General features: G+C 71.7%; 193 protein-coding genes, 4 tRNA genes, 6 pseudogenes and 1 riboswitch (1 of these 204 only partly in view). Of the genes and pseudogenes, 113 read left to right on the forward strand and 90 right to left on the reverse strand.

Annotated features, from left to right (window positions below; translation table 11 throughout):
* The first annotated feature begins 70 nt into the window (after positions 1-70).
* The 4 genes from SMA5143A_RS22615 (at position 71) to SMA5143A_RS22630 (ending at position 3105) form a co-directional block, all read left to right on the forward strand.
* Positions 71-316: a SpdD protein gene (locus tag SMA5143A_RS22615; protein WP_107464697.1), complete on the forward strand. Its 246-nt coding sequence runs from the start codon at positions 71-73 to the stop codon at positions 314-316.
* Between the two features lie 155 nt (positions 317-471).
* Positions 472-1755 (forward strand): replication initiator, encoded by a 1284-nt coding sequence (locus SMA5143A_RS22620; protein WP_107464698.1) that lies wholly within the window; start codon positions 472-474, stop codon positions 1753-1755.
* Positions 1748-1960: a helix-turn-helix domain-containing protein gene (locus SMA5143A_RS22625; protein ID WP_107464699.1), complete on the forward strand. Its 213-nt coding sequence runs from the start codon at positions 1748-1750 to the stop codon at positions 1958-1960. The genes SMA5143A_RS22620 and SMA5143A_RS22625 overlap by 8 nt, the downstream gene beginning before the upstream one ends.
* Positions 1960-3105, forward strand: coding sequence for a tyrosine-type recombinase/integrase (locus SMA5143A_RS22630; RefSeq protein WP_107464700.1), 1146 nt, complete (start codon positions 1960-1962; stop codon positions 3103-3105). The genes SMA5143A_RS22625 and SMA5143A_RS22630 overlap by 1 nt, the downstream gene beginning before the upstream one ends.
* 91 nt (positions 3106-3196) lie before the next feature.
* Here the strand turns inward: SMA5143A_RS22630 and SMA5143A_RS22635 are convergent.
* Positions 3197-3269: transfer RNA gene (locus SMA5143A_RS22635), tRNA-Arg, on the reverse strand.
* A gap of 247 nt (positions 3270-3516) precedes the next feature.
* Between SMA5143A_RS22635 and SMA5143A_RS22640 the strand changes: the two genes are divergently transcribed.
* The 3 genes from SMA5143A_RS22640 to SMA5143A_RS22650 all read left to right on the forward strand — a co-directional run bounded on the left by SMA5143A_RS22640 (position 3517) and on the right by SMA5143A_RS22650 (position 6457).
* Positions 3517-4740, forward strand: coding sequence for an ABC transporter ATP-binding protein (locus tag SMA5143A_RS22640; RefSeq protein WP_107464701.1), 1224 nt, complete (start codon positions 3517-3519; stop codon positions 4738-4740).
* Positions 4741-4871: 131 nt separating this feature from the next.
* The gene (locus SMA5143A_RS22645; protein ID WP_258193691.1) at positions 4872-5606 is read left to right on the forward strand and encodes an ABC transporter permease; all 735 of its coding nucleotides are present in this window, start codon (positions 4872-4874) and stop codon (positions 5604-5606) included.
* A gap of 2 nt (positions 5607-5608) precedes the next feature.
* Positions 5609-6457: an ABC transporter permease gene (locus SMA5143A_RS22650; protein ID WP_181361972.1), complete on the forward strand. Its 849-nt coding sequence runs from the start codon at positions 5609-5611 to the stop codon at positions 6455-6457.
* Positions 6458-6488: 31 nt separating this feature from the next.
* Here the strand turns inward: SMA5143A_RS22650 and SMA5143A_RS22655 are convergent, their stop codons facing one another.
* The 5 genes from SMA5143A_RS22655 to SMA5143A_RS22675 form a co-directional block, all read right to left on the reverse strand.
* Positions 6489-7214 (reverse strand): TetR/AcrR family transcriptional regulator, encoded by a 726-nt coding sequence (locus SMA5143A_RS22655; RefSeq protein ID WP_107464703.1) that lies wholly within the window; start codon positions 7212-7214, stop codon positions 6489-6491.
* Positions 7215-7483: 269 nt separating this feature from the next.
* Positions 7484-7870: a hypothetical protein gene (locus SMA5143A_RS22660; RefSeq protein WP_107464704.1), complete on the reverse strand. Its 387-nt coding sequence runs from the start codon at positions 7868-7870 to the stop codon at positions 7484-7486.
* A gap of 136 nt (positions 7871-8006) precedes the next feature.
* Entirely contained in the window at positions 8007-8612 is a 606-nt protein-coding gene (locus SMA5143A_RS22665) for a LuxR C-terminal-related transcriptional regulator (protein ID WP_258193674.1), read from the reverse strand.
* A 140-nt stretch (positions 8613-8752) separates the two neighbouring features.
* Positions 8753-10501 carry an IclR family transcriptional regulator domain-containing protein gene (locus SMA5143A_RS22670; RefSeq protein ID WP_375136534.1) on the reverse strand — a complete coding sequence of 583 codons (1749 nt, stop codon included), beginning with the start codon at positions 10499-10501 and terminating at the stop codon, positions 8753-8755.
* 467 nt (positions 10502-10968) lie between these two features.
* On the reverse strand, positions 10969-12267 hold the full coding sequence (locus tag SMA5143A_RS22675) for a M6 family metalloprotease domain-containing protein (RefSeq protein ID WP_181361985.1): 1299 nt from the start codon (positions 12265-12267) through the stop codon (positions 10969-10971).
* 436 nt (positions 12268-12703) lie between these two features.
* On the opposite strand from SMA5143A_RS22675, the gene SMA5143A_RS22680 reads away from it, so the two are divergent.
* Together SMA5143A_RS22680 and SMA5143A_RS22685 are read left to right on the forward strand one after the other, a co-directional pair.
* Positions 12704-13345, forward strand: a complete 642-nt coding sequence (locus SMA5143A_RS22680; protein WP_107464706.1) for a TetR/AcrR family transcriptional regulator — start codon at positions 12704-12706, stop codon at positions 13343-13345.
* A 93-nt stretch (positions 13346-13438) separates the two neighbouring features.
* On the forward strand, positions 13439-14977 hold the full coding sequence (locus SMA5143A_RS22685) for an MFS transporter (protein WP_107464900.1): 1539 nt from the start codon (positions 13439-13441) through the stop codon (positions 14975-14977).
* Positions 14978-15225: 248 nt separating this feature from the next.
* On the opposite strand, the gene SMA5143A_RS22690 is transcribed toward SMA5143A_RS22685, so the two are convergent.
* The gene (locus SMA5143A_RS22690) at positions 15226-15732 is read right to left on the reverse strand and encodes a MarR family winged helix-turn-helix transcriptional regulator (protein WP_107464707.1); all 507 of its coding nucleotides are present in this window, start codon (positions 15730-15732) and stop codon (positions 15226-15228) included.
* A gap of 236 nt (positions 15733-15968) precedes the next feature.
* Between SMA5143A_RS22690 and SMA5143A_RS22695 the strand changes: the two genes are divergently transcribed.
* From SMA5143A_RS22695 to SMA5143A_RS22705, 3 genes are all read left to right on the forward strand, one after another.
* Positions 15969-16754 carry a dioxygenase family protein gene (locus SMA5143A_RS22695; protein ID WP_107464708.1) on the forward strand — a complete coding sequence of 262 codons (786 nt, stop codon included), beginning with the start codon at positions 15969-15971 and terminating at the stop codon, positions 16752-16754.
* A gap of 141 nt (positions 16755-16895) precedes the next feature.
* A complete protein-coding gene (locus tag SMA5143A_RS22700; RefSeq protein ID WP_107464709.1) occupies positions 16896-17108 on the forward strand; it encodes a hypothetical protein in 213 nt (70 codons plus the stop codon).
* Positions 17105-18139 carry a wHTH domain-containing protein gene (locus tag SMA5143A_RS22705; protein WP_441349507.1) on the forward strand — a complete coding sequence of 345 codons (1035 nt, stop codon included), beginning with the start codon at positions 17105-17107 and terminating at the stop codon, positions 18137-18139. The genes SMA5143A_RS22700 and SMA5143A_RS22705 overlap by 4 nt, the downstream gene beginning before the upstream one ends.
* An 8-nt stretch (positions 18140-18147) precedes the next feature.
* Here the strand turns inward: SMA5143A_RS22705 and SMA5143A_RS22710 are convergent, their stop codons facing one another.
* Entirely contained in the window at positions 18148-18666 is a 519-nt protein-coding gene (locus SMA5143A_RS22710; RefSeq protein WP_107464711.1) for a GNAT family N-acetyltransferase, read from the reverse strand.
* Between the two features lie 191 nt (positions 18667-18857).
* On the opposite strand from SMA5143A_RS22710, the gene SMA5143A_RS22715 reads away from it, so the two are divergent.
* Positions 18858-19856 (forward strand): sigma-70 family RNA polymerase sigma factor, encoded by a 999-nt coding sequence (locus SMA5143A_RS22715; RefSeq protein WP_107464712.1) that lies wholly within the window; start codon positions 18858-18860, stop codon positions 19854-19856.
* A 671-nt stretch (positions 19857-20527) separates the two neighbouring features.
* On the opposite strand, the gene SMA5143A_RS22720 is transcribed toward SMA5143A_RS22715, so the two are convergent.
* The gene (locus SMA5143A_RS22720; RefSeq protein ID WP_107464901.1) at positions 20528-21523 is read right to left on the reverse strand and encodes a helix-turn-helix transcriptional regulator; all 996 of its coding nucleotides are present in this window, start codon (positions 21521-21523) and stop codon (positions 20528-20530) included.
* 62 nt (positions 21524-21585) lie between these two features.
* Between SMA5143A_RS22720 and SMA5143A_RS22725 the strand changes: the two genes are divergently transcribed.
* The 5 genes and pseudogenes from SMA5143A_RS22725 to SMA5143A_RS22745 all read left to right on the forward strand — a co-directional run bounded on the left by SMA5143A_RS22725 (position 21586) and on the right by SMA5143A_RS22745 (position 28039).
* Positions 21586-23199 (forward strand): MFS transporter, encoded by a 1614-nt coding sequence (locus tag SMA5143A_RS22725; RefSeq protein WP_258193675.1) that lies wholly within the window; start codon positions 21586-21588, stop codon positions 23197-23199.
* 159 nt (positions 23200-23358) lie between these two features.
* Positions 23359-24114: pseudogene (locus SMA5143A_RS22730) on the forward strand (DeoR/GlpR family DNA-binding transcription regulator); the annotation flags it as partial.
* A 143-nt stretch (positions 24115-24257) separates the two neighbouring features.
* The gene (gene pfkB, locus SMA5143A_RS22735; protein WP_107464713.1) at positions 24258-25205 is read left to right on the forward strand and encodes a 1-phosphofructokinase; all 948 of its coding nucleotides are present in this window, start codon (positions 24258-24260) and stop codon (positions 25203-25205) included.
* Positions 25206-25428: 223 nt separating this feature from the next.
* Complete coding sequence (locus SMA5143A_RS22740) at positions 25429-27579, forward strand: PTS fructose transporter subunit IIABC (RefSeq protein ID WP_107464714.1); 2151 nt, start codon at positions 25429-25431, stop codon at positions 27577-27579.
* A gap of 181 nt (positions 27580-27760) precedes the next feature.
* The gene (locus SMA5143A_RS22745; protein ID WP_107464715.1) at positions 27761-28039 is read left to right on the forward strand and encodes a hypothetical protein; all 279 of its coding nucleotides are present in this window, start codon (positions 27761-27763) and stop codon (positions 28037-28039) included.
* 43 nt (positions 28040-28082) lie between these two features.
* Here SMA5143A_RS22745 and SMA5143A_RS22750 read toward each other — a convergent pair whose 3' ends face one another.
* From SMA5143A_RS22750 to SMA5143A_RS22770, 5 genes are all read right to left on the reverse strand, one after another.
* A complete protein-coding gene (locus tag SMA5143A_RS22750) occupies positions 28083-28841 on the reverse strand; it encodes a DUF6227 family protein (protein ID WP_107464716.1) in 759 nt (252 codons plus the stop codon).
* A 169-nt stretch (positions 28842-29010) separates the two neighbouring features.
* Positions 29011-30231: a L,D-transpeptidase gene (locus SMA5143A_RS22755; protein WP_107464902.1), complete on the reverse strand. Its 1221-nt coding sequence runs from the start codon at positions 30229-30231 to the stop codon at positions 29011-29013.
* A 150-nt stretch (positions 30232-30381) separates the two neighbouring features.
* The gene (locus tag SMA5143A_RS22760) at positions 30382-30792 is read right to left on the reverse strand and encodes a hypothetical protein (RefSeq protein WP_107464717.1); all 411 of its coding nucleotides are present in this window, start codon (positions 30790-30792) and stop codon (positions 30382-30384) included.
* Between the two features lie 87 nt (positions 30793-30879).
* Entirely contained in the window at positions 30880-31962 is a 1083-nt protein-coding gene (locus SMA5143A_RS22765; RefSeq protein ID WP_258193676.1) for a P1 family peptidase, read from the reverse strand.
* Positions 31963-32018: 56 nt separating this feature from the next.
* Positions 32019-33302 (reverse strand): low temperature requirement protein A, encoded by a 1284-nt coding sequence (locus tag SMA5143A_RS22770; protein WP_107464718.1) that lies wholly within the window; start codon positions 33300-33302, stop codon positions 32019-32021.
* 268 nt (positions 33303-33570) lie between these two features.
* Here SMA5143A_RS22770 and SMA5143A_RS22775 point away from each other — a divergent pair, with 268 nt between their 5' ends.
* Entirely contained in the window at positions 33571-33753 is a 183-nt protein-coding gene (locus SMA5143A_RS22775; protein WP_107464719.1) for a hypothetical protein, read from the forward strand.
* Positions 33754-33781: 28 nt separating this feature from the next.
* Here the strand turns inward: SMA5143A_RS22775 and mscL are convergent, their stop codons facing one another.
* From mscL to SMA5143A_RS22805, 6 genes are all read right to left on the reverse strand, one after another.
* A complete protein-coding gene (mscL, locus tag SMA5143A_RS22780; protein ID WP_107464904.1) occupies positions 33782-34255 on the reverse strand; it encodes a large conductance mechanosensitive channel protein MscL in 474 nt (157 codons plus the stop codon).
* A gap of 123 nt (positions 34256-34378) precedes the next feature.
* Positions 34379-34963 carry a hypothetical protein gene (locus tag SMA5143A_RS22785; protein WP_375136537.1) on the reverse strand — a complete coding sequence of 195 codons (585 nt, stop codon included), beginning with the start codon at positions 34961-34963 and terminating at the stop codon, positions 34379-34381.
* 592 nt (positions 34964-35555) lie between these two features.
* The gene (locus tag SMA5143A_RS22790; RefSeq protein WP_258193677.1) at positions 35556-36470 is read right to left on the reverse strand and encodes an S-methyl-5'-thioadenosine phosphorylase; all 915 of its coding nucleotides are present in this window, start codon (positions 36468-36470) and stop codon (positions 35556-35558) included.
* An 87-nt stretch (positions 36471-36557) separates the two neighbouring features.
* Positions 36558-36881: an FmdB family zinc ribbon protein gene (locus SMA5143A_RS22795; RefSeq protein WP_107464720.1), complete on the reverse strand. Its 324-nt coding sequence runs from the start codon at positions 36879-36881 to the stop codon at positions 36558-36560.
* Positions 36882-36950: 69 nt separating this feature from the next.
* Positions 36951-38222, reverse strand: coding sequence for an MFS transporter (locus SMA5143A_RS22800; RefSeq protein ID WP_107464721.1), 1272 nt, complete (start codon positions 38220-38222; stop codon positions 36951-36953).
* 308 nt (positions 38223-38530) lie between these two features.
* Positions 38531-40132 (reverse strand): potassium/proton antiporter, encoded by a 1602-nt coding sequence (locus SMA5143A_RS22805; RefSeq protein ID WP_258193678.1) that lies wholly within the window; start codon positions 40130-40132, stop codon positions 38531-38533.
* Between the two features lie 233 nt (positions 40133-40365).
* Here SMA5143A_RS22805 and SMA5143A_RS22810 point away from each other — a divergent pair, with 233 nt between their 5' ends.
* Positions 40366-43215 carry a penicillin acylase family protein gene (locus tag SMA5143A_RS22810; RefSeq protein ID WP_107464722.1) on the forward strand — a complete coding sequence of 950 codons (2850 nt, stop codon included), beginning with the start codon at positions 40366-40368 and terminating at the stop codon, positions 43213-43215.
* A gap of 69 nt (positions 43216-43284) precedes the next feature.
* Here SMA5143A_RS22810 and SMA5143A_RS22815 read toward each other — a convergent pair whose 3' ends face one another.
* The gene (locus tag SMA5143A_RS22815; protein WP_107464723.1) at positions 43285-43893 is read right to left on the reverse strand and encodes a 5-formyltetrahydrofolate cyclo-ligase; all 609 of its coding nucleotides are present in this window, start codon (positions 43891-43893) and stop codon (positions 43285-43287) included.
* Between the two features lie 102 nt (positions 43894-43995).
* On the opposite strand from SMA5143A_RS22815, the gene galU reads away from it, so the two are divergent.
* From galU to SMA5143A_RS22850, 7 genes are all read left to right on the forward strand, one after another.
* The gene (gene galU, locus SMA5143A_RS22820; RefSeq protein ID WP_107464724.1) at positions 43996-44898 is read left to right on the forward strand and encodes a UTP--glucose-1-phosphate uridylyltransferase GalU; all 903 of its coding nucleotides are present in this window, start codon (positions 43996-43998) and stop codon (positions 44896-44898) included.
* A 5-nt stretch (positions 44899-44903) separates the two neighbouring features.
* Complete coding sequence (gene glp, locus SMA5143A_RS22825; RefSeq protein ID WP_107464725.1) at positions 44904-46226, forward strand: molybdotransferase-like divisome protein Glp; 1323 nt, start codon at positions 44904-44906, stop codon at positions 46224-46226.
* A 130-nt stretch (positions 46227-46356) separates the two neighbouring features.
* Positions 46357-46839: a cyclic pyranopterin monophosphate synthase MoaC gene (gene moaC / locus SMA5143A_RS22830; RefSeq protein ID WP_055519988.1), complete on the forward strand. Its 483-nt coding sequence runs from the start codon at positions 46357-46359 to the stop codon at positions 46837-46839.
* Entirely contained in the window at positions 46836-47543 is a 708-nt protein-coding gene (locus tag SMA5143A_RS22835) for a MogA/MoaB family molybdenum cofactor biosynthesis protein (protein ID WP_308812042.1), read from the forward strand. The genes moaC and SMA5143A_RS22835 overlap by 4 nt, the downstream gene beginning before the upstream one ends.
* 20 nt (positions 47544-47563) lie before the next feature.
* Positions 47564-48202: a GNAT family N-acetyltransferase gene (locus SMA5143A_RS22840; protein WP_181361973.1), complete on the forward strand. Its 639-nt coding sequence runs from the start codon at positions 47564-47566 to the stop codon at positions 48200-48202.
* A gap of 222 nt (positions 48203-48424) precedes the next feature.
* Positions 48425-49813 (forward strand): divisome protein SepX/GlpR, encoded by a 1389-nt coding sequence (gene sepX, locus SMA5143A_RS22845; protein ID WP_107464909.1) that lies wholly within the window; start codon positions 48425-48427, stop codon positions 49811-49813.
* 124 nt (positions 49814-49937) lie between these two features.
* Positions 49938-50011, forward strand: a tRNA-Ala gene (locus tag SMA5143A_RS22850).
* Between the two features lie 50 nt (positions 50012-50061).
* Here the strand turns inward: SMA5143A_RS22850 and SMA5143A_RS22855 are convergent.
* Both SMA5143A_RS22855 and SMA5143A_RS22860 read right to left on the reverse strand, forming a co-directional pair.
* On the reverse strand, positions 50062-50454 hold the full coding sequence (locus SMA5143A_RS22855; RefSeq protein WP_181361974.1) for a hypothetical protein: 393 nt from the start codon (positions 50452-50454) through the stop codon (positions 50062-50064).
* Positions 50455-50587: 133 nt separating this feature from the next.
* The gene (locus SMA5143A_RS22860; protein ID WP_107464727.1) at positions 50588-51064 is read right to left on the reverse strand and encodes a GNAT family N-acetyltransferase; all 477 of its coding nucleotides are present in this window, start codon (positions 51062-51064) and stop codon (positions 50588-50590) included.
* Positions 51065-51134: 70 nt separating this feature from the next.
* On the opposite strand from SMA5143A_RS22860, the gene SMA5143A_RS22865 reads away from it, so the two are divergent.
* A complete protein-coding gene (locus SMA5143A_RS22865) occupies positions 51135-51959 on the forward strand; it encodes an exodeoxyribonuclease III (RefSeq protein WP_107464728.1) in 825 nt (274 codons plus the stop codon).
* Between the two features lie 101 nt (positions 51960-52060).
* Here SMA5143A_RS22865 and SMA5143A_RS22870 read toward each other — a convergent pair whose 3' ends face one another.
* The gene (locus tag SMA5143A_RS22870) at positions 52061-52705 is read right to left on the reverse strand and encodes a MerR family transcriptional regulator (RefSeq protein ID WP_107464729.1); all 645 of its coding nucleotides are present in this window, start codon (positions 52703-52705) and stop codon (positions 52061-52063) included.
* A gap of 203 nt (positions 52706-52908) precedes the next feature.
* Here SMA5143A_RS22870 and SMA5143A_RS22875 point away from each other — a divergent pair, with 203 nt between their 5' ends.
* From SMA5143A_RS22875 to SMA5143A_RS22890, 4 genes are all read left to right on the forward strand, one after another.
* Complete coding sequence (locus SMA5143A_RS22875) at positions 52909-54492, forward strand: flavin-containing monooxygenase (protein WP_107464730.1); 1584 nt, start codon at positions 52909-52911, stop codon at positions 54490-54492.
* Positions 54489-55427: an alpha/beta fold hydrolase gene (locus SMA5143A_RS22880; protein WP_107464731.1), complete on the forward strand. Its 939-nt coding sequence runs from the start codon at positions 54489-54491 to the stop codon at positions 55425-55427. The genes SMA5143A_RS22875 and SMA5143A_RS22880 overlap by 4 nt, the downstream gene beginning before the upstream one ends.
* Positions 55424-56329 carry an SDR family oxidoreductase gene (locus tag SMA5143A_RS22885; RefSeq protein WP_107464732.1) on the forward strand — a complete coding sequence of 302 codons (906 nt, stop codon included), beginning with the start codon at positions 55424-55426 and terminating at the stop codon, positions 56327-56329. The genes SMA5143A_RS22880 and SMA5143A_RS22885 overlap by 4 nt, the downstream gene beginning before the upstream one ends.
* An 81-nt stretch (positions 56330-56410) precedes the next feature.
* Positions 56411-56650, forward strand: a complete 240-nt coding sequence (locus tag SMA5143A_RS22890; RefSeq protein WP_107464733.1) for a hypothetical protein — start codon at positions 56411-56413, stop codon at positions 56648-56650.
* A gap of 124 nt (positions 56651-56774) precedes the next feature.
* On the opposite strand, the gene SMA5143A_RS22895 is transcribed toward SMA5143A_RS22890, so the two are convergent.
* A complete protein-coding gene (locus SMA5143A_RS22895) occupies positions 56775-60068 on the reverse strand; it encodes a S41 family peptidase (protein ID WP_107464734.1) in 3294 nt (1097 codons plus the stop codon).
* A 265-nt stretch (positions 60069-60333) separates the two neighbouring features.
* Here SMA5143A_RS22895 and SMA5143A_RS22900 point away from each other — a divergent pair, with 265 nt between their 5' ends.
* The 5 genes from SMA5143A_RS22900 to SMA5143A_RS22920 all read left to right on the forward strand — a co-directional run bounded on the left by SMA5143A_RS22900 (position 60334) and on the right by SMA5143A_RS22920 (position 66142).
* A complete protein-coding gene (locus SMA5143A_RS22900) occupies positions 60334-60933 on the forward strand; it encodes a TetR/AcrR family transcriptional regulator (RefSeq protein ID WP_107464735.1) in 600 nt (199 codons plus the stop codon).
* Between the two features lie 166 nt (positions 60934-61099).
* Positions 61100-63334: an MMPL family transporter gene (locus SMA5143A_RS22905; protein WP_107464736.1), complete on the forward strand. Its 2235-nt coding sequence runs from the start codon at positions 61100-61102 to the stop codon at positions 63332-63334.
* 165 nt (positions 63335-63499) lie between these two features.
* Positions 63500-64582 carry an epoxide hydrolase family protein gene (locus tag SMA5143A_RS22910; RefSeq protein WP_107464737.1) on the forward strand — a complete coding sequence of 361 codons (1083 nt, stop codon included), beginning with the start codon at positions 63500-63502 and terminating at the stop codon, positions 64580-64582.
* Positions 64583-64651: 69 nt separating this feature from the next.
* Complete coding sequence (locus SMA5143A_RS22915) at positions 64652-65161, forward strand: DinB family protein (protein WP_107464738.1); 510 nt, start codon at positions 64652-64654, stop codon at positions 65159-65161.
* Positions 65162-65272: 111 nt separating this feature from the next.
* Entirely contained in the window at positions 65273-66142 is an 870-nt protein-coding gene (locus tag SMA5143A_RS22920) for an intradiol ring-cleavage dioxygenase (protein WP_107464739.1), read from the forward strand.
* Positions 66143-66599: 457 nt separating this feature from the next.
* Here SMA5143A_RS22920 and SMA5143A_RS22925 read toward each other — a convergent pair whose 3' ends face one another.
* Complete coding sequence (locus SMA5143A_RS22925; protein ID WP_258193679.1) at positions 66600-67313, reverse strand: histidine phosphatase family protein; 714 nt, start codon at positions 67311-67313, stop codon at positions 66600-66602.
* A 32-nt stretch (positions 67314-67345) separates the two neighbouring features.
* Positions 67346-67690, reverse strand: coding sequence for an SsgA family sporulation/cell division regulator (locus SMA5143A_RS22930; RefSeq protein WP_055522317.1), 345 nt, complete (start codon positions 67688-67690; stop codon positions 67346-67348).
* 254 nt (positions 67691-67944) lie between these two features.
* Between SMA5143A_RS22930 and SMA5143A_RS22935 the strand changes: the two genes are divergently transcribed.
* The 6 genes from SMA5143A_RS22935 to SMA5143A_RS22960 all read left to right on the forward strand — a co-directional run bounded on the left by SMA5143A_RS22935 (position 67945) and on the right by SMA5143A_RS22960 (position 72922).
* Entirely contained in the window at positions 67945-69009 is a 1065-nt protein-coding gene (locus SMA5143A_RS22935) for an energy-coupling factor ABC transporter permease (protein WP_107464740.1), read from the forward strand.
* A 1-nt stretch (position 69010) separates the two neighbouring features.
* Complete coding sequence (cbiQ, locus tag SMA5143A_RS22940; protein WP_107464741.1) at positions 69011-69772, forward strand: cobalt ECF transporter T component CbiQ; 762 nt, start codon at positions 69011-69013, stop codon at positions 69770-69772.
* Positions 69760-70539: an energy-coupling factor ABC transporter ATP-binding protein gene (locus SMA5143A_RS22945; protein WP_107464742.1), complete on the forward strand. Its 780-nt coding sequence runs from the start codon at positions 69760-69762 to the stop codon at positions 70537-70539. The genes cbiQ and SMA5143A_RS22945 overlap by 13 nt, the downstream gene beginning before the upstream one ends.
* Positions 70540-70553: 14 nt before the next feature.
* Positions 70554-71027, forward strand: coding sequence for a MarR family winged helix-turn-helix transcriptional regulator (locus SMA5143A_RS22950; protein WP_181361975.1), 474 nt, complete (start codon positions 70554-70556; stop codon positions 71025-71027).
* A 112-nt stretch (positions 71028-71139) separates the two neighbouring features.
* Positions 71140-71622: an organic hydroperoxide resistance protein gene (locus tag SMA5143A_RS22955; RefSeq protein ID WP_107464744.1), complete on the forward strand. Its 483-nt coding sequence runs from the start codon at positions 71140-71142 to the stop codon at positions 71620-71622.
* A 130-nt stretch (positions 71623-71752) separates the two neighbouring features.
* Positions 71753-72922 (forward strand): serine hydrolase domain-containing protein, encoded by a 1170-nt coding sequence (locus SMA5143A_RS22960; protein WP_107464745.1) that lies wholly within the window; start codon positions 71753-71755, stop codon positions 72920-72922.
* A 422-nt stretch (positions 72923-73344) separates the two neighbouring features.
* Here SMA5143A_RS22960 and SMA5143A_RS22965 read toward each other — a convergent pair whose 3' ends face one another.
* Positions 73345-73620, reverse strand: a complete 276-nt coding sequence (locus tag SMA5143A_RS22965; protein WP_055521112.1) for a DUF1876 domain-containing protein — start codon at positions 73618-73620, stop codon at positions 73345-73347.
* Between the two features lie 106 nt (positions 73621-73726).
* Entirely contained in the window at positions 73727-74572 is an 846-nt protein-coding gene (locus SMA5143A_RS22970) for a DMT family transporter (RefSeq protein ID WP_107464746.1), read from the reverse strand.
* Between the two features lie 226 nt (positions 74573-74798).
* On the opposite strand from SMA5143A_RS22970, the gene SMA5143A_RS22975 reads away from it, so the two are divergent.
* From SMA5143A_RS22975 to SMA5143A_RS22990, 4 genes are all read left to right on the forward strand, one after another.
* Positions 74799-76007: a hypothetical protein gene (locus tag SMA5143A_RS22975; RefSeq protein WP_258193680.1), complete on the forward strand. Its 1209-nt coding sequence runs from the start codon at positions 74799-74801 to the stop codon at positions 76005-76007.
* Between the two features lie 54 nt (positions 76008-76061).
* On the forward strand, positions 76062-77351 hold the full coding sequence (locus tag SMA5143A_RS22980) for a NucA/NucB deoxyribonuclease domain-containing protein (protein ID WP_107464747.1): 1290 nt from the start codon (positions 76062-76064) through the stop codon (positions 77349-77351).
* An 18-nt stretch (positions 77352-77369) separates the two neighbouring features.
* Positions 77370-77897: a hypothetical protein gene (locus SMA5143A_RS22985; RefSeq protein ID WP_107464748.1), complete on the forward strand. Its 528-nt coding sequence runs from the start codon at positions 77370-77372 to the stop codon at positions 77895-77897.
* 188 nt (positions 77898-78085) lie between these two features.
* Positions 78086-78751, forward strand: a complete 666-nt coding sequence (locus SMA5143A_RS22990; protein WP_107464749.1) for an RBBP9/YdeN family alpha/beta hydrolase — start codon at positions 78086-78088, stop codon at positions 78749-78751.
* 10 nt (positions 78752-78761) lie between these two features.
* Here the strand turns inward: SMA5143A_RS22990 and SMA5143A_RS22995 are convergent, their stop codons facing one another.
* Positions 78762-80498: a penicillin-binding transpeptidase domain-containing protein gene (locus SMA5143A_RS22995; RefSeq protein WP_181361976.1), complete on the reverse strand. Its 1737-nt coding sequence runs from the start codon at positions 80496-80498 to the stop codon at positions 78762-78764.
* Positions 80499-80808: 310 nt separating this feature from the next.
* Positions 80809-82446, reverse strand: coding sequence for a penicillin-binding transpeptidase domain-containing protein (locus SMA5143A_RS23000; protein ID WP_107464750.1), 1638 nt, complete (start codon positions 82444-82446; stop codon positions 80809-80811).
* A 263-nt stretch (positions 82447-82709) separates the two neighbouring features.
* Between SMA5143A_RS23000 and SMA5143A_RS23005 the strand changes: the two genes are divergently transcribed.
* Positions 82710-83120 carry a peptidoglycan-binding domain-containing protein gene (locus tag SMA5143A_RS23005; protein WP_107464751.1) on the forward strand — a complete coding sequence of 137 codons (411 nt, stop codon included), beginning with the start codon at positions 82710-82712 and terminating at the stop codon, positions 83118-83120.
* 122 nt (positions 83121-83242) lie between these two features.
* Here the strand turns inward: SMA5143A_RS23005 and SMA5143A_RS23010 are convergent.
* Positions 83243-84105, reverse strand: a pseudogene (locus SMA5143A_RS23010) (tyrosine-type recombinase/integrase); the annotation flags it as partial.
* A 2-nt stretch (positions 84106-84107) separates the two neighbouring features.
* On the opposite strand from SMA5143A_RS23010, the pseudogene SMA5143A_RS23015 reads away from it, so the two are divergent.
* Positions 84108-84807: pseudogene (locus tag SMA5143A_RS23015) on the forward strand (transposase); the annotation flags it as partial.
* A 9-nt stretch (positions 84808-84816) separates the two neighbouring features.
* On the opposite strand, the gene SMA5143A_RS23020 reads toward SMA5143A_RS23015, so the two are convergent.
* Positions 84817-85613 (reverse strand): IS5 family transposase gene (locus SMA5143A_RS23020; RefSeq protein WP_107464752.1). Its coding sequence is split into 2 segments (ribosomal slippage): positions 84817-85277 and positions 85277-85613, totalling 798 coding nucleotides; the frame shifts between segments, so codons are not numbered across the junction.
* A 12-nt stretch (positions 85614-85625) separates the two neighbouring features.
* A complete protein-coding gene (locus SMA5143A_RS23025; protein WP_258193681.1) occupies positions 85626-86045 on the reverse strand; it encodes a hypothetical protein in 420 nt (139 codons plus the stop codon).
* Positions 86046-86232: 187 nt separating this feature from the next.
* Between SMA5143A_RS23025 and SMA5143A_RS23030 the strand changes: the two genes are divergently transcribed.
* The 3 genes from SMA5143A_RS23030 (at position 86233) to SMA5143A_RS23035 (ending at position 88271) form a co-directional block, all read left to right on the forward strand.
* Complete coding sequence (locus SMA5143A_RS23030) at positions 86233-86511, forward strand: hypothetical protein (protein ID WP_146193930.1); 279 nt, start codon at positions 86233-86235, stop codon at positions 86509-86511.
* A gap of 246 nt (positions 86512-86757) precedes the next feature.
* The gene (locus SMA5143A_RS42620; RefSeq protein WP_146193931.1) at positions 86758-87198 is read left to right on the forward strand and encodes a hypothetical protein; all 441 of its coding nucleotides are present in this window, start codon (positions 86758-86760) and stop codon (positions 87196-87198) included.
* Between the two features lie 647 nt (positions 87199-87845).
* A complete protein-coding gene (locus tag SMA5143A_RS23035) occupies positions 87846-88271 on the forward strand; it encodes a hypothetical protein (protein ID WP_181361977.1) in 426 nt (141 codons plus the stop codon).
* Positions 88272-88594: 323 nt separating this feature from the next.
* On the opposite strand, the gene SMA5143A_RS23040 is transcribed toward SMA5143A_RS23035, so the two are convergent.
* Complete coding sequence (locus SMA5143A_RS23040) at positions 88595-88879, reverse strand: NUDIX domain-containing protein (protein WP_258193682.1); 285 nt, start codon at positions 88877-88879, stop codon at positions 88595-88597.
* 353 nt (positions 88880-89232) lie between these two features.
* Complete coding sequence (locus SMA5143A_RS23045; protein WP_107464755.1) at positions 89233-90972, reverse strand: dolichyl-phosphate-mannose--protein mannosyltransferase; 1740 nt, start codon at positions 90970-90972, stop codon at positions 89233-89235.
* Positions 90973-91071: 99 nt separating this feature from the next.
* Between SMA5143A_RS23045 and rsmI the strand changes: the two genes are divergently transcribed.
* The 11 genes from rsmI (at position 91072) to SMA5143A_RS23100 (ending at position 105839) form a co-directional block, all read left to right on the forward strand.
* Positions 91072-91926, forward strand: a complete 855-nt coding sequence (gene rsmI / locus SMA5143A_RS23050) for a 16S rRNA (cytidine(1402)-2'-O)-methyltransferase (protein WP_107464756.1) — start codon at positions 91072-91074, stop codon at positions 91924-91926.
* A gap of 314 nt (positions 91927-92240) precedes the next feature.
* On the forward strand, positions 92241-92675 hold the full coding sequence (locus SMA5143A_RS23055) for a hypothetical protein (RefSeq protein WP_107464757.1): 435 nt from the start codon (positions 92241-92243) through the stop codon (positions 92673-92675).
* A gap of 88 nt (positions 92676-92763) precedes the next feature.
* A complete protein-coding gene (locus SMA5143A_RS23060) occupies positions 92764-93666 on the forward strand; it encodes a TatD family hydrolase (protein WP_107464758.1) in 903 nt (300 codons plus the stop codon).
* 156 nt (positions 93667-93822) lie between these two features.
* Complete coding sequence (locus tag SMA5143A_RS23065; protein ID WP_107464759.1) at positions 93823-95181, forward strand: resuscitation-promoting factor; 1359 nt, start codon at positions 93823-93825, stop codon at positions 95179-95181.
* Positions 95182-95435: 254 nt separating this feature from the next.
* Positions 95436-96356 (forward strand): 16S rRNA (adenine(1518)-N(6)/adenine(1519)-N(6))-dimethyltransferase RsmA, encoded by a 921-nt coding sequence (gene rsmA / locus SMA5143A_RS23070; RefSeq protein WP_107464914.1) that lies wholly within the window; start codon positions 95436-95438, stop codon positions 96354-96356.
* A complete protein-coding gene (locus tag SMA5143A_RS23075; RefSeq protein WP_107464760.1) occupies positions 96353-97255 on the forward strand; it encodes a 4-(cytidine 5'-diphospho)-2-C-methyl-D-erythritol kinase in 903 nt (300 codons plus the stop codon). Before rsmA ends, SMA5143A_RS23075 begins: the two co-directional genes overlap by 4 nt.
* 98 nt (positions 97256-97353) lie before the next feature.
* The gene (locus SMA5143A_RS23080; protein WP_107464761.1) at positions 97354-98709 is read left to right on the forward strand and encodes an acyltransferase family protein; all 1356 of its coding nucleotides are present in this window, start codon (positions 97354-97356) and stop codon (positions 98707-98709) included.
* A 186-nt stretch (positions 98710-98895) separates the two neighbouring features.
* Positions 98896-100713 carry an ABC-F family ATP-binding cassette domain-containing protein gene (locus tag SMA5143A_RS23085; RefSeq protein ID WP_107464762.1) on the forward strand — a complete coding sequence of 606 codons (1818 nt, stop codon included), beginning with the start codon at positions 98896-98898 and terminating at the stop codon, positions 100711-100713.
* 359 nt (positions 100714-101072) lie between these two features.
* Positions 101073-102827 carry an outer membrane protein assembly factor BamB family protein gene (locus SMA5143A_RS23090; protein ID WP_107464763.1) on the forward strand — a complete coding sequence of 585 codons (1755 nt, stop codon included), beginning with the start codon at positions 101073-101075 and terminating at the stop codon, positions 102825-102827.
* Positions 102828-102905: 78 nt separating this feature from the next.
* Positions 102906-104873 carry an outer membrane protein assembly factor BamB family protein gene (locus SMA5143A_RS23095; RefSeq protein WP_107464764.1) on the forward strand — a complete coding sequence of 656 codons (1968 nt, stop codon included), beginning with the start codon at positions 102906-102908 and terminating at the stop codon, positions 104871-104873.
* Between the two features lie 270 nt (positions 104874-105143).
* Positions 105144-105839 (forward strand): helix-turn-helix transcriptional regulator, encoded by a 696-nt coding sequence (locus SMA5143A_RS23100; RefSeq protein ID WP_107464765.1) that lies wholly within the window; start codon positions 105144-105146, stop codon positions 105837-105839.
* 59 nt (positions 105840-105898) lie between these two features.
* Here SMA5143A_RS23100 and SMA5143A_RS23105 read toward each other — a convergent pair whose 3' ends face one another.
* Entirely contained in the window at positions 105899-107107 is a 1209-nt protein-coding gene (locus SMA5143A_RS23105) for a serine hydrolase domain-containing protein (protein WP_107464766.1), read from the reverse strand.
* A gap of 23 nt (positions 107108-107130) precedes the next feature.
* On the opposite strand from SMA5143A_RS23105, the pseudogene SMA5143A_RS23110 reads away from it, so the two are divergent.
* Positions 107131-107424, forward strand: a pseudogene (locus tag SMA5143A_RS23110) (ATP-binding protein); the annotation flags it as partial.
* 35 nt (positions 107425-107459) lie between these two features.
* Entirely contained in the window at positions 107460-108395 is a 936-nt protein-coding gene (locus SMA5143A_RS23115; RefSeq protein ID WP_107464768.1) for a hypothetical protein, read from the forward strand.
* A 49-nt stretch (positions 108396-108444) separates the two neighbouring features.
* Here the strand turns inward: SMA5143A_RS23115 and SMA5143A_RS23120 are convergent, their stop codons facing one another.
* Both SMA5143A_RS23120 and SMA5143A_RS23125 read right to left on the reverse strand, forming a co-directional pair.
* On the reverse strand, positions 108445-108750 hold the full coding sequence (locus tag SMA5143A_RS23120; RefSeq protein ID WP_107464915.1) for a hypothetical protein: 306 nt from the start codon (positions 108748-108750) through the stop codon (positions 108445-108447).
* A gap of 149 nt (positions 108751-108899) precedes the next feature.
* Positions 108900-109121: pseudogene (locus SMA5143A_RS23125) on the reverse strand (Na+/galactose cotransporter); the annotation flags it as partial.
* A 268-nt stretch (positions 109122-109389) separates the two neighbouring features.
* On the opposite strand from SMA5143A_RS23125, the gene galT reads away from it, so the two are divergent.
* The 3 genes from galT to galK all read left to right on the forward strand — a co-directional run bounded on the left by galT (position 109390) and on the right by galK (position 112848).
* A complete protein-coding gene (gene galT, locus SMA5143A_RS23130) occupies positions 109390-110451 on the forward strand; it encodes a galactose-1-phosphate uridylyltransferase (RefSeq protein WP_107464769.1) in 1062 nt (353 codons plus the stop codon).
* On the forward strand, positions 110448-111410 hold the full coding sequence (gene galE, locus SMA5143A_RS23135) for a UDP-glucose 4-epimerase GalE (RefSeq protein ID WP_107464770.1): 963 nt from the start codon (positions 110448-110450) through the stop codon (positions 111408-111410). The genes galT and galE overlap by 4 nt, the downstream gene beginning before the upstream one ends.
* A 202-nt stretch (positions 111411-111612) precedes the next feature.
* Positions 111613-112848 carry a galactokinase gene (gene galK / locus SMA5143A_RS23140; RefSeq protein ID WP_258193683.1) on the forward strand — a complete coding sequence of 412 codons (1236 nt, stop codon included), beginning with the start codon at positions 111613-111615 and terminating at the stop codon, positions 112846-112848.
* Positions 112849-113453: 605 nt separating this feature from the next.
* Here the strand turns inward: galK and SMA5143A_RS23150 are convergent.
* Positions 113454-113897 (reverse strand): GNAT family N-acetyltransferase, encoded by a 444-nt coding sequence (locus SMA5143A_RS23150; RefSeq protein ID WP_181361978.1) that lies wholly within the window; start codon positions 113895-113897, stop codon positions 113454-113456.
* A gap of 262 nt (positions 113898-114159) precedes the next feature.
* Between SMA5143A_RS23150 and SMA5143A_RS23155 the strand changes: the two genes are divergently transcribed.
* Positions 114160-115014, forward strand: coding sequence for a response regulator transcription factor (locus SMA5143A_RS23155; RefSeq protein WP_107464773.1), 855 nt, complete (start codon positions 114160-114162; stop codon positions 115012-115014).
* Here SMA5143A_RS23155 and tamR read toward each other — a convergent pair.
* Entirely contained in the window at positions 114973-115470 is a 498-nt protein-coding gene (gene tamR, locus SMA5143A_RS23160) for a MarR family transcriptional regulator TamR (protein ID WP_055712124.1), read from the reverse strand. The genes SMA5143A_RS23155 and tamR overlap by 42 nt on opposite strands.
* Before the next feature lie 140 nt (positions 115471-115610).
* Here tamR and SMA5143A_RS23165 point away from each other — a divergent pair, with 140 nt between their 5' ends.
* Positions 115611-116432: a trans-aconitate 2-methyltransferase gene (locus SMA5143A_RS23165; protein ID WP_107464774.1), complete on the forward strand. Its 822-nt coding sequence runs from the start codon at positions 115611-115613 to the stop codon at positions 116430-116432.
* A 74-nt stretch (positions 116433-116506) separates the two neighbouring features.
* Entirely contained in the window at positions 116507-117415 is a 909-nt protein-coding gene (locus SMA5143A_RS23170) for a PaaX family transcriptional regulator (RefSeq protein ID WP_258193684.1), read from the forward strand.
* Between the two features lie 178 nt (positions 117416-117593).
* Here the strand turns inward: SMA5143A_RS23170 and SMA5143A_RS23175 are convergent, their stop codons facing one another.
* On the reverse strand, positions 117594-118271 hold the full coding sequence (locus tag SMA5143A_RS23175; RefSeq protein ID WP_055539988.1) for a TetR/AcrR family transcriptional regulator: 678 nt from the start codon (positions 118269-118271) through the stop codon (positions 117594-117596).
* On the reverse strand, positions 118268-119296 hold the full coding sequence (locus tag SMA5143A_RS23180; protein WP_107464775.1) for an acyl-CoA desaturase: 1029 nt from the start codon (positions 119294-119296) through the stop codon (positions 118268-118270). The genes SMA5143A_RS23175 and SMA5143A_RS23180 overlap by 4 nt, the downstream gene beginning before the upstream one ends.
* 424 nt (positions 119297-119720) lie before the next feature.
* Here SMA5143A_RS23180 and ppc point away from each other — a divergent pair, with 424 nt between their 5' ends.
* Positions 119721-122462, forward strand: a complete 2742-nt coding sequence (ppc, locus tag SMA5143A_RS23185) for a phosphoenolpyruvate carboxylase (RefSeq protein WP_107464776.1) — start codon at positions 119721-119723, stop codon at positions 122460-122462.
* Between the two features lie 119 nt (positions 122463-122581).
* On the opposite strand, the gene SMA5143A_RS23190 is transcribed toward ppc, so the two are convergent.
* From SMA5143A_RS23190 to SMA5143A_RS23220, 7 genes are all read right to left on the reverse strand, one after another.
* Positions 122582-123106 (reverse strand): hypothetical protein, encoded by a 525-nt coding sequence (locus tag SMA5143A_RS23190; protein ID WP_258193685.1) that lies wholly within the window; start codon positions 123104-123106, stop codon positions 122582-122584.
* Between the two features lie 103 nt (positions 123107-123209).
* Positions 123210-123845: an aminoacyl-tRNA hydrolase gene (pth, locus tag SMA5143A_RS23195; protein ID WP_107464778.1), complete on the reverse strand. Its 636-nt coding sequence runs from the start codon at positions 123843-123845 to the stop codon at positions 123210-123212.
* An 88-nt stretch (positions 123846-123933) separates the two neighbouring features.
* Positions 123934-124527 (reverse strand): 50S ribosomal protein L25/general stress protein Ctc, encoded by a 594-nt coding sequence (locus tag SMA5143A_RS23200; RefSeq protein ID WP_107464779.1) that lies wholly within the window; start codon positions 124525-124527, stop codon positions 123934-123936.
* Positions 124528-124742: 215 nt separating this feature from the next.
* Complete coding sequence (locus SMA5143A_RS23205; protein WP_055522386.1) at positions 124743-125717, reverse strand: ribose-phosphate diphosphokinase; 975 nt, start codon at positions 125715-125717, stop codon at positions 124743-124745.
* A 106-nt stretch (positions 125718-125823) separates the two neighbouring features.
* Positions 125824-127272 (reverse strand): bifunctional UDP-N-acetylglucosamine diphosphorylase/glucosamine-1-phosphate N-acetyltransferase GlmU, encoded by a 1449-nt coding sequence (gene glmU / locus SMA5143A_RS23210; protein WP_107464780.1) that lies wholly within the window; start codon positions 127270-127272, stop codon positions 125824-125826.
* Between the two features lie 124 nt (positions 127273-127396).
* Positions 127397-127468, reverse strand: a tRNA-Gln gene (locus SMA5143A_RS23215).
* A 15-nt stretch (positions 127469-127483) separates the two neighbouring features.
* Positions 127484-128341 (reverse strand): hypothetical protein, encoded by an 858-nt coding sequence (locus tag SMA5143A_RS23220; RefSeq protein ID WP_107464781.1) that lies wholly within the window; start codon positions 128339-128341, stop codon positions 127484-127486.
* Between the two features lie 168 nt (positions 128342-128509).
* Between SMA5143A_RS23220 and SMA5143A_RS23225 the strand changes: the two genes are divergently transcribed.
* Positions 128510-129865 (forward strand): sensor histidine kinase, encoded by a 1356-nt coding sequence (locus tag SMA5143A_RS23225; protein ID WP_107464782.1) that lies wholly within the window; start codon positions 128510-128512, stop codon positions 129863-129865.
* Positions 129866-130177: 312 nt separating this feature from the next.
* Here SMA5143A_RS23225 and SMA5143A_RS23230 read toward each other — a convergent pair whose 3' ends face one another.
* Both SMA5143A_RS23230 and SMA5143A_RS23235 read right to left on the reverse strand, forming a co-directional pair.
* Complete coding sequence (locus tag SMA5143A_RS23230) at positions 130178-130672, reverse strand: SUKH-3 domain-containing protein (RefSeq protein WP_055716836.1); 495 nt, start codon at positions 130670-130672, stop codon at positions 130178-130180.
* A gap of 222 nt (positions 130673-130894) precedes the next feature.
* Positions 130895-131404 carry a YwqJ-related putative deaminase gene (locus SMA5143A_RS23235; RefSeq protein WP_107464783.1) on the reverse strand — a complete coding sequence of 170 codons (510 nt, stop codon included), beginning with the start codon at positions 131402-131404 and terminating at the stop codon, positions 130895-130897.
* Positions 131405-131761: 357 nt separating this feature from the next.
* On the opposite strand from SMA5143A_RS23235, the gene SMA5143A_RS23240 reads away from it, so the two are divergent.
* The 3 genes from SMA5143A_RS23240 to SMA5143A_RS23250 all read left to right on the forward strand — a co-directional run bounded on the left by SMA5143A_RS23240 (position 131762) and on the right by SMA5143A_RS23250 (position 136748).
* Entirely contained in the window at positions 131762-132763 is a 1002-nt protein-coding gene (locus tag SMA5143A_RS23240; protein ID WP_107464784.1) for an SMI1/KNR4 family protein, read from the forward strand.
* Positions 132764-132770: 7 nt separating this feature from the next.
* On the forward strand, positions 132771-135653 hold the full coding sequence (locus SMA5143A_RS23245) for an SUKH-4 family immunity protein (RefSeq protein WP_107464785.1): 2883 nt from the start codon (positions 132771-132773) through the stop codon (positions 135651-135653).
* A gap of 213 nt (positions 135654-135866) precedes the next feature.
* Entirely contained in the window at positions 135867-136748 is an 882-nt protein-coding gene (locus tag SMA5143A_RS23250) for a cellulose-binding protein (protein WP_107464786.1), read from the forward strand.
* Positions 136749-137211: 463 nt separating this feature from the next.
* On the opposite strand, the gene SMA5143A_RS23255 is transcribed toward SMA5143A_RS23250, so the two are convergent.
* The 3 genes and pseudogenes from SMA5143A_RS23255 to SMA5143A_RS23265 form a co-directional block, all read right to left on the reverse strand.
* Positions 137212-138801, reverse strand: a complete 1590-nt coding sequence (locus SMA5143A_RS23255; protein WP_181361987.1) for a sodium/solute symporter — start codon at positions 138799-138801, stop codon at positions 137212-137214.
* A gap of 173 nt (positions 138802-138974) precedes the next feature.
* Positions 138975-139499: pseudogene (locus SMA5143A_RS23260) on the reverse strand (DUF485 domain-containing protein); the annotation flags it as partial.
* Between the two features lie 313 nt (positions 139500-139812).
* A complete protein-coding gene (locus tag SMA5143A_RS23265; protein WP_107464788.1) occupies positions 139813-141318 on the reverse strand; it encodes an MFS transporter in 1506 nt (501 codons plus the stop codon).
* Positions 141319-141762: 444 nt separating this feature from the next.
* Here SMA5143A_RS23265 and SMA5143A_RS23270 point away from each other — a divergent pair, with 444 nt between their 5' ends.
* Both SMA5143A_RS23270 and SMA5143A_RS23275 read left to right on the forward strand, forming a co-directional pair.
* Complete coding sequence (locus SMA5143A_RS23270) at positions 141763-142551, forward strand: ABC transporter ATP-binding protein (RefSeq protein ID WP_099963757.1); 789 nt, start codon at positions 141763-141765, stop codon at positions 142549-142551.
* Positions 142548-145166 carry an ABC transporter permease gene (locus SMA5143A_RS23275; RefSeq protein WP_107464789.1) on the forward strand — a complete coding sequence of 873 codons (2619 nt, stop codon included), beginning with the start codon at positions 142548-142550 and terminating at the stop codon, positions 145164-145166. The genes SMA5143A_RS23270 and SMA5143A_RS23275 overlap by 4 nt, the downstream gene beginning before the upstream one ends.
* A gap of 156 nt (positions 145167-145322) precedes the next feature.
* Here SMA5143A_RS23275 and SMA5143A_RS23280 read toward each other — a convergent pair whose 3' ends face one another.
* Both SMA5143A_RS23280 and SMA5143A_RS23285 read right to left on the reverse strand, forming a co-directional pair.
* Positions 145323-145880, reverse strand: a complete 558-nt coding sequence (locus tag SMA5143A_RS23280) for a phospholipase A2 (protein ID WP_107464790.1) — start codon at positions 145878-145880, stop codon at positions 145323-145325.
* Positions 145881-145992: 112 nt separating this feature from the next.
* Positions 145993-146256 carry a hypothetical protein gene (locus SMA5143A_RS23285; RefSeq protein ID WP_107464791.1) on the reverse strand — a complete coding sequence of 88 codons (264 nt, stop codon included), beginning with the start codon at positions 146254-146256 and terminating at the stop codon, positions 145993-145995.
* 332 nt (positions 146257-146588) lie between these two features.
* Between SMA5143A_RS23285 and mfd the strand changes: the two genes are divergently transcribed.
* Positions 146589-150122: a transcription-repair coupling factor gene (gene mfd, locus SMA5143A_RS23290; RefSeq protein ID WP_107464792.1), complete on the forward strand. Its 3534-nt coding sequence runs from the start codon at positions 146589-146591 to the stop codon at positions 150120-150122.
* 175 nt (positions 150123-150297) lie between these two features.
* On the opposite strand, the gene SMA5143A_RS23295 is transcribed toward mfd, so the two are convergent.
* Positions 150298-151008, reverse strand: coding sequence for a TetR/AcrR family transcriptional regulator (locus SMA5143A_RS23295; RefSeq protein WP_107464793.1), 711 nt, complete (start codon positions 151006-151008; stop codon positions 150298-150300).
* Positions 151009-151148: 140 nt separating this feature from the next.
* Between SMA5143A_RS23295 and SMA5143A_RS23300 the strand changes: the two genes are divergently transcribed.
* Together SMA5143A_RS23300 and SMA5143A_RS23305 are read left to right on the forward strand one after the other, a co-directional pair.
* Positions 151149-152054, forward strand: coding sequence for an SCO6745 family protein (locus tag SMA5143A_RS23300; RefSeq protein WP_107464919.1), 906 nt, complete (start codon positions 151149-151151; stop codon positions 152052-152054).
* Between the two features lie 125 nt (positions 152055-152179).
* Positions 152180-152899, forward strand: coding sequence for an HNH endonuclease family protein (locus SMA5143A_RS23305; RefSeq protein ID WP_107464794.1), 720 nt, complete (start codon positions 152180-152182; stop codon positions 152897-152899).
* A 79-nt stretch (positions 152900-152978) separates the two neighbouring features.
* Here the strand turns inward: SMA5143A_RS23305 and SMA5143A_RS23310 are convergent, their stop codons facing one another.
* Positions 152979-153713 (reverse strand): hypothetical protein, encoded by a 735-nt coding sequence (locus SMA5143A_RS23310; RefSeq protein ID WP_107464795.1) that lies wholly within the window; start codon positions 153711-153713, stop codon positions 152979-152981.
* A 144-nt stretch (positions 153714-153857) separates the two neighbouring features.
* A complete protein-coding gene (locus SMA5143A_RS23315; protein WP_107464796.1) occupies positions 153858-154241 on the reverse strand; it encodes a hypothetical protein in 384 nt (127 codons plus the stop codon).
* Positions 154242-154452: 211 nt separating this feature from the next.
* Between SMA5143A_RS23315 and SMA5143A_RS23320 the strand changes: the two genes are divergently transcribed.
* From SMA5143A_RS23320 to SMA5143A_RS23395, 16 genes are all read left to right on the forward strand, one after another.
* Complete coding sequence (locus tag SMA5143A_RS23320; RefSeq protein ID WP_107464797.1) at positions 154453-156480, forward strand: N-6 DNA methylase; 2028 nt, start codon at positions 154453-154455, stop codon at positions 156478-156480.
* Positions 156481-156697: 217 nt separating this feature from the next.
* Positions 156698-157315 carry a hypothetical protein gene (locus tag SMA5143A_RS23325; RefSeq protein WP_107464798.1) on the forward strand — a complete coding sequence of 206 codons (618 nt, stop codon included), beginning with the start codon at positions 156698-156700 and terminating at the stop codon, positions 157313-157315.
* A gap of 38 nt (positions 157316-157353) precedes the next feature.
* Positions 157354-158847, forward strand: coding sequence for a serine/threonine-protein kinase (locus SMA5143A_RS23330; RefSeq protein WP_308812044.1), 1494 nt, complete (start codon positions 157354-157356; stop codon positions 158845-158847).
* A gap of 132 nt (positions 158848-158979) precedes the next feature.
* Complete coding sequence (locus SMA5143A_RS23335) at positions 158980-159846, forward strand: glycoside hydrolase domain-containing protein (RefSeq protein WP_107464800.1); 867 nt, start codon at positions 158980-158982, stop codon at positions 159844-159846.
* A gap of 181 nt (positions 159847-160027) precedes the next feature.
* On the forward strand, positions 160028-160696 hold the full coding sequence (locus SMA5143A_RS23340; protein ID WP_107464801.1) for a SurA N-terminal domain-containing protein: 669 nt from the start codon (positions 160028-160030) through the stop codon (positions 160694-160696).
* 165 nt (positions 160697-160861) lie between these two features.
* Positions 160862-161869: a nucleoside triphosphate pyrophosphohydrolase gene (locus tag SMA5143A_RS23345; RefSeq protein ID WP_107464802.1), complete on the forward strand. Its 1008-nt coding sequence runs from the start codon at positions 160862-160864 to the stop codon at positions 161867-161869.
* A gap of 42 nt (positions 161870-161911) precedes the next feature.
* Entirely contained in the window at positions 161912-164023 is a 2112-nt protein-coding gene (locus tag SMA5143A_RS23350) for a tetratricopeptide repeat protein (protein WP_107464803.1), read from the forward strand.
* Between the two features lie 110 nt (positions 164024-164133).
* Positions 164134-165369, forward strand: coding sequence for a cytochrome P450 family protein (locus SMA5143A_RS23355; protein ID WP_107464920.1), 1236 nt, complete (start codon positions 164134-164136; stop codon positions 165367-165369).
* A 186-nt stretch (positions 165370-165555) separates the two neighbouring features.
* A complete protein-coding gene (locus SMA5143A_RS23360) occupies positions 165556-166590 on the forward strand; it encodes a LysM peptidoglycan-binding domain-containing protein (RefSeq protein ID WP_107464804.1) in 1035 nt (344 codons plus the stop codon).
* Between the two features lie 176 nt (positions 166591-166766).
* Positions 166767-166966: riboswitch (cyclic di-AMP (ydaO/yuaA leader) on the forward strand.
* Between the two features lie 4 nt (positions 166967-166970).
* A complete protein-coding gene (locus tag SMA5143A_RS23365; RefSeq protein WP_107464805.1) occupies positions 166971-167663 on the forward strand; it encodes a LysM peptidoglycan-binding domain-containing protein in 693 nt (230 codons plus the stop codon).
* Positions 167664-168109: 446 nt separating this feature from the next.
* Entirely contained in the window at positions 168110-169390 is a 1281-nt protein-coding gene (gene eno / locus SMA5143A_RS23370) for a phosphopyruvate hydratase (RefSeq protein WP_013003053.1), read from the forward strand.
* A gap of 207 nt (positions 169391-169597) precedes the next feature.
* On the forward strand, positions 169598-170074 hold the full coding sequence (locus tag SMA5143A_RS23375; protein ID WP_055540666.1) for an FtsB family cell division protein: 477 nt from the start codon (positions 169598-169600) through the stop codon (positions 170072-170074).
* 33 nt (positions 170075-170107) lie between these two features.
* The gene (locus SMA5143A_RS23380; RefSeq protein ID WP_107464806.1) at positions 170108-170713 is read left to right on the forward strand and encodes a DUF501 domain-containing protein; all 606 of its coding nucleotides are present in this window, start codon (positions 170108-170110) and stop codon (positions 170711-170713) included.
* Positions 170710-171651, forward strand: coding sequence for a Ppx/GppA phosphatase family protein (locus tag SMA5143A_RS23385; protein WP_107464807.1), 942 nt, complete (start codon positions 170710-170712; stop codon positions 171649-171651). Before SMA5143A_RS23380 ends, SMA5143A_RS23385 begins: the two co-directional genes overlap by 4 nt.
* A gap of 494 nt (positions 171652-172145) precedes the next feature.
* Positions 172146-173531, forward strand: coding sequence for an NAD(P)/FAD-dependent oxidoreductase (locus SMA5143A_RS23390; RefSeq protein WP_099963778.1), 1386 nt, complete (start codon positions 172146-172148; stop codon positions 173529-173531).
* Between the two features lie 369 nt (positions 173532-173900).
* Positions 173901-175205, forward strand: a complete 1305-nt coding sequence (locus SMA5143A_RS23395) for an SAM-dependent methyltransferase (protein ID WP_107464808.1) — start codon at positions 173901-173903, stop codon at positions 175203-175205.
* 67 nt (positions 175206-175272) lie between these two features.
* Here the strand turns inward: SMA5143A_RS23395 and SMA5143A_RS23400 are convergent, their stop codons facing one another.
* Positions 175273-177810: an ABC transporter permease gene (locus SMA5143A_RS23400; protein ID WP_107464809.1), complete on the reverse strand. Its 2538-nt coding sequence runs from the start codon at positions 177808-177810 to the stop codon at positions 175273-175275.
* A gap of 105 nt (positions 177811-177915) precedes the next feature.
* On the reverse strand, positions 177916-178686 hold the full coding sequence (locus SMA5143A_RS23405; protein WP_055521304.1) for an ABC transporter ATP-binding protein: 771 nt from the start codon (positions 178684-178686) through the stop codon (positions 177916-177918).
* Between the two features lie 561 nt (positions 178687-179247).
* Here SMA5143A_RS23405 and SMA5143A_RS23415 point away from each other — a divergent pair.
* Positions 179248-179330: transfer RNA gene (locus tag SMA5143A_RS23415), tRNA-Leu, on the forward strand.
* 161 nt (positions 179331-179491) lie between these two features.
* Here SMA5143A_RS23415 and SMA5143A_RS23420 read toward each other — a convergent pair.
* The 14 genes from SMA5143A_RS23420 to SMA5143A_RS23485 all read right to left on the reverse strand — a co-directional run bounded on the left by SMA5143A_RS23420 (position 179492) and on the right by SMA5143A_RS23485 (position 194024).
* On the reverse strand, positions 179492-180187 hold the full coding sequence (locus SMA5143A_RS23420) for a DsbA family oxidoreductase (RefSeq protein WP_107464811.1): 696 nt from the start codon (positions 180185-180187) through the stop codon (positions 179492-179494).
* A 17-nt stretch (positions 180188-180204) separates the two neighbouring features.
* A complete protein-coding gene (locus SMA5143A_RS23425; protein ID WP_240496865.1) occupies positions 180205-180675 on the reverse strand; it encodes a flavin reductase family protein in 471 nt (156 codons plus the stop codon).
* 130 nt (positions 180676-180805) lie between these two features.
* Complete coding sequence (locus SMA5143A_RS23430; protein WP_107464812.1) at positions 180806-182224, reverse strand: dihydroorotase; 1419 nt, start codon at positions 182222-182224, stop codon at positions 180806-180808.
* Positions 182225-182285: 61 nt separating this feature from the next.
* Positions 182286-183452 (reverse strand): acyl-CoA dehydrogenase family protein, encoded by a 1167-nt coding sequence (locus SMA5143A_RS23435; RefSeq protein WP_107464813.1) that lies wholly within the window; start codon positions 183450-183452, stop codon positions 182286-182288.
* Entirely contained in the window at positions 183431-184480 is a 1050-nt protein-coding gene (locus tag SMA5143A_RS23440) for a PrpF domain-containing protein (RefSeq protein ID WP_107464814.1), read from the reverse strand. The genes SMA5143A_RS23435 and SMA5143A_RS23440 overlap by 22 nt, the downstream gene beginning before the upstream one ends.
* The gene (gene asnB, locus SMA5143A_RS23445) at positions 184477-186291 is read right to left on the reverse strand and encodes an asparagine synthase (glutamine-hydrolyzing) (RefSeq protein ID WP_107464815.1); all 1815 of its coding nucleotides are present in this window, start codon (positions 186289-186291) and stop codon (positions 184477-184479) included. The genes SMA5143A_RS23440 and asnB overlap by 4 nt, the downstream gene beginning before the upstream one ends.
* 9 nt (positions 186292-186300) lie before the next feature.
* Positions 186301-187095, reverse strand: coding sequence for a cupin domain-containing protein (locus SMA5143A_RS23450; protein ID WP_107464816.1), 795 nt, complete (start codon positions 187093-187095; stop codon positions 186301-186303).
* Positions 187031-187978: an EamA family transporter gene (locus tag SMA5143A_RS23455; RefSeq protein ID WP_107464817.1), complete on the reverse strand. Its 948-nt coding sequence runs from the start codon at positions 187976-187978 to the stop codon at positions 187031-187033. Before SMA5143A_RS23455 ends, SMA5143A_RS23450 begins: the two co-directional genes overlap by 65 nt.
* Before the next feature lie 235 nt (positions 187979-188213).
* Positions 188214-188477 carry an acyl carrier protein gene (locus SMA5143A_RS23460; protein ID WP_055521569.1) on the reverse strand — a complete coding sequence of 88 codons (264 nt, stop codon included), beginning with the start codon at positions 188475-188477 and terminating at the stop codon, positions 188214-188216.
* Between the two features lie 76 nt (positions 188478-188553).
* Positions 188554-189816 (reverse strand): ketosynthase chain-length factor, encoded by a 1263-nt coding sequence (locus SMA5143A_RS23465; RefSeq protein ID WP_107464818.1) that lies wholly within the window; start codon positions 189814-189816, stop codon positions 188554-188556.
* Positions 189813-191084, reverse strand: coding sequence for a beta-ketoacyl-[acyl-carrier-protein] synthase family protein (locus SMA5143A_RS23470; protein WP_107464819.1), 1272 nt, complete (start codon positions 191082-191084; stop codon positions 189813-189815). Before SMA5143A_RS23470 ends, SMA5143A_RS23465 begins: the two co-directional genes overlap by 4 nt.
* Positions 191085-191095: 11 nt before the next feature.
* Entirely contained in the window at positions 191096-191884 is a 789-nt protein-coding gene (locus SMA5143A_RS23475) for a thioesterase II family protein (RefSeq protein WP_107464820.1), read from the reverse strand.
* Entirely contained in the window at positions 191881-192870 is a 990-nt protein-coding gene (gene rfbB, locus SMA5143A_RS23480) for a dTDP-glucose 4,6-dehydratase (RefSeq protein ID WP_107464821.1), read from the reverse strand. Before rfbB ends, SMA5143A_RS23475 begins: the two co-directional genes overlap by 4 nt.
* A complete protein-coding gene (locus SMA5143A_RS23485) occupies positions 192867-194024 on the reverse strand; it encodes a DegT/DnrJ/EryC1/StrS family aminotransferase (protein ID WP_107464822.1) in 1158 nt (385 codons plus the stop codon). The genes rfbB and SMA5143A_RS23485 overlap by 4 nt, the downstream gene beginning before the upstream one ends.
* Positions 194025-194209: 185 nt before the next feature.
* On the opposite strand from SMA5143A_RS23485, the gene SMA5143A_RS23490 reads away from it, so the two are divergent.
* The 6 genes from SMA5143A_RS23490 (at position 194210) to SMA5143A_RS23515 (ending at position 200795) form a co-directional block, all read left to right on the forward strand.
* A complete protein-coding gene (locus SMA5143A_RS23490; RefSeq protein ID WP_107464823.1) occupies positions 194210-194995 on the forward strand; it encodes a 3-oxoacyl-ACP reductase in 786 nt (261 codons plus the stop codon).
* Between the two features lie 26 nt (positions 194996-195021).
* Positions 195022-195972 carry an aromatase/cyclase gene (locus tag SMA5143A_RS23495; RefSeq protein ID WP_107464824.1) on the forward strand — a complete coding sequence of 317 codons (951 nt, stop codon included), beginning with the start codon at positions 195022-195024 and terminating at the stop codon, positions 195970-195972.
* Positions 195969-196829 carry an oxidoreductase gene (locus tag SMA5143A_RS23500; RefSeq protein WP_107464825.1) on the forward strand — a complete coding sequence of 287 codons (861 nt, stop codon included), beginning with the start codon at positions 195969-195971 and terminating at the stop codon, positions 196827-196829. Before SMA5143A_RS23495 ends, SMA5143A_RS23500 begins: the two co-directional genes overlap by 4 nt.
* Before the next feature lie 368 nt (positions 196830-197197).
* The gene (locus tag SMA5143A_RS23505; protein WP_146193933.1) at positions 197198-197839 is read left to right on the forward strand and encodes a hypothetical protein; all 642 of its coding nucleotides are present in this window, start codon (positions 197198-197200) and stop codon (positions 197837-197839) included.
* A complete protein-coding gene (locus tag SMA5143A_RS23510; protein ID WP_107464827.1) occupies positions 197833-199272 on the forward strand; it encodes a multicopper oxidase family protein in 1440 nt (479 codons plus the stop codon). Before SMA5143A_RS23505 ends, SMA5143A_RS23510 begins: the two co-directional genes overlap by 7 nt.
* Positions 199273-199340: 68 nt before the next feature.
* Positions 199341-200795 carry an MDR family MFS transporter gene (locus SMA5143A_RS23515; protein ID WP_107464828.1) on the forward strand — a complete coding sequence of 485 codons (1455 nt, stop codon included), beginning with the start codon at positions 199341-199343 and terminating at the stop codon, positions 200793-200795.
* Positions 200796-200919: 124 nt separating this feature from the next.
* Here SMA5143A_RS23515 and rfbA read toward each other — a convergent pair whose 3' ends face one another.
* The 5 genes from rfbA to SMA5143A_RS23540 form a co-directional block, all read right to left on the reverse strand.
* A complete protein-coding gene (gene rfbA, locus SMA5143A_RS23520; protein WP_107464829.1) occupies positions 200920-201873 on the reverse strand; it encodes a glucose-1-phosphate thymidylyltransferase RfbA in 954 nt (317 codons plus the stop codon).
* Between the two features lie 177 nt (positions 201874-202050).
* Complete coding sequence (locus SMA5143A_RS23525) at positions 202051-202968, reverse strand: NADP-dependent oxidoreductase (protein ID WP_205632263.1); 918 nt, start codon at positions 202966-202968, stop codon at positions 202051-202053.
* Complete coding sequence (locus SMA5143A_RS23530; protein WP_107464830.1) at positions 202965-203966, reverse strand: aromatase/cyclase; 1002 nt, start codon at positions 203964-203966, stop codon at positions 202965-202967. Before SMA5143A_RS23530 ends, SMA5143A_RS23525 begins: the two co-directional genes overlap by 4 nt.
* A 26-nt stretch (positions 203967-203992) precedes the next feature.
* On the reverse strand, positions 203993-205048 hold the full coding sequence (locus tag SMA5143A_RS23535; protein ID WP_181361979.1) for a hypothetical protein: 1056 nt from the start codon (positions 205046-205048) through the stop codon (positions 203993-203995).
* Positions 205049-205160: 112 nt separating this feature from the next.
* Positions 205161-206318 carry a nucleotide disphospho-sugar-binding domain-containing protein gene (locus tag SMA5143A_RS23540; RefSeq protein ID WP_107464832.1) on the reverse strand — a complete coding sequence of 386 codons (1158 nt, stop codon included), beginning with the start codon at positions 206316-206318 and terminating at the stop codon, positions 205161-205163.
* 142 nt (positions 206319-206460) lie between these two features.
* On the opposite strand from SMA5143A_RS23540, the gene SMA5143A_RS23545 reads away from it, so the two are divergent.
* The 8 genes from SMA5143A_RS23545 to rfbH all read left to right on the forward strand — a co-directional run bounded on the left by SMA5143A_RS23545 (position 206461) and on the right by rfbH (position 215285).
* Positions 206461-207018 (forward strand): nuclear transport factor 2 family protein, encoded by a 558-nt coding sequence (locus tag SMA5143A_RS23545; RefSeq protein ID WP_181361980.1) that lies wholly within the window; start codon positions 206461-206463, stop codon positions 207016-207018.
* A 591-nt stretch (positions 207019-207609) separates the two neighbouring features.
* The gene (locus SMA5143A_RS23550; RefSeq protein ID WP_107464833.1) at positions 207610-208731 is read left to right on the forward strand and encodes an acyl-CoA dehydrogenase family protein; all 1122 of its coding nucleotides are present in this window, start codon (positions 207610-207612) and stop codon (positions 208729-208731) included.
* Between the two features lie 60 nt (positions 208732-208791).
* Positions 208792-209256 (forward strand): nuclear transport factor 2 family protein, encoded by a 465-nt coding sequence (locus SMA5143A_RS23555; RefSeq protein WP_107464834.1) that lies wholly within the window; start codon positions 208792-208794, stop codon positions 209254-209256.
* A gap of 10 nt (positions 209257-209266) precedes the next feature.
* Positions 209267-210334 carry an LLM class flavin-dependent oxidoreductase gene (locus tag SMA5143A_RS23560; RefSeq protein WP_107464835.1) on the forward strand — a complete coding sequence of 356 codons (1068 nt, stop codon included), beginning with the start codon at positions 209267-209269 and terminating at the stop codon, positions 210332-210334.
* Between the two features lie 37 nt (positions 210335-210371).
* Entirely contained in the window at positions 210372-211322 is a 951-nt protein-coding gene (locus tag SMA5143A_RS23565; RefSeq protein ID WP_107464836.1) for a 3-hydroxyacyl-CoA dehydrogenase NAD-binding domain-containing protein, read from the forward strand.
* Positions 211323-211501: 179 nt separating this feature from the next.
* The gene (locus SMA5143A_RS23570; RefSeq protein WP_258193686.1) at positions 211502-212848 is read left to right on the forward strand and encodes an NDP-hexose 2,3-dehydratase family protein; all 1347 of its coding nucleotides are present in this window, start codon (positions 211502-211504) and stop codon (positions 212846-212848) included.
* Positions 212845-213927, forward strand: a complete 1083-nt coding sequence (locus SMA5143A_RS23575) for a Gfo/Idh/MocA family protein (protein WP_107464838.1) — start codon at positions 212845-212847, stop codon at positions 213925-213927. Before SMA5143A_RS23570 ends, SMA5143A_RS23575 begins: the two co-directional genes overlap by 4 nt.
* Entirely contained in the window at positions 213924-215285 is a 1362-nt protein-coding gene (gene rfbH / locus SMA5143A_RS23580) for a lipopolysaccharide biosynthesis protein RfbH (protein WP_107464839.1), read from the forward strand. Before SMA5143A_RS23575 ends, rfbH begins: the two co-directional genes overlap by 4 nt.
* Positions 215286-215355: 70 nt before the next feature.
* Here rfbH and SMA5143A_RS23585 read toward each other — a convergent pair whose 3' ends face one another.
* The 7 genes from SMA5143A_RS23585 to SMA5143A_RS23615 form a co-directional block, all read right to left on the reverse strand.
* Positions 215356-216195 carry an AfsR/SARP family transcriptional regulator gene (locus SMA5143A_RS23585; RefSeq protein ID WP_258193687.1) on the reverse strand — a complete coding sequence of 280 codons (840 nt, stop codon included), beginning with the start codon at positions 216193-216195 and terminating at the stop codon, positions 215356-215358.
* A 160-nt stretch (positions 216196-216355) separates the two neighbouring features.
* Entirely contained in the window at positions 216356-216622 is a 267-nt protein-coding gene (locus SMA5143A_RS23590; RefSeq protein ID WP_107464840.1) for an acyl-CoA carboxylase epsilon subunit, read from the reverse strand.
* The gene (locus tag SMA5143A_RS23595; protein ID WP_107464841.1) at positions 216619-218211 is read right to left on the reverse strand and encodes an acyl-CoA carboxylase subunit beta; all 1593 of its coding nucleotides are present in this window, start codon (positions 218209-218211) and stop codon (positions 216619-216621) included. Before SMA5143A_RS23595 ends, SMA5143A_RS23590 begins: the two co-directional genes overlap by 4 nt.
* A 19-nt stretch (positions 218212-218230) precedes the next feature.
* The gene (locus SMA5143A_RS23600) at positions 218231-219148 is read right to left on the reverse strand and encodes an MBL fold metallo-hydrolase (protein WP_308812043.1); all 918 of its coding nucleotides are present in this window, start codon (positions 219146-219148) and stop codon (positions 218231-218233) included.
* Positions 219145-220041, reverse strand: coding sequence for a 4'-phosphopantetheinyl transferase family protein (locus SMA5143A_RS23605; RefSeq protein ID WP_146193934.1), 897 nt, complete (start codon positions 220039-220041; stop codon positions 219145-219147). The genes SMA5143A_RS23600 and SMA5143A_RS23605 overlap by 4 nt, the downstream gene beginning before the upstream one ends.
* A 2-nt stretch (positions 220042-220043) precedes the next feature.
* Positions 220044-221810, reverse strand: a complete 1767-nt coding sequence (locus SMA5143A_RS23610; RefSeq protein ID WP_146193935.1) for an acyl-CoA dehydrogenase — start codon at positions 221808-221810, stop codon at positions 220044-220046.
* Positions 221811-222336: 526 nt separating this feature from the next.
* Entirely contained in the window at positions 222337-223578 is a 1242-nt protein-coding gene (locus SMA5143A_RS23615) for an IS701 family transposase (protein WP_107464844.1), read from the reverse strand.
* A gap of 462 nt (positions 223579-224040) precedes the next feature.
* On the opposite strand from SMA5143A_RS23615, the gene SMA5143A_RS23620 reads away from it, so the two are divergent.
* Positions 224041-227055: an AfsR/SARP family transcriptional regulator gene (locus tag SMA5143A_RS23620; protein ID WP_258193688.1), complete on the forward strand. Its 3015-nt coding sequence runs from the start codon at positions 224041-224043 to the stop codon at positions 227053-227055.
* 136 nt (positions 227056-227191) lie between these two features.
* On the opposite strand, the gene SMA5143A_RS23625 is transcribed toward SMA5143A_RS23620, so the two are convergent.
* Together SMA5143A_RS23625 and SMA5143A_RS23630 are read right to left on the reverse strand one after the other, a co-directional pair.
* Positions 227192-227440: a hypothetical protein gene (locus SMA5143A_RS23625; protein WP_055717617.1), complete on the reverse strand. Its 249-nt coding sequence runs from the start codon at positions 227438-227440 to the stop codon at positions 227192-227194.
* 194 nt (positions 227441-227634) lie between these two features.
* Positions 227635-228246 carry the 3' portion of a phosphoribosylglycinamide synthetase gene (locus SMA5143A_RS23630; RefSeq protein WP_107464846.1) on the reverse strand. Its footprint extends 507 nt past the window's final position, so 612 of the gene's 1119 nt are visible here — the last part of the coding sequence; its start codon lies off the right edge, out of view; its stop codon occupies positions 227635-227637.

Below are 228246 nucleotides of genomic sequence, written 5' to 3' on the forward strand. Positions count from 1 at the left end.
GGTACGCGCTCCGGCGTGGACGTCATAAACGGCTCACATGCCTAGACGAGTAGGTGAGGAGAGTCTGACCGTGTTCCTTCCCAAGTACCCCGACAGCCCCACCCCGCCGCCCGCACATACCCACACCCCGGCCGATCCGGCGCCCGTACGGCGCTCGCTCCCGGCGGTCTCGATCAGTCCTGGGGTCGTGGCGGCCGTGGTCGTCGGCGGTGTCGTCCTCACCGCGCTCCTGGCCGCCGTCGCCGTCTCGGCCGTCTCCGTCGCCATCGCGGCCGTGGTTTTGCGCTCCCTGATCCGCGAGCAGAACCGGCGCTGAACGCGCACGGCACCCGGGGCGGCGCACACGACCAAGCATCCGCCGCCCCGGGGCCATCACTCCTGACCGAGCCAGTCAGAAGGAGAACCGCCATCTTCACCCGCACCACACCGCCCCCGCTCCCGGAACTCGCGAAGCTCGCGGAGCACGGCACCCTGCCCGGTATCCTCCGCCAGCTCTCCGGACTCGGCGGCTGCACCCACCCGATCCGCCTCGACGGCCACCGCACCGAGCACGGCGTCGACACCACGACCGGCGAGATCGACCGCGTCCTCCAGCACCTCGACTCCACCGACCTCCCGGCCGGCCAACTCCTCGTCCGCTGCAACAACCGCCGCACCACCCGGTGCGCGGCCTGCTCCGAGGTCTACCGCCGCGACACCTTCCACCTGATCACCTCCGGCCTGCGCGGCGGCAAGGGCACCCCCGAACACGTCGCCACCCACCCCCGCGTCTTTGCCACCTTCACCGCCCCGAGCTTCGGCCCGGTCCACAACCGCCCCTCCAGCGGGCGCCCCTGCCGTTGCGGCACCCGACACGACCAGGACGACGCCGAACTCGGCACCCCGCTCGACCCGGACACCTACGACTACGAAGCTGCCGTCCTGTGGAACGCCCACGCCGGTCCGCTCTGGCGACGCTTCTCCACCTACCTGCGCCGAGAGGTCGCCAAGCGTGCGGGACTGTCACAACGCCGCTTCCGCGAACACGCCCGCGTCTCCTTCGCCAAGGTCGCCGAGTACCAAAAGCGCGGCGCCGTCCACTTCCACGCCGTGATCCGCATCGACGGCCCCACCGGCGGCGACACCCCACCCCCGGCCTGGGCCACCGCCGAACTCCTCACGGACGCCATCGCGACAGCGGCCGCCAAGGTGCGCGTGGACGGCCCGGCCATCGACGGCCGCACCCACACCTTCACCTTCGGCCGCCAACTCGACGTCCGCACCATCCGATCCGCCGACTTCAACGACGGCCACGAGCTGACCGAACGCGCGGTCGCCTCGTACATCGCCAAGTACGCCACCAAGGGCGCCGAGACTGCCACGGGAGCCCTCGACCGGCCGCTCAAGTTCGCGGCCGAACTCGCTCAGCTCGACATCAGCGACCACGCCCGCCGCCTCATCCGAACCGCCTGGACCCTCGGCGGCCGCAAGGACCTCGAACACCTCCGCCTCCGCGCCTGGGCCCACATGCTCGGCTTCCGCGGCCACTTCTCCACCAAATCCCGCCGCTACTCCACCACCCTCGGCGCCCTCCGCGACGCCCGCGCCGAATGGCGCCGAGCACAAGCCGCGACAGCCAACGGACCGGCTACAGATACGACATACGTCCTCGCCCACTGGGTTTTTGCAGGAACCGGGCTCTCCGACACCGAAGCCTGGCTCGCCGAATCCCTCACGCCCGCCCCCGGATCAGAAGGAGAACCCACCCGTGGCTGACCGCTACCTCACCGTGGCGCAGGTGGCCGAACTCCTCGGTACGACGGAACGCTTTCCGCGCCGACTGATCGCCGAGCGACGCATTGCGTTCGTCAAGGTCGGCCGACACGTCCGCATCCCGGAGAGCGCGGTGAATGCCTTCATCGACGCCAACACTGTGCAGCCGATCGGCCACCGGCGCGGTTCCCTTCGGAGGGTCGCCTGATGGCCAACAAGAAGGGGAGGCGTAGAAGCTTCGGGTCGGTCCGGCAGCTTCCGTCCGGTCGGTGGCAGGTCCGCTACCGCGACCCGGAGACGGGCCAGTTGCGTCCGGCCGAGAAGACCTACCCGACCAAGACCGATGCTCAAGCCGCTCTCACGCACATCGAGTCTGACATCACGCGTGAACAGTGGTCGGACCCGGACGCCGGGGCGGTGAACTTCGAGGAGTACGCAACCGCGTGGCTGCGGGACCGGAAGCTCGCCGACCGCACCCGAGAGCGGAACGAGTCGGTGGTGCGGCTGCACATTCTGCCCACCTTCGGGGCCGGATCGCTGGCCGACGTGACGACGACTCGGGTGCGCAGCTGGCGCGGCAGGCTCCTCGCGGCCGGCATCGGTGAGCCGACGGTCGTCAAGGCGTACCAACTGCTGCGGGCCCTGATGAACACGGCCGTGGACGACGAGCTGATCCGGCGCAACCCGTGCCGCGTCAAGGGGGCGGATCGCTACGACGTGCCTGAGCGGCCGATCCTCACGGTGCCCGAGGTCTTCGCCGTCGCTGACTCCATCGCGCCGCGCTACCGGCTGCTCGTGCTCTTGGCGGCCTTCACCACGCTGCGCTTCGGGGAACTGGCGGCCCTACGGCGTCGTGACATCGACCTGGAGGGGCTGACCGTCACGGTCCGCCGGGCTCAGGCTGAATTGCAGAGCGGTCGCCTGTTCGACAAGGCACCGAAGTCTGCGGCCGGGGTGCGTACCGTCTCCTTCCCGGCCGAACTGTTCGACGAGGTCACGCGCCACCTGGAGCAGTTCGCTGCTCCGGGCCGTGAGGGGCACGTCTTCGTTGGGCCGCTGGGTGGGCAACTGCGACGGAGCAACTTCCGCGATGACTGGGTCAAGGCCAGGAAGGCAGCGGGTGTCACCTCTGAACTGCACTTCCACGATCTTCGGCACACGGGCAACACGCTGGCCTCGACGGCCGGGGCCAGCACCCGTGAGCTGATGACTCGCATGGGCCACAGCAGCTCGCGCGCCGCGCTGATCTACCAGCACATGACCAGCGACCGTGACCGGGCCATCGCTGATCGGCTCGGAGCCATGATCCGCGAGGGCGGGGGAGAGACCCCCCGGCTGGGGGATGTGGACTGAAAGTGGACTAACTGGCACGCGTGTGGCACGGCCTCGAACACGACGAAGGGCCAGCCTGGGAGGGAACCCTCCTGAGCTGGCCCTTTTGCTGTGCCCCCGGCAGGATTCGAACCTGCGACACCCGCTTTAGGAGAGCGGTGCTCTATCCCCTGAGCTACGAAGGCGGGGTGGCGTGGTGTGGTGCTTCGCCGCCGTCAGTGTAGCGGGTGGTGGTGGGGCGGTCGGATCTGTTTGGGGTTGGTAATTCGGTTCTCCCTGTCGGGGGGAGGGGCCTAGCATCGGCGCCGTTGTGTCGGACGGTGTTCGGGATTTCGGACGGAGTCTCGGGCGGGCGTTCGGATGGTTGACAGGAGCGTGGTTCTGTCGTGCGGGCGCCGCCCGTGCGGCAGGGCGCCGAGCAGAACGGATGTGATGCCATTGAACGCGGTGATCGAGGCGCGCGGGTTGTCCAAGGTGTTTCATACGACCGTGCGCCGGCCAGGGCTCGGCGGGGCGCTCCGGTCGCTCGTCAGCCCGGAGCGCGTGGCCAAGGTCGCGGTGCGGGACGTCGACTTCTCTGTGGGGAAAGGGGAGTTGCTCGCACTCCTCGGGCCCAACGGTGCCGGCAAGTCCACCACGATCAAGATGCTCACCGGCATCCTCACCCCCACCTCCGGCGAGGCTCTCGTCGCCGGCGTCGTGCCGCACCGGGACCGGGAGCGCAACGCCCACAACATCGGCGCCGTCTTCGGGCAGCGGACCCAACTGTGGTGGGACCTGCCCGCCCGGGAGTCGTTCGCGATCCTCCGCGACATCTACGGTGTCCCCGAGGACCGGTACCGGGAGCGCATCGACGAGTTCGACGGGCTGCTCGAACTCTCCGAGTTCTGGGACACCCGCGTCCGGCATCTGTCCCTCGGGCAGCGCGTCCGGTGCGATCTCGCCGCCTCTCTGCTGCACGACCCTCCCGTGGTCTTCCTCGACGAGCCCACCATCGGCATGGACGTGGTCGTCAAGGAGCAGGTCCGGCGGTTCCTTCGGCACCAGGTCGAGCAGCGGGAGCGGACCGTCCTGCTCACCACGCACGACATGACCGAGGTCGCCCGGCTCGCCGAGCGGGTCGTCCTCATCAACCACGGCCGCATCGTCCTCGACGGGCCGCTCCAGGAGATCCGGCGTCGCTTCGGCGGCACCTGGCAGATTCGCGCGACCCTCGCCGACCCCGCCGACGTCCAGGAGATCGAGCGCCAGGAGCAGTTCGCCGGCGGCGACGGTCCAGATGGTGGCGACGGTCCAGATGGCGGTGACGGTCCCGACGGTCCCCATGGCGGTCAGCGCGACCTCTCCTCCCTGCCCGGCTTCGCCGGCATCGGCGTCCTGCGCCGCGAAGGGCCCCGCGTCGTGTTCGGACCCGTCGGGGACGGCGCCCCCTCCGTGCACGAGGCCCTGAAGGTCGTCATCGGGCGCTTCCAGGTCACCGACCTCGCCCTGGAGGAGAACGACCTCGAGGACGTCATGCGCTCCGCCTATCTGAGTGACGTGCCGGGGCAGGGCCACCTGGAGTCCGAGGACCCGTCCCCCTCGTCGCCCTCGCCCCCCTCGTCCCCCTCGTCTTCCTCCTCCGCCGCCGTTACCTCCGCCTCCCAGGGCGGCTGACCATGGCGTCCTCGACCCCCACCCCCACCCCCACGGACACCACCCCCACCCCCACCCCCACCCCCACCCTCTCCCGCCTCCGGCGCATCGCCTCCATCACGCCCCGCGGTGAGTTCCTCGCCCCACCCCGAATGACCGCCACCGCCGTACGGCTGTTCGTGCAGGTGTGTCTGGTCGTCTATCTCTGGCGGGGCCTGTACGCGAACACCTCGTCCAGCGCCGGGCTCGACGAGACCCAGGCCGTCGGCTACGCCGTACTCGCCGTGCTGGCGGGCCGGATCCGCGGGCTGGACCGGCGTGCCGGGCGCGACACCGTCATCCAGCATCTGCACTTCGGCACGATCGTCTACTGGTACCTGCGGCCCATGCGGCCCCAGCGCTACTACGCGCTCCGCGCCCTCGGCGACCAGGTGTACGGCTTCGGCTGGGTGCTCGGCGGTTACGTGCTCTGCCTCGCCGCCGGGGTCGTCGCCCCGCCCGACTCCGTCGAGGTGGCCGCGGTCTTCGTCGTGAGCATGCTGCTCGGCCAACTCGTCCTGTACTACGTGATGATGCTCGTCGACCTGCTGTGCTTCTGGACGCTGCGCAACGAGTCGGCCCTCCTCATCCTCGTCTTCGCCCAGAACCTGCTGTCCGGCGTGTACGCGCCGCTCTGGTACTTCCCGGACTGGTTCATCACCCTCAGCGCGTTCCTGCCGTTCCAGGCGACCCTCGGCGTGCCGCTCTCCATCTACGTCGGCCGTATCGGGGTCGGTGACGCGTTCGGGCAGATGGCGATCCAAGGGGTGTGGATCGTGCTGCTCGCCCTGCTCACCCGCCGGCTGTGGGACCTGGCCGGCCGCCGTGTCGTGGCCCAGGGAGGATGACCATGACCACACCGTCCACCAGCGGGAGCCCCACCGCGTCCGTGCGTGGGGTCCGTGCCGCCCGCGTCGTCTGGCGGATCACCAAGCTCAACTTCAAGGCGCGGCTGGAGTACCGGGGCGAGTTCCTGATGGGGGTCGCCATCGGGGCGATCTGGCAGGTCTCGATCATCGTCTTCGCCTCGGTGCTGCTCACCCGGTTCCCCGGGCTCGGCGGCTGGTCCAGCTCCGACGTCCTGCTGATCGCGAGCATGCGGATGCTCGCGCACGGGCTGTACGTGCTGTTCCTCGGCCGGATCCAGTACATGAACGTCCTCGTCCAGGAGGGGATCGTCGACCCCTGCCTGATCCGGCCCATGCCGGTGTACCGGCAGGTCCAGCTCGCCTTCTTCCCCGTCAACGCCATCGGTGACCTGGTCGTCGCGGTCGGGCTGTTCGCCGCCGCGCTCCAGCGGAGCTCGCTGGACTGGACGGCGGGGCGGATCGCGTACGTCGTGGCCGGGGTTCTCGGCGGGATGCTCGTCGAGGCCGCGCTGTTCACGGCGCTGGCCGCGGCCGCGTTCCACTTCCCGGCCACCTCGTACTGGGCCCAGTGGCTGGAGGAGCTGATGGGCACCTTCGGCAGCTATCCGCTGAGCATCCTGCCGAAGGTCGCCTCCGCCGCGTTCACCTTCGTCGTGCCGCTCGCCTTCATCGCCTACTTCCCGGCCGGGGTACTGACCGGCCACGGCGGTGACCTGGGCGTACCGCGGGCGCTCGCGGTGGCCGCGCCGTTCGTCGGCCTTGTCGCCTTCGTCCTGTCCCGGCTGCTGTGGAACTGGAGCCTCAGCCGCTACACGGGCGTCAACGGGTAGGACGACGTTCGCCGGAGGGCGGGCGGCGCGGCTACGGCAACCGCGTCGCCAGCCCGTCCAGTACGCGCTCCAACCCGTACTGGAACCCCTCCTCCCGCGCGGTCCGCGGGTCCGCGCCGCGTTGTTCGGCGTAGCCCTCCCGCAGCAGCGGATAGTCCTGGGCGGCCTCCTCGGCGGCCGGCCACAGGCGCTCGACCAGCGTCTGCTCGTCCTGGCCGCTGCGGGCGAGGACGGTGAGCCAGGCGGCCTCGCTCGTGGCCATGCCGGTGACGTACGCGACGAGGGTGCCGAGGGCACGGTCCGCCTCGTCGGCCGGGAAACCGGCGGTGGTCAGCAGTTTCAGCATGGCCTCGGACACGCGCATCCAGTTGGGGCCGAGGTACGACATGCCCATCTCGCCGAGCACGGAGGCGAGCCAGGGGTGGCGCAGGATCGTCGCGCGCAGGCTGTGGGCGCACCGGGCCGTGTCCGCGCGCCAGGTGGCGGGGTCGGGGGAGGCGGTGACCTCGATCTCGCCGTAGACCTCGTCGACGGCCAGCTCGATCAGCTCGTCCTTGTTGGCCACGTGACGGTAGAGCGAGGTGGCGCCCGCGCCCAGCCGACCGCCGAGCTTGCGCATGCTGAGGGCGTCGATGCCCTCCTCGTCGAGCAGTCGCAGCGCCTCGGACACGATGTGCTCCCTGCTCAGCGCGGGCTGCTCCCGGCCGGTCCGGGGGCGGGTCCACACCGACTGGAAGCCCTGCTGCTCGGCTGGCATCGCCGGTTCCTCTCGTGTCGACGGCTGGTGGCGGCCACCGTAGCGCACGGCATTCGCAGGGTGCGTACAGGCGAGGAGCCGGGCGCACGGTGTTCGCACACCGCTCAGCCGTTCGCCACGGCGGGACCTCTGGTGGATCCTCGACTCGTAGCAGCACAACCGTCGGCAGCGGATGACAGCCGGCGGCCGCGGCCGAAACCGGCGGCAGCAGCCCGGGCCATGACTTCTCGTGGCCCGGGCTTCGCCGTGCCGGGGACCGGGCGGCGCGCCTAGTACGGCGGTGCCAGGTCGATGTTGTCGAGCGTCGTCGACGTGCCCGCCGGACGCTTCAGCGTGAACGTGTCCTTGTAGGTGGCTCCCTCTTCGCAGGTCACAGTGGCCTTCGCCTTCTGGCCCTTCGTGGGGACCTTCTTGAGGGCGATCGTGTACTCGCCGTTGTCCTCCACGTCCGGGCTCTTGTCGGTGCGGCTCTCCTGGACGGTCTTGATGGTCACCTTCACGGCGGAGGTGCCGTCCGGGCAGTCGTCCACGGAGCCCTTGACCGTGACCTTGGGGCTCTTCGGGTCCGCTCCCGCCTGAGTCGCCGTCGCCAGCGAGGCCGCGGCGGTCAGCGGGAGGACCGCCGCGACGGCGAGAACCGCGATGCGATTGCGCATGACTTCTCCTCAGCAGGTCGGCTGTCCCCCGCACCCAACATCCGACGTCGCCGCGACGCGATCAAGAGGGACGGTTACCCACCGGGGCCGGGGTAGGGCTACCCACGGCACCCACGCCCACGGCCCGCGGCGGGGGCTACGCGCGGTCGGTGAAGCCGTGTTCGATCGCGAGCCGGGTGAGGTCGAACCGGCGCCGGGTTCCCGTCTTCTCGCCGATCCGGTCCAGATGCGAATGGACCGTGTGCTTGCTGATACGCAGTCGGCAGGCGATCTCGTCGTCCGTGGCGCCGTGCGCGAGGAGGCCGAGGATCTCCTGCTCCCGGTCGGTGAGGCGCGGGGTCTCCTTCAGCAGATGGCTGGCCGGCGCCGAGACGTAGCAGCGTCCGGCCGCGACGACCCGGAGTGCGGTGAGCAGCTCGTCCCCCTCGGCCTGCCGGCTCACATAGCCCCCGGCGCCGGCCTTGATCACCCGGACCGCGTCGGTCTGCGCGGAGGACGACACGACCACGACGGCGTGCCCGCGCTCACGCAGTTCCGCCACCGCCGAGGCCAGCCGCCGCCCCGGCTGCTGGAAGTCGACCAGCACCACGTCCGCGTCGCGCAGGCCGTCGTCGGCGTCGTGGACCGACTCCACGGCCGCGATCAGACGGAGATCGGGAGCGCCCTCGATCAACTGCGAGACACCGTGCCGGAAGACGGGGCAGTCCCCGATGACCGCGACCCCCATGGCTCCGGTGCTCATAGGGCACTCACCGGCGGCCGTGACCGCTCATGGGACGACTCCGATCTCGACGCGGTACCCCGGGCCTCCAGTCTCGACGCCCCGGAGCCCCGCGGCCCGCCCGGCTCACCCATCCGGGGAAGGGTGGCAGGGCAGCCGTTTCAGACGCCGGCCACTCGGCGGAACATGCCTGCCACCCGTAGCTCGCTCTCGATCCGGTGCACCGTCGCGCGCAGTTCCGGCAGGATCTCCGCCACACACTGCTCCACCGACCGTCGGCTGCTGTGCATCGCGACGTTGACGGCGGCCGTGACGCGGCCGTCGCGGTCGTGGACGGGGACGGCGATGGAGCGGAGGCCCTCCTCCAGTTCGCCGTCGACGAGGGCGTAGCCGTCGGCGCGGACGCGTTCGAGGACGGTGAGGAGTTCCCGGGGGTCCGTGACGGAACGCGGGGTCAGCGGGACGAGGCGTTCGGGGAGGGAGACCTCCGGGAGGTGCCCGGCGAGCATCACGCGGCCCAGGGACGTGGCGTACGCGGGGAACCGGGTGCCGAGGGTGATGTTGACGCTCATGATCCGGCTGGTGGCGACCCGCGCCGTGTACTGCACCTCGTCGCCGCCCGCGGTGAGGATCGCGAGGGACGCCGATTCGTGCACCCTCGCGGAGAGTTCCGCCAGGTGCGGGGCGGCGATCCGGGGAAGCGGCAGCATCGACAGGGGCGGGAAGCCGAGGCCCAGGACGCGCGGGGTCAGGCGGAAGAAACGGTCGGACGACTCGACGTACCCGAGGTGTTCGAGCGTGATCAGGGCCCGGCGGGCGGTCGCGCGGGCGAGGCCGGTGGCCCGGGCGACGTCGGTGAGGGTGAGGTCGGCGCGCCCCTCGCCGAACGAGGTGACGACCGTCAGACCACGCGCCAGCGACTCGACGAACTCCCGGCCCAGTTCCTGCTTGGACGCGCCCGTCCAGGCGGCGAGACCGAGACCGGACGAGGCGGGGGTGGGGGACGGCGGGGACGGGGGCGGGGAGCCGGCGTCCGGGGAGGCGGGCTCGCGCGGGGCGCCTGCCAGCTCCTCCTCCATGCGCGCCACGGTCGCCCGCAGCCGCGGCAGCAGCGTCGAGCGCAGGGAGTCGGTGGTGTGCCGGCTGGTGTGGCTGACGACGCTGGCCACGCACGCGACGCGGCCGGTACGGGGGTCCCGTACGGGTACGGACACCGCGACCAGCCCCGGCTCGATCAACTGGTCGTCCAGCGCCCACCCCTGAGCCGCCGCCGACTCCGTACGTTCCTCGAAGTCGTCGTACGCGCCCTCGCGCGGTGGTACGGCCGGGAAGCCGCGGCCCTCGGGGTCGGCCTCGCGGCGGGCGCGCCAGCGGGCCCAGTCCGCGGGCCCCCACGCGGTGGCGAACAGGGGGCCGGGGGCGGTGCGTTCGGCGGGGAGGAGGTCGCCGATGCGGAAGCTGAGGGACATCGCGCGGCGGCGGGTCGCCTGGTGGATGAAACGGACGCCGTCCCGGTCGGCGACCGCGAGCGACACGGACTCGTCCAGCTCGTCGGCGAGGGCGTCCGCGTGGGCGTCGAGGAGGCGGGGGAGGCGGATCGAGGCGAGGTAGGCGTTGCCCAGTTCCATCAGCCGGGGGGCGAGGACCGCGTCGCGGCCGTCCAGGCGTACGTAGCCCATCCGGGCCAGGGTCGCGGTGATGCGGTCGACCGTGGAGCGGGCGAGGCCGGTCGCCTTCTCCAGGGCGCTGAGACTCAATACGCCGTCCGCCTCGGTGAGCCGTCGCAGCACGCTGATGCCCCGCATGAGGGGGGCGACGGCCTCGGGGGGCGCGGGGGGTGTGGGGCCGACTCCGTCTCGGGTGACGGGGCCGTGGCCGGGGTCGGCATCACTCGGGACGTTCGGGCGCATGAGGTCACGGTAATGCGGGGCGGCTGCGCGGCTCGGCAGGGTGCCGGCCGCCGAGGGCCGGGCGCCTGTCGGCTCGGGGGTGCGACCATGGGTGGGGGTGGGGCGCCTGTCAGCTCGGGGGTGCGCGTGGTCGGGCGTCTGCGGGAGCGCTGTGGCCGTTCGCGCAGTTCCCCGCGCCCCTGAAAGCCAGGGCTACGCCCCGGCTTTCCCCGCCCGTGGACCGCCCGTGGACCGCCCGGACTGTCGGACCCGCGCGGCAACCCGTTGTCGGCCGGCCCGTAGGGGCGGTCGTTCAGGGGCGCGGGGAACTGCGCGATCAGCCCCCACCGGCCCGCACCTGCTCACTCACCCGAGACACCCCGCGCGAACGGCCCCCACCGGCCCGCACCTGCTCACTCACCCGAGACACACACCCCCGCACCCCACACGCCCCACCCACCCGCACCCGTGCGCTCCCCCCACCCCCCTCACCGCCGGCTCACCACCACCCGGTGGTTCCCCGTCGCGTCCGTTCCCGTCACCGTGATCGTCACGCCCGCTCTCGTGTCCCTGAACGTCTCACCCGGCACCAGCGGCGCGTCCGAGAGTTCCGCGTGGACGTTGGGGCTGCGGGTGCACCCCCCGCTGTCGCGGCGGGCGTCGTGGACCCTGATGGGGCCGTTGCCGGTGTCGATGTCCGCGTCGACCCGGTAGACGAGGACACCGGGGCGGCAGACGGCGACATCGTTGCCCGCCTGGGTCCGCAGTTCGACGGCGTACGCCGTGCGGGCCGTCAACGGCACCACCACCAGCTTCGGCCCGCCCGCCTTCGCGAGCGGCGTGAGCGTGTACTCCGCCGCCCCCGGCGCGGACACGCAGCCGACCTGCGTCGCGTCGAGCCAGCCGAGCTTCCACTTGTGCCAGCCCAGCATGTCGTTGTCGACGCCCCAGTCCTCGCTCATGATGTCCCAGTGCCCGACCGCGCCCCCGCCCTCGTGGGTGTAGAGGTCGGGCAGGCCGAAGACGTGCCCGTTCTCGTGGGGCAGCACGCGGTAGCCGGTCTCGTGGTACGTGCCGGAGCCGTCGTCCTGGCGGCTGTACACGAACGACGCGTTGGCGACGGGGGTGCCGTCCGCGACCGGCGCCTCCCTGTTCCCGGCGAACGTCACGGACAGGACCGTGTCGAGGGCGGAGGGCCCCGCGTTCGGGGTGACGAGGACGTTGACCAGGTCGTACTTGCGGAAGTCGACGACGGGGTCGGCGACCCGCACCATGTCCTGGACCAGCCGCCGGTAGCCGGGCTCGAAGGGGACGCCGCGTTCTATCCCGTACGAGCGGAACGTCTCCGGCATCCGCAGCCACTCGGTGACCGGGGTCTCGGGCCGGTAGTCGATCCGGCCGTAGCTGCTCGTCCGGAACCACTTCTGGGTCTGCGGGGCGAACTCGGCGAAGCGGTCCATCGCGCTGCCCTCGCCGGGCGCGTCGGAGAAGTCGATCATCAGGTTGAGGGCGCGGACCGTGCCGGTGGAGCGGGAGTATCCGGGCGGGGTGGGGATGCCCTCGGACATCTGGACGCCGAGCCGGCCGCGGATCATGCAGGAGTCGAGCCCGGAGCCGGGGGCCACGGCGACCGCGCCCGCGGCCGTGCTCGTCTCCTTCGCCACGAGGTGCCCGGTGCCGGCGGAGGTGCTGACCGCGAGGGTGAGGGCGGTGACGGAGGCGATCGCGACGGACCGGCGGGGGCGTATGCCGACCCCCGCGGACCGGCGGGGGCGTATGCCCCCCATGCCGCCCATCCCGCCCATGCCGCTCGTCGCATGGGTGCCGTCCGTGCGGCGTGCCCGCCACGCGCGCCGGGGCCGCGGCCGGCCGAACGACGTCGGCCGGCGCTCGGGTATCCCGCTTCGGCGGAACGGCTGCTGCATGCACGCGCCCTTCGCTCCACGGCAGCCGCCCGGGCCGCGGCCGCACCCTTTCGCTCACCCTGTGGCGAGGGCGGCGGGGGCGCGCGCTGGATGGGCCGAACGAGGGGTTCCGGCCCGCAGGGGAGTGACCTGGGTCACTGACCCGCATGAAAACTCCAGGTGTGACCCAGGTCACGGGAAAACTCTTCGGCGATGGGAAATAACCGGGGACCGTCTCCCCGTTTAGCCATGTGTCCGAGCGAAACGGGGAAACGCTCCCCGGATCCCGCTCCCACTCTCGATCGTCAGGAGGTACGCCGTGCAGACCGCCACCCCCGTGCGCAAGGTGTCCCGTCCCCGGGCGGACGCCCTGCGCAACCGGGAGCGGATCGTCACCGCCGCCCGGGAGATGTTCGTCGAGTTCGGCCCCGACGTGCCGCTCGACGAGATCGCGCGCCGGGCCGGTGTCGGCAACGCCACGGTGTACCGCAACTTCCCGGACCGCGACGCACTGGTCCGCGAGGTCGTGTGCTCGGTCATGGACCGTACGGCGCTGGCGGCGGAGGTCGCGCTCGAGGAGACCGGTGACGCGTTCGAGGCGCTGTCCCGCTTCGTGCACGCCGCCGCCGACGAGCGGATCAGCGCCCTCTGCCCGATGGTCCAGGACGCCTTCGACAAGAACCACCCCGACCTGGAGGCGGCGCGCGAACGGCTGGAGGAGCAGACGGCCGCCATCATGGAGCGGGCCCAGCGGGCCGGACAGCTCCGTGACGACGTCAGCGTCGGTGACCTGATGCTCGCCGTCAGCCAGCTCAGCCGCCCCCCGGCCGGCACCCAGTGCGTGGGTGTCGACCGTTTCGTCCACCGTCATCTACAGCTGTTGCTCGACGGTCTGCGGGCCCCGGCCCGCTCCGAACTGCCCGGCACCTCCGTCACGATGGAGGACCTCCGCCGAGCCTGACCTGATCCGACTTCTCCCTTTATCGGCGCCTTGTCGCGCTCCGACGCTTTCACCTGACTTTTTCCGTCACGAAGTCCCGAAGTGGGTACCGCCATGTCTGCAACAGCTCGGAATGTCCCCGAAACGGTGGACGATTCGCACTCCAACCGCTGGAAAGCGCTCGTGTTCATCGCGCTCGCCCAGCTGATGGTCGTCCTCGACGCGACCATCGTGAACATCGCCCTGCCGTCCGCCCAGCAGGACCTCGGGATATCCGACGGCAACCGCCAGTGGGTCATCACGGCCTACGCCCTGGCCTTCGGCGGTCTGCTTCTCTTCGGTGGTCGTATCTCCGACCTGTGGGGGCGCAAGCGCACCTTCGTCACCGGTCTGATCGGCTTCGCCGGCGCCTCCGCGCTGGGCGGCGCGGCCACCGGTGAGGCCATGATGCTGGGCGCCCGAGCCCTTCAGGGTGCCTTCGGCGCGCTGCTCGCGCCGGCCGCGCTCTCCCTGCTCGCCGTGATGTTCACGGACGCCAAGGAGCGTGCCAAGGCGTTCGGCATCTACGGTGCGATCGCCGGTGGCGGTGGCGCCGTGGGTCTGATCCTCGGCGGCTTCCTCACCGAGTACCTGGACTGGCGCTGGACGTTCTTCGTCAACATCCCGTTCGCGGTGATCGCCGCGGCCGGCGCGTACTTCGTCATCCGTGAGCCGGAGGGCGGCCGCAACCGTTCGCCGCTGGACATCCCCGGTGTGGTCCTGTCCACCCTCGGTCTGGTCTCGCTGGTCTACGGCTTCACGCGCGCCGAGTCCGACGGCTGGGGCGACTCCATGACGATCGGCCTCTTCATCGCCTCCGCGGTGCTCCTCGCCGCGTTCGTCCTGGTCGAGTCCAAGGTCAAGGCCCCGCTGCTGCCGCTGCGCGTGGTCCTGGAGCGCAACCGCGGCGGTGTCTACCTCTCCCTCGGCCTCGCGATCATCGCGATGTTCGGCCTGTTCCTCTTCCTGACCTACTACCTCCAGATCGTGAAGGGGTACTCCCCGGTCAAGACCGGCTTCGCCTTCCTGCCCATGATCACGGGCATGATCGTCGGCTCCACGCAGATCGGCACCCGCCTCATGACCCGGGTCGCGCCGCGTCTGCTGATGGCGCCGGGCTTCCTGCTCGCGGGTCTCGGCATGCTGCTGCTGACCCGGATGGAGATCGACTCCTCGTACGCGGCCCTGCTCCTGCCGGCCCAGCTGCTGCTCGGCCTCGGTATGGGTACGGCGTTCATGCCGGCGATGTCCCTCGCGACCCACGGTGTCGAACCGCGTGACGCGGGTGTCGCCTCCGCGATGGTCAACACCTCCCAGCAGGTCGGCGGCGCCATCGGTACGGCCCTGCTGAACACGATCGCCGCGTCCGCGACCACGTCGTACGTCAAGGACCACATCGCCTCGGCGACCTCCCGCCCCCAGCAGCAGCTCGTCCAGCTCCAGGGCATGGTCAACGGCTACACCAACGCCATCTGGTTCGCCGTCGGCATCCTGGTCCTGTCGGCCGCCATCGCCTTCACCTTCGTCACCACCGGCAAGCCGGACATGACGGCCACCGCCGGTACGAGCGAGGACGCGGCGGACGAGGTCAAGGTCCCGGTGATCGCCCACTGACGACAGGACGGGCCCCATGGTCGGGGCCCACCTGAAGGGCGTGGGGACCCACGCGGCCGGCCGATTACGGCTCACGGCAGCGGAGGGTCCCCGAGCTCTGAGGTCTCCGGGCCCGGCGTCCCACTCCCCGTGGGCCGGGCCCGGCATTCACATGGGTCGGGCCACTGTCGCCCCACTCCCCGTGGGTCGGGCCCCGGCACCCCACTCCCCGTGGGTCCCGGCGCCCCACCCCCGACGCGGCGGAGCGGCTAACGCAGCCACGGCAGGTCCGCCCCCGCCTCCTTCGGCTGAAGCCCCTCGGCGACGATCCCCATGATCTCGCCGAGGGCTTTCTGCTGTTCCGGCGACAACCGGTCGAACAGCGCCTGCCGCACCGCGGCCACATGTCCCGGCGCGCTCTTCTCCAGGACCTCGAACCCGCCGTCCGTGAGCACGGCGAACTGTCCCCGCTTGTCCGACGGACAGTCCTCGCGCCGCACCCACCCGTTCTTCTCCAGGCGGGCGATGGCGTGCGAGAGGCGCGAGCGGGTGATCTTCGTGTGCATCGCCAGCTCGGTCATCCGCAGCCGCCGCTGCGGCTCGCCGGACAGCACCACGAGCAGGTGGTAATAGAGGTGCGGCATACCCGCGTCCCGCTGCAACTGGCGATCGAGATGGTCGTCGAGCAGGGTCGTGCCATGGACGTAGGCGAGCCAGGTGCGCTGTTCCTCTTCGGTGAGCCAGCGGGGTTCTTCGGCGGCGGACGGTGTCTTCATACCTCCACTCTACGAGCACCCTTCTTGAATTTTGAACAATAGAGATGTAAGGTGAAACTAGAAATATTGAGACTTCAACTACTGGGGAGTTGGGGGAGGTCTCAAGCAACCGATGAGCCTGAAGCGACCCGCTGCGGCCCGCTTGAGGACGACGTGCTCCGGGAGCCCGGGAGCCGTACGTGCCGAGGCGTGTCCCCGCCCACTCGCGAGTCGCGTGTGCAGAGGGAGTCACCCCTATGTCCGCCGCCACCGCCGAACGCATGCCGACCCTCTATCTGAGCCACGGCGCGCCCCCGCTCGCCGACGACCCGATCTGGCCCGGGGAACTGGCCGCCTGGGCGAAGACGCTGGCCCGCCCCAAGGCGATCCTCATGGTCTCCGCCCACTGGGAGGAGGCCCCGCTCGCCCTCGGCGCGGTCGAGACCGTCCCGCTGGTCTACGACTTCTGGGGCTTCCCCGAGCACTACTACGCCGTCCGGTACCCGGCGCCGGGCGCCCCCGAGCTGGCCGCGTCCGTGCGCAAGCTGCTCCAGGCCCCCGGCACGCCGGTCCAGGACATCCCGGACCGGGGTCTCGACCACGGGGCGTACGTCCCGCTCGTCGAGATGTTCCCGGAGGCCGACATCCCGGTCCTGCAGATCTCCATGCCGACCCTGGACCCGGTGAAGCTGATGGACGTCGGCCGCAAGCTCGCCCCCCTTCGCGACGAGGGCGTCCTGATCGTCGGCTCCGGCTTCTTCACCCACAACCTCGCCGCGCTCCGCCAGGGCGGCATCCCGGCCTGGTCCACGGAGTTCGACGACTGGGGCAACCGGGCCCTGGAGTCCCGCGACTGGGACTCCCTCCTCGACTTCCTCCACAAGTCACCGGCGGGCCGGCTCGCCCACCCCCGCACCGAGCACTTCGCGCCGCTGTTCGTGACCATGGGCGCGGCCGAGGCCGCCGGTGAACTGGACGCCCAGAGGTCGGTGATCGACGGCTTCTGGATGGGCCTGGCGAAGCGGTCGGTCCAGTTCGGCTGAGGAGCCCGGCGACAGGAAGGGGCGCGGGCGACACGTGAGGGGCTGTCCTGCGAAGAGCTTCCCAGCGACGTGCCCCCGCGACGTGCCCCCGCGACGGGCTTTCCCCTCAGCCCAGGGCGAGTTGCTCCTACGCTGGACGGCGTGACGGATCCGGGCGGCGCGAACAACAGCATCAACGACACCACGGTCCACGGCACGGCGTTCCAGGCGCGTGACGTGGACCAGGTGGTGATCAACCACTATGCGACGCCCGCGCCCGACTCGACGGACGGCCCGACCGACTCGCAGCTGCCCGGCTGTGCGCGGAGGACGCGCCCGACGCCGACTTCCGCCCCGCCGAGATCCTGCTCCTGACCCTCGCCCCGTACCTGTCGCAGACCCTGTGGGCGCGCACGGCGGCCGACCGGGTCGGTGTCGACCCCACGGACCTCCGTCTGACGGGGGCGGAGGGAGACCGCGGCGACTTCGAGAGGTTCTTCGACCGCGGGCACGAACGCCTCGTCCGCCGGGCCCGGTTGGAACTGCCCGAGCGGCGGGGCGCCGAGTCGGACATCGGGTGGTGGCTGTTCCACCAGTGGGTGGACCACGGGCTGCGCGGCACTCAGGACCACTGGACGGCGTACACGGACCTGACCGCCCGGCTCCCCCTGGGCGGCACCGCGCTGGGCGCGCTGTTCCACCGGCGCCGCACCGGCCAACTGCTGTACGGGCTACGGCTGTCGCTGGGGGAGATGTGCCGCCAGGAACGCCTGGAACGGTTGGAGACCCTCGCGTCCGTCACCGGCGGCGTCGGCGGTATCGGGGGCATGGGCATGGGGGTGCCGCAGCAGGTCAGGGTGAGACGTCTCGCCGCCCTCCTGGCCGTCGCCCGCGCCCGTGCCCTGGACATCCCCGCGCTCCTCCAGGCCGCCGACTGCCACCACGAGGCGGTGGTCGAGGCCCTGCGACGCCACGTCGGCCAGGCGGATGCTGCCACCAACGACAGCGACGTTCCCCTACCCCTCCTCCTGGGCGCCGCGTACGAACTGCGGAGACCCGTCCCCGAAATCGGCGCCCGTCTGGAGTCGTACGGGTTGCGGGTGCCGTACCTCCCCACGAACCACGCGTCCGATCGGGTGGGCCTCTGGACCGACATCATGTTGCTCAGCAAAGATCTGAGCGGTCCCGACTTCCACTTCCGGGCAAGTCCCCTCCGGTGGCTGACGCTCGGGCACTCGCTCCGCATCGACCACCTCTGCGCCGCCTCAACCAAGCTCGGCATCCCCCTCGCCGAGGTCGCCGTCCGCCTCCGCGGCCTCGGCGTCGACGTGCCCGACGTGGCCGACACCATCCGCGCCGCCATGGCCCGGCTGCCGCGCCGCTCGCGGGAACAGAACCCGGACTGAGGGAATCCCTAGAGGTCCTTCTCGTACCAGGCCACGTCCCAGTAGCGGCCGAATTTCCGCCCGACCTCCCGATACGTCCCCACGTGGCGGAAGCCGAAGCGTTCGTGGAGGCGGGTGGAGGGCTCGTTCGGCTGGGCGATGCCGGCGTAGGCGCGGTGGACGTCCTCGGTTGCGAGCGCCTCGAACAGTGCCTTGTACAGCAGCGTGCCGACGCCCCGGCCGCCCGCGTCGGGGGCGAGGTACACGGAGACCTCCACGGACGTGTCGTACGCCGCCTTCGCACGGAACGCGCTGCTCGTGGCGTACCCGAGGATTCGCTGTGAATCCTCCGTGGTGGCAACTATCAGGCGATGCCGACCGTCTACAAGGTGGGAGAGCAGCCACGGACGGCGCTCCTCCGGAGTGAAGACGGCGGTGTCGAATGTGATGGGCGTCTCACGGACGTAGTGGTTGTAGAGGTCGGTGAGGGTGGCGAGGTCGGCCTCGACTCCTGGTCTGACCTGCACCTCTGCGGACCCCGTGGACATCACGCCACCTCCTGTGGCCGCACAGGGTACTGCAAGATCAGAAAAATAGTGGGCCTGCTTGGGAATTCTGTCCTGATTCCAGTCGTTGTTTCCTTCGGAAGCCGGGCACTCGGGAGAGTGTCCGAGCGGCCTTGTCAAGACACGTAGGACCAGACACGACCCTGCCAGCCCACCATCGCAAGGGAGCACGCATGGCAACCCGTGCCGTCGCCGCTCGTCGTTCGTCCGCCTCCGGCGGGAGCGACGCGGCAAGCAGCGTTCGCGCCTCTGGCGGCGAGATCGCCGACCGCGACCTGGTCGGCATGTACCTCGACGAGATCGCGCGTACACCGCTTCTCGACGCCGCCAAGGAAGTCGAGCTGTCCCAGATCATCGAGGCGGGTGTGTTCGCACAGCAGATCCTCGACGGCGAGGAGGAGGCGAGGGCGGACGCGACCCGTGAGGAGTTGGAGGCCCTCGTCGCCGACAGCGACCGGGCCAAGGACATCTTCATACGGTCGAACCTCCGCCTCGTCGTGGCCGTCGCCCGGCGGTATCCGCGCAGCGGTCTGCCCCTGCTCGACCTCATCCAGGAGGGCAACGCGGGCCTGGTCCGCGCGGTCGAGAAGTTCGACTACCGCAAGGGCTTCAAGTTCTCGACGTACGCCACCTGGTGGATCCGTCAGGCGATCACCCGGTCCATAGCGGACCAGTCGCGCACCATCCGGCTGCCCGTCCACCTGGTCGAGGAGCTGGGCCGGATCCGACGGGTGCAGCGCGAGTTCAACCGGGAGCACGGCCGCGAGCCCGAGCCCCAGGAGATCGCCGCCGAGTTGGGCTCCACCCCGGAGCGCGTCAGCGACGTCCTCGACTGGGCCCGCGACCCGGTCTCGCTGAACATGTCGGTGGACGACGAGGGCGAGACCCAGTTCGGTGACCTGCTGGAGGACACCTCCGCCGTCTCGCCCGAGCAGTCCGTGCTGACCCTGCTGCGCAGCGAGGAGCTCGACAGCCTCATCGGGCGACTCGACCAGCGCACGGCCTCCATCATCAAGATGCGGTACGGCATCGAGGACGGCCGCGAGCGCACGCTCACCGAGGTCGGCAAGGAACACGGGCTCACCCGTGAGCGGATCCGCCAGATCGAGAAGCACGCGCTGCTCGAACTGAAGAAGCTCGCCCGCGACACGGGCTTCGACGCGGCGGCCTGACCCGCTTCGGCCGGGCTACGACGCGGCGGCCCCACCCCTCGCGGCCGCCGCGCCCCGCCCGTCCTGCCGCCCGCTGCCGGGACAGGCTCCGTGGGCGGACGGTCCCGCGCCGTTCCGGCCGGCCCGCCGCCGTGGCCCGCGGGCCACGCGCGCCCCGCGTTCCCTGGTTCGACGGCCCGGTGCCCGTCCGGGCCGGCGACAGCCGGTTCGACCGTCCGGTCTCCGTCCGGCCCGTCGCGCGGACCGTGCCCCGGCATACGGTCGTACGTCGGCCGTCGGCCACACGTTGGCCGTAGTCCATCGCTTCAACCCCCCGATCCCGGGGCACAAGACTTGCGGGCCCACGACTCCACCGGGCCCGGAGCCGAACGGCCCGGGACCCGGAGAAAGACGTTCCGGGGGAGCCGGGGGCACCGCACCGAAGCCAGTGCCGCCGTCCGTACGCCGCCGACCGACCGTCGTCCTGCCCGTGCACCGAGCCAGCCCCAGCCCCACACGACCCACCCGGGCGAAGTCGCCTCACCCTCGAGGCCGCTTCCCCACCGAAGCCAACTGAAGCCGAGTCCCGACGCTCTCCCCCCAGTGCCGGGACTCCTCAGAGCCGGGCTTCGGCGCCTCCCCCCCCGGCGCCGGAGCCCGGCTCCTTTTACGCCGCCCTCGGCCCTCAGCCCTCAGCCCTCGGCCCTCGGCCCTCGGCCCTCGGTGCCGCCCGCAGCCCGGGTCAGCCGTGCGCCCAACTCCCTCACCTGCTGGATCAGTTCCGGCGGCTCGTGCACCGTGAACTCCCAGCCCAGCACGGCGAGCCGTACCGCGAACCACTCCACCGCGTCGCCGGTCGACCCCCGCACGCGGCACCTGTGCTCGCCGACGGGTTCGGGAGTGCCGACCCAGGCCGGCAGCCGGGCCGCGACGACCTCCCGGGGCGCGGCGAACGTGACCTCGAACGTGTACGTCTCCTGCCGACGCTGCATCGACTGCTTCAGATACTCCGCCGCGCTCCCCGTCGGCAGTTCACGCGGCGCGAACCGGGCGCCGGTCGCGAAGGGTTCCTGGACGCGGTCGACGCGGAAGGTGCGCCAGTCGGCGCGCTCGAGGTCGTAGGCCACCAGGTACCAGCGGCGTCCGGTCGACACCAGCCGGTACGGCTCGCAGTGGCGCCGCGAGTCCACGCCGTCGCCGGCCCGGTAGGCGAAGCGGAGCCGTTCGTTTCCCGCCACCGCCGACGCGATCACCGTCAGCGTCTCGGGCGTCACGGTCGCGCCGTCGCCGCTGGTCAGCGGGGTGGTGGCGGCCTGGAGCGTGGACACCCGATGCCGCAGCCGCGAGGGCAGCACCTGCTCCAGCTTGGCCAGCGCCCGTACGGAGGCCTCGTCCACGCCCTCCACGGCGTGCCCGGCACCGGCCCGCAACCCCACCGCGATCGCCACGGCCTCCTCGTCGTCCAGCACCAGCGGCGGCATGGCCTTCCCGGCCACCAGCCGGTAACCGCCGTCCGCCCCCATGCTCGCCTGCACCGGATAGCCCAGCTCCCGCAACCGGTCGACGTCCCGGCGTACCGTCCGCCGCGACACTCCCAGCCGGTCGGCCAGCTCACCGCCGGGCCACTCGCGGGGCGTCTGGAGCAAGGAGAGGAGCTGAAGGAGTCGCGCCGGGGTGTCCGTAGTCATGAGTTCGAGGATGCCGCAGAAGTAGGACATGATCTGACCTACTGGGGTTCTACCTTCGTTCCATGACCTCAACCACGAACGCCCTGAAGGGGCGCGACACCCGTACGGCGCCCGGCGCCTCTCCCGACGGCGGCGCCGACCGCAGGCGGTGGATCGCCCTCGCCATCGTCATGACCGCCGCCTTCATGGACCTCGTGGACGTCACGATCGTCAACATCGCGATTCCCTCCATCCAGCGAGGCGAGGCCGCCACGGTCAGCCAGATCCAGTGGATCACCGCCGGCTACGCCCTCGCCTTCGCCGCCGGACTCGTGACCGGCGGCCGGCTCGGCGACATCCACGGCCGTCGGCGGATCTTCCTCCTGGGCATCGGCGGCTTCACCGTCGCCTCCGCGCTGTGCGGTCTCGCCGCGAATCCGGAGATGCTGGTCGCCGCACGGATCGCGCAGGGCGCGACGGCCGCGCTGATGGTGCCGCAGGTGCTGTCGATCGTCCACGCCACCTTCCCCGCGCACGAACGCGGCAAGGTGTTCGGGCTGTTCGGCGCGATCGTCGGCCTCGGCGCCGTCTCCGGCCCGCTGCTCGGCGCCCTGCTCATCGAGTGGAACCCGCTCGGTCTCGAATGGCGGGCGATCTTCCTGATCAACCTCCCGGTCGGCATCGCCGGCCTCGTCCTGGGCCGCCGCTTCATCACCGAGTCCAAGGCCCCGCACGCCCTCAAGCTGGACCTCGTCGGCGTCGCCCTCGTCACCGGCGGCCTGCTGATGCTTCTCTACCCGCTCACTCGCGGCCACGAGCTGGACTGGCCGCTGTGGGGACACGCCCTGATGGCGGGCTCGCTGGTCGTGTTCGCGGCGCTGGTGGCGTACGAGCGGCACAAGACCGCGCGCGACGGCTCCCCGCTGATCGAACTGTCGCTGTTCAAGGTGAAGAGTTTCGCGGCCGGCATCGCCGTGCAGACGGTGTTCGGTGTCGCCCTCGGTGTGTTCTTCCTCGTCTGGACCCTGTACCTCCAGACCGGCCTCGGCTGGAGCGTCCTGAAGGCCGGCCTGACCGGCGTGCCGTTCTCCGTGTCCGTCTCGATCGCGGCCGGGATGTCGGTCCAGAAGCTCGTCCCGCGCTTCGGCCGCAAGGTCCTCCAGGCGGGCGCGCTGCTGATGGCGGTCGGTGTGCTGCTCTACCTGGGGGAGTCCGAGCGGTACGGCCTCGCCATCACCCCCTGGCAGATGGCGCTCCCGCTGATCGTGATGGGCGCGGGCATGGGACTCATCGTCGCCCCGCTGACCGACGCGATCCTCTCCGGGGTGCCGCGTGAGCACGCCGGTTCCGCGTCCGGCCTGATCAGCACGGTGCAGCAGATGGGCAACGCGCTCGGACTCGGCCTGGTGGCCGTGGTCTTCTTCGGCGCCATGGACGAGCCTCTCGTCCCCGCCGAGATCGGCCCCGCCTTCGTCGACGCCTTCGAACACGCCCTCGGCTGGGTCGCCGCGGTGCTCTTCACGATCTTCCTGCTGATGTTCGCCCTCCCGCGACACCCCGTGACGGCCGAGCACGACGCCCACGAGGACGAGGGTGCGGCCGAGGTCGCGGTCGATGTCGAGGTCGAGGTCGAGGGCGCGGTGATCGACGGGAACGGGACGGGAGACGCGGAGCGCGAGCCGCAGTTGGCCCGCTGACCGACGACGGCCGACACGGAGACCGGCCCGGCACCCGAGGGTGCCGGGCCGGTCTCCGTGTGTGCCCGAGTCATGCCCGAACCTGTTTACTTTCTGGAAATCCAGGCGTAGCCTCCGAGCGAAACCACAGAATCGGGCATCAGTCGGAGGCGAACGGACATGTACGCACCGGAGCGGCAGCAGGAGATCCTCCGGCTCGCCCGTGACGGCGGCCGGGTGGACGTGGTGTCGCTGGCGGAGGAGTTCCAGGTCACGGCCGAGACCATCCGGCGTGACCTGAAGGCCCTGGACCGCGCCGGCCTCGTCCAGCGGGTCCACGGCGGCGCCATCCCCGCGGGCCGCCTGGACTTCGAGCCCGACCTCGCCGAACGCGAGAGCACGGCCGCCGACGAGAAGGACCGCATCGCGCAGGCCGCCCTCGCCGAACTGCCGATCGACGGCACCGTCGTCCTCGACGCCGGTACGACCGTCGCCCGCCTCGCGGCGGCCATCCCGCTGGAGGCCACGCTCACCGCGGTCACGCACAGCCTGCCCATCGCGGCCCGCCTCGCCGATCACCCGGGCATCCAGCTCCACCTGGTCGGCGGTCGCGTCCGCCACCGCACCCGCGCCGCGGTGGACGCGTGGGCGCTCCGCGCCTACGGCGAGATCCGCGCCGACGTGCTCTTCGTGGCGGCCAACGGTTTCTCCCCGGCTCGCGGTCTGACCACCCCCGACCTCGCCGAGGCCGCGGTGAAGCGGGCCGCGATGGCCGCCGCCCGCCGGGTGGTGCTGCTCGCCGACTCCTCCAAGTGCGGCCAGGAGCACTTCGCCCGCTTCGGCGCCCTGAGCGACGTCGACCTGCTGATCACCGACAGCGGCCTGAGCCCCGAGGACGCCCTCGCCATCGAACGCGACGGCACCGAAGTACTACGGGTCCCGGGCACGGGCGGGGGCACGGGCGCCCTCTCGGGCAACGCCACGAACAGGACCGCGGGCAGCGCCACGACCGACGTCGCGGGCAAGGTGGCCGTCAACGGCTCCGTCGAGGGCCGCGCCGCCGGCCGGAAGGCCCGCGCATGATCCTCACCGTCACCCCCAACCCGTCCCTCGACCGCACCTACGAGGTCCCCTCCCTCGACCGCGGCGAGGTCATCCGGGCCACCGGCGAACGCATGGACCCGGGCGGCAAGGGCGTCAACGTCTCCCGCGCGGTCGCCGCCGCCGGACAGCGCACCGTGGCCGTCCTGCCGCTGGGCGGCGCGCCCGGCGCGCTCGTCGCGGATCTGCTCGACGCGCAGGGCATCGAGGTCGCACGGGTCGCCGTGGCCGGGGCGACCCGCTCCAACATCGCCCTCGCCGAGGCGGACGGCGTCCTCACGAAGATCAACGCGCCGGGCCCCGAACTCTCCGCCGCCGAGCGGGAACTCCTCCTGGAGACCGTCCGCACCCAGTCCGTCCACGCCTCCTGGATCGCCTGCTGCGGCAGCCTCCCGCGCGGCCTCGCCCCCTCCTGGTACGCCGAACTCGTCGCCCGCGCGCACGCCGCGGGCGCCCGGATCGCCCTGGACACCTCAGGCCCGGCCCTGCTGGCCGCCCTCCGCGAACGCCCCGACGTGGTCAAGCCCAACGCCGAGGAACTCGCCGAAGCCGTGGGCCGCCCTCTCGCTACCGTCGGCGACGCCGTCAAGGCCGCGGAGGAACTGCGGGAGATGGGCGCGGGCGCGGTCCTGGCCAGCCTCGGCGCCGACGGACAGGTCCTCGTGAACGCCTCCGGCACCTGGTTCGGCAGCGCCCGCGTCGACGCCGTCCGCAGCAACGTCGGCGCCGGCGACTCCTCCCTCGCCGGCTTCCTCATCGCCGGCGGCCACGGCCCCGACGCCCTCGCCTCCGCCGTCGCCCACGGCGCCGCCGCCGTCCAACTCCCCGGCAGCGTCATGCCCACCCCCTCCGACCTCGACCCGTCCGCGGTGACGGTGACGACGGAGGTACCGGTGGACCGCGTCCTGAAGGAGCCGGTGGCATGAGCGAGCGAACGCGAACGAACCTTCGTTCCGTATTACTCCGGCTCCGCCCGGGAAGGCGTAGTCTCCCCGGCCTCCCCGGCCGCGTCGGTCCTGTCGGCGTCATCGGCCTCGTCGGCCCCGGCCGGTCCTTCCTCTCGACCCCCTTGGCCGGCGCCCCCCACACTTCCGTCCCCACCCCCGCCCACCTCACCCCCCGGGCGATACGCGTGCGAAGGAGCCCGCGATGAGCGAGATGATCACCGCGGATCTGGTCGACCTCGACCTGTCCGCCGAGACGAAGGAAGCGGCGGCGCGTGCCCTCGCCGAGCGCATGGTGACGAAGGGCCGGGTCACCGACCTGGACGGCTTCCTCGCCGACGTGGCCGCCCGCGAGGCTCAGATGCCGACCGGTCTCGACGGCGGTATCGGCATCCCTCACTGCCGTAGTGAGCATGTCACCGAGCCGACCCTGGCCTTCGGGCGGAGCGCCGCCGGTATCGACTTCGGTGCCGTCGACGGCCCCGCCGACCTGATCTTCCTGATCGCCGCCCCGGCGGGCGCGGACGACGCCCACCTCACGATCCTCTCCTCGCTCGCCCGTCAGCTGATGAACACCGAGTTCACCGACGCCCTCCGCGCGGTGGACGACGCGGCCCGCGCCGCCGCCCTCATCCGGGGCGACGCGACGGCCGAGAACACCGAAGACTCCGCGGCGGCGTCGGGCGGAACGGCCTCCCCCGACGCCGCCGCGGGCAGCACGCCCCCGAAGGAGCCCGCGGCCGCGACGGCCGCGACGGCCGCGACGGCCGCAGCGGCTCCTGCGGCCTCGCCCGCGGCCTCGCCCGAGGCCGCACCCGCGACGTCGCAGGCGGGTGCGGCGGACGAGCCCGCCCCCGCCGGCCGCCCCTTCCGGATCGTCGCCGTCACCTCCTGCCCCACCGGCATCGCGCACACCTACATGGCCGCCGAGTCGCTGGAGAACGCGGGCCGGGACACCGACGGCGTCGAGATCGTCGTCGAGACGCAGGGTTCGGCCGGTTTCAGCCGGCTCGACCCGGCGGTCATCGCCGCCGCCGACGGCGTGATCTTCGCCCATGACGTCCCCGTACGGGAGAAGGACCGGTTCGCCGGGAAGCCCACCGTGGACACCGGTGTGAAGGCCGCCATCAACCGCCCCGCCGAACTGATCGCCGAGGTCCGCGGCAAGGCCGAACGCGGCGAGATCACGGCCGCCGCCCGCCCGGGCACCCCCGTGGAGCGCGCGGGCCAGCCCGGCGAGGGTTACGGCACGAAGCTGCGCAAGTGGCTGATGACGGGCGTGAGCTACATGGTCCCGTTCGTCGCGGCGGGCGGTCTGCTGATCGCTCTCGGCTTCGCGATCGGCGGCTACCAGGTCAACGAGGCGAAGTCGGTCACCGAGCACTTCGACTGGGGGCAGATCGACAGCTGGGGCGCGCTGCTGTTCCAGATCGGCGCCGCCGCCTTCGGCTTCCTCGTCCCGGTCCTCGCCGGTTACATCGCCTACGGCATGGCCGACCGGCCCGGTCTCGTGCCCGGTTTCGTCGGCGGTGCGATCTCCGTGACGATCGGCGCGGGCTTCCTCGGCGGTCTCGTCGCCGGTCTGATCGCCGGTGGTGTGGTCCTCGCGATCCAGCGGATCGAGATCCCGCCGGTGCTGCGCGGCATCATGCCGGTGGTGGTGATCCCGCTGGTGTCGACGGCGGTGGTCGGGTTCCTGATGTTCGTGGTGATCGGCAAGCCGATCTCCGAGGCGCAGAAGGGTCTGACCGACTGGCTGAACGGCCTCTCCGGCACCAACGCCATCCTCCTCGGCGTCCTGCTCGGCCTGATGATGTGCTTCGACCTCGGCGGCCCGGTCAACAAGGTGGCCTACGCCTTCGCCACCGCCGGTATCGCCGTCCAGGACCCCAGCGACTCCGCGATGAAGATCATGGCCGCGGTCATGGCCGCCGGTATGGTCCCGCCGCTGGGCATGGCCCTGGCCACCACGATCCGCAAGAAGCTGTTCACCTCGGCCGAGCGCGAGAACGGCAAGGCGGCCTGGGTGCTGGGCGCCTCGTTCATCTCCGAGGGCGCCATCCCGTTCGCGGCGGCCGACCCGCTGCGCGTCATCCCGGCCTCCATGGCGGGCGGCGCGGTCACCGGCGCGCTGACCATGGCCTTCGGCTCGACGCTGCGCGCCCCGCACGGCGGTGTCTGGGTCACCTTCCTGATCGGCAACCCGTTCCTGTACCTGCTGGCCATCGCGGTCGGCACGGCGGTCACGGCCGGGCTGGTCATCGTCCTGAAGGGCATGCGCAAGACCCAGCCGGGCACGGCCGCCGAGGCCGCTCCCGCCACCGGGACGCAGACGAAGGAGCCGGTCGCGGCCTGAGCCCCGCGACCGCCCACCGGCCGCAGCCCTCCCTCGTGGGGGTTGCGGCCGGCCGCGTTTCACAGTGAGCCCCATGCGCCCCTTTGGGCGCCTTTACGACCCCTGTGAGTCGTACGCCGTACCTGCGAGATACGTCACCATCCGGGCTCAAAGTCCCGTCCGGTGGTGTCTACTGGAGGGCATGCCTGAGCACGTGTCGATCCTCCAGTTGGTGGGCGTGGCCACCCTCGCCGTCGCGGCGGTCATCTGGGTCGCCGTGCTGGTCCGCGTTCTGCGCCGGGACGGCGAGGCGCATCGCGCCCGCTTCATGGATGTGGCCCGGCGCCGTGGGGGGCGCCTTCGCGGCCTGCCCCACCAGCGCCGCAAGGGCCCGCACGTCGAGCATGTGGAACTGACCCCGGCCGAGCAGGACGCCTTCGCTTTCCTGGCCCGTCAGTTCACCGATGACCGTCTGGCCTGAGCGGCCGGCCCCGGGCCCTCACGGCCCGGTCCGCCCTCGAGCCCTACCCGAGTAACCCCGCCCGGCGCTCCATCGCGTCACGGGCCGCGTCCTCCGTCGAGTAGACCTCGCACATATGGCGCCCGTCCGGTGTGGCCGTGTGCTCCACCTCCCACAGGGAGATCTCCTGCCCGTCCGTGAGCAGGAACGCGTGCTCGTAGAGCGAGAAGCTCAAGCCGGGCCGACTGCCCCGGCGGGACCGGCTCGGGCGGCCGAACGCCTGGGTGATCTCATGCGCGAACGCGGTCCGCAGCAGCAGCGTGGCGATCTCGTCACCGGGAGGGTCCGGATTCTCCGCGCGCCGCAGCAACCGCCGGGCATGATCCGCGGAGTCGTCCGGCGTGTACGCGTGGCGCGGCTCGGGGAACGCCGCCAGCTCCACCATCGCGGGCAGTTCGAAATCCGGCGCGTCCGGAGGCAGCGGCAGCCGCGCGGTGGCGGCCCGCAACTCCTCGTCGTCGGTGTAGACCTCGTGCTGGGTCTCACTGCCGGGGACCGTGTTGTGCACCAGCTCCCACAGGGTGACCGCGGAGCCGTCGGCGAGCAGCCACGTGTGCCGGTACGTCGCCCGGTGCAGGCCCGAGCTGTAGTGCGCGGAGTGCAGCGAGCTGTCATGGGCGAGGGCGCAGTCGAGCTGCCGTATGGTCTCGTCGGGCAGCTCGAAGGAGTTCAGGGCGCGACCGAGGAGCCGCGCGAGGTGCTCCTCCGGAGACTCGGGCGACTCGGCTGGTTCGTACGCTGCCGTCTCGTACGGAACGCTCAAGGTTTCTCCCGGCGTTGCTGCATGTCACCTTGTGGGTGCATACCGTAGCCCCTCGGTCGGACATCATGTCCGGGAACCGAGAAAACGTACGTCCGTGAAACGGCCGGGCCGCGCGGTTCGTTCCCGCGCGGCCCGGCGAACTCTCTGACGGGTCCTCAGAATTCCGAGGTCAGACGACGCTTCCGGCCTTCCAGGCGCTCCAGGACATGTTCCAGCCGTTGAGGCCGTTGTCCGGCGCGACCGTGTCGTCGGGGGAGTTCTTGACGATCACCACGTCACCGGTGAGCGAGTTGTCGAAGAACCACTTGGCGATCGTGTCGCCGTTCGCGCCCCGGACGTCCGCCAGGCCGACGCAGCCGTGGCTGGTGCCCTGCCGGCCGAAGGGCGGGTTGCCCCGGTTGTACCAGTAGTTGCCGTGGAGGAAGGTGCCCGACGCGGTCAGACGCATCGCGTGCGGCACGTCCGGGATGTCGTACTCGCCGGCGAAGCCGACCGTCGAGCCGTCCATCCGCTTCTCCTTGAACTTCTCCGAGATCACCATCTGCCCGTTGTACGTCGGGTTGTCGGCGCTGCCGGCCGAGATCGGCACCGTCTTGATCGTCTTGCCGTCCCGGACGACCTTCATCGTCTGGGTGCTGACATCGACGGTGGAGACCTGCGACCGCCCGACGGTGAAGGTCACCGTCTTGTCCTGCACCCCGTACAGCCCGTTCGCACCCTCGACCCCGTCCAGGTCGATCTTCATCGTGACCTTGGAACCGGCCTTCCAGTACTCCTCGGGCCGGAAGTCGAGCCGCTGCGCCCCGAACCAGTGTCCGACGACCTCCTGCCCGCTGCTCGACGTCACCTTGATGTGCGACTGCACGGCCTTCTTGTCCGTGATCGCCTTGTCGAACGTGAACGACACCGGCATGCCGACACCGACCGTGGTGCCGTTGTCCGGGGTGTACGTGCCTATGAAGCTGTTGGCGGTGGAGACCGTCGTGAAGCGGGAGTCGGCGGACGACGTCTTGCCCGCCGCGTTCTTCGCCGTCGCGGAGATCTGGTACTTCGTCCCCCGCTCCAGCTGCCCCTTCGGCTGCCAGGAGCGTCCGTCCGCCGCGATCTCGCCCGGAACCTCGGTGCCGGCCTCCGTCGCGGTCATCTTCACCTCGGTCAGCTTGCCGCCGCTGACCTTCACACCGGTCGAGTTGATCGACGCGCCCGTCGAACCGTCCTTCGCCGAGATCGTGATCCGCGCCGCCGAGTCCTTGACCGACGCCTTGTTGTCCCCCCCGCCCTGGTTGTCGGCCTGGGCGTCCCCGCCACAGCCGGTCAGGGTCAGCGCGCCGGCCACCAGCACGGCACAGGCCCCCATCACACGCCGCACAGCAATCTTCGGCCTCGTCACGATCTGCTCCACCTTCTACGCGTCCACGTGATCTACGTCATCCGCTCCAGTACGAGGAGAAAGAGCGACCGGCGGCCGACAGGGTTCCCCACTTCCGTCCCACACGCCATCACGTGACAGAACCGGGACAATCGCCTCCCGCGCGAACCTCTACGCCCCCCTCAACACCCTGTCCCGGTACGCCTGCCACGCATCGAACGACGACCGCCCCGACTCGTCGGTGAGAAAGCCCCCCGACCCGGTCTCGACGGCCCTCGCCCCCAAGGCGTCCGTCACCGCGAGCGCCGCGCGCACCGCCCCCTCCCCACCGCCGTGGAAGATCAGGCCGACGCCGGTGACCCGGGTGTCATCGGCTTCGGTGGTCGTGGTGGAGAGCGAGAACCCCGGCCCCTCGTACTCCCCCCACCCGTCCTCCCCGAACGTGATCCCGGGCAACACCCCGGCCAGGGCGGCCCGTACCTCCCGCCCCGTGCCGATGACCGGCGGCTCCCAGTCGGCCTCGATGTCGGCCGGTGACTCGGCCTCGGGCGGGAACCGGTAGACGTAGACATCCCAACTCATGACCGCAACCTAGCCCCGCCCACCGACACTCCGGCCGACAGCCCTCCGTGACCCCGTGCGGCTCACGCCCAGCTCGGGGGTGCCCCCCTACGACTCCTCGCTCCCGTACAACTCCCCGTACGACGGCCACGTCCCGCCCGGTCCGTCCACGGGCTCGGCCGCCCGCACCGCCCGGACGATCGCCCGCGTCACCAAGTCGGCGCTCGCCGAAAGGAGTTCGTTCAGGGCGAGTGGACCGGAGTCCGGGGCGAGCGGGCGGGCGCCGGTGGCCAGGGTGAACACCGTGTCGCCGTCGTTCAGCAGATGCACGGGCCGCACGGCGCGGGCGATACCGTCGTGGGCCGTGCCGGCGAGCTTCTGGGCCTGGGCGCGGGTCAGTTCGGCGTCGGTCGCGACGACCGCCAACGTCGTGTTCAGCGGAGGAGGCGGACTCTTCGCGGCGGCCTCGGCGATCCTGCGGCGCGCCACCTCGTGCACCTCGGCCGCCGGATACTCCGCTCGCCCCTGGAACAACTCCCCGTACAGCACCCCCGTCTCCGGATCCATCACCGACCCGGCGGCGTTCGCCACCACCAGCGCGGCCACCGTGATCCCCGAGCCGAGCACCGTGCTCGCGGTGCCGACACCGCCCTTCAGCAGCCCGACCGTCGCCCCCGTCCCGGCGCCCACGCACCCCTCCGCCACCGGGGCACCGAACCCGCTCGCCGCCGCCGCCTCCACCGCGGCCCGGCCGGTCGCCGCGTCCGGTCTGGCCCGGAAGTCGCCGCCCCGGCCCAGATCGAAGACACAGGCCGCCGGCACCACCGGCACGACATGCGCCGGATCGGAGCCGACCCGTACCCCGCGCCGCCGCTCCTCCAGCCAGGCCATCACACCCGACGCCGAGTCCAGGCCGTACGCGCTGCCGCCGGTCAGCACCACCGCCTCGACCCTCTGCACCAGGTTCCGCGGGTCGAGCGCGTCCGTCTCCTTGGTGCCGGGCCCGCCACCGCGCACATCCACGGCCGCCACCGCGCCGCCCTCCGGCGCGAGCACCACGGTCGTACCGGTCAACCAGCCGCCGCCGGCCCGCGTGGCGTGCCCGACCCTCAGCCCGAGCACGTCGGTCAGGGCGTCCACAGGTTCGGGGCGGTCGGAGGGCATGGGGGTGCCGGAGGTCTCGGGTGTCATCTGCGTCCTTGTCTGCGACCGGGGCGTGCGTGTGTCGGAGCGTGCCTGTGGCTCCCTCAACCTTGCCCTGACGCGGCTGTTCCGGCCCCCTCCGCACTGGCCGTACGTGCCGTCAGCACCACGCCGATCGCCACCGTCCCCGCCGCCACGACGCCCGCCGCCAGGACCGCCCAGTGACCCAGGAACGTGCACAGCACCACCGCCAGCGCGGCCAGCGGCAACACCGCCTGCTGCGCCGTGCCCACCTTGTAGTGACGGGCGTGCAGCGCCCACACCGACAGCAGGTAGAGCGCCGTCGGCAGTGTCACCGCGGCGGACGCGGCCAGCGTCGAGATGTGCGCCTTGTGCACCGCCTCCTCCACCGCGACCTCCAGCCCGGCGCCGATCGCGGCCGCCGAGGCGAAGATCAGGTAGTGACCGTAACCCCACAGGAAGCTCTCCCTGTTGGAGCGCAGATGCCCGTGGATCGGCACCGTGAAGTAGATCCACCACGCGGAGAACACGATCAACAGTCCGCCCAGCGCGATCGGCAGCAACTCGCCCAGCGCGTCGTTCTCGTCCGCGGCCGACTTCACGGCGACCGTGGCCGCCAGGATCGTCTCGCCGAGCACGATGATGGTGAACAGGCCGTACCGCTCGGCGATGTGATGCGGATGCCAGGACGTGGAGAAGTCCTTCTCCGCGTACACAGGGACGCACAGCTCCAGGATCGCCATCCCCAGGAACAGCCACGGTCTGGCCGGCTCGGGCAGGATCAGCAGGCCCAGCCACCCGGCCTGGCACAGCGCCACACCGGCCGCGTACCGCAACGCCATGACACGCTCGGTGCCCTCCGCCGACCGGGCCACCCGCAGCCACTGCGCGGTCATCGCCAGCCGCATGATCGCGTAACCGAGCCAGACCAGCAGGAAGTCGTGGTCCTCGAAGGCCCGGGCGACCCCCGCGGCGAGCACCAGCACACCGAATATCTGGACGAGGGTGACGACCCGGTAGAGCACGTCGTCGTTGTCGTACGCCGAGGCGAACCAGGTGAAGTTCATCCAGGCCCACCAGATCGCGAAGAAGACCATCGCGTAGTTGAGGATGCCCTCGGCCGCGTGGGCCTCGGCGACGGCGTGCACCAACTGGACGCCCGCCTGGGCGACGGCGACGACGAAGCACAGGTCGAAGAACAGTTCGAGGGGCGACGCGACCCGGTGTGTCTCCCCACGCCCGCGGGCGACCAGCCGACGCACCGGAGGCCGGCCGACACCAGGCGGAGGGGCGGAAGCCGTGGCCGGGTGGGAGCCCGGGTCGGGGTCCCGCGCCGGGGGCGTCGAGGGCGTGGAACTGGACGTCATGGCGCCAAGCACACCAGAAAACCCGGGGGAATTCTCGCTCAGGTGTTCATGAGTGCGCGTACGGGCCGGGGGAGTACACGGAGGGGTCCGGCGACCGACTCGGGTGGGGGACGGAGCTGCCCGGCGACCGGCTCGGGTGGGGGATGGAGCTACCCGACGACCGGTTCGGGTGGGGGATGGGAGCATCCGGTGACCGGCTCGGCCCGCGGCTGGGGGTGGCCGGTGGCTGGGCTGCGGGCGTTCGCGCGGGGGACCGTACCCTGGAGGCATGAGTAGCGCTCCCGCCCCCGAGCCGCGTGACCCCAAGGCCGCGCTGGTTTTCGACGACCCGCTCAGCCGGCCCTCGTCCGACGACACGGACCACGGCTGGGGCGAGCGGCCCGGCGAGGGCGGCGACAGCGCGGCCGACCTCAAGCGCTTCCTCGACGAGAAGCCGCCCCACCACCTCTGACCTCGCCGGGCATACGCCGGGCGGGCGTCTACTCGCGGTCGTGGCCCGAGCCACGCTGCGCCACCAGGGCGTCGCGGATCTCCTTCAGCACCTCCAGCTCCGTCACCTCGATGACCTCGTGGGTGCCCTCCTTCGCCTTCCGGCGGGCCTCCTGGCGGGCCAGGTACTTGGCCATGGGCAGGACCATCAGGAAGTAGACGACGGCCGCGGTGATGACGAACGTCAGCGTGGCGCCGAGAACCGAACCCCAGGCGATCTGGATGCCCGTCACCGTGCCGTCCTTGGCGACCGCGCAGGGGGCCTCCAGACAACTGGTGTAGTTGTCGAGGTTCTTGGTGCCGAAGGCCCCCACCAGGGGGTTGATGATGCCCTTCACCACGGAGTTGACGATGTTCGTGAAGGCCGCGCCGATGACCACGGCGACGGCCAGGTCGACGACGTTCCCCCGCATCAGGAAGGCCTTGAAGCCCTCCCAGACACTCGGATCCTTCTTCTCGCTCACCACGAGCCCCCTTTGCGCTGGTTGTGGAACAAACGACTCCGCAACCTACGTCAAGGCCCGCTCCGACTGTCCCATGGGGTCCCACCAACGAGGGACTTGACCGGTGGCCGGGGGCCGGGCGCCTCACCACAGCGTCACCGCCAGGCGGGAGGTCGCGCCCGCGCCGGCCAGGCGCGCCGCCGTGGAGCGGGGCACCGACAGGACGACCAGGGCGCCGCTCTCCGTGGCGCTCGCCGCCGGCACCTTTGTGACGCGGGCGCCCCGCGCGACCACCCGCGCGTCACCGCCCGTGGCGGACTGCTCCGCCGCGATCACGTCGACGCGGTCGCCGGGGCGCAGCAGCCGTACCGTCGCGCCGTCGGCGATGCGTACCGGTGCCGTGACCGTGCCGGTGGTGGCCCGGTGCTCGGGGACGGGGTCGGCCACGGGGTGCCCCCTGACCCGTTCCCCCTGCACTTCCCCTTCTCCGGGGCCCGCCCCCGTCGCCAGCAGCGCGGCGGCGGTCACCGCCAGACCGGCCGCCATGGCCCGCCTCCGGCAGCGGGCGAGGCGCCGCAACCGCTGTGCGCCGCCCCGGACCCGCACCGGCGGGAAGTGCGGGACCTCGCAGGTGGGAGGCGCGTCGGCACCGGGCGGCCCGGCGGCCCAGGAGGGCAGACGGGCGGACACGGAGCCGGATGCGCACGAGGGCGGGATCGCCGACGGCAAGGAGACCGACGGGGCCGAGGAGGCCGAGAGGGACGAGGGGCCTGAGGTGGACGTGTGCGTGAGCCCGGGCCTGCCCGAGGCCGAGGCCGTCGGCGTGGACGAGAGAGCGGACGAGAGCGCGGACGAGAGCGTGGACGAGAGCATGGACGAGGGACGGGACATGAGGTCACCACCTGCTGCGTGAGATCGGCTTGCGGTCCCACGATGAGGCTTCGCGGCGGAGCCCGCTGGGCCCTGTGGATCGTCCACCGACTGTGGAAAACCCCGCCACCCGAACGAGGCGTTCCGGCGGGCCGTCCCCCCCCAGCTCCCGGCCGGTCGCCCCGCCGCCGGAACAACCGGTCCGGCGCCGCAGTCACCACCGTCGCGCCCAGTCCCACCCGACCTTCCCGGCCTCCGTCTTCCGGGCCCTCAACCCACCCCCGTCACCTCCGCCTTCCCAGCCCCCGCCCCACCGGCCCTCATCCCTTCCAGCCGCCAGGCCCGCCAACCAGGCCGACCAGGCAGACCCGCCAACCAGGCCGACCAGGCAGACCCCCCACCCCCGCCGACCAGGCAGAGCCGCCACCCCGGCCGACCCGGCCACACCCCGTCACGGCAGCTCGAACCCCGGGTCCATTCCCCCCAGTGCCTTCGTGCACAGGCAGTCGCGACTGGCGGTCGGCTGTAGTGCGGTGATCGTGTCGAAGAGGACGCCGCGGAGGCGGTCGATGTTGGCGGCGAAGACCTCGAGGACCTCCTCGTGGGAGACACCCTCGCCGGTCTCGGCGCCCGCGTCGAGGTCGGTGACGAGGGTGAGGGACGTGTAGCAGAGCTCCAGCTCACGGGCGAGGATCGCCTCGGGGTGGCCGGTCATGCCGACGACGGACCAGCCCTGCGCCTGGTGCCAGAGGGACTCGGCGCGGGTGGAGAAGCGGGGGCCCTCCACGACGACGAGGGTGCCGCCGTCCACCGGTTCCCAGTCCCGGCCGCGGGCCGCTTCCAGGGCTGCCTTGCGGCCGGCGGGGCAGTACGGGTCGGCGAGCGAGACGTGGACGACGTTGGGGATCGTGCCGTCGGGCCGGGGCAGACCGTCGAAGTACGTCTGCTCCCGGGACTTCGTGCGGTCCACCAGCTGGTCCGGCACCAGGAGCGTGCCGGGGCCGTACTCGGGGCGCAGCCCGCCGACCGCGCACGGGCCGAGCACCTGGCGCGCCCCGACGGACCGCAGCGCCCACAGGTTGGCGCGGTAGTTGATGCGGTGCGGCGGCAGATGGTGGCCGCGGCCGTGGCGCGGGAGGAAGGCGACCCGGCGGCCGGCGATCTCGCCGAGGAACAGTGAGTCGCTCGGCGGCCCGTACGGGGTGTCCACCTGTATCTCGGTCACGTCGTCGAGGAAGGAGTAGAACCCCGAACCTCCGATGACACCGATCTCCGCCCGGTCGGCCGCCGACGATTCGGTCGACGTGGCCGCCGACGCTCCGGTCGACGTGGCCACCGCGTTGCCCAGCTGCTCCGTGTTCGCCATGCCCGCACCCTAACCGGGCGCGGGGACGCCGAAGACCCTGCCGTCGGCGAACGACGGCAGGGCCCGGAAGGAAGCGCCGCGCGCGTACTAAGCGGCGGAGGTGCTGCTGGAGCTGCTGCTGGTCGAGGACGAGCCCGAGGACGACTTCGCGTCCGAGGACGACGTCGAGGACGCGGCCTTCGAGTCCGAGGAGGACGACGACTTCGACGACGCCGGGCTGCTGCTCGACGACGAGCCGCGGCTGTCGTTGCGGTAGAAGCCGGAGCCCTTGAAGACGATGCCGACCGCGGAGAACACCTTCTTGAGGCGGCCGTTGCAGCTGGGGCACTCGGTCAGGGCGTCGTCGGTGAACTTCTGCACCGCTTCGAGGCCCTCACCGCATTCGGTGCACTGGTACTGGTACGTCGGCACTGGTCTTCCTCCTGGCACTCTCACTCGATGAGTGCTAACGACGATCCATAGTGACCTATTCCAAGGCCATCAGTCCACTGTCACCGGCACTCGGTGACCGACGACACGCGCGACGGTACGGCTCCGGGGCCGTGCCACCAGGCGTGAGCGCAGCGCCAGCAGGGTCACCAGCGCCAGTGCCGTACCGGCCATCGGCACCAGGAACCCGGCGCCGCCCCACAGCCGGTCCTCCAGCTGTCCGGCGGCCGTGACGGCGGCCGCCTGGCCGAGCGCGACCGCGCCGGTCAGCCAGGTGAACGCCTCCGTACGGGCACCCGCCGGGACGAGGCTCTCGACCAGGGTGTAGCCGGTGATCAGCGCGGGCGCGATGCACATGCCGACCAGGAGCCCCAGGGCGGCGAGCACGGCCACGGAGTCGGCGGTCCACAGGGCGGAGGCCATGAGCGCGAGGGCCGTGTACCCGGCGATCAGGCGCCGTCGCGGAGTCGTCCTCCAGGCGATCGCGCCGCAGACGATGCCGGAGAGCATGTTGCCGGCGGCGAACACGCCGTACAGGACGCCGTTCATGCCCGGCTCGCCGATCGACTCGCTGAAGGCGGCGAGCGAGACCTGCATGCCGCCGAAGACGGAACCGATGCCCAGGAAGGCGACGATCAGGACGCGCACACCCGGGACCGACAGCGCGGAGACGTGCTCCACGCGCGCGTGGGAGGCGGGTACGACCGTGGGCTGCGTGCCCCGCTGCGCGGCGAACAGCAGTCCGCCGACCAGCGTGAGCGCGGCCTCGGTGAGCAGCCCCGCGGCCGGGTGCACGGCCGTGCAGAGCGCGGTCGCCAGCAGCGGGCCGAGTACGAAGGTCAGCTCGTCCGTGACGGACTCGAAGGCCGCCGCGGTCGACATCAGGGGCGAGCCCTTGAGCTTGACGCCCCAGCGGGCCCGCACCATGGGCCCGACCTGAGGCACCGAGGCACCGGTCGGCACGGCGGCGGCGAACAGCGCCCACAGGGGGGCGTGGGCGAGTGCCAGCGCCGTCAGGGAGAGGGCTGCCACCCCATGGACGAGGACGCCCGGGAGCAGGACGGCGCGCTGCCCGTAGCGGTCGGCGAGACGGCCGCTGTACGGGGCGAACAGCGCCATGGAGACTCCGGTGACGGCGGCGACGGCGCCCGCCGCCCCGTACGAGCCGGTGGTGTGCTGCACCAGCAGCACGAGGGAGAGCGTCAGCATCGCGAACGGCTGGCGTGCCGCGAAGCCGGGGAGGAGGAACGTCCACGCGCCGCGGGTGCGCAGCAGCTGCCCGTATCCCGGGCGGGACGCCTTCGAGGTGACCGTGGATGCCACGGCCCGTGCCTTTCCGCCGCCTGGTAGCGCGGTCCCCAGGTCGCGGGGCCGGGCGCCGAGAGCTGTCCTCTTGCGCCACTGCGGTAGATGCCGACGCCCACGGAAGGGGGCGATCCGGCCGCCATACGGTCGCGCCAGCTCTGCGTCAGACAGAGTTGGTCCGATCAAGTGCGCCTTCATCGTACAGGGGGAACGGGCAGTTCACCTGTGAAAATGCGCACTTCCGGCGGCCGGGCCTCCGAATCCGGATGGTGTGAACGGTTGGAAATCTGTCCTTAACGGCCCGCCGCCGCCCCGCCGCCGCCCGCTCAGCGGCCGGATCCGCCGTTGCCGTTCCCCGTGCCCAGCCATCCGGCGAGCTTGCCGCCCTGGCCGACGGCCCGCAGGCGCCGCTCCGCCCTGTCGCGGACGGGGTCGGTGGCGACGACGAGGAGCTCGTCCCCGCGGCGCAGCACGGTGGTCGGCAGGGGCACGAAGGACGTGCCGTCGCGGACGACGAGGGTGACGGCCGAGCCCGCGGGCAGCCGCAGCTCGTTCACCTCGACGCCGTGCATGCGGGACCCCTCCGGGATCGCCACCGACAGCAGGTGTCCGCGCAGCCGCTCCAGGGGCGCCGATTCGATGCCGAGGTCGGCGGCCTCGTCGCCGCTGCCGCCCAGTCGCAGCTTGCGGGCCAGCCAGGGCAGGGTCGGCCCCTGGACCAGGGTGTAGACCACGACCAGCACGAAGACGATGTTGAAGATCCGGCGGCTGCCCTCGACGCCGCTCACCATGGGGATGGTCGCCAGGATGATGGGCACCGCGCCGCGCAGGCCGGCCCACGACAGCAGGGCCTGCTCGCGCCACGGGATCCGGAACGGCAGCAGGCCCACGACGACGCTCAGCGGTCGCGCCACCATGGTGAGCACCAGGCCGATGACGAGCGCGGGCCAGATGTCGTCGCCCATCTCGTGCGGGGTGACGAGCAGACCGAGCAGGACGAACATGCCGATCTGGGCGATCCAGCCGACGCCCTCGGCGAAGCCGCGGGTGGCGGGCCAGTGCGGCAGCTTGGCGTTGCCGAGCACCATGGAGGCCAGGTAGACGGCGAGGAAGCCGCTGCCGTGGGCGAGCGCGCCGGCCGCGTACGCGGCGACGGCGATGGCCATGACGGCGATCGGGTAGAGACCGGAGGCGGGCAGGGCCACATGCCTGAGGCCCCACGAGCCCAGCCAGCCCACCGCGAGGCCGATGGCGGCGCCGATCGCCAGTTCGAGGGCTATCTCGCCGATCAGGACGTACCAGTGCTCGACCGGTCCGGCCGTGGAGAGCGCGGCGACGAGGATGACCACCGGGGCGTCGTTGAAGCCGGACTCGGCCTCCAGGGTGCCCGTCACGCGCGCGGGGAGGGGGATCTTGCGCAGCACGGAGAACACGGCGGCGGCGTCCGTGGAGGACACCACCGCGCCGATGATGAGCGCCTGCCGCCACTCCAGTCCGATCAGGTAGTGCGCCCCCGCGGCCGTCACCCCGACGCTCACCGCGACCCCGACCAGCGCCAGTGAGCTGGCGGCCGGCAGGGCCGGCTTGATCTCCTTCCACTTCGTGCCGAGGCCGCCCTCCGCCAGGATGACGACGAGGGCCGCGTAGCCGATGACCTGGGTCAGTTCGGCGTTGTCGAAGTGGATGTCCCCGATGCCGTCCTGGCCCATGGCGATGCCGATGCCGAGGTAGACGAGCAGGCTGGGGAGCCCGCTGCGCGACGAGATCCGGACCGCGGCCACCGCGACCAGGAGGACGAGCGAGCAGACGAGCAGGAGCTGGTTGAGGTCATGGACAGTCAGAGGGTCGTACCTTTCTCGCCGAACCGCACGTGGTTCCAGGTGGTGGGCTGCCGAGCACCTGAAGCGGGCACGTGCGCGTGAGGGCATACGAAGCCGATCACGGGAACCGTGCTGTGGGGGTTACTTCAGTGCAAGTACTTCGTTACCTTACCTAACTCTTGACGATTTCTTGACGCTTGCGGGTGCATGATCGAACGTCCGTCTGTGCCAGTTCCCGACTCCGCGTCAAGTCGTGTCGGGCCCTGCGCCTATGGTTGCTCCAGCGTTCAGTACAAAGCACAGCCCGACCTGCCGCTCGTGTTAGGACAGCAAGGACAGCGATGCCCCCCAACACCACCGCCTCCTCCGGCAAGCAGTCCGGCAAGTCCGGCAGGAAAAAGGGGCGCAAAGTACGCCTTCTCCTGATCGTCCTGGTTCTGGCCCTCATCGGCGGCGTCGGCTTCGGGGCGTTCTGGTCCATCAGCACGGTCCGCGCCTCGTTCCCGCAGACCAAGGGCTCCATAACCCTGGAGGGCCTGTCCGGCCCGGTCGACGTCAAGCGCGACGGCTACGGGATCCCGCAGGTCTACGCCTCCTCCGACGAGGACCTGTTCATGGCGCAGGGCTACGTCCAGGCGCAGGACAGGTTCTACGAGATGGACGTGCGCCGCCACATGACGGCCGGCCGCCTCTCGGAGATGTTCGGCGAGGGCCAGGTCGACAACGACGAGTTCCTGCGCACCCTCGGCTGGCACCGCGTCGCCGAGGAGGAGTACAAGTCCACGATCTCGGCCGAGACGAAGAAGTACCTCGACGCGTACGCCAAGGGGGTCAACGCCTACCTCGCCGGCAAGGACGGCGAGGAGATCTCCCTGGAGTACGCGGCCCTCGGCTTCGCCAACGACTACAAGCCCGAGGAGTGGACCCCGATCGACTCCCTGGCCTGGCTGAAGGCCATGGCCTGGGACCTGCGCGGCAACATGCAGGACGAGATCGACCGGGCCCTGATGACCAGCCGCCTCGGCCCCAAGCAGATCGCCGACCTGTACCCGCAGTACCCGTACGACCGCAACAAGGCGATCGTCCAGGAGGGCACGTACGACGAGCTCACCAAGACCTGGACCGACGGCTCGGGCACCTCGCAGAACGCCGGCGGCGCCGCGCAGGGCACGGGCGGCACGGGCACCGGCACGGGCGGCACGGGCACGAACACCGGCGGCACGGGCACGGGCGGCACTGGGACCGGGACGGGCACCGGGACCGGCGCGGGCACCGCGGGTGCCTCCTCCGGCTCCTCGGCCGTCCAGACCCAGCTGACGGGCCTCTACGACGTCCTGGAGGACCTGCCCGAGGCCGTCGGCGTGAACGGCAACGGCATCGGCTCCAACTCCTGGGTCGTCGCCGGCAGCCACACCATCACCGGCAAGCCCCTGCTCGCCAACGACCCGCACCTGTCGGCCTCGCTGCCCTCCGTCTGGTACCAGATGGGCCTGCACTGCAAGTCGGTCTCGCAGAAGTGCCAGTACGACGTCGCCGGCTACACCTTCGCCGGGATGCCCGGAGTGGTCATCGGCCACAACCGGGACGTCTCCTGGGGCATGACCAACTCCGGCGTCGACGTCACCGACCTGTACCTGGAGAAGCTCACCGGCGACGGCTACCAGTACGGCAGCAAGGTGCTGCCGTTCGAGTCCCGCGAGGAGACCATCCAGGTCGCCGGCGGCTCCGACAAGAAGATCGTCGTCCGCACCACCAACAACGGGCCCCTGCTGTCCGACCGCAGCAACGAACTCGTCCAGGTCGGCAGGAAGGCCACCGTCGACCGGGACGCCCCCGACCGCGGCGACGGCTACGGCATCGCCCTGCGCTGGACCGCGCTGGAGCCCGGCACCACCATGGACGCCGTCTTCGCGATGAACAAGGCCGCCGACTGGAACGGCTTCCGCAAGGCCGCCGCCCTGTTCGACGTGCCCTCGCAGAACCTGATCTACGCCGACACCAAGGGCCACATCGGCTACCAGCTGCCCGGCAAGATCCCCACCCGCGGCAAGGGCGACGGCTCGATCCCCGCACCGGGCTGGGACACCAGGTACCGCTGGAACGGCTACATCGACCAGGACGAACTGCCCTACGAGTACGACCCGGACCGCGGCTACATCGTCACCGCCAACCAGGCCGTCGTCGACGAGAAGTACCCCTACACCCTCACCACCGACTGGGGCTACGGCACGCGCGCGCAGCGCCTCACCAGCCTGATCGAGTCGAAGATCAAGGGCGGCGGGAAGATCTCCACCGAGGACATGCGCCAGATGCAGATGGACAACAGCAGCGAGATCGCCAAGCTGCTGGTTCCGCTGCTGCTGAAGATCGACGTCAAGGACAAGCACATCCGGGAGGCGCAGAAGCTCCTGGAGGGCTGGGACTACACCCAGGACGCCGACTCGGCCGCCGCCGCGTACTTCAACTCGGTCTGGCGCAACATCCTCAAGCTCGCCTTCGGCAACAAGCTGCCCAAGGAGCTGCGGGTCAAGGGCCAGTGCCTGTCGGTCGAGCCGGTCGACAGCACCGGTCCCGCCGACGAGGACCGCCGGGTGCGCGAGTGCGGCAGGCGCGACGCCGACCAGGCGCAGCCGGACGGCGGCGACCGCTGGTTCGAGGTGGTCCGCCGGATCATCGACGACCAGGACAACGCCTGGTGGTCCACGCCGAAGCTGCGCAACCAGAAGGCCGCCGACACCCGCGACGAGCTGTTCGCCCGGGCCATGCGCGACGCCCGCTGGGAGCTGACCGCCAAGCTCGGCAAGGACATCGACACCTGGAGCTGGGGCCGGCTGCACCGCCTGTTCCTGAAGAACCAGACGCTCGGCACCGAGGGCCCCGGCTTCGTGAAGTACCTGCTCAACCGCGGCCCCTGGAAGCTCGGCGGCGGCGAGGCCACGGTCAACGCCACCGGCTGGAACGCGGCAGGCGGCTACGAGGTCGTGTGGGTGCCGTCGATGCGGATGATCGTGAACCTCGGGGACCTCGACAAGTCCAAGTGGATCAACCTCACCGGCGCGTCGGGCCACGCGTACAACGCGCACTACACGGACCAGACCGGCAAGTGGGTCAAGGGCGAGCTGCTCACGTGGTCCTTCTCGAACAAGGCGGTCCAGGACAGCACGAGCGACACGCTGCTGCTCAAGCCGTGACCGGCTGACCGAGCGGAAGACCAGGAAGCGGCCCCCACGCGTGCGTGGGGGCCGCTTCCTCGTGTCCGGTCACCGGAAGCGGCGCACCCCCGAAGGGGTCACCGCCGCGTGCACCGGGCGGTCGTGCGGTTCCTCCGGGACCCGGTCCACGACCTCCGTGTCGTAGAGCAGCACCACCAGCGCCGGGTCGGCTCCCGCGCGCTCCAGGCGGGCGAGGACACGGTCGTACGAGCCGCCGCCCCTGCCCAGCCGCAGCCCGCGCGTGTCCACGGCGAGCCCGGGCAGGAGGACGACATCGGCGGCGATCACCGCGTCGGGGCCGAGGTGCTCACCGGTGGGCTCCAGGAGGGCCATCCGGCCGCCGCCGTGCCGCACGCGCGCGAGGGAGGCCTCTCCCTCGTACACACCCCAGTCGAGGTCGTTGTCCGGCAGGAGGGCCGGCAGCAGGACGCGCACCCCGCGCGCGCGGAGCGCGTCGAGGAGCGCGAGGGTGCCCGGTTCCTGCCCCACCGAGACATACGCCGCGACCGTGCGCGCGTGCGCCAGTTCGGGCAGATCGAGGGCCCGGCCGGCCAGGGCGCCCGCCGTTTTCCTCACGTCATCGTCCGTCAACCCGTTCCTCACCGCGAGGAACTCTTTGCGCAACGTTCGCTTGGGAGGCTCCGCTTCGCGACCCATCTGACTCACAGGTTGCTCCAGTACCCTTCTAATCTGCTCATATGAGAGCGAATTAACCGGAGCCACAGAATCTTCCTAAAGGCACCGGATATGGTTGCGGACATGACTGAGGCGAACCCCAGGATCAGTAAGGCTGTCATTCCCGCCGCGGGTCTCGGTACTCGCTTTCTCCCGGCCACCAAAGCCACTCCCAAGGAGATGCTGCCGGTCGTGGACAAGCCCGCGATCCAGTACGTGGTCGAGGAGGCCGCGGCGGCAGGGCTCGACGACCTCCTGATGATCACCGGACGCAACAAGCGTCCCCTAGAGGACCACTTCGACCGCAACCACGAGCTCGAGTCGGCCCTGGAGAAGAAGGGCGACGGCAGCAAGCTCGCCAAGGTCCAGGAGTCCAGCGACCTCGCGACCATCCACTACGTCCGCCAGGGCGACCCCAAGGGCCTCGGTCACGCCGTCCTGTGCGCCGCCCCCCACGTGGGCAACGAGCCCTTCGCGGTCCTCCTCGGCGACGACCTGATCGACCCCCGCGACCCGCTCCTCCAGCGCATGGTCGAGATCCAGGAACAGCACGGCGGCAGCGTCATCGCGCTCATGGAGGTCGCCCCCGAGCAGATCCACCTCTACGGATGCGCCGCCGTCGAGAGCACCGAGCACGGCGACGTCGTCAAGGTGACGGGCCTGGTCGAGAAGCCCGACCCGGCCGACGCCCCGTCCAACTACGCGATCATCGGACGCTATGTCCTCGCCCCGCAGATCTTCGACGTCCTGCGCAAGACGGAGCCGGGCCGCGGCGGCGAGATCCAGCTCACCGACGCCCTCCAGCAGCTCGCCGCGGACGAGAAGGTCGGCGGCCCCGTGCACGGCGTGGTCTTCAAGGGCCGCCGCTATGACACCGGGGACCGTGGCGACTATCTGCGTGCCATTGTCAGGCTCGCGTGCGAACGTGAAGACCTGGGCCCGGACTTCCGGACCTGGCTCCGCAGTTTCGTAGCCGAGGAGATGTAGCCACTTTGAGCAGCGCCGCGACCCGCGCCACCGACCGGGACCACCTGTGGTCGGTGACCGAGCACCTGGAGGACGTCCTCGCCACCGTCCGCCCCCTGGAACCCATCGAGCTGCAGCTCCTCGACGCCCAGGGCTGCGTCCTGGTCGAGGACGTCACGGTGCCGGTGTCGCTGCCGCCGTTCGACAACAGCTCCATGGACGGGTACGCGGTGCGGGTCGCGGACGTCGCGGGCGCGAGCGAGGAGTTCCCGGCCGTGCTCACGGTCGTCGGGGACGTGGCGGCGGGCGCGGCCGAGCAGCCCCACGTGGGACCCGGCGAGGCCGCCCGCATCATGACCGGCGCCCCCCTGCCGCCCGGCGCAGAGACCGTCGTCCCCGTGGAGTGGACCGACGGCGGCCTCGGCGAGGGCCCCGTCTCCGGGATGCGGGCCCGCAGCGCGAGCCCCGACGACGCCACCGGCCAGGTCGCCGTGCACCGCGGCGCCGAGGCACGCGCGCACGTACGCGCGAAGGGCAGCGACGTGAAGGCCGGGGAGCGCGCCCTCGCCGCGGGCACCGTCCTCGGCCCGCCGCAGCTCGGGCTGCTCGCCGCCATCGGCCGGGCCTCGGTACGCGTACGCCCGCGCCCGCGCGTGGTGGTGCTCTCCACCGGCAGCGAACTGATCCCGCCGGGCGAGCAGTTGGGCACCGGCCAGATCTACGACTCCAACAGCTTCGCCCTCACCGCCGCCGCCCGCGACGCCGGCGCCATCGCCTACCGCGTGGGCGCCGTCGCCGACGACGCCGAGACCCTCCGCTCCACCATCGACGACCAACTCGTCCGCGCCGACCTCGTGGTCACCACCGGCGGCGTCAGCGTCGGGGCGTACGACGTCGTCAAGGAAGCCCTGGAGTCCGTCGCCGACGAGGACGAGGAGGGCGCCGGCATCGAGTTCCGCAAGCTCGCCATGCAGCCCGGCAAGCCCCAGGGCTTCGGCACCATCGGCCCCGACCACATCCCGCTGCTCGCCCTTCCGGGCAACCCGGTGTCGTCGTACGTCTCCTTCGAACTGTTCGTCCGGCCCGCCATCCGCACCCTGATGGGCCTGGAGGACGTCCACCGTCCGACGACCACGGCGACCCTCCGGGCACCCAAGGCGCTGACCTCGCCCGCCGGGCGCCGCCAGTTCCTGCGCGGGACCTACGCCGACGGACAGGTCACGCCCGTCGGGGGCGCCGGATCGCACCTGGTCGCGGCCCTGGCGCAGGCCGACGCGCTGATCGTGGTCCCCGAGGACACCGAGTCGGTCGAACCGGGCACGGAGGTCGAGGTCGTCCTGCTGGGCTGAGGCCCCGCGGAGGCGATCCGCGGCCGCAGCGGTCCTGCTCGGCCGAACCGCCGAGGGTGGCGTACCGTGTCGCGCACAACAGGACGCGCGCCGCACCGCGACGGGCCCCGACCGGGAGCGCCACACCACCATGAGTACGCCGCAGGACCGACTGACCCACATCGACGAGGCGGGCGCCGCGCGCATGGTCGACGTCTCAGGGAAGGACGTGACCGCGCGTACCGCCCGCGCCAGCGGCCGGGTCCTGGTCTCCCCGCAGGTGGTCGAACTGCTGCGCGGCGAGGGCGTCCCCAAGGGCGACGCCCTCGCCACCGCGCGCATCGCCGGGATCATGGGCGCCAAGCGCACCCCCGATCTCATCCCGCTCTGCCATCCGCTGTCGGTGTCGGGCGTCAAGCTCGATCTGTCCGTCGCGGACGACGCCGTCGAGATCCTGGCCACCGTCAAGACCACGGACCGCACCGGCGTCGAGATGGAGGCCCTCACCGCCGTCTCCGTCGCCGCGCTCACCGTGATCGACATGGTCAAGGCCGTCGACAAGGCCGCGGTCATCACGGACGTGCGCGTCGAGGAGAAGACGGGCGGCAAGTCGGGCGACTGGAGCCGGTCATGAGCGACACCCCGCACCCGGCGCCGGACCCCGCCCCCCACGGGTCGGCCGCGCACGATCAGGCCCGGGGCGCCGCACACCCGTCGGCACCGGACGCCCCACCCTCCTCCGCCGAGGGCGCCGGCACCGCGTACCGCGCGCTCGTCGTGACCGCCTCCAACCGGGCCTCCGCCGGGGTCTACGAGGACAAGGGCGGGCCGCTGATCGCCGAGGGGCTGGCGCGGTTCGGGTTCGCCGTGGAGGGACCGCAGGTGGTGCCCGACGGCGACCCCGTGGAGGCGGCGCTGCGCGCGGGCGTGGACGCCGGGTACGACGTGATCGTGACGACCGGTGGTACGGGCGTCTCGCCCACCGACCGCACCCCCGAGGCGACCCGCGCGGTCCTCGACCACGAGGTGCCCGGCATTCCCGAGGCGATCCGGGCGTACGGCCGGGACAAGGTGCCCACGGCGGCACTCTCCCGGGGCCTCGCCGGAGTCGCCGGCCGCACCCTGATCGTCAACCTGCCGGGCTCCACCGGCGGCGTACGGGACGGTCTGGCCGTCCTGGAACCGCTGCTGACCCACGCCGTCGACCAGATCCGCGGTGGGGACCACCCGAGGCCGGCCGAAGGCGGGGGCGCCCCCGCCTCCCCCGTCTCCCCCGCGGCCTCCCTCGCCGCCGAGGACCACGAGCGATCCTCCGGACCCCATGGGGGTGCGAGCTGAACAGCCCATCCTGGCCCGTAGTGCTGGTGGACGGCGATGTGGTCCTCCGGCCCATAAGGATGCGCGACCAGCGGGCCTGGCGCGAGGTCAACCGGCGCAACCGGGACTGGCTGCGCCCCTGGGAGGCGACCATCCCGCCGCCCACACCGAGCGGGCCCATCGCGCACCGGCCGACGTACCGTCAGATGGTCCGCCATCTGCGGGCGGAGGCGAACGCGGGCCGGATGCTGCCGTTCGTCATCGAGTACCAGGGGCGGCTCGTCGGGCAGTTGACGGTCGCGGGGATCACCTGGGGCTCGATGTGCTCCGGGCACGTCGGCTACTGGATCGACGAGTCGGTGGCCGGGCGCGGGGTCATGCCGACGTCGGTGGCGCTCGTCGTCGACCACTGCTTCAGAACCGTCGGACTGCACCGCATCGAGGTCTGCATTCGCCCCGAGAACCGGCCGAGCCGACGGGTCGTGGAGAAACTCGGATTCCGAGACGAAGGTCTTCGTCCACGATATCTTCACATCGATGGTGCCTGGCGTGATCATCTGGTCTTCGCCCTCACCGCGGAAGAGGTCCCCGAGGGGCTGCTCAGCCGTTGGCAGCGCGAACGGGCACGGCACGGGCGCAACGCCGGATCCGACGCGGGCAAGCCGGGACCGACTCAATAAATGAAATGCACGTTCGAATAAAGCTGATCGACCTGCGATCGGGTTGAACGAGTCGAAGCGTTCTCGGTGCGTACTCGATTCGCTCTCGATGCGTGAAATTGCCGCTCTCGGTGGCCAGCTGATCGGATCGATCACAAAAAAAGCTCGAAATATCAGCCAGATCGTGCGACACACCGGCCCAATTGGCAGATGGCCCCACGCAAACCCCTCTACGGTGTGAGCGTGAGCAGCAGCGGCCTCATCTACGCAGTCATCGTCGGGGCCTGGGCCGCCTACTTGGTGCCGATGTGGCTCCGTAGGCAGGACGAGCTGAACGAAGCCCGTCCGACGGAACGCTTCAGCACCGCCATCCGGCTGCTTTCCGGACGGGCGGGCATGGAGCGCCGATACGCCAAGGACCTGCGGGCGCGCTCCACCGACGAGGGGGAGCCCGACGCCGATCCGGACGCCGTCACCGACTCGGTGGACGTCCGGGCCTTCGCCATGCCCCCGCACCGGGCGCACACGAAGGCCCAACTCCCCGTGGAGCGGGGTGAGTCACCGCAGCACCCGAAGCAGGCGCAGCAGCAGCCCGGGAAACCGGCGCCGCAGGGCAAGGCCGGCCCGCAGGGCAAGCCGATGCCCCAGCAGGCCGGCGGCAAGCCGATGGCCGCGCCTGCCTCGGCCGGGGCGCAGGGCGGAGCCGGGATGCAGGGCGGGGCTGGGATGCAGGGCGCCGGCCGCGCGAAGTCCGCGGCAGCCGCCTCGCCCTCTTCGTCACCCTCTTCCTCTTCCTCTCCCTCCTCGCCGTCGGGCAAGAGGAAGGCGGCCGCGCGCAAGGCGGCCTCCGCGGAGGCACTGGCACGGGCCCGGCGCACGAAGGTGCTCGCGCGCCGACGGCGTACGACCGTGATGCTCTTCCTCGCCTTCACACTCGGCGCGGTGGTCGCCGCGGTCGGCGGACTCGCCTTCCTGTGGGCGCCCGCCGTCCCCGCAGTGCTGCTGAGCGGGTACATCGCGCATCTGCGCCGCCAGGAGCGCAAGCGGTTCGCGTACGTCATGGACCGCAGGCGGGCCGAGGTGGCGGCGCAGCAACTGCGGGAGCGACAGCCCAGGCGGCGGCCGGTGACCGAAGCGGTGGACGCCGACGAGCCGGAGGACGGGCCAGAGAACGAGGAGACCAGGCCCGACCTGAACGCCCTCGCGGCCGACCGCCGGGCCCTCGTCGAGCAGACCGACCACGCCGAGTGGATCGACCAGCAGCGCGAGCGCCAGCGCAAGCCCGGCCAGGGCGAGAGCTGGGACCCCGTCCCCGTCCCGCTCCCCACCTACGTCACTGCGCCGGTCGCCCCCCGGGCCACCTCCGGGGTCGATCTCGGCGCACCGGACGCGTGGAGCTCCGCGCGCTCCAGCGCGGCCGACCCGCACGCCGGAGCGCGGGAGGCGGAGTCGGAGTCCTCCGCCGAGGAGGACCCTGCCGGTGCCGAGCCGTCCGAGGCCGCGGACACCCCCGGCGGCGGCCGCTCCGACGCCCGCCGCGCCGCGTCCGCGCGCCGCTCCCGCGAGCGGGGCCGCACACCGCTCTTCGACCAGTACGAGGACGGCGACCGCCCCCGGGCGGCCAACGAGTGACTCCCGGCCCCCTGGTCCGCGCGCTCCCTGACCAGCCACGAGCCGGTCGGAAGCGGATCGGCGGCCCACCCGGAACGGATTTCCAAGCAGCCGGATGGGGATGCTAGAGTTTCACTCGTTGCAAGGGCCTGTGGCGCAGTCCGGTAGCGCACCTCGTTCGCATCGAGGGGGCCAGGGGTTCAAATCCCCTCAGGTCCACGCAGCTCAGAGCCCCCAGTGGTATCACCACTGGGGGCTCTGACGTGTTGTCAGGCGGTAGTCGTGGGAGCGGCGGACGTCGGGGCGGTGATCGTGTCGAAGTAGGGCCAGCCGTCCAGTTCGATCGTGTGGGCGGACGGGGAGCGGTCCAGGGCGGGGGACGCGGCGTCCAGGAGGCGGCGGACCGTGGCGGGTTCATAGAGGTTGAGCCAGGTGTGGTCCGGGAGGCGGACCAGGTCGCCGGCCGCGAAGTAGCAGCTGGAGACGACCCGGTTCTCGGCCGGCGCGAAGACCAGGACCAGACGGCGGCGCCCGGGACCCTCCGGGTAGAGCGTGAGCTTCAGCCGGCAGTGGCCGTAGGCGCGGTGGGAGCGTTGGCGGACCGTCCACAGCCAGGTGGTGTCACCCACGACCATGCGGCGCAGGCGGCGGTTGTCTTTCACGGGGCTCACGGTAGGGGGCGGAGGCGACGGCGGCACGGGGATTTTCACGCCGCCGGGCTGACCTGCCCCGACTGACCCCCGCTGCCCCGCTGCCTGACCCCCGCTGCCTGGCTGCCTCGCTGGTCGCGTCCGGTCAGAGCGGCTTCGCGAAGCAGAGGCTCAGTTCGTGGAAGCGGTAGTAGCCGAACTTGGCGCAGGGCTCGTAGCCGCTGGAGGCGTAGAGGGCGACGGCCTCGGGCTGCTTCGTGCCCGTTTCGAGGACCATGCGCGTACGGCCGGCCGCGCGGGCGTCGGTCTCCAGCCGGGTCAGGATGCGGCGGGCCAGGCCCAGGCCGCGGGCGGCCGGGGTGACATACATGCGCTTGATCTCCGCGTCCCCGTCCAGGTAGCCCTCGTCGCTCGCGTCCTGAGAGCGCCAGCCGCCCGTCGCGACCGGTCTGTCCTGGCCGTCGTAGGCGATCAGATACAGCCCGACCGGTGGCATGAAGTGCGCGGGGTCGACATGGGTGGCGTCCCCGCCGTCGCCGTAGCGGACGGCGTACTCGGCCTGGACCTCGTCGTTCAGCTTGACGGCGTCGGGGTGGTCGAAGCGTACGGGGCGGATAATCATGTCGTGGATCGTACAACTATGCATGGTCGGGGAACGGTGAGCGGGCTCGTCGGAATCTGGACACAGTCCAATGTACGGGTATCGTGCAGCGGTGCTCACTGTGACCTCTGTGAATGTGAACGGGCTTCGGGCCGCCGCGAAGAAGGGCTTCGTGGAGTGGCTCGGCGAGACCTCCGCGGACGTGCTGTGCCTCCAGGAGGTGCGGGCCGAGCCCGGGCAGCTGCCCGAGACGGTGCGGGAGCCCGACGGGTGGTACGTCGTGCACGCGCCGGCCGCCGCCAAGGGGCGCGCGGGGGTGTCGCTGTACACCCGGCGTGAACCCGACCGGGTGCGGGTGGGGTTCGGGTCGGCCGAGTTCGACGGCACCGGACGCTATGTCGAGGCCGACCTGCCCGGCGTCACCGTGGCCAGCCTCTATCTGCCCTCCGGTGAGGTCGGGACCGAACGGCAGGACGAGAAGGTGCGGTTCATGGGGGAGTTCCTCCCCTATCTGAAGGAGCTGCGCGAGCGGGCCGCCGCCGACGGGCGTGAGGTCGTCGTGTGCGGCGACTGGAACATCGCCCACCGGGAGGCCGACCTCAAGAACTGGCGCGGCAACGTCAAGAACTCCGGGTTCCTCCCGGAGGAGCGCGCCTGGCTCAGCCGCGTCTTCGACGAGACCGACGGCGGCTACGTGGACGTCGTGCGCGCCCTGCACCCCGACGTCGAGGGACCGTACACCTGGTGGTCGTATCGGGGGAGGGCTTTCGACAACGACAGCGGATGGCGCATTGACTACCACGCGGCCACCGCCCGGCTCGCAGGCAAGGCGGTCAAGGGGCTCGTGGAGCGGGCCGCCACGCACGCGGAGCGCTGGTCGGACCATGCCCCGGTGACCGTCGTCTACGACCTCTGACCGGCCTGGGAGGGCTTGACCGTCGGCTCCGGCCGCACTCGCTCCGGATCGCGGCCCACTCCGGCCGCACTCGCTCCGGGCCGCCGCGTGGTCGGCCCCGGCTACGGCTGCTCGTCCTCACGGCCGGCCTGGCGCAGGCGGCGGTCCAAAGCCATCGACAGTTCTGCCTCCGCCACGCTCTTCGCCAGGGGGCGGAGGCGTTCGAGGTCCTCGGGGGTGTGGTCGGGGTGGTTGAGGATGAGGTCGGTGAAGAGGGTGGCCAGGGCCTCGGCGTGGGTGCGGACCTGGCGGCCGGTGGCGAGGACGTCGGCCAGGGGGATGCCCTCGCGGACCAGGGCTGCGGAGACGTCGAGGAGGCGGCGGCTGAGGTGGACGATCTCGCCGCCGTCGGTGGCGAGGTAGCCGAGGTCGAGGGCGGCGGAGAGGTTCTCGGGGGTCGCCTGGTCGCCGAAGTGGTCGGCGAGGGCCTCGGGGGTGAGGCGGACCGGGGTCTCCTCGGTGGGCGCGCCGAGGCCCAGCAGTTCGCCCACGTCGCGGCCCTGGTCGAAGGCCTCGGCGAGTTCCGCGATGCCGTTCAGGGTGTGGCCGCGCTCCAGCAGGGCCGAGATCGTGCGCAGCCGGGCCAGGTGCGTGTCGTCGTACCAGGCGATGCGGCCCTCGCGGCGGGGCGGCGGGATCAGTCTGCGTTCCCGGTAGAAGCGCAGGGTGCGTACGGTGATGCCGGCCTTCCTGGCCAGCTCCTCCATGCGGTACTCGCGTCGCTCGCCGTCTGCTGCCACGTGGGCAGCCTATGTTGTACCGGCGGTAACTCGGCAGCGCCCGACCCCTACCCATCGGTACGGTCCTGCCCTACTCTCGCCATTGCGCCAGCGATTACTGGCGTGGACGTGGGGTGCGGACGCAGGGTGCGGACGCGGTGTGCGCACGCGATGAGGCGTGGAGGTACCGGATGGCCGAGCAGGGGCAGGGGCAGGGGCAGACGGACGGGGGCGGGTCCTCGTACCCGCACGTCCGGGTGGCGGTGATCGGGGCCGGGTTCGGCGGGCTGGGCGCCGCCGTACGCCTGCGGCGGGAAGGGATCACCGACTTCGTCGTGCTGGAGCGGGGCGGCTCGGTCGGCGGCACCTGGCGGGACAACGACTACCCGGGGTGCGCCTGCGACGTGCCGTCGCACCTGTACTCGTTCTCCTTCGCGCCCAACCCGGACTGGCCGCGCACCTTCTCCGGGCAGCAGCACATCCGGGCCTATCTGGAGCATGTCGCCGATGTCTTCCGGTTGCGGCCGCACATCCGGCTGCACTGCGAGGTCAAGCGGATGAGCTGGGACGGTGAGGGGCTGCGCTGGGAGATCGAGACCAGTGGCGGGCGGTTCTCCGCGGATGTCGTGGTCTCCGCCACCGGGCCGCTCTCCGACCCCAAGGTCCCTGAGGTGCCCGGCATCGACTCGTTTCCCGGCGAGGTGTTCCACTCCGCGCGCTGGAACCATGACTACGACCTCGGCGGCAAGCGGGTCGCGATGGTCGGCACGGGTGCCTCGGCGATCCAGATCGTGCCCGCGATCCAGCCCGAGGTCGGCCGGCTGACCCTGTTCCAGCGGACGCCGCCGTGGGTGCTGCCCCGCGTCGACCGTGACATCAGCCGGGCCGAGCGGTGGCTGCACCGGCAGCTGCCCTTCACCACGCAGGCCCGGCGCGGGCTGCTGTGGGGCATCCGGGAGCTCCAGGTGCAGGCCTTCACCAAGCGGCCCGAACAGCTGGGCCTGGTGGAGCGGATGGCCCGGCGGAACATGGCGCGGGCGATCAAGGACCCCGCCCTGCGTGCCCGGCTCACGCCCGACTACCGCATCGGCTGCAAGCGGATCCTGCTGTCGAACACCTACTATCCGGCGCTCACCCGGCCGAACGTCGACGTGGTCGCCTCCGGGCTCGCCCGTGTCGAGGGCTCCACGCTCGTCGCCGCCGACGGGACCACCGCCGAGGCCGACGCGATCGTCTTCGGCACCGGGTTCCACGTCACCGACATGCCCATCGCCGACCGGGTCGTGGGCGCCGAGGGCCGGACCCTCGCCGAGTCCTGGGCCGACGGCGGGATGCGGGCGCTGCGCGGGGCGTCGGCCGCCGGGTTCCCGAACTGGATGACGATCATCGGGCCCAACACGGGCCTCGGGAACTCCAGCATGATCCTGATGATCGAGTCCCAGCTGAACTACATGGCGGACTTCCTGCGGCAGTTGGACGTGCTCGGCGGCCGGGTCGCCCTGGACGCCCGGGCCGACGCCGTGGACGCCTGGAACCGGCGCGTCCAGAAGCGTATGGAACGGACCGTCTGGAACACCGGCGGCTGCACCAGCTGGTACCTCGACGCGCACGGCCGCAACACCACCATCTGGCCCGGCACGACCACCGAGTTCCGGGGCGCCACCCGGCGGGTGGATCTCGCCGAGTACGAGGTGCTGCGGGTGCCGCCGCCCGGTGCGGGCACGACCCGGGGGACGACCGCGACCGAGGCGACGAAGGTGGAGGCCGGAGCGTGACCCGACTGACCCATGTGAAGCACGGGCCCTACGCCCCGCCCGTCGCCGTACGGGAGTTGACGGCCGTGTCCGCCGACGGCGCGCGGCTGCACGTGGAGACCCACGGGCCGGACGACGCGCCCGCGGTGGTGCTCGTGCACGGCTGGACCTGCTCGACCGCGTTCTGGGCGGCGCAGATCCGGGACCTCGCCGTCGACCACCGGGTGATCGCCTACGACCAGCGCGGTCACGGCCGCAGCCCCGCGTCCGCCCTGTGCAGCACGGACGCCCTCGCGGACGATCTGGAGGCGGTGCTCGCGGCGACGCTCGCGCCCGGTGAGAAGGCCGTGCTCGTCGGGCACTCGATGGGCGGGATGACGCTGATGGCGGCCGCGGCACGGGCCGGTGTGCGGGAGCACGCGGCGGCGGTGCTGCTGTGCAGCACCGGCAGTTCGAAGCTGGTGTCCGAGGCGCTCGTCGTGCCCGGCCGCCCCGGACGGACGCGCACCTGGCTCACCGCCAAGGTCCTCGGGTCGCGGGCGCCGCTCGGGCCGGTCACACCGGTCGCCCGGCGGATCCTGAAGTACGCCACCATGGGCCCCGGTTCGTCGCCGGCGATGGTCGAGGCGTGCGCGCGGATCGTGCACGCGTGCCCGGCACGGGTGCGGCACGCCTGGTCGCGGGTCCTCGACACGCTCGACCTCGACCACGGGGTACGGGCGTTGACGGTGCCGGCCGCCGTCCTCGTGGGCACGGCGGACCGGATGACCCCGCCGGTGCACGCGCGGACGCTGGCCGCCGCGCTGCCGGACTGCGTGGGGGTGACCGAGCTGACCGGTGTCGGGCACATGTCGCCGGTGGAGGCACCGGAGGCGGTCACCGCCCGGATACGCGCCCTGGTGACGGCGTACGGACCACGGACCGAGCGGGACGAGTTGGAGGAGGCGGGCGCATGAGCAGGGGCGGCAGCAGGGGGAACGTCCTGGAGGGGCGGGTCGCGGTGGTCACCGGGGCCGCGCGGGGCGTGGGGGAACTCCTCGCCCGCAAGCTCTCGGTGCGCGGGGCGAAGGTCGCGCTCGTCGGGCTGGAGCCGGACGAGCTGAAGGCGGTCGGTGAACGCCTCTACGGCGAGAGCGAGTTCTGGCACGCCGATGTCACCGACCACGAGGCGATGGCGCGGGTCGCCGCCGAGGTGAAGGAGCGCTTCGGCCGGGTGGACATCGTCGTCGCCAACGCGGGCGTCGCCAACGGCGGTCCCTTCGTCGACTCCGACCCGGACGCCTGGCGGCGGGTCATCGAGGTCAACCTCGTCGGATCGGCCGTGACCGGGCGGGTGTTCCTGCCCGCGCTCGTGGAGAGCCGGGGGTATCTGTTGCAGATCGCCTCCCTCGCCGCGATCACCCCGGCGCCGATGATGACGGCGTACTGCGCGTCCAAGGCGGGCGTCGAGGCGTACGCGCACAGTCTGCGGGCCGAGGTCGGGCACAAGGGCGTCGGCGTCGGGGTCGCGTATCTGTCGTGGACCGACACGGACATGGTCCGCGGGGCCGATCAGGAGCACGCCATGCGGGAGTTGCGGGAGCGGCTGCCGTGGCCGGCCGGCAAGACGTATCCGCTGGGCCCGGCCGTGGACCGGATCGTGGCCGGGATCGAACGGCGGTCCGGGCATGTCTACGGGCAGTGGTGGCTGCGGGGCATGCAGGGCGTCCGGGGGTATCTGCCGGGCCTCATCGGGGCTTTCGGGCCGCGTGAGGTGCGGCGGTTCGAGGGGCGGCTGCGGGGCGTGCCGACCGGGCTCGTGGGGGCGGGCGGTGCCGCCGACGAACGGGAGCGCCGGGTGATCGGTGACCGTGAGTGAGTGATCGAAATGCGTTGAATGTCGGCCCGTGTTTGTCTGGTCGAGGCCCGATCCCCTCACCCACATTGGGAGTGAAACCACATGGGCATGAAGGACCAGTTCCAGGAGAAGACCGAGCAGCTCAAGCACCAGGCGCGGCAGAAGGCCGGGCGGCCTCCGCAGGAGTCGGAGCGGATGTCCCCCGAGGAGCGTGCGCGTCAGGAGCGTGAGCGGGCTCAGCAGCAGCCTGGGCAGCGCGGCCGGCAGCCGCAGGGCGAGCGCGAGCGCGGCCGCGACCTGCGTGACGCCGAGGACCGGTTCCAGCAGGACTACGACATCTGAGTCGAGCGTCCGCTGAGATCCCGGGCGGGGCGCCCTCTTCACCGAGGGCGCCCCGTTCTCGTGTCGGCCGCCCGTCCCCGGCGGCAGCTTCTGAGCCGCTGCGCCTCGGTGGCAGCGGAGCTTCTCAGCCGCCTTTCCTGGGCGGCAGTTTCGGGCGGGACCTGTCCGGCACGTTGGCGTAGTCCGGGGGGTTCGCGGCGGGGTGGGTCTTGAGCAGGTCCAGGGCGAGGGTGACCGCGGCGTCGAGCTGGGAGTTGCGGCCCTCCGCCCAGTCGAGCGGGGTGCGCTCGACCTCGACGTCGGGCAGGACGCCCCGGTTCTCGATGGACCAGCCGTACGCGTCGAACCAGGCGGCGTTCATGGGGACCGTGATGACGGTGCCGTCGCCGAGCTGGTGGCGGCCGGTCATGCCGACGACGCCGCCCCAGGTGCGCAGGCCCACCACCGGGCCGAGTCCGAGGAGCTTGAAGGCCGCCGTGATCATGTCGCCGTCGGACGAGGTCGCCTCGTCGGCCAGCGCCACCACCGGCCCGCGCGGCGCGTTGGAGGTGTACGACACCGGCTGAGCGCCCCGGGTGAGGTCCCAGCCGAGGATCCTGCGGGTGAGCTTCTCCACCACCAGTTCGCTGATGTGGCCGCCCGCGTTGCCGCGCACGTCCACGATCAGGGCCGGACGGGAGACCTCCATGCGCAGGTCGCGGTTGAACTGGGCCCAGCCGGAGCCGCCCATGTCGGGGATGTGGAGGTAGCCGCAGTGTCCGCCGCTGAGTTCGTGGACGACCGTGCGGCGTTTGGCGACCCAGTCCTGGTAGCGCAGGGGGCGCTCGTCGAGGAGGGGGACCACGGCCACCCGGCGCGCCCGGCCCTGGCCCTCCGCCGGGGTGAACGTCAGCTCCACCGTCGTACCGCCCGCGCCCGCCAGCAGGGGGTACGGGCCCGTGGTCGGGTCGACCGGGCGGCCGTCGACATGGGTCAGGACGGCGCCCTCGCGGATGCCCGTACCGGCGAGCGGGGAGCGGGCCTTGGAGTCCGAGGAGTCGCCGGGCAGGACCCGGCGGACCTGCCAGCCGTCGTCCCGGCGCACGAAGTTGGCGCCGAGGAGTCCCTGGCGGCGCTGGTAGTGGGGCGGGCCCTCGTTGCGGCGGGCGGCGGACACATAGGCGTGGGAGGTGCCCAGTTCGCCGAGGACCTCGCGCAGGAGGTCGGCGAACTCGTCCGGGGAGGCGACCCGTTCGACGAGGGGCCGGTACTGGTCGAGGACCCCGTCCCAGTCGATGCCGCTCATGCCCGGGTCCCAGAAGTGGGCGCGGATCAGCCGGCCCGCCTCGGCGTAGGACTGGCGCCACTCGGCGGCCGGGTCGACCTCGTGCATGATGCGCCGCAGGTCGATCCAGACGGTGCTGTCGCTGTCGCCGGACTCGGTGGAGGGCACGGCCCTCAGGTCGCCCTCGTCGACGACCACGAGACGGGTGCCGTCGCCGCTGATCGCGAACCAGTCGAGGTGGGAGACGAGTTCGGACTTCTTCGCCTTGCTGATGTTGAAGTACTCCAGGGTCGGGCGCCCGGTCATGTCGTCGGGGTTGGCGAAGGTCTCACCGAGGGCGCCGGAGATCGGCCAGCGCAGCCAGACCAGACCGCCGCCGTTCACCGGGCACAGCGCCGAGTACTTGGAGGCGGTGACGGGGAAGGGCGTGACCCGGTTCTCCAGGCCCTCGACCTCCACGGTGACCGTGCCGGCGGCGTCCTCGTCCTCGTCGGGGTCCATGCCCCCGGCGACCGGGCGGCCGTCGGGGTTGAGGGCGAACGGGGAGGGCGTGGCGGAGGAGAGCGGGACCAGATAGGGGCGGCAGCCGAGGGGGAAGGACAGGTCGCCGGTGTGGACGTCGTAGACCGGGTCGAAGCCGCGCCAGGACAGGAAGGCCAGATAGCGGCCGTCGCCGGTGAACACCGGGTTCTCGTCCTCGAAGCGGCCGCCCGTGACGTCGACGATCAGCCGGTCCTTCAGACGGGCCATCTTGATCTGGCGCAGGCTGCGGCCGATGCCCGGATGGGACCAGGCCAGCCAGCTGCCGTCGGGTGAGAACGCGAGGTCGCGGACGGGCCCGTTGATCGAGGTGATGATCTCGGTGACCTCGCCGTTGGACTCCTCCGTGGCGTCGAGCAGCAGCAGCCGGCCGTCGTGCGCGGCGAGGGCGAGGCGCTCGCCCGCCGGGTCCGCGACCATCTCCAGGACCCGGCCCACCGCGCCGGACGCGAGACGGCGGGGCTCGCGTTCGCCGGTGGCCCGGGGGAGGTAGGCGATCTCGATCGCGTCCTCCCCGTCGGCGTCCGTCACATACGCGACCTGGCCGCCGGAGCCGAGCATCTCGGGCAGCCGGACGCGGACACCGGGGGTGTCGGTGATGGTCCGGGCGGGCCCGTCGCGGTGGGTCAGCCAGTACAGGCTGCCGCGGACGACGACGGCACTGGCCCTGCCCGTCTCGTCGACGGACAGGCCGTCGACGTGCTGCGCGGCCGGCACCTGGTACGGCCGCCGCCCGGTGAGAGATCCGCCGAGACGGATGTCGAGCCTGCGGGGTGCCGCGTCGGGGGCGAGGTCGTCGACGATCCACAGGTCGCCCGCGCACTGGTACACCACCCGGCTGCCGTCGCTCGCCGCGTGCCGGGCGTAGAAGGCGTCGTGGTCGGTGTGGCGGCGCAGGTCGGAGCCGTCGTACGCGCAGGAGTAGAGGTTGCCGACGCCCTCGTGGTCGGAGAGGAACGCGATGCGGCCGCCGACGAACATGGGGGAGTGCAGATGCCCGTCGAGGTCGGGCAGCAGCCGCTCGCCGTGCAGCCAGAGTCGGCCCGTGGCGCCGCCGCGGTAGCGCTTCCACGAGGCCGGTTCGTGCGGGGGCGTGCCGGTGAGCAGCAGCGTGCGGCGCTCACCGTCGATCTCGGCGACCTGGAGGGCGGAGACGGGCCCCCAGGGCAGTTTGCGGCCGGGGTCGCCGTCGGGCCGGACCTTGTACGCCCAGGTGTAGTAGGAGAAGGGCTCGCCGTGCGAGGCGACGGCCAGGATGTCGGAGCGGCCCTCGTCGTCGGCGTCCGGCGGCGTCCAGCCGCAGACCTCGGTGTCGGGGCTGCCCCAATGGGTGAGGCGGCGCGCGGGCCCGCCGCCGTCCACCGGCGCCAGATGGATCTCCGGGACGATGCTGCGCCAGCTCGTGTACGCGATGTGGCGGCCGTCGGGCGAGAAGCGCGGGGTGGCGGCCTTCGTACGGTCGACGGTGAGGCGCCAGGCGCGGTCGGAGCCGTCGAGCGGGGCCAGCCACAGATCGTCCTCGGCGACGAAGCAGACGCGGTCGCCGCCGATATGGGGAAAGCGCAGGTAGCCGGGGGTGCCCCGGCCGCTTCCGGTCTCGTATGAGTCGCTCACCTCCCCATGCTTCGCCGGGTCGGGGGGCGCGGCAACTCGTGCGCGGGGCGGTTGGGGGGAGGAGCCGCGGGGCACGTGACCCGGGCTCGTGACCCAAGCTGGTGACCCAGGACACGAACGAAACCGTTTCGTTTCTTTAAGGCTCGGGGTATCGTCTTAAGCGTACGAAACCGTTTCGTTCGAGAGTGGGTCGACCGGCCTGTGCCCCGGCACGCGGCCGGTAGCCTTGTCGTCTCGAACGTCCAGTGGGAGTGGGGAGAGTGGGATGACTGAGACCGCGACGGCGCGCCGCAGTCGACTCACGCCCGAGCGCGAGGCCGAGCTGTACGCGGCCGTGCTCGACCTGCTCCGGGAGGTCGGCTACGACGCCCTCACCATGGACGCCGTGGCCGCCCGCACCAGGTCCAGCAAGGCCACCCTCTACCGCCAGTGGGGCGGCAAGGCCGAGCTGGTCGCGAAGGCGATCGGCAAGGAGAAGTCGATGGGCGCCCGCGCCGTCGACACCGGTTCCCTCCGCGGCGACCTGCACGCCCTGGCGCGGCGCGAGGACGACTGCGTCATGGAGCAGAACTCCGCGCTCATGCGGGGCCTGGCCATGGCGGTGCACACGAACCCCGAACTGCTGGTGGCCTTCCGGGAGTTCCTCATCGAACCGCAGGTCGCCGAGTTCCAGCGGCTGCTGGAACGCGCGGTCGAACGCGGTGAGGTCCGGCCGGACAACCCGGCGCTCGACTTCGTGATGCACATGATGCTCGGTGCCTTCGTGACCCGGACGCTGCTCGAAGAGCTGCCTCCGACGCAGGCCTTCCTCGTTTCGTACATCGACGCCGTGGTCCTCCCCGCCCTCGGTGTACCGACCGACTGACGCACCCCGAGCCATCGCCGCGTGACACGCGGCTGAGCCCCACCTGACGCCACCGCTCACGTCGTCGGGCCGATCGACCCTGTTCGCGTACTCCCCGGTACGGCAGCACACGGGCCGATCACCCCTGCCCTCCTGCACGTCCACGACCTGAACGGGAGTACCGCCCGTGGCCACATTCCTCTACGAACTGGGCCGACTCGCCTTCCGGCGACGACACTTCGTCGCCCTGATCTGGGTCGCGCTGCTGACCCTCGCGGGCGTCGGCGCCGCCTCCGCGCCCACCGCGGGCTCGTCCTCCTTCTCCGTCCCCGGCACCGAGGCACAGAAGGCCTTCGACCTGCTGGACCAGCGCTTCCCCGGCATGAACGCCGACGGCGCCACCGCACGCGTCGTCTTCAAGGCGCCCGCCGGCGAGAAGATGGCCGACGCCGCGAACAAGGCGGCCGTCGAGCGGACCGTCAGGGAACTGGACACCGGCTCCGAGGTCACCTCCGTCACCGACCCGTTCAAGAGCGGGTCGGTCTCGAAGGACGGCACGATCGCCTACGCCCAGGTGCGGTACGAGGTCTCCGGCATGGAGCTGGAGGACGCCTCCAAGGACGCCCTGGAGGACGCCGCCGAGGGTGCCCGGGACAGCGGGCTGACCGTGGAGATCGGCGGCGATGCCCTCCAGGCCGCGCCGCACACCGGGACCACGGAGATCATCGGCATCGCGGTCGCCGCCGTCGTCCTCGTCATCACCTTCGGCTCGCTGGTCTCGGCGGGGCTGCCGCTGTTGACCGCCCTCGTCGGCGTGGGCATCGGCGTCGCCTCGATCACCGCGCTGGCGAGCGCCCTCGACCTCGGCACCACCACCTCGACGCTCGCGATGATGATCGGCCTGGCGGTCGGCATCGACTACGCCCTCTTCATCGTCTCCCGCTACCGCGCGGAACTCGCCGAGGGCCGCGACCGCGAGGAGGCCGCGGGCCGGGCCACCGGCACGGCCGGCTCCGCCGTGGTCTTCGCCGGACTGACGGTCGTCATCGCCCTCGTCGGCCTCGCGGTCGTCAACATCCCGATGCTCACCAAGATGGGTGTCGCGGCGGCGGGCACGGTCGCCGTCGCGGTCCTCATCGCCCTCACCATGGTCCCGGCGCTCCTCGGCTACGCGGGCGCCAAGGTCCGCCCGACGGGGCACAAGGCCCGCTGGATGGGCGGCGGTCGTGCCGCGGGGAAGGCCGGGGGCACCGAGGGTGCGGAGAAGCCCAACATGGGGACGCGGTGGGCCCGTTTCGTGGTCCACAGGCCGGTGATGGTGCTGCTCGTGGCGGTGATCGGCCTCGGCGCCGCCGCGATCCCGGCGAGCTCCCTCGAACTCGGCCTGCCCGACGACGGCTCCCAGCCGACGTCCACCACCCAGCGCCGCGCCTACGACCTCCTCTCCGAGGGCTTCGGCCCCGGTTCCAACGGCCCGCTGATGGTCGTGGTCGACGCGAAGTCCGCCGACGACCCGAAGGCCGCCGTCAAGCAGGTGTCCGACGAGGTCAAGGACATGAAGGGCGTCGTCACGGTCACCCCGGCGACGTACAACAAGGCCGGTGACACCGCGATGATCACCGTGGTCACCGACTCCAAGCCGTCGTCCGTGGCGACCGAGGACGTGGTCCACGAGATCCGCGGCGCCGGGCCGGCGATCAAGGCCGACTCCGACGCGAACGTCCTGGTCACCGGCGCGACGGCGATGAACATCGACGTCTCCCAGAAGCTCGACGACGCGCTCGTGCCGTATCTGGTCCTGGTGGTCGGCCTCGCCTTCCTGCTGCTGATCGTGGTCTTCCGCTCGGTCCTCGTCCCACTGAAGGCGGCCCTCGGCTTCCTGCTCAGCGTGATGGCGGCGCTCGGCGCGGTGGTCGCGGTCTTCCAGTGGGGCTGGCTGGCGGACGTGGTGGGCGTCGAGGAGACCGGCCCGGTCATGTCGATGATGCCGATCTTCATGGTGGGCGTCGTCTTCGGTCTCGCCATGGACTACGAGGTCTTCCTGGTGACGCGGATGCGTGAGGCGTACGTCCACGGCGAGCGCCCCGGACAGGCCGTGGTCACCGGCTTCCGGCACGGGGCGCGGGTGGTGACGGCCGCGGCGGTCATCATGATGGCGGTCTTCGCGGGCTTCATCGGCTCCAGTGAGTCGATGGTCAAGATGATCGGCTTCGGCCTCGCCGTCGCGGTCCTCTTCGACGCCTTCGTGGTCCGGATGGCCATCGTCCCGGCCGTCCTCGCCCTGCTCGGCGACAAGGCCTGGTGGCTGCCGAGGTGGCTGGACCGGGCGCTGCCCGACGTCGACGTCGAGGGCGAGGGCCTGCGCACGCACGGCGACGCCGCCGAGGGCACGGAGCGCGACGAGGAACTCGTGCGCGCCTGACGCGCCGGCCTCCCCGTAGAACCGGCCGGTGAGGGCCCACAGGGGCGGGGACCCTCACCGGCCGCACGCACCAGGCGGGCGCGCCGGTGCGATAGAGGACAGGATCTGGCCTATATGGCTCCTAGCCTGGTCGTACCAGCCCACGCCGAGGCAACCGGAGCGATCATGGACACGCAGGTCCGTCCCTTCCGTATCGACATCCCGCAGGCCGAACTGGACGACCTGAAGGACCGGTTGGCGCGCACGCGCTGGCCGCGACAGCTGCCGGGCGAGGGGGCCGACCGGGGAGTCCCCGTGGCGGAGGTCAGGGAACTGGCCGAGTACTGGCGCACGGCGTACGACTGGCGGACCCATGAACGCCGGCTCAACGCGTTCCCCCAGTACCTCACCGAGATCGACGGCCTCGACGTCCACTTCCTGCACGTCCGCTCGCCCCGGCCGGACGCCGTGCCGCTGCTGCTCTCCCACGGCTGGCCCAACTCGGTCGTCGAGTTCACGCGCCTGATCGGCCCGCTCACCGAGCGAGGGTTCCATGTCGTCGCCCCCTCCGTCCCCGGGTTCGCCTTCTCCGAGGGGCCGCGCGAGACCGGCTTCGGCGTCGACCGGGTGGCCCGCATGTGGGCCGAGCTGATGAGCCGTCTCGGCTACGACCGCTACGGCACCCAGGGCGGCGACCTCGGCGCGTACCTGGCGCCCGCGGTGGCCCGCGTGGCCCCCGCGCACGTCATCGGCGTCCACATCAACGGCGGGTTCGGCTTCCCGACCGAGAAGGACCTGCCCGAACTGACCCCGGACGAGCGGGCGTTGTACGACATGGTCCAGCAGTGGTCGCAGGGCGGCGTCGACCACCACACCCTGCTCCGCCACACCCCGCAGACCTTCGCGTACGGCTGGCACGACTCCCCGGTCGCCCAGCTCTCGTGGATGATGCAGAAGTTCCGGGACTTCGGCGTCCAGGGCATGGACCGCGACCTGTTCCTCACCAACGTCACGCTCTACTGGCTGACCGGGACGTCCGGCACGTCGTCCTGGTTCATGTACGAGCGGGACGAGTTCACCTGGCCGGAGGGCCAACGGCAGGTGCCGACCGGTGTGTACTGCGGGCCGCCCGCCGTCCGCCGCCTCGCCGAGCGCGACAACCGGATCGTGCACTGGCCCGAGTCCAACCCGGGCCACCACTTCGTGGGGATGGACGAACCGGAGGCCCTGGCCGCCGACATCCGCGCCTTCTTCGACAAGATGCTCTGAACACACCCGACGCCGGACGGGCACGGCTGCGGACCGCTTTGGGGAACCCGAGAACGAGGAGGACGGCCGATGGCCGAGGACAAGCGGGTGGGGCCGCCCCACTTCGGATCCGAGCGGGAGACGCTGAGGGCCTTCCTCGACTACCACCGCGCGACCCTCGCCATGAAGTGCGAGGGCCTCACCGACGCGGAGCTGCGGCAGCGGTCGATGCCGCCGTCCACGCTGTCGCTGCTCGCGCTGGTCCGCCACCTGGCCGAGGTGGAACGGGCCTGGTTCCGCCGGGTGTTCGAGGACAACGACGCGCCCATGGTCTGGTCGGACGAGATCGACTTCCAGGCCGCGTACGACGACAGCGCCTCGACACGGGCGGAGGCGTTCGCCGCGTGGGAGGCCGAGGTCGAGCACTCCCGCCGTATCGAGCTCGCGGCTCCCTCCCTCGACCTGACCGGCCGCCAGCCGCGCTGGGACGAGGAGGTCTCCCTGCGGATGGTCATGGTCCACGTCCTGCTGGAGTACGGCCGCCACAACGGCCACGCGGACCTCCTGCGGGAGGGGGTGGACGGGGCGGTCGGGGCGTGACGGTCCCACCTAGGGGCGCCGCCGAGCAAGGAACTTGAACTTTCCACAGGTTGGGCTCGTAGCATCGCGCGTGGCATGACGGACGGAACAGAGAGCGCGCAGGCCCCCACCATGAGCGACACACCGCACAGCCACAGCCGCGGGCACGGTCACGGGCATGACCATGATGACGAGTTCGACCGAGGGCTCTCCTACGACCTGCCGGTGCTGGCGCGGCGGCGCATGATCCGGCTGCTGGCAGGGGCCAGCATGGTGCCGCTGGTGGCGGCCTGTTCCTCGGACGGGTCGGGCGGGACGTCGTCGGCGTCCTCGTCGTCGCCCTCCGGCTCGTCCGCGTCGTCCGCCGGCGCCGACTGCGAGACCATCCCGTCGGAGACGGCCGGCCCGTACCCCGGGGACGGCTCCAACGGGCCCGACGTCCTCAGGGAGAGCGGTGTCGTCCGCCGGGACATCACCAGGAGCATCGGCTCGGCGAACGGCGTCGCCGAGGGCGTACCGCTGACGGTGACCCTCACCGTCGTCGCCACGGACTCCGGGTGCGGGACGCCGAAGAAGGGCGCGGCCGTCTACCTCTGGCACTGCGACCGGGAGGGCCGCTACTCCCTCTACTCCGACGGCGTCACCGACGAGAACTACCTGCGCGGCGTGCAGGAGACCGACGCCAAGGGCCAGGTCACCTTCACATCGGTCTTCCCGGGCTGCTACACCGGCCGCTGGCCGCACATCCACTTCGAGGTGTACGACAGCCTCGACGACGCCACCGCCGCGCAGGACAGCGTGGTCACGTCGCAGCTCGCGTTCCCCAAGGACGTCTGCGACACCGTCTACGCGACGGACGGCTACAGCCGGAGCGTCACCCACCTCGGCGAGCTCTCCCTGGAGACCGACGGCATCTTCAGCGACGGCTACGAGCGGCAGCTGGCCACCATGAAGGGCAGCGTGGAGAAGGGGTACACGGCGGCCCTCACGGTTCCTGTGTAGCCGGGGCAGCGGGTGTGGCCCGTGTGGGGCGGGAGGTCCGTCCGGTCCGTCGGTCAGCGGCCGCGTCCGGGCGGCGGCCGCGGTCGGGTTGCTCCCGGCCCCGGCCCCTCCCGTGGTTCCCGGCGCCGGTCCCGCGCCCTGTCGGGCGGGCGGCGGTGTCGCCTGAGGTGTGGGGTTCGCCCGCAGGGCCCGGCGGTGGGTCTCCTCGGCGCCGCGGACCTCCGGGGACAGGGCGGAGCGGCGGGACAGTTCGCCGAGCAGACGGTCGGTGGCGTGCTCGTGGCGCGCGGCGGTCGCCGGGTTGGTGTCGCCCCGGGAGACGGCGGTGTGCCGTTCGGCCAGGGTGTGGGCGAGGAGGTCGACGACCTCGTTCCGCCGTGCCGGCGTCGAGGTCCAGGCCGTGGTCGGCGCCGTACGGGCGGTCGTCGTCGGAGACGTGGGCCGAGGGGGTGCTGGTTCAGGCGAGGTGCGTGGTGTCGCCCCACCGCACCGGACGCAGACGCCCGCCCGTGCCGGTCCATGACGAGACCGAGGCGTTGGGGACCGGCGGCAGGGTGTCGGGGGAGGGCGCGCCCAGGCCGGCCAGGACGAAGCGGAGGCTGACGACGATCGCGTCGTGTGCCACCAGCAGCACCCGCCGTCCGGGCGCGGCCCGGTCCAGTTCCGTCACGAAGTCCCGTACGCGCAGCGCGACATCGGCCATCGCCTCGCCGCCCGGCGGCCGGTACGCCCACTCGCCGAGCAGGGCCCGCCGTGCGGCCTCCTCGGGGGCGCGGGCCCGTAGCGCGCCCGGTGGGTGCAGTTCGAAGACGCCCATCTCCCGGTCCCTGAGCCGCTCGTCGACGAGCGGCTCAAGCGGTGTCACCCGGGGGTGCGCGGCCATGACCTGCCAGGTCTCCCGGGCCCGGGTGTAGGGCGAACAGACCACGAGGTCCGGCCCCGTCCCCTCGTCCAGCCCGGCGAGCCAGTCGCCCAGCGACCCGGCCTGTTCACGTCCCAGCGGAGACAGGGGGACGTCCGTGTCCCGTCCGGGGACCGGCAGTTCCGTGGAGCCGGTGCGCTCGGCCTCGGCGAAGGCGACGTTCGCGGTGCTCTGCCCGTGCCGTACCGCCCACAGCCCGCGGAGTGAACTGGGCGCCGTGATCCCGCCGTTGTGCATCTCATCGGCCATCCGGTCATTGTGCTCGACCGGGGCACCCTTGCTCAGTGCGCGACCGGCGTGGCCGTGTACGTGCGGCGGAGGAAGCGGATCAGGGCCTTCGTGTCGAACTGCATCACCGCGACCCCGTGGGCGGAGTGGAACTCCATGACGGCCTGGACCCGGCCGCAGGGCCAGATGCTGACGGGGCCGGCGGTCGCGGGGGTGCGCAGACCGCGTTCGAGGAGGTCACGGGGGAAGGTCCACTCGTGGGGGCCGGGCAGCCCCACGTGGACGGCGGTGGGGCCGCCGTCGGGGTCGTAGCGGAGGATCACGGGGACCGTATCCCGGTCCTCGGGGGAGTCCGTGACGACATGAGCCCGTGCGTACTGCTCGACGGTGACAGACATCGGGCGGCTCCTCACGCTGAGTGACCCAAGCAGAAGCTGTTGATCCGCTCTCCGTGCCTCTCCAATGTCGCACATTTTTCGCCATCCGCCCGAGGAGGGAGGTATCGGGCCGGGGCGGGGGTGGCGATCTGTTCGCTATTCGAAGTGAAGGCGCTCTTGCAAGACCCTCGCAATAAGGCCCTATCATCGTAAGGTTCCAGCCACGCGCAGCCGGATGCGATCGCCACCGGGCGATCCGGAGAGCGAGTCCTCGCATGCATGTCCCCGACGGATTCATCAACGCCCCCGTCTCGGCGGTCGCCGGTGTCGTCGCCGCAGGTGCCGTCGCCGTCAGCCTGCGCGGCGCGCGCAGGGAGCTGGACGAGCGGACGGCGCCGCTCGCCGGACTGGTCGCCGCGTTCATCTTCGCCGTGCAGATGCTGAACTTCCCGGTCGCGGCCGGCACCAGCGGACATCTGCTGGGAGGCGCGCTCGCCGCGATACTCGTGGGCCCCTACACCGGGGTGCTGTGCGTGTCCGTGGTGCTCCTCATGCAGGGCATCCTCTTCGCCGACGGCGGCCTGACCGCGCTCGGCGTGAACATCACCATCATGGCCGTCGTCACCACCGTCGTGGCGTACGCCGTCTTCCGCGGGCTGGTCAAGGTCCTGCCGAGGAAGCGCCGCTCCGTGACCGTCTCCGCCTTCGTCGCCGCGCTCCTGTCGGTGTCGGCCGCGGCCGCCGCGTTCACCCTCGTCTACGCGATCGGCGGCACGACGGACGTGCCGCTCGGCTCCGTCCTGACGGCCATGGTCGGCGTGCACACCCTCATCGGCATCGGCGAGGCCGCGATCACCGCCGCCACGGTCGGCGCCGTCATCGCCGTACGCCCCGACCTGGTGCACGGCGCCCGTGGGCTGACCGCGCCGCTGAAGCTCCGGGTGAACGGCGAGCTCGTCGACGCCCCCGCCGCCGGTCCCGCGCCCGTGCCGGTGGCCGCCCGGTCGCCCCGCAGGCTCATCCTCGCCGGGCTCGGCACCTCCCTCCTCCTCGCCGGTGTCGTCAGCTTCTACGCCTCCGCGAACCCGGACGGGCTGGAGAAGGTCGCCGCCGACAAGGGCATCGACGCCAAGGTCGAGGACCACGCCGCCGCCGACTCCCCGCTCGCCGACTACGGCGTCCAGGGCCTCACCGACGCCCGGCTCTCCGGCGGTCTCGCCGGTGTGATCGGCGTCGGCGTCACCGTCGTCGCGGGCACCGGGATCTTCTGGGCCGTGCGCAGGCGCCGGACCGGCGAGGCCGAGGCGACCTCCCCGTCCTCCGTGCCCGAGAGCGTCTGACATGGGCGCCGGCCACGCCCACAAGCTCTACCGGCACGCGCACTCGCCGGTGCACGCCCTGCCGCCGCACACCAAACTCGCGGCCGTCCTCGCCTTCGTGGTCGTCGTCGTGTCGACCCCGCGCGAGGCGATGTGGGCGTTCGCGCTGTACGCCGTGCTCCTCGCCACGGTCGCGGGCGTCGCCCGGGTGCCCGCCGGGTTCCTGCTGCGGCGGCTGCTGATCGAGGTGCCGTTCGTCGCCTTCGCCCTGCTCATGCCGTTCGTGGCGCAGGGCGAACGGGTCGAGGTGCTCGGCCTGTCGCTGAGCGTCGGCGGACTGTGGGGCGCCTGGAACGTCCTCGCCAAGGGCACCCTCGGTGTCGCCGCGTCCGTCCTCCTCGCCGCCACCACCGAGCTGCGCGAACTCCTCCTCGGACTGCAACGCCTCAAGCTGCCGCCGCTGCTCGTCCAGATCGCGACCTTCATGATCCGCTACGGCGACGTCATCACCGACGAGATGCGCCGGATGCGGATCGCCCGCGAGTCACGAGGCTTCGAGGCGAGCGGCGTCCGCCACTGGGGCGTCCTCGCCAAGTCCGCCGGGGCGCTGTTCATCCGCTCCTACGAACGCGGGGAACGCGTCCACCTCGCCATGATCAGCCGGGGCTACGCCGGCACCATGCCCGTCATCGACGAGGTGACCGCCTCGCGGGCACAGTGGTCGTACGCCTTCGCCCTCCCGTTCGCCGCGCTCGTCGTCTGTCTGCTGGGATGGACCCTGTGACCGTGTCCAAGGAACCCGCACCCCCGTCCCTCGAAGTCGCCGGGCTCGCCTTCGCCTACCCCGACGGCCACCAGGCCCTCTTCGGCGTCGACTTCACCATCGGCCGGGGCGAACGGGTCGCTCTGCTCGGGCCGAACGGCGCCGGAAAGACCACCCTCGTCCTGCACCTCAACGGCATCCTCACCGGGGGCGCCGGCGCGGTCGCCGTCGCCGGACTGCCCGTCGGCAAGCAGCACATGGCGGAGATCCGGCGGAAGGTCGGCATCGTCTTCCAGGACCCCGACGACCAGCTGTTCATGCCGACCGTGCGGGAGGACGTCGCGTTCGGCCCGGCCGCCGCGGGGATGAAGGGCCCCGAACTGGAGGCCCGCGTCGACCGCGCGCTGGCCCGGGTGGGCATGGCCGAGTTCAAGGACCGGCCCCCGCACCACCTCTCCTTCGGCCAGCGCCGCCGGGTCGCCGTCGCCACCGTGCTCGCCATGGAGCCGGAGATCCTCGTCCTCGACGAGCCGTCGTCCAACCTCGACCCCGCCTCGCGCCGCGAACTCGCCGACATCCTGCGCTCCTTGGACGTCACCGTCCTGATGGTCACCCACGACCTGCCGTACGCCCTGGAGCTGTGTCCGCGTTCGCTGGTGCTCAGCGAGGGCGTCATCGCGGCCGACGGACCCACCGGTGAACTCCTCGCGGACGACGACCTGATGCGGGCCCACCGCCTGGAGTTGCCGTTCGGCTTCGACCCGAGGTCGGTCGCCGCGGGGAGCTGAGGACAATGGGGCGCGTGACGAATCAAGAGGACGCCGCGTGGCCCCGGTCGCTGCTCCTCGACGAGCAGCTGTGCTTCGCGCTGTACGCGGCCCAGCGCGCGGTCACGGCCGCGTACCGCCCGCTGCTCGACGAACTCGGCCTCACCTACCCGCAGTACCTGGTCATGCTCTGTCTGTGGGAGCGGCGTGAGACCACGGTCAAGGAGCTGGCCGGCGCCCTGCGCCTGGACTACGGCACGGTCTCACCGCTGCTGAAGCGGCTGGAGGCGGCGGGTCTGCTGAGCCGGCGACGCTCCGCCCGCGACGAGCGCTCGGTCCACATCACGCTCACCGGGCGCGGCGAACAGCTCCGCGACCGGGCGGAGGCCGTCCCCGAGACGCTGGCCGCCGCCACGGGCCTGCGGGGCGGTGACGTGGCCCGCCTGCGGGAGGAACTCTGGGAGCTGACGGCACGGGCGGAGAGGTCGACGCGGACGACGGCCACCTGAGGACAACCCGTTGTTACCGCCGGTTACTACCCCCTGGTAACCGCTCTCACCTACCAGCCGGTACCTTGTGCACGATGTACTTGTGCGCGCTTTTCCTGGGGGAGGCTCATTCATGACCGACGGCGCCGCTGTCGAGACCCGCTCCGACACTCCTGCTCAGGACCGTCCGGACACCCGTCCGGCGAAGATCATGTATGTGGCCGAGGCCACCGCGCACGGCGGCCGGGACGGCTACATCACCAGCCAGGACGGCCATATCGACCTGAGGGTCGCCATGCCCCCCGCGCTGGGCGGCGACGGCAACGGCACCAACCCCGAGCAGCTGTTCGCAGCCGGCTACAGCTCCTGCTTCCACAACGCGCTGGTCCTCGTCGGCCGCCGCGAGGGCTACGACCTCACCGGCTCCACGGTCGCCGCGAAGGTGGGCATCGGCCCCAACACGCAGCGCGGCTACGGCCTCGCCGTCGCCCTCAGCGTCTCCCTGCCCGTCCTCGACCAGGACATCGCGGCCAAGCTCGTGGACGCGGCCCACCAGGTCTGCCCCTACTCCAACGCCACCCGCGGCAACATCGACGTGACGATCGTGCTGGGCTGAGGCCCCAGGAGGCCCGGGCGACGTCACACACGGTGCCCACGGGCCCCGGCCGGAGGAATCACCGGCCGTGCGTGTACGTTGCACCCGTCGTCGTGGCGAGTGGGGCGAGTGAACGGAACGGAGCGCCGGCGTGGATGTGAACGGCACGGTCGCCGAGGGCTTCGAGCCGGTGCGGGAGGCGTTCCTCCGCAACTTCGAGGCGTTCGGGGAGAAGGGCGCGGCGGTCGTCGTGCACCAGCACGGCCGCAAGGTGGTCGACCTGTGGGCCGGCACCCGCGACGTGGACGGTGACGAACCCTGGCAGCACGGCACCGCCCAGATCATGCGCTCGGCCACGAAGGGCGTCGCCGCCGCCGCGCTGCTGATGCTGGCCGAGCGCCGCGAGCTGGACCTGGACGCCCCGGTGGGCCGCTACTGGCCCGAGTTCAAGGCGCACGGCAAGGACGGCGTCCTCGTACGGCACGTCCTCAACCACCGGGCGGGCCTGCCCGTCCTCGACCGTCCCCTCATCCCCGCCGAGGCGCTGGACCCCCGCCGCGGCCCCGAGGCCGTCGCCGCGCAGGCCCCCGCCTGGGAGCCCGGCACCGCCCACGGCTACCACCCGCTGACGTACGGCTGGCTCCTCGACGAGCTGGTCCGGCGCGTGACGGGCCGGGGCGCCGGTGAGTGGATCGCGTCGGAGATCGCGGCGCCCCTCGGCCTCGACCTCTGGCTCGGTCTGCCCGACCCGGTGGCGGCCGAGGGCCGGGTGGGCCGTGCCGGGCGGCTGCCGTCGGCACCCGAACCCAGCGGGGGACTGCGCGTCCGCGCGAAGCGGTCCGTCACCGCCGCCTACGACGACCCCGACTCCCTCACCCGACGCGCCTTCGCCGCGATCACCCCGTTCCCCGACCAGAACGACCCCGCGTACCGCGCGACGGCGCTGCCCGCCACCAACGGCATCGCCACGGCGGACGCCCTCGCCCGCTTCTACGCCGCGCTGATCGGCGAGGTCGACGGCGTACGGCTGCTCGCCCCGGCCACGATGGAGGCGGCCCGCGCGGAGGAGTCGGCCGGCCCCGACCGCACCCTCGTCATCAACACCCGCTTCGGCCTCGGCTACATGCTGCACGGCACCGCGTCGCCGCTCCTCGGCCCCGGCTCCTTCGGCCACCCCGGCCGAGGCGGCCCCCTCGGCTTCGCCGACCCGGACACGGCCACGGCCTTCGCCTACATCACCAACGGCTACCGCAAAACAGTCACAGCGGACCCGAGGGCCCAGTCCTTGCTGAAGGCACTGAGGTCCGCACTGTCGCGATAGGGCGCGCGAAGCCGTGGCCAGGGGCGCGGGGCGGTGACATACGCGGCTCCGCCGCGTGGGCGCGAGAAACCACGACGGACCCGGCGGCCGCCGACGGGCCGGCACCCCCGACCCACAAGGCGCCCCGGCCAAACCCAGCGGAGCGAAGGGGCAGCCGCCCGGACACCGAAGACGCCCCAGAACTCCCCCGCAGAATGCCCTGGCGCGCTCCGGTGAACCGGACGGCCGCCCTCCGTGAGCGGCGATCCCAGCATGCGCGACATCTCCCGCGCTGTCGTTCGCACCCAGTCCACAGTCGCTTGGCACCCCGTCCACGGCCGGACCGCGCGGCGGCGCCGTCGACACGGTGAACGGCCGCCCATGGCCGCCCGCGGTCGCGCGGGGCCGTGGGCGGCCGCCCGGTCACCAGGACGTGTCGCAGCTCAGAGGGCTATCGGGTGGGACGTCCTGCCCGACGCCTCGTCTATCTCGTCGTGCGCCTTGGTGAGCAGTTTCATGGCCAGCTCGTTGAGGGCCCGCGCGCCCGCTATCTCCTCGCCGACCCGTGGCTGATTGGAGTCGGTGTGGTGGCGGCTCGCGTACCCGTTGGCCCGGACCTCCTTGCCGTCGGGCAGCCGTACGAGCGCCGCCGCCCGCGTCTTCTGCTCGTCCTCCTGGAACTCCAGCTCGATGTGCCATCCCACAGCGGTGTGCATCATGACGATCACCTCCGGAAACCCGCTCTTTCCAGAGTGCTCCTCCGGGCCCGCCGACGCACGGCCTGGCCTCGGCGCGGCCCGCGGCCCCCGCCCGCCCGTCAGGCCCCTACCCGGCCCGCAGCATCAACCCGATGCCGACCACCAGCAACCCGGCCGCCACGAGGCGCGGAGCACCGAACCGCTCCTTGAAGAACACCGCGCCGATCGCCGCCCCCACGATGATCGACGACTCCCGCAGCGCCGCGATCGGCGCCAGCTCGGCCTTCGTCTGGGCCCACAGGACCAGGCCGTACGCCACCACGGACAGCGCGGCGCCGAGCAGGCCGACGGCGGCGACCGGGCGCAGCAGCGCCACCGTCTCGCCGCGCCAGCGGTACACCGCGTACGCGGGGACGGCCAGGCCCTCCAGCGCCATCAGCCAGGCGATGTAGCCCATGGGGGACCCGGCGGCGCGTACGCCGAGGCCGTCGACGACCGTGTACGCCGCGATCGCCAGGCCCGTGGCGAGCGCCGCGCCGATCGCGGCCCAGTGCGGCCGGGCCCCGCGCAGGCCCCACAGGGCGACCCCGGTCAGTCCGGCGCAGCTCAGCAGGATGCCGGCCGCGGCCCAGCCATCCGGCACCTCGTGGGCGAAGACGGCGGCGAGAACGGTGACGACGAGGGGCGCGGAGCCGCGGGCGATGGGGTACGCCTGGCCGAAGTCGCCCAGCCGGAAGGACGTCATCAACAGCACGTAGTAGAAGAGGTGGATGACGGTCGAGGCGATGAGGTAGGGCCAGGCGGCGGGCTCGGGCAGGGGCACGAACGGTACGGCGGCGAAGCCGATGAGTGCGCCGCCGCCGGATATGAGGGTGAAACCGACGAGCTTGTCCGTGATGTTGTGGGCTATCGCGTTCCAACTGGCATGGGTGACCGCGGCGAGCAGCACCGCCGCGGTGACCAGCGGCGTCATGGGGTCCCGTTCTGTGAGTCGGTGGGCATGGCCGGCAGGCTAGCGCGACGCGGGTTCGGGCTGGGAGCGGGGAAGACCGAGCTTCCGCCGGCCATCAGCAAATACCGGCACGCCCGGCATACCGCCGGCGAAGCGCGTGGACTGATCACGTGGAGCGACTCAGTCAACTTGCCCTATAAGCATTGGTGTTGAGGGCGGCACGAATATAAGTTCTTCCTGACCATTCTTGATCGGCTTCACGTTCTGGGCGATGACGTGCAGCGAGCCGGGTGAGCCGATGATCGGTGGCTTCGCCACTTGGCGCAACGTACCGATCGTCTTCGATCAGGTCGACACCGCTTCGGCGACCGTACAGGCGGCCAACTACCTGCGTGTCAGCCCGAACACGTCGAGCAGTCCGCTGGCTCCCAACATCGAGATCGGCCTGTACGCGGAGAAGACGGGGAAGACCACCCACACCTACGGGCCACGCTGGTCGGAGCTGACCACCAGTGGCGGTCGCATGACGGCCATCAAGGCCGGGGTCAATCCGACCAAGCCGGACAAGCGCAATCACACCTATATGACCGCCCGTCAGGACTCCGGCAACCAGTGGGACGTGCTCTACGACTTCAACAAGGTCGGTTCCACCACCAAACAGCTCAAGGTTGTCGGCGGGAGCACCAACCGCATCGACGTCGGCCTTGAGGTGACGGGGCCGAAATACGTCAACGTCCCCTCGATCGCGAACCGCATGCAGTTCATGACGGGGAACAAAGTGTGGGAGCAGGTGGTGACAGGCAATGTGGCCAAGTCCGTGACGCTCCCCGCGTGCGGTACGAGCCACAAGCCGCCGAACTGCTTCACCACCAAGCTGACGGACAGCAGCAAGTTCGTCCAATGGACCGCGAGCAAGCCACGGCGGCAGGCCGCCGCAGTGGCCTCACCAGCCGCCGCACCCGCTGCCTCGACTCATGGCCCGGGCGTCGGCGTGCTCGGCCTGCCCGCCACGTTCAACGGCGTGGACCAGCAGGCTCTGCAAACCTGCCTGGAGAACGACCCCGACACCTGTTTGGCGACTGTGCCCGGCTTGTCGGATTGCGTGGTCACGGTACGGGTCTGCAACGCCGCCGCTCTCCCGTCGGGTGAGCCATCCGGCGACGCCGAAACAGGTGCTGACGTGTCGGCCGCCGACATACGGGCGCGAGCCGCAGCCTCCTTCGACGTCCCCAGCGACGCCCTCGCCGTCGAGCCACCCGCCTCGTCCGCTGCGCTGAGGGCTGGCCCGAACGCAGCCGACGGCAGCGTCGAAGGCACCTGGACGGTGTCCTCCGTCGGCTCCACCTCCGGCCTGGAGCACACCGACCGCCGCTTCGACGGGTTCACCGCCCTCTACTCCGCACACACCGGCGCACTGCTGGAGGCGTGCTGGGGCGACCTCTGCGATGCCTCCTGATCAGCGCATGCCGCAGATGCCCCGCCCTTCCTCACGCCAAGAAGGAGTCCAGCAGTGAACATAGGCACCGCACTCGTGCGTCTCGCCCGCTCCACCGCCACCGCGGCGGCGTTGACACTACTCACCGCGGCCACCACAACCGCCACTCACGCTGACCCGGCCACTGACGATCCGGCTCCCGAGAGCACCGTGTTCGTCGACGCCGCCTCGCTTCCCTCCGATGAGCTGCGCAGCTTCGACCAGCTGATTCCGTATGCCACATACGCGCGATCCCACGGACCGAAGTCAGCATCGTCGCGGACGGCCGCCGACCGGGCGCCCGGTGACGAACGGGACCTGCGCCTGGAGTGCGCCGAGCAGGCAGCCAAAGCCAAGACTGCCACCGGCTGGATCAAGTCCCGCTTCGAAAGCTGTCAGAAGCGCCCCTTCGACCTCGTCCTGCGTGATGTCAGGGGTACGACCACACTCGGCCGCCTCCAGTTCGACCAGTGGGTCCTCGGCTTCGCCTACGACGGCAGCCGGCGAGTCGACTACGTAGCCAGCATCGAGAACATATGGGTCAATCCCATACCCACCGAAGATGCCAAGAAGTGGAGGCTCGGCCAGCATTTCCGCCACAGCATCAACGCATCCAACAGCGATGCGGACCCCAAGGTGACCGCGCCGCAGACCGAGGCTCGCGACGAATTGCTCGGCGGGTGGGACAGCCAGCCCCAGTGGACCCTCACCTACACATCCCCGGACAAGGGCGCCTTGTTCAAGGACGGCAACCAGCAACGCGTCTCTTCGACCGTCGCGATGGACCTGAGCGCCAGCTCCCCCAACGCCGCCCCCTACACCGACGGTGGCGGCGTCTACAACTCGAGCATCCGCTACGACTATGCCGGCCCTGTCGCGGGCAAGCACAAAGGCACCGTCTTCACCGAAGCCCGTGTGGAACTCGTGATGAGCCAGAAGGACCCGGCAGTCAACGAAAGCGCCCTGCACATCTACGACGCTCTGAACCGCCCCGAGCGCACCTTCCCCTCCTGGGTCGGCAAGAGCGTCCCAGGAGTGAAGGAACCCCTGCACCGGTTGGTCGACAAGGAGAAGCAAAAGAAGAACCGCAAGCGCTCGATCGCGGAATGCGGGAAGGTATGGGGCGACTATTCGGGAACCGACCTTCAGTGTGACGAGTACCCCTTCGCTTCCACGAAGGAAGGTTCCACCAAGGGTGACAACCGGTTCTCCGTCCGGCTGATCGACGGCGACGACAATGAGACGGGAGGCCGCAAGCTGGACGAGATGTACACCCTCAACCGGATCCTCGACGGCGACGCCTTCTACATGAAGATCACCAACTAGAAGAAGGGCAGCGGCAGTATGGCGCTCCTGGTCGAATACAGCTGCAAGGCCACACCGGCCCGCCGCGTCGTTGAGGTCTACGACGCCGACGCTTACCTCAGCGACGACGGCGCCATGGCCGCTGCCCGCAGGCAGGTGGTGGCCGGCAATGGCTACCACCTGTACATCCGCAGTCTGCAACCCGATATCGACGTCGAGGTCGCCATCCGCGTCTGGGACACCCCGCCGGGCCCGCCTGCCGATGCGGAAGGCCATGTCCCTGTGAGTATCGAGTCCGAAACCGGCGTCCTCGTCGTCAACCAACTCGAGTACGGCCCGGCAGGAGAAATGACTCTGCCCCGCCCCGGCGTCTACGAAGGCCAGGCCTGGTGGAGCGGACGCCAGGCGACCGCTGACTACTACGAGGAAAGCCTCGACCACCCTACGGACGACACCTTCGAAGACCACCTTGCCCAGGCCTGGAACAACTGCCCCGTCACCGAACGCTACGTCCTTGACCTCGCCTACAGCCGCGAACCCGAAGTCGTCGATGACGACGAGCTTTGAGCTCACTACGGTTTGCCCCGCGATGGTGTTGGAGGCAACCCCGTCCGGAGCGTACGTGTGAGCACGGAAGGAACGCGCTCCAGTTCCTCGAGCTCCAGAAGGACCGCCACCTAACCGCACCCCGAAATCCGGTCCGGACACAGAGACGGCACTGGACCGGAGTGATCGGGTTCCCTGACGATCGGGGTATGACAGAGACTCCGCCGACATCGACCCACGCCTCCCGCGCCTTCCTCGTGCTGCACGGCTGGCAGAACCACCGCCCGGTCGGGCACTGGCAGTACTGGCTGGCCGACCGGCTCGCCGACCTGGGGCACGAGGTGGTGTACCCGCAACTGCCGGAGGCGGACGATCCGGATCTGGAGCGGTGGCTGGCGGAGCTGGACGCGCTGCTGGGGGAGTTGGCGGGCAGACGGGTCACCGTGGTGTGCCACAGCCTCGCCTGTCTGCTGTGGCTGCACGCCGTGGCCCGCGACGACGTCCTGTCCGGGCCGGTCGAGCGGGTCCTCCTCGTCGCGCCGCCGTCCGCGGAGGTCGCCCTGGAGAACCCGGAGATCGCCGAGTTCGCCCCGCCGCCGCTGACGCCGGAGCGGGTCGCTGCGGCCGCCGCGACCACCCGGGTCGTCGGCACCGACAACGACCCGTACTGCCCGCAGGGTGCGGCCGCCGCGTACGCCGCACCCCTGGGCCTGCCCGCCGACGTACTGCCGGGCGAGGCCCACCTCAACCCCGACTCGGGCTACGGGCCCTGGCCGTCGATGCTCGACTGGTGCCTCGCTGCCTCCTCCGACGGGTACGAGGAGATGGCGGTCCAGGACCGTTCCGCGCAACGGGCGGACGCGTCCGGGACCTGAACCGCCGCGCTCAGCGGCTGCCCGCCTTGAGGAGCGCCGCCACGATCGGGCCCGCGGACTCGCTGCCGTGGCCGCCCTCCTGGACGACACCGGCGGAGGCCAGGTCGCCCTTCCACGCGGTGAACCAGCCGTTGGGCTCCTTCTGGCCGTCGACCTCCGCCGAGCCGGTCTTCGCGCCGAAGTCGGGGCCGAGGCCCGCCATCGCCTCGGCCGCCGTACCCGCCGCGGCGGTGTACTGGAGGAGTTCGCGCAGCTGGGAGCGGACGCTCTCCGACATGGGCCGGGACGCCGTCGCGAGGGTGCGGCCGTCGACGGACGGGGCGACCAGGTAGGGCTGCTTGAAGACGCCCGTCTTGGCCGTCGACACCACGGACGCCATGTTCAGCGGGTTCATCCGCACCCCGCCCTGCCCGATGAGGGAGGCGGCCATCGGCGCGGCGCTCTGCACCGGCACCGCGCCGTCGAAGGTCGGCACACCGATCGCCCAGTTGTTCATGCCGAGGCCGAAGACCTGCTGGGCCTCCAGGGTCAGCGAGTTGTCGTCGAGCTTCTTCGCCTGCGAGATGAAAGCGGTGTTGCAGGAGCGGGCGAAGCTCGCCTTGAACGTCCCGCCGTTGATCTTGAACTTGTCGTCGTTCTGGAACTTCCAGCCGCCGTACGACGAGTACTTCGGGCACGGGTGGACCTTGTTCGCCGAGGCCAGGCCCTTGTCGATGAGGAGCGCGGACGACACGATCTTCATGGTGGAGCCGGGGGCGAGGGAGCCCTGGAAGGCCACGTTGAAGCCGTGGCCCGAGTTGGCGACGGCCAGGATTTCGCCGGTCGACGGGCGCATCACGACCACCGACGCCCGCTTCCTGGTGTTCACCTGCTGCTCGGCGGCGGCCTGGAGGGACGGGCTGAGGGTCGTCCTCACCTCGCCGGGCGTGCCCTCGCTCAGCTCCAGCAGCGTCTTGTCGGCGTTCTTCTTCTTGCCCTTCTCGGCCTTCGCGCGCACCACCCGCAGTTCGACGCCCGCCTTGCCGCCGGCCTTCTTGCCGAACTTCTCCCGCAGCCCGTCCAGGACCGTGCCCAGCGACGGGTACTTCTTCGCCGTCAGCTCGCCGCCGTCCCGGTCCAGGGCCTTCACCGGGGGCGTCCCTGCCTCACCGGTGACCAGCCGGTCGCCCTCGCCGAGGTCCGGGTGGACGACGGACGGCCGCCAGTCGACGACCGGTTCACCGTCCTTCTCGGCCCGTACGACGGTCAGGGACGACGTGTACGACAGCGGCTTGTCCGTGCCCTTGTAGGACACCGTGCCCTTCACCGAGAAGGCGACGTCGTCGCCCGCGCGCTTGCCGCGGGTGAGGGTGACGTCCTTGACGTGGGCGTCCTGGGCGAAGCCGGTCAGCGCGGTGCGCGCCGCCGCGACATCGTCCGTGGCGGCGGCGGCCTTGGTGACGGAGCCCTTCTGCCAGGCGGTGAGGAAGGCGGTCGTGGCGGTGCGGACCTCGGCGGCGGACAGGGGGCCGGTCTTCACGGGCTTGGCGTCGCCGGCGGACGAGCGGTCCTCGGCGAACGCGCCGCCGCCGAACAAGGAGTACACGGCGAAGGCGCCGCCGCCGAGCGCGACGACCGCCGCGCCGGCCAGGACGGCGGGCCGCCGTGACCTCGCCGGTGACTTCGCCGGGTCCGACGCCGTGTGCGTCGAGTCCGGCCGTGCCGGCTTTGCCGACTTCCGATCGTCGACACGCCTTCTCTTACCCACGCTCCCGACCTTCCGCTGCGGTTGCCTCTCGTTGCGCACAACGAGGACCCCCACCCTAGAGCTTCGGGGGCGGGCGCCTCATAGCTCGGGGGTGCGTGTGGTCCTGGCGGGTGCGGGTGGGTGGGGGTTTCTCGCGCAGTTCCCCGCGCCCCTGAAAAGCGACCGGGGCTGCGCCCCGTGCTTTTCAGCTGAAGGGTGGGCCGCAGGCCCGACCCTTCAGGGGCGCGGGGAACTGCGCGAACGGCCCCCACGCACCCGCGCCCCGCGACGAGACCGCACCTCCCACGGCGCATCCCGGACCGCCGCTCCGTCAGCCGCCGGCCCGCAGCACATCCACCACGATCGGGCCCGCCGCCTCCCCGCCGCGGCCCCCCGCCTCCGCCATCGCCGCCGCGGCGACACCGTCGCGGAAGCCGGTGAACCAACTGTCCGCCACGTCCTGCCCGTCGACCTCCGCGGAGCCGGTCTTCGCGCCGATGTCGCCGGTCAGGCCGGACATGACACGGGTGGCAGTGCCCTGCGGCGATGTCGCGGTGAGCTTCATCATCTGCTTGAGCTGCGCGGCGGTCGCGGGGGCCAGGCCCCGTGCCGTGGCCAGTTCACGGTCGTCCAGGTCGGGCGACACCAGGTACGGCTGGCGGAACGTGCCGGTGATCGCGGTGGCCGTCACCGACGCCATGTTCAGCGGGTTCATCGTGACCTGGCCCTGCCCGATCGCGTTGGCCGCGCGGTCCGGCCCCACGGACTCCGGCACCGTGCCGTCCGTGGAGGTGATGCCCGTCTTCCAGTTGTCGTTGCCGAGGCCGAACCGCTCCCGCGCCTCCTTCGTCAGCGAGGCGTCGTTCATCGGGCCCTCGTCGATCAGCTTGATGAACGCCGTGTTGCAGGACCGCATGAACGCCTTGGCGAGCGTCGCGCCGGACGACTCGTCGGCCTTCATCCCCGGCAGGTTCTTGAAGGTCTGGCTCTGCCAGGTCGCGGTGTCGGGGCAGGGCGCGGGGCCGTTCATCGTGGCGACGCCGTTGTCGACGAGCGTGGCGGCGGTGAGGATCTTCATGGTGGAGCCGGGCGGTACCTCCCCCTCGAACGCCGCGTTGAAGGCGTCGTCGCGGTGGTTGGCGACGGCCAGCACCTCACCGGTGCCGGTCTTGACGGCGACCACGGACGACTCGGCGTACTTCTCGACGGCCTTCTCGGCGGCGGCCTGCACCTTCGCGCTGATCGTCGTCCGCAACTCGCCCGCCCTGCCCTTGGCTAGGGTCAGCAGGGGGGTGTCGGCGGCGTTGGTGGCGGTGTGCCGGATCGCCAGCTCGATCCCGGGGGTGCCGCCCGCCTTGTCGCCGTAGCGTTCGCGCAGGGTGTCCAGGATCGGCCCGAGGGAGGGGTACTTCTCCTTCGTCAGGACGGCGCCGTCACGGTCCGTGGCCTTGATGGGCGGCGCCTCGGCCTCCCCGGTGTACAGCTCGTCGCCCTTCTTGAGGTCCGGGTGCACGACGGACGGCGCCCAGTCGACCAGGGCCCGCCCGGTGGTCTCGCCCCGCACCACGGTCAGCCGGCTCCTGTACGCGAGCTTCTCGGTCTTCCCCTTGTAGGACACCGTCGCCCGGACGGAGAACGGCACGGTCCGGCCGCCCGCCCCGGTCGGCTCGCCCGGCGTGATCCGCACGTCGCCGATCCGCGCGGCACCGGTGTACTCCCCGAGCAACCTCCCCGCGCCCACCGCGTCGTTGGTGTACGACGACGCCGTCTTCGCGTCGCCCTTCTCCCAGGCGGCGAAGAACTTCTCCGTGGTCTCCGCGACCTCGTCGGAACCCGGCGGCCCCGTCCGTCTCTCCGTGCCCGTCCCGCCGTTCAGCGAGTCGAAGAAGTGGTACGTCCCGTAGCCGGCGCCCCCCACCATCACCACGAGCACTCCGCCGACTATGGCGACCTTGGCCCCCTTGCGCATGACCTCTCCCCGTTCGTTCCCCGTGAGCGGTCCCGGTATCTGACCAGGACCGCTTTGAACATGTTCAGAAATCGCGTGCCGCGCCTCACTGTAAGCGTGCCGGGTGACGCATGGGACGGGTGTTCCCCGAATCGTTAGCCCCGGACGACTTTCCACATACGCGAACGCCGATCGCGGTGCGGACCGGGGCCGCGTCGCCGGGATGCGACTCATGGGGCTGAAGTGCACGGTGGTACTGGGGGTGTCACTTGGAGGCGAGAGACATGCGTCGTTCGACCACTTGCGTGACCCTGGCCGCCTCGCTGGTCCTTGCGGGAGGCGCGGCCGTGGCGGTACCCCAGAGCCCTGACTCCCCGACGCGCACGACGGCGGCGCGCGCGGCGGCGCCCGAGAGGCCCGTCACGCACGGGGCCCAGGACGTCTGCAACTACACCATCCAGCGACCGACCCTGAGGGTCGGCTCGGTGGGCAACGCCGTCCGGCAGGCCCAGTGCTACCTGAACAATTCCATGACGGGCCGCAAGCTGGTCGAGGACGGGAACTTCGGATCCGTCACCAACGCGGCGACGCGGCGGTTCCAGCAGTGCGCCGGCATCACCGTGGACGGCACCATCGGCGCCCAGACCTGGTCGTTCCTGGTCTTCTGGGCCAACTCCTGGCGCAACGTGTGCTGATCGGCACACGCCGAACCGCCGTGTGCCGGGCGTCGCGCCCCTACCGGCCCTAGACCCAGGTGTCCAGCCACATCCGCGACCGCCAGCCGTCGATCGGGATGGGCTGGCCGGTGTACAGGGGCCAGCCCGTCGACCGCCTTCCGGGTGCGGCCCTCGCTGCTCGGCATGAGGTGCGTATAGGTGCGGAGCGTGAACCCCGGATCGCTGTGACCGAGGTACTGACTCAGGGCCCGGATGTTCTCGCCCGCGTCCAGCAGTACGGACGCGTAGAAGTGCCTGAGCGCGTGCATGCCATCCTCGGGGGCCGACGCGTACGGTTCGCCGCGCTCAGGCTTCGGGATGACTCCTGCGCTTGCTAGGGCGGGCTTCCAATAGCGAGCATTGAAGTGGCTCACGCGGACGTGATTGCCTTCGAACCCACTGAACAGAAGCCGTTTCGTCACGAGCGGGCCGTCTGGCGTACGCCAGGGAAGTGTCACGTCGACCGGGGCGAACTCCTTGGAGTGGTCCCGCAGAGCGGTGGCCACGGCCTTCGGGAGGGGTACGTCACGAACCTTGCCGCCTTTCGGCAGGGCGAAGACGTACTTCCCGCGAATGCGCTTGAGCTGGTGGCTGACGGTCAACCAGCCTCCCTCGTAGTTGAGTTCGTCAACCGACAGGCCGAAGATCTCGCCCTGTCGCAGACCGCATCCAGCTCCGGGGTCGACGGTGGCCCGGAAACGCAGCGGGAGGGCAAGCCCGTACACGGAAGACGCGCGCGGACGTCCACGGGACCACACGGGGCTTGCCAGGCTTCGGGAGCTGCACCGTGCGGGCCCGACAGGGATTCTTGCTGAGCAGCCCATCGTCGACCGCCGCACTGAGCGCAGCTGAGACGGTGCACGATGATGCGGCGGTGCGACTCGGCCGGCACGGTGTCTTCAAGCGCCGCAATCCAGGCCCGGATGTGTTCAGGCTTGAACGAGCCGAGTGGGCGCCTCCCGATGCCGAGCCTTCGACTACGCCGACCACAAAGGCGCGCTCACCCTGCTCACCCGCCACCAGACCCCGGCAGCCATACGCCGCCACGGCCAAGCCCGCCTCACCGCCTGGCTCAAGGGACGAAAAGTCCGCAACCCCGACGCGGTCGCCGCCACAGCCCTGCAGGCCGCCGGAACTCAGCACGCCACACTGCCGGGCCAAGAGGTCGCCGCAGGCATCGTCGCGGACATCGCCACGCAGATCCTCGCCCTGGACGACCGGCTCAAGCACGTCGACGAGCAGATCCGGCGAACGTTCCGCACCCATCCCCAGGCCCACATCATCGAGTCCCTGCCGGGCATGGGCCCCATCCTGGGAGCTGAGTTCATCGTCACCGCCGGTGACCTGGGCGCCTACGCCGACGCAGGCCACCTCGCCTCCGCCGCCGGCCTCGTGCCCGTTCCCCGCGACTCCGGACGCCGCACCGGCAACCTCCACCGACCCAAGCGCTACAGCCGACGCCTCCGCCGCGTCTTCTACCTGTCCGCCCAGACCAGCATCATCCGCGAAGGCCCCAACCGCGACTACTACCTGAAGAAGCGGAGCGAGCGCTGCAAACACATCCAGGCCGTCATCGCCCTCGCCCGCCGACGGGTCGGTCCTATGGGCCCTCCTGCGCGACGGCAGGCCTTTCACCTTCCATCCACCCATCGCCCAAGCCGCTTAAGACGTCATCTCATTTGGCGAGCCTGCGGTAGCAGATGAGGGTGCAGGCGATGCTGGTGAAGGCGAGGAAGTGGTCGGCTTTGCGTTCGTAGCGACGGTGGAGGCGGCGGCAGCCGGCGAGCCAAGCCATGGTGCGTTCGATGGTCCAGCGGTGGCGGCCCAGTCGCTGTGAGAGCTCGATCCCTTTGCGGGCGATGCGGTGGGTGATGCCGCGTCCGCGTAACCATCGCCGCAGGTGGGGGTAGTCATAGCCCTTGTCCGCGTGGAGCTTGTCCGGCTTGCGGCGTCTGCGTCCGCGGCAGGAGCGGATCGGCGGTATGCCCTTGACCAAGGGGATTAAGGCTTGGCTGTCGTGCAGGTTCGCGCCCGAGATTCCGACGGATATGGGCAGACCGGTCCGCTCGGTGACCAGATGGATCTTCGAGCCGTACTTGCCCCGGTCCACAGGATTCGGACCTGTCAGTTCCCCCTTTTCAAGGCCCGCATGTTCACCGAGTCGATCGCGCAGCGGGTCCAGTCCAGCTCTCCGCGAGCGCCGAGCACCAGGCGGTGGAGCTTGGCCCACACCCGGGCCTTCGACCACTCGCTGAACCGCCGATGAGCCGTCGCCCCTGACAGCCCGAAAGATGCTGTCGGCAGTTGCTGCCACGTGCAGCCCGACGTGGCCACGAACACGATCGCCGCCAGCACCTCCCGGTCGCCATGACGACGCCGACCACCGCCCTGAGGCCGCGACGGCGCCTCCGGCACCACCCGCTGGGACAGCTCCCACAGCTCATCCGGCACCAGCCGCTCAACAATCCCCATGACCTGTCCCGCCTACGACTCGCTCGAGCAGATGGCCTCAATCCAGGTCGCCTGGAGGTCACGGCAGACAAGGGTGAGGGTGCCGTACCAACATGCGATTTCGTGGCTGCAGCCGTCCCTGTGCGGCAGGATCTCGTCGAGCATCACAGCCCCGAGGTCCGCTCCCCGGTCCTCGTCGGCGGGATCGATGACGATGCCGGACACCCCCGCGTAGCGGATCAGCAGGTCCTGGTCGTGCTTCCAGCAGTTGTGCTGGAACTCGACCTCCATCTCCTCACCGCCGGCACCCCGGACGGCCCGAAGCGTCAGATCCTTCACACATCGCCTGCTGCGGAAGTCGTAGTGGTCCGCGTCCGTGGCGAAAGCCCGGGCGCCTGACGGCAGGTCACAGGAGATCGAGGGCAGGTGGCTCAGGTAGCGAGTCGGGTCCAAGACCCCTGACAGGTCGCCGACCTGCGCATCGAGATTGATGTACTTAATCTACCTTCGCCCCCGCTCATGACTTCCCACTGGCCGTCGAATCGTCGCACAGACTCACCAAATGAGATGACGTCTAAACGGGCCAGCGCACCCCGCCAACCTGGCTATAGCCTGCGACCACATCAGAAAGGCGGGTCCCGTGGGCTTCGACGCAGAACGATCAGCGCGCATCGCCGCCATGCAGGAAGCCGCCCGGCCCGTCTGGGAGACCACCGGCGACTCGGACGCACTCCAGCAGTTCCTCAAGGACAACGAGTGCCATGGAGTGGAAGCCGTGGCCGTGACCATGGGCCTGCTGAACTGCGATCTTGCCGAAGCTCAACAAGCCTTCCTCAACGCCCCATGCCGCGACGCCGAACGCCGCTTCCACAACCACGCCATGGACCTACTTGAAGAGGCCGCCGACACCGACGCCTGACAACACCCCCGGCCCGGCAGAGACCCTTGACTCGGTCATTGAGACTCCACCGACCTCACGATGTGATCGGCCGGCCTACGTAGATGTGACCACTTCGTGTCTCAGGGCCACCATGCGAATGACCCCTTTCTTCTCATTCCTGCCCTCTGCGGGTGACTTCAGTTAATGACGCGGGTAGCACGGGATGTGGAGCTCTCAAGAGTCCGCTCCAGAACAGCGTTTGGCCGGAGTATGCAGGGAGGCCCTGTGTCAGCTAGCCACGAGAAATCTACGCTTGAAACCATCTTGCCTGGAGTGTGGGACCGGGAAGTAATCGACGGGCCGGAGCGGGAACTACAGCTGCTCTATTTCACTGCGGATGGCAACTGGAAACAGCAAAAGCAGGTGTCGGGTGCTGCAGGTAATTTTTTTGGGCAGCTCTTCGGGACCGAGAGGACCGGAAAATGGTTATTGCGCGGCACTGACAGTGATCCAGTTTTGCACATGAGGCTGCACGACTGGGATCTTGGTGTCGCCGGGCAGGTGTTTCTCCCGCTCAAGAAGACATGGGAGGCGCTGGAAAGGATCGACCCCATCCCATTTCATCGTTACGAACTAGTCGAAATCACCGACAAGAATCACCTCGTGATGAAAGGGATCAACAGCATCCTTGATGGAGTCGAGAGATGGACTCGACGAATTACCTAGTGTCGACTTACCTGCTTTACACGCTGCGGCGCGGTGTCGGGCCGGTCACGTGTGACACATCGTGTGCCGACATCCGAACAATGACATCAGCGGTTGCAGATGCCAGCACTCTGGCGCTACCCAAGCCGCCCGACACAACTGGGCTGTGTTGAGCCGTGCGGCATTCAGATGCGACAAGGTCGGTCGACAGGGGTGTCGTCGTCGGATTCGACTGCGCGGCAGGACAGAGAAACAGCATGGCTGAGGCCTAGGAGTGCAGCGAGGCATGCGCGCGCCTGGTCAGGCGGCGCACCCACCGTCGTGGCTGACCGTCGTTGGCCGAGGTCCAGGCGGCCCGCATCGAAGGTGGCAGCCGTCGGACGGGTGTCTGCGGTGATCAGCTCTGGGCCGTCTCTAAGCCGTGCGAGGGCGCCCGAGGCCGACCAACGGCGACCGAGAGTGACAGACGACCCGCAGCGTGCAGCACCGAGAGCCCAGGTCAGGGCGCCCGGACCAAACGCGTTTCCGCCCAGGGGTGGCCGTACGGAAAGATGGGGTGTTTCTCGCCGTGACCGGGAGCTGCGGTGACTAGCCCATAGAGCGATTGTGGGCACTGCGCCGGCACTGTACGTTCCCGCTCACGGATCTATATAGCTCAGGGGGCGGGGATGCCTGGATACGGCCGCGGGGACAGTGAATGGGAAGAGCTAGTACATGCCGGTCGTGGCTTTCTCGTCGAGCGAGCGAAGCTGGGCAGGCTCACCTCGTACACGGAGCTCAACGTGACTCTGGCCAGGCGAACCGGCTGCCGTCCCTTCGACTTCGAGCGTGCCGACGAACGGGCCGCGATGGGGCATCTGCTCGGACTGATCGTGGAACGAGACCAGGAGATGACCCCCTCAGACCCGCCTGTCATGCTCTCGGCCCTGGTGAACTACCTGGGAGCCAACGACGCTGGCTCTGGCTTCTATCAGTTGGCCAAGGAGCTTCAGCTTCTGCCCATGAGCGCGTCGGCCGATGAGAAATTCGGCTTCTGGGTCAAGCAAGTGAAACAGCTCTACGAACGCCATGGAGCTGGTCCAGCGGGGGCCTGAAATCAAGCACCTCGAGTGTCTAACTGCGTGACAACGCCGACAGACAGCGGCGGACAATCGGGCACACCTGCGGACCATCGCAGCATGTGAGAGGCACACAGCCCCATGGTCAGGCGTTCGCCCAAGTTGCTTTGGGACGAGGCAGTCATCACCCAAGGTTTGACCATCGTGCCGCCCCTCAAGCACCCCATGTCTCGGCGTGCTCCCGTAGGTAGTCGGCGAGTTCGGGCGGATGGAGTTCAAGCGCTCTCATGGCTGGCCCGTCCAACGCGACGCGCACCGGCGAGAAGTCGCCTACGTCGGGATCATCAAGCTCAGGGCCGCTACGGCGGTTGAGATCCATGTCCACCACGGCAGCGCGAAAGAAGTGCTGCACGACGGTGACCTTCCGGCTCAGTCAAGGTCAGAAATTCGCTTGCCGGGCCGATCGTGGCACCGATCTCTTCCCTCACCTCACGGCGCAAGGCTGCTTCGAAGTCGGCATCCTCAGCTTCGACGCCCCCACCGACAGTCGTGTAGTAGGAGGTGTGACCCGGCCATCCTCGGCGCGGGAACACCAGCTGACCACCATCGAGCAGAACCGCCCGGATGTTGTGACGGACCTTCATACGCCCGACGGTAGTGCGCCCACCCCGGCGAGGAGGCCCGAACCGCGCAGACGAGGAACGGGCATGCCCAGCGCACCACTGACGCACCAGAACGAGGGGGGGAACAGCGGGGAATCACGAGGAAGGCTGCTGAGCCCGGCAGGGCCGCGCACTCACCGTTCACCCAGGTCAGCGCCCAAGCCGCACCCAAACGCCCGCAGCTTCCCAAGCTGAGGGCTCAGGCACCGTCTGCCGGGCTGCATGCGCCGGGCCGTCTTCGGGCCGTCCGAGGGTGGCCAACGACGACCGCTAACGACCAACAACGACCACGAGGGCGCGGCAGGCTGCCGCGCCCTCGTGGCATTTCTGCCCAGCTAAACCCAGGTGTCCAGCCACATCCGCGACCGCCAGCCGTCGATCGGGATGGGCTGGCCGGTGTACAGGGGCCAGAAGTAGATGAAGTTCCAGGTGATGAGGAGGACGAGGACGCCCGCCGCCGCGGCGCCGGCCACGCGTCGGCGTTCGGTGGCCGCCGCGGGGCCGAGGACGGCGCCGACGAGCATCGCCACGGCCAGGCACAGGAAGGGCAGGAAGACGACGGCGTAGAAGTAGAAGATCGTCCGTTCCTGGTACAGGAACCACGGGAGGTACCCGGCGGCGATCCCGCAGGCGATGGCGCCGGCGCGCCAGTCGCGGCGGAACAGCCAGCGCCACAGGACGTAGAGGGTCGCGAAGGCGGCGGCCCACCACAGCAGCGGGGTGCCGAGGGCGAGGACCTCGCGGGCGCACTTCTCGACGGTGCCGGTCGGGCAGCCGTCCGTGCCGGGCGGCGGCGACTCGTAGAAGTACGAGACGGGCCGGCCGGCGATGATCCAGCTCCACGGGTTCGACTGGTACGTGTGCGGCGACGACAGGCCCACATGGAACTCGTAGACCGCGTGCTCGTAGTGCCACAGGCTGCGCAGCCAGTCCGGCAGCCAGGCGAACCAGCCGCCCTTGCCCTCGGTCGCCGCCCAGTTGCGGTAGTAGCCGCCGGTGCCGTCGTCCGGGGAGACGATCCAGCCGGTCCACGAGACCAGATAGGTGACGATCACCACCGGGACCGTCGACAGGAACGCCCAGCCCAGGTCGCGCTGGAGCGTCGCGATCAGCGGCTGACGGGCACCGGCGACCTTGCGCGCCGAGTGGTCCCACAGCACCGTCATGATCCCGAAGAACACCAGGAAGTACAGGGCGTTCCACTTGGTGCCGAAGGCCAGACCGAGGCAGAGCCCCGCCAGCAGCCGGTACGGGCGCAGGCCCAGCCGGGTCGTCTCCGCGACGAGCGGGTGGGGCCGCACGACCCCGTCGCCGTCCCGTGGCAGCGCCGCCGCCAGCCGTGCGCGTGCCTTGTCCCGGTCGATGACCAGACAGCCGAAGGCCGCCAGCACGAAGAACATCAGCACCTGGTCCAGCAGCGCCGTGCGGCTCATCACGAAGTGCAGTCCGTCCACCGCCATCAGCCCGCCCGCCAGGCAGCCCAGGAACGTCGAGCGGAAGATGCGGCGGCCGATCCGGCACAGCATCAGCACCGACAGCGTGCCGAGCACCGCCGTCATGAAGCGCCAGCCGAACGGGTTGAACCCGAACATCAGCTCGCCCAGCCCGATGACGTACTTGCCGACGGGCGGGTGCACCACATACGCCGGATCCGTGGGGATCGGCACGTTCCCGTTGTTTTGGAGGATCAGCTCATTCGCGTTCTTGGCCCAGTTGACCTCGTATCCGCGGTGGACGATCGCCCACGCGTCCTTGGCGTAGTACGTCTCGTCGAATATCACCGCCTTGGGGCTGCCCAGGTGCCAGAACCGCAGCAACCCCGCGACCAGCGTCACCAGCAGCGGACCGCCCCACGCCGACCAGCGCACCAGGCGCTCGGCGAGACCCTCGCCCACCCCGACCGAGGCCCAGAAACGCGGGCCGGGCCGGGTGTACGGGGGCACGAGCCGGGTGCTCACGTCGCTTCTGCGCGGCGCCGAGTAGCCGAAACGGCGCAGCCGCTGCTGCCACGACGGCCGCTGGTCTTCGGTGGCCTGGTCCTGCCGGGTGTCCGTGGAGGACGCGGTACTGGTCACCGCGCCATCGTAGGGAACACCGCTGCGGGAGTCCCGTGCGTCGGGGATGTGGCCCCGTCGCCTCCCGCGCTTCGCCCGCCCGCCCGAGCGGCTGGGAGGATGAGGGGTGTGACAGGAATCCTTGTGTTGGCAGGTACTCCCATCGGCGACATCGCGGACGCCCCGCCCCGGCTGGCCGAGGAGCTGAGCGGTGCCGACGTGATCGCCGCCGAGGACACCCGGCGGCTGCGCCGGCTCACCCAGGCGCTGGGTGTGCAGCCGGGCGGCCGGATCGTGTCGTACTTCGAGGGCAACGAGGCGGCGCGCACCCCGGAGCTGGTCGAGGCGCTGGCCGGGGGCGCGCGGGTGCTGCTCGTCACGGACGCGGGGATGCCGTCGGTCTCCGACCCCGGGTACCGGCTGGTCGCGGCGGCCGTCGAGAAGGACATCCGGGTCACCGCCGTCCCCGGCCCCTCCGCGGTGCTCACCGCGCTGGCTCTGTCCGGTCTGCCCGTCGACCGCTTCTGCTTCGAGGGCTTCCTGCCGCGCAAGGCGGGCGAGCGGCTCGGCCGGCTCCGCGAGGTCGCCGACGAGCGCCGCACCCTCGTCTACTTCGAGGCCCCCCACCGCCTCGACGCGACGCTCACCGCGATGGCCGAGGTCTTCGGCACGGGGCGCCGCGCCGCGGTCTGCCGTGAGCTGACCAAGACGTACGAGGAGATCAAGCGGGGCCCCCTCGGCGAGCTGGCCGCCTGGGCGGCGGAGGGGGTGCGCGGCGAGATCACGGTCGTGGTCGAGGGCGCGCCGGAGAAGGGGCCGGAGGAACTGGACGCGGCCGAGCTGGTCCGGAGGGTGCGGGTGCGCGAGGAGGCGGGGGAACGGCGCAAGGAGGCGATCGCCGCGGTGGCGGTGGAGGCGGGGGTGCCGAAGCGGGAGGTGTTCGACGCGGTCGTTGCGGCGAAGCGGGTGCCGTAGCGGTTGGCCGCCGTAGGGGTGCGGGTTCGTTGCCGGGTGCGGGTGGGTGGGGGCCGTTCGCGCAGTTCCCCGCGCCCCTGAAGGGTTGGGCCTGCGGCCCGCCCCTCATCAACCCGGCCGTACTCCGAGGGACCGCTCCCATGCCCCGGTAAAGCCACGCAAAGCGCAGGTCTCGGACGGAGGGGCTTCCCACAAGGGGAGGCCAAATCGGCTTCAACAGACGGCAGGTCGGGTGCATTCGGCCCCGCTCCGGGCGTCCACTGGTCGTGAGGGCATACAAGGTCCTCACGGTCCAGCGGACAAAAGGAGCTGGCATGACCGAGATCGCAGAGCGGGCCGTACTACGGAGCACCGCCACCGCTGTCGTTCACGAGTCGTATTCGTTCGCCTGCATGCGCTGCGGGCACGGCTGGGAGCAGTCGTACGAGATAGAGCACCACAACGACGCCCAGGGGCACGACTTCGTGATGTACGTGGCCGACGGTCATGTCGTGCCGTCGCCGCTGTCGCGGCCCACCTGCCAGAACTGCGACGGTCATGTCGTACGGATCATGCGCGCCGGCCAGGTCTCCTCGGTGCGGGACGCCGAGCGGCGCCGGACCGTCCCGAAGCCCCGCCCGGTCGCGACCCCGTCCGACGAGGCGGAGGCCGAGCGGACCGAGGCCCCGTCGGATGAGACGCCGGCCGCCGAGCACCACCACTGGCACCTCTCCGACCTCCTGCACCCCTTCCACCGCAAGGCGAGCTGACCCCCGGCGAGCCTGCGCAAGGCGAGCCGTCCTCCCCCCGGCGAGCCTTGAGGACATGCCCCGATCCTGCGATTCGTAGGATCGGGGCATGCCTTCGAACGACTCCGGCACCTCCTCCGCCAAGCAGGACAAGAACGCCGCGCCCCCGCTGCCCGCACCCCTGCGGGTGCCCGTCGCGGACTCGCACACCCATTTGGACATGCAGTCCGGCACCGTCGAGGAGGGCCTCGCGAAGGCCGCCTCCGTGGGGGTGACGACGGTCGTGCAGGTCGGCTGCGACCTCAAGGGGTCCCGGTGGGCCGCCGAGACGGCCGCCCGGTACGACGCCGTCCACGCCACCGTCGCCCTCCACCCCAACGAGGCGCCGCGCATCGTGCACGGCGACCCCGACGGCTGGTCCCGGCAGGGGGCACGCGCCGCCGGCGGTGACACCGCCCTCGACGAGGCGCTCGCCGAGATCGACCGGCTGGCCGCGCTGCCGCAGGTCAAGGGCGTCGGCGAGACGGGGCTCGACTACTTCCGCACCGGCCCGGAGGGCAAGGCGGCCCAGGAGCGGTCGTTCCGCGCGCACATCGAGATCGCCAAGCGGCACGGCAAGGCCCTGGTCATCCACGACCGCGACGCCCACGAGGACGTGCTGCGCGTCCTGAAGGAGGAGGGCGCGCCCGAGCGCACCGTCTTCCACTGCTACTCCGGCGACGCCGCCATGGCCGCGATCTGCGCGGAGCACGGCTACTTCATGTCCTTCGCCGGGAACATGACCTTCAAGAACGCGCAGCCGCTGCGCGACGCCCTCGCCGTCGCCCCCCTCGAACTCGTCCTCGTGGAGACCGACGCGCCGTTCCTGACGCCCGCGCCGTACCGCGGACGGCCCAACGCGCCGTATCTCGTTCCGATCACGGTCCGGGCGATGGCCGCGGTGCGCGGCATCGACGAGGACGCCCTGGCGACGGCGATCGCGGCGAACACGGCGAGGGCGTTCGATTACTGACGGATCACGCCCCGTCAGCCGTCCGGGGGACGCGAAAAGATGATGAGCGCCCCCGTGTCGCGACACTGTGTGACCGCGTTGCTTGGGAGGGTGACCGCGGTCCGCTAGGTTCACGTCGCCCGACCCGGACCCGGATCGCCTCTGGAGCGTGTCGTCGTGAGCAACGTGAAGTCCTCACCGCTGTCGCCGTACGAGACCTACGACACCCACCGGACGTACGACACCCCCGAGCCGCCGCGCCCGCACCCGCATGACGCCGAGACCCTGCCGTACGGCGCCGGGACCTTGCGGTACGGCGCCCACAGGGACACCTACCGCCCCGCCTACGAGGCCGGAGCGGACGCCGAGGCGGGCGGCCCGGCGGGGTCCGACGGCCGTGGCGGCTCCCGGCGGGCGGTGCGGCGCAGACGGGCCGCCGCCCGGCCGGGTGCGCTGCGGCGGCTGGTGCCGCAGGCCCTGGTGGTGGCGTTCCTCGCCGGCGGGACCTCCGCGTTCGTGGCGAAGGACAAGGCGATCGAGCTGACCGTCGACGGCAAGCCGCGCACCCTGCACACGTTCGCCGACGACGTCGCCGAACTCCTCGCCGACGAGGGCGTCGCCTTCGGCAGGCACGACGTCGTCGCCCCAGCCCCCGGCACCGCCCTCACCAGCGGCGACGAGGTCGCCGTGCACTACGGGCGGCCCGTCCGCCTCACTCTCGACGGCCACCGGCGCGAGGTGTGGACGACCGCCCGCACGGTCGACGGGGCGCTCCAGCAGCTCGGGGTGCGCGCGGAGGGCGCGTACGTCTCCACCTCGCGCTCCCAGCGGATCGGGCGCGCGGGCCTGGAGCTGGACGTCCGCACCGAGCGGACCGTCACCGTCATGGCGGACGGGCGGACGCGGACGATCCGCACCAACGCGGCGACGGTCGGGGAGGCCGTGGCGGAGGCCGGCGTCACCCTGCGCGGACAGGACACCACCTCCGTCCCGCCGACGGGCTTCCCCCGCGACGGGCAGACGGTGACCGTGCTGCGGGTGACCGGCTCGACGGAGGTGCGGGAGGAGCCGATCCCGTTCCGGGTGCGCCGCACGGAGGACCCCTCGCTCTTCCGGGGCACCGAGGTCGTCGAGCGGGCCGGCAGGCCGGGGACCCGGCGGGTCACGTACGGGCTCCGCACGGTCAACGGGGTCGCCCAGCGGCCCCGGCTGATGCGGACCGAGGTGGTGCGGGAGCCGCAGGACCGGCTCGTGAAGGTGGGGACGAAGCGGCTGCCGACGTCCGTGGCCGGGGCGGACGGGCTGAACTGGGCGGCGCTCGCGGCCTGCGAGTCGGGAGGCCGGCCGAACGCGGTGGACCCGTCCGGCACGTACGGGGGGCTCTACCAGTTCGACACGCGCACCTGGCAGAGCCTCGGGGGCCAGGGCCGCCCCCAGGACGCGTCGGCGGCGGAACAGACGATGCGGGCGAAAAGGCTGTACGCGCAGCGGGGGGCGAGCCCGTGGCCCCATTGCGGGGCGCGGCTTCGGGGATGAGCGGGGCGGGCGCCTAGTGGCTCGGGCGTGCGGGTTCGTCGGCGGGTGCGGGTGGTTCGTGGTTTCTCGCGCAGTTCCCCGCGCCCCTGAAGGGAACGGGCCTGCGGCCCGCCCTTCACGAAAAGCACGGGGCGCAGCCCCGGTCGCTTTTCACGGGCGCGGGGAACTGCGCGAACAACCCCCACCCACCCGCACCCGCCGACGAACCCGCACCCCCGAGCTATCAGGCGCCCGCCCCCCGTACCCTGGTGCTCGTGAGCAGCCCCACCCCCGACGCCCTCCTGGGCCCCGCCGACGTCCGCGAACTCGCGGCAGCGCTCGGTGTGCGGCCCACCAAGCAGCGCGGCCAGAACTTCGTGATCGACGCGAACACGGTGCGCCGGATCGTGCGCACCGCGGACGTCCGCCCGGACGATGTCGTCGTGGAGGTGGGACCGGGCCTCGGCTCCCTGACGCTCGCGCTGCTGGAGGTCGCCGACCGGGTGACCGCCGTCGAGATCGACGACGTCCTCGCCGCCGCGCTCCCCGCGACGATCGCCGCCCGGATGCCGGCCCGCGCCGACCGTTTCGCCCTCGTGCACTCGGACGCGATGCACGTCGCCGAGCTGCCCGGCCCGGCGCCCACCGCTCTCGTCGCGAACCTCCCGTACAACGTCGCGGTCCCCGTGCTGCTGCACATGCTGGACGTGTTCCCGACGATCGAGCGCACCCTGGTGATGGTGCAGGCGGAGGTCGCCGACCGGCTCGCCGCCGGGCCCGGCTCGAAGGTGTACGGCGTCCCCTCGGTGAAGGCGAACTGGTACGCGGAGGTCAAGCGGGCCGGCGCGATCGGCCGGAACGTCTTCTGGCCGGCGCCGAACGTCGACAGTGGCCTCGTGTCGCTCGTCCGCCGCACCGAACCGATCAAGACGACCGCGACGAAGGCCGAGGTCTTCGCCGTCGTCGACGCGGCGTTCGCCCAGCGGCGCAAGACGCTGCGCGCCGCCCTCGCCGGATGGGCGGGCTCCGCGGCCGCAGCCGAGGCCGCGCTCGTCGCCGCCGGTGTCTCCCCGCAGGCCCGCGGAGAGGCCCTGACCGTCGAGGAGTTCGCCGCTATCGCCGAGAACCGCGCCGACCCCGACGCCGTCGACACCGCCCAGCACGCCCAGCGCACCGAGGAGTCCCGCCCGTCGTGAGCGTCACCGTCCGCGTGCCCGCCAAGGTCAACGTCCAGCTCGCGGTCGGCGGCGCCCGCCCCGACGGGTTCCACGACCTGGCCAACGTCTTCCTCGCCGTCGGGCTGTACGACGAGGTCACCGCCACCCCCGCCGACGAACTGACCGTCACCTGCGAGGGACCCGGCGCCGACCAGGTCCCGCTGGACCGCACCAACCTCGCCGCACGGGCCGCGCTCGCCCTCGCCGCCCGCCACGGGATCGACCCGGCCGTGCGGCTGCACATCGCCAAGGACATCCCCGTCGCGGGCGGCATGGCCGGCGGCAGCGCGGACGCCGCGGGCGCGCTCGTCGCGTGCGACGCGCTGTGGGGGACCGGCGCCTCCCGCGCCGAACTCCTCGACATCTGCGCCGAGTTGGGCAGCGACGTGCCGTTCAGCCTGGTGGGCGGGGCGGCGCTCGGCACCGGGCGCGGCGAGCGGCTGAGGCCGCTGGAGGTGGGCGGCGGCTTCCACTGGGTCTTCGCGGTCGCGGACGGCGGGCTCTCCACCCCGGCCGTGTACCGGGAGTTCGACCGCCTCCACGAGAACGACGAGGTGCCCGAGCCCGTTGCCTCCCAGGTACTGCTCGACGCGCTCGCCAAGGGCGACGTCGACGCCCTCGCGGCGTTCCTGCCCGGGGCCAACGACCTCCAGCCCGCCGCCCTCTCCCTGTTCCCGAAGCTGGCCGACACCCTCGCCGCGGGCCGGGCCGCCGGGGCGCTCGCCGCGCTCGTCTCCGGCTCCGGGCCGACCACGGCCTTCCTCGCCCGCGACGCCGCCTCGGCGCACACCGTCGCCGAGGGGCTCCGCGCCGCCGGTGCGTGCGAGGCGGCCCGGGTGGCCGCCTCCCCGGCGCCAGGCGCGACGATCCTCCCGTAGCGTGCGGGCTCCCACGGGGGCCCAACCGCACATACTCAGAACCGACTTGAGTACCTGAGCGCTGCCCGCCGCCCGGGGGGCCGCGCGACCGTACTCCCATGACTGCCAGCGTCAGCGCGAGCGCACTCGCCGCCGCCACCCCCTCCAGCCGTGACCGGTACGTCGATCTGCTGCGGGTCGCCTCGCTCGGCACGGTCGTCCTCGGCCACTGGCTGATGGCGGCCGTGACGACGGGCGGCGACGGCCGCGTGGAAGTGGGCAACCTCCTCGCCGTCGAGCCGCGGCTGCAGATCCTCACCTGGGCGTTGCAGATCATGCCGGTCTTCTTCTTCGTCGGCGGCTTCTCCCACGCCCTCTCCTACCGTTCCCTGCGCCGCCAGGACCCGGCAGCCGCCTCCGTCTACCCGGCCTTCCTCCGCGCCCGCCTCCAGCGGTTGCTGCGGCCCACCATGGTGTTCATCGGGGTGTGGGGCGCCGCCGCCGTCCTCCTGCACCTCGGCGGACAGGGCGGCGGGCTGCTCGACGTGGCGCTGCGACTGGTGGCGCAGCCGCTGTGGTTCATCGGGATCTACCTGGCGATGGTGGCGTTCACCCCGCCGCTGCTGAGGCTGCACGAAAGGTACGGCTGGGGCGCGGTCGGCGGGCTGGTCGCGGCGGCCGCCGCCGTGGACGTACTGCGCTTCGCGCTCGGTGTGCCGTACGTCGAGTTCCTGAACTTCGCCTTCGTCTGGCTCGCGATCCACCAGCTCGGGTTCCTGCGCGCCGACGGCATGCTGACGCGGCCGTACCTGCTCGCCGGGGCGGGCCTCGCGGGGGCCGCGCTGCTGGTGGCGTACGGGCCGTATCCGCTGTCGATGGTCGGGATGCCCGGCGAGAAGGTGTCGAACATGGCGCCGCCGACCTTCGCGCTGCTGTGCCACGGGGTGTGGCTGGTCGGCGCGGTGGAATGGGTGCGGGGGCCGGTCACGCGGTGGTTGGAGAGGCCGAAGGTGTGGCGGGCGGTCGTGGCGGCCAACGGCATCTCGATGACGGCGTTCCTGTGGCACCTGACCGCGATGCTCGGCGTGTACGGGGTGCTGCTCGCCCTCGACACGTCTCTGCCGGCCCCGGCGACCGGTGCCTGGTGGGCCCAGCTGCCCCTGCGGCTCGCCGCGGCGGCCGTCCTGACGGCCGTGCTCGTGGCCGCGTTCCGGGGCTTCGAACGGCCCGCGGCCCGCGGCGGGCAGGATCGCCCCGCCGGGCCGGCGACGCGTGCCGGGTACGCGGGGATCGCCGCGGCTCTCGGCGTGGCCCTCTGCCTGTTCGGCGTCCTCGGGCTGTCGATGGTCGGCTTCGGCGGACTCTTCGAGGGGCGGACGGCCCTGCTGATCGCCGTCCAGGTGACGGCCCCGGTGGCGGTGGGGATGACCCTCGCGGGGTGGCTCCTGGTGGAGCGGGTGGGCCGGGGTGCCTAGTAGCTCGGGGGTGCGTGTGGTTGTGGCGGGTGCGGGTTCGTTGTGGGTTCTCGCGCGACCAGCCCCCACTCACCCGCATCCGCCGACCTCACCCGTCCCCCGGCAGGGGCCGGGCGAGCGTCCCGTCACGGCCGGCGCGGCCGCCGACTACCCTGGAGGGTCGATCGTCCCCGTGGCAGGAGAGTAATGGCCGTCAACCTGGTCAATGTCGAGAACGTCAGCAAGGTGTACGGCACCCGCGCCCTGCTCGACGGGGTCTCGCTCGGCGTCTCCGAAGGGGACCGGATCGGAGTCGTGGGACGGAACGGGGACGGCAAGACCACCCTCATCCGGATGCTCGCCAAGCTGGAGGAGGCCGACACCGGGCGGATCACCCACTCCGGCGGCCTCCACCTCGGCGTGCTCACCCAGCACGACTCCCTCGACCCGACCGCCACCGTCCGGCACGAGGTCATCCGGGACATGGCGGACCACGAGTGGGCGGGCAACGCCAAGATCAGGGACGTCCTCACCGGGCTGTTCGGCGGCCTCGACCTGCCCGGCTTCCCGCAGGGCCTCGACACCGTCATCGGCCCGCTCTCCGGCGGCGAGCGGCGCCGTATCGCGCTCGCCAAGCTGCTCATCGAGGAGCAGGACCTGATCGTCCTGGACGAGCCGACGAACCACCTGGACGTCGAGGGCATCTCCTGGCTCGCGGGCCACCTGCGGGAGCGGCGCTCCGCGCTGGTCTGCGTCACCCACGACCGCTGGTTCCTCGACCAGGTGTGCACCCGCATGTGGGACGTGCAGAAGGGCTCGGTCTACGAGTACGAGGGCGGCTACTCCGACTACGTCTTCGCGCGGGCCGAGCGGGAGCGGATCGCCGCGACCGAGGAGGTCAAGCGGCAGAACCTCGTCCGCAAGGAGCTGGCCTGGCTGCGGCGCGGCGCCCCCGCCCGTACGTCGAAGCCCCGCTTCCGCGTCGAGGCGGCCAACGAGCTGATCGCGGACGTACCGCCGCCGCGTGACACCAGCGAGCTGATGAAGTTCGCGTCGACCCGGCTGGGCAAGACCGTCTTCGACCTGGAGAACGTCACGGTGCAGGCCGGGCCGAAGGTGCTGCTGAAGCATCTGACCTGGCAGCTCGGCCCCGGCGACCGTATCGGCCTCGTCGGCGTCAACGGCGCCGGCAAGACCTCCCTGCTGCGGGCCATGGCGGACGCCGCCCGCAGCGAGGGCGAGAAGCAGCCGGTCGCCGGACGCGTCGTCACCGGCAAGACCGTCAAGCTCGCCTACCTCTCCCAGGAGGTCGCCGAGCTCGACCCCGAGTGGCGGGTGCTCCAGGCCGTGCAGCAGGTCCGCGACCGTGTCGACCTCGGCAAGGGACGCGAGATGACGGCGGGGCAGCTCTGCGAGACCTTCGGGTTCAACAAGGAGAAGCAGTGGACGCCGGTCGGCGACCTCAGCGGCGGTGAGCGGCGGCGGCTCCAGCTGCTGCGGCTGCTGATGGACGAGCCGAACGTCCTGTTCCTCGACGAGCCCACCAACGACCTCGACATCGAGACCCTCACCCAGCTGGAGGACCTCCTCGACGGCTGGCCCGGCTCGATGATCGTCATTTCCCACGACCGGTTCTTCATCGAGCGGACGACGGACCGGGTGTTCGCTCTGCTGGGTGACGGCGCGCTGCGGATGCTGCCGCGTGGCATCGACGAGTACCTGGAGCGGCGCCACGCCATGGAGGAGGCCGCGGCGGCGGCCTCGCCGGTCGCCGCCAAGGCCACCGCCTCGGCCTCCGAGAAGACCGTGTCCGCGGCGGACGCGCGCGCCGCGAAGAAGGAACTCCAGAAGATCGAAAGGCAGTTGGACAAGCTCTCCCAGCGGGAGACGAAGCTGCACGCGCAGATCGCCGACAACGCCACGGACTTCGCGAAGGTGGCCGAACTCGACGCGGAACTGCGGGCGTTGGCGGGGGAGAAGGACGAGCTGGAGATGCGGTGGCTTGAACTCGCGGAGGACGCGTAGCGGTTGTCGATGCGGGCCCTCGCCGTGGGGGCCGCTGTGCGACGCCGGGTGCCGGTCGTGGGCGGCTGATCGCGCAGTTCCCCGCGCCCCTTCAAGGCGCTGTCGGCGCCCGGTGTTCTCCCGTCCTCCGGGTGCCTCTGAAGCCTTGCGGGACAAGGGGCGTGCGTCCCGTGAAGGGGGCGTGAAGGAGCGTAACGGAGGCATTACGGGGCGGTTCTTCCTTGGGAACAGGGGAGCGACCGGCCCCGTGCCTGGTCGTGTCGCAGTGATAGAAAGAGTCGACCGACAACAGTCTGGGAAGCGACACCACGCGTGACGACGGGTGGCTCGAAAGCAGCGAAACAGGGGGAATCGCGCTGATGACTCAGCCACCCGACCAGCCGTCTCTGGGCGGCTTCGGAGCTCCGCAGAACCCCGGACCGCAGCAGCCCTACGGCTATCCGCAGACGCCTCCGCCGCAGGGCCCGCCCGCGCCGACTCCCGGCTACGGCTACCCGCAGCAACCGCCCGCGCAGTCGGGTCCGTACACCCAGCAGCCCGGCCCGTACGCGCAGCAGCCGGGGCCCTACACCCCGCCGCCGCAGCCCGGTTACGGCTATCCGCAGGGGCAGTTCCCGGGCGGGCCCACCCCGCCGTCGGGCGGCGGCTCCAAGAACCCGTTCAAGGGCAAGCCGGCCCTGGCTGTCGGCGCGGCGGTGGCCGCGCTCCTCGTGATCGGCGGCACTGTGTTCGCGGTGACGAGCCTCGGTGACGACGGCGGCAAGAAGGAGCCGGTCGCCAAGGAGAGCGCGAGCAAGGGCACCGACGACCCCAAGGCGTCCTCCTCCCCGTCCGCGCCCGTCAACCCGGGCGACGGCAGCGGGGGCGGCGGCGAGGACCTCGACATCTCCGACCTCAACGAGGCCCGCAAGGCCGGCGAGGCGAAGGTGCTCTGGTACAAGAGCGCGCCCGACGCGCCCGGTTCGGGTGCGGACGCCCCCGGCCTGTGGGTCACCGACAAGGTCGCCGTGAAGGCCGCGTACAAGCAGCTGTTCGCGTTCGACGTCGAGAGCGGCGACCCCGCCTGGGACCCCATCGAGTTCAAGGGCAAGATCTGCACGGTCACCCCGCAGCCGACCGCCGACGGCCACATCGTGGTCGCCTCCAAGCGCGGCAGCAGCAACGACTCCGAGTGCGACCAGCTCCAGCAGATCGACCTGAACACCGGGAAGACGGGCTGGACCGCCGAGCTGGAGAAGGGCGCCCTGTTCGACAGCAACATCAGCGTCGGCCTGTCCGTCATCGGTGACACGCTCATGGTGGGCCGCTCGCAGTCCGGCACCGCGTACGACGTCGACACCGGCAAGAAGCTCTGGGACAAGAAGGAGTACGGCCAGTCCTGCTACCCGGGCGGGTTCGCGGGCGGAGCGCGGCTGGTCGCCGTCTCCTCCTGCGCGGTCGGCTCCGAGGACAAGGCACACGACGAGGTCCAGGAACTCGACCCGAAGACCGGCAAGGCCAAGTGGACGCGGAAGATCCCCAAGGGCTGGCGGGTCGACCACGTGTACTCGCTGAACCCGCTCGTCCTCTACCTCACCAACGAGGAAGAGAAGAAGTGGAACATCTCCGCCTTCGAGGCCGACGGTTCCACCCGCTCGCAGCTCGACATCAAGGGCTCCATCAAGCCCGACTGCGACACCGGGATCATCTCCCGCAACCTCCAGGGCTGCTCCGGTATCGCCGCCGACGCCGACACGCTCTACCTGCCGACCGAGGCGAAGGACGACGCGAACGAGATCGTCGCGGTCAACCTGTCCACCGGCAAGGAGAAGTGGCGGGTCACGTCCCCGGCCGACGCGGCCATGTCGGCCGTGCGGATCGAGAACTCCAAGCTGATCGCGTACGTCAAGCCGACGCACGAGGGCGACGGCGGCCAGATCGTGTCGTTCCCCACGACGGGCTCCAGGCCCAAGGTGACGAAGCTCCTGCAGATGCCGGGCAGTGCCGCGAAGATCGAGAGCTCCTTCTACGCGAAGGCCATCGCCTACGTGGACGGGCGCTTCTACATCTCCACCACCCGGCTGCTGGGCGTGGGCGAGTCGAAGGAGAAGTTGATGATGGCCTACGGCAACTGAGCCGGGGACCGGTGTCCCGGTCGACCCTCCCCTCGTCCCTCACCCGCCTTCCACCATCCGCCCCGAGGAATTCACGTCATGACGCAGCCGCCGCCCCCGCCGAACCAGCCGCCGGGCCCGCCCCCGAACCAGCCGCCGCAGCCCCCGGCCCAGCCCCCGCAGGACACCCCGCCGCAGGGCGGCTTCGGCGCGCCGACACCCCCGCCGGCCGGTGGTTTCGGCGCCCCGACGCCCCCGCCGCAGGGCCCGCCGCCCGCGCAGGGCGCCGGCTACGGATACCCCCAGCAGACCCCGCCCGCGGGCCCGCCGCAGACGCCCCCGCCCGCGCAGGGCCCGGGCTACGGCTACCCGCAGACGCCCCCGCCGCAGCCCGGCTACGGCTACCCGGGCCAGCCCGGTCAGCCGGGACAGCCGGGCCCGTACGGTCAGCCGCAGCCCGGCCCGTACGGTCAGCAGCCCTACGGCCAGCCCGGTCAGCAGCCCTATGGCCAGCCCGGTCAGCCGTACGGCTACCAGCAGCCGACCATGGCGATGCAGCCGCACGCCCCCGGCGGCAAGAAGAAGGTCAACTCCACGGCGATCATCATCACCGCGGCGGTCGCGGCCATCGCCCTCATCGTCGGCGGCGGCGTCTTCTACGCCACCTCCAAGGGCGGCGACGACGACAAGAAGAACACCGCCAGCTCCGAGGGGACGACCGGCGGCAAGGACGACCCGAAGGGCACCGACGGCGGCACCTCGTCGTCCGGCGGCTCGTCGTCCGGCGGTGTGGAGATCCCGGCCGAGGCACAGGAGAAGGCGCCCTCCAACTCCAGCGCCAAGGTCCTCTTCCAGGTGCCGGCGCACGAGATCAAGGACAAGGGCCAGATCGACAGCGTCAAGGGATCCTGGCTCACCGACAAGACGTACGCCAAGGCCGGCCTGAACAAGATCGTCGGCTATGAGCCGGACAGCGGCAAGGCCAAGTGGACGCTGGACCTGCCGGGCCAGACCTGCGCGAGCTCCCGTGAGATCACCACGGAGGGGATCTCCGTGGTGATCACCGAGGAGGCCAAGCGCAGCAAGGCGGACGAGCGTCCGGCGTGCACCCAGGTCATCGCGTTCAACGTCGACACCGGCAAGGAGATCTGGACGAAGACCGCCGACGTCAGCGGCAGCAAGGTGCCGTTCGGCGAGGTCACCATCTCCGGTACGACGGTCGCCGCGGCCGGCGGCTACTCCGGTGGCGCGGCCTTCGACGTCAACTCCGGCAAGGTGCTGTGGTCGCCGAAGGCCGGCGAGTGCACGGACGAGGGCTACGCGGGCGGCGCCCAGCTGGTCGCGGTCCGCAAGTGCGGCGACTACGGCGAGGAGACCTTCGAAATCCAGCTGCTCGACCCGAAGTCGGGCAGCGTCAAGTGGACGTACAAGGTGCCCTCGGGCATCGACCGCGCCAAGATCATCTCCACCAAGCCGGTGGTGTTCGGCGTGGTGACCGGCAGCGACGTGCCGCTGACCGGCACCAGCGACATCTTCTCGCTGGACGACAAGGGCAAGCTGCGCGCCAAGATCTCCGTCCCGGACAAGAAGTACAACTACGACTGCCCGGTCCGCGGCGTCTGGTCCTGCAAGGGCATCTACGTCGGCAATGACAAGGTGTACATGCCGACCGAGAACCACGACGGCACCGGCTCCTACAGCCGGACCAACGAGATCGTCTCCTTCTCGCTGGCCACGGGGAAGTCCACGAGCGACCGGGTGGACGCGGGTGACGACTACGAGCTGTTCCCGATCCGCATGGACGGCCCGAACATCATCGCCTTCAAGGACGGCCCGTACGACAAGGGCGCCCAGGTCGTCTCCATCGACGGCAAGACGCTGAAGCAGACCACCCTCATCGAGACCCCGTCGTCCGAGTCGGTCCTCCGTGCGATCAGCGCGATGGTGCCGACGCTGAGCGAGATGCTCTACACCGACGGACGGTTCTTCATCGGCAAGGACCTGGTCAGCAAGCCCTACGACAAGGACGAAAAGGAGTACACGGCGCTCGGCTTCGGGGCGAAGTAACCCCACGCGCCCCCTGGGTCCCGCGCGACGGCCCCGCCCCTGGTCAGGGGCGGGGCCGTGCACGTATCCCCCATCACTCCCGAATGGGAGGGATGTCGGTAATCCGGGGCACTTCTCTCGGGTAGGGGGAGCGCAACGTCGAACAAGCGTGTAGCTTCCGGGGGCATGAGAGCGGGGGAGCAGACGGCGGAGTCGGGGGGCTTCTGTCCGTGAGGCCCGGTGGGCGGCCATAGTTGGCAACCATTGGGGGACTGGGGGGTGGCTGGCTCGATGGGAGTGCGGCTCATGGTGGTCGACGACCACCGACTGCTCGCCGAGGCGCTGGCCTCGGCGTTGAAGCTGCGGGGGCACCGGGTGCTCGCCGCGGCGGCACCCGCCGCGGGCGCGGCGGAACTGGTGATCACACGGGCACCCGAGGTGTGCCTGCTCGGCACGGCGACACCCGCCGAGCCGGGGATCTTCGACCCGGTGGTCAGGATCAAGCGGGAACGACCGCAGGTGGCGGTACTGGTGCTCGGCCCGGTGCCCAACCCGCGCGGCATAGCCGCCGCGTTCGCCGCGGGCGCGTCCGGCTACGTACGGCACGACGAACGCATAGAGGGCGTGGAGCGGGCCATCATGAAGGCCCGCGCGGGAGAGGCGGCGGTGGCACCGCAACTGCTCCAGAGCGCGTTCAGCGAACTGCTGAACCCGGCGGCCCAGCCGGACGACGAGGGCCAGCGCCTGCTCCGGATGCTGACCCCGCGCGAGGTGGAGGTCCTGGTCCGCGTCGCGGAGGGCGAGGACACGAGGCTGATCGCGGCAGGCATGGGCATCGCCCCGTCGACGGCCCGCACCCACGTCCAACGGGTCCTGATGAAACTGGGCGTGGGTTCACGACTGGAGGCAGCGGCCCTGGCGGCCCGAACGGGGTTGCTGGACCGGGCGGGGCCGGTGGCGCAGGGGGTGGCGGGGGTGGAGGAGTAGGCAGCCGGCCGGCGGGTCCGTCCGACAGGAGGATGCCGGGCCGACGGCTACGGCTACGGCTACGTACGATCCCTGTGGCCCTCGCCCTCCTGCCGCTGCGGCTGGACGCAGACCGCGTGGTCCACCAGATCGGTGATGGCGTGGATCTGCCGGGTGGCGGTCGTCTCGTCGGCGGGTCGGCTGTGCACGGCGACGGTGATGGATACCCGGCCGTCGGCGGTGGTCGCGGGCCATGCCAGATAGCCGAAGCCGCTCCCGCTGTGCCCCCAGTAGCCGCCGCCGCAGGTCAGCGGCGTCCAGGCCAGCCCCAGCCCGTACCGGGAGCCCGGTACCTCGCCGGGGGTGTCGGGCACGGCGACCGAGCGCCGCATCTCGGCGAGCTGGGCGGGGGTGAGGAGCCGGCCGCCGAGGAGCGCCGAGAAGAAGCGGTTGGTGTCGGCGGCCGTACTGATGAGCGACCCGTCGGCGTCCCCGTCGAAGGGGAGGTAGGCGAGGCTGGTGTCGGTGAGGGAACCGGGGCTTGCGCCTGATGCCGACCCGCCCCCCGTTTCCGCCGCCTCGAACTGCTGGTAGTTCCGCGCGTGGGGCCGGGGCAGCCGGGGGTCGTCGCCCGGCGCGTACGTCCGGGTGAGCCGCAGCGGACGCAGGATCCGCTCCTCGACCTCCTTGTCCCAGCTCCGGCCGGTGACCGCCTCGATCACCATCCCGGCGAGGATGTAGTTGGTGTTGGAGTACTCCCAACGGGTGCCCGGCGCGAAGACGGGCGGATGCGTCATGGCGAAGGCGACGCGCTGCCGGGAGCTGTGCGTGGTGGAGCGGTGCTTGAGGTATCCGGCGGCGCTCATGTCCGGGAGGACGTCCGCGATGTAGTCCGGCAGTCCGCTGGTGTGCTGGAGCAGCTGGCGGACGGTGACGCGCCGCCCGTCGTTGCCGTTGCCGCGCACGAGGCCCGGAAGCCACCGGTCCACGGAGTCCTCCAGGGACAGCCGCCCCTCCCCGACGAGCTGGAGGACGACTGTCGCGACGTACGTCTTGGTGGTGCTGCCGATCCGGATGTACTCGGAGGGCGGTACGGGAGCCGAGGTCGTGAGCTCCCCCACGCCACTCCGGGCGGTCCGTGCGCCACGGGGCGAGTCCACCCGGACGGACACCCCGGTGACACCACTGTCGCGTACGGCGTCGGCGTCACGCTGCAAGGGGTCGCGCGCGGCGCCGGCGTGGGCGGGGGAGAGGGTGCCGAGAAGGGCGAGGACGAGGAGGCCGGTCACGGCGGCGCCGGCGCGCCGGGTACACCGCCGAACTCCTCGCCACCGAGCTGATCGCCAACGCCGTGCTGCACACCAAGGGCCCCGCGGCCCTGCGCGTGCGCTGGACGGGCGGCGCGCTGTGGATCGGCGCGTGGGACGCGGATCCGGAGCCCCCCGGCCCGCCCGGCAGCCCCGGAGGGCCGCACGCCGAGGCCGGCCGGGGCCTCGCCCTCGTGCGCGCCCGCGCGAACACCTGGGGCTGGCAACCGTCGTCCCGGTTCGGGCAGTCGGGCAAATACGTGTGGTGCGAACTGCCCTGTGACCTGGCTGCCGCGTGACTCGTTGATCATCCGAACGAAAGGAGGGAGAGCCGATGGTCAGCTCGTCGCACGAGGCGTTGCACCGGATCTTCCAGAAGGACCCCGGGTTACTCACCCGCACCCTGCAAACCGTGCTGCACGTGCCCTTCCCCGAGCCTCGCGAGTTCGCCGCCATGAACGTCGACCTCACGGAGATCGAGCCGGTCGAGCGGCGCGTCGACACGCTGCTGAGGGCGGAGACCGACGAGGGGACGTATCTCCTGGTCGTCGAGTCGCAGGGCAAGAAGGACGAGGACAAGAGGCGCAGTTGGCCGTACTACCTCAGCTACCTGTACGCAAAGTACCGGTGCGACCCGGTACTCATCGTGATCACGCAGAGCGCCGCGACGGCCCGCTGGGCGGGAGAGCCCATCCATCTGGGCGTGCGCGGCTGCCCCTCGCTGACGGTGCGACCCCTGGTGCTGGGCCCGGACAACGTACCGGTTATCGCAGACGCGTGGACGGCCAAGCAGGACCCGGCTCTCGCGGCGCTCTCGGCGATGACACATGGCAGGGGCGTCCAGGCTGCCGCCATACTGGAATCCCTGGTGGCCGGCCTGAAGAGCCTTGACGCGGACAGCGCCGCGGTCTTCGTGCAGTTCGTCGACTCATGCCTGGTGGATCCCCAGGCGCTCAAGCTGTGGAGGGACTTGATGACGCAGATGCAGTACTTCTGGCGACACCCGCTGGCTGAGCAGACGCGGGAGGAAGGCCGGGAGGAAGGCCGGGAGGAAGGCCGGGAGGAAGGCCGGATGGAGGCCCGCGCCGAGATGGTCCTCCAGATCCTCGAGTGGCGGGGCATCCCGGTACCGGACACGGTCCGCGAGCGGGTCAACTCCTGCACGGACCGGACGCAGCTCACGAACTGGGGGGAGCGAGCCCTCCATGTGGCCGAGGCGGAGGACCTGTTCCGTGCCAGCGGCCCGGCGTCCGGCGAATTCCGCGTCTGAGAGCACTAGGTCCCGGAGCCGCATGTGCTCCCGCCCGGTCACTCGGCGGTCACCCGAGGGCATCCCCCGGCGGCAGCGCTTCGCCCTCCTCCGCCGACCGAATCGGCCGCAGCCACAGCCACGTCAGGAAGAACACCCCCAGCGCGAGCATGCCGAGGACCGTCCACAGGTTGATGTTGACGCCCTCCGCCTTGTCGATCTCGGCGTCGGACGCGGTGAAGTCCGCGAGGGTGACGATGACGCCGTAGACCACGAAGAAGCCGCCGATGATGCGGCGGATGTCGAAGAGGCGGATGTCGAAGAGTCGGGCCGCGGTGGCGGACCTGCCCTCCAGTTCGGTGACCTCGCGCCGCACGTCGTGCTCGGAGTACCCGGAGCGGACGGCGTGATCGGGGTGTTTCCGCCCGCGGTGCCCGCGGTGCCCGCCGTGCTCGGCGTCCTCGTGGCGCCCGGAGTGCTCAGGAGGCCCGGGGAAGCCGGACACCGGTGTCGGTCCTCCGGTCGTCAGAACGAGCACGGGATGTAGCAGGCGGCGGCCAGCACGACCACGCCCCAGCCGAGCAGCGCCGGCCGACGGTACCACGCGTCGCCACCCTCCGCGGGCGGCTCCTCCATACCGGGCGAGCGCGTGCCGTACACCAGCCCCTGGAGCTCCTCCTCCGGCTTCGGCGCGGTGAAGAGGGACACCGCGACCATCACCACCGCGCCCGCCACGAACCCAGCGAGCAGCCCCAGCCCGGCGGCGGGATACCGCATGCGCGGCTCACTTCGGTCGGCGACGACGGATGGGTGACGGCAGCGGGGCAGGGGGGACACGGAGGCGGGTGACACCAGTGGCGCCACCGGTTGGTGTTCTGGTGATCTTTGTTTAATTGTGATGGTGACGAGCCTGGGGACTTGTGCTTTGATGTGTTCGGTTCTGTTTGGTGAGCTCGATGTCGTGATGGCTTGATCGCTTGATCGCTCGATTGCGGGTACGGATGGGGAGTCCGGCGTGAAGAAGACCTCGACCCGGCTGGCCGACGGTCGTGAGCTGATCTACTACGACCTGCGCGACGACACCGTGCGCGACGCGGTGGACAAGCGACCCCTGGAGCGCACCGTCACCACTTCGGAGGTGCGCAGGGACCCGCTGCTCGGCGACTCCGTCGCGATCGCCTCGCACCGGCAGGGCCGCACCTACCACCCGCCGGCCGACGAATGCCCCCTGTGCCCCTCCCAGGGCGACCGGCTCAGCGAGATCCCCGACTCCTCGTACGACGTCGTCGTGTTCGAGAACCGCTTCCCGTCACTGGCCGGCGACTCCGGCCGCTGCGAGGTCGTCTGCTTCACCTCGGACCACAACGCGGCCTTCGCCGACCTCACCGAGGAGCAGGCCCGCCTCGTCCTGGACGCCTGGACCGACCGCACCGCGGAGCTGTCGCATCTCCCCTCCGTCGAACAGGTCTTCTGCTTCGAGAACCGGGGCGCGGAGATCGGCGTGACCCTCGGCCACCCCCACGGGCAGATCTACGCCTACCCCTTCACCACCCCCCGCACCGCCCTGATGCTGCGCTCACTCGCCGCCCACAAGGACGCCACCGGCGGGGAGAACCTCTTCGACGCCGTACTGGAGAGCGAACTCGCCGGCGACCGGATCGTCCTGGAGACCGAGCACTGGGTGGCGTTCGTGCCGTACGCGGCGCACTGGCCGTACGAGATCCACCTCTACCCCCGCCGCCGTGTGCCGGACCTTCTGGCGCTCGACGAGGACGCGCGTGCAGAGTTTTCCCAGGTTTATCTGGAACTCTTGAGGCGCTTCGACCGGATCTTCGGCGAAGGTGAACCGCCCACGCCGTACATCGCCGCCTGGCACCAGGCACCGTTCGGCGCGCTGGAGGAGTTCGAGGGCGTCAACCGCGACGACTTCGCGCTCCACCTCGAGCTTTTCACCATCCGCCGCACCTCCGGCAAGCTGAAATTCCTCGCGGGTTCCGAATCCGGCATGAACGTGTTCATCAACGACGTGCCGCCGGAGCGCGCGGCCGAGCGACTGCGAGAGGTAGCGAGTTCATGAGCGGCAAGTACCTGGTCACGGGCGGCGCGGGTTACGTCGGCAGCGTGGTCGCCCAGCATCTGCTGGAGGCGGGCCACGAGGTCGTCGTCCTCGACAACCTGTCCACGGGCTTTCGCGAGGGCGTACCGGCGGGCGCGTCCTTCGTCGAGGGCGACATCCGGGACGCCGCGAAGTGGCTGGACGCGTCCTTCGACGCGGTCCTCCACTTCGCCGCGTTCTCCCAGGTCGGCGAGTCCGCCGTGAAGCCCGAGAAGTACTGGGACAACAACGTCGGCGGCACCATGGCGCTGCTCGGCGCGATGCGCGAGGCGGGCGTGCGCAAGCTTGTCTTCTCGTCGACGGCCGCCACGTACGGCGAGCCCGAGACCACCCCGATCGTGGAGTCCGCGCCGACCCGCCCGACCAGCCCCTACGGCGCCTCCAAGCTCGCCGTCGACCACATGATCACCGGCGAGGCGGCCGCCCACGGCCTGGGCGCGGTGTCCCTGCGCTACTTCAACGTGGCCGGCGCCTACGGCTCCTGCGGCGAGCGCCACGACCCCGAGTCCCACCTGATCCCGCTGGTCCTCCAGGTCGCGCAGGGCCGCCGCGAGGCGATCTCCGTCTTCGGCGACGACTACCCGACGCCCGACGGCACCTGCGTCCGCGACTACATCCATGTCGCGGACCTCGCCGAGGCGCATCTGTTGGCGCTGGACGCCGCGGTGGCCGGCGAGCACCTCATCTGCAACCTGGGCAACGGCAACGGCTTCTCCGTCCGCGAGGTCATCGAGACGGTCCGCAAGGTCACCGGTCACCCCATCCCCGAGGTCGTCGCCCCCCGCCGCGCCGGCGACCCGGCGATCCTGGTCGCCTCCGCGGCCACGGCCCGCGACCGCCTCGGCTGGAACCCGTCCCGGGCGGACCTCGCGGGGATCGTGGCGGACGCGTGGGAGTTCGCGCGGCGACAGGCCGGATGAGGCCTGCCCTCGGCCGTGCACCGGTGAGGGTGTCGACCGGTGAGTGCGCCGGCCGGGGTGGGTGTGGGCCGGTGAGTGTGCCGGCCGGGGTGGGTGTGGGCCGGGGTGCCGGTCGGTAGGTTCGGCCGGTGTCGCGGTCGGTAGGTTCGGTCGGATCGTTCGGATCGTCGGCCGGTGGGCAAGGAAAGGTCAGGGTCAGGGCATGAGCGAGGCCGTAGAGGGCGAGGCCGTGGAGGTCGGAGCCGTGGACGCCGGGTCCGTCGAGTCCGGGGCCGTCGAGTCCGGGGCCGAGGTCGCTGTCGCCGAGCGGTTCGAGGAGCTGTACGGGACGGCGCCGGAGGGGGTGTGGGCGGCTCCGGGCCGGGTCAACCTGATCGGCGAGCACACCGACTACAACGACGGCTTCGTCATGCCCTTCGCCCTCCCGCACACCACCGTCGCCGCGGTCTCCCGCCGCACGGACGGCGTCCTGCGCCTGCACTCCTCCGACGTGGACGGCGGTGTGGTCGAGCTGACGCTGGACGGGCTGGCCCCCGAGTCGGACCGCGACTGGACGGCGTACCCGGCGGGCGTCGTCTGGGCTCTGCGCGAGGCCGGCCACGCGGTGACCGGCGCGGACGTGCACCTGACGTCGACGGTCCCGACCGGCGCCGGCCTCTCCTCGTCGGCCGCGCTGGAGGTCGTGGTGGCCCTGGCCCTCAACGACCTCTTCGACCTCGGCCTGAAGGGCTGGCAGCTGGCCCGCCTCTGCCAGCGCGCGGAGAACGTCTACGTGGGCGCGCCCACCGGCATCATGGACCAGACGGCGTCGGCGTGCTGCGAGCAGGGCCACGCCCTGTTCCTCGACACCCGTGACCTCTCCCAGAAGCAGATCCCCTTCGACCTGGCGGCCCAGGGCATGCAGCTGCTGGTCGTCGACACCCAGGTCAAGCACTCCCACAGCGAGGGCGAGTACGGCAAGCGCCGCGCGGGCTGCGAGAAGGGCGCGGCCCTGCTGGGCGTGGACGCCCTGCGGGACGTGGCGTACGACGACCTCGACGCGGCGCTGGAGCGCCTCGGCGACGAGGAGGAGGTGCGCCGCCTGGTCCGCCACATCGTGACGGAGAACCACCGGGTCGAGCAGGTGGTCGCCCTGCTGGAGGCGGGCGGGACACGGGCGATCGGCCCCGTCCTGATCGAGGGCCACGCGTCACTGCGCGACGACTTCCGCATCTCGTGCCCCGAGCTGGACCTGGTCGTCGACACGGCGATCGCGTCGGGCGCGCTGGGCGCGAGGATGACGGGCGGCGGCTTCGGCGGCTCGGCGATCGTCCTGGTCGAGTCGGCGGACGCGGACACGGTCACGAAGGCGATCCAGGAGGCGTTCGCCGCGGCGGACTTCACGGCACCGAGGGTGTTCGTCGCGGTGCCGTCGGCGGGGGCACGGCGGGTGTCCTGACCCAGACCCCCCTGGGCGACCTCTGTGGGCCGCGCCCAGCCGACGACGTACCGCTTCACGTACACCGTCGGAGGGGCGCGGCCCAAGCATGAGGTTCCCGCACGCATGAGGTTCCCGCACGCATGAGGTTCCCGCACGCATGCGCTTCCCGCGCATATACCGAGGGAGTCGTGCCCTGCGCACCCGAGGGGGTCCGAGCCGCGCTGCTCGGTCTCAGAAGAGCAGTGGGAGGTCACCCGGGTGGGGGATCCGCCGCGGCTTGCGATCTTGGGGGAGTACAAGCGGGGCCCGGACAGGACTGTCTCCCGCCACTGGACGATCGAACGCGGGGACAGTGGCCGTCTCGAAGCGACGGAGGCCTTCCGCTTCGACGGGGCAGAGCTGCGGGACCCTCTGCGCGACGCCGTCCTCGAGTCAGGATGGGCCTGGCGCGGGGTGATATTCGGGAGGTTGTGACCAGTGAGGGCAGAGTCTGCCGGGGCATGGGCTTGTGGTCGCTGTATGACTGAGTGCGCGATCAGCGCAGCGACCATGGACGTGTGACGGCGCTGCTCGTCTCGCCCCAAGTGACAGCGGATCTCCCTGCGGCAGCCGGCACTCCTGCCTCACCCCAACCGCTTGGTCAACGTGTACTCCGTAACCCCCGGCGGATAGTCCGGGATCACGCACACCACCTCGTAGCCCAGCTTCTGGTAGAAGGCGGGGGCCTGGAAGTCCCAGGTTTCCAGGCGGGAGGCCCGGCAGCCGCGGTCGGTGTGGGCCGTGCGTTCGGCCTCCCTCAGGAGGTGGGAACCCAGGCCCGAGCCTCGGGTGTTCTCGTCGACCCACAGGTACGTGACGTGCAGCCAGGTCGCCCAGGTGTGGCCCACCAGGCCGCCCCTGAGGGTGCCCGCGGCGTCGAGGGCCCAGATGTGCAGGGGCGTCTCCCGTTCGTCGGGGGTGCCGCGCAGCTCGCGCAGGACCGGTGAGGCCGCCGTGTTGGTGGCCCGCAGCCGGGAACGCAGCAATTGGGCTCGTTCTCTGTCGACTTCTGTCTCGATCCGAAACATGCGGCACACCATAAACGCGTTGGCCAACCAGTTCTGCAAATTACCTTCCGCTCCTGCCCCCCGGCCTTACCCTGATGAACAGCGCCGGTGGGGGCCGGTGCTGATCAGGGGGCGAGACAAGTCGGGTACGACGCCCGGAGTGGGGGTAGCGGTTCAGCACGGCGGCGGCCGTGCGGCTGCGGCGCCCCGTCCCAGGTGTAAACCGGGGAACATGCCGGGCGCCGTACCCGCGCCGGTCGTCCCCCGACCAGTGGGGGTTTCAGTGGTTCGCATCCGAGTCCTGGTCGTCGACGACCACCGCATCTTCGCCGAGTCGCTCGCCGCGGCCCTCGCCGCCGAGCCCGACGTCGACGTGTCCGCGGCCGGCAGTGGCCCGGCCGCGCTGCGCTGCCTGGATCGCGCGGCGGCGGAAGGGCGCAAGTTCGACGTGCTGCTCGTCGACGCCGATCTGGGCGGGCACGGTCAGTCGCCCGCCCTGCGCTCCGGCCACCTCCCCGGAGGGGCCGCGTACGCCTCCGGGGTGCCGACGGGGGCCGGGCGCGGGCCCGTCGCCGCCGTCTCCGGGCCGGTGCCCGTGCAGGACACCGGCGAGGACGGCCTCGTCGACGGCATATCCCTCGTCGCCGGTGTGCGGACGGGGCAGCCGACCGTACGGACCGTCGTGCTCGCCGAGAAGGACGACCCGCGTCGGGCGGCGCTCGCCCTCCAGGCGGGGGCCTCCGGGTGGGTCGCCAAGGACTGCTCGCTCTCCCGGCTGCTCACCGTCATCCGCGGAGTGCTGCGCGACGAGACGCATCTGCCGCCCGCCCTTCTCACCGGCGTGCTCCGCGAACTGACCGCCGCCCGCAAGCACCGCACGGAGAGTGAGCGGCTCGTCGAGTCCCTCACGCCGCGTGAGCGGGAAGTGCTTCGGTGCATGGTGGCGGGCCTGGGGCGCAAAGCCGTCGCCGAGCGCCTGTTCCTGTCGCCCCACACCGTCCGCACCCATATGCAGAACGTCCTCGGCAAGCTGGGCGTCCACAGCACCCTCGCCGCCGTCGCGCTCGCCCGCCGGGCCGGCGTCGGGCCCGTCGACCTAGCCGGGGATGTTGTCGAACGGGGCGGTCAACTGGCGTAGCAGCCCGGCCAGTTCACCTCGCTGGGCCCGTGACAGCTCGGCCAGGATCGCTCGTTCCTGGTCGAGGAGTCCGGCGAGCGCCTGGTCCGCCCGGTCCCGGCCCTCGTCCGTCAGTCGCACGAGCACGCCCCTACGGTCACTGGGGTCCGGCAACCGCTCTACCAGCCCCTTCTTCGCGAGGCGGTCGATGCGGTTCGTCATCGTGCCGGAGGTCACGAGCGTCTGCGTCAGGAGTTGGCCGGGGGAGAGCTGATACGGCGTACCCGCGCGCCGCAGCGCCGTCAGGACATCGAACTCCCACGGCTCCAACTGGTGCTCGGCGAACGCCAGCCTGCGCGCACGGTCCAGATGCCGGGCCAGTCTGCTCACCCGGCTGAGTACTTCAAGCGGCTCCACGTCGAGGTCGGGGCGCTCCCGGCGCCACGCTGCGACCAGCCGATCGACCTCGTCCTCCATGGCGATCAGTGTAGTGGTTGTGTCGATGTGAAGTCTCTTGGCATCAAGAGGGTTGTCATCAAGTTTCTTGACGTCGAGATACCTTCCGTACGAGAGTTGGAGTGTCCGGCCTTGAGGACCTACGAGGAGGTAGCCCGACCATGCCCCCCACCGCCCCCACCTGGGACCCCCAGCAGTACCTGCGCCACGCCGGCCACCGTGCCCGCGCCTTCGTCGACCTGCTCGCCCATGTGCCCGAGCCGCCCGGCGGCGACCGGCCCCGCATCGCCGACCTCGGCTGCGGCCCCGGCAACGTCACGCGGCTGCTCGCCGACCGCTGGCCCGGCGCCCGCATCACCGGGTACGACAACTCGCCCGAGATGCTCGACAAGGCACACGTCGACCACGAGGGGCCCACGTCCGGCGGCGGCCGCGTCGACTTCGCCGCCGCCGACCTCCGTACCTGGGCGCCCGCGGAGCCGTACGACCTGATCGCCAGCAACGCGACCTTCCAGTGGGTGCCCGGCCATCTCGACCGCTTCCCGGTCTGGGTGGACGCCCTCGTGCCGGGTGGCACCTTCGCCTTCCAGGTGCCCGGCAACTTCGACTCGCCCAGCCACCGCCTCATGCGGGAACTCGCCCGGTCCGAGCGGTGGCGGGACCGGCTCGGCGACACCCTCCGCCACGACGACGCCGTCCACACGCCCGCCGCGTACCTGGCCGCGCTCGCCGACCTCGGCTGCGAGGTCGACGCCTGGGAGACGACGTACGTCCACCTCCTCCAGGGTGAGGACGCCGTGCTCGACTGGGTCACCGGGACGGGACTGCGGCCGATCCTCACGGAACTCGGCGACGACGCCGGCCCCTTCGTCGCCGAGTACCGCACCGCGCTCCGCGAGGCCTACCCGGCCACCCCTCACGGCACGGCCTTCCCCTTCCGCCGCATCTTCGTCGTCGCCCGGAAGCCGGGGGGTGAGGGGTAGCGCAGGGCCCGCCCCGCACCGGCAGGGCCTGCCCCCACCCCGGCTCCGCCCCGGTCCTCCGTACCCTTACCGCTGTGGAGGACGAGATCCTGGACGCCGATGTCGCCGATGTCGTAGACCTCGCCGACGTGCCGCAGCCGCGGCCGCAGTCGCTCGTGCTGGCCTTCTTCGGCAACCACGTGCTCGACCGCGACGAGGGCGACCTCGGGGTGTACTCGGGGAGCATCATCGACGTCCTCGGACGCGTCGGCACCGGCGAGCAGGCGGTCCGGTCGACGCTGACGCGGATGGTGAACCGGGGACTGCTGCTCCGGCAGCGCGAAGGGCGGAAGATGTTCTTCGGCCTCACCCCGCACGCGAACGCCATCCTGCGCGACGGGGGACAGCGCATCTGGCGCGACGGCGCCGTCAACGAGGACTGGGACGGCACCTGGACCCTCCTCGGCTTCTCCCTCCCCGAGTCCTGGCAACGGCAACGCCACGATCTGCGCTCCCGGCTCACCTGGTCCGGGTTCGGGGCGCTCTACAGCGGTCTGTGGATCGCGCCGGGGCGCGTCGACGTACGGGGGATCGTGTCGGAGCTGGGGCTCGACGCCCATGTGAAGGTGTTCCACGCCCGCGCCGACGACTTCACCGACATCGGGCTGATGATCCGCGAGAGCTGGGACCTGGAGGCCCTCGCCGCGCGGTACGTCGCGTTCGACAGGCGCTGGACCAGCGCGGACCTGGCCGCCGCCGACCCCGTCGCCGCGCGGCTGCGGCTGGTCGCCGAGTGGCTGCGGATCATCCGGACCGACCCCCGGCTGCCCGTCCGGCACCTTCCGGAGGCGTGGCCCGCGCGGCAGGCCCAGGAGACGTTCCGGCGTATCGCGGAACAGACGGAGGGGCCTGCCGGGCGGATGGCGGGAGAGGTGTTGGAGACGACTCCGCTGCGCTCGGCCTCAACGGCGCAGCTGCGCTCGGCCTCGACGGAAACGCCGTAGCCCGTCCGCGGACCGGCCGGCACGAGCCGCTGCCGTCGCCCAAGGGGGTGGCGTGTGCGGTCTCTCGCGGGTGCGGGTTCGTCGTGGTTTGTCGCGCAGTTCCCCGCGCCCCTGGGGACGGCGGTGTTCCCGTGGCTCTGAGGGAACCGCAGCTGTCCGCGCCCCTCGGGGCCCAGCCTCAGCTCTTTCGGTGGCCGATCAGGCGGGGCTTCTGTTCCAGGCCGTCCAGGCCGTGCCACGACAGGTTGACCAGGTGTGCGGCCACCTCCGCCTTTTTCGGGCGGCGGACGTCCAGCCACCACTGGCCGGTCAGGGCGACCATGCCGACCAGGGCCTGGGCGTACAGCGGGGCGAGTTTGGGGTCGAAGCCACGGCTCTTGAACTCGCGGCCCAGGATGTCCTCCACCTGGGTGGCGATGTCGGAGATCAGCGAGGCGAAGGAGCCCGTCGACTGGGGGATCGGGGAGTCGCGGACCAGGATGCGGAAACCGTCCGTGTACTCCTCGATGTAGTCCAGGAGCGCGAAGGCCGCCTGCTCCAGCAGCTCACGAGGATGGCCGGCGGTGAGGGAGCTGGTGACCATGTCCAGCAGGCGCCGCATCTCCCGGTCCACCACCACCGCGTACAGGCCCTCCTTGCCGCCGAAGTGCTCGTACACCACCGGCTTGGAGACCCCCGCCTTCGCGGCGATCTCCTCCACCGACGTGCCCTCGAAGCCCTTCGCGGCGAAGAGGGTGCGGCCGATCTCCAGCAGTTGCTGACGGCGTTCGGCGCCCGTCATCCGGGTGCGGCGAGCACGCCGCGGCTTCTCATTGCTCGGGGTGCTGCTGGAGTCGGTCGCCACGGCGTCAATCATGCCGCCTCGGCGGGCGCCTTCCGGTGCTCGGAGCCGTCCTCACCCGTGATACGCCTGGAATCGATACGCGAGCGTGACGGCCAGCGCACGTCGTAGGCCCACCCCAGCTGTTCGAACCACCGGATCAGGCGGGCGGAGGAGTCCAGCTGGCCCCGTTCGACGCCGTGGCGGGCCGAGGTCGGGTCGGCGTGGTGCAGGTTGTGCCAGGACTCGCCGCAGGACAGGACCGCCAGCCACCACACGTTGCCCGAGCGGTCACGGGACTTGAAGGGGCGCTTGCCGACCGCGTGGCAGATCGAGTTGATCGACCACGTCACATGGTGCAGCAGCGCCACCCGGACGAGGGAGCCCCAGAAGAACCCCGTGAACGCGCCCCACCAGGACATCGTCACGAGGCCCCCGATCAGCGCGGGCAGCGCGAGGGAGATCATCGTCCACAGGATGAACTGGCGCGAGATCGTCCGCAGCGTCCGGTCCTTGATCAGGTCCGGGGCGTACTTGTCCTGCGGGGTCTGCTCCTCGTCGAACATCCAGCCGATGTGGGCCCACCACAGGCCCTTCATCAGCGCCGGAACCGTCTCCCCGTAGCGCCACGGCGAGTGGGGGTCGCCCTCGGCGTCGGAGAACTTGTGATGCTTGCGGTGGTCGGCCACCCAGCGCACCAGCGGGCCCTCCACGGCCATCGACCCGGCGATCGCCAGCGCGATCTTCAGCGGGCGTTTGGCCTTGAACGAACCGTGCGTGAAGTGCCGGTGGAAGCCGATCGTGATCCCGTGGCAGCCCAGGTAGTAGAAGAACACCAGCAGAGCGAGGTCCAGCCAGCTCACCCCCCAGCCCCAGGCCAGTGGCACCGCCGCGAGCACCGCCAGGAACGGCACGGTGATGAAGAGGAGCAGCGTGATCTGTTCGATCGACCGCTTCTGCTCGCCGCCCAGCGTCGCCGAGACGGCGGGGGAGCCGGGCGCGGAACCCGGGGAGTCGTTCGCCTCCGGGGCGTCTTCGATCACATCGGAACTCGTGGTCATGGGTCCCCTAGGGGGTCGAGGGTGGAGAGAGGGGGGAGTGCCTGTCGAAACAGGCTGCGCGGGCCGCCTTACGGCATTCCCTACGGTTCCGTAACCTACGGCATCGTAAGTATGTCAGCGCGTCGCCCGGCGGCAAGAGCCCATCCGCCTCGCGTCCCGGCATCCAGGGGACATCTACCGCCACCGCGCCCAAAACGGGGGCTTCCGACGGCCCGCATCTGGCACTCAGTGCCGTCAATCGGACACCTGGCGGCCTGCGCGTGACACCGGCCACCTATCCTGGTGTCGGTCGGACAGCGCGGTCCGCTCTGATTCCTGCCCGGAAGCCAAGCCCACCAAGCGGCGCCTGCACCTCCTCGAGTCGCTGGGCCGGCCGTCCGGGTTCCCTCCCAGACGAGCTTCAACACTGCAAGGAGCCGCACCTGTGAGCAGTGCCGACGACCACGGCCAGACGGTCACGACGACCAGCGCCGAGCTGCGCGCCGACATCCGGCGCCTGGGCGATCTGCTCGGCGAAGCCCTCGTACGCCAAGAGGGCCCCGAACTCCTGGAGCTGGTCGAGCGCGTCCGCCGCCTGACCCGCGAAGACGGCGAAGCCGCCGCCGAACTGCTGCGCGGCACGGAACTGGAGACCGCCGCCAAGCTCGTACGGGCGTTCTCCACCTACTTCCACCTGGCCAACGTCACCGAACAGGTCCACCGCGGCCGCGAACTCAGGGCACGCCGTGCCGCCGAGGGCGGCCTCCTCGCCCGGACGGCCGACCGCCTCAAGGACGCCGACCCCGACCACCTGCGCGAAACGGTCCGGAACCTCAACGTCCGCCCCGTCTTCACCGCACACCCCACCGAAGCCGCACGCCGGTCGGTACTCAACAAGCTCCGGCGCATCGCCGCGCTCCTGGAGACCCCGGTCATCGAATCCGACCGCCGCCGCTACGACACCCGACTGGCCGAGAACATCGATCTCGTCTGGCAGACCGACGAGCTGCGCGTCGTCCGACCCGAACCGGCCGACGAGGCCCGCAACGCCATCTACTACCTCGACGAGCTGCACGCGAACGCCGTCGGCGACGTCCTGGAGGACCTCACCGCGGAACTGGAACGCGTCGGCGTCCAGCTCCCCGACCACACCCGCCCCCTCACCTTCGGCACCTGGATCGGCGGCGACCGCGACGGCAACCCCAACGTCACCCCCCAGGTGACCTGGGACGTCCTCATCCTCCAGCACGAACACGGCATCAACGACGCCCTCGAACTCATCGACGAGCTGCGCGGCTTCCTCTCCAACTCCATCCGCTACACCGGCGCCACCGAGGAACTGCTCTCCTCCCTCCAGGCCGACCTCGAAGCCCTCCCCGAGATCAGCCCCCGCTACAAGCGCCTCAACGCGGAGGAGCCCTACCGGCTCAAGGCCACCTGCATCCGGCAGAAGCTGGAGAACACCAAGCAGCGCCTCGCCAAGGGCATCCCGCACGAGCCCGGCCGCGACTACCTGGGCACCGGCGAGCTCCTCAAGGACCTCACCCTCATCCAGACCTCGCTGCGCGAGCACCGCGGCGGCCTCTTCGCCGACGGCCGCATGAACCGCACCATCCGCACCCTCGCCGCGTTCGGCCTCCAGCTCGCCACCATGGACGTCCGCGAACACGCCGACGCCCACCACCACGCCCTCGGCCAGCTCTTCGACCGCCTCGGCGAGGAGTCCTGGCGCTACGAGGACATGCCCCGCGAGTACCGGCACAAGCTCCTCGCCAAGGAGCTCCGCTCCCGCCGCCCCCTCGCCCCCACCCCGGCGCCCCTCGACGCCGACGGCGCCAAGACCCTCGGCGTGTTCGAGACCGTCAAGAAGGCCCTGGAGGTCTTCGGCCCCGAGGTCATCGAGTCGTACATCATCTCCATGTGCCAGGGCGCCGACGACGTCTTCGCCGCCACCGTCCTCGCCCGCGAGGCCGGCCTCCTCGACCTCCACGCCGGCTGGGCGAAGATCGGCATCGTCCCCCTCCTGGAGACCACCGACGAGCTCAAGGCCGCCGACACCATCCTCGAGGACATGCTCGCCGACCCCTCCTACCGGCGGCTCGTCGCCCTGCGCGGCGACGTCCAGGAGGTCATGCTCGGCTACTCCGACTCCTCCAAGTTCGGCGGCATCACCACCAGCCAGTGGGAGATCCACCGCGCGCAGCGCCGCCTGCGCGACGTAGCCCACCGCTACGGCGTCCGCCTGCGCCTCTTCCACGGCCGCGGCGGCACCGTCGGCCGCGGCGGCGGCCCCTCCCACGACGCGATCCTCGCCCAGCCCTGGGGCACCCTCGAAGGCGAGATCAAGGTCACCGAACAGGGCGAGGTCATCTCCGACAAGTACCTCGTGCCGTCCCTGGCCCGGGAGAACCTGGAACTCACGGTCGCCGCGACCCTCCAGGCCTCCGCACTGCACACCGCACCCCGCCAGTCCGTCGAGGCCCTCGCCCGCTGGGACGCCGCCATGGACGTCGTCTCCGACGCCGCCCACGCCGCCTACCGCGCCCTCGTCGAGGACCCGGACCTGCCGACGTACTTCCTCGCGTCGACGCCGGTGGACCAGCTCGCCGACCTGCACCTGGGCTCCCGGCCCTCCCGCCGCCCCGGCTCCGGCGTCTCCCTCGACGGCCTGCGCGCCATTCCCTGGGTGTTCGGCTGGACCCAGTCACGGCAGATCGTCCCCGGCTGGTTCGGCGTCGGCTCCGGCCTCAAGGCGCTGCGCGAAGCCGGCCTCGACACCGTGCTGGACGAGATGCACGAGCAGTGGCACTTCTTCCGCAACTTCCTCTCCAACGTCGAGATGACGCTGGCCAAGACCGACCTGCGGATCGCCCAGCACTACGTCGACACGCTCGTCCCCGACGAGCTCAAGCACGTCTTCGACACCATCAGGGCCGAACACGAGCTCACCGTCCGCGAGGTCCTGCGCGTCACCGGGGAGGACCAGCTGCTCGACGCCAACCCCGTCCTCCAGCAGACCTTCTCCATCCGCGACGCCTACCTCGACCCCATCTCGTACCTCCAGGTCGCGCTGCTGAAGCGTCAGCGGGACGCGGCCGCCGCCGGCGAGACCCCCGACCCGCTCCTCGCCCGAGCCCTCCTCCTCACCGTCAACGGCGTGGCGGCGGGCCTGCGCAACACCGGCTGACCCGGACACGGAAGAACGGTGCCCCCGTGGTCCTACGACCACGGGGGCACCGTTGTGTGTGCTCAGGGTTGTGTTCGGTCAGGGGGACGGCCTCAGCGCGCGCTCCCGGGCGGACGGCCTCACAGGGCCACCCACGCCGCCGTGATCAGTGCGAGCCCCGCACCGCCCAGTACCCACGCCGAGCGACGCATCCGCAGCCCGCCCGCCACGACCACCGAGGACAGCAGCAGCGCGCCACCCAGCGGCACCCACGCGTGCAGCAGGCCCGCCGGGCCCGTCCGCACCACATCACTGCTGCCCGGCTTCACGACGACCGAGTACGTCTCCCCCGTCCTCACCGCCACCGAGTGCTCGATGCTCACCCGCTGCCGCGCCGTCGACCCCGCCGACACCGGCTCGTACGGCCCCCAGCAGATCGTCCCCTCACACCGGGACACCGTCATCGTCCCCTGCTCGCGCCCCTTGCTCAGCATCACGTGCTGGGCGCAGCCCCAGGAACCCCACACCCCGGCGACGAGGATCACCAACGCGACGACACCCATCGCCGCGAGCCGCCCATAGCGCAACGCGCTCGACGTACCACCCTTGCGCGGCAGCGCTCGGGCGCGCCGCGAACGGGAAGCGGAGGCATGGCTGGCGGGCATGGCCGGGATCATTGGCCATGGCACCGCGGTCGGTCAACTCCCGCAGGCCAACCGGGACAAGGAGGCAATCATGACTTGTCCTGATCCCTCCCGAGATGACCCCTCAGGAGTTGTACGTCCCCTGTGCCCGCTCCAGCCCCTCGATCACCAGACACTCCACCGCGTCCGCCGCCCGGTCCACGAAGTAGTCCAACTCCTTGCGCTCCGCCGACGCGAAGTCCTTCAGCACGAAGTCCGCGACCGGCATCCGACCCGGCGGCCGACCGATCCCGAACCGCGCCCGGTGGTAGTCCGACCCCATCGCCTTCGTCATCGACTTCAGCCCGTTGTGACCGTTGTCACCACCGCCCAGCTTCAGCCGCAGCGTCCCGTAGTCGATGTCCAGCTCGTCATGGACGGCCACGATGTTGCCCACCGGCACCTTGTAGAAGTCCCGCAGCGCGTTCACCGGACCACCGGACAGATTCATGAACGACATCGGCTTCACCAGGATCACCCGCCGGCTCTCCCCCAGTGCCTTAAGGGCCTGGGAGGTACCCCCATGCCCCGGCGGCCCGATCCGCCCCTCCACGACCTGCGCCTGCGCCTTCCCGGCCCGCTTGAACCTCCCCCCGATCCGCTCGGCCAGCAGATCCACCACCATGAAACCGACATTGTGCCGATTCATGGCGTACTCGGGCCCGGGATTCCCCAACCCGGCGATCAACCAGGGGGCAGCGGGATCGGTCGTCACGTCCATGTCTCCATTCCTACGCGAACCAGCCGCCGCTCCCGCAAGGGAGACGGCGGCTGGATCAAGACTCGCTGTACCGCTGTCGCAGTACGGCTCAGGCCTCGGCGACCTCTTCGCCCTCGGCGCCCTCCTCCGAGGGCTCCTCCGCCTGCGCGGCCAGAACCTGGAGGACCACCGCGTCCTCCTCGACCGCCAGGGAGACACCCTTCGGCAGCGCGATGTCCTTCGCCAGGACGGACGCACCCGCCTCAAGACCCTCGACCGAGACGCTGACCGACTCGGGGATGTGCGTGGCCTCGGCCTCGACCGGCAGCGCGTTCAGAACGTGCTCCAGCAGGTTGCCACCCGCCGCCAGCTCACCCTCGGTGTGCACGGGGATCTCGACGTTGACCTTCTCGCCCTTCTTCACGAGCAGCAGGTCGACGTGCTCCAGGAAACCCTTGATCGGGTCACGCTGCACGGACTTCGGGATCGCCAGCTCGGAGGTCTTGCCGTCGATGTCCAGCGAGATCAGGACGTTCGGCGTACGCAGCGCCAGCAGCAGGTCGTGGCCCGGCAGCGTCAGGTGCAGCGGGTCGGAACCGTGACCGTACAGAACACCGGGAACCTTGGAGTCACGACGGATACGACGGGCGGCACCCTTGCCGAACTCGGTACGCGTCGACGCGGTGAGCTTCACCTCGGACATGATCACTCCTCGTAGAGATAGCAACGGACGTGGTCACCCGGCCACGAACGGCCTGCTACGAAGAGCGCGTCGATAACGGACCGCCGAACCCGCGCACAGAACGCGGACGGCCTCCCTCGCCGAGCAACTTCAGCAGTCTACTCGGCAAGGGAGGCCGCACCCAAAACGATCTCTACACGACCGCTCGGCGATCCCTACCGCTCGTCGAACAGGCCCTACTGCTCGTCGAACAGGCTCGTCACCGAACCGTCCTCGAACACCTCACGCACCGCGTTCGCGATCGTCGGCGCGATCGACAGCACCGTGATCTTGTCCAGCTCCAGCTCGCTCGGCGTCGGCAGCGAGTTGGTGAACACGAACTCACTGACCTTCGAGTTCTTCAACCGATCGGCGGCCGGACCCGACAGCACACCGTGCGTCGCCGTCACGATGACGTCCTCCGCGCCGTGCGCGAACAACGCGTCCGCCGCGGCGCAGATCGTGCCACCCGTGTCGATCATGTCGTCCACGAGGACACAGATACGGCCCTTGACCTCACCCACGACCTCATGGACCGTGACCTGGTTCGCCACGTCCTTGTCACGCCGCTTGTGCACGATCGCCAGCGGCGCGCCCAGCCGGTCGCACCAACGGTCCGCCACCCGCACACGACCCGCGTCCGGGGACACCACCGTCAGCTTGCTCCGGTCCACCTTCGCGCCCACGTAGTCCGCCAGCAGCGGCAGCGCGAACAGGTGGTCCACCGGACCGTCGAAGAAGCCCTGGATCTGGTCCGTGTGCAGATCGACCGCCAGGATCCGGTCCGCGCCCGCCGTCTTCATCAGGTCCGCGATCAGACGCGCCGAGATCGGTTCACGACCACGGTGCTTCTTGTCCTGCCGCGCGTAACCGTAGAACGGCACGATCACCGTGATGGAGCGGGCCGACGCGCGCTTCAGGGCGTCGATCATGATCAACTGCTCCATGATCCACTTATTGATCGGAGCCGTGTGGCTCTGGATCAGAAAGCAGTCCGCACCACGCGCCGACTCCTGGTACCGCACATAGATCTCGCCATTGGCGAAGTCGAAGGCCTTCGTCGGGACGACCCCGACACCCAACTGCTGGGCGACCTCCTCGGCAAGCTCGGGGTGGGCGCGGCCGGAGAAGAACATCATCTTCTTCTCGCCGGTCGTCTTGATCCCGGTCACAGCACTGTCTCCTCAGAGGTGTCACAGCTGGGCATGGATGACCGCTCAGCTGGGGTGCGGGTGTGCACTTATCACGGTACGCCGTCCCCGACGCACCCGTTTCCGGTCAGCTTTCGCTTTCCGCCTCCCGAGCAGCCGCCTCGGCCGCCTTCGCCGACGGACTCCCCGGACGCTTACGAGCCACCCAACCCTCGATATTCCGCTGCTGGCCACGGGCCACGGCCAGCGAACCGGGCGGCACATCCTTCGTGATCACGGACCCGGCGGCGGTGTACGCACCGTCCCCGATCGTGACGGGAGCCACAAACATGTTGTCCGAACCCGTCTTGCAGTGCGAGCCGACGGTCGTGTGATGCTTCTGCTCACCGTCGTAGTTCACAAAGACACTAGCCGCACCGATGTTCGAGTACTCGCCGATCGTCGCGTCGCCCACGTACGACAGATGCGGAACCTTCGTCCCCTCACCGATCGACGCGTTCTTCGTCTCGACGTACGTGCCGATCTTCGCCTTCAGACCCAGCCGCGTCCCCGGACGCAGATACGCGAACGGCCCCACCGTCGCCTGCGGACCCACCTCCACGCCGTCCGCCACCGTGTTGTCCACCCGCGCGCCGGCCCCGACCACCGTGTCCTTGAGCCGCGCGTTCGGGCCGACCTCCGCACCCTCACCGAGATGTGTGGCACCGAGCAGCTGCGTACCGGGGTGCACCAGCGCGTCCTGCTCGAACGTCACCGTCACGTCGACCCACGTGGACGCCGGATCCACCACCGTGACACCCGCGAGCATCGCCTCGGTCAGCAACCGGTCGTTGAGGATCCGGCGCGCCTCGGCGAGCTGCACACGGTTGTTGATCCCGGCGATCTCCCGGTGGTCCACCGCGACCGAGGCGCCCACCCGGTGCCCGGCCTCCCGCAGGATCCCCAGCACGTCCGTCAGGTACTCCTCGCCCTGACTGTTGTCCGTCCGCACCTTCCCCAGCGCGTCCGCGAGCAGCTGGCCGTCGAACGCGAACACACCCGAGTTGATCTCCCGGATCGCCCGCTGCGACTCCGTCGCGTCCTTGTGCTCCACGATCGCCGTCACGGCACCCGAGGCGCCGTCCCGCACGATGCGGCCGTAGCCGGTGGCGTCCGGGACCTCTGCCGTCAGCACGGTGACGGCGTTGCCGTCGGCCGCGTGGGTCTCGGCGAGGCGGCGGAGCGTCGCGCCGGTCAGCAGCGGGGTGTCGCCGCAGACGACCACGACTGTCCCATCGACGCCACCGCCGAGCTCCTCGAGGCCCATCCGTACGGCGTGCCCCGTGCCGTTCTGCTCCGCCTGGACCGCGGTGCGTACGCCCGGGTCGACCTCGGTCAGATGCGCGGCGACCTTCTCGCGGGCGTGACCCACGACGACGACCAGGTTCTCCGGGTCCAACTCGCGCGCGGCGGCGAGGACGTGGCCGACCAGGGAGCGGCCACAGATGCTGTGCAGAACCTTGGGTGTGGCCGACTTCATACGGGTGCCCTCACCCGCTGCGAGGACGACGACGGCTGCCGGGCGGGTTGCGCTCACGGGGATGCCCTTCGGCTGTGGATGAGTGGGGTGTGGACATCCGCAGGATACCGGGGGGCAGTGTGGGGGAAATGGGAGCGGGCCCTGACCCGTCTGTCTGAGGTCAGGACCCGAAGTCGCGCAGCTCCGCCGGCTGGATTCGAACCAGCACTGCAAGGCTTCAAAGGCCTGCGGGCTACCGTTACCCCACGGCGGATCACTGCGTAAGACCTTACCGGAGACGTGTTGGCGCCATGGCCACCATTCCCTTCCACCAGCCCTCGATGCGGCGGTACAGGTCAGCCCCCTGAGCGACGCGGATCACCAGGCAACCCCGGTAGTCCTCGCCGACGTTCTTCCGGACCGTCTTCGGGTTGTGCTTCTTGATCGTCGTCCTCTGGAAGGTGGAGACGTCGACCCCGACCCGATCGGCCCAGAACTGCTCCGCGGCCTCCACGTCCGCCGTCATGTGGATCATGACCCGGTAGCGCAGGCGCTCGCGTTCGATGCCCAGCAGGTCCAGCCAGGCCAGGTAGATGCGGATCACCCCCGGGTCGCTGTTGACGAACAGGACGTTCTCTCGGCGGTCGTACGGCTTGTCCTTGGAACCCTCGGCCCAGTAGAGAGCGACTCCAGCGATGAACAGATCCCGGTCCGTCATCATGCCCATCTCTCGGGCCGCTGCTTCCTTGGTTCGCCGACGCTCCTTGTCCCGCAGAGCCAGCTCGTGCTCCCAGCGCTTGCGGGCCGCCAGCTTCGCTTGTTCTCTCGGGTCGCGTCGCTCCGGCTTCGGCAGGTCCCGTACCCACAGGGAAATCGAGCTCTTTGAGCAGCCCAGCTCCATCTGGATCTGGTCGTACGTCCAGCCCTGGCTGCGGAGCTCCCTGGCCCTGGCGCGGAGGTCGTCCTGGCGTGGGCGCCTGGTCCATTCGGGAGGGGGCTCGCCCTCCAGGAGGCGGTTGAGGAGGTCGTTGTTGTCGACGTGGATGCGGTCGCGGATCTGCCGACGACTGAGGCCCTCCCGGCGGAGGGCGATCGCCTGCTCTCGCAGGGTCTCGAAGTCGGCGTACTTGCCATGGGGATGTGCCATGGACAAACCGTCCGGGCGGAATGGGTGGTTCCGGGGTCGAACGGTGTGCGATTCAGCAGTTCGAGGGATACCGGATGGTTTCGCTTCTGTTCGATTGGGCGGTGTGGTGTAGGCCAGTACGAGAAACTCGCCGGAAAAGCGGGGGCGCTCGAACGTAGGCTTGGGGGTATGACCGCGACGGGGGAAGACCGCACCGGGGCCAGGATGGAGGGCCGCCCGGTCGGCCCGTGGTGGTGGGAACGGTGGCGGGGGGCCGTGCTCGACGGCGTGCTGGCGTTCGTGTCGGCCGTCGAGTGTTCGATCGAGGGCGTGGAGTTCGCCCGCGACGCCGGGCTGCCCGCGTCCGTGGGGGTCGTGTTCGGGGCGCTCGCCGGTTCCGTGCTGCTGGTGCGGCGGATGTGGCCCGTCGCCGTGGTGCTGGTGTTCATCGCTGTCGCGCCGGCTCAGATGGGGTATCTGATGGGGCTCGTCGGCCTCTACACCCTGGCCGCGTCCGAGGCGCCGAGACGGATCATCGGGGCGCTGTCCGGGATGGCGTTCACCGGGGTGTTCATCGTGTGGTTCGTGCAGGCCACGCAGATCACCCGGGGTGAGGACGGCGGGGTGAGCGGGGACGCCGTGGTCGGCGGCGACGAGTGGTTCGCGCTGTTCCTGGCGCTGACGGTGGCGATCGGCCTGACCGCGCCGCCCGTGCTGCTGGGGCTGTACGTGGGGGCCCGGCGGCGGTTGATGGAGAGCCTGCGGGAGCGGGCCGACTCGCTGGAGCGGGAGCTTCAGCTGCTCGCGGAGCGCGCGGAGGAGCGGGCGGAGTGGGCCCGGGGCGAGGAGCGGACGCGGATCGCGCGGGAGATGCACGACGTGGTCGCGCACCGGGTGTCGTTGATGGTGGTGCACGCGGCGGCGTTGCAGGCGGTGGCGCGCAAGGACCCCGAGAAGGCCGTGAAGAACGCGGCGCTGGTGGGGGACATGGGGCGGCAGGCGTTGACCGAGCTGCGGGAGATGCTCGGGGTGCTGCGGTCGGGGGAGGGGTTCTCGACGGTGCGGTCCGCCGAGCCGGCGTCGGTGCCGTTGGCGGCGGTGGGGGTGGCCGCGGCGGCCGCCGCCTCGCGGGCGGAGGACGAGGTGGGGGAGGGGCCGTGTCTCGCGGAGCTGGAGGTGCTGGTGGGGCAGTCGGCGGCCGCGGGGATGGTCGTGGAGCTGTCGGTGGAGGGTGAGGTGCGGGTGTATGCGGCCGACGTGGAGCAGACGGCGTACCGGGTGGTGCAGGAGGCGTTGACCAACGTCCACAAGCATGCGGCGGGGGCGAAGACGCACGTGCGGCTCGCGCACCGTTCGGCGGAGATCGCGATGCAGGTGGAGAACGGGCCGCCGCCGGAGCCGGGGGCGGCAGGGGCCGCGCGGCTGCCCAGCGGCGGGAACGGGCTGCTCGGGATGAAGGAGCGGGTGGCCGAGCTGGGGGGCGTGTTCGTGTCGGGGCCGACCGACGCGGGGGGTTTCCGGGTGTCGGCGGTCATCCCGGCGTAGCGCTCCGCGTAGCACTCCGTGTGGGGCGGGGGCGTGGCGCAGGGGGCCTGTGTCGCCCCGGCGGCACGACGGCTGGGCTGCCCGCGGCTCGCCGCGTGAGGACGGCAACTGCTACGGGTACGGGCGCGCGTGTGCTTGCGGGTACGGCTGCTCGTGTCCACGGCTATGGCTGAGCGAGCTTTCGGCTGCAGAATCTGCGCCTGCCTACGGCTGCGTCTGCGGCTAGGTCCTCGCGTGCCTACGGGTACGGCTGCGCGTGGCCGGTTGCGGTGCGCAGGTACGCCTGCGCATGGCCGGTGTGCGCGCGGGCGCTCAGCCGGCTGTCAGGCGGGTCGGGGCCGTGCCTGTGAGGAGGGTGGTGAGGGCCGCGTCGATGTGGGGGCCCAGGTACCAGTCGCCGGTGTGGTCGAGCGCGTAGGCGCGGCCGTCGGTGTCGATGGCGAGCAGCGCGCGGGTGGCGGTCTCGTGGCCGAGGGGGCAGACCTCGGTGTCGAGGGCGCGGCCGAGGTCGCCGAGGGTGCGGGCCATGTGGAGGCCGTGCAGGGGGTCGAGGTGGAGGTCGACGGGGGCGAGTTGGCGGCCGGGGCCCTGTGAGGTGAGGCGGAGGCCGCCGAACTCGGCCCAGGCCTCGACCGCGGCCGGGAAGACCGCGTGACGGTGTCCCGCGGGCGAGGTGTGCTCGCGCAGGGTGTCGGCCCAGAACTCGGCCTGCTTTATGTCCCAGCGTCCGGGCTGCCAGCCGGCGGCGCGCAGGGCGGCGTCGACGGGTACGGAGAAGCGCGTGGTGGAGGTGCGGTCGGTGTGCATCTGCCCTTTGTTCGTCGGGGGGTTCGTCGGCGGCTCGGCTGGGGGTAGGTGCGGGGTGTCGAGGGTCTCCAGGTGTCCGGGGTGAGTGAGGCGTGTGTGTGCTCGCGTAGCAGGTGACGTGTCGGGCGGGGCGGTGGTTCCGGGGGGTTCCGGTGAGTCCGTCCGGCTCGGCCGGTTTTCCACCTGGGCCTCCCCTCAGTACTCCCGGCGCGGGGCTCCCGTTCAGTTGCCCTCGGTCGGGTCGACGACGCGGACGCCGAAGTGGGCGCTGAGGGCGGTGCAGGAGCGGCAGGGGGTGGCGAAGCCGCCGTGGAGGGGGTCGCCGTCCTCGCGGATGTGGCGGGTGGTGAGTTTGGCCTGCTTGAGGACCTTGCGGGCCTCGCCGTTGGTCATGGGTCTGCGGGCGGCGCGCTTGCTGCGGGCCGCGTCGGCGGTGGTGATGAGCCGGGAGATGAGGATGGCCTCGGCACAGCGGCCGGTGAAGCGGTCGCGTTGCGCGGTGGCGAGGGAGTCGAGGAACTCCTGGACGAGGGGGTGCAGGGGCGGGGCGTGGTCGCCGCGCGCCGCGGTGCCGGTGAGGGTCTCGCCGCGTACGGAGAGGGCGGCGGCGACGGTGGGCAGGATGCCGTCGCGGCGGTGGAGGAGGGTGGGGGTGTGCGGTGGTTCGGTGGCGCTCCAGCCGATGCGCGGATCACCCGAGGGTCCTGCCTGCGTCGTGCTCATGATCGTCATCCCCTCCTGTCGCATCCCCCGTCAGCGGACACAGAGTGCCAAACGGCGTGGCCGGTGTGGAAGCTGGGGCGGTGCGACACGCCCGGGCTTCGGCACACGGTGAGGGTGGTGTGACGGCTGGTCACGGTAGCGGAGGGCCGGTGACCGGGATCGCCGTACCGCATAGGCTGTCGACAACCGCGATCCGTGCGGGTCCCGCGTTCGAGTGCGGGTCCGGGGCGGGTCGGGGAGTGTGAAGGGGCCTTCGACGGGCCTTTTTCACTGCCAGTGGTCAGTCCGTACAGACGCCATGACCAGTCAGCCAGCACAGTCAGCCAGTACCAGAACAGGTCGAGAACGCCGCAGGGGGCTACCGCCATGACGACAGGTCGGCTCGGGCAGCAAGCCGCGCCGCCGAACGCGGCCTACGCCGGGCAGGTCGTGCAGTTTCCGGACCCGGTCCGGGCCGCGCGTCATCCGAGGGGTGTCCGTGTGGACGCGCACGGCTATCCGGATTTCTCGCCCTACGCGCGTGCCGCGGCGGAGATCGCCGATCCCCCGGAGGGATTCGGGGTGGACGAGCTGCGGTTGACGGACTACGTGTCCGCGAACGCCGCGCTGGCGGCGTCGGGGCACACGTTGTGGGACACGATTCCGCCGGTGGCGACGCCGCACGGCTGGACGTGGCACCACGTGGTGGGCAGTCGGCGGCTGGAGTTGGTGCCGGTCGAGGTGAAGGCGCTGCTGCGGCACCACGGGGGTATCGCGACGGCGCGGGTCGACCAGGGCAAGCGGGGCACGCGGCCGTTGCAGGAGACGCGGCCGGCGCACTTCGGGTTGCCGAAGTCGTCGGCGGTGGCGGTGACGGAGGCGCAGGTGCAGGGGGTCGAGGAGGACCTCGGGTACCGGTTGCCGGGCGCGTACCGGTCGTTCCTGAAGGCGGCGGGCGGTTGCGCTCCCGTGGGGGCGGCGCTGGACGCGGAGTTGGGGCTGCTGGTGGACCAGCCGTTCTTCACGGTGCGGGACGAGGCGGCGATCAACGACCTGGTGTACGTCAACAAGTGTCTGCGGGACCATCTGACCAAGGACTACCTGGCGGTGGCGTTCGCGCAGGGCGGGCTGGTCGCGGTGAAGGTGAAGGGCGACCGGATCGGGTCGGTGTGGTTCTGCGCGTACGACGACGCCCGTGACGTGGATCCGTCGTTGCCGCCGGCCGAGCGGGTGGAGCGGCTGCTGCTCCCCGCCGGTGAGGACTTCGACGTGTTCCTGTCCCGGTTGGCGGGCAATCCGCCGGAGTTGGAGACGGTGGCGAATCTGATGGTGGACGGTGGGTTCGCCCGTGCCGTGCCGGTGGCCGCCACGTCGTCGGTGGGGGAGTGAGTTCTCGATGGTGACGTTCGCTCAGGCGCAGGAGCGCGCCGAGGAGTGGATCAACGGTGATCTGCCCGCGTACCAGCACCGTGAGGTGCGGGTGCGGGAGTTCGACCTGGGGTTCGTGGTGTGGGCGGAGGACCGGGCCGACGGTCCGCGGTCCGACGGCGGTGCGCAGCGGCTGGTGATCGCCCGGGACAGCGGGGAGGCCACGTTGTGGCCGTCGCTGCCGGTGGGCGAGGTGATCCGCCGTTACGAGGAGGAGTACGGCCGGACGGAGGCGCCGCCCGCCGAGGCGCCGGCTCCTCCGGCGCGGGTGGATCTGAACCAGACGTCGTTCCTGCTGACTCCGCCGGAGTGGTTGCAGGACGCGGCGGACCGGATGGGCATCCCGGATCGCCGTTCGGGCGCCGGTGCCGGTTCGGCTGCCGGAGCCGGTGCCGGTGCCGGTGCCGGTAATGGTGGGTCGGACGGTGCAGGGTCGCGTCCGGCGGGCTCCGTGGCCGGTGGTGGGATGCCGGAGACATTGGCCGGGCCGTCGGGTCCGCCCTCCCCGCCCTCCCCGGCTTCCGTCGGCGGGGCGCCGGTGCCGGCGGACGCCACGCCGTGGCCGGCGGCCGCGTCGGCGGGGGACGAGGTGCGGGACGCGGTGCCGCTGCCGAGGGACGCCGAGCCGCATGACGCGGTGCCGGGTGTGCCGGACGGGGCGACGCCGTGGGCCGGTACGGACACCAACGCCGAGATCGAGGACGACCGTTCGGTGCCGCTGCCGGACACGGTGTTCGCGCCGCAGCTGACCGAGGTGAGCGACGAGGAGGACGCCCCGCCGCCCAGTGCCCTGCCCGAGGCCAAGACCGCGCTGATCACCGGGGGCAGCCAGCTCCCGCGCACGGCCGTGGCTCCCGTCCTCGACGCGTCGGGGCAGCCGCAGTCGCAGCCGCCGACCGGTCCGGCGACTCCGCCGCCGGGTATGCCGTCGTACGGGTACCCGCAGGGCGGCCCGCAGGGTCCGGGGACCCCGCCGCCCGGCGCTCCGTCGTACGGGTACCCGCAGGGCGGTCCGCAGGGGCCCGGTACGCCGCCGCCGGGGCGTCCGCTGCCGCCGCACGCCGGGGACATCGCTGACGCGGCGACGAGCAAGGCCGCGCCGCCTCCGCGCAGGGGCGGCCGGAGCGGTGGGCCGGGTACGCCGCCGCCCCCGCCGGGAGTGCCGGGTGCGCCGGGTGCCCGTCCGGGCGCGACGCCCCCGCCGTCAGCCGGTGCGTATGTGCCGACGCAGATGGTCTCCGCCCTCGGTCCGGACGGGCCCGAGGGCGCGCCTGGCGCTCAGGGCCAGCCGGGCGCGCCCGGTGCCCCTGGTGCCCCCGGTGCTCCTGGGGTGCCGAATCCGCCGGGGGGTACGCCTGCCGGTGGGGTGCATCATGCGGCGACGATGTTGGCCGGGCCCGCCGTGGGTGGTCCGGGGGCTCCGCAGCCGCCCGGCGCTCCGGGGCAGCCGGGTGCGCCTGGTGCGCCTGGTGCTCCTGGGGTGCCGAATCCGCCGGGGGGTACGCCTGCCGGTGGGGTGCATCATGCGGCGACGATGTTGGCCGGGCCCGCCGTGGGTGGTCCGGGGGCTCCGCAGCCGCCCGGCGCTCCCGGCGCTCCCGGTGCTCCGGGGCAGCCCGGTACCCCGCCCGGTGGCCCCGCTCCGGTGCATCACGCCGAGACGATGCTGGCCGGGCCCGCGGTGGGCGGCCCCGGCGCGCCCGGCATGCCGCAGCCGCCCGGCCCGCCCGGTATGCCGCCGGGCCCGCAGGGCATGCCCGGACAGCCGGGTCACCCGGGGCACCCCGGGCACCCTGGTCATCCCGGGCAGCCGGGGCATCCCGGGCAGCCGATGGGCGGTCCGCCGGCGTACGGGTATCCGCAGCAGCCGACGGGGCAGCCGACCGTGGGTCCCGGCTACCAGGCCGTCCTGCGGTACCGCGCGCCCGACGGCTCCGAGCAGCAGGTGATCCGGCGTTCCGCGCCCGGCACCCCGCACCCGGAGTGGCAGATCTTCCATGAGCTGCGCGGGCTGAACATTCCGCCGGAGGCGGTGCTGGAGCTGCACACGGAGCTGGAGTCGTGCGAGCTGCCGGGCGCCTACTGCGCGCGGATGATCCGTGAGCAGTGGCCGAACGCGCGCATCACGTCCATCGCCCCGTACGGCAAGGACCACGCGAGCCGGCAGCAGGGCATGGCGCAGCTGCTGGCGCACCAGGGCGAGTTGCACCAGGTCGCGGACGGTCCGGCCCGACTCGCGCCGGTGCGGGCGCCGTTGCCGCCGGTGCAGCCGGCGCCGCCGATCCCGCCGGAGGCGATCGGGCAGGAGCTGGCGGCGGCGTTCGGGCCGGGGGTGTTCCGGTTCGACCAGCAGGCGGTGTCGCGGCAGGGTGTGCCGCCGATCGTGGCGCACACGCTGGTGGTGGCCGGGCTGCCGGTGGACATGGGCCCGTTCTTCTGGGCGCAGGCCCAGCCGGGCCGTCCGGTGCCGACGCTGGCGGAGCTGGCGCAGGAGCGGGGTGTGCAGCCGGCGGCGGACGCGGGCTCGTACCTGGTGATGGGCAGCGACTTCGGCAAGGCGCTGTGTGTGCAGTACGGCACGGCGAACATCGTGGCGGTGCCGGTGGAGGCGGGGCCGGGCGGTGCGCCCGTGCCGCCGCAGTTCGTGAACACCGGGCTGCCGGAGTTCGCGCGCTGTCTGGCGCTGCTGGGCCGGATGTGGCGGCTGCGGTTCGGGCTGAACCAGGAGCAGGCGGGCCGCTGGACCGTCGACTTCCAGGCGCAGTTGGCCGCCCTGGACCCGGCGGCGCTCGGCTCGCCGGAGAGCTGGTGGTCGGTGCTGCTGGAGCAGATGTGGGACGGCCTGCTGTGAGCCGCGGCCGCTGACGGCGGCGGCGTGAGCATGAGGGGCCGGGCCCGGTCGTACGACCGGGCCCGGCCCCTCCGCGTTGTCCGCCGTGTCGCGTGACGCGCTTCCGCCGCCCGGCCCTTCGCCCGGAGTGTCGTGTTGTGAACACTTCTGTCGGATCCATCAAGATATGCGCCACATCGGCATTCCGTGTGCGTCCGGCGAGAGGTTTCCAGCATGAGCAGCGCACCGACGGCGCCCCACGGGTGCGACTTCGAGTTCGACGTCGTACGGCGTGGCTACCGCCCCGACCAGGTCGACGCGTGCGCGGCGGCCCTCTCGCGGGACCGTGACGCGGCGTGGGAGCGGGCGGCCCGGCTGACCGTGCTCGCCAAGGAGATGGGCGCGGAGCTGGCCCGGCTCCGGGAGACCGTCGCCGGGCTGCCCCAGCAGACGTACGAGGCGCTCGGCGGGCGGGCGCGGCAGTTGTTCGACCTCTGCGTCGAGGAGGCGGCGGCGCTGCGGGAGGGCGGCCGTGCCGATGCCCGGCGGTTCGTCGAGGAGGCCGAGGCGGCCGCCCGGCGGCTGCGGGAGGAGTCGCGGGCGTACGCCGATCAGCTGCGCGGAGAGGCGGACGAGCGGGCCCGGCAGCGGGTGCTCTCGGCGCGGGCGCAGGCCGACGATCTGCGGATCGCCGCGCGGCTGTCGGTGAAGGAGGGGCGGACCGAGGCGCTGGCCGCGCTGCGGGAGGTGCGGGAGCGCACCGAGGGGATGCTCACGGAGATCGACAAGGAGTTCGCCGAGCGGGTGGCCGACATCGAGAAGGCGGTCGCCGAGCGGGAGGCCGTGTTCGAGGCGCGCCACGTGGAGCGGGTCGCCCGTGCGGAGGCCGCGGTCGTCGAGGCGGAGCGGGCTCTCGCCGAGGCGGAGCGGTACGCGGCGCAGCAGCAGACGGAGGCGGAGACCCGTGCCGCCGAGGTGATCGCGGAGGCACGGGTCCGGGAGGAGCGCGTCGCGCGGGACACCGAGCGGATCCTGCGCGAGCACGCCGAGCGCGGAGAGGGCCTGAAGGTGCAGATGGACTACGTCCGCGACAGCCTGTCGGCGCTCACGGACTGAGGGTTGGGGACTGAGGGCCGGGGCGGGGCCGGGGGCCGAGTCCGGCCGGGGGCCGAGTCCGGTTTGGGGCTGATCCCGGCCGGGGACTGAGGTCTGGCCCCGGCGGCCGCAGGCCGATCCGTGTCAGGTGCTGGTCCCCGGCCCGGGGTGCTCTCGGTTCAGGTGCTGCTCCCCGGCCGCGGGGCGATCCCCCGTCTCGGGGGCTGATCTCGGTCAGGGGCCGGTCCCGATCCCGGTTCTGGGTCTGGTCTCCGGCCGGGGGAGTTCCGGTTCTGGGTTTGGTCTCCGGCCGAGGGAGTTCCGGTTCAGGGTCTGGTCTCCGGCCGGGGGAACCCCGGTTCAGGTGCTGGTCCCCGGCCGGGGGAACCCCGGTTCAGGTGCTGGACCCCGGGCGGAGGGCGATCCCCGTCGCGCGCTGACCCCGGCCAGGGGCCCGGTCCCCGTCCGGGGGCCTTCGGCGGTCTCAGCTTTCCGTGCCTCTCCTCACCGCTCCCGCGAGGATCCAGCCCTCCACCGCCTCGTACCGCCTGCGCTGTTCCTCCGCCCTGCCGCGGCCGGACCACACCGTGCCCAGCCAGCCGCACGCGAAGCCCAGCGGGATGGAGACCAGGCCCGTCGTGGTGAACGGGAACCAGTTGAAGTCGGCGCGCGGGAACGCGGCGAACGGGGAACCGGACACGAGGTTGGTGCCGGTCATCAGGACCAGGACGGCGAGCGTTCCGCCGATGAGCGTGCACATCAGGCCCGTACGGGTGTACCGGCGCCAGAAGAGGCCGTAGACCAGGGCGGGGGCGATCGCCGAGGCGCCCAGGCAGAACGAGAGCGTGACCAGCGGCTGCAGGCTGCGGTTCTGGACCAGCGTGGCGAGGACGATCGCGGTGACACCGACCGCACCCGCGGAGAGCCGGGCGATGGTCATCTCACGGCGGGGAGTGAGGGGTGCGGAGGCGACGGCCGCGAAGACGTCGTGGGCCAGGGAGTTGGCGCAGGCGAGGATCATGCCGGCCACCGAGGCGAGCAGCGTCAGGAAGACCGCCGTGGCGACCGTGGTGAACAGCAGCGTCTCCGCCGTGGACACCTCCGTGCCGAACGCCGCCATCGAACCCAGCAGATAGGCCGTGTTGCCCTGGGCGTCGGCCGCCGCGATGACCTCGCGGCCGATCAGGGCCGTCGCGCCGAAGCCGACCACCGAGATGATCAGCACGAACAGGGCGACCGACGGCACCGCCCATGACAGCGAGCGGCGGACCTGACGGGCGCTGCGCGCGGTGTACATGCGCATGGTGACGTGGGGCAGGCAGGCGCCGCCGAGGACGACGGTCAACTGGGCGCTGATCATGTCGAGTTCCGGGTACGGGCCGCCCGAGAACTGGAGTCCGGAGTGGAGGTAGCCGGTGCCGACACCGCTCTTCGCCGCCGCGGCGCCCAGCAGCAGGCCGGGGTCCCAGTCGAACCTGTTCAGGATCAGTACGGCGATGACCCCGCCGGAGCCGAGCAGCATCACGATCTTGATGATCTGGATGAGCGCGGTGCCCTTCATCCCGCCGATCGCCGCGTAGCCGATCATCAGCGCGCCGACGATCACCACGACACCGGTCTTCAGGCTGTCGTTGGAGAAGCCGAGGATGAACGCCAGCAGGTCACCCGTGCCGGCCAGCTGCACCAGCATCATCGGCATCAGCGCCGCGATCGTCACGACGCACGCCGTGATGCGCACGATCCGGCCGGGCATCCGCCGGGCCAGCGCGTCGCCCATCGTGAACCGGCCCGCGTTGCGCAGGGGTTCGGCCAGCAGGAACATCAGCAGCATCAGGGACAGGGCCGTGCTGAGGGCGAGGACGACACCGTCGTAGCCGAAGAGGGCGATCACCCCGCCGGTGCCGAGGACCGTGGCCGCGGAGATGTAGTCGCCGGCGATCGCCAGGCCGTTGCGCATGGGGGAGAGCGAGCTGTAGCCGGTGTAGAACTCGTCGAGGTCGTCCCGGTCCGGGCCCGTCATCACGCACAGCAGCAGCGTGACCGTCGCGACCGCGGTGAACCCCACCAGCGACATGGCCTGTGCCGACCCGCTGAACTGGGTGAGGACACCGGCGGCGGTGGGGAGGGCGGCGGGGGCGGTGGTGAGGGAGGCGGCGGTGGTGATCATCGGGTGGGCCCCCACGAGGAGTTCTGGTCGGTGCCCCGTCGGGGGGTGCGGTCGGTGCTGCGGCGGGTGCGGTCCGCCTCGCGTTTGGCGTCCCGGCGCGCGTCGGCCTCCGCGAGTCGGCGTATCCGGTCCGCGAGCGGGTCCACGCGGCGGCGCGCGGTGCGTTCGTACAGCCAGATCGCCAGGCAGGTCACCGGCACCTGGAGCAGCCCGAGCAGCAGCCCCGTCGACAGCCCGCCGGTGACCGTGCCCGTCATGAACGACGGGGCGAACGCCGAGAGCAGCAGGAACAGCAGGAAGTAGCCCAGCGCGGTCAGCGTCGCCACCCGCCGCTGCCAGCGGTAGGCGCTGCGCAACAGACGCAGGTCGCTGTGGTGGTGCAGCAGGGGGTCGTCGGGCTCGTCGGGGAGCGGCGGCGCGACGGACGACTCGAACGCGGACGGGACTTGCGTCGCGTACGTGGGTGAGGACTGCGGCGCGTACCGGGGTGAGGACGGTGATCCGTACGCGGGGGAGGGCTGCCGCGCGGGTGCGGGCGGGTGTGCGGGCGGGTGCGGTGGGCGGTAGGGGGGTCGGTGCGGGGGTGACGAGAACGGGTCGGTCATCCCTTGTCTCCTTGCGTGGCTCTGGTCCGGTGCCTGCGGACCGCAGGGAGCGGGGGGCGGGCGTGAACGCTACCCGTGGGTTCGGTACCGCGCGAGGGTTTCGGCAAACTGAGCGGTCGGTATGCGCTTTCTTCTTGGAACCCGCGCTGACCTGGGGTGTTACCCGGATTAACTCAGGTTTTTTTGGGAGCGCTCCGCCGCGAGTCGCCCCGAGCCCTCCGCGAGCCGCTCCGTCAGCCCGTGAGCCCGTGAGCCCGTGAGCCCGTGAGCCCGTCAGTCCGTGAGCCCGTCAGTCCGTCGGTCCGTCAGCCCGTCAGTCCGTCAGTCCGTCCTTCAGGACCGGGAACCTGCGCGGCGCCACCACCAGCAGCACCAGCAGCGCGACCGTCGCCGCGCACGCCGCGCCCAGGTACACCGCGTGGACGGCCTCCGCGACCGCGCGGCGGACCGGCTCCGCCGTCGTGCCCGCGTCCAGGCCGTGGGTGACCGCGTCCAGGTCGCCCGCGCCGCCCAGACGGGAGGCCAGCACGCCGTTCGCGACCGCGCCGAAGGCCGCCGCGCCCAGGGTCTGGCCCGTCTGGCGGCAGAAGAGGATCGACGCCGTCGCCGTGCCCCGCTCCTCCCAGCCCACCGTCGACTGGACGCCCACGATCAGCGGGAGCTGGAACAGACCCAGCGCGGCGCCCAGCAGCAGCATCAGCAGGGTCGGCTGCCAGGCCTCGCCCGGGTACGGGAGGAACGGGAACGCGAACAGCAGCAGCGCCGCCGCCGTGATGCCCAGGATCGCGGTGTCCCGGAAGCCGATCCGGCGGTAGACGTGCTGGCTCAGGGCCGCCGACACCGGCCAGCTCAGCGTCCAGATGGAGACGACGAAGCCGGCGGCCACCGGGGCCAGGCCCAGGACCGACTGGGCGTAGGTCGCCAGGAACACCGTCGGCGCGACCATCAGCAGGCCCAGCGCGGCCAGCGCCAGGTTCACGGCCGCGATCGTGCGGCGGCGCCACACCCAGCCGGGGATGATCGGTTCCGCGGCGCGGCGTTCGATGAGGACCAGCACCACGACGAGGGCGACCCCCGTGCCCAGCAGGGTCAGGGAGGGCCAGGACAGCCAGGCCCAGGCCACTCCGCCCTGCACCAGCGCCGTCAGCAGGGCGCCCCCGCAGGCGAAGATCGTCAGGGCGCCTGCCCAGTCGACCCGGGGCCGAGCGGTCCGTTCCCGGACCGGCTCGTGCAGATGCCGGACCAGCAGCCACAGGGCCGCCGCGCCGAGCGGGAGGTTGATCAGGAAGATCCAGCGCCAGTCCGCGTAGGCGGCGAGGACCCCGCCCACCCCGGGGCCGGCCACCGCGGACACCGCCCACACCGTGGACAGCTTGGACTGGATCTTGGGGCGCTCCTCCAGGGGGTAGAGGTCGGCCGCCAGCGTCTGCACCGTGCCCTGTAGCGCACCGCCGCCCAGGCCCTGGACGACCCGGAAGGCGATCAGCGCGCCCATGTTCCAGGCCAGCGCGCACAGCAGCGAGCCCAGCAGGAACAGGGCGGCGCCCGCGATCAGCACCGGCTTGCGGCCGAAGGTGTCGGAGAGCTTGCCGTAGACGGGGAGGGTGACGGTGACGGCGAGGAGATAGCCCGAGAACAGCCAGGAGAAGACGGAGAAGCCGCCGAGGTCGGCGACGATCTGCGGGACGGCGGTCGAGACGATCGTGGAGTCCAGCGCGGCCAGGCCCATGGCCAGCATGAGCGCGGCGGTGACCGCACCCCGTCTGCCGGATCCGGTGTGCTGTGCCGCGTCGCGCAGCGCGGGTCGTGTCTCGCCCACCGGGTTCCTTCCCCCTGCATCTATCTGCCGGGGACCACCATGCCACTTGTCCCTCACGTCACGGCAGGGTGCAGCCTGAGTGCGCCGGAAGGTGGAGCCGAACCCTGAGACCGGCTCCACCCCTCGGTGGAGGTCCCTTAGGGGTATCTCCGTACTACGGCCAGGGGCGGGGTCGTACCGCCGGAGGAAGAGACGGGACGGTGCCCGTCCTTAACCTGGCTTTACGCCGCTGGGGGGCGGTGCACCGGGGCCCACGGGGGTGGGGGCCGGACCCACGGGGGGGTGGGGACCGGACCCACGGGGGTGGGGTTTTCCCCAGCAGAAGACTGCGCCGAGCACCAGCGCGCGGGACCCCCCTGGGCCACCAGACTCAAGGCACCACCGAGCGACAGCACCACCGACCGAGCAACAGCACCAGCTGCTGACCGACTTAGGAGACATACCGTGACATCGGCTGTGACCATCACCAGGCATGGGGGCACTGGAGGGCGTACGGCCGTTGCCGCGCGGGCGCGGCAGGTCGTGAAGGCGTACGGGTCCGGCGAGACCCGTGTCGTCGCCCTCGACCATGTGGACGTGGACATCGCGCGGGGTCAGTTCACCGCGATCATGGGGCCCTCGGGGTCCGGCAAGTCCACGCTCATGCACTGCCTCGCCGGACTCGACACCGTGACGAGCGGTCAGATCCACCTCGACGAGACCGAGATCACCGGCCTGAAGGACAAGAAGCTCACGCAGTTGCGCCGGGACCGGATCGGGTTCATCTTCCAGGCGTTCAACCTGCTGCCCACGCTGAACGCGATCGAGAACATCACGCTCCCCATGGACATCGCCGGGCGCAAGCCCGACAAGGAGTGGCTCGGCCGGGTCGTGGAGACCGTCGGGCTCGCCCAGCGGCTGAAGCACCGGCCGACGCAGCTCTCCGGCGGTCAGCAGCAGCGCGTGGCCGTGGCCCGGGCCCTGGCCGCGCGCCCCGAGATCATCTTCGGGGACGAGCCGACCGGCAACCTCGACTCGCGGGCCGGCGCCGAGGTGCTGGGCTTCCTGCGGCGCTCCGTCGACGAACTGGGCCAGACCATCGTGATGGTCACCCACGACCCGGTGGCCGCCTCCTACGCCGACCGTGTGCTGTACCTGGCGGACGGGCGCATCGTCGACGAGATGTACCAGCCGACGGCCGACCAGGTCCTGGACCGCATGAAGGACTTCGACGCCCGGGGGCGCACGTCATGAGCGTGATGAGGACATCGATGCGCAACTTCTTCGCGCACAAGGGACGGATGGCGCTGTCGGCCATCGCGGTCATGCTGTCGGTGGCGTTCGTGACGGGCACCCTCGTCTTCACCGACACCATGGGCACCACCTTCGACAAGCTCTTCGCGGCCACCTCCTCCGACGTCACGGTCTCGGTGGCCGGCGGCGAGCCCGACGAGGTGTCCCGGACCGGCCGCCCCGACTCCCTGCCCGCCTCGCTGGTCAAGGAGGTGGCCGCGGTCGAGGGCGCCAAGTCGGCCGAGGGCGCCGTCTCCTCGATGGACGTGACGGTCGTCGACCGCGACAACAAGAACATGGGGTCCTCCACCGGCGCCCCCACCATCGCGGGCAACTGGACGAAGAACGACCTGCGTTCCATGGAGATCACCTCCGGGCACGCCCCGCGCGGCCCGACCCAGGTGATGGTCGACGCCGACACCGCCGACAAGCACGGCCTGGAGCTCGGTGACGAGCTGCGCACCATCACCGTCAGCGGCGACCTCACCGCCCGGATCGTCGGCATCGCCTCGTTCAAGGTGACCAACCCCGGTGCCGCCGTCGTCTTCTTCGACACCGCCACCGCCCAGCGCGGACTCCTCGGCGCCACCGGCCGGTTCACCCAGGTCAACGTCACCGCCGAGGCGGGCGTCAGCGACACCCGGCTGAAGCGGAACGTCAGCTCGGCCCTGGCGACGCTCGAGGCAGAGACCGAGCAGGGCGCGAAGGGCGCCCAGGAGACGGCGTACAAGGTCCGTACGCAGCAGGAGACCGCGGACGCCAACCGCAGCGACGTCGACGAGTTCATGAACGTCATCAAGTACGGGATGCTCGGCTTCGCCGGGATCGCGTTCCTCGTCGGGGTCTTCCTGATCATCAACACGTTCTCGATGCTGGTCGCCCAGCGCACCCGCGAGATCGGTCTGATGCGGGCCGTCGGCTCCTCCCGCGGCCAGGTCAACCGGTCGGTGCTCGTCGAGGCGACGCTGCTCGGCGTCCTCGGCTCGCTGATCGGTGTCGGCGCGGGCGTCGGCCTCGCGGTCGGACTGATGAAGCTCATGTCGGCCGTCGGCATGGAACTGTCCACCCGTGACCTGACGGTGAACTGGACCACCCCCGCCATCGGCATGCTGCTGGGCATCGTGGTCACCGTCCTCGCGTCCTATCTGCCCGCCCGCCGCGCGGGCAAGGTCTCCCCGATGGCCGCGCTGCGCGACGCCGGCACCCCGGCGGACGGCAAGGCCGGACTCGTACGGGGCCTGGTCGGTCTGGTGCTCACCGGCGCCGGTGCCTTCGCGCTCTACCTGGCGGCCACCGCCGACCAGGCGAAGCAGGGCTCGCTGATCCTCGGCGTGGGCATCGTCCTCAGCCTCATCGGCTTCGTCGTGATCGGCCCGCTCCTCGCGGGCGGTGTCGTGCGGGTGCTCAGCGCCGTGCTGCTGCGGGCCTTCGGCCCCGTCGGCCGGATGGCCGAGCGCAACGCGCTGCGCAACCCCCGCCGCACCGGCGCCACCGGCGCCGCCCTCATGATCGGGCTGGCCCTGGTCGCCTGCCTCTCCGTGGTCGGCTCCTCCATGGTGACCTCCGCGACCGCCGAGCTGGACAAGTCGGTCGGCGCCGACTTCATCATCACCGCGGGCAACGGCGGCAAGCCCCTCAACCCCGCCATCGTCAAGGCGGTCGAAGGGGTCGAGGGCCTCGGCCACGTCACCCGGATGAAGGAGACACCCGCCAAGGTGACCGCGCCCGACGGCACCTCCGAGTCGGGTCAGCTGCTCGCCGCCGAGGCCACCTACGCCGACGATCTGCGCCGCGAGACCGTCTCCGGTGACCTCGCGGCCGCGTACGGCGCCGACGCGATGTCCGTCGGCTCCGAGTTCGCCGAGAAGGCGGGCGTGAAGGTCGGCGACACCCTCACCGTGGCCTTCGAGGGGGGTCGCACCGCGAAGCTGCGGCTCGCGGCCATCACCTCCGACGACACGGGCCTCGACCAGGGCGCGATGTACACCAACCTCACGACCGTCGAGCGCTATGTGCCGGCCGAGCGGGTGCCGCTGGACACGGCCCTGCTGGCCAAGGCGGACGAGGGCAGCAAGGACCAGGCGTACGCCGCGCTGAAGACGGCCGTCGCCAAGGACCCCACGGTCAAGGTCATGGACCAGACCGACTACAAGCAGGCCCTTCAGGACCAGGTCGGTCAGCTGCTCAACATGGTGTACGGCCTGTTGGCCCTGGCGATCGTCGTCGCGATCCTCGGTGTCGTGAACACCCTCGCCCTGTCGGTGGTCGAACGCACCAGGGAGATCGGCCTCATGCGGGCCATCGGCCTCTCCCGCCGCCAGCTGCGCCGCATGATCCGCCTGGAGTCCGTGGTGATCGCCCTGTTCGGCGCGCTGCTGGGCCTGGGCCTGGGGATGGGCTGGGGCGCGACCGCCCAGCGGCTCCTCGCCCTGGAGGGCCTGGAGGTCCTGGACATCCCGTGGCCGACCATCATCGGAGTCTTCATCGGCTCGGCGTTCGTGGGCCTGTTCGCCGCCCTCGTCCCGGCGTTCAGGGCGGGACGGATGAACGTCCTCAACGCTATCGCGACGGACTGATGCCGGCGGGGAAGGGGCGGGGGACGGGCTAGGCGGACCGGCCCCTCGGACCGGTACGGGGGTCCCGCCCGAGGGGCTGTGAGGCCACGGGGACGGCGGGGCGTGGGGAATGATCCCCACGCCCCGCCGTTTTCGTGATGCCCGGTCCTGCGGCCGTCAGCCGGCGGCGCGGACGGCCTGGTAGTACTTCTTCGCCGTCTTCAGGCACGCCGCCTTGGCCTTCTTGCGTACGGGCGGGGTCAGCGGGTCGGCCCAGAACCTCTGTCCGCAGACCCGGTTCATGTCGCCCAGCATTGCCTGGTCGATCCGGAGTTTGTGGGACCGCTTGAATGTGGCCTTGCCCGCGATCGTCTTGTAGTTGCGGTATCCGAAGTCGTGCCGGTAGCAGGCGAACGAGAAGTCGTATCCGCCCCAGATCTTGTCCGGTGACGAATTGCAGTAGTTGGTGCTCCAGTTGAACTTGTACTTCGTGATCGCCGGCTTGTGCTGCCGGTACTGCCCGAGCGCCGTGAACCAGTTGGTCTGGGAGCCGGACGAGTTCCCCGTCAGGGTGCCCAGTTTCGAGAGCTTCTGCGCCTTGGTGACCCCGGCGACCGCCTGAGTGGACGCCCCGCCGTCCGCCGTGGCGGGACCGGCGAGGGCGGGTGCGGCGCCGGTCAGCAGAAGAACTGCCGAAAGAGTGGCGCCGGGAATTACTCTTCGTAACGTGGTCATGGTTTTCCCCGTTTCTGGTCGACTGCTGCTCGGAAAGCGATCGTCACGGTGCCATGCCCACGGAGGGGTGCCAATTGTCCCTTGGTGCAGTGCGGAGGGCAGAGGCAGGCGATCAGACGCGGCGCAGCAGGACGTATCCCTGGACGAGGCCGTCGAGTTCGTAGTGGTCACGGGGACGCAGCTGACGGGCGTACCGGGGAACGTCCTTGATCCACCGCGAGGAGTTGTAGAAGACGATGTAGTCCGCGGCGAGGCCCCAGCGCCAGCGCCGCCGAGGCCACCCCGGCGGGCAGATGGAACGCGTACGGGCGCAGCCACCGCCGGGGGCTGCGGCGCGCGGCGGAACTGCGCGAACGACCGCGAGGCGGTGAGCCAAGAGCCGACCGAGGCGCCCTGAGGGGTGCGGGGAACTGCGCGAGTGACCACGACGGTCCGCAGCCGAGCGAGCACCACAGGCCCCCTGCTTCCTCGGCGGGGTCCGGGGGCGGCCCCCGCGGGGCCGAAGGGACCGAGCCCCTGGGGACGGGACGGCTGAGGGCGGCGAAGGCGAGCCCCCCGACAAGGCCCCACGGTTGTCCACAGGCTCCGCACCACCCCCACCACCCGTCGTACCCTGGACACCCCCGGCCCCTCCCCTGAGGTCGGGCGCTCGTGTTGCCCCCGCTGTACCCCAGCCGCAGCCTGACCCCCGGACGGGAAACGCCCTTCATGAGCCTCCACGGTCTGCTCGACGCCGTAGTCAAGGACGCGCCCCTCGCGGAAGCGATCAGGGCCGCGGCCGACGGCCACCGCACCCACGTCGACCTGGTCGGCCCCCCGGCGGCCCGCCCCTTCGCCGTCGCGGCCCTCGCGAGGGACGCCGGCCGCCCCGTACTCGCCGTGACGGCGACCGGCCGCGAGGCCGAGGACCTCGCGGCCGCCCTGCGCTCGCTGCTCCCCCCGGAGGGCGTCGTCGAGTACCCGGCCTGGGAGACCCTGCCCCACGAGCGCCTCAGCCCCCGCAGCGACACCGTCGGCCGTCGCCTCGCCGTCCTGCGCCGGCTGACCCATCCGCGCCCCGACGACCCGGAGACCGGCCCGGTCCAGGTCGTCGTCGCCCCCGTGCGTTCCGTCCTCCAGCCCCAGGTCAAGGGCCTCGGCGACCTGGAGCCCGTCTCCCTGCGCAGCGGCGAGAGCGCCGACCTGAACCGCACGGTCGAGGCGCTCGCGGCCGCCGCGTACTCCCGCGTGGAGCTGGTCGAGAAGCGCGGCGAGTTCGCCGTGCGCGGCGGCATCCTCGATGTCTTCCCGCCGACCGAGGAGCACCCCCTCCGGGTGGAGTTCTGGGGCGACGACATCGAGGAGATCCGGTACTTCAAGGTCGCCGACCAGCGCTCCCTGGAAGTCGCCGAGCACGGACTGTGGGCCCCGCCCTGCCGTGAACTCCTCCTCACGGACGACGTGCGGGGGCGCGCCCAAGCCCTCGCCGAACGCCATCCCGAGCTCGGTGAACTCCTCGGCAAGATCGCCGAGGGAATCGCCGTCGAAGGCATGGAGTCCCTCGCCCCGGTCCTCGTCGACGACATGGAGCTGCTGATCGACGTCCTCCCGAAGGGCGCGATGGCGGTCGTCTGCGACCCGGAGCGCGTGCGCACGCGCGCCGCGGACCTGGTGGCCACCTCGCAGGAGTTCCTCCAGGCGTCGTGGGCGGCCACGGCCGGCGGCGGTGAGGCCCCGATCGACGTCGGCGCGGCCTCCCTGTGGTCCATCGCGGACGTCCGAGACCGTGCCCGTGAGCTGGACATGATGTGGTGGTCGGTGTCGCCGTTCGCCGCCGACGAGGAGCTGGACTCCGACACCCTCAAGCTCGGCATGCAGGCACCCGAGACCTACCGCGGCGACACCGCCAAGGCCCTCGCCGACACCAAGGGCTGGCTCGCCGACGGCTGGCGCACGGTCTTCGTGACCGAGGGCCACGGCCCCGCCTCCCGCACCGTCGAGGTCCTCGGCGGCGAGGGCATCGCCGCCCGTCTGGAGGCCGACCTCGGGAAGATCGCCCCGTCGGTGGTGCACGTGGCGTGCGGCTCGATCGACTACGGCTTCATCGCCCCGTCCCTGAAGCTCGCCGTCCTCACCGAGACCGACCTGTCCGGGCAGAAGGCGGCCGGCAAGGACGGCGCCCGCATGCCGGCCCGCCGCCGCAAGACCATCGACCCGCTCACCCTCGAATCGGGCGACTACATCGTCCACGAGCAGCACGGCGTCGGCCGCTACATCGAGATGGTCCAGCGGACCGTGCAGGGCGCGACCCGCGAGTACCTGGTCGTCGAGTACGCCCCCGCGAAGCGCGGCCAGCCCGGCGACCGCCTCTACATCCCCACCGACCAGCTGGAACAGATCACCAAGTACGTCGGCGGTGAGGCACCCACGCTGCACCGTCTGGGCGGCGCCGACTGGACGAAGACCAAGGCGCGCGCGAAGAAGGCGGTCAAGGAGATCGCCGCCGACCTGATCAAGCTGTACAGCGCCCGCATGGCCGCCCCCGGCCATTCCTTCGGCGCGGACACCCCCTGGCAGCGGGAGCTGGAGGACGCCTTCCCGTACGCGGAGACGCCCGACCAGCTGACCACGATCGCCGAGGTCAAGGAGGACATGGAGAAGACGGTCCCGATGGACCGCCTGATCTGCGGCGACGTGGGCTACGGCAAGACGGAGATCGCGGTCCGCGCCGCGTTCAAGGCGGTCCAGGACGGCAAGCAGGTGGCGGTGCTCGTCCCCACGACGCTCCTGGTGCAGCAGCACTTCGGCACGTTCAGCGAGCGGTACTCGCAGTTCCCGGTCAGCGTCCGGGCCCTGTCCCGCTTCCAGACGGACACCGAGGCCAAGGCCACCCTGGAGGGCCTGCGCGAGGGCTCGGTCGACATCGTCATCGGCACCCACCGCCTGTTCTCCTCGGAGACCAAGTTCAAGGACCTCGGCCTCGTCATCGTCGACGAGGAGCAGCGCTTCGGCGTCGAGCACAAGGAGCAGCTGAAGAAGCTCCGCGCCAACGTCGACGTCCTCACGATGTCCGCGACGCCGATCCCGCGAACCCTGGAGATGGCGGTCACCGGCATCCGGGAGATGTCGACGATCACCACGCCCCCGGAGGAACGCCACCCGGTCCTGACCTTCGTCGGCCCGTACGAGGAGAAGCAGATCGGCGCGGCCATCCGCCGTGAACTCCTGCGTGAGGGCCAGGTCTTCTACATCCACAACCGGGTCGAGTCGATCGACCGCGCTGCCGCCCGGCTGCGCGACATCGTCCCCGAGGCGCGCATCGCGACCGCCCACGGCCAGATGTCGGAACAGGCCCTGGAACAGGTGGTCGTCGACTTCTGGGAGAAGAAGTTCGACGTGCTCGTCTCCACGACGATCGTGGAGTCCGGCATCGACATCTCCAACGCGAACACCCTGATCGTGGAGCGCGGCGACACCTTCGGCCTGTCCCAGCTCCACCAGCTGCGCGGCCGCGTCGGCCGAGGTCGTGAGCGGGGCTACGCGTACTTCCTCTACCCGCCGGAGAAGCCGCTGACGGAGACGGCACACGAGCGCCTCGCCACGATCGCCCAGCACACCGAGATGGGCGCGGGCATGTACGTGGCGATGAAGGACCTGGAGATCCGCGGCGCGGGCAACCTCCTCGGCGGCGAGCAGTCCGGCCACATCGCGGGCGTCGGCTTCGACCTGTACGTCCGCATGGTCGGCGAGGCGGTCGCGGACTACCGGCGTCAGCTGGAGACCGGGGAGATCGAGGAGGAGCCGCCGCTCGAGGTCAAGATCGAGCTGCCGGTCGACGCGCACGTGCCGCACGACTACGCGCCCGGCGAGCGGCTCCGCCTCCAGGCGTACCGGGCGATCGCCTCCGTCAACACCGAGGCGGACATCGCCGCGGTGCGCGAGGAACTCGTCGACCGCTACGGCAAGCTGCCCGAGCCGGTGGAGAACCTGCTGCTGGTGGCCGGGCTGCGGATGCTCGCGCGGGCCTGCGGCGTCGGCGAGATCGTGCTCCAGGGCAACAACATCCGCTTCGCGCCGGTGGAGTTGCGGGAGTCGCAGGAGCTGCGCCTGAAGCGGCTCTACCCCGGCACGGTGATCAAGCCGGCCGTCCACCAGGTGCTGGTCCCCCGCCCGAAGACGGCGAAGGTCGGCGGCAAGCCGCTGCTCGGGCGGGAGTTGCTGGGGTGGACGGGGGAGTTCCTGGCCTCGATTCTGGGGTCGTAAGTTCTCGGTGTCGGTGTCGGTGTCGGTGTCGGTGTCGGTGTCGGTGTCGGTGTCGGTGTCGGTGTCGGTGTCGGTGTCGGTGTCGTGGTGTGGGGCGGGCGGGGTGCGCCGGGGGCCGGCGCCGCGTTCCGCCCCGCTGTTCCCCGCTGTCTCTGTCTCTCGATGACGGTGGTGGTCACCGTCCTGTGGACGGGAACAGCAGCTCCGTCGCCGTGCGGAAGACGTCCTCCGGGTCCCGGTCGCCGACCACCGCGTCGAGGTTGTGGCTGAGGAGCAGCGTCGCGAAGCCGTGGGAGAGGGACCAGGCGGCGATGCCGGCCAGCCGGGGGTCCGCACCGCCGAACGCGGGGCGGGCGGTGCTGACCGCGACGCGCAGCCGCTCGCTCGACAGGGCGCGGGCGGTGGTCAGTTCGAGGTCGTCCTCGCGGAGCAGCTCCGGGCGGAACATCACCTGGAAATGAGCCGGGTGCTCACGGGCGAAGCGGACGTAGCGGACGCCCGCGTCCCGCAGGTCGTCGGCCCCGGTGAGCGTGGTGGCCAGGAGCGCGTGGCCCTCCGCCGCGATCGCCGTGAGCAGCCCCGTGCGGTCCTTGAAGTGGTGCGCCGGCGCCGCGTGCGAGACGCCCGCGCGGCGGGCCAGGTCCCGCAGGCTGAGCGCGGAGGGCCCGTCGGCGGCGATGACGTCGAGCGCGGCGCGGAGGATCGCGCGTCGTAGATCGCCGTGGTGGTAGGGGCGGTCGGGACGGCCCGGACTGTCAGGACGGCCTGGACCGTCAGGACGGCCTGGACCGTCAGGACGGCCTGGACCGTCAGGACCGCCCGGACTGTCAGGACGGTCGGGCTTGTCGAGTCGGTCGGCGCCGTTCGGGGAGCTGCTACGGGGCATGGGGCCAGCGTAGCCCAATCTTGTCGTTGACAAGTTCGCGGCCGGTCGGGCAATCTTGTCAGTGACAAGTTCCGGCTCGGTCGTCGTGGCCGGGGGAGCGGCGAGGGGGATGTGCCATGTCCGAGAACGTCAGCGTCAGCATGAGCGGTGTGGGTGCGGAAGTGGGCCGGGGTGAGGGCGACGGCGTCGCGCCGGGCGAGGTCCGCCGGATGTGGCACCTGCTGGAGCCGCTGCATGCCGTCTTCTACTACGCGCCGGAGGTCTTCGAGGAGGCCGCCGCGCTGGGATATGACGTGACGGAGCGCTGGCCGAGCTACTTCGCCTACCGGGCGGCCCCGTTGGGCGCGGCCGGGAGCGAGCGGGTGGCCTCCGCCTTCTACAGCTTCAGCCCGCGCATGGTCGCCGAACACATCGAGCCGGCCTGGCGGACCGCGAGCCCGGAGGCCGTGCTCGCGGCCCGGGACCGGGCGGTCGACCGGTTGTACCGCGGGTTGTTCGGGGAGCGCGCGCACAGTCCCGAACTCGCGGAGGCCGCCGCTCTGGCCCGCCGTGCCGCCGAGTCCGTGAGCACCGCGGGCCGCCCGCTGGCCGCCGCCAACGCCGAACTGCCCTGGCCCGAGCCCGCGCACCTCCAGCTCTGGCGGGCGGCGACGATCCTGCGCGAACACCGAGGGGACGGTCACCTGGCGGCCTTGCTGATCGCGGACCTCGACCCCACCGAATCCCTCGTCTCCTTCGCGGCGATAGGCGCGGCATCGGTGGCACGCTTCGAGAGCCGAGGCTGGACCCCGGCCGATTGGTCGGCCGCCCGCGACCGCCTGGCCGCACGCGGACTGGTCGACGCCGACGGTACGGCGACGGAAGCCGGCCGGAGCCTGCGCCGGGAGGTGGAGCGGCACACCGACCGACTGGCCGCCGAGCCCTGGCGGTTCCTCGGCCCGGCGGACACTGCCCGACTCGCCGACCTGCTGGGCGAATTCTGGGTCACCGCGATCGGCTCGGGTCTGCTGCCGTCGGAGACGACGCTGGGCATAGGCAAGGTGTGAGCCCGGAGCCGGCGCCTGCCGATCCGCCCCTTACCCCCAGGGACTACGGTGTCGGCCGGAGTGGGCAGGGAACACAGGCAGGGCAATCGAACCGAAGCAACCAGCAAGGCAGTGAGGAGGGTCGCGTGGTGCGTCAGAGGGGTGGGGTGGCCGTCGCCGCCCTGGTACTGGTCGCCGCCGTCAGCGGCTGTGAACCGGGCACGAAGGGTTCCGCGGGGCCGGCGGACAACCCGGGCGGGGGAGGCCCCGCCCTGGCCGCGGCGGAGTCCCTGACCGTCAAGGGCCGTGCGCCGAAGACCGGTTACGACCGGGAGGAGTTCGGCAGCCCCTGGGCCGACACCGACTCCAATGACTGCGACACCCGGGACGACATACTCCAACGCGACCTGGAGGACGTGAAGTTCCGGGACGGGGACTGCCGGGTGGCCTCCGGTGTGCTCGACCCGGACCCGTACACCGGCGAGGACGTGTCGTTCGTACGGGGCCGCAGCCAGATCGACATAGACCACATCGTGGCCCTGTCCGACGCCTGGCAGAAGGGCGCCCAGAAGTGGGACGACAGCAAGCGCATAGCCCTGGCCAACGACCCGCTCAACCTCCTCGCGGTCGACGCCGGCACCAACCGGGGCAAGGGCGACGGCGACGCGGCCACCTGGCTCCCGCCCAACAAGGCCTACCGGTGCACATACGTGGCGGCCCAGGTCGCCGTGAAGAAGAAGTACGAGCTGTGGGTCACCTCGGCCGAACAGTCCGCGATGAAGCGGGTGCTGAGCGACTGCCCCGACCAGAAGCTCCCCAGCGGCGGCAACCCGACCAAGGCCCCGGCCCGCTTCCACGCGGACTGAGGCCCTGAGGGATCGCTCGACCGTGCGCCCCGCGGGGCTCGTGCGGGTCGTGCCCGATGCGAGCCCCGCGGGCGTCAGGTCAGCTCAAGTCCTTGTCCAGGTCGATGACCTTGCCCTTGGGGGCGTCGGCCGGGACCGGCTTGTCGTAGTCGGTGAAGCTCATGTCGCCCGGCTCCTTGGCGGACTTGCTCACGACCCGCAGGAGGTAGGGCTTGCCCTTGGTGGCGACGGACAGGGTGTACCGGTCCTTGCCGTCCTTCTCGTGGAGGAGGATCGCGGGGGTGCCGTCGACCGTGGTGGTCTTGCCGCGCTCGGCGTCGGAGTTGGTGTCCTCGAAGTCGGCGAGCACGGTGTCCAGGTCGCAGAAGCTGGCCATCTCCTTGGAGTCCTCGGTGGTCGCGGACGTCTTGGTCCACTTGCCGGCCAGCATGTCCACGATCATGTCGGTCTCCTCCTTGGAGGAACCGCCGCCCTGGGCACGCAGGAACGCCTCGTCGTACTTCATGTAGATCGTGTCGCCGGTCTTGATCAGGTCGGCCTTGCCGTCCTTCATGCCGATCGTGCCGGCGCAGTCGCCCTTCTTGTTGAGGGCCATGTCGAGGTTGATCGTGCCGCCGGCGCTGTCGTCCTGGATCTCGCCCTTCATCCGGAGCGAGTCGGCGTCGGAGGTGGCCTTCACGGCCTTGTCGGCGATCTCGCCGCCGCTCAGACCGGAGAACGGCTCGTTCGACTTGTCCTCGCCGGGCAGACAGCCGGTGAGCGAGAAGGTGGCCGCGGCGGCGATGCAGAGAGCGGCGAGAGCGGTGCGACGCATGGGAAATCCCCCTGGGTTGTGATGAGTGAGCGGTGCCGCCGCCGCACGCGGGCACGGGTGTGCGTACGGCGGCGGACGTGAGCGGGTGAGCGGTGATCTCGGATCGGCGGGTGGTGACACCCGCCCGATGGGCGGAGGTGTCTGTCAGTAGGCGCGGGTGGCGAGTTGCTCGCCCGCCGAGTCGTAAACCGTGACGTGACCCCGCTCGTCGTGCTTCCAGTCGGCGAAGGCGGCGGCGATCAGCCGGGCGGGGCGGGTACCGCCGCCCGGTGGGCCGCCGGTGAGGTCCGTGAGGACATCGGCTGAGTCGGTTCCGCCCGCCGGTGGCGCGGGTCTGTGCACGTCGGTGACATGCGAGACGGCGACTCTCTCGGCGGAGGTGCCGTGAGTGTTCACAAATCGCTTGAAGCGGTCGGCGGAGCCGGTGCCGTAGGAGGCGCCGTCACCGCTCCCGGCGTTCGCCGAGACCACCCCGATAACGAGGAGCCCGACCGCCGCATGCAGTGTGAGCTGCGCCTTCATACCCATGGTCGTGCCTCCTCTCCTGGTGGATGACCGCACGACGAGGTGTGACCACCCGAGGCGGGCGGCTCGTCGTTCGATGGGTTAATCACAGCAGAGCTTGTGAACCGAGTCAACACGGTTCACGATAACGAGTGCGTACACGGCGTGAAGCGGTAGATCTTGCGTGCGTCGGTATGCTCAACGCCACACACCAGGTACGAGGGGAGCCGGGCGCGTGCAGGACAACGGGACAGAGGTCACCGCCGCGGAGATCGCGCGGCTCGCCGGCGTCGGCCGCGCCGCCGTCAGCAACTGGCGCCGCCGCCACGCCGACTTCCCCAGGCCGGTCGGCGGTACGGAGACCAGCCCGTCCTTCGCGCTGACCGACGTCGAGGAGTGGCTGCGCAAGCAGGGCAAGCTCGCCGAGGTCCCGCTCAAGGAGCGGGTCTGGCAGCAGGTCACCGGCCACCCGGACGGCCCCGTCGCCGCCCTGGTGCACGCCGGCTGCGCCCTGCTGTACCTCCACGACCGGCCCCTGGCCTGGCTGGAGTCGAGCGCCACGGACGACGACGAACAGTTGGCCGACGGTCTGGCCGACCAGCTCGCACGGCTTCTCGGCCCGCGTTTCGGTCCGGACGGCGAGCCCGCCGTGCACGCACCCACGGCCGCCGAGCTGCGGCCCTCCGTTCCGCTGCTGCGGGGCGCCACCGAACTCGCGGCGGACCTGGGCGCACGGCAGACCTTCGAGTTCCTGCTGGCCCGCCATCTCGACGCCAACCCCCGCCAGTACACGCTCACTCCGGGCGGGCTGGCCGAGCTGATGGCCGAACTCGCCGGGCCCGCCCGCACCGTGTTCGACCCTGCCTGCGGCACCGGCGCACTCCTGCGCGCCGTCGCCCCCCGCCCCGGCCAGGAGCTCCACGGCCAGGACAGCGCCCCGGAACTGGCCGCCCTCACCGCGCTACGCCTCGCCCTGCGTACCAAGAGCGCCATCCGCACCGCCGCCGGGGACAGCCTCCGCGCGGACGCCCACCCACACCTCAGGGCCGAGGCGGTGCTCTGCCACCCGCCGTTCAACGAGCGCAACTGGGGCCACGACGAACTCGCCTACGACCCGCGCTGGGAGTACGGCTTCCCGGCCCGCACCGAATCCGAACTCGCCTGGGTGCAGCACGCGCTGGCCCGGCTGGAGGACGGCGGCACTGCCGTCCTGCTGATGCCGCCGGCCGTCGCGAGCCGCCGCTCCGGGCGCCGTATCCGCGCCGACCTGCTGCGCCGGGGCGCCCTGCGCGCCGTGATCGCCCTGCCCGTCGGCGCGGCACCCCCGTACAACATCCCACTGCACCTGTGGGTGCTGCGTCGGCCGGGCAGGACGCCGGCGCCGCCGGAGCTGCTGCTCGTGGACACCGGGCGGCTCGGCGCCGAGGGGCGGGGAGGCGTCGACTGGGCGGCGGTGACAGCCGCCGTGCAGGAGGCGTGGAAGCCGTTCGACCGCACCGGCGAGGCCGTGGCACGCCCTGGGCTGAGCCGTTCGATGCCGGTCATCGAACTGCTCGACGACGACGTGGACCTGGCCCCCGCCCGGCATCTGCCACCACCGGCCGCGGGCGGCGGAGCCGCGGAACTCGGCACCGTACGCGAACGCCTCGGCGAGACCCTGCGGCTGACCGCCGATCTCACGCCCCCGCTCGCCGACGAGACGCAGCCCCCGCGCTGGCCGCTCACCACCGTGGGGGAACTCGCGCGCGGTGGGGCCCTGTTGCTGCGCACCGGCGGGAACGGCCCCCACGCGCGGGTGCTCACCGACCATGACGTCCTCGCGGGCACGGCACCGTCGGGGACCCTCACCGAGACCGGGGAGGAGCCGGTGCTGGTGGAGCGCGGCGACATCGTCGTCCCCGTCCTCGGCGGCGGCGGGATCGCCCGCGTCGTCGACGAGGACACCGCCGGAGCCGCCCTCGGCCGCAACCTCACGCTCCTGCGCCCCGACCCGGCGGCGCTCGACGCGTGGTTCGTCGCCGGTTTCCTGCGCGGCACCGCCAACAGCCGCCAGGCCAGCAGTTACGCCTCCACCGCCAGCCGCCTCGACGTACGCCGCCTCCAACTGCCCCGGCTGCCCCTGGAGCAGCAGCGCCGCTACGGCGAGCGGTTCCGGGCCCTCGCCGCCTTCGAGGACGCGCTCCGCGAGGCGGGCCGCCTGGGCACCCGGCTCGTGCGCGGTATGTACGACGGACTGACGGACGGAACGGTCTCCCCGGACTGAAAACGACGAACTGCCCTTACGATCAGGTGGGTCCGCCGAACGAGCGTGTGGATCCGCCGGGACGAACGACACGGTTCCACCGGACGGAACCACTCCGCACCGGGCGGCGTGACCAGGACTGCAACGGTTGTCCACAACCCTGGACCGCCCGTCGTGGTCGACCTATACGCTCGGAACGACATCGCGGTCCACTTCCACCAGGCCTTCAGGAGCAGCCATGCACGGCCACGGCTACGCGCCGCAACAGCCCCCCGGCCCCTCGCAGGGGGCGCCGGTCACGCTGCGTGTGATCTTCGTGGTGGTCACCGTCATGAGCTGCGGCCTCCTCGGCTGGGCCAGCCTGTTGCGACTGGCCTCCGTCACCCGCAAACCGCGCGACTGGTTCCTGTTCGCCCTGGCGGTCGTGCACATCGTCGCGACGCTCTACATCATCGGCACCGACCCGGGCGAGGACGAGTTCACCACCTGGCGCGGCGACGTCGGCATGTCGATGCTGTTCGGCGGACTCGTGGCCACCGTCGCGTACTACCTGTACGCGGACATACGCCACTTCAGCCCGCCCCGCCCGGCCCCGCCCTCGGCGTACGCCCAGACCACGGTCTACTCCCAGCAGACGGGTTACAGCTACCCGCCGGTGCAGGTCCCGCAGCCGCAGCCCTACACCCCGGCCCCGCAGCCGCCCGTCCAGTCGCAGTCGACGCCGATCCCGGGTCCCCCCGTCCAGCCGGGGCCCGCGCCGGATCCGCAGCGACCCGGCCCGGCCCGCATCGACCAGGTGCGCGCCGAACTCGACGAGCTCAGTGACTATCTCCGCAGAAACGAAGGAGACCGGTGACCCAGGGGACCGGACGCCTGATCACCGGCCGCTACGAACTGTCCACCCTCATCGGGCAGGGCGGCATGGGCCAGGTGTGGACGGCGTACGACCAGCGCCTCGACCGGCGGGTGGCGGTCAAGCTGCTGCGCCCGGACAAGGTCGCCGGCCAGGAGGCCGACGAGCTGCGCCGCCGCTTCGTGCGCGAGTGCCGGGTCACGGCCCAGGTCGACCACCCCGGCCTGGTCACCGTGCACGACGCGGGCAGCGAGGGCGAGGAGCTGTTCCTCGTCATGCAGTACGTCGACGGGGCGGACCTCTCCGACCACCTCGCCGAGCACGACCCCTACCCGTGGCAGTGGACGGTCGCGGTCGCCGCCCAGCTGTGCGCGGTACTGTCCGCCGTGCACGCGGTGCCGATCATCCACCGCGACCTCAAGCCGCGGAACGTGATGGTCAAGCAGGACGGCACGGTCACCGTCCTCGACCTCGGTGTCGCCTCCGTGATGGACACCGACACCACCCGTCTCACCCACACCGGCTCGCCCATCGGCAGCCCCGCCTACATGGCCCCCGAGCAGGCCATGGGCGGCGCGGTCGGCCCGTACACCGACCTGTACGCCCTCGGTGTGCTGATGCACGAACTGCTCAGCGGGAACGTGCCGTTCACGGGCTCCACGGCCCTCGGCGTCCTCCACCGCCATCTGTACGAGCCGCCCGTCCCCGTCCGCCGTATCCGCCCCGAGGTCCCCGAGGCGCTGGAGACGCTGGTGCTGCGGCTGCTCTCCAAGGACCCGCAGCACCGCACGTCCTCCGCACAGGAGACCTACGAGCAGCTCCTGCCGCTGCTCCCGGCGCGCGGCATGCCCACGGGCTCGCCGCTCGACCCCACCCGCCCCTTCCTGCGCCCGCACGCCCCCTGGCCGGACCGTGCCCGGATCCCCGCGCCGCAGCCCTCCGCCGCCCCGGCGGAGGCCCCTTCCGTCGACAAGCCCGATGTCGCGGGCGCCGTCGACGAGGTCAAGCGGCTGCTCGGCGAGGGCCGCATCACCCAGGCCGTCGACATCCTCGGCGCGATCCTGCCGGCCGCCGCCGCCCAGCACGGCGAGCACTCACCTGTCGTGCGCACCCTGCGCAAGCAGTACGCGGCCACGCTCATGGACGACGGGCAGTACCGCCGCGCGCTGCCCGAGCTGCGCCGCCTCGCCGACGAGCGCGCCGCCGAGGCGGGCCAGGCCGACCCGCAGTCCCTGCGTTTCCGCTACGACTCCGCCCAGTGCCTCGAACAGCTCGGCGAACCCGCGGCGGCCCTCTCCGAGTACCGCTCGCTGCTGCCGTACTTCGAGAACCAGTACGTGGGCGGCGACCCCGAGCTGGCCCTCGACGTCCGCCGCCGCATAGGCCACCTGCTCCTCGCCCTCGGCGACCGGGGCGCCGCCCACGAGACCCTGGGCCGCCTCCTGCTGGACGTGGAGCGGCTGCGGGGCCCCGGCCATCCGCTGGCGGGGGAGGTCCGGCGGACCTTGCAGTGGCTGGGGCAGGTGCGCGGCTGACACCCACGGCGGGCATATGTTTTGCGCCGCCTTGGCCGAAGTTTGCCGCATCGCAGAGACGGTGTTTCCCGAACGCGGAGCCGACACCGCTTAGCTGTGCACACACACATCGATCAAGGGGTGGGGCCAACCATGTCCGACGGGACGACCAGCCGCAGACGGTCCGGGAAGCCGAGCCACCGGCAGTCCCACAAGCGCCGATACGTCGCCTGGACCGCGGCCGGGGCCGCCGTGCTCGTCGGGGCAGGCGTCGCCGCGCAGAACTCCCTCGCCACGACCACCGCCTGGCCGTCCGCGAAGGTCTACACCGGCCGCGCCTTCGACACCTGCACGGCACCGTCCCTGTCCGCGATGAAGGCATGGAACACCGGCTTCTACGGCGCGGCGGCCGTCTACATCGGCGGCAAGAACCGCGGCTGCGCCCAGCCCAACCTCACCGCGTCCTGGGTGAAGTCGGTCAACACCCTCGGCTGGAAGCTCGTCCCGCTCTACGTGGGCGCCCAGCCGCCCTGCCAGAGCGGCTCCAGCCCCGAGGTGATCACCGCGTCGACCGCCGCCTCCCAGGGCGCCGCCGACGGAGCCGACGCCGTCGCCAAGGCCGCCGCCCTCGGCATGAAGCCCGGCAGTGCCCTCTACCTCGACATGGAGGCGTACGACATCACGAACACGGCGTGCAACGACGCCGTCCTCACCTATGTCCGGGCCTGGCACAAGGCGCTCGGCGCCAAGCAGTACCGCTCCGGCTTCTACGGCTTCAGCAGCTCCAGCGCCAAGGCGGTCGCCACGGCCTCCGACCGCACGAACCTGCCGGGCAACCTCTGGTACGCCAAGTGGGACAAGGTCAACACGACGACCAGCGACTGGCCGTACGCCTCGACGCTGTACACCGGGCACCACCGGGCGCATCAGTACATGGTCAACAGCAAGGAGAGCCGCGGAGGCTACTCGATCACCGTCGACCGCGACGCGTGGGACGCGCCGGTGGCGATCGTCGGATAACCGGACGGTGAGACGGTCTGCGGCGCGGGGCGCGGGCCGGCGGGGGCGGCCTCGCGGTGCGGCGGTGCCGGAAGTCGGTGTGAATCGTTGGTCGAATGGCTGGCCGAGAGCAGGGCCACTGCCTACCATCGATCACCGCAAGACCTTGTGCACCGCCGCACAATCTCCTCGGGAGGCCAACTTGCACCGCCGTCGTCGCACCGCGCTCGTCCTCTCCGCCGCGATCGCCGCCGCGGCTCCCCTGCTGACCGCCTGCGGGAGCGACGCGCATCCCGGCGCCGCGGCCGTCGTGGGCAGCGAGCGGATCACGGTCGCGCAACTGGAGAACCGGGTGAACGACGTGCGCACCGCCCAGCGCGCCGCCAGCGGGGACGACGCCCAGTACCAGCGCCTCGTCGCCCAGACCGGCACCCTCACCCGCAACACGCTGAACGGCATGGTCCTGGAGAAGGTGCTCGACCGGGCGCTGGAAGACGCCGGCGTGACCGCCACCCGCAAGGAGGTCCAGAAGTACCGTTCCGACCTGGAGCACGAGGCGGGCGGCTCCGAGGCGCTGGAGGCGGCCTGGCTCCAGCAGTACAACGTCGCTCCCGAGCACCTGGAGGAGAGCCTCCGCAGCGACGTCGAGGTCCAGAAGCTCGCCACCGCGCTCGGCGCCGACATGAACAGCCCCGAGGGCGGCACCGTCTTCTGGAAGGCCATGGCCGACGCGTCCGGGAAACTCGGCGTCGACCTCAACCCGCGCTACGGCTCCTGGGGCGTCTCCCAGGACGGCCGCCTCGGCCTGGCCGACAGCAAGACACCCTGGGTCCGCGAGGTCACGAAGGCCACCCAGCAACAGCCGACCTGACCCACCCGACAAGGGGCCACCGGCCGTCGGCGCACCGCGGCCCGCCGCCCCACCGCGATACGCCGCCCCACCGCGATACGCCGTCCCCGGCCGCCGCCGCGCCCGACGCCCCCCTGCCTGTGGATAACTTCGGGGGGCGTCGGTGGCGTGGGTTACGTTCGTGGGGTGAACGCACACCGTCCCGACGACGACGCCCCCGACACCGCGGCCCCCGCCCCCGGCCCCGGCAGGGTCGTCCTGCTCACCACCAGCCACCGTGTCGCACCCGGTCTGCTCTCCTGGCCCGCCTGGCAGGCCCTGCGCGACGCCGACCGCGTCCTGTGCGCGGACGAGGCCCACCCGCAGCTGCCCTATCTGCGGGAGGCCGGCATCACGGTCGAGCAGGCCGCCCCGACCGCCGAGGACCTGGTCGACGCGTGCGCCGGCGACCGCACCGTGGTCGTCGTGGCGACCGCCGAGGGCGAACCCCGCCTCACCGACGGCCTGGCCCGCCTCGCCGGCTCCGGCCGCCTGCGCATGCCGTCACTGGAGCTCCTACCCGCCTCCTACGACCTCCCCGGCGCCCGCCTCCTCGACCTGATCCAGGTCATGGACCGCATCCGCGAGGAATGCCCCTGGTCCTCCCGCCAGACCCACAAGGGCCTCGCCAAGTACGGCATCGAGGAGGCCTACGAACTGGTGGAGGCGATCGAGGAGGGCGACCGGGACGAACTCCGCGAGGAACTGGGCGACGTCCTCCTCCAGGTCGTCTTCCACTCCCGGATCGCCGAGGAGGACCCCGAGGCGCCGTTCTCCATCGACGACGTCGCCGCCACCATCGTCACCAAGCTCATCCACCGCCACCCCCATGTCTTCGGCGACGCGACCGCCACCACCCCCGAGGAGGTCAAGGAGCACTGGCTGCGCACCAAGGCCGTCGAGAAGAGGCGCGAGTCGGTGACCGACGGCATACCCCTCGGCCAGCCCGGCCTGGCGCTCGCCTCGAAGCTCGCGTCCCGCGTCCGTACGGCCGGTTTGGACGTCCCGCTCCCCGCGGGCGACGGCATCGGATACGACCTGCTGGCGATGGCCGTGCGGGCCGAGGCCGAGGGCGTCGACCCGGAGGCGGCGCTCCGGGCGGCCGCCCGCTCGTATCGTGACGCCGTGCGGGCGGCCGAAGGGCTGAACGCTTAGTACCGTTGTCCTCACGGGTGGTCGCGACGTGTGGGGGCTTGAGTGGGTCGGGAGTCGGACGACGAGACCGGGGGCAAACGGTCGGTGGAGGCCGGCGGCAGCAGGTCCATCGCCGCCGGGGGCAACATCGGGAACGCCTTCACCGGCAACGTCAGCAACGGGATCTTCATCCAGGCCGGCCGCATCGGCCACCTCTCGCCCGGGCCCTCGGCCGGCGAACGCCCCGCCGGCACCCCCGAGGACCGCGCCACCGGCGTCGAGCACGACCGCCACGGCAGCGTGCTCGACCCGGCCGCGTGGCAGCCGGCCGGCGAGGTGGAGCCGCTGGAGTTCGGTGTGGGCCCGACCCGGCGCATACCGGGGCAGCCCGAGGTGCCGCCGTACGTGCCGCGCGACTGCGACGAGGCCCTGCGCGCCGAACTCGCGCACAGCGGACTGGTGCTGGTCCTCGGCGAACGGTACGTGGGCAAGTCGTACACGGCGTGGCACGGGGTGCGGTCGCTGGAGGGGTACCGGCTGTACATCCCGGACCCGGAGGAGGACCTGCGGAAGGTGCTCGCCGCGCTGAAGGGCGAGCCCGGCAAGTACGTCATCTGGCTGGACGAGTTGACCGACCACCTCGGCGAGGACGGGCTGGACCGGAGGCTGTTGGGGCGGCTCGCCGGCCTCGGCGTGGTCCTGCTCGGCACCATGCGCTCCGAGGAGTACTACCAGCGCCGGACGATGAGCGACCGCGTCGGCCTCGCCCTCGCCAAGGCCCGCGCGGTCGAGGTGCCGCAGGAGTGGAGCGAGGCCGAGCTGGACCGCCTCAAGGATGTCGACGACCCACGCGCGTACCCGGCGTACATGTGGAGCGGCAAGGAGGGCGCCGCGTCGTACTTCGCGATCGGCCACATGATGTACGACGAGTGGCGGCGGCCGGGCACGAGGCTGGAGCATCCGCGCGGACAGCTCCTGGTCCGGGCCGCCGTCGACCTGGCGCGGTGCGGAGTGAGGGGCGCCGTACCGACGGAGCTGCTCAGACAGGTGCAGGAGCAGTACGGCACGGAGGAACGCGAGTCGTTCGAGGACGCCCTCACCTGGGCCACCAGCCGCAAGTTCGGGGTCTCGGGCCTGCTCGTGGCCGGTGAGGAGCACCGCACCTGGCGGGCGTACGGGGCGCTCGTCGCGGAGGCGGAGGCCCTGCGCGCGGAGGACCTGCGCGCGGAGGACCTGGAACCGGTGCCGGACGGGGTGTGGTGGCTGCTGCTGGACGCGGCGGAGGGGGGTGCGCGGATCGACCGCGAGGCCGTGCTGGACGCGGCTCGCGCGGCGCTGCGCCCGCGGATCGAGGCGGGCGAACCGGACCTGATGGTCGCCCTCGCCGAACGTGTGGGCGGGGACGAACGCGCGGACCTGATCCGCCGGGCCGCGGAGGCAGGGCACCGCGAGGCGGCCGAGGAGTGGGCGGCGCATCTGGTGGACGCCGGGGACGAGGCGGCCGCGATCCGGTACCTGGAGATCGCCGCGCAGGCCGGAAGCGTCGAGGCGGCGCGGGAGGCGGGACGGTTGCACCGCGAGCGTGCCGAGCTGTGGCTGCGCACGGCCGCCGAGGCGGGGGACGGGGCGGCGGCGCACGAGCTGGGCGATCTGCTGCTGGGCTCCGGACAGGTTGAGTTGCGCTGGTTCGTCAAGGCGGTCCGGGCGGGTCACGAAGAGGCGGCCACAAGCCTGGGCCGGGCCCTGTACTACCGCAGGAGCAAGGACGCGGAGACCTGGCTCCGTCGTGGTGCCGCACTCGGCGACGCCCACGCCGTGCACGCGCTCGCCGCGTACCTGCACAGCGTCGGCGGCCACGACGAGGAGGTGGAGCGGCTGTTCCGCGAGGTCAAGGAAGCGGGCCACCCGGCCGGGGCCCGTCATCTCGGATCCTTCCTCCACAACACGGGCAACGGCTCCTCCGACGAGGGGCGGGACCTGCTCCAGCAGGACGCCGCACACGGCAGCGGCGACGCCGCCTACTGGCTGTCGCGGTACCTCCGCGAGCGCGGGGACACCGAAGAGGCCGACCAGTGGCTCCACAAGGCCGCCGACACGGACCACTACTACGCCATGCGCGACCTGGGCCTGCTGCCCGTACCCCCCGGCGACCAGCCCGATACCGTCGACGAGTGACCAACCAGCCCGGCCCGCCCCACTCCCAGCCCCAGCCGCAGCCGCACTCCCGGCCGCAGCCGGCCCCCGACCAGGCCGCCCCCGCCCCGGCCCCTGCCCCGGCCCCCGCCCTGTTCACCTGGGAGTTCGCCACCGACCCCTATCCCGCCTACGCCTGGCTCCGTGAGCACGCTCCCGTGCACCGTACGAAGCTGCCCAGCGGTGTGGAGGCCTGGCTGGTCACCCGGTACGCCGACGCCAAGCAGGCACTCGCCGACCAGCGTCTGTCCAAGAACCCGGCGCACCACGACGAGCCCGCGCACGCCAAGGGCAAGACCGGTATCCCCGGTGAGCGCAAGGCCGAGTTGATGACGCATCTGCTGAACATCGACCCGCCGGACCACACCCGGCTGCGCCGCCTCGTCTCCAAGGCATTCACGCCGCGCCGGGTCGCCGAGTTCGCCCCCAGGGTCCAGGAGCTGACGGACGACCTCATCGACCGGTTCGCGGAGAAGGGCGAGGCCGACCTCATCCACGAGTTCGCCTTCCCGCTGCCCATCTACGCGATCTGCGACCTGCTCGGCGTCCCCCGCGAGGACCAGGACGACTTCCGGGACTGGGCGGGCATGATGATCCGGCACGGCGGCGGGCCGCGCGGCGGGGTCGCGCGGTCGGTGAAGAAGATGCGCGGCTATCTCGCGGACCTCATCCACCGCAAGCGCGAGGCGCTGCCCGCCGAACCCGGCCCCGGCGAGGACCTCATCTCCGGCCTCATCCGCGCCTCGGACCACGGTGAGCACCTCACCGAGAACGAGGCCGCCGCCATGGCCTTCATCCTTCTGTTCGCCGGTTTCGAGACCACCGTCAACCTCATCGGCAACGGCACCTACGCCCTCCTCACCCACCCCGAGCAGCGCTCCCGCCTCCAGACCTCCCTCGCCGCGGGTGAGACCGCCCTGCTGGAGACCGGCGTCGAGGAACTCCTCCGCTACGACGGCCCCGTGGAGCTGGCCACCTGGCGGTTCGCCACACAGCCGCTCACCGTCGGCGGGCAGGACATCGCCCCCGGCGACCCGGTGCTGGTCGTCCTCGCGGCGGCCGACCGCGACCCGGCCCGCTTCGCCGACCCCGACACCCTCGACCTGTCCCGCCGCGACAACCAACACCTCGGCTACGGCCACGGCATCCACTACTGCCTGGGCGCGCCCCTCGCCCGCCTGGAGGGGCAGACCGCGCTGGCGACGCTCCTCACCCGGCTCCCCGACCTGCGGCTCGCCGCCGACCCGGCCGACCTGCGCTGGCGCGGCGGACTCATCATGCGCGGACTGCGCACCCTTCCCGTCGAGTTCACACCGCGTCAGGGCTGATGAACGGCCCGTACCCCTATCAGGAACAGTGACCGAAGGTGACACACCCTCAAGTTCGTGATCTTCACGTGATCTCCGCTGCATTAACTTGTGACAACTGATCGTCTATGGATACGTTCACACGTCAGTGCGAAGGGTCGTCACATCCCCCGCACAGATCTCTGCTGTCGTGTGAAAGGCAACCGCATGCTCTCCGGGAACGGTCGTCACCGTCGCCCCCGTCAGGCTCCGGCACTCCTCGTCGCGGCCGGAGTGACCGGCTCCGCCATCGCCATCCCGCTCCTCGGCGCCACGGGCGCCAGTGCGGCCAGCGGAACCACCTGGGACCAGGTGGCGGAGTGCGAGAGCGGCGGCTCCTGGAGCGCGGCCACCGGGAACGGGCGCTACGGCGGCCTCCAGATCTCCCAGGCCGACTGGGAGAACCACGGCGGTCTCGACTACGCGACCAGCCCCGACCGGGCCAGTCGTTCGCAGCAAATCGCGGTCGCCGAGAGAATCCTCGACGACCAGGGTGTGGGCGCCTGGTCGACCTGCGGACTCCTCCACAACCTCGACGGCGACTCCGCCTCGGCCGACGTGGACACCGGGGTGGCGGGAGATTCATTCAGTTCGGGTGATTCATCCGATTCATCCAGTTTGTCCGGCAACTCCACCAAGTCCGGCGACTCATCTGATTCTGCCGCATCATCGGATTCGTCCGGTTCGTCGGATTCATCCTCCCGTGCCTCCGAGGGCTCCACCAAGACCGACGCGGGTGCGGGTGACTCCTCCGAGTCCTCCCGGTCCTCGGACTCCGACCGCGTCGGCGGCTCGCGGGACTCCGGCAGCTCGGCCGAGGCCGACGCCGAGAGCGGCGACTCGGACAACTCCACGCCGGGCGACACCCCTTCCACCATTGACGATGCCGGCACCGGCAGCGGTCGCCACCGCGGCGCCAGCGCCGAGGAGGGCGTCCACACCGACGTGGCCGACTCCCGCGACGACGCCTCCACCGGCCGTCATGCCTCCCGCGGCGGCGACGCGTCCCGCGAGGTCGTCGACGGCTCGTACACCGTCCGCCCCGGGGACAATCTGACGGCCATCGCCGACTCCCTTGAGCTGAGCGGCGGGTGGCGGGGGCTGTACGCCGAGAACGAGGGCACGGTCGGAACCGACCCGGATCTCATCCTTCCCGGTCAGACCCTGGAAGTCGGTGCCGAAACGGGCGAAAAGCAGCGCTAGTTCGGGTCACGGTTCGCCCCTTAATGCCCGTTTTGATCTCGGTGGGAGATGAATCACAGACCCCCTGATCGTCTTTGAAATTCGGCGAATCACGTGTTTACGGTCGTGACCGCTCGCCACAGCGGGCCCTTGCGGTCGTCACGCCGAATCCTGCCGACGGCCGCTCGGAACAGTCGTCGCGTCAAGCGCCGTAGGCAGGAGCGGGGGACCCAAGGTTTGCGCCGGGTCCGGCGGTTGAGGCCCTTCGGGGTCACACCGCCGGGACCGGCTCGGGGTGAAGCCGCATCACGTGAGCCGGAAGGCGAGCGGGTGCGGCCGGGCAACTCAACCGGCCCGAACCCGACAGCTCACCTCGTAGGCGTCGGTGAGGGGATCACTCCATGCTGTTTTCCAGCAAGGGCAAGCACCGCCGTCCGTCCAAGGCCGCCCGCGCCATCGCCGTCGCCGGTGTCACCGGCGCCGCCGCGATGGCCGCCCCGCTCATCGCGGCCGGCAGCGCCTCCGCCGCCACCGCGTCCGAGTGGGACGCCGTCGCCCAGTGCGAGTCCGGCGGCGACTGGTCCATCAACACCGGCAACGGCTACTACGGCGGTCTGCAGTTCTCGGCCTCCACCTGGGCCGGTTACGGCGGCACGCAGTACGCCTCCACCGCCGACCAGGCCAGCAAGGCCCAGCAGATCGCCGTCGCCGAGAAGGTCCTCGCGAGCCAGGGCAAGGGTGCCTGGCCGGTCTGCGGCAAGGGCCTGTCCGGCGCCTCGTACGACGGTGCCGCCGCCTCCTCCGGCAACTCCGGCTCGAACTCCTCCTCTTCCTCGTCCTCTTCCTCCTCGCAGCAGGGCACGCAGGAGACCCGCGCCTCGCGGTCCTCCGAGCGCGCCACCGTCGAGACCCCGACCGGCAAGAAGGTCAAGAAGGGCGACGGCGAGTACAAGGTCGTCAGCGGTGACACCCTCAGCAGCATCGCCGCGAAGAAGAACGTCAAGGGTGGCTGGGAGAAGCTCTTCGAGCTGAACAAGGACATCATCGACGACGCCGACTTCATCTACCCCGGCCAGCAGCTCCACCTGAGCTGACGGCCGGTTCCGGACGGTCGCCGCGGCCGGGCCCTCGGGTCCGCCGCGGCCGGACCGGGACCGCGGGTTCGGCCGGGCCGAAAAAAGGCCGCTCCCCGGCTGAACCCGGGTCCGCCCACAGCCGTGTCCTCCTGAGTGAAGACCTCGTGAGGGCCGTCCCCCGTCCCCACGGGCTCCCCGCCCCGGTGCGCATTCCCCCGTACGCACCGGGGCGGGGTTTTTCTGTGTCCGGGGCGGCCGGGCTCCCCCTTCTGTTCACTTTCCCGCCCACCCCTCTGTTCACTTTCCCGCCCACCCCCCTTTGTTCCGGGTGGGAACAATGGGTACGGTCTGTCTGTCCACGGGACGGTCGGTCGGCTGCCGACGGCCCGGGGGCGGTTAGGCTCTAGTCGCAAGGCCCAAGCGGCCCCGCACAACCAGCGTCACATCCCATGAAGGAGATGCTCGTGCCGTCCATCGACGTCGTCGTAGCCCGGGAAATCCTCGACTCGCGAGGCAACCCCACCGTCGAGGTCGAGGTCGGCCTCGACGACGGCAGCACGGGTCGTGCCGCCGTTCCGTCCGGCGCCTCCACCGGTGCCTTCGAAGCCATCGAGCTGCGGGACGGCGACCCCAATCGCTACCTCGGCAAGGGTGTCGAGAAGGCCGTCCTCGCCGTGATCGAGCAGATCGGCCCGGAGCTCGTCGGCTACGACGCCACCGAGCAGCGCCTGATCGACCAGGCCATGTTCGACCTGGACGCCACCGACAACAAGGGTTCCCTCGGCGCCAACGCCATCCTCGGCGTCTCCCTCGCCGTCGCCCACGCCGCCTCCGAGGCCAGCGACCTCCCGCTCTTCCGCTACCTGGGCGGCCCGAACGCGCACCTGCTGCCCGTTCCGATGATGAACATCCTGAACGGCGGCTCGCACGCCGACTCCAACGTGGACATCCAGGAGTTCATGATCGCCCCCATCGGCGCGGAGTCGTTCTCCGAGGCCCTGCGCTGGGGCGCCGAGGTCTACCACACCCTCAAGAAGGTGCTGAAGACCAAGGGCCTGTCCACCGGCCTCGGCGACGAGGGCGGCTTCGCCCCGAACCTGGAGTCCAACCGCGCCGCCCTCGACCTCATCCTCGAGGCCATCAAGGAGGCCGGCTACACCCCCGGCGAGCAGATCGCCCTCGCGCTGGACGTCGCCGCCTCCGAGTTCTACAAGGACGGCGTCTACACCTTCGAGGGCAAGGAGCGCTCCGCCGCCGAGATGACGGAGTACTACGCCGACCTCGTCGCGTCGTACCCGCTCGTCTCCATCGAGGACCCGCTGTTCGAGGACGACTGGGCCGGCTGGAACACCATCACCGAGAAGCTGGGCGACAAGGTCCAGATCGTCGGCGACGACCTCTTCGTCACCAACCCCGAGCGCCTCGCCCGCGGTATCGAGGAGGGCTCGGCCAACGCCCTGCTCGTCAAGGTCAACCAGATCGGCTCGCTGACCGAGACCCTGGACGCCGTCGAGATGGCCCAGCGCAACGGCTTCAAGTGCATGATGTCCCACCGCTCCGGCGAGACCGAGGACGTCACCATCGCCGACCTCGCCGTCGCCGTGAACTGCGGCCAGATCAAGACCGGCGCCCCGGCCCGCTCGGACCGCGTCGCCAAGTACAACCAGCTGCTGCGCATCGAGGAGATCCTCGACGACGCCGCGGTGTACGCCGGCCGCAGCGCCTTCCCGCGCTTCAAGGGCTGACCTGCCTTCCCGGCGTCCGCTCTGCGGACCACGGGCACAGCAAGGGCTGACCTGCCTTCCCGGCGTCCGCTCTGCGGACCACGGGCACAGCAAGGGCTGACCCCGTAGGGCGGCAGTAGGAAGCGTCGCACGTACGTCCCCGTACCCGGTCCCGTACCGTGTGCGGGGACGTACGCACGTAGGGCCCGTAGGAAGGGGAAGTGGGACATGCCCGTGAAGGACCGGGACCGTTTCTCCACCGCGACCCGGCTGAAGCTGCTCGGCGAGCAGACGGCCGCCCGGGTCTACCGCTCCCAGACCCGGCGCCAGGCCCGCCGCTCCCGGCTCACCGGCCGGGCCGCGCTGCTCGCCCTCGTCCTCTGCTCGATGATCGTGGCCCTCGCCTATCCCATAAGGCAGTACGTCTCCCAGCGTGCCGAGATCGCCGACATGCGGCGCCAGCGCCAGGAGGCGCGCGAGCGCGTCGAGGAGCTGCGCGACCTCAAGGCGCGCTGGCAGGACGACGCGTACGCCGAGCAGCGCATCCGGGAGCGGCTGCACTACGTCATGCCGGGCGAGACCGGCTACACCATGATCGACCCGGACGCGGCGAAGCAGTCCCGCACGACGCAGGGGGCGGCCCACCTCCCCTGGTACACCAACGTCTGGGACGGGGTCGACAAGGCCGACGCCGCCGCCCAGTAACCGACCAGAGCTCCAGAGGACTTACGTACAGGTATGGACACGCCCCCGCCCTCCACCCCGCGCACCGAGCCCACCGACGCGGACGTCGAGGCCTTCCAGCAGCAGCTCGGACGCCCGCCGCGCGGACTGCGCGCGATCGCGCACCGCTGCCCGTGCGGGCAGCCGGACGTCGTCGAGACGGCGCCGCGCCTGCCGGACGGGACGCCGTTCCCGACGACGTACTACCTGACGTGTCCGCGGGCCGCCTCCGCGATCGGCACGCTGGAGGCGAACGGCGTGATGAAGGAGATGACGGAGCGGCTGGCGACGGACTCCGAACTCGCCGCCGCCTACCGGGCCGCCCACGAGGACTACATCGCCCGCCGGGACGAGATCGAGGTCCTGGAGGGCTTCCCGAGCGCGGGTGGCATGCCGGACCGGGTGAAGTGCCTGCACGTCCTCGTGGCGCACTCGCTGGCCGCCGGCCCCGGGGTGAACCCGCTGGGCGACGAGGCGATCGCGATGCTGCCGGAGTGGTGGGCGAAGGGACCGTGCGTGGTTCCCGCGGGGCCGCCGGCAGGTGAGGGCTGGGATGTGGACGCGAGCGAGTCCGGCTACTTCGCGTCCAAGCCCGTCGACCCGGAGGAGGACGCCCAGTGACCCGTGTCGCCGCCATCGACTGCGGTACCAACTCCATCCGGCTGCTCGTCGCGGACGCCGACCCCGCCTCGGGTGAACTTGTCGATCTGGAGCGCCGGATGACGATCGTCCGGCTCGGCCAGGGCGTCGACCGCACGGGCCGGCTGGCGCCCGAGGCGCTGCAAAGGACGTTCGCCGCGTGCCGGGAGTACGCGGCGGTCATCAAGGAACTGGGCGCCGAGCGGCTGCGGTTCGTCGCGACGTCCGCCTCGCGGGACGCGGAGAACAGGGACGAGTTCGTCCGGGGCGTCATGGACATCCTCGGGGTCGAGCCCGAGGTGATCTCCGGTGACCAGGAGGCCGAGTTCTCCTTCACCGGCGCCACCAAGGAGCTGCTGGGCCGGGACGATCTGGTCAAGCCGTTCCTGGTGGTGGACATCGGCGGCGGCTCCACGGAGTTCGTCGTCGGCGACGACCACGTGCGCGCCGCGCGCTCCGTGGACATCGGCTGCGTGCGGATGACGGAGCGCCACCTCGTCCGGGACGGCGCCGTCGTCGATCCCCCCGGCCCCGAGGAGATCGCGGCCGTCCGCGCCGACATCGAGGCCGCCCTGGACCTCGCGGAGCGGACCGTGCCGCTGCGCGAGGCGCACACCCTCGTGGGGCTCGCCGGCTCGGTCACGACGCTGTCCGCGATCGCCCAGGACCTCCCCGCGTACGACTCGACGGCCATCCACCACTCCCGGGTCCCCTACGAGCGCGTCCGGGACATCACCGAGGGGCTGCTGCGCTCCACGCACGCCGAGCGGGCCGCGATCCCGTCGATGCACCCCGGCCGGGTGGACGTGATCGCTGCCGGCGCGCTCGTCCTGCTCGCCATCATGGAGCGGATCGGGGCCGCGGAGGTCGTGGTGAGCGAGCACGACATCCTCGACGGAATCGCCTGGTCCGTCGCGTAGCGCAGCGCCGGAAAACGAGTGCCCTCCCGGCGGGGTCGGGGCGCTTGTGAGGACCTGTTTACTACTCGCCGGTAGTCTCGGTTGAGCTGTTCGGATAACGTATGAGCGCCTCCGAGGGGTGCTCGGGCACCCCTCGTTGACGCACCGCCGGGAAACTTCGTGAAGTTCTTCACAAGAGAATCGGCCCTGTTGGGCGACCTTTTGAGGCTGTGCAGAGCCTTCGGGGGCTCCAAGGGGTCCAGAGGGTGCCTCCGAACGGCCTCCGGGGGGTACTCGTCCGAGTGAAAACCGGGGCCCGATCGGAGTGTCGGCGAGGGGTCCGCGGAGCCGGAAGGGCAGTTCACGCGGCATTGACAACGGTCGGCCGTACGGTGGGGTTCCCCTGGCGGACGACAACCTGGAAGACGAGGGCCGCGCAGTGTAGCAGAGGGCCTGGGGAAGCTTGTGAAGGGGCGCACGAGCACCCCCCGGATGGCGGGTACATACTCGATGGCATGAGCACCACGGAGCGTCCCAGGATCCTCGTAGTAGGCGGTGGGTACGTAGGCCTGTACGCAGCTCGGCGCATCCTCAAGAAGATGCGCTACGGAGAGGCGACCGTCACGGTCGTCGACCCCCGGTCGTACATGACCTACCAGCCCTTCCTCCCCGAAGCCGCCGCCGGCAGCATCTCCCCGCGGCATGTCGTCGTCCCGCTGCGACGCGTGCTGCCCAAGGCGGAGGTCCTCACCGGTCGGGTCACCACCATCGACCAGGACCGCAAGGTCGCCACCGTCGCGCCGCTGGTCGGCGAGGCGTACGAGCTGCCCTTCGACTACCTGGTGATCGCGCTCGGCGCCGTCTCCCGCACCTTCCCGATCCCCGGCCTCGCCGAGCAGGGCATCGGCATGAAGGGCATCGAGGAGGCCATCGGTCTGCGCAACCACGTGCTGGAGCAGCTCGACAAGGCCGACTCCACGACCGACGAGGACGTCCGCCGCAAGGCGCTGACCTTCGTCTTCGTGGGCGGTGGCTTCGCCGGCGCGGAGACCATCGGCGAGGTCGAGGACATGGCCCGCGACGCCGCGAAGTACTACAAGAGCGTGTCCCGCGAGGACATGCGGTTCGTGCTCGTCGACGCCGCCGACAAGATCCTCCCCGAGGTCGGCCCGAAGCTCGGCACGTACGGCAAGGAGCACCTGGAGGGCCGTGGGGTCGAGGTCTACCTCAACACCTCCATGGAGTCCTGCGTCGACGGCCACGTCGTGCTGAAGAACGGCCTGGAGGTCGACTCCAACACGATCGTCTGGACCGCCGGCGTCAAGCCGAACCCGGTCCTCTCCCGCTACGGTCTGCCGCTCGGCCCCCGCGGCCACGTGGACACCGCCCCGACCCTCCAGGTCCAGGGCACGGACTACATCTGGGCCGCCGGCGACAACGCGCAGGTCCCGGACGTCGCCGCCCGCAAGGCCGGCGTCGAGAACGCCTGGTGCCCGCCGAACGCGCAGCACGCGCTGCGTCAGGCGAAGGTCCTCGGCGACAACGTGGTCTCCGGTATGCGGGGCTTCCCGCAGAAGGAGTACGCGCACTCCAACAAGGGCGCGGTGGCGGGTCTCGGCCTGCACAAGGGCGTCGCGATGATCGTCATGGGCAAGATGAAGATCAAGCTCAAGGGTCGTCTCGCCTGGTACATGCACCGTGGCTACCACGGGCTGGCCATGCCGACGTGGAACCGCAAGATCCGGGTCTTCGCGGACTGGACGCTCGCGATGTTCCTCAAGCGTGAGGTGGTCTCGCTGGGCGCCATCGAGACCCCGCGTGAGGAGTTCTACGAGGCGGCCAAGCCGGCGCCCGTCGCTGCCGCTCCGGCTAAGACCGAGGAGAAGGCCAAGGCCTCCTGACCTCTGTCGGTCACCTCTTTGCTCGACCCGAAGGACCTTCCGCCATCCGTGGTGCGGGGGGTCCTTCGGCGTTTCCGGGGGCGCCCAATAGCTCGGGGGCGCGCTGTCGGTTCGGCGGGTGCGGGTGCGTTGTGGTTTCTCGCGCAGTTCCCCGCGCCCCTGAAAAGCGTCCGGGGCTGCGCCCCGTGCTTTTCAGGATGACGGGGTGGGCCACAGGCCCAACCCTTCAGGGGCGCGGGGAACTGCGCGAACAACCCCCACTCACCCGCGGGCGAACAACACACCCCCTGACGGGACTACGGCGGAGCCCCGACCGTGTTTACCGTGGCGTTGGACATTCCGGGATCTGTTGTCACGGAGGTGTGCGCCATGCAGGACGCCGCGTCGCGGCTGAAGACCCTGCTCGAGCAGGTGATCGGGACCCCGCTCCCGGTCCGGCTTCGGGCGTGGGACGGTTCGGAGGCCGGCCCCCCTCAGGCCCCCGCGCTGGTGGTACGGAACCGCAGGGCCCTGCGCCGGCTGCTGTGGAAGCCGGGAGAGCTGGGCCTCGCCCGCGCCTGGGTCGCCGGTGACCTGGGCGTCGAGGGGGACCTGTACGCCGTACTGGACCTGATGGCCGGGCATGTGTGGGAGCGGGACGACGACTCCCGGAGCCTCGCCGACGCCCTGCGGGACCCGGAGGCCCGCGCGGCCGTCCGGGGGCTGCTGAAGCTGGCCGGCCCCGCCGTGCTGGTGCCGCCCGAGCCACCCCGCGAGGAGGTGCGCAGATCCCGTCATCTGCACACCAGACGCACCGACAAACGGGCCGTCAGCCACCACTACGACGTCGGCAACGACTTCTACGAGATCGTCCTCGGCCCGTCCATGGTGTACTCCTGCGCCTTCTGGGAGACCGACGACGGCACCACCACCCTCGAAACCGCCCAGCGCGACAAGCTCGACCTCATCTGCCGCAAGCTCGCCCTCGCACCGGGGCAGCGCCTCCTCGACGTCGGCTGCGGCTGGGGCTCCATGGCCGTGCACGCCGCCCGCGAGTACGGCGTGCGCGTCGTCGGCGTCACCCTCTCCCAGGAACAGGCCGCGTACGCCCGCAAACGCGTCGCTGACGAGGGGCTGACCGACCGGATCGAGATCCGCGTCCAGGACTACCGGGACGTCACCGACGGGCCCTACGACGCCATCTCCTCCATCGGTATGGCCGAACACGTCGGCGCCGCCACGTACCTGGAGTACGCCGAGAACCTGTACGCCCTCCTCCGGCCCGGCGGACGGCTCCTCAACCACCAGATCTCACGACGGCCGCAGTCCGACGAGAGCGCGTACTCCATCGACGGGTTCATCGACGCGTACGTCTTCCCCGACGGTGAACTCGCCCCCATCGGCACCACCGTGACCCAGCTCGAACGCGCCGGGTTCGAGGTCCGCGACGTGGAGTCCCTGCGCGAGCACTACAACCTCACGCTGCGCGCCTGGGTCGCGAACCTCGAAGCCCAGTGGTCCCGGGCCGTCGCCCTCGCCGGACCCGGCCGGGCCCGCGTGTGGCGCCTGTACATGGCCGCCTGCGCCGTGGGCTTCGAACGCAACCGCCTCGGCGTCAACCAGGTGCTCGCCGTGCGGACGCCGGAAGGGGGTGCCTCGGGGCTGCCGCTCAGGACCCGCACCTGGGGCGGCTGACCGCCCGTACGCCCGCGGGGCCCGTTCCGGGAAGGAACGGGCCCCGCGGTCTGCCGTGGCGGCGCCGCTACTCCGCCTTGATCGCGGCCAGCATGTTCAGCTTCGCCGCGCGCCGAGCCGGCCACATCGCGGCCAGGACGCCCACCGTGCCGGCCAGCAGCAGGAAGACACCCATCCGGGCCCAGGGCAGGACCAGTTCGTACGTCGGCATCCGGGAGGCGACCAGTTCACCGGCCGCCCAGCCGAAGAAGACACCGAGACCGATGCCGAGGACACCGCCGAACAGGGAGATGACCAGGGACTCCAGACGGACCATCCGCTTGATGTTGCGGCGGTCGAGGCCGATCGCGCGGAGCATGCCGATCTCCTGGGACCGCTCGAAGACGGACATGGCCAGCGTGTTGATGACACCGAGGACCGCGACGATCACCGCCATGGCCAGCAGGCCGTACAGCAGGTTCAGCATCAGCGTGAACATCTGGGCGATGTCGGCGGAGAGGTCGTCGCCGTCCTGGATCTTGATCGCCGGGTTGTCGCCGAGGGTCTTCGCCAGCCGGTCCTTGGCGGCGTCCGAGGCACCGGACGCCGTCTTCACCATGACCATCATGTCGGCCGGGCGGGTGTCGGCGGGCAGCCGCCGCTCCAGTGTCCTGTTGTCCAGGAGGATGCCCCGGATCAGTTCGTTGGCCTCGTAGACCCCGGCCACGGTCAGCTTCTGCCGCTCGCCGCCCTCGAAGCCGGCGGTGAACGACGTCCCGGCCTTCCAGCCGTTCCGCCGCGCTGTCTCCGTGTCCACCACGACCTCGGAGCCGCCGACCCGGAACGCCCCGCTGTCGACGGCGAACTTCGTCAGCTCGCCGATCGCGCCGCCGTTGACGCCGGTGATGTACTCCGTCTGTCCGTCGATGCGGGACTCGGCGTTGCGCAGCGGCGAGACCGCTGTGACGCCCTCCGTGCCGGAGAGCTTCTTCTCCACGTCGGGGGAGAGGTAGCTGCCGTTGGCCATGGAGACGACGTAGTCCGCCTTGATGGAGTCGGCGGCCATCTTGCCGATGGCGGTCTGGAGGCTCCCCGCCATCACCGTCATACCGGTGATCAGGGTGAGACCGATCATCAGGGCCGAGGCCGTGGCGGCGGTGCGGCGCGGGTTGCGCACCGAGTTCTGCCGGGCGAGCTTGCCGGAGACCCCGAAGACGCGCAGCACCGGGGCGGCGGCCGCGATCAGCGGGCGGGACAGCAGCGGCGTCAGCACGAACACCCCGAGGATCAGCAGCACCGCGCCGATCCCCATCGGGGCCTGGCCGTCCGAGCCCTCCAGCGTCGTGGCGTACAGGACGGTGGCGACGCCCGCGCCGGAGAACAGCGCGCCGATCGTGTTCCGTACGACGAGGGACCTGGTCGTGGCCTGCGCGTGCACGCTGCTCATCGCCGCCACCGGCGGGATCTTCGCCGCGCGGCGACCCGGCAGCCAGGCCGCCAGCATGGTGATCAGCACACCGACCAGCAGGGCCGTGACGACGGTGCCGGGGGTGACCACCAGCGGGCCGTCGGGGACGGTCTCGCCGAGCGTGCTGATCAGCCCCCGCATCGCGGCGCCGATGCCGACGCCGACGGCCAGACCGGTGACCGCGGCGACCGTGCCCACCACGAACGCCTCGATCAGCACCGAACGGGTCACCTGGCGGCGGGAGGCGCCCACCGCCCGCAGCAGGGCCAGCTCCTTGGTGCGCTGGGCGACCAGCATCGTGAAGGTGTTGGCGATGATGAACGTGCCCACGAACAGGGCGATGCCGGCGAAGACCAGCAGACCGTTCTTCAGGCCGCTCATGGACGCGGCGATCTGCGTGGCCTGCTGGGAGGCGAGCTGCTGACCGGTGATTGTGGTGGCGACGTCCTCGGGGACGACCTTGTCGATGGCCGACCGGAGCCGGTCCTGGCTGGTGCCGGGGGCCGCGGTCACGGTGATCTCGTCGTACGTGCCCGGGCTGTGGAACAGCTTCTGCGCGGTCGCCGTGTCGAACAGGGTGAGGCTGCCGCCGGCGGCGACGTTGCCGTCGTCCGTGCGGAAGACGCCGCTGACGGTGGGGCTGAGCACCGGGCCGTCCACGGACAGCCGGACGGTGTCGCCGACCTCGTACCCGGCGCGCTCGGCGGTCTTCGCGTCGATGGCGATCTCGTTCGGGCCGCGGGGCGCGCGGCCCTCCTCGATCGGGTACCGGGGGTCGTCCTTGCCCCAGTAGTTCCCGCCCTGGGACTGGAAGCCGCCGCCGATCAGCTTGCCGTCCTTGTCGGCGAGCGCGGTGAAGCCGCTGACGACCCCGGTCGCGGACTCGGCGCCGGGCACCTTCCCGACCTTCCTCAGCAACTCCGGCGTCAGCTTCGGCTGCTCGGCGATCCGGTCGCCCTCGTCCGGGCGGTACGCCTGCTGGACCGCGACGTCCACCTGGTCGAAGCCCTTGGCGGAACTCTTCTGGTAGGCCTCCGAGATGGTGTTTGTGAAGACCAGCGTCCCCGACACGAAGGCGACGCCCAGCATCACGGCGAGCACGGTCATCAGGAGTCTGGCCTTGTGCGCGAGCACGTTGCGCAGGGCGGTACGGAACATGAAAGGGGTCCCTGTTCGGGGTCGGGTGGTGAGGTGGACGGGTCGGCGGGCGCTGCCGCGCGCCGAGACGGGACGAACGCCGCCGGTCGCGGCGTCGGACACGGCCTAGCTGGTGCGGCCCTTGGCGTCGAACCGCTTCATGCGGTCCAGGACGGAGTCCGCCGTCGGCTCGTACAGCTCGTCCACGATCCGTCCGTCGGCGAGGAAGATCACCCGGTCCGCGTAGGCCGCCGCCACCGGGTCGTGCGTCACCATCACCACGGTCTGCCCCAGCTCCCGAACGGAGTTGCGCAGGAAGCCCAGGACCTCGGCGCCCGAGCGGGAGTCGAGGTTTCCGGTGGGCTCGTCGCCGAAGATGATGTCCGGCCGGGAGGCGAGGGCCCGCGCCACCGCGACGCGCTGCTGCTGCCCGCCGGAGAGCTGGGAGGGCCGGTGGCTCAGCCGGTCGGCGAGACCGATCATCCCGATCACGGTGTCCAGCCACTGCTTGTCCGGCTTGCGGCCCGCGATGTCCATCGGGAGGGTGATGTTCTCCAGCGCGGTCAGCGTCGGCAGCAGGTTGAACGCCTGGAAGATGAAGCCGATCTTGTCCCTGCGGAGCTTGGTGAGCTGCTTGTCCTTCAGGGAGCCCAGCTCGGTGTCGCCGATGCGCACGGATCCTGCGGAGAAGCTGTCCAGGCCCGCCACGCAGTGCATCAGCGTGGACTTGCCGGAACCGGAGGGGCCCATGATCGCGGTGAACTGGGCCTGCCGGAAGTCGACGGTCACCCGGTCCAGGGCGACGACCCGGGTCTCGCCCTGTCCGTAGACCTTCGACAGTTCCGTGGCACGGGCGGCCACGGCGGTGGCCCGGTCGGCGAGGGGAGTGGTGGTCACGGGTGGGAACTCCTGTCGGGGCTACGGCGTTCGGACGGTTCGGGGGATGGGTGTGCGCGGGTGGTCGGGGTGGTGTCCGGCGTTTCCGGCGCTGTCTCCATCGTCGCGAGGCCGGGCCGCCGTGTAGTCACCCGCTGTTCCGGTTCCGGGGGCAGACTTCTGACGGACGCCGGGGCGCGCCGTCATACCTGGGTATGACGGCGGACCCTGACGCGGGGATGACGGCGGATGTCGAGGCCCGTACGGCAGCGGCCCCCGAGGGTGTAGGACGGCGGCCGGGGCGGGGCCCGGGGAGCGGCGGTATTCGGACTGTTTGGCCTACACGAGTCAGTCGTCAGCGTGCAGACCGTCGGGAGGCCGCTCGTTCGGGCGGTGAAATTCCGTCATTCCGCATACGCCGGGTCGCACCGTCCGAAAGGCTATTGGCAAGTGCGGATGGCGTGTTCCATGGGCTGATGCACCCTCAGACGTCAATAAAATAAGACAACATCGGTCCGCTGTTCCGCTGTTCGGGGGAAGCCTCCCGATAGGCTCGGGACCGCAGCGCGGAGCCCATGGCCTGCCCGGATGGTGGAATGCAGACACGGCGAGCTTAAACCTCGCTGCCCCTCGCGGGCGTACCGGTTCAAGTCCGGTTCCGGGCACCTTCCCTCACAGGGCGTGAGTGCGTGAGAACCCGTTGTCGACCGCAACGGCGCGCTGCTGGTGTGCTGTGAAGGCTGCCGCGGCCCCCGGAACGGAGCGTTCCGGGGGCCGCGGCGCATCTCGGCGGGGGCAGGGTTCGGCAGCCGGCGCCGTGATGGTGTCAGTCCGGCAGGGAGGCCGCCGGGGTCCGGTCGGCGAGGGCGCGGACCAGGGACGTCCAGAACGCCGGGGTGTACTCCGTGATCAGCGGCCGGGGCGTGCCCTTCGGCCAGGTGAAGGCGATGCCGGGGTTGTGCAGGTCGGTGCCGTCGGGGAGGAAGAAGTGCGGGCTGCCCCGCACCTCCGGCGCCTTCGACTCCTCCCACTGGTCGAAGAGGACCCCCCGGCACGTGCCGCGGCGCAGCGCCCCGTCGAGATGGGCGGTGTCGACCAGGGGGCAGCCCTCGGCGACCGCGAGGATCTCGGAGTGGACGCTGACACAGCGGGACTCGGCGTAGAAGGCGTGGCGCAGGGCCGCGTCGAGCTGGTCGGAGGCGGCCAGGCCCGCCTCCGGGGTGCCGGGCTGGGTCTTGGCCGCCTGGACCGCCTCCATGGCGGGCAGCATGGTCACCGGGTAGCCGGACTCCGGGCCCTGCCAGTCCGTCCACCCGAGAGCGGGTTCCCGCTCCGCCACGGCGGCGACCTCGGGGTCGAGGATCCACTTGGGCGTGGGCCGGGAGTTGAACAGCTCCAGGGGGAACGCCCGGTGGTCGACGGCGAGCGCGACGCCCTCCTCGGCGGCCGCCCGCCGCAGGTTGAACAGCCCCAGCGAGGCCCAGGGGCAGCCGATGTCGGAGTACACGGTCACGGTGTTCATCGCAGGGCGTTCCGTCCTCAGCGGGCCGCGGCCAGGGCGGGGCTGGCCGTCTCCGGGCGGGTGAAGGTGCGGTTGTGGTAGACGAGCGGCTCCTGGTCGCCGACGTACACGGCCTCGACCCGGCCCACGAGAATACTGTGGTCGCCGCCGTCGAGCACCGCGTGCGCGGTGCAGGCCAGCCGGGCCGTGGCGCCGGGCAGACCGGGCAGGTCCAACTCGCAGGGCACCATGTCACCGGTGGTGAACTTGTCGTGGCCGGAGCGGGCGAAGTGCCGCGCGATCGCGGCCTGTTCGGCCGACAGGATATTGATCATGAAGCGTTCGGCGGCCACGAACGTGTCGTGCGAGCCGGCCGACTTGGCGGGGCAGACCAGCACCAGCGGCGGGTCCAGCGAGAGCGAGCTGAACGAGCTCGCGGTGAAACCCCAGCGCCGGCCGCTGCCGTCCGTGGTGGTCACGATCGTGACGGGGCTGGGTACTTGGGCCATGGCGCGGGTGAAATCCGATGGGGCGACGGCGGACATCGGTCCTCCAGGGGCCGGGAAGCGGATGGGGGCGGGAAGCGGATGGGGGCGGTGGGGAGGGGCCGACGGCCCCTCCCCCTGCGGTCCGGGCGGATCAGGCGCTGGTCTCGCGCTGCGCGGTGAACCCGCCGGGTACCGCCGGTTCGGCGTCGAGCCAGATACCGGACGCCGTGCCGAAGCGCGGCCGCTCCGGGTCCCGACCGTCCCAGATGGTCTCGCCGCGGCGGACGGTGACGTCGGGGCGGCCGGTGAAGGTCCAGCCCTCGTACGCCGACCAGCCGACCTTGGCGTAGGTGTGCTTCGCGGCCATGATCCAGGTGACGTCCGGGTCGAACAGCGTGAAGTCGGCGTCGAGACCGACCGCGATCCGGCCCTTGCGGCCACCCAGCCCGAACAGGTCGGCCGGCCCCTCGGCGGTGAGCCGGGCGACGTGCCGCATGGCCTCGTCGGTGGACATGCCGGGGTAGCGGCGCCGCATCCCCGTGTACAGGGCGATGATCAGCTCCTGCACACCGGGCAGCCCCGGCGGGGCGTCCGCGACGGCCAGCAGCTTCTCCTCGACGGTGTGCGGGGCGTGGTCGCTGCCGAGGCTGGCGACGCTGCCCTCCATCACCGCGTCCCACAGCCGCCCCTTGTCCTTCTCGCACCGGATCGCGGGACGCAGCCGGATCCGGGCGCCCAGGCGTTGCGTGTCGGGCGCGGAGAAGGACAGGTGGTGCGTGGTCACCTCGTAGGTGATCGGCAGGCCCGCCTTCGCGGCGGCCTTCAGCAGGTCCGACTCCTCGGAGGAGGAGACGTGCAGGATGTGCGCGGCGGTGCCGTGCTTGCGCACCAGTTCGATGACACGGGACGAGGCGACGATGCCGCCCGTGCGCGGGTGCGCCGACTCGTACGCGTCGTAGCCGGTCGGCGGCGCCTGGGTCTCGTCCAGCAGCGAGAAGACGCTGTCGTCCTCCGCGTGCAGGACCAGCCGGATCCCGCGCTCGGCGGCGACCTGGAAGATCCGGTCGAGGACGACCGGGTCGCGGATGATGTTGGGCGCGGTGTGATGGCCGGTCATGAAGACCTTCACCGAGGTCGCCTGGCGGGGCTGGAGACGGCGGAGGTTCTCCACGCTGTCGACGGTGACGCCCATGTGGAAGCGGAAGTCGACCAGGGAGTCACCGGAGACGGTGGACGCCTTCTCCGCGGCCAGCTCCGGCTCGATCAGCGGCGGCTGGGTGTTGGGCATGTCGATGACGGTGGTGACACCGCCCGCGGCCGCCGCCCGGCTGCCGTGCGCCCAGTCCTCCTTGTGGGTGAGGCCCGGCGTACGGAAGTGGACGTGCGGGTCGATGCCGCCGGGCAGCAGATAGCGGCCGCCGGCGTCGAGGGTCTCCTTGGCGGGCGGCTGTTCGCCGTCCGCGAGGATCGCCGATATTCGCTCACCGGAGACGGCGAGGCCTCCGGACGTGACCCCGTCAGGGGTGACTACGCGCGCGTTGGTGACGACGAGGTCGTAGGACTGCGTCACAGGTCCTCCGGATCGATGGATGAACGGGACGGTGGATGAGGTGGTGCCGCGACGGCCGCCGTCAGGCGGCGGTCCACGGGGCGCTGACCAGTTCCCGGGCCAGGTCGTTCGTCGGGCCCATCAGACCGACCGCGCGGGCGTCGCGGGCCAGCTTGTTCAGCGGGTGGTCGTGCAGATAGCCGGCGCTCCCCAGGAGCCGCAGCGCCTCCTGCACGACCTCCTCCGAGATCCGGGAGCCGAGGATCTTGCTGTAGAGGGTGGTGTTGCCCGGTTCCGCCGAGTCCCGGCGGGCCGACGCGTCGACCAGGGCACGCGCGGCCTCCACCTTCGCGGCGAGGTCCACCAGCCGGTGGCGCACCGCCTGCTGGTCCGCGAGACCCCGGCGCTGCGCGTGGGCGAACGCCGTCCGGTACGCGGCGGCGGCGATCCCCGCCGAGACCGCGCCCAGCGTGGCACCGGACTCCCGCACCCCGGCGATGATCCGGACCGCCGCGCCCACCGGGCCGAGCACCGCCGAGTCGTCGGCCTCACAGGCCGTCAGCTCGACGAAACCGGTCGCGGAGGAGCGCATGCCGACCAGGTCCATGCCGGTGTTGGCGAACAGGCCCGGGTTGCCCGCCTCGATGAGGAAGAACGTCTGGCCGTCGCTGCCGTAGGTGCTGGCGACGCCGTCGGTCGGCGCCGACGTCTGCGCGAGCACCAGGTACACGTCGGCCAGGCCCGCCCCCGTGGTGAACGCCTTGGCACCCTCCAGCAGCCAGCCGCCGCCCTCGGTGCGCCGCGCCTTGGTGGCGAGGTTGCGCTTGTCGGCGCCCGAACCGGACTCGCTCCACGCGGAGGCGGCGATCCACTCGCCGCTCGCCAGCCGGGGCAGGTAGCGCTCGCGCTGGGCCTCGCTGCCCCACTCGCTGATCCGGGAGCTGACCGCGTAGTGCTGGAACAGGATGATCGCGACCGACGGGTCCGCGGCGGCCGTCAGCTCGATCAGCCGGTTGGTGAGCAGGGAGTCGCCGCCCTGGCCGCCGTACTCGACCGCGACGGCCGCGCCGAGGATCCCCGAGGCGCGCAGGGCGGCGAAGACCTCCTGCGGGAGTTCGGCGGCCGCGTCCGCGCTCCCCGCGTGCCGGTGCAGGACCTCGGTGAGGCCCGCGTACCGCTCGGCGAGTTCGGCGCGGGTCGCGGCCCCGGTGCCCGCCTGAGTGAGGGTCAGACCGCCAGCGGGAGCCATGCCGTTTCCTCCTTGTAGTCGTAGTTCTTGAGCGAGGCGATGCACGCCGGCTCATCCAGCTGGGCGAGTTTGCGGCTGACGCTGACCCAGTGCAGGGTGTCGGCGCCGTCGCCCCGCCCCGCCACCGACGCCGCGGCGGCGGTGCTGCCGCCCGGGGTGTCGATCTCGATGACACCGCGCGCCAGTCCGGCCCGGCGGGCCAGCCGCTCGGGGACGGTGCCGGGGATGCTGGACGCCGCGGCCAGGCAGGTGGTGCCGGTCAGCGCGATGCTGGGGTGCCACTTGGGCACGGAGATGGCCCGCACGGCGAGCCGGCCCTCCGTGTACTGGCCGACGGCCGCGATCTTCGGGAAGACCCCGTCGGTGGGCCACTTGAGCAGCTCGCAGGCGGCCCGGCGGATCTCCAGCATCCGCTCGTACATGTCGTCGCCCGCCCCGAACAGCTCCTCCACGCTGTTCAGGCCCAGCTCCTCGGCGTCCACGAACACATACGGGTTGCCCATGGAGACCAGGGACGCCTCCTGCACGCCCGTCCCGGTGATCAGCTGGTCCACCGGGCCCCCCGTGAGCAGCAGCTCGTCGAGGCGGGCCCCCGCGTCCTGGAGGAAGTGCACGGTGAAGCTGCCGCTGCGGCGGCGCGCCTCGTCCACCTCGCACACCACGTGGTCGCCGTTGTTGATGACCCGGACCCGGACCCGGCCGCCGGGGGCGAGCCGGGGCAGCCACGCCTGGCCGTCGGCGGCGACCACCGAGGCGAGGATGGAGTGCCCACAGCTGCCCTTGAAGTCGAACCGGTCGACGCCGCCGGTCAGCCCCTGCACGAACCGGTAGTCCAGGTCGAACATGGGGTGCGCGGACGGCTCGACGAGCGCGAACTTCAGGATGTCGCCGCGGCCGTTGGCCTCCAGCCACTCCCGGATCCGGGTGAGCACCGGCGTGAGCCGCTCCTCGTCCCTCGGCAGCTGGCGGTGGTCCAGCACCAGGGTGGGGGTCGGGGCCCCCACCGCCCGGGCGATGTAGCCGATCACACCGTCACCCCCGGGACGCCCCCGGCGACCGTGCCGGCGGGCGAGCAGAACTGGTCCAGCCACAGCTCGTGGACCATCAGCGACCAGATGGCCAGCGAGGCACGGTCGTTGGGGGACTGGGCCTGGACGCGGAACAGCTCCTCGACCTTGCGCGGGTCCAGCTTGCCGCCGCGGCGCAGCCGGTCCTCGGCCAGCAGGTCGCGGGCGTGGTCGAACAGCGCCTGGCCGGGCTGGAGCATGGCCGTGATGGGCAGGGTGAACGGCTGCTTCGGACGGTTCAGGACCGACTCCGGCAGCAGACCGTCGGCGGCCGCGTAGAGGACCTTCTTGCGGCGGGTGCCGTCGATCTTGAGGTCGGCCTTGAGGGAGCGGGCGTAGCGCACGACGCTCGGCTGGCAGAACGGCAGCCGCACCTCCACCGAGGCCGACATGGACAGGTGGTCGACGCGGCGCAGGTGGTAGGCGGGCAGCCGCTCGCCGATCTCGAACTCGGTGAGCGTGGTCATCCGGTCGGCGGTGGAGGCGCGCAGCCGCTCGGTGATCACCTCGGCGGCGGTGCCGTTGGCCGTGACGAAGCCGAGGTAGTCCGAGGAGTACAGGCTCTCCCGGAGGCTCCTCGGGACGGCGGCGAGGGCCTCCACGTAGTCCGGCACCCAGTCCGTGCCGAAGGGGGCGTCCATGGCCTTCTTCAGCCGGTCGTAGCCGCCGAACAGCTCGTCGGCCGCGTCACCGGTGATGGCCACCTTGAAGCCGGCCTCGCGGACGGCGTCGAACAGGGCGTACGTGGACAGGGTGATGGGGTCGGCGTTGGGCTGCCCGAGGTGCCAGACGACGTCGGCCAGCAGCGACGGGAACGTCGCCGGGTCGATCTCCACCTGGTGGTGGGTCGTGCCGGCCCGCTCGGCGACCTCCCGGGCGAACGCCCGCTCGTCGGACGGCCAGGTGCCGGTGTACGCGATGTTGAAGGAGTGCAGGTCGCGCACCTTCTCCGCGGCCAGCACGGTGACAAGGCTGGAGTCCAGGCCGCCGCTGGTGATCGCGGAGACGGGGACGTCGGCCTCGGTGAGCCGGTGCACCTCGGTGCGCAGCAGCTGCCGCACGTGCGCGGCGGCCTCCGCCTCGGCGCAGTGCGGGGCGCGGGTACCGGCGGTGGAGCGGATGGTGACGTGCATGCCGCCGGCGCGGGTGACCCGGACGGTCGCGGCGGGCGGGAGCACCTTGACGCCCTCGAACATGGTCTGCTCGCCGAACGGGGTCTTCGTCGCCAGGTAGGCGTCGAGGCCGGCCTCCGCGGGGGTGGCCCCCACGTTGCGGAAGGACAGCAGGGCGGGCAGCTCGGACGCGAAGTACAGGTGCCGCCGGGCCGCGTCCCAGTGGTAGTACAGCGGCTTCATGCCGACCTCGTCGGTGGCGAGGTAGAGCGTCGGCTCACCGCGCAGGTCGACGACGGCCACCGAGTACATGCCGTCGAGGTACTCCGGGAAGGCCGCCCCGTACTCGGCGTACAGGGCCGGGATGACCGAGCCGTCGCAGGTGTCCCGGAAGGTGTGGCCGCGGGCGGAGAGCTTCTGCCGCAGCTCGTCGTGGTTGTAGATCTCGCCGTTGAAGACGACGACGATGTCCTCGCCCAGGGTGTACGGCTGGTCGCCCCCGTCGAGATCCATGATCGCGAGCCGGTTGTTGCCCAGCGCCCAGCCCGCGCCGTACGCGTGGGTCTGCGCGTCGGGGCCGCCGTGCCGCTGGGCCGCCGCCACCGACCGCAGCTCGTGCGGGGTGGCCAGGGCGTCGAAGTGGCCGAATATTCTGCACATGTCTGAAGATCACCGGACCTTTGTCGAGACACCGGCGCGCTGGTAGAGCACCGGATCGAACGGAGTGGGGCCACCGCACGTGGCGAAGCGGGGAGCGGCGGGGTCTTCGTCGGGGTGCCGGGTGCCGTGCGGCACACCGGGGGGCGCGTAGAGCACGTCGCCGGGCTCGGCGTCGTACCACTGGCCGTCGAGGTGGAGCTGGCCCTTGCCCTCGAAGGCGATGAACGCCTCCTCGCTCTCGGGGTGGACGTGGACGTTGAAGTACTCGCCGGGCTGCATGAAGCCGCAGTGGAGGCACAGCTGCGGGGAGCCGGTGCCCGGCCAGAAGAGGAAGTTCATGGTGGCCGTCCGGGCGGAGGACTCCGCCTGACCGGTGCCGGTGAAGCCCTTCAGCTGGGTCTCCTCGTTCCACAGCCGGGAGAAGCGGCGGGGCTCGGTGCCAGGGGCGCGGTCCGGGCGCAGCGTGGTGTTCCAGACGTAGGCCGTGAGGTCCATGCCGGCGTCGGCGCTCAGCTCGTACAGGTCGCCGGTCGGCGTGTACACCGTGTCGGCGCGGTTGACGCGCCTGCGGGCGGCGCCGGAGGCGGCGGAGCCGGAGCCCGCGAAGACGACCACGACGTTCTCCTCGTGCGCCGAGGACTGCGGCCGCCACACGGCACCGCTGGGCACCCGGACCACGTCGAGCCGCACGATCCGCGCCCCGAGGTGCGGACCGACCGCTGTCGCGACCCGGCAGCCCTCAAGCTGACGGAACTCCAGTTCGCCGGACTTGATCACGGCGCCCTGGACGGTTGCGGTGCTCATGGCTTTCCTTTCGCTGGGGTCGTGCGGGACGGAGGGAGGGGAGCTGGGCGAGGACGATCCCGGCCAGGACGGCGGCGGCCCCGGCGAGCTGCGGCGGGGTGAAGCCCTGACCGAGCACCACCAGGCCGAGCAGCGCGGCGACGACCGGGCTGAGCAGGCCCAGCAGGGACACGGCCACGGCGGGCAGCCGCTCCACACCGCGGAACCACACGGTGTAGGCGAACACCGCGCCCACCAGGCACAGATAGCCGTAGGCCGTTAGATTCACGGTCGTGACCCGCTGGGGGAGCCCCTCGAACAGCAGGGTGAGCGGCAGCAGGAACAGTCCGCCCAGGGCGAGTTGCCAGCCGGTGAAGGCCACCAGACCGGCCGGGCGGCCCCACCGCTTGGTGAGCACGATGCCGAGGGCCATGCAGCCGGCGCAGCCCAGCGCGGCGGCCACCCCGACGGGGTCGAGGGCGGTGGCGGAGGCGCCCACCAGCAGCGCCACGCCCGCCGTGCCGAGCAGACAGGCCGCCAGGTCCCGGCCGCGGGCCCGCTCGCCGAGCAGCGGGACGGCGAGACCGAGGACGAGCATCGGCTGGAGGGAGCCGATCAGTGCGGCGATGCCGCCTGGCAGGCGGTACGCCGCCACGAACAGCAGCGCGAAGAACGCGCCGATGTTGAGTACGCCGAGCACGGCGGCCCGCCCGATCCAGGCGCCCCTCGGCAGGCTGCGCGTGACCAGGACCAGCAGCAGCCCGGACGGCAGGGCGCGGACCGTGGCGGCGAGCAACGGGCGGTTCTCCGGCAGGAACTCGGTGGTGACGAGGTACGTGCTGCCCCACACCATGGGCGCGAGCGCCGCCGTCACGGCGTCCGTCGCACGGGGTCTCACGGGCATCTGGCCCCTCCTCTCATCAGGGGTGGGTCTGTGCCGAGCCTCTCCGGTTGTGGTCCCGTGTCCGTCCCGGTGTGATTCCTTCCGGTTCCCGTTGATAGTTCAAGGGATCTGCTGGTTCGTGGTGAAAACGCACGTCGGGCCCGTGCCCGGCGCTCGGCCGGGACACGGGCCCGAAAAGGGGTGCGGAAGGGGTGCGGAAGGGGAAGGTACGGCTGCCTCGGGGGCCGCCCGTGGCTCAGGCGGCGGCCTTGACGGAGATGGCCTCGTTGACCAGCTCCAGGTACTGGCGGGGCGTCTCGGCGTCCGTGACGGCGTCCTCGTCCAGGGTCACGTCGTAGTCGCGTTCGATGCGGCCCGTGGTCTGCAGGACGGCCAGCGAGTCGTAGCCGAGGACCTCGAACGGGACGTCCAGCACATCGCCGTCGAGGTTCACCGCCTCGGCCTCACCGGCGCACTCGCGCAGCAGGTCGGTCAGCTCGGTGATGGTCAGTGCGGGCATGGGGATTCCTCTCAATCGCTTGCGGTTGCGGGGGCTTTCGAAGGACAACAGGGAGTGACGTGTGTGGGGGGGCGGGTCAGTCGGCGGCGCGGACCACCATCGCCGCGTTGAAGCCGCCCCGGCCGCGCGCCAGCACCAGCGCGGTGCGCAGGGCGGCGGGGCGGGCCGCACCGGTCACGAGGTCCACGGGGCAGTCGGCGGCGGGCTCCGTCACGTTGACGGTCGGCGGGATCACCTGGTCCCGCAGTGCCAGCAGCGCCGCCGCCAGGTCCAGCGAGGCACCGCCCGCCGCCAGCCGCCCCGTCATGGTCTTCGGCGCGGTCACCGGCACACCCCGCGGGCCGAACAGCGCGGCGAGCGCGTCCGCCTCGGCCCGGTCGGCGTCCCGGCGGCCCGCCGCGTCCGCGAACACCACGTCCACGTCGGCGGCGGCCAGCCCCGCGTCGGCCAGGGCCAGTTCGGCGGCCGCGTCCAGCCGCGGGGCGCCCTTGCCGCGCGGCGGGTCGAAGGTCGCCGCGTACCCGGCGACCGTGCCGTACCCGCGCACGCCGCGCGCGCGGGCCGCGGCCGCGTCCTCCAGGACCAGCAGCGCGCCGCCCTCACCGGCGACATGGCCGGAGGCGTCGGCGGAGAACGGCAGATACGCGCGGGCCGCGTCCTCGACGGTGCTCAGCTCACCGCCGGCCAGGTGCGCCGCCCACCCCCATGGGCACAGCGAGGAGTCCACGCCGCCGGTGAGCAGCACCGGAACGCCCTTGCGCAGCTGCCTGCGGGCCTGCGCGACGGCGTCGAGGCCGCCGGCCTGCTCGGTGACCAGCACCCCGCTGGGCCCGCGCAGCCCGTGCCGGATGGAGATCTGGCCGGTGTTGACGGCGTAGAACCAGGCGAACGACTGGTAGGCGCTGACATGGTGGCCGCCCTTGCTCCACAGCGCCTGAAGCTCCCGCTGGCCGAACTCGAAGCCGCCCGCCGAGGCGGCGGTGACGACCCCCGCGGAGAAGTCGGGCAGCTTGGAGGCGTCGATACCGGCGTCGGAGAGGGCCTCCGCTGCGGCGGCGAGGGCCAGCCGCGTCATGTGGTCGGTCTGCGGGAGCAGCCGGCTGGAGACGTGCTCCGCCGGGTCGAAGCCGGGCACCTCACCGGCGAGCTTCGCCGGGTACCGGCCGGCGTCGAAGCGGGTGACGGGCCGGATGCCGCTCTCGCCGCGCAGGGTCGCGGCCCACCAGGCCTCGGTGCCCAGGCCGTTGGGCGCGGTCACACCGAGGCCGGTGACCAGGGGCGTGGCCGGGGAGGGGCCGTCCGTGGCGGCGGCGGAGCGGTCGAGGGTCTGGGTGGTCATGCGGCCTCTCCCGTGCGCGGGCGGGTCAGGATCATCGCGCTCTGGAAGCCGCCGAAGCCGCTGCCCACGCTGAGCACCGTGTCGGTGCGCTGCTCGCGGGCGGTCAGCGGGGTGTAGTCCAGGTCGCAGGCGGGGTCGGGGGTGTGCAGGTTGGCGGTGGGCGGCACGGTGTTGTGCTCGATCGCCAGCGCGCTGGCGGCGACCTCCAGGGAGCCGATGGCGCCCAGGGAGTGCCCGACCATCGACTTGATGGAGCTGACCGGCACCTCGTAGGCGTGGCTGCCGAGGCTGCGCTTGAACGCCGCCGTCTCGTGGCGGTCGTTCTGCTTGGTGCCGGAGCCGTGCGCGTTGATGTAGTCGACGGCCGTGGGGTCGAGGCGGGCCTCGTCGAGGGCCACCCGGATCGCCTCGGCCATCTCGGTGCCGTCCTTCGTCAGGCCGGTCATGTGGTACGCGTTGCAGCGGGTGGCGAAGCCCGCGATCTCGGCGTAGACGTGCGCGCCGCGCCGACGGGCGGCCTCGAAATCCTCCAGGATCAGCACCGCCGACCCCTCGCCGAGCACGAAGCCGTTGCGGGAGGCGTCGAACGGGCGGGAGGCGGTCTCCGGCTCGTCGTTGCGGGGGGAGGTCGCCTTGATGGCGTCGAAGCAGGCCACCGTGATCGGGGAGATCGGCGCCTCCGTGGCACCGGCCACCATCACGTCGGCGCTGCCCTCACGGATCAGCTCGACGGCGTGCCCGAGGGAGTCCAGGCCCGAGGTGCAGCCGGTGGAGACCATGGAGACGGGGCCCTGCGCGCCGGTCCGCCAGGCGACCTCGGCCGCCATGGAACTGGGCACGAAGTAGTCGAACAGGTGCGGTACGGCGAGGGTGTGGTCGACCTGCCAGGTGGAGCCGCCCCGGCTGACGGTGTTGTACTCGCGGTCCAGGCCCATCGTGCAGCCGACGGCGCTGCCGAGCGTCACCCCTGTGCGGAGCGGGTCGAGGCTCTCGGGGTCGAGGCCGCTGTCGCGCAGGGCCTCGTCGGCGCTGACGAGGGCGAACTGGGCCGCCCGGTCGAGGCGTTCGGCCTCCTCGGGGGTGAAGCCGTGCAGCAGCGGGTCGAAGTCGGCCTCGGCGGCGATCCGGGACCGGAACGACGACGCGTCGAACAGGGTGATGCCGCGGGTCGCGGTCCGTCCGGCGGTCAGCAGCGACCAGAACTCCTTCGTGCCCACGCCGCCCGGGGCGACCACCCCGATACCGGTGATGACGACACGTCGGTTCATCTGTCGTCGGTTCATTTGGTGTCCTTCACGGGAGAGTCCTCCAGCTGGGGTGCGGTCCAGGCGGTCGGGTGGGTACGGGCGGCCCCGGCGGACTCCGGCGTCCCGGCCCGGCGCTGCACGACCCGGCACGCCCGGTCCAGCAGCCGGGGCAGCGCCGGCCCGCGCAGGAAGAAGTGGTCGCCCGGGAGGGTGCGTTCGACGAACGGGCCGGTGGTCCAGTCCCGCCAGCCGGCCATCACCTCCCGCCCGGCGAGCGGGTCGAGGTCGCCGGAGACGGCGAGCAGCGGCACCGAGAGGGGGCCGTCGGCGGCCTCCCGCAGGGACTGCGCGAGCCGCAGGTCGTCGCGGATCACCTTCAGCGCGGAGCGCTGCCACACCCCGCCGCGCGGGGTGTCGGGCGGTACGGCGCCCGCCTCCCGCAGCGTCTCCATCAACTGGCAGTCCGGCAGGTCGGCGGCCTGGACGAGCCGCACCCGGGCGTCCGGCGGCGGGCAGGCGCCCACGACCACCAGAGCGGGGGCCGGGCGTCCGGCCTGCTCCAGGGCGCGGGCCACCGAGTAGGCGATCATGCCGCCGAGGCTGTGCCCGTACAGGACGTAGGGGGAGCTGGGCACGGGCTTGTGGTGGCGCAGCAGGTCGGCGAAGAGGGCGCGGCGGCCGGTGACGCGGGTCTCGCGGCGGCGGGCGTCCCGGCCGGGCAGGAGCACCGGCACGGCCTCCACCTTCGGGCCGAACCGCTCGGGCCAGCGGGCGAACGCGGAGGTGCCGGCGCCGGCGTGCGGGAAGCAGTACAGCCTCATGCCGCACCGCCCTGGGACACGGCGTCGGCCTGCGGCTTCCACCAGTCGGGGCGGTCCCGGTACCAGGCGACGACCTCGCGCAGCCCCTCGTCGAGGGTGCGGCGGGGCGCGTAGCCGAGTTCGGCGCGGATCTTGCGGTCGTCGATGGCGTACCGCAGGTCGTGGCCCTTGCGGTCCTCGACGTACGCGACGGACGAGAGGTCCGCGCCGCACAGGTCGAGCAGCCGCTCGGTCATCTCCCGGTTGGTCAGGGCGGTGGCCCCGCCGATGTTGTAGATCTCGCCTGCCCGTCCGCCGGTGAGGACCAGCTGGACGGCCCGGCAGTGGTCGTCGACGTGCAGCCACTCGCGGACGTTGGAGCCGTCGCCGTACAGGGGGACGGTCATGCCGCGCAGCAGCCGGGTCACGAAGTTCGGGATGAGCTTCTCGACGTGCTGGTGGGTGCCGTAGTTGTTGGTGCAGCGGGTGACGCGGACGTCGAGGCCGTGGGTGCGGTGGTAGGAGCGGGCCAGCAGGTCGGCGGCGGCCTTCGACGCCGAGTACGGCGAGTTCGGCAGCAGCGGCTCCTCCTCGGTCCACGCGCCGCTGTCGATCGAGCCGTACACCTCGTCGGTGGACACCTGCACCACCGGTCCGACGCCGAGCCGCAGACAGGCGTCCAGCAGGCTCTGGGTGCCGAGCACATTGGTGGTGACGAAGGCGGCGGCGCCGGCCACCGACCGGTCGACGTGCGACTCGGCGGCGAAGTGCACCACCGCGTCGTGCCCCGGCAGCAGATGGTCCAGCAGCTCGGTGTTGAGGATGTCGCCGCGCACGAAGTCCAGCCGGGGGTGGTCCATCGGCAGGTTGGCGGTGTTCCCGGCGTAGGACAGCTTGTCGAGGACGGTGACGCGGGCGTCCTCGAAGCCCTCGTAGCCGCCGGCCAGCAGGGTGCGCACGTAGTGGGAGCCGATGAAGCCGGCGCCGCCGGTGACGAGGATCCTCATGCCGTCACCTCCGCGGTGCGCCCCGCGACGGACTTGCGCAGCGCCGCGACCACGGTGAGCACGTCGGCGTCGGACAGGCCCGGGTGCAGCGGCAGGCACAGGGTGCGGTCGGCCGCCCAGTCGGAGCCCGGCAGGCCGGGCTCGGGCGCGCCGTGCGCGTACGCCGGCACCTTGTGCAGCGGCGCGTAGCGGAAGGTGGTGTAGATGTCGGCGGCCAGCAGGTCGCCCGCCACGGCGTCCCGGATCCTCGGGTCCATCTGCACCCAGTAGAAGTAGTACGTCGACTCGTGGCCCTCCGGCAGCGGCGGCGGCAACAACAGCCCCTCGGCGTCGGCGAGTTCACGGACGTACAGGGCGACGATCTCCCGGCGGCGGCCGACCAGCTCGGGCAGCCGGCGCAGCTGCACGGCGCCGATGGCCGCGGTCATGTCGTTGCCGATGACCCGCCGGCCCGGCTCGGGGACGTCGAGCTCCCACCAGCGGGCCGACACCTTGGCGTAGCCGAAGCCGCTGGGCTGGACCAGCCCGTGGTAGGCCAGGCGCCGCACCCGGGCGGCCCGTTCGGCGTCCTTGGCGTAGATCATGCCGCCGTCGCCGGTGATGAGGACCTTCATGGCGTCGAAGCTCCACATGGCGAGGTCGCCGAAGGTACCCACGGCCCTGCCGTCCACCCGGGAGGCCACCGAGCAGGCGGCGTCCTCGACCAGGGTGATGCCCCGCTGGCGGCACAGCTCCGCGATCCGCGCGACCTCGCCCGGGTAGCCGCCGTAGTGCAGCACGACCACCGCGCGGGTGCGGTCGGTCAGGGCGCGTTCGACGTCCTCGGCGGTGGGGTTGAGGGTGCGGGCGTCGACGTCGCAGAAGACCGGTGTCGCCCCGGTGGTCAGGATCGCGTTGGCCGCCGCGACGAAGCTGAGCGAGGGCAGCACGACCTCGTCGCCCCGCTCCAGGTCCAGCGACTCCAGCGCCAGGAACAGTCCGGCCGTACCGGAGTTGAGGAAGACGACGTGCTCGGCGTCCACTCCGAGGTGCGCGGCGAAGGCCGCCTCGAAGGCCTTGGTGCGGGGGCCGTGCCCGAGCCACCTGTCCTCGAACACATCGGCGATCGCGTTCAGTTCCTCAGCGCCCACCTGGGGCTGGAAGAGATTGATCATAGCCGCCTCTCAGGTCCTCGTGTCGGGGCCGACTCTGATCGGATCCGCTCGACACGGGATCGAGCCGTGATGGTCGGCGCGGTGGCGGACGGGCCGTCGCCGGAGGTCCCGAGAGGTGTTCGAGCGCCGCTCCAGCACCGGGCGCGAACCTCCTGCCGCCAGGACCGGACTATCCAGGAGAGCTCATGTCGGAACAGGAGCGACGGGTCGCCGTCGTCACGGGTGCGACCAGCGGTATCGGCCTCGCGGTGACCCGGCTGCTGGCGCAGCGGGGCCACCGGGTGTTCCTCTGCGCGCGCGGCGAGGACGCCGTGCGCGCCACGGTCAAGGAACTCGGCGAGGAGGGCCTGGAAGTGGACGGCGTCGCCTGCGACGTGCGCTCCGCCGACGACGTCAAGGCGTTCGTGCGGGCCGCGGTGGACCGTTTCGGCACCGTCGACGTGCTGGTGAACAACGCCGGCCGCAGCGGGGGCGGGGTGACCGCCGACCTCACCGACGACCTGTGGCTCGACGTCATCGACACCAACCTCAACAGTGTCTTCCGGATGACCCGTGAGGTCCTCACCACCGGCGGCATGCGCCACAAGGACCGCGGCCGGATCATCAACATCGCCTCCACCGCCGGCAAGCAGGGCGTCGTGCTCGGCGCCCCCTACTCGGCGTCCAAGCACGGCGTCGTCGGCTTCACCAAGGCCCTCGGCAACGAGCTCGCCCCGACCGGCATCACCGTCAACGCCGTGTGCCCCGGCTACGTCGAGACACCCATGGCGCAGCGGGTGCGGCAGGGCTACGCCGACGCGTACGACACCACCGAGGACAAGATCCTGGAGAAGTTCCAGGCCAAGATCCCGCTCGGCCGCTACTCCACCCCCGAGGAGGTCGCCGGCCTCGTCGGCTACCTGGCCTCCGACACCGCCGCCTCCATCACCTCGCAGGCCCTGAACGTCTGCGGCGGCCTCGGCAACTTCTGACCGGCCCGACGAAAAGGGAGAAGGACATGACGACCCGTGAGGTCGAGCACGAGATCACCGTCGCCGCCCCGGCCGCCGAGCTGTACCGGCTGATCGCCGAGGTGGAGAACTGGCCCCGGATCTTCCCGCCGTCCATCTACGTCGACCACGTCGAGAAGGGCGAGCGCGAGGAGCGCATCCGGATCTGGGCCACCGCCAACGGCGAGCCGAAGAACTGGACGTCGCGCCGCGTCCTGCACCCCGAGGAGCTGCGCATCGAGTTCCGCCAGGAGGTCCCCGCCCCGCCGGTGGCCGCGATGGGCGGCACCTGGATCATCGAACCGCTCGGTGACGCCGAGTCCCGGGTGCGGCTCCTGCACGACTACTCCGCGATCGACGACGACCCCGAGCGGCTCGCCTGGATCGACGCGGCCGTGGACCGCAACAGCCGCGCCGAGCTGGCCTCCCTGAAGACCAACGCCGAACTCGCCGTGCGGGCCGTCGGACTGACCCTCTCCTTCGAGGACAGCGTCCGCGTCGAAGGCTCCGCGAAGGACGTCTACGACTTCATCAACGAGGCCGACCGCTGGCGCGAGCGCCTCCCGCACGTCGCCGAGGTCTCCCTGCGCGAGGACACCCCGGGCCTTCAGGTGCTGCGCATGGACACCCTCACCAAGGACGGCTCCAAGCACACCACCGAGTCGATCCGCGTCTGCTTCCCGCACCACCGCATCGCCTACAAGCAGACCACCCTGCCCGCGCTGATGACCCTGCACACCGGCTACTGGCAGCTCGACGAGGACGAGGACGGCGTCACCACCGCCACCTCCCAGCACACCGTCGTCCTCAACGCCGACAACATCACCAAGATCCTCGGCGCGGACGCCGGGGTGCCCGAGGCCCGCGAGTTCATCCGGGGCGCCCTCGGCTCCAACAGCCGCGCCACGCTGGGCCACGCCAAGGAGTACGCCGAGAAGCGCAGGGCGGCCGCGCGATGAGCGGGCACTCACCGCGCACCTGGCTGGTCACCGGCGCCTCCCGCGGGCTCGGCCGGGCCATCACCGAGGTCGTGCTGGAGGCGGGCGACAGGGTCGTCGCCACCGCCCGCAAGCCCGAGTCCCTAGACGACCTGGTCGAGCGGTACGGCGACCGGGTCGTCCCGCTCGCCCTCGACGTCACCGACCGCGCCGCCGTCCTCGCCACCGTCGCCGAGGCCGTCGAGCGGGTGGGCCGGATCGACGTCCTGCTCAACAACGCGGGCTACGGACTCGCCGGGGGCGTCGAGGAGGTCGGCGAACAGCAGGTCCGGGACCAGTTCGACGTCAACTTCTTCGGCGCGCTGTGGGTCACCCAGGCGGTGCTGCCGGTGATGCGCCGTCAGCGGGCGGGCCACATCCTCCAGATGTCCAGCATCGCCGGCCTCACGACCTACCCCAACCTCGGCATGTACTGCGCCGGCAAGTGGGCCCTGGAGGCCATGAGCGAGACCCTGGCGCTGGAGGTCGCGGGCTTCGGCATCCGCGTCACGATCGTCGAGCCCGGCGAGTTCCGCACCGAGTGGAGCGCCGGCAGCATGGTCCGCGCCACGCCCATGCCCGAGTACGACGAGGTGCTCGCGGGACGGCGGCACGGGCTGTCCGGGGCGTACGCCCACCTCCAGCCCGGCGACCCGCGCAAGGCGGGCGAGGCCCTGCTGAAGCTGCTCGACGCGGAGCGGCCGCCGCTCAGGATCCTGCTCGGCAACAGCGCCGCCGACCTCGCGCCCCGCGTGCTGCGCGAACGCCTCGCGGAGTGGGAGGAGTGGGACGCGCTGGCCCGCACAACGGATCACGACGCGACGGACGCCCGACCGTGAGCCCGACCGCGCGCCCGGCGACGGAGCGGCCCCCGGGCCCGGCCGCCGACCCGCCCCCGACCGCTTTCGGCACGCCGGCCGGTCCCGGCGCGGCAGCGAGGCCGGCTTCCCCCGGCACGCCGAGCGTTCCGCCCGCCGGGGCACGGCCCGCCTCCCCGGGGACGCCGGGCGGCCTGCCCGGTGCGCCGGGCGCCTCGGGGGAAGGGGTCCCGGGGTGCCCTGCCTCGGGGCCGGCCGCTCGTGCCGCGGCCCGTTCCGGCGGGTCGGGCGAGCCGGGCGCTGGGGCGCGGTCCGCCTTCCCGGGCGCATCGGTTGTTCCGCCGGCCGGTGCGCGGTCGGTCTCCTCGGGGACGCCGGGCGGCCCTGGGGTGGCGGATCTGTCCGGTGCTGCCTTGGGCGTGGCGGTGCGGGCCGGCGGGCCGGGGCGGGCCGCTCGTGGGGTCGCTCTGCGGGTCCGGCGGGTCGCCTGGCGCGCGGTCCTGTCCCTGCGTCCGCTCGCGCTGGGCGTCTGCGCCTCCGCGCAGGCCGCCGCCGTCGCCTGGAGCGCGTACGAGCGGACGCGTCCGCCCGCCCCGCAGCCCGGCGACCACGCCTGGTGGCACGGCGGCGGTCCGTCCGCCGCCGGGCACACCGCGCACGCCGGCGGGGACGCGAGCGGGCCCGTGCTGTACCTCGCGCTCGCCACCGCCGCCCTGTACCTGCTGCTGCCCCTGTTCGCCCTCGCCGCGCACACCGTGCGGCACCTGGGCGGCGGCGCGTGGACCTTCGCCGTCGTGGGCGGCGTGGTGAGCGCGGCCATCGCCGTGCCCGTGACCGCGCTGGCGATCGCCCTGACCCCCGGCGCGCCCGCCGAGTCGTGGGCCGCTGCGGGCGACCACGCCCTGACCGCGCTGCGCATCTGCGCCCCGGCCGGTCTGCTGCTCGCCGTCGCCGTCGGGGTGCCGTCGGGCGCACGGCACCGCGCGGACCGTCCGCCGAGACTCGTGGAGAAGAGAACCCGATCATGCTGAACCGACGCCATCTGCTCAAGGCCGCCGTCGTGGGCGGTGCCGCCGCGCTGTTCCCCTGGGAGGGACTGAGCGGCAGCGGGTCCGCCGCCGCGGCCGGCGACCTCGCGGAGACGGTGCCCTTCGCGCACGCCCTGCCGGTGCCGAAGACCCTCGCCCCGCTCACCCGCGGCGCCACCACCGACGTCTACGAGATGCGGATGCGGGAGGCCGACGTCGAGATCGTCAAGGGGCTGACCTCCCGGGTCCGTACCTTCGACGGCACGTTCCCCGGCCCCACCATCAAGGCGTGCCACGGGCGCGCGGTGGAGGTGCGCCAGTACAACGACCTGACCGTGAACGCCGCCGTCCACCTGCACGGCGGTGAGGTCCTCTCCGAGCACGACGGCCTGCCGATGGACGTCATCGCGCCCGGCGGCAACCGGACGTACCACTACCCGAACAAGCAGCGGGCGGCCTCCCTCTGGTACCACGACCACGCCCACCACCTGGAGGCCGAGAACGTCTACAAGGGCCTGCACGGGCTCTACCTGATCAGCGACGCCGAGGAGAAGAAGCTGCCGCTGCCCCGCGGCGCCCACGACGTCCCGCTGGTCATCCGGGACGCCCGCGTGGAGACCGACGGCACCCTGCGCTACACCCGCCCCTCCGACTGCCCGCACATGCTGGTCAACGGCAAGGAGCGGCCGTACTTCAAGGTCGCGGCCCGCAAGTACCGGCTGCGCCTCTACAACGCCTGCGCCAACCGCTACATCAGGCTGCGGCTCGCCGACGGCACGCCGTTCACGCAGATCGCCTCGGACGGCGGTCTCCTGGAACGACCGGTTGAGCGCGACGAGTTGCTGATGCTGGGCGGCGAACGCGTCGAGGTCGTCGTGGACTTCTCCCGCTACGTCGTGGGCCAGTCGGTGGTGCTGGAGAACACCGGCGCCCTGCCCACCGAGCGCCCCGAGGTGCTCCGCTTCGACATCGACCGCAGGAGCACCGACAACAGCCAGGTCCCGGCCCGCCTCTCCACACTGCCGCCGGTGCCGCGGGGCACGGTGGAACGGGACTTCGAGCTGCGCACGTTCCCCGCGATGACCATCAACGGCGTCAGCTACGACCCGGACCGGGTCGACGTGGCGACCACCGTCGGCAGCAGCGAGATATGGACGATCCGCAACGTGGAGGCACCGCTCCCGGCGCCCCCGGACTTCCACCTGTACCACAGCTTCCACACGCACCTGACGTACTTCCGGGTCCTCGAACGCAACGGCAGACCGGCCGGCGTCCAGGACTCGGGGCTCAAGGACACCGTGTGCCTCGGCCCCGGTGAGACCGTGAAGATCGCCATGACCTGGGGCCCCTACACCGGCCAGTACCTCTACCACTGCCACCAGCTCGGCCACTCCTCCGGCGGCCAGATGGGACGCATCGACATCAACCCTGCCTGAACACCTCGGTGGCCGGATCTCGAGCCGGATTCGAGGGGGGCGGGATCAGGGGCTCCTAGGTTGCCCTCATGCAGACTTCGCCCCCCGAACGGTTGGACCGCAAGCTCCTCGTCCTCGCGGGCACCCTCCTCATCGGTGCCATCGCGTCCCTCCTGGACTCGACCATCGTCAGTGTCGCCCTGAACGACATCGGTGAGGAACTGGACGCCTCCGAGACCGCGTTGTCCTGGGTCAACACGTCCTATCTGCTGACCCTGGCCCTGGTCACCCCGCTCGTCGGCTGGGCCGTGGACCGCTTCGGCGACAAGCGGATGTGGATGTTCGCCCTCGTGGTGTTCCTGGCCGGCTCGGTGCTGTGCGGGCTCGCCTGGTCCGTGGAGAGCCTGATCGCCTTCCGCGTGGTCAAGGGCATCGGCGGCGGCATGGTGCTGCCGATGGTGCAGGCGATCCTCGCGGAGGCGGCCGGGCCGAAGCGCTTCGGCCGGGTGATGAGCCTCGTCGGCATCCCCGGACAACTCGCCCCCATCATGGGCCCGGTGGCCGGCGGTCTGATCATCGACGCGGCGGGCTGGCGGTGGATCTTCTTCGTCAACGTGCCCGTCATCCTGCTCGCCCTCGCCCTCGCCTGGAAGGTGCTGCCCTCCTCGGGCGAGCGGCGCGGCACCCGAGTCGACCGCGTCGGCATGCTGCTCCTGCCGCCCGGCATGGTCGCCCTCGTCTACGGCTTCTCCCGGGTCCGGGACGTGTCCCAGCTGACCGACCCGTTCACCCTCGGTGTGCTGCTGGCCGGCCTCGCCCTGGTCGCCGGGTTCTGTGTGCACTCCGCGCGGTCCGCGGACCCCCTGCTCGACGTACGGCTGTTCCGCTCCCGGGTGTTCTCCACGTCCTCGGCGCTGATCCTGCTGCACGGCGTGGCCATCTACGGCACCCTCTTCGTGCTGCCGCTGTACTACACGCGGGTGCTTGGCCACGACAGCTCCACCACGGGCTGGCTGCTCGCCCCGCAGGGCCTCGGCATGCTGATCGGCATCTCGCTGGCCGGCGCGCTCACAGACCGGTACGACCCGCGCACCCTCATCCTCGGCAGCACCGTGGTCGCCGCCCTCGGCACCGTCGCCTTCACCCGGCTCGCCGAGCACCCCGGCGACCTGCTGCTCGGCCTGTCCCTGTGCGTGCGGGGCCTCGGCCTCGGCGTCATCGGCGTCGCGGTCATCACCACGGCCTACCGTGACGTGCCCGCCGACCGCATCGCGCGGGGCACCGTACTGATCGCGGTCGGGCAGCGGGTCGGCGCGTCCTTCGGCACGGCCCTCGTCGCCCTGCTGCTGTCCGTCGGCCTCAGCGCCGCGCCCGGCGAGGCGGGGGCGGGGGACGCGGCGGCGTACGGGGACACGTTCTGGTGGGTGCTCGGCCTGGTCGCGCTGATGCTGCTGCCGGCGCTCCTCATGCCGCGCAAGCCGAGGGAGCCGGAGACCGGCGTGGAGCAGGAGGAGGGACAGCCGGCGGAGTCAGGACACCACTGACCACCCGCACGCCCCACGCGGAGACTCCCCCACGCCGCCGACAAGACACCGCCCGTACGCCGCCGACAAGAGACCGCCCGGCCGTCCCCGTGGACGACCGGGCGGTCTCTTCCTCGCGCTCCCGTCACGCCACCCGCCGGATGCCCCGCGGGTCCGCCGAGATGCCCGACGAGGTGCCCGCCGGGGTGCCGACCGCCGTGCCGTCGGCCCGCGCGGCCCGGGCGACCGCCATCACGTACTCCCCGTACCCGGACTTGCCCAGCTCCTCGCCCAGCCGGTGGCACTGGTCCGCGTCGATGAACCCCATCCGCAGCGCCACCTCCTCCACGCACGCGATCCTGAGGCCCTGGCGCCGCTCCAGCGTCTGCACGTACAGGGACGCGTCGAGCAGCGAGTCGTGCGTGCCGGTGTCCAGCCACGCGAAGCCGCGCCCCAGGTCCACCAGACGCGCCTGACCGCGGGCCAGGTACTCCTTGTTGACGTCCGTGATCTCCAGCTCGCCGCGCGCCGACGGCTTCAGGTTCCGGGCGATGCGGACCACGTCGTTGTCGTAGAAGTACAGGCCCGTGATGGCCCGGTCGGACCTCGGGCGCTTCGGTTTCTCCTCGACCGACAGCAGACGGCCCTCCGCGTCGGCCTCGCCCACGCCGTACCGCTCCGGGTCCCGCACCGGGTAGCCGAACAGCAACGCGCCCTGCCGGTGCGGGAGATGGCTGCGCAGCACCTGGGAGAAGCCGGGGCCGTGGAAGACGTTGTCCCCGAGGACCAGCGCGACCGGGCCGTCACCGATGTGGTCCGCCCCGATGACGAACGCCTCGGCCAGGCCCCGCGGTTCGGGCTGCTCGGCGTACGACAGGCGCAGGCCGAGCCGGCTGCCGTCGCCGAGGACCCGGCGGAACTGCGGCAGGTCCTTCGGCGAGGAGATGACGAGGATGTCCCGGATGCCGGCCAGCATCAGCACCGAGAGCGGGTAGTAGACCATGGGCTTGTCGTAGACCGGGAGCAGCTGCTTGGAGACCCCGAGGGTGATGGGGTGGAGCCGGGTGCCGTTCCCGCCGGCGAGGATGATTCCCTTCACGTTCTGCTCACCTCTGTAGTCGGCTTGTCGTCGTCGGCTCGTGCCGTCGTCGTGACGAGCGTGCGCCCACCCGTTCGAAGCCCCGGTCGTGGACACCTCGAAGCGGTGAGGGGGCGAGCCCCAGTAGGACTCGCCCCCTCACGGGACCGGCGCGTGTCGTGCCCCGCTTCCGCGCGCTCAGTCGACGGTCAGCACGACCTTGCCCCGGCCGTGCCCGCTCTCCACGTCCCGGTGCGCCTCGGCGGCGTGGGCGAGCGGGTGGGTGGCGCGCAGGTGGATCGTCACCTTGCCCTCGGTGTACAGGTCCACCAGCTCCGCGAGCCGCTCGGCCGACCGGGCTCCGGCCACGTCCCGCAGGCCCAGGCGCTCGGCCTCCTCCGTGGCGATCATCGTGACCACCCGGTCGCGGTTCTTCGCCACCGCCACCGACGCCCGCAGCGCCTCGGGGCCGGCCGCGTCGACGGCCGCGTCCACACCGTCGGGCGCGATGGCCCGCACCCGCTCCTCCAGCCCTTCGCCGTAGGTGACCGGCACGGCGCCCAGGGCCCGCAGATGGTCGTGGTTGCGTTCGCTCGCCGTGCCGATGACCGTGCCCGCGCCCCAGGCCAGGGCCAGCTGCACGGCGAACGTGCCGAAGCCGCCGGCGGCCGCGTTGATGAGCACCGTGTCACCCGGCTCCACGCCCACGGTCGACAGGGCCATGTGCGCGCCCTGCCCGTTGCCCGGGAAACCGGCGGCGATCTCCCACGGCATGTCCGCCGGCTTGCGGACGATCTGGTCGGCGGGCACCGTCAGGTACTCGGCGTAGGCGCCGAGCACGCTGTAACCGAGCACCTCGTCGCCCGGCGCGAACGCCGTCACGCCCTCGCCCGCCTGGTCGACGACCCCGGCGAACTCGTTGCCGAGGACCATCGGGAACTCGCGCTTGATGAACGGCGGGGTCCACCCGCCGCGCACCCGCACGTCGAACGGCAGCACCCCGGCCGCCCTCACCCGTACCCGAACCTCCCCGGGCCCGGCCTGCGGTTCCTTCAGCGTCGTCTCTTCCAGCACCTCGGGGGGCCCGAACGAGGACAACGTCGCCGCTCGCATCATGCGTCCTTTCCACTGCGCTCGCCTTGATCGTGCTGCCGTTTGTACTCGACGCGCTCCTTCACGGCGTCCAGAATCAGCCGCACCTTGGAACTCAGCTCGGCCCGCACGAACTCACGCGCCGTCTCCAGCCCGGTGCCCTCCCCGAGGACGGCCGCGATACCGGACTCCCTGATCACCACGGTCTGCACCGACGTCACCGTCGTCGAACCGTCCGGGCCGGCCCCGATCCGCCAGCGCACATGGTGCGAACTGCCCAGCGGCGGCAGCAGCAACTGCTTGTACGCGATCCCGTGGTGCGGCAGACCCACGCGGGCGGTGCGGGTGGTGAACCGTCCGCCGTGCCGCTCCAGCGTCTCCATCTCCAGGACATGCGCTCCCGGTCCGCTCCCGCGCACATCGGCCCGGACCACGTGCGCCATCACCGACGGCCACCCGGCCGCGTCGAAGAGCAGGTCGTAGACCTCCTCGGGCGGCCCGTCGATCTCCACCACGTCCTCGACCGTCATCAGCAGCTCGGGGAAACCGCAGGTGATCTCGGCGGCCGTCTGCACCGCGGCCAGCTCGCTGTGGGCGATCTCCTCGGTGGTGCGCCGCACCGACTCCGCGGCCCGCGGGTCGTCGTCCTTCAGCCGGTAGGCGTGCTCCAGCCGCACCACGCAACGGTCGTCCCCGGCCGCCTCCACGGACCAGGTGCGGCACAGCGACTCCAGCGGCGGCTCCACGCGCTCCGGCCGGAACTCGACGCGCAGCGCGTCCTCGTCGGTACGGCGCAGCGCCACCCAGTGCTCGACACGGCCGCCGGCCGGCTCACCCGCCCCGGACAGCGCCCACATGCCGACCCGCTCGTACCCGTCCACGGAACCGAGCCGCTCCAGGTGCACGAAGGGCGGGAAGACCCGCGGCCAGGCGTCGAGATCCGCCAGCAGCCGGTAGACGTCGCCGGCCGCCGCCCGCACCGTGACCTCGTGCCGTTCGCTCACCGCTTGTGGCGATGCCATGTGCTCCTCCTCGCGTCGGGGGCCGCTCAGCCGCTCCAGCGGGCCGCGCGGACCGCGCCCTGATCGGTGGTCAGATAGCCGACGGTGACGCCCTCGTTGTTCAGCAGATACGCCTCGCTCGGCCCCGACACGGCCGCGCCGATGTCGGTGACGTGGCCGCCGGGCGACCAGCGCACCGCGTGGAACACCCCGCCCGGCGTGTACGAGAACCCGACCGCGACCCCGGCGTCGTTGATGCCGTACACCGCCGAGCCCGTGTCACCGGGCAGCGGGCTCAGCGGGACCGCCGTGCCCGAGCGCGACCACTTGACCGCGTGGAAGGGGCCGTCGTAGCCCTTGCCCGCCTTGTAGGAGTTGCCCACCATGGCCCCGCGGTTGTTGATCCAGCTGGCCTGGCTGGAGTCGTCACCGGGCAGGATGCCGCCGAGGGACACCGTGGTGCCGTCGGCGTTCCAGCGCACCGCGTGCTGCTTGCCGTCCGGGGCGCCGGAGAAGCCGACGGCCGCCCCGCTGTCGTTGATCTTCGCGGCGGCGCTGGACACGTCGCCCGGCAGCGGCGGCAGATGCGTGGCCTTGCCGTCCACGTCCCAGCGCTGCGCCTTGTACACCAGCTCCGGAGTGGCCGAGAAGCCCACGGCGACCCCGCGCGCGTTCACGCCGTAGGCCCTGCTCCGGGTCGAGCCGGGCAGCCCCGCCAGCTGCGCGGTGCGGCCGTCGGGGGTCCAGCGCACCGCGTGCTCGGCCTTGTCGGCGCCGACCGAGCGTCCCACGACCACACCGGCGCGGTTGATGTTGTACGCCGTGCCGGACACGTCGCCCGGCAGCGTCCCCAGGTCGGATATCAGCCCGTCGGCGCTCCAGCGGACGGGGCGGGTGACACCGTCGGCGTTCGCCGAGGAGCCGACGACGGTCCCGGCGTCGTTCACGGCGTACGCCAGGCTGGTCGCGCCGCCGGGCAGCGTGCCCAGGTCGGTGACGGTCGTCCTCGCTCCCGCCGGGAACGCGGTCACCGCCGTCAGGGTGGCGGTGCCCAGGGCGACACCGAGGCCGCGCGCGGCCAGGGGCGACAGTTGGGATCTCACGTGCTTGCCTGCCTTCCTCTTGCAGATACGGCCGATGCTCTCGGCGCCCGCTCCACCGCCGGTCGAGTCCGGGTCGTGGCGCGGTCGAGGCCCGCGGCCGGACGTCGGGGGTTCAGAGCCGGGTGCCCGCCAGCTCGACGAGACGCGTCACCATCCGGTCGGGGCCGGGCTCCAAGGCCAGTTCCTCGGCCAGCGCGGCGGCGTTCTTGCGGACCGGCCCGTCCTCGACGAGGGCGCGCAGCACGGATCCGTCGACCTGCTCGGGCTGCCGGTCGAAGCCGATGCCCTCGCTCTCGATGATCGAGGCGTTGATCCAGTTGTCGGCCCCGTACGGCATGGCCAGTTGGGGCACGCCGGCCTGCGCGGCGGCGAGCATGGTGCCGCAGCCGCCGTGGTGGACGACACCGTCGAGGGTCGGCATCAGCGCGCTCAGCGGGGTCCAGCCGACCGGCCGGACGTTCTCGGGGAGGGTGCCCAGCGGCGCCAGGTCGACGTGGTCGCCGAGCGCGAGGACCAACTCGACGTCCAGGCCCGCCGAGGCGTCCAGCACACTGCGCAGGCTGCCCGAACCGGCCACGCCGGGCACGATGGTGCCGAGCGTCACCACGATCCGCGCCCGCTCCTTCGGCGCCGCCAGCCAGTCCGGCAGCACACCGCCGCCCTGGAACGGCATCGACCGCATCGACCAGCCCTCGCCCTCGCCGCGCATCAGCTTCTGCGAGGTGAAGTACACGGGCTGCACGAACGGCAGCTCCACCGGCACCCCGAGCCGTTCGAACGTCGGAGCGAGGTGGGGGAGCATCCGGGACGGCAGGTCGCCTTCACGCAGGAAGCTGAAGCCGTTCTCCACCGCCGGGACGCCGAGGTCGCGGGCGGCGAGCAGTGCGGTGCCCTGAAGCCGCGAGTACACGATCAGGTCGGGGCGCCAGCCGCGGGCGAACTCCAGCGTCCCGTCGGCCATCATGTCGTTGATCAGGCCGAACTTCTCCAGGATGATCTCGGGCGTCCGCTCCGACCGGGTGATCTCCGCGCCCCGCTCCCGCATCATCCGCACGCGCTCCTCGGGCGTGCCCTTCTTCGGGAACACCGTGCTGAAGTCGGCGTCCGGGGCGACGTCCCGCACGGTCAGGCCCGCCCGGGCCGCGGCGTCGACGGAGACGCCCGCGGTCGCCACGGCCACGTCGTGGCCGGCCGTACGGAACGCCCAGGCCAGGCCCAGTGCCGGATACAGGTGGTCGAGGCCGGGGGAGACGTTGAACAGCACGCGCATGGCGGTTACCTCGTTTCCGTGGACATCGGGTCTTCGGTGGACTCCGCTGCCGTGACCGTGCCGGGGGCGGCTCAACCCGTGCTCGAGAGACGGCTCCGACACTCGCCGCCACACACGACCGCCCCACGAAAGGCCCCTACCGATGCCCACGGACCCCGTCGTGACCCCGGCCCCCGTCGTGACCCCGGCCCCCCTCGTGACCCCGGGCCCCCGTACGGCCCCGGACCCGCTCGTGCGCCCGGATCTCCCCGTGCCCCCCGCCGGGGAACCCGTGTCGGCCTCCCTCTACGCCGGGGTCCAGCAGTTCTACGCCCGGCAGATGCACCTCATCGAGGGTGCGGGCGCCGACCCGGGCGCCTGGGCGGAGACGTTCACCGAGGACGCGGTCATCGAGTTGGCCGGGGACACCCCCGACGTCGGTCGTGAGGCCATCCGCGCCTCGGTGGCCGCCGGGGTCGCCCATATCGCCGCCCAGGGCTGGGACTTCCGCCACTGGTTCGGCATGCTCGACGTCCGCCGCGGCGAGGACGGCTCGCTGCGCACCCGGTACTACGCCCTGGCCATGGCCACGCCCCGCGGCGGCGCCCTGGCCGTCCGCGGCTCCCTGGTGTGCCACGACGACCTGGTCCGCGCCCCCGACGACTCCGGCTGGCTGGTCCGCCACCGCCGCCTCGTCCCCGACGGCCGCTCCGGCGACTGAACCCCCGGGCGGCGTCCGACCCTCCGGCAACCTGCGGCGACCTCCGGTGAGCCCGGCGTCTCAGGCCGCCCCCGGAATCCCCGGCCGCCCCTGGAATCTCCGGCCAACCCTCGGTGCCCCGGCCGAACTCCGGTGTTCCCCAACTCAACCCGGTGTCCTCGGCCGACCCTCGGTGTCCCGGCCGAGCTCCGGCGTCCCCGACCCGACCCGGTGTTCCCGGCCGACCCTCGGTGTCCCGGCCAACCCCCGGCCTCCCGGCCAACCCCCGGCCTCCCGGCCAACCCCCGGCCTCCCGGCCAACCCCCGGCCTCCCGGCCAACCCCCGGCCTCCCGGCCAACCCCCGGCCTCCCGGCCAACCCCCGCCGCCCCCCCGCATCGAGCGCATCTCAAGACGTCCTGGACCGGCCCCCGACCCCCGGCGGCCACCGTGGGCCGTCCAGCCGCGTCACGGGCGGACGGCTCGTGCGCCCGACACGGCCGCCCCGTCGAGCGTGGCTCAAGACCGGTTCCACCGGGCCCCCGCACGGTGGGCGGCGTGCGGCGGGTGCCGGATGTGTTCCAGCAGATCACCGGGTGAGGAAGTGGGTTCTATGCCGAGCCAGTCGACAACCAGCCGAACCGGTCTGCCGGAGCGCGCCGGTGACCTCGCAGCGACCGCGGCCCGGTACGCCGCCGACGCGGACACCGACCGGGAACTGGCACCGGCGGTGACGGACGGCATCGTCCGCGCCGGCTTCGCACGGCACTTCGTGCCCGCCCGCTTCGGCGGAGCCGAGGGCGGCGCCCGGGAACTGCTGGACGCGGTCGCCGCGCTGGCGGAGGGCTGCACCTCGGCCGCCTGGTGCGCGTCGGTCACCGCGGGCGCCGCCCGCATGGGCGCCTATCTGCCCGAGCGCGGCCAGCGGGACCTGTGGGAGCGCGGCCCCGACACCGTGGTCGTCGGCGCGCTCATGCCGAGGGGCGCGGTCACGGAGGTCGCGGACGGCTGGCGGGTGACCGGCGAATGGGAGTTCACCAGCGCCGTCGGCTTCTCCGACTGGGCGCTGGTGTGCGCGCTGGTGCCGCAGGACGACCGGCACGTGCCCTGGTTCTTCGCGCTGCCCCGCGCCGACTACCAGGTCGTCGACACCTGGTCGGCGATCGGTATGCGCGGCACCGGCAGCCACACCCTCACCGTCGACAACGTCTTCGTCCCCCGGCACCGAGGTTTCGCCCGCGACAGTATGCTCGCCGGGCGCGCCGTCGCCTCCACCGCCCGCTGCCACACCGTTGCGCTGCGGCTGGTCAGCGGCCTGCTGTTCGCCGCCCCCGCGCTCGGCGCGGCCCGCGGCGCGCTGCGGGTGTGGTCCGAGCACACGGCGATGGACACCGACGAACGCAACCCCGGCCCCCGGATCGCCCTCGCCCGAGCCGCCGTCACGGTCGACGCGGCCCAGCTGCTGCTGGAGCGCGCGGCCCGGGTCGCCGACGCCCCCGCGGCGACCCCCCTGGAGCAGGTGCGCAACCCCGCCGACTGCGCGCACGCCGTGGACCAGCTCGTCGACGTCGTCGGGCAGCTGTTCCGCACCGTCGGCAGCACCGGCCAGCTCGCCGCCCACCCCCTCCAGCGGATCTGGCGCGACGTGCACTGCCTGGCCAGCCATGTCGCCCTGCGCTTCGACACCGCGGGCGGGGCGTACGGCGCCCGGCTGCTGGAGCCCGCCGCCGGCTGACCCCCGGCGCCGCCCCGTCCTCGTACCGACCTGTCACACGACCTACGGAAGGCAGCTGGCATGAGCCACCCCAACACCCCCGACCCGGCGACGGCGTCGTTCGCCCCGGCCGACCTGTACGCGGAGATCCAGCAGTTCTACGCCCGCCAGATGGGCCTGCTGGACGACGGCAGGCCCGACGACTGGGCCGACACCTTCACCACCGACGCGGTGTTCGCCGAGGCCAGCCGGCTGGCCGAGCCGCTGCGCGGCCGCGAGGTCATCCGCGCCTCGTCCCGGGCGCGGCAGGAGCGGCTCGACGCCGACAAGATCGACTTCCGGCACTGGCTGGGCATGCTCGACGTCCGCCCCCAGGACGACGGTTCGGTGCGCACCCGCGCGTACGCCCTCGCCATGCGCACCCCGCGCGGCGGGCAGCTGGAGATCTTCGCCAGCGTCGTCTGCCACGACCACCTCGTCCGGGTGAACGGCGCCTGGCAGGTGCGGCAGCGCGATCTGACCCACGACGGCTCGGCCCGGGACTGAGGAGCACACGATGAAGTTCGGCATCGTCTTCTTCCCCACCGTCGGCCCGGCCGACAAACCGGCCCCGCAGTACTTCGACGAGGCGCTGCGCCTGGTGGACCTCGCCGAGGAACTGGGCTTCGACCACGTGAAGATGGTCGAGCACTACTTCTTCGCGTACGGCGGCTACAGCCCCGACCCGGTGACGTTCCTGGCGGCCGCCGCGGGCCGCACCCGTCGGGTGCGGCTGGGCACCAGCGCCACCATCCCCGCCTTCCAGCACCCGGTGAAGCTGGCGGGCAAGCTGGCCATGCTCGACGCCATGTCGGGCGGCCGGGTCGACGCCGCGTTCGGACGGGCCTTCCTGCCCGACGAGTTCACGGCGTTCGGCATCCCCATCGACGAGTCCAAGGACCGCTTTGTGGAGGGCGTCGAGGCGATCAAGCGGCTGTGGGCCGAGGAGGACGTGGTCTTCGAGGGCCGCTTCCACCGCTTCGGCCCGGTCACCCTGCTGCCCCGCCCGGTGCAGGACCCGCACCCGCCGGTGTTCGTCACCACCGCCCGCAGCGCCGAGTCGTGCGCCGAGGCGGGCCGCGCCGGGCACCACCTCCAGACCGTGCCCAACGTGATGTCCACCGAGGAGCTCCAGAGCCGGCTCGCCGTGTACCGCGAGGAGTGGGCCGCCTCCGGACGCGCCCCGGGCACCGAGCAGATCCACTTCAGCTACCCGTGCGTGGTGTCCGAGGACGGCGACACGGCCCGCACGAAGGGCCGTCACGACGACGACCGCAACTCCGCGGCGATCCGCGCCGCCGTCGCCTCCTGGGAGACCACGCGCAGCTCCGCCTACCCCGGCTACGAGAAGCTCGTCGAGGCCACGAGGACCTCGCACTTCGAGGGGAAGCTGGCGCAGAACAAGCTCCTCATCGGCGCCCCGGACCAGGTCCGCGCCCAACTGGAGCAGATCGCCGAGTGGTTCGGCGACGACATCACCATCAGCCTCGGCGTCCACTCCGGCCATCTGTCCTTCGAGGACGCCGCCACGACCATGCGGTTGATGGCCGAGCAGGTCATCCCGAAGCTGTCCGCCGCCCGGTGACCGCCGGCCCGTCGACCCCGAAGCGAGGCACCCACCCATGACGCCCCCAGCACCGCCGCGGACGGTCACCGTCGTCGGCGCCGGCACCATCGGCCTCGGCTGGATCGCGCTGTTCCTCGGCCACGGACTGCGCGTCCGCGTCAACAGCCGCAGGCCCGACGCGCCGCGCATCGTCCAGGACGCCCTCGACCTGTTCGCCCCGTTCCTCCCCGAGGGCAGCGAGGACCCGGCCTCCTTCGCGGAGCGCCTGGAGTTCGAGCCCGAGGTGGAGCGCGCCGTCGCGGACGCCGACGTCATCGTGGAGAACGCGCCGGAGAACCTGGAACTCAAGCAGGAACTCTTCGCCCGGATCGGCAAGGCGGCCCGGCCCGACGCGCTGATCCTGTCCTCCACCTCCACCCTGAACCCCGACGACATGGGCGCCCTCATGGCCGACTCCGCCCGGCTCGTCGTCGGCCACCCCTTCAACCCGCCGCACGTCGTCCCCCTCGTGGAGGTCGTCGCCGGTGAGCGCACCTCCCCGGAGGCCGTGCGGGAGGCCGTCGCGTTCTTCGAGTCGGTGAGCCGGGTCCCGGTGGTGCTGCGCAAGCCGGTCCTGGCGTTCGCGGCGAACCGGCTCCAGTCCGCGCTGCTGCGCGAGTCGATCCACCTGGTGAAGGAGGGCGTGGTCTCACTGGAGGAGCTGGACCGCGTCGTCACGCACTCCATCGGGCTGCGCTGGGCCACCGTGGGCCCCTTCCTCGCCTTCCACCTGGGCGGCGGCACCGGCGGCCTGCGCAAGTGGCTCGGCACGCTCGGCTCCGGCCTGGAGAAGGGCTGGGAGCTGCTCGGCCGCCCCACCCTGGACGAGGCGACGATCCAGTCCCTCATCGAGCAGGCCGAGCAGGTGTACGGCGGCTCGTCGTACGAGGAGCTGGTGCGCGAGCGCGACACCCGGCAGACCGCCGTCCTCAAGGCACTGGCGGAGGTCGGCGACCGCCAAGCCTGAACGACGGCCAGCGCGGGGTACGGAGCGCCCGCGCCCCCGACCGGCGGGTGCCTCCACGGCACCCGCCGGTCCCGTTTTCCCTGGAAAACCCCAGGTCACCGCCGCGCCCCGCCTTCGAGCCCCCTTCTACCGCCGTGCCGAATGCTGGCGGCACAGCAGCCGACCGGGAGGGCCCCACCGTGTTCCCCACTGTGTTCCGCTTCCGACAGACGTCGGAGTTCCTCGACTGGTTCGCCGAACGGAACCGCACCCACCGGCACCGGGTGACGCCCGTGCCGCTCGACGCCCTGGACGGCTGGGCGAGCGACCCGGACACCGGGAACCTGCGGCACCGCACGGGGAAGTTCTTCACCGTCGAGGGCGTCGAGATCACCACCGGCCGCCGCGAGACCCGGTCCTGGACGCAGCCGATCATCGTGCAGCCCGAGGCCGGCATCCTCGGCATCCTCGTCAAGGACTTCGACGGCGTACGGCACTTCCTGCTCCAGGCCAAGATGGAGCCGGGCAACATCAACGTCCTCCAGATGTCCCCGACGGTGCAGGCCACCCGGTCCAACTTCACCCGCGTCCACCAGGGCGGCGCCGTCCCGTACCTGGAGTACTTCCTGGCGCCGCCCCGGCGGCGGGTCCTGTTCGACGCGCTCCAGTCCGAGCAGGGCTCCTGGTTCCACAGCAAGCGCAACCGCAACATGATCGTGGAGCTGCCGCCCGACGAGGACGTGCCGCCGCGCGAGGGCTTCTGCTGGCTGACCCTGGAGCAGATCGGCGACCTGCTCGCGCTGGACAACGTCGTCAACATGGACACCCGCACCGTCCTGTCGGGCCTGCCGGAGCCCTGGCCCGGCGACCTCGGCGGGCCCGGCGCCGAGGACCGCGGCCAGCACTCGATGACCGAACTGCTCAGCTGGTTCACCGACGTCAAGGCCCCGCAGGACCTGCACCGGCGCCGTATCCCGCTCGCCGAGGTGAAGGGCTGGACCCACACCGGGGACCGCTTCGTCCACGAGGAGGGCCGCTACTTCTCGGTGATCGGCGTGGACGTCGAGGCGGACGGCCGCGAGGTGGCCCGCTGGTCGCAGCCGATGCTGGCCCCCGCCGGACGCGGTGTGATCGCCTTCCTCACCCGGCGGATCGACGGCCGCCGCCATGTACTGGTGAACGCCCGCACGGAGGCCGGTTCCCGCGACATCGCCGAGATGGCGCCGACCGTGCAGTGCTGCCCGGCCAACTACGACGGACGCCCCGCGGAGCAGCGGCCCCGCTTCCTGGACACGGTCCTGTCGGCGGACCCGTCGCGGATCCTGTTCGACGTGGTGCACTCGGAGGAGGGCGGCCGCTTCCACCACGCCGAGAACCGCTACCTCGCCGTCGAGGCCGACGACGGCGTGCCGCTCGACGCGGGCGAGGACCACATCTGGATGACGCCCGGACAGCTCGGCAGCCTGCTGAGGTACTCCAACCACGTCAACGTCGAGGCCCGCAACCTGCTGACCTGCCTGCGCTTCCTGCGGCAGCGGGACCGATGACCGGGCGCACCGTACGGCTCGGCCTGCTGGGCGCCGCCGACATCGCCGTCCGCCGGATCCTGCCCGCCGTGTCCCGCGCGCCCGGCATCACCCTGACCGCCGTGGCGAGCCGTGACCCCGAGCGTGCGAGGACCCTGGCCGCCGCGTACGGGGCCGACGCGCTGCCCGACTACCGGGCGGTCCTCGCCGACCCCCGCGTGGACGCGGTGTACGTGCCCGTGCCGGCGGCGCTGCACGCCGACTGGGTGCGCGCCGCCCTGGAGGCCGGCAAGCACGTCCTCGCCGAGAAGCCGCTGACCACCGACCCCCGCACGACCGCCGAACTGGTCGCCCTGGCCCGGAAGTCGGGGCTGGTGCTGCGGGAGAACTACCTGTTCGTCCACCACCCGCAGCACCGGGCGGTGCTCGACCTGATCGCGCGGGGCGCCGTCGGCGAGGTCCGCGCGGTCTCGGCCGCCTTCACCATCCCCCCGCGGCCCCCGGCCGACATCCGCTACCGCGCCGACCTCGGCGGCGGCGCCCTCCTCGACGTGGGCGTCTACCCGCTGCGCGCCGCCCAGCTGCTGCTCGGTCCGGAACTGCGGGTCGCGGGCGCGGTGCTGCGCACCGATCCGGCGCGGGGCGTCGACGTGGCGGGCGCGGCCCTGCTGTGCCGGGACGCGGACGGCGCCACCGCCCACCTCACCTTCGGCATGGAGCACCGGTACACGTCCCGCTACGAGGTGCTCGGCAGCACCGGCAGGCTCCTCCTCGACCACGCCTTCACCCCGCCCCCCGGCCACCGCCCCGTCCTGCTGCTGGAGGGCCCGGACGGCGCCCGGCGCCAGGAGCTGGAGCCGTACGACCAGTGCCTCGGCGGCGTCGAGGCGTTCGCCCGAGCGGTCGGCGCCGGCGGGGCGACCGACGCCCCGACCGACGACACGACGGGCCGTACGGGGGGCGGCAGGGCGGGCGGCACGACCGACGACCCGACCGGCGACGAGGCCGGCACGTCCGGCGCGATCAGTACCCGACAGGCGGAGCTCACCGCCGACATCCAACGACAGGCCCAGTACGCCGTGGGAGGCGATGCGCGATGACCGAGACCCTGGTGACCGGTTCCCCCGAGGCCAAGCAGGAGCGGACGGCGGCCAAGGCCCGCATCCTGGAACAGGTCCGTGACTACCACGCCCACGGCGACCAGCACGGCGGCGGGTCAGGCGCGTTCGTGCCCGGCGAGACCGAGGTGTGGCCCTCCGGCGCCGTCTTCGACGCCGAGGACCGGGCGGCGCTCGTCGAGGCCGCGCTGGAGATGCGGATCGCCTCGGGGGTCAGCTCCCGCCGCTTCGAGCGGGACTTCGCCCGGTACTTCAAGCTGCGCAAGGCGCACCTCGCCAACTCCGGCTCGTCCGCGAACCTGCTGGCGCTGTCCGCGTTCACCTCGCACCTGCTGGAGGACCGCCGGCTGCGGCCCGGCGACGAGGTGATCACCGTCGCGGCGGGCTTCCCGACCACCGTCAACCCGATCATCCAGAACGGCCTCGTGCCCGTCTTCGTCGACGTCGACATCCCGACGTACAACACCACACCGGAGCGGGTGGCCGCGGCCATCGGCCCGCGCACGAAGGCCATCATGATCGCCCACGCCCTGGGCAACCCGTTCGCCGTCGAGGAGATCGCCGCGCTCGCCGAGGAACACGACCTGTTCCTGATCGAGGACAACTGCGACGCCGTCGGCTCGACCTACCGGGGCAAACTCACCGGCACCTTCGGCGACATCGCCACGACCAGCTTCTACCCGGCGCACCACCTCGCGATGGGCGAGGGCGGCTGCGTCCTCACCAGCAATCTGTCGCTGGCCCGGATCGTGGAGTCACTGCGCGACTGGGGCCGGGACTGCTGGTGCGAGCCGGGCGAGAACAACCGCTGCTTCAAGCGGTTCGACTACCAGATGGGCACGCTGCCGCACGGCTACGACCACAAGTACATCTTCTCCCACGTCGGTTACAACCTGAAGGCCACCGACCTCCAGGCCGCCCTCGGCCTCAGCCAGCTCCGCCGACTGGACGCCTTCGGCGACGCCCGCCGCGCCAACTGGCGCCGCCTGCGGGAGGGACTGGACGGCGTACCCGGGCTGATCCTGCCCGAGGCGACCCCCGACAGCGACCCCAGCTGGTTCGGCTTCGCCCTCACGGTCCGCCCCGAGGCCCGCTTCACCCGCAAGGAGCTGGTCGACTTCCTGGAGGCCCGCAGGATCGGCACCCGCCGCTTCTTCGCCGGCAACCTCACCCGGCACCCCGCCTACCAGGACCGCCCCCACCGCGTGGTGGGCTCCCTGGTGAACAGCGACCTCGTCGCCGAGCACACCTTCTGGGTGGGCGTCTATCCGGGCCTGGACGAGCAGCGCGTCGACTGGATCGCCGAGAGCGTCCGCGACTTCGCGGCGAAGAAGTCCTGAGCCGTAGACGTCCCCGACACATGTTCGCCCCCGCCGGCCCAGGGCCGGCGGGGGCGAACATGTGAGGCGCTCAGGTGAAGACGGGCAGCCGCGTGGGCCCCTGCGCGGTGTTCCCCGAACCGGAGCGCGGGGTCCCCCGCGTCCCGCCGTCCGGTCGGGAACCGAGCAGTTCCAGCTGGAGCCGCTGAAGGTCCGCGGAGGGCTCCAGGCCCAGCTCGTCCGCGAGGATGCGCCGCAGCTTCTGGTACGCCTGGAGGGCCTCCGCGCGCCGCCCCGAGGAGCCCAGCGCCATGATGAGCCGGCTGTGGAACCACTCGTTGAGCGGGTAGTCGTTGACGAGCTTGCGCAGCTGGGGAATGGACTCGCGGTGCCGGTTCAGCCCGCCCTCCGCCTCGATCCGGATCTCCAGCGCCCGGATGCGCAGCTCCTCCAGGTGCACGATGTGCCCGGTGAGCAGGTCACCCGCAGGGATGTTGGACAGGGCGGGCCCCCGCCACAGCTCCAGGGCCCCGTCGATCCTGCGCACGGCCGACTCGTACCGCTGCGCCCCGAGGTCGGTGTGTGCCTCGGCGACCAGCCGCTCGAAGATCCGTATGTCGACCTCGTCGTCCTCGACCCGGACGGCGTAGCCGGGGGCACGGGTGACCAGCAGGGGCCGCTCGGCGGGGACGAGGTTCTCGGCCACGAACATCCGCCGGGCGTGGTAGACGTACGTCTGGAGGGTCGTGACGGCGCTGCGGGGCGGGCTCTCGCCCCACAGTTCGTGGATGAGGGAATCGGACGTGACGATCTCGTTCGCCCGGGTCAGCAGCAACGCCAGGGTCTGGCACACCTTCGGCGTGCTCGGCAGATAGGACCTGCCGTCCTGCGCGACGATCTCGAACGGGCCTATGAGGTTGAACCGCACCACGCTTGCTCCTCTACGTGTGGGGGCGAAGAATGCCGGTTGCCGCGTTCTGTGAGGTGATGACCAGAACGGTAGGCGTGGTGCGAGGTGCCCCCCTACGCCGACAGGGCGAGAGTGTCACTCTCGCCCTGTTCTCCTTGCGCCGCGCGCTCCTGACGGAGCGTCACGCCGCCGAGCGCCAGCCCGGCAGGGAGCGCGCGGTCCAGGCGGGCGCCGGGCGGCGCTCCGGGCCGCCGTCCCAGGACGCGCCGCGCAGCGGGGCCGCGGTGCCGTCGTCGGTGTGCGCGGCCCGCAGACGGGTCGCCAGGACGACGGCGAGCGCGGCCAGTTCCTCCGGTGTGGGATTGCCGCGGGTGATCCGCCAGGACGCGCCGCCGAGAACGGCCCGTGTCTCCGCCTCCGGTCCGGTGGGCGTGCGGTCGGCGCTCACTGGGGCTGGTTCCCGTGCTTGCGGCTGGGCAGCGGCGCGTGCTTGGAGCGCAGCACGGACAGGGTGCGGATCAGGACGGACCGGGTGTCGGCCGGGTCGATGACGTCGTCGACCAGACCCCGCTCCGCCGCGTAGTACGGGTGCATCAGCTCCTCCTTGTACTCCTTGACCAGGCGGGCCCGCATGGCGTCGGGGTCGTCCGCCTGCGCGATCTGCCGACGGAAGACGACGCCCGCGGCGCCCTCCGCGCCCATCACGGCGATCTCGTTGATCGGCCACGCCAGCGACACGTCCGTCCCGATGGACCGCGAGTCCATGACGATGTACGCGCCGCCGTAGGCCTTGCGGAGGATGAGCTGGACCCGCGGCACGGTGGCGTTGCAGTAGGCGTACAGCAGCTTGGCGCCGTGCCGGATGACCCCGCCGTGCTCCTGGTCCACCCCCGGCAGGAACCCCGGCACGTCCACCAGGGTCACCAGCGGAATGTTGAACGCGTCGCACATCTGCACGAAACGGGCGGCCTTCTCGCTGGCCTCGATGTCCAGCACCCCGGCCATCCGCTGCGGCTGGTTGGCGACCACGCCCACCACCTCGCCGCCCATGCGGGTCAGCGCGCAGATCACGTTGGGCGCCCACCGCTCGTGGACCTCGAAGACCTCGCCGTGGTCGGCGATCTCCTCGATGACCTTCGCCATGTCGTACGCCTGGTTCGGGTCGGCCGGCACCAGGTCCACCAGCGCCTCCACGCGCCGGTCCGAGGGGTCGCAGGTGGGGCCGCCGGGCGGCGTCTCCCGGTTGTTCGACGGCAGGAACGACAGCAGGTGCCGTACGTCCCGCAGGCAGCACTCCTCGTTGTCGTACACGAACCCCGCCACCCCGGACCGCTCGGCGTGCACATCGGCGCCGCCCAGGTCGTCATGGGTGATCTGCTCGCCGGTGACCGCCTGCACCACGTCGGGGCCCGTGATGAACATCTGCGAGGTGCCGCGCACCATGAAGACGAAGTCCGTCAGCGCGGGGGAGTAGGCGGCGCCGCCCGCGCAGGGCCCCAGGATCACGCTGATCTGCGGGATCACCCCGGAGTTGCGCACATTGCGGCGGAAGATGCCGCCGTACCCGGCGAGCGCCGTCACCCCTTCCTGGATGCGGGCGCCCGCGCCGTCGCAGAGCCCCACGACGGGCGCGCCCGCGGACTCCGCCAGGTCCATCAGCTTGTGGATCTTCTGCGCGTGGGCCTCGCCGAGCGCGCCGCCGAAGATCCGGAAGTCATGGGCGTAGGCGAAGACGGGACGGCCGTCCACCGTGCCCCAGCCGGTGACGACGCCGTCCGTGTGCGGGCGGCGGTCCTCCAGACCGAAGCCCGTGGCGCGGTGCCGGCGCAGCCCCTCGATCTCGACGAACGAGCCCTCGTCGAAGAGGATGTCCAGCCGCTCCCGCACGGTCAGCTTGCCCTTCGCCTTCTGCGCCGAGGTGGCCTTCTCGCCCGGCCCCGCGACCACCGCCGCGCGCAGCGAGGCCAGCTCCTCCACCCGTGCCCGGGTGGTGCCGGCGACCGCCGGCGCTTCCTCGGTCTCCTGGATGACACTCACTTCTGCCCCTTTCGGTCTCTCACGCGTGGCATTCGGGGAGCCGGCCGTGGAACTCGACCATTTCCGAGAACAGCAGTCCGATGTCGAGCGGGTGACCGGGCGGCGCACCGCCGGCCTCCGCGAACGCCCGGTGCAGGTTCGGCACCAGCCGCTCGCTGTCGAGGAGTTCCGCGTACGGGCCGAGGTCGGCCTCACGCGCCGTCTCCAGCGGGCTCAGCCCCGCCGCGAGGCCCCGCGCCGCCAACTCCTGCACCCAGCGCAGGTACCGCTCGGCGGTGTCCAGCAACTCCGGCCCGCCGACCGGGCCGTGACCGGGCACGACGACCCGCGGGCCGAGCGCCCGCAGCTTGCCGACGACGTCGATCGTGCCCGCGACGGACCCGGTCAGGCAGAACGGCGTGGCCCCGTTCATCACCAGGTCGCCCGCGAACAGCACCTCCTGCTCGGGCAGCCACACCACCGTGTCGTTGGTGGTGTGCGCCACGCCCGGATGCGTCAACTCGGCCCGGACGTCGCCCAGATGCAGTGTCAGCGGCTCGACGAACGTCAGGGTCGGCAGCTCCACGGCCAGCTCACCCCAGCACACCTCGGGCCACAGCCCGGTCAGATGCAGCTGGGCGAGGTCCATCTCGGCGCGGGTCGCCTCGTGGGCGATGACCACCGCGTCGTCCGCGAAGAACCGGTTGCCGAAGGTGTGGTCCCCGTGCGGATGGGTGTTGACCACATAGCGCGGGGGACACGGTGCGACGGCCGCGACCGCCTCCCTCAGCGCCAGCGCCCGTGCCTCGGTCGCCGCCGTGTCGATCAGCGCGGGCCGTCCGCCGGCGGTGATCAGCCCCGCGTTGTTCAGGCACCAGCCGCCGTCCGGCTGGACGTACGCGTACACCCCGTCCTCGATCTCGACCATGCGGGCGTCCGCGGGGGAGTGCCGGCTCACGCGGGCCTCCCCGCGGTGCCGTTGCCGTCGCCCTCCGCGCCGGTGGTGGCCAGGGCGTCCTTGCGGGAGCAGGTCATCACCGCCCGCATCAGGCCGCTGTCCACCATCCCGGACGCGTCCACTGTCCCGGCGGCGGCATGGGGCGCCGGTCCCACGGCCGCGCTGAGGGTGCACCGGTCGTCGAGGGTGTGGGTCTCGAAGTGCCAGCCCCCGTCGTCGGCGGGCAGCCCGTCCGTGCCCAGCAGCCGTGGCGCGGCGGTCCGGGTCGACGGGGTGGTGAACCCGAACGAACGGAACGACAGCCGCGTCCCGAGGCCCAGCGCCTTCGTGTACGCCTCCTTGAGCGTCCACAGCCGGATCACCGCGGCGTTCCGGTCCTCCTCCGGCAGCCATCCCAGGGCCGCCCGCTCATGGTCCGTGCACACGTCCTCCTCCAGGCCCGTGCCGTACGCCGCCCTGCCCTGCGGTTCGACGTCCACGCCGATCGGGCCCAGCCGGCTCAGTCCCACCGCGACGACGTCGCCCGTGTGGCTGAGGCTCACGTCCAGCCGCCCGCATCCCCGCAGATACGGGCGGCCGTTGGGGCGGCGGGCCAGCTCCAGGTCGGCCGGGCCGGCGCCCAGCACCGCGGCCGCCCCGTGCTTGAGCACCAGGCGCGACACGGCGAACCGGGTGCGGGCCTCCTCGCCGTTCACCGCCAGGTAGCGGCCGTACTCGTGACCGAGGAGCCCGCGCAGCCCTGGCCCGCGCGCCGCGGCCGCCCATTCGCTCGCCAGGCCGTACGCCAGCCCGTACCCGCCGTCGCGGACGGCGCCGCGCAGCGCCTCCCACGGACCGTCGGGGGAGGTGACGCGCAGCGGAGGCGGCCCTGCCAGACCACGGCGTACGGACATGCTCATCCCTTCTCGTGGTGCCGGGCCGGTGTGCCCAGCGCGGTGTCGTACAGATCGAGGCTGCGGCCCTCGCGGCAGCGCCTTACGGCCTCGGCGAGCAGCACGTCCTCGTGGTCGGCCGAAGCGGCCGTCACCGGCAGGCCGAGCCGCACGGAGATCCGTCCCAGCGCGGTGAGCAGCCAGGCCGGCTCGGCGAGGAACCCGCCGGTGCCCGCATGCTTGGCCGCCCGCCACACCCCGAGGCAGGCGGCTGCCGCGGCGAGCAGCGCGTAGCGCTCGCTCAGGGCGAAGCCGCGCGGGTTGGCGAGCACGGCGGGATCCAGCTCGGGCAGGCGCCTGCACTGGGCGCGCAGCGCGGCCAGCTCGTCCGAGAGCGCGGTCGGCCAGTTGGCGAGCCCCTCGTCGGCCAGCCCGTCGCGGGCCCGCGCGAGCAGCACGGTCAGGCCGTCGTCGGCCGCCGCCAGCTTCAGCCGCGCGCCTGCCAGGGGCGGCACCGGCCCGTCCGGCCGGAACAGTTCCGCCGGGGCCGGCTGCCCCTCAGCCGTCCAGGAACGTCGGGCCAGGGTGGGCAGTTGCGGCAGCAGCGTGGCGAGGGCGGCGGCCGACCCGGCGGGGCCGGGCGGCATCGCCGCGAGATCGCGGACCTGCTTGTGGAAGGTGCCGAGACCGTCCCCGTCCCGCATCGAGTCGGTCCCCAGCACCGTCATCAGGTCGCCCACGCCCTCCTGGAGCAGCCGCTGCACCAGATACCTGGCCGCGGCCGACCAGATGCTCGACCGTTCCGGCATCAGGTGCAGCGAGCGCAGCGTCACCAGCGACAGGCAGTCCGCGGCCAGCAGGTCCGCGAACGCGCCCACCACCGTGCGGCGCGTGACCCGCGAGCGCATGCCCCGCACCCCGCCGCGCTCCGTCAGCACCGCCGTCAGCACGGCGCGCAGAGCGGTGTCGGCGCAGCCGACCGCCATCGACGGGAGCAGCGGGAGGCGGGCCTGCGCGACCCGGCGGGTGACCCACTGGCCGTCGCCCACCTCGCCGATCACCGCTCCGGCGGGCACCGGCCAGTCGTCCAGCACGAGTTCACCGGCGGGGATGCGCGGCGGAACGCCGACGTCGTACGGCGACAGCTGCCCCACCGAGCCCGGCGGCAGGTCCCCGCGGCGCAGGAGCAGCACCGACTCGCCGTCCGGGCCCGCGTGCCGGGGTACCACCACGAGACCCGCGGCGCGGGGGGCGTTCACCAGACCCGCCGTACGGCCGGTCAGCCGCAGTGGCGCCGCGTCACCGGCGGTCGCGGTCAGACCCTCCTCGACGGCCGCGCCGCCGGCGATCCGCTCACCGGCGAGCAGCAGGCGGGCGGTGGCGGCGCGCTGCCCGGCGGTGCCGAAGCACCACGCGTACAGCGCGGCGCCCAGGGACGCGGAGCCGTAGCCGCGGCCGAGCGCGGCGTCCCGCCGGAACACCGCCCGCAGCAGGGCTGCGGCCCCGTCCAGGCCCGCCAGGCGCCCGCCGTGCTCCTCGGGCACGAAGTCCTCGTGCAGCCCGAACGCCGCGAGCGACGGCTCACCGCCGAGCGGCAGGTCCCCGCGGCGCTCCGCCGCGAGCACCCCGGCGTCCCCCAGCGGGTTCGCCGCGTCGCCCGGGTCGCCGAGCACCGCCTCCAGGGCGCCCCGCCGGGCCGCCGGACCACACGGAGGCAGGACCTGTCGCGGGACTCCCGCCTGCCGTACGACAGCCACCGGGACCCCCGCGCCAGGCCCTGCCTCCGTCATCGCCGTCTCCTCACCTCCGCCGCGTACGCAACGGTCGCGGAGAGAGCTGGAGCTCGGCTCGGGGTGTACTCGAACGGGCCGTCGGCCCGCCCGGGGAAGGAGCTGTCGCCGCGTCCGAGCCGGGGCTACGGACTGGTCCGGGGCTGACGGGGAACGGGCCGGTGCCGGGTCCGAGCCGGGGCTACGCGGTGACGCCGGAGCCCTGAGGGGAACGGGGCGGGCCGGGGCTGTGTCGGGGGCAACGGGGCGGGCCGGGGCTGTGTCGGGGGCAACGGGGCGGCGCCGGGGGCCGGTTGAGGAAGATGCCGGTGCCGGGCCGGGCCGGGCCTGGCCTGGGCTACGGGCTGGTGCCGGGGTCCTGCGGGGAACGGGGCGGTGCCGAAGCCGCGTCGAGGGCAACGGGCCCGCGCCGGAACCCGGTTGAGGAAGACGCCGGTGCCGGGGACGGGCGCCTGCCCACGGGCCCCGGCGCAGAGGTGTTGAGCGAAGCTGCGGGCCCCGGCGCCGCCCCTCCCGCCCGGCGGGGCTACGCCGCGCGCACCCCGTGCACGGCTCGGCGGTCGCGGAGCACCGCCGCCGCGTGGGCCGCCGACGCGAGGGTCATGTGCCGGTGCCAGCCCTGGAAGGAGCGGCCCGCGAAGTCCCGTATCCCCGTCTGTTCGGACACCTGACGGAAGGCCAGCTCCACGGTGTCGGCCAGCGCGGCGAGCGCGAGCGGGGCCTCGTCGGAGCGGTACGGCGCACCGGCCCCGCGGGCTGCGCCGACGCAGGGAGACGAGCCCGAGCCGGGGGCCGTGCCCAGGCCGGACGGCGCCCCCGAGCCGAGGGGCGTGCCCGGTCCGGGGGCCGTGCCGAGGGCGGGCGCGGTGGCCAGCCAGTAGCGGTCGGGGCCCCGGGTTCCGGCCGTCCACCGGGCGAGGAGCAGCAGCGGCAGCCGTGGTGCCGCGGGCAGGACGACGGGGAGCGCGGCCCGCACCCCACGTCCCTCGGCGGGCCGCCACAGCCGCCGGCACCCGGAGACGAGCTGGTCGGCCGTGGCCGGCCGTTCGCTGTAGCTGTGCAGGACGGCGGGGTCGACCCGCAGCGGCGTCGACGCCGGCACCCGGACGACGGCGGGCACCCCGGCCGGCACGAGCACCCGCAGCATCCGCGCGGGGTCGAGCCCCTCCGCGTCGATCACGACCGGCCGCCCCGACGGCAGGCCCCGGCTCGCCCCGACCGCGAGCCGGCCCGCGACCTCCTCCGGCCCGGCGGGCAGCGCGCCGGCCGGGATCTGCGCGCGGCGGCGCCGCCCGGGGTCGTCGAGCCAGGCGCGGGTCAGCAGCAGCGACCAGTCGCAGGGGACGGCCGTCTGCTCGGACGCGAGCCAGGCGCCGTACGCCTGCTGCCCGTGGACGGTCAGGCCGAGGTGCGGCACGAACTGCTGGTCGACACCCACGGAGTGCGGCCCCGCCTTGGGGATCACCAGGGGCCGGACCACCCACGCGCGCGGGGCGACGGTGTCCTCGACGTACCCGGCGAGCGCGTGCCGTACCCGCGTCCAGTCCCACGAGGAGTTGCTGATGAAGTGGTGGACGCTCTGCTTGGCGGGCTCCCGGTCGGCGGGCTCGCCCTCCATCCAGTCGGCGATGTTCCGCAGCGTCTTGCGTCCGGGCACCGACAGCAGGGCCCGGACGTACCGTTCCGCCTTGAGCCGCTGACCGCGCCGCGGCATCGAGGCGAACAGTCTGGAGCAGAGCTCTGCGACGTGGTCGCGATGGTCGTACATCGGCCTTCCCCCTCCGGACGGCGGCCGGAGCGGCTACTCCCGGCCAAAAAACACACTGGCCGTCGGCGGTACCGAGCCTTTCCCGGCCCGATTCCGCCTCGGTCCCGCATGGCGGGAAGTCGCTGGCGCCGTGGGCCAACAGGGGCAGAACGGGCGCTCCGGAACGAGGGGTTGAAAATGGCCACCAGTTGACCTGGCGAGCCGTCACGGGAAATAAGCGTTTACCGTGACACTGCGGTTGCGGAGCGTACAAGTATCAATTGATGCGATCGGACAAGCCTGCATAGAATCTGGCAGCTGTCGATCAGACCTGAAAGATCGTCGACGGGGGGCTGTGCGAAGATGGCACATCGTGCTGCAGAAATTCGGAGCCCGAGATTCCGAATCCTTGGCGTTCTCGAAGGCCGGCACGAGGATTCGCCGCTGAAACTGGGCGGGGCTCTGCGTTCACGCACATTGGTGATGCTGCTCCTGGAAGCCAACCGCGTCGTTCCCGTGCCGCGCCTGGTGGAGGCCGCCTGGGACGACAATCCGCCGATCAGCGCCTCGCACCAGATCCGCAAGGCCGTCGCCGAACTACGGCAGCGCATACCGGGCGGGGCCGAGATGATACTGACCGACGGCCCCGGCTACCGGGCGTCCGTGGGCGAGGACCAGCTGGACCTCAGCCAGTACCGCTCCCGGCTGCGCAGGGCGCGCCAGGCCGTGGAGGAAGGCCGCCGGGCCCTCGCCGCGGAGGAGCTCAGAGCGGCGATGGAGCTGTGGCGCGGCCCGGTCATGGCGGGCTTCGGCGGCTCGGTCATCGACGCGGCCTCGGCGGCGCTGGAGGAGCAGCATCTGGCGGCCGCCGAGCAGCTGTTCAGCCTCCAGCTGTCGGCCGGTGAGGCGTCGTCGGTCGTCGGCGAACTGCGGGTGCTGGTCAACCAGCACCCGCTGCGGGAGACCCTGCGCGGGCAGCTGATGCTGGCGCTGTACCGCACGGGACGGCAGGCCGAGGCCCTGGAGGAGTACGGGCGCGTCCGCCATCTGCTCGCCGAGGAACTGGGCATCGACCCCAGCGGGGCCCTGACGAAGCTCTACGAGGACATCCTGCGCCAGAGCCCCGAACTGGCCCTGCCCGAACCGGTGCGGGAGCCGGCCGCGCCCCCCGCCACCGCCCCCTCCCCACCGGCGGGCGAACCCGGCCCGGCCGCGCCGTCCGCCCTCCCGGCACCGTCCGCCGCGTCGACGCCCTCAGCCGTGCCCGCGCCGCCCCTGCCGGCCATGCCCTCGTCGCCGAGCACACTGCCGTACGCGCTGCGGGACTTCTCCGGCCGGGCCGCCGAGATGGACTGGATCCGTGAGACGGCCCTCGACAAGGACGGGGTCTGGGCACACATCGTCGCCATCGACGGCATGGGCGGAAGCGGCAAGACCGCGCTCGCCGTGCAGGCCGCCCACCAGCTCGCCCCGTACTGGCCGGACAGCCAGCTCTTCGTCGACATGCGCGGATTCACCCCCGGTCAGGAGCCGCTCAGCTCGGCCGCCGCGCTGGACGCGCTGCTGGCGTCGGCGGGGGTGCCCGGTGAGGAACTGCCCGACGACCCGGCGGCCCGTACCGCGCTGTGGCGTTCGATCACCGCGCAGCGCAGGCTGCTGATCGTCCTCGACAACGCCGCCACCGCCGACCAGGTCATGCCGCTGATCCCGGCCTCCCCCGACTGCCTCACCCTCGTCACCAGCCGCCCCCGCCTGGTGGACCTGGACGGCGCCCGCTGGCTCTCGCTGGACGTGCTGACCGACGACGACGCCACCGAACTGCTGGCCCGGACCCTCGGCCGCGAGTGGGTGGAGCGCGAACCGGAGGCGTGCGCCCAGCTGATCCGGCTCTGCGGCCGGCTGCCCCTCGCGATCCGGATCTCCGCCGCCCGCCTCAGGAACCGCTCCCACTGGACGATCCAGCGGCTCGTGGACCGGCTGTGCGACGAGACCCGCCGCCTGGACGAACTCAACTCCACCGGCCGCAGCGTCGCGGTCGTGCTGCGCATGTCGTACCAGGCGATGGACGAGGGCAAGCGCACCGCCTTCCGCCTGCTCGGCCTGCACCCGGGCCGGAACATCGACCCGGCGGACGCCGGGGCCCTCCTCGACTGCCACCCCCACGACGCCGAGGAGGTCCTGGAGCATCTGCTCGACGCCCACCTGCTGGAACAGCGCGAGCCCGGCTGGTACCGGATGCACGATCTCGTCAGGAGCTTCGCGCGCGGACTCCTCGGCACCGAGCAGGCCGGGGAGGAGGAGAACCAGGCGGTGGGAAGGCTCCTGGACCACTATGTGCTGACGGCGGAGAGCGCCTGCGACACCCTCTTCCCGAAGCGGCCCCGGTTCCCGGAGTTCCTGCCGCCCGGCCGCCCCCTCCACCCCGGCTTCGCCACGGCCGACGAGGCCCTCCAGTGGCTGGACCGGCAGCGGGACAGCCTGCTGTCCGCGGTGGACCTGGCCCTGGAGAACGGCCACCTCCTGCACGCCGCGTACCTGCCGCGCGCCCTCGGCTTCCACTCCCACATCAGGAACTACCCGCACGACCTCCAGGAGACCAACCGGGCCGCCGTCGCGGCCGCCCGCAGCCTCGGACAGCCGGTCCTGCTGCGCATCAGCCTGACCAACCTCGCGATGGGGCAGTGGCGGCTCGGCCTGTACGAGGAGGCCGCCGCACATCTGCGGGAGGCGCTGGACGTCGCCCGCGGCGGCGACCGGCTCGGCGAGGCCGTGTGCATGAGCAGACTGGGCCAGGTCTACAACAGCCTCGGCAAGTTCGCCGAGGCACTGGAACTGCTCACCGGCTCCGCGTGCCTGCAACAGGAGCTCGGCCAGGTACGGGAGGAGGCGGTGAGCCTCGGCCTGCTCAGCTCGGTCAACGCCCGCCTCGGCCGCTACCAGGAGTCGGCCGACGCGGCGGCCCGCTCGCTGGCGCTCTACCGGGAGATCGGGGAGATCAGCAACTCGATCGTCTCCCTGTCGACGCTGGCCCTGGCCCTGCTGGGACTACGAAGACCGCAGACCGCCCTGGAACGGCTCGACGAGGCGCTGCAACTCTGCGACCGGCTGAACAAGCCCGCCAACACGGCCCTCATCCTGTCCTACTGCGCCGACGCCTATGTGATGCTCGGCCGGCCCGAGCAGGCGCTGCCCTACATCGAGCGGGCCGCGGAACTGGCGGCCGCCGAGACCACCGCGCGCCGCGCCACCGTGGAGAACGCCGCCGGCCGGGTGCTGCGCGCGCTGGGGAAGTTCAGCGAGGCCCGCGACCGGCACCGCAACGCCCACGACCTGGCCTCCGGCATCGCCTTCCGCTACGAGACGGCGCAGGCGCTGCACGGCCTGGCGAGGGCCGGCGAGGAACTCGGGGACCACGCGGGCGCCCAGGAGCACCGGCGCCGGGCCGACGAGCTGTTCGCCGAGATGGGGGTACCGCGCGAGGCCCGCCGTCTCGCCTGACCAGGCCCCGCCGACACCGGACGACCGGTGCCGGAACAGACGTCGGGCCCCGGCCTCTTCCGAGGCCGGGGCCCGCAGCGGCTCCCGTCCGCCGCCGCCCGAACCCACCGTCAGGTGGAACGACGTACCGCGTGGTTCACGCGGCCTGGAGCACCGGCGACCGCCGTACGACCGACGGCCCGTGGTCGTCGTTCAGGGGGCCCGACGCGGACGCGACCGAGGGGCCGTGGTCGTCGTTCAGCGGGCCGGAGGCGGACGCCACCGAGGGGCCGTGGTCGTCGAGAGGCGCGACCGAGGGGCCGTGGTCGTCGGCCAGGATGACTCGCGCGGCGGCGCCGGAGGGGCCGTGGTCGTCCGCCAGAAGAGAGCCGACCGGACCTGTCACAGCAATCCCCCACATGCCAGCCGTAGCGATAACGCCGATCACGCCGGTCATCTTGCCGCGCATTCTGTGCCCCTTCGGTGGATGTCATCTCCTCTGACACCACCGACATTTCCAGTACCTCCTCCCGTGCCGTTCCTCTCTTCCGACCTGCGTCTTCCTCGCCTCTGAGCTGGGAAAACAGCACCGTTACCGCCTCATTCCCGCGCCTCTTCCCGCCTTTCCACCCGTCTTTCCGCCGACGGCTGTCCCGTTACCGTTTCCGGCTTCCCGACCGGTTCTGAAACCGGATCGTCGACCGGTTTCTCCTCCCGCACATCGGCGCGGAGAAGTTCCACCGCGCCACCACTGCGCCGAGCCGCCTCCTGTGCGGTCCCACCGGACACCACCACATATCCGTTGCCGATGCCGTCCGGAAAAGGAACGGAGTCCCCCGGGGAATAGGGGAAATTCACCGCCTGGGTATACGGCAGGGCGCAGATACTGTCGATTCCGGCGACCGTGCGGAGCCGCCCCGCGGGCAGGCGGAAGAAATCGATCGCGGCGAAACGGTCGGGCTCGGGCACCGGGCCCAGCTCCTTGCCGAGGAGGGCGGCGAATACCGCCGCCTCGAGATCGAGACCCTGGGCGATGTCCACGAGCAGCGGAATGCGGTCACCGCCGAGCCCTGCCCGCGCCGCCAGGAGACGGGGACCGTCCGGGGTGGCCGCGAACTCGAAGTGCGCCGGTCCGAAGCGGTGCCCCGACGCGTCCAGTGCCCGGGTGACCAGCCCGTCCACCACCGAGCGGTCCAGGGCCGCGGGCGGGGC

Source organism: Streptomyces sp. MA5143a, from assembly GCF_900290235.1.
Lineage (GTDB): Bacteria > Actinomycetota > Actinomycetes > Streptomycetales > Streptomycetaceae > Streptomyces.

What these genes read in the sequence shown, in the direction of transcription:
- SMA5143A_RS22630 (WP_107464700.1), top strand. Translation starts at nt 1,960, where the DNA reads ATGGCCAACAAGAAGGGGAGGCGTAGAAGCTTCGGGTCGGTCCGGCAG.
- SMA5143A_RS22640 (WP_107464701.1), top strand. Translation starts at nt 3,517, where the DNA reads ATGCCATTGAACGCGGTGATCGAGGCGCGCGGGTTGTCCAAGGTGTTT.
- SMA5143A_RS22645 (WP_258193691.1), top strand. Translation starts at nt 4,872, where the DNA reads ATGACCGCCACCGCCGTACGGCTGTTCGTGCAGGTGTGTCTGGTCGTC.
- SMA5143A_RS22650 (WP_181361972.1), top strand. Translation starts at nt 5,609, where the DNA reads ATGACCACACCGTCCACCAGCGGGAGCCCCACCGCGTCCGTGCGTGGG.
- SMA5143A_RS22655 (WP_107464703.1), bottom strand. Translation starts at nt 7,214, where the DNA reads ATGCCAGCCGAGCAGCAGGGCTTCCAGTCGGTGTGGACCCGCCCCCGG.
- SMA5143A_RS22660 (WP_107464704.1), bottom strand. Translation starts at nt 7,870, where the DNA reads ATGCGCAATCGCATCGCGGTTCTCGCCGTCGCGGCGGTCCTCCCGCTG.
- SMA5143A_RS22665 (WP_258193674.1), bottom strand. Translation starts at nt 8,612, where the DNA reads ATGAGCACCGGAGCCATGGGGGTCGCGGTCATCGGGGACTGCCCCGTC.
- SMA5143A_RS22670 (WP_375136534.1), bottom strand. Translation starts at nt 10,501, where the DNA reads ATGCGCCCGAACGTCCCGAGTGATGCCGACCCCGGCCACGGCCCCGTC.
- SMA5143A_RS22675 (WP_181361985.1), bottom strand. Translation starts at nt 12,267, where the DNA reads ATGGGGGGCATACGCCCCCGCCGGTCCGCGGGGGTCGGCATACGCCCC.
- SMA5143A_RS22685 (WP_107464900.1), top strand. Translation starts at nt 13,439, where the DNA reads ATGTCTGCAACAGCTCGGAATGTCCCCGAAACGGTGGACGATTCGCAC.
- SMA5143A_RS22690 (WP_107464707.1), bottom strand. Translation starts at nt 15,732, where the DNA reads ATGAAGACACCGTCCGCCGCCGAAGAACCCCGCTGGCTCACCGAAGAG.
- SMA5143A_RS22695 (WP_107464708.1), top strand. Translation starts at nt 15,969, where the DNA reads ATGTCCGCCGCCACCGCCGAACGCATGCCGACCCTCTATCTGAGCCAC.
- SMA5143A_RS22710 (WP_107464711.1), bottom strand. Translation starts at nt 18,666, where the DNA reads ATGTCCACGGGGTCCGCAGAGGTGCAGGTCAGACCAGGAGTCGAGGCC.
- SMA5143A_RS22715 (WP_107464712.1), top strand. Translation starts at nt 18,858, where the DNA reads ATGGCAACCCGTGCCGTCGCCGCTCGTCGTTCGTCCGCCTCCGGCGGG.
- SMA5143A_RS22720 (WP_107464901.1), bottom strand. Translation starts at nt 21,523, where the DNA reads ATGACTACGGACACCCCGGCGCGACTCCTTCAGCTCCTCTCCTTGCTC.
- SMA5143A_RS22725 (WP_258193675.1), top strand. Translation starts at nt 21,586, where the DNA reads ATGACCTCAACCACGAACGCCCTGAAGGGGCGCGACACCCGTACGGCG.
- pfkB (WP_107464713.1), top strand. Translation starts at nt 24,258, where the DNA reads ATGATCCTCACCGTCACCCCCAACCCGTCCCTCGACCGCACCTACGAG.
- SMA5143A_RS22740 (WP_107464714.1), top strand. Translation starts at nt 25,429, where the DNA reads ATGAGCGAGATGATCACCGCGGATCTGGTCGACCTCGACCTGTCCGCC.
- SMA5143A_RS22745 (WP_107464715.1), top strand. Translation starts at nt 27,761, where the DNA reads ATGCCTGAGCACGTGTCGATCCTCCAGTTGGTGGGCGTGGCCACCCTC.
- SMA5143A_RS22760 (WP_107464717.1), bottom strand. Translation starts at nt 30,792, where the DNA reads ATGAGTTGGGATGTCTACGTCTACCGGTTCCCGCCCGAGGCCGAGTCA.
- SMA5143A_RS22765 (WP_258193676.1), bottom strand. Translation starts at nt 31,962, where the DNA reads ATGACACCCGAGACCTCCGGCACCCCCATGCCCTCCGACCGCCCCGAA.
- SMA5143A_RS22770 (WP_107464718.1), bottom strand. Translation starts at nt 33,302, where the DNA reads ATGACGTCCAGTTCCACGCCCTCGACGCCCCCGGCGCGGGACCCCGAC.
- SMA5143A_RS22775 (WP_107464719.1), top strand. Translation starts at nt 33,571, where the DNA reads ATGAGTAGCGCTCCCGCCCCCGAGCCGCGTGACCCCAAGGCCGCGCTG.
- SMA5143A_RS22790 (WP_258193677.1), bottom strand. Translation starts at nt 36,470, where the DNA reads ATGGCGAACACGGAGCAGCTGGGCAACGCGGTGGCCACGTCGACCGGA.
- SMA5143A_RS22805 (WP_258193678.1), bottom strand. Translation starts at nt 40,132, where the DNA reads ATGCCCTCACGCGCACGTGCCCGCTTCAGGTGCTCGGCAGCCCACCAC.
- SMA5143A_RS22810 (WP_107464722.1), top strand. Translation starts at nt 40,366, where the DNA reads ATGCCCCCCAACACCACCGCCTCCTCCGGCAAGCAGTCCGGCAAGTCC.
- SMA5143A_RS22815 (WP_107464723.1), bottom strand. Translation starts at nt 43,893, where the DNA reads ATGGGTCGCGAAGCGGAGCCTCCCAAGCGAACGTTGCGCAAAGAGTTC.
- galU (WP_107464724.1), top strand. Translation starts at nt 43,996, where the DNA reads ATGACTGAGGCGAACCCCAGGATCAGTAAGGCTGTCATTCCCGCCGCG.
- moaC (WP_055519988.1), top strand. Translation starts at nt 46,357, where the DNA reads ATGAGTACGCCGCAGGACCGACTGACCCACATCGACGAGGCGGGCGCC.
- SMA5143A_RS22835 (WP_308812042.1), top strand. Translation starts at nt 46,836, where the DNA reads ATGAGCGACACCCCGCACCCGGCGCCGGACCCCGCCCCCCACGGGTCG.
- SMA5143A_RS22860 (WP_107464727.1), bottom strand. Translation starts at nt 51,064, where the DNA reads ATGATTATCCGCCCCGTACGCTTCGACCACCCCGACGCCGTCAAGCTG.
- SMA5143A_RS22865 (WP_107464728.1), top strand. Translation starts at nt 51,135, where the DNA reads ATGTACGGGTATCGTGCAGCGGTGCTCACTGTGACCTCTGTGAATGTG.
- SMA5143A_RS22870 (WP_107464729.1), bottom strand. Translation starts at nt 52,705, where the DNA reads ATGGAGGAGCTGGCCAGGAAGGCCGGCATCACCGTACGCACCCTGCGC.
- SMA5143A_RS22875 (WP_107464730.1), top strand. Translation starts at nt 52,909, where the DNA reads ATGGCCGAGCAGGGGCAGGGGCAGGGGCAGACGGACGGGGGCGGGTCC.
- SMA5143A_RS22885 (WP_107464732.1), top strand. Translation starts at nt 55,424, where the DNA reads ATGAGCAGGGGCGGCAGCAGGGGGAACGTCCTGGAGGGGCGGGTCGCG.
- SMA5143A_RS22890 (WP_107464733.1), top strand. Translation starts at nt 56,411, where the DNA reads ATGGGCATGAAGGACCAGTTCCAGGAGAAGACCGAGCAGCTCAAGCAC.
- SMA5143A_RS22900 (WP_107464735.1), top strand. Translation starts at nt 60,334, where the DNA reads ATGACTGAGACCGCGACGGCGCGCCGCAGTCGACTCACGCCCGAGCGC.
- SMA5143A_RS22910 (WP_107464737.1), top strand. Translation starts at nt 63,500, where the DNA reads ATGGACACGCAGGTCCGTCCCTTCCGTATCGACATCCCGCAGGCCGAA.
- SMA5143A_RS22915 (WP_107464738.1), top strand. Translation starts at nt 64,652, where the DNA reads ATGGCCGAGGACAAGCGGGTGGGGCCGCCCCACTTCGGATCCGAGCGG.
- SMA5143A_RS22920 (WP_107464739.1), top strand. Translation starts at nt 65,273, where the DNA reads ATGAGCGACACACCGCACAGCCACAGCCGCGGGCACGGTCACGGGCAT.
- SMA5143A_RS22925 (WP_258193679.1), bottom strand. Translation starts at nt 67,313, where the DNA reads ATGGCCGATGAGATGCACAACGGCGGGATCACGGCGCCCAGTTCACTC.
- SMA5143A_RS22930 (WP_055522317.1), bottom strand. Translation starts at nt 67,690, where the DNA reads ATGTCTGTCACCGTCGAGCAGTACGCACGGGCTCATGTCGTCACGGAC.
- SMA5143A_RS22935 (WP_107464740.1), top strand. Translation starts at nt 67,945, where the DNA reads ATGCATGTCCCCGACGGATTCATCAACGCCCCCGTCTCGGCGGTCGCC.
- cbiQ (WP_107464741.1), top strand. Translation starts at nt 69,011, where the DNA reads ATGGGCGCCGGCCACGCCCACAAGCTCTACCGGCACGCGCACTCGCCG.
- SMA5143A_RS22945 (WP_107464742.1), top strand. Translation starts at nt 69,760, where the DNA reads ATGGACCCTGTGACCGTGTCCAAGGAACCCGCACCCCCGTCCCTCGAA.
- SMA5143A_RS22955 (WP_107464744.1), top strand. Translation starts at nt 71,140, where the DNA reads ATGACCGACGGCGCCGCTGTCGAGACCCGCTCCGACACTCCTGCTCAG.
- SMA5143A_RS22965 (WP_055521112.1), bottom strand. Translation starts at nt 73,620, where the DNA reads ATGATGCACACCGCTGTGGGATGGCACATCGAGCTGGAGTTCCAGGAG.
- SMA5143A_RS22970 (WP_107464746.1), bottom strand. Translation starts at nt 74,572, where the DNA reads ATGACGCCGCTGGTCACCGCGGCGGTGCTGCTCGCCGCGGTCACCCAT.
- SMA5143A_RS22985 (WP_107464748.1), top strand. Translation starts at nt 77,370, where the DNA reads ATGGCGCTCCTGGTCGAATACAGCTGCAAGGCCACACCGGCCCGCCGC.
- SMA5143A_RS22990 (WP_107464749.1), top strand. Translation starts at nt 78,086, where the DNA reads ATGACAGAGACTCCGCCGACATCGACCCACGCCTCCCGCGCCTTCCTC.
- SMA5143A_RS23000 (WP_107464750.1), bottom strand. Translation starts at nt 82,446, where the DNA reads ATGCGCAAGGGGGCCAAGGTCGCCATAGTCGGCGGAGTGCTCGTGGTG.
- SMA5143A_RS23005 (WP_107464751.1), top strand. Translation starts at nt 82,710, where the DNA reads ATGCGTCGTTCGACCACTTGCGTGACCCTGGCCGCCTCGCTGGTCCTT.
- SMA5143A_RS23035 (WP_181361977.1), top strand. Translation starts at nt 87,846, where the DNA reads ATGCCTGGATACGGCCGCGGGGACAGTGAATGGGAAGAGCTAGTACAT.
- SMA5143A_RS23040 (WP_258193682.1), bottom strand. Translation starts at nt 88,879, where the DNA reads ATGAAGGTCCGTCACAACATCCGGGCGGTTCTGCTCGATGGTGGTCAG.
- rsmI (WP_107464756.1), top strand. Translation starts at nt 91,072, where the DNA reads ATGAGGGGTGTGACAGGAATCCTTGTGTTGGCAGGTACTCCCATCGGC.
- SMA5143A_RS23055 (WP_107464757.1), top strand. Translation starts at nt 92,241, where the DNA reads ATGACCGAGATCGCAGAGCGGGCCGTACTACGGAGCACCGCCACCGCT.
- SMA5143A_RS23060 (WP_107464758.1), top strand. Translation starts at nt 92,764, where the DNA reads ATGCCTTCGAACGACTCCGGCACCTCCTCCGCCAAGCAGGACAAGAAC.
- SMA5143A_RS23080 (WP_107464761.1), top strand. Translation starts at nt 97,354, where the DNA reads ATGACTGCCAGCGTCAGCGCGAGCGCACTCGCCGCCGCCACCCCCTCC.
- SMA5143A_RS23085 (WP_107464762.1), top strand. Translation starts at nt 98,896, where the DNA reads ATGGCCGTCAACCTGGTCAATGTCGAGAACGTCAGCAAGGTGTACGGC.
- SMA5143A_RS23090 (WP_107464763.1), top strand. Translation starts at nt 101,073, where the DNA reads ATGACTCAGCCACCCGACCAGCCGTCTCTGGGCGGCTTCGGAGCTCCG.
- SMA5143A_RS23095 (WP_107464764.1), top strand. Translation starts at nt 102,906, where the DNA reads ATGACGCAGCCGCCGCCCCCGCCGAACCAGCCGCCGGGCCCGCCCCCG.
- SMA5143A_RS23100 (WP_107464765.1), top strand. Translation starts at nt 105,144, where the DNA reads ATGGGAGTGCGGCTCATGGTGGTCGACGACCACCGACTGCTCGCCGAG.
- SMA5143A_RS23115 (WP_107464768.1), top strand. Translation starts at nt 107,460, where the DNA reads ATGGTCAGCTCGTCGCACGAGGCGTTGCACCGGATCTTCCAGAAGGAC.
- galE (WP_107464770.1), top strand. Translation starts at nt 110,448, where the DNA reads ATGAGCGGCAAGTACCTGGTCACGGGCGGCGCGGGTTACGTCGGCAGC.
- galK (WP_258193683.1), top strand. Translation starts at nt 111,613, where the DNA reads ATGAGCGAGGCCGTAGAGGGCGAGGCCGTGGAGGTCGGAGCCGTGGAC.
- SMA5143A_RS23150 (WP_181361978.1), bottom strand. Translation starts at nt 113,897, where the DNA reads ATGTTTCGGATCGAGACAGAAGTCGACAGAGAACGAGCCCAATTGCTG.
- tamR (WP_055712124.1), bottom strand. Translation starts at nt 115,470, where the DNA reads ATGGAGGACGAGGTCGATCGGCTGGTCGCAGCGTGGCGCCGGGAGCGC.
- SMA5143A_RS23165 (WP_107464774.1), top strand. Translation starts at nt 115,611, where the DNA reads ATGCCCCCCACCGCCCCCACCTGGGACCCCCAGCAGTACCTGCGCCAC.
- SMA5143A_RS23175 (WP_055539988.1), bottom strand. Translation starts at nt 118,271, where the DNA reads ATGATTGACGCCGTGGCGACCGACTCCAGCAGCACCCCGAGCAATGAG.
- SMA5143A_RS23180 (WP_107464775.1), bottom strand. Translation starts at nt 119,296, where the DNA reads ATGACCACGAGTTCCGATGTGATCGAAGACGCCCCGGAGGCGAACGAC.
- SMA5143A_RS23190 (WP_258193685.1), bottom strand. Translation starts at nt 123,106, where the DNA reads ATGCCCGCCAGCCATGCCTCCGCTTCCCGTTCGCGGCGCGCCCGAGCG.
- pth (WP_107464778.1), bottom strand. Translation starts at nt 123,845, where the DNA reads ATGGACGTGACGACCGATCCCGCTGCCCCCTGGTTGATCGCCGGGTTG.
- SMA5143A_RS23200 (WP_107464779.1), bottom strand. Translation starts at nt 124,527, where the DNA reads ATGTCCGAGGTGAAGCTCACCGCGTCGACGCGTACCGAGTTCGGCAAG.
- SMA5143A_RS23220 (WP_107464781.1), bottom strand. Translation starts at nt 128,341, where the DNA reads ATGGCACATCCCCATGGCAAGTACGCCGACTTCGAGACCCTGCGAGAG.
- SMA5143A_RS23225 (WP_107464782.1), top strand. Translation starts at nt 128,510, where the DNA reads ATGACCGCGACGGGGGAAGACCGCACCGGGGCCAGGATGGAGGGCCGC.
- SMA5143A_RS23230 (WP_055716836.1), bottom strand. Translation starts at nt 130,672, where the DNA reads ATGCACACCGACCGCACCTCCACCACGCGCTTCTCCGTACCCGTCGAC.
- SMA5143A_RS23235 (WP_107464783.1), bottom strand. Translation starts at nt 131,404, where the DNA reads ATGACGATCATGAGCACGACGCAGGCAGGACCCTCGGGTGATCCGCGC.
- SMA5143A_RS23240 (WP_107464784.1), top strand. Translation starts at nt 131,762, where the DNA reads ATGACGACAGGTCGGCTCGGGCAGCAAGCCGCGCCGCCGAACGCGGCC.
- SMA5143A_RS23245 (WP_107464785.1), top strand. Translation starts at nt 132,771, where the DNA reads ATGGTGACGTTCGCTCAGGCGCAGGAGCGCGCCGAGGAGTGGATCAAC.
- SMA5143A_RS23250 (WP_107464786.1), top strand. Translation starts at nt 135,867, where the DNA reads ATGAGCAGCGCACCGACGGCGCCCCACGGGTGCGACTTCGAGTTCGAC.
- SMA5143A_RS23255 (WP_181361987.1), bottom strand. Translation starts at nt 138,801, where the DNA reads ATGTCGCTGGTGGGGTTCACCGCGGTCGCGACGGTCACGCTGCTGCTG.
- SMA5143A_RS23275 (WP_107464789.1), top strand. Translation starts at nt 142,548, where the DNA reads ATGAGCGTGATGAGGACATCGATGCGCAACTTCTTCGCGCACAAGGGA.
- SMA5143A_RS23280 (WP_107464790.1), bottom strand. Translation starts at nt 145,880, where the DNA reads ATGACCACGTTACGAAGAGTAATTCCCGGCGCCACTCTTTCGGCAGTT.
- mfd (WP_107464792.1), top strand. Translation starts at nt 146,589, where the DNA reads ATGAGCCTCCACGGTCTGCTCGACGCCGTAGTCAAGGACGCGCCCCTC.
- SMA5143A_RS23295 (WP_107464793.1), bottom strand. Translation starts at nt 151,008, where the DNA reads ATGCCCCGTAGCAGCTCCCCGAACGGCGCCGACCGACTCGACAAGCCC.
- SMA5143A_RS23300 (WP_107464919.1), top strand. Translation starts at nt 151,149, where the DNA reads ATGAGCGGTGTGGGTGCGGAAGTGGGCCGGGGTGAGGGCGACGGCGTC.
- SMA5143A_RS23310 (WP_107464795.1), bottom strand. Translation starts at nt 153,713, where the DNA reads ATGCGTCGCACCGCTCTCGCCGCTCTCTGCATCGCCGCCGCGGCCACC.
- SMA5143A_RS23315 (WP_107464796.1), bottom strand. Translation starts at nt 154,241, where the DNA reads ATGGGTATGAAGGCGCAGCTCACACTGCATGCGGCGGTCGGGCTCCTC.
- SMA5143A_RS23325 (WP_107464798.1), top strand. Translation starts at nt 156,698, where the DNA reads ATGCACGGCCACGGCTACGCGCCGCAACAGCCCCCCGGCCCCTCGCAG.
- SMA5143A_RS23335 (WP_107464800.1), top strand. Translation starts at nt 158,980, where the DNA reads ATGTCCGACGGGACGACCAGCCGCAGACGGTCCGGGAAGCCGAGCCAC.
- SMA5143A_RS23360 (WP_107464804.1), top strand. Translation starts at nt 165,556, where the DNA reads ATGCTCTCCGGGAACGGTCGTCACCGTCGCCCCCGTCAGGCTCCGGCA.
- SMA5143A_RS23365 (WP_107464805.1), top strand. Translation starts at nt 166,971, where the DNA reads ATGCTGTTTTCCAGCAAGGGCAAGCACCGCCGTCCGTCCAAGGCCGCC.
- SMA5143A_RS23375 (WP_055540666.1), top strand. Translation starts at nt 169,598, where the DNA reads ATGCCCGTGAAGGACCGGGACCGTTTCTCCACCGCGACCCGGCTGAAG.
- SMA5143A_RS23380 (WP_107464806.1), top strand. Translation starts at nt 170,108, where the DNA reads ATGGACACGCCCCCGCCCTCCACCCCGCGCACCGAGCCCACCGACGCG.
- SMA5143A_RS23390 (WP_099963778.1), top strand. Translation starts at nt 172,146, where the DNA reads ATGAGCACCACGGAGCGTCCCAGGATCCTCGTAGTAGGCGGTGGGTAC.
- SMA5143A_RS23395 (WP_107464808.1), top strand. Translation starts at nt 173,901, where the DNA reads ATGCAGGACGCCGCGTCGCGGCTGAAGACCCTGCTCGAGCAGGTGATC.
- SMA5143A_RS23400 (WP_107464809.1), bottom strand. Translation starts at nt 177,810, where the DNA reads ATGTTCCGTACCGCCCTGCGCAACGTGCTCGCGCACAAGGCCAGACTC.
- SMA5143A_RS23420 (WP_107464811.1), bottom strand. Translation starts at nt 180,187, where the DNA reads ATGAACACCGTGACCGTGTACTCCGACATCGGCTGCCCCTGGGCCTCG.
- SMA5143A_RS23425 (WP_240496865.1), bottom strand. Translation starts at nt 180,675, where the DNA reads ATGGCCCAAGTACCCAGCCCCGTCACGATCGTGACCACCACGGACGGC.
- SMA5143A_RS23435 (WP_107464813.1), bottom strand. Translation starts at nt 183,452, where the DNA reads ATGGCTCCCGCTGGCGGTCTGACCCTCACTCAGGCGGGCACCGGGGCC.
- asnB (WP_107464815.1), bottom strand. Translation starts at nt 186,291, where the DNA reads ATGTGCAGAATATTCGGCCACTTCGACGCCCTGGCCACCCCGCACGAG.
- SMA5143A_RS23450 (WP_107464816.1), bottom strand. Translation starts at nt 187,095, where the DNA reads ATGAGCACCGCAACCGTCCAGGGCGCCGTGATCAAGTCCGGCGAACTG.
- SMA5143A_RS23455 (WP_107464817.1), bottom strand. Translation starts at nt 187,978, where the DNA reads ATGCCCGTGAGACCCCGTGCGACGGACGCCGTGACGGCGGCGCTCGCG.
- SMA5143A_RS23460 (WP_055521569.1), bottom strand. Translation starts at nt 188,477, where the DNA reads ATGCCCGCACTGACCATCACCGAGCTGACCGACCTGCTGCGCGAGTGC.
- SMA5143A_RS23465 (WP_107464818.1), bottom strand. Translation starts at nt 189,816, where the DNA reads ATGACCACCCAGACCCTCGACCGCTCCGCCGCCGCCACGGACGGCCCC.
- SMA5143A_RS23470 (WP_107464819.1), bottom strand. Translation starts at nt 191,084, where the DNA reads ATGAACCGACGTGTCGTCATCACCGGTATCGGGGTGGTCGCCCCGGGC.
- SMA5143A_RS23475 (WP_107464820.1), bottom strand. Translation starts at nt 191,884, where the DNA reads ATGAGGCTGTACTGCTTCCCGCACGCCGGCGCCGGCACCTCCGCGTTC.
- rfbB (WP_107464821.1), bottom strand. Translation starts at nt 192,870, where the DNA reads ATGAGGATCCTCGTCACCGGCGGCGCCGGCTTCATCGGCTCCCACTAC.
- SMA5143A_RS23485 (WP_107464822.1), bottom strand. Translation starts at nt 194,024, where the DNA reads ATGATCAATCTCTTCCAGCCCCAGGTGGGCGCTGAGGAACTGAACGCG.
- SMA5143A_RS23490 (WP_107464823.1), top strand. Translation starts at nt 194,210, where the DNA reads ATGTCGGAACAGGAGCGACGGGTCGCCGTCGTCACGGGTGCGACCAGC.
- SMA5143A_RS23495 (WP_107464824.1), top strand. Translation starts at nt 195,022, where the DNA reads ATGACGACCCGTGAGGTCGAGCACGAGATCACCGTCGCCGCCCCGGCC.
- SMA5143A_RS23500 (WP_107464825.1), top strand. Translation starts at nt 195,969, where the DNA reads ATGAGCGGGCACTCACCGCGCACCTGGCTGGTCACCGGCGCCTCCCGC.
- SMA5143A_RS23510 (WP_107464827.1), top strand. Translation starts at nt 197,833, where the DNA reads ATGCTGAACCGACGCCATCTGCTCAAGGCCGCCGTCGTGGGCGGTGCC.
- SMA5143A_RS23515 (WP_107464828.1), top strand. Translation starts at nt 199,341, where the DNA reads ATGCAGACTTCGCCCCCCGAACGGTTGGACCGCAAGCTCCTCGTCCTC.
- SMA5143A_RS23525 (WP_205632263.1), bottom strand. Translation starts at nt 202,968, where the DNA reads ATGATGCGAGCGGCGACGTTGTCCTCGTTCGGGCCCCCCGAGGTGCTG.
- SMA5143A_RS23530 (WP_107464830.1), bottom strand. Translation starts at nt 203,966, where the DNA reads ATGGCATCGCCACAAGCGGTGAGCGAACGGCACGAGGTCACGGTGCGG.
- SMA5143A_RS23540 (WP_107464832.1), bottom strand. Translation starts at nt 206,318, where the DNA reads ATGCGCGTGCTGTTCAACGTCTCCCCCGGCCTCGACCACCTGTATCCG.
- SMA5143A_RS23545 (WP_181361980.1), top strand. Translation starts at nt 206,461, where the DNA reads ATGCCCACGGACCCCGTCGTGACCCCGGCCCCCGTCGTGACCCCGGCC.
- SMA5143A_RS23550 (WP_107464833.1), top strand. Translation starts at nt 207,610, where the DNA reads ATGCCGAGCCAGTCGACAACCAGCCGAACCGGTCTGCCGGAGCGCGCC.
- SMA5143A_RS23555 (WP_107464834.1), top strand. Translation starts at nt 208,792, where the DNA reads ATGAGCCACCCCAACACCCCCGACCCGGCGACGGCGTCGTTCGCCCCG.
- SMA5143A_RS23560 (WP_107464835.1), top strand. Translation starts at nt 209,267, where the DNA reads ATGAAGTTCGGCATCGTCTTCTTCCCCACCGTCGGCCCGGCCGACAAA.
- SMA5143A_RS23565 (WP_107464836.1), top strand. Translation starts at nt 210,372, where the DNA reads ATGACGCCCCCAGCACCGCCGCGGACGGTCACCGTCGTCGGCGCCGGC.
- SMA5143A_RS23575 (WP_107464838.1), top strand. Translation starts at nt 212,845, where the DNA reads ATGACCGGGCGCACCGTACGGCTCGGCCTGCTGGGCGCCGCCGACATC.
- rfbH (WP_107464839.1), top strand. Translation starts at nt 213,924, where the DNA reads ATGACCGAGACCCTGGTGACCGGTTCCCCCGAGGCCAAGCAGGAGCGG.
- SMA5143A_RS23605 (WP_146193934.1), bottom strand. Translation starts at nt 220,041, where the DNA reads ATGTCCGTACGCCGTGGTCTGGCAGGGCCGCCTCCGCTGCGCGTCACC.
- SMA5143A_RS23610 (WP_146193935.1), bottom strand. Translation starts at nt 221,810, where the DNA reads ATGACGGAGGCAGGGCCTGGCGCGGGGGTCCCGGTGGCTGTCGTACGG.
- SMA5143A_RS23615 (WP_107464844.1), bottom strand. Translation starts at nt 223,578, where the DNA reads ATGTACGACCATCGCGACCACGTCGCAGAGCTCTGCTCCAGACTGTTC.
- SMA5143A_RS23620 (WP_258193688.1), top strand. Translation starts at nt 224,041, where the DNA reads ATGCTGCTCCTGGAAGCCAACCGCGTCGTTCCCGTGCCGCGCCTGGTG.